Below are 198,877 nucleotides of genomic sequence, written 5' to 3'. Positions count from 1 at the left end.
TCACTTCATTGGCTGCTTTTTTCGTTCCCATTTCATTCTATATGAGAAGCCATTTCACTATTTTGAGAAAGCATTTCATTTCAAATGAGAAATGACAATAGAGTCCTTTTATCGAGGCGTTGTGATGTTTTATCTGAAAGCCTTAAAAAATTAAGGCTCAGATTTTTACCAGTTTGAAAGGGCGATGATAGAAAACGGCTGATCAGCCGTGTCTTTTTATGCCACCTTCAGTGAATTAGCCGGAAAAATATAATCAGACGTTAATGCGCTATATTTATCGTGTTGTGAAAATGCTTTGATGATTTCTTTAGCGCTTCCCTGTGAGTCAGGGTGTTGGCTACCCTGATGTAATGCCAGTAACGACTCATAGGCTGCTTTTACCGATGCTTCATAAGAATGGTGACCGTTGAGGAAAATGCGGACATTTTTTCCGGCCATTTCTTCTCTGCTGCCTAACTCTACGTGACCATAACTGATCAGCATGATCGGTAGAGGTGTCGCTTCGGCAAGCAGTGCTAGTTTCTCTTTGTCATGCAATTCAAAAATACAGATTCCATCAATTCCGGTAGCGCTATACGCTCTGACGCGGCGTAGCACCTCATCGAAGGATTGACTGTTCAAGGCGTGGGTACGGGCAAAAATTGCAAAATCCGGGTCTTTACGGGCTTTGACTGCCGCCGTGAGTTTAGCGTTAGCTTCGTCTATTGAAATTAAACTCAGCGCGGGTTCGTTGTAGGGACGAGGTAAAATAGTGTCTTCAAACGTAATAGCGGCGGCACCGGCATGTTCCATTTCCTCAACGGCTCGCATTACATTGATCGAATTTCCGTAACCGTTATCACCATCGACAATAATAGGCAGATCCGAAGCGCTACAGACGCGTTTTGCCTGATCAGCTAATTCGCTCAGCGTCAGCAGGCTAATATCAGGAACACCTAGTGTCATCAAGGATGTGACAGAGCCTCCAAGAATACCCACTTTGAATCCGATTTTATCTGCCATGCGTGATGACAATGGATCAAATACAGACGCGCACGTCATGCACTGTTCTGTTTTCAGGAGCTCTCTCATTCGGTTTCTGGCAATATTAAGCATGTTGATGTACCTGTTTTTTCTGCGGATAATGACGTGTGTGAAGAAAGCCCCCTCCAGCAGGAAGGGGTGCTGCTGGTGCTTTAGCCGTAGCAGAGGGGGCTTAGTAATACTGGTTATTGAGTCGCTATTGTCGAGATAGCCCTACCCAATCGTAAATTTATGGGTATTTGGGTTAGAGACTAATTTTACTTGAAAGCTTCCGTTCATCAGCTAGCTGAACTGCTACGGAGGCTACCGCCAGATCCTGAAGGCCTACACCGGTGCCATCAAATAAGGTGATTTCTTCAGCTGAACTACGTCCACAATGGTCGCCATTGATGACATCGCCAAGTGAAGTGATATCGCCTGCTTTCAGGGCTCCTGAAGCGACTGCGTGTTGAGCTTCACCGATAGAAATGGACTGCGCTATTTCATCAGTAAACAGAGTTGCAGCAACGAGCAGAGCCGGATCAACTTCTTGTTTGCCTTTTGTGTCGGTACCCATGCAAGCGATGTGCGTGCCTGGTTTAATCCATTCGTGCCGCAATAGGGGTTCAAAAGCGGAGGTGATGGTAATAATGACATCGGCTTCTGCGCATAGCTGCTCACGTTCAACTGCTTCAAAAGGTAGTCCTAATTCTGCGCAGACGGTCGCTAAGCGCACCAGATTTTTCGGATGTGGGTTCCATGCCAGCACTTTTTCAAAGTCGCGCTGTTCAACGGCGGCGCGAAGCTGGAAGGTTGACTGGTGGCCTGCGCCGATCATCCCTAGTACTTTCGCATCTTTGCGAGCCAAATGAGCAATCGATACAGCAGAAGAGGCGGCTGTTCGCACTGCCGTGAGGTAATTGCCGCCAACAATGGATTTTATTTGACCTGTGTCCGGGTCAAATAAAATAATGGTGGACTGGTGGTTGGTCAGACCTTTAGCTGCATTGCCGGGCCAATAGCCTCCGGACTTTACGCCCAGTGACATGCCGGCGCGATCAAAGCCGGATTTGAAGCCGTATAACGCATCGGCATGGCCGATTGCTTCGCGTACGACCGGGAAATTATAGGCATCGCCACGCGCCATGGCTGCAAAGACATTTTCCACCGCGGTAAAAGCCTCAGGGCGACCCACGGTCTGTTGACAGACATCTTCAGAAACAATTGAGATGCCCTTTTTATTCGTAGGTGGATCAACTGGAGCAAGCATATTTTTCTCCTATTCGAGAAGGCCTGCTGTTTATTACTAACAATAAACAGCAGGTGTATTATTTAGTAAACTTTTTTCAGTAAGCTTTACCGCGTGCACTGACGGGCCACAGCACTTCTACCTTGCCGTTACGTACGCCAACATAGTAGTCGTGAACGTTACAGGTTGGGTCGCAATGTCCGGGTACCAATTTCAGCTTTTCGTTGATTTTCAGCGCCCCGTTCGGGTCGGAGATAACCCCGTGCTCATCAGAGCATTTGATGTATTCAACATCGTCACGACCAAAGATGTACGGTAAGCCGCTGTCGACTGATTGTGCTTTCAGGCCAGCATCGCAGATAGCTTTATCAGCTTTGGTATGGCTCATTACGGATGTGAGGATAAACAGCGCGTTTTCAAATTCAGAGATTTTGTTGCCGTTTTCGTCTTTAATCCGCTGATAATCAGCATCCATAAAGGCGTAAGAGCCGCACTGTAGTTCGTTGAATACGCCTGAAGTACCTTCGAAGTAATAAGAACCTGTACCGCCACCACCCACGATGTCGCATTCCAGGTTTTTGTCTTTTAGCATTGCGATAGAGCGTGCAACTATCGCTACAGCAATCTCTATTTTTGCTTTACGGTCTTCGAAGCCTTCCATGTGCTGCATCGCACCCTGATAAGCCTGAATGCCGGCAAATTTTAAGTTAGGTGCCGCATTGATAGCCACTGCAATGTCGACGACTGGCTGGCCTGCTTCAACACCACAACGGCCTGCGCCACAGTCTATCTCAACCAGACACTCAATCTGTGTGCCGTGTTTTTGAGCAGCAGCAGAGAGTTCTGCTACGTTGTCGATATCATCAACACAGCACAGAGTGCGTGCGCCTAGTTTAGGCAAACGTGCTAAGCGATCAATTTTTGCTGGATCACGTACTTGGTTAGACACCAGTACATCCTTGATGCCGCCGCGTGCAAAAACTTCAGCTTCTGATACTTTCTGACAACAAACGCCACAGCTATTACCGAGTTTTTCTTGCAGCAATGCAATATCAACCGATTTATGCATTTTGCCGTGTACACGGTGACGCACGCCCATCTCTTTAGCATATTGACCCATAGTGCAGATGTTCTTTTCAAGTGCATCCAGATCGATTACCAGGCAAGGCGTTTGAATATCCGCTTCATCCATACCGACAACGGCGGGTACATCGTAACCAACTTCTAAGCTTTCATGTAAGCTTTCACATAAGTTTTCAGGGCTATTGTGTATCGTCATGTTCATTTGCTCCGGTTGGAATGAGTATTAGTTTTTAAGCCATGGAAGGGTATCAAGGTCGACATTGCCACCCGTGATGATCACGCCCACACGCTTGCCTTTGAAAATTTCAGGATTTTTCAAAATAACCGCCAGAGGAACCGCGCTGCTAGGCTCCATGACGATTTTCATGCGTTTCCAGATCAGCTTCATCGCGTCGATAATTTCATCTTCAGTGGCGGTGAAAATATCGGTCACGTGATTCCTGACAAAATGCCAGGTCAGGTCTTTTAAGGGGACTTTCAGGCCATCGGCAACGGTCTCAGGTGCGTCATCTGCAATAATGTAGCCGGCTTTAAACGAGCGCGCCGCATCATCGGCGTTGAGCGGTTCAGCGGCATAAATTTTCACGTCGGGCGCAATGCTAGAAACCGTCAGGCAGGTGCCTGAAATCATTCCGCCACCCCCGATAGGGGCGATAATCGCATCCAGATTTTCAACCTGGCTCACTAGCTCTTTCGCGCAAGTAGCCTGCCCCGCAATAACACGAGGGTCATTGTAGGGGTGTACAAAATCAGCGCCCGATTCGCCGACTACTTTTGCAAAGGTTTCTTCGCGTGACGTCGTTGACGGTTCGCATTCGACGATCGTGCCGCCGTAACCGATAACGGCATCTTTTTTCGCTTGAGGTGCGGTACGTGGCATAACCACCGTGACCGGGATGCCACGCTGACCGGCAGCATAAGACAAAGAGAGTGCATGGTTACCCGATGAGTGAGTGGCTACACCTCGTGCCGCTTGCGCTTCGCTAAGGCCAAAGACAGCATTAGAAGCGCCGCGTACTTTAAAGGCCCCGGCTTTTTGTAAGTTTTCACATTTGAAAAACAATTCCGCTCCCGTCAGTTCATTAAGAAAGCGTGACGTTAGAACAGGTGTTTCATGGATGTAAGGCTTGATTCGCTCATGCGCTTCAAGAACATCCTCATAGGTTGGAATGGTTAAACCGTTGTTATCAGTAATCATGGCTTACCTCACACATTTGATTAGCAAAGAGCAGTTCATTACCCGATGTTTGCTGCGGCAGTTTTACGGAAATATTCCTGCGCTGCAGCGACACCTGAACCCAGAGTGATGGGGTAATCAAGATCCGCCATCGCCATCTCGATGGCGGCCAGTCCAGACAACACCATAACTTCTGTCAGAGAGCCCAAATGGCCAATACGGAAAGCCTTGCCATTCATTTCACCCAGACCAATACCGAAAGACACGCCATACGCGTTAAAGGCATGATCAGTCAGCTTGTTACTATCAAAACCTTCGGGTACATAAATAGCGCTTACGCTGTGTGAATACAGTTCAGGCGCGTTGGCACACAGTTTGAAACCCCATGCAGCAACTGCTTGCCTTACGCCTTCAGCAAGACGAAAGTGGCGAGCATAGACATTGTCCAGACCTTCATCGAACAGCATAGTTAAGCTTTCTTTTAATCCATAAATTAGCTGCAATGGAGGCGTATACGGGAAACCACCGTTTTTGTTAGCGGCCATCATGTCGCGGAAATCAAAGTAGGTACGTGGCAGTTGTGCTGTTTCGATTGCCGCCAAGGCTTTCGGGCTGGCCGCCAGAATAGCCATACCGGTTGTCAGCATGAAGCCTTTCTGAGAACCCGCAATGGCGATATCAACACCCCATGCATCCATTTTAAAAGGCATAGAACCCAGTGAACTTACGCAATCGACGAACAGCATAGCGGGGTGGCTGGTTGTGTTCATTGCTTTACGTACCGCGCCAATATCACTAAGCACACCGGTAGCGGTTTCGTTATGCGTTACCAGAACGGCTTTGATTTTGTGAGCGCTGTCTTTGTTCAGGCGTTCCCGGAACAAATCTGCTGGAGCACCGCTACCCCATGGGCATTCGATCACTTCAACATGCAGATCGTGACGTTGACACATGTCGATCCAACGATGAGAAAACATACCGTAACGTGCGATCAGAACAGTATCGCCAGCAGACAGGGTGTTACAAATAGCGGCTTCCCATCCGCCCGTACCGGTAGAAGGGAAGGTGATAACCTGCCCTGCTTCAGTGCCGAAAACGCGTTTGCAATCCTCTAAAACCGGTGCGAAAGTTTTCACAAAATCCGGCGAGCGGTGATCGCGTGTTTGCACGTTCATCGCATGGCGTACTCGGTCAGGGATATTCGTTGGGCCTGGTATAAAAACCGGATTTTGATCGGACATTATTTCTACTCCGTAAGGTAGTTAAATAGGGTTCGCTGAACCAGAACACTGTATTCATAACGATCAGTATTGTATTTATATCGATCTATAATTGTATTCATTAAATTAATCAGAATGCATACAATAAATAAATAATTTGTATGCTTTATAGACTATGGTTTTTTTGTTAGTCTCGCAATACGAATCAGTTTCACAATATGAAATGAAGTATTTTTATAAGTTGTTGATAATAATGTATTATTTTTATTTTAATTTTTAATATTATGATAAATCCAATGAAAATTTTGATTGTGTTGCATTGATTGTATTTTTAAATTTGTTATTTTGTATTCTTTGGAGGGCTTAATATGAGCAGCTTAAAACCGGATTCTCGAATTCAGGTAATCGATCGGGCAGCCTTATTACTTGATGCAATTTCTCGTTACACGAACCCCGTAAAGCTAAAAATATTGAGTGCTGATACCGGTTTACATCCATCGACAACACATAGAATTCTTCACTCGCTGATCGATAATAGTTTTGTTGCTCAAGATTCCAATGGTCAGTATCGGCCTGGGAAGAGGTTGCTGGGGCTGAGCAGTCATTCGCAGGAAAATAATGATGTGCGGGCAGTCGCTCTCCCTTACATGGAGAGATTAAGGGATAGATTTAGTGAAACAATTAACCTTACTATTCGTGAAGGTGATGTGGTTATTTACTTCGAAAAAGCAAATCCAAAACGTATGATGCATGTACAGCAAATTGTCGGTAGTAGAGCTCCATTGCATGTGGCTGCTGTCGGTAAGCTGATTCTGGGCAGTGGTGGTAAAGCCGCAATTGAAAGCTATGCACAACGTACTAATCTCCCGGCTTATACCCGAAACACCTTTTCTTCCTTGCCTGAATTAACTCAAGAGTGTTTGACGAGTGTTCAACAGGGCTTTGCCTTGGATAATGAAGAAGCGGAGATCGGTGTCGGTTGTATCGGCGTTCTCTTGTATGACAGATCTGGTGGTGTGGCGGCAGGGCTTTCTCTTTCAGCGCCTATTGAGCGAAGGAGAAACGAATGGATAGAGGATGTCGTTAAGGCGGGTAAAGAAATATCTGCAAAACTTGGCTATTCTGCATAATGACCGAGGGACTATTCATAGCGATGTAACACTAAAATTAACAAGCCTGATGCGCACAAGGGATTAAACGGTTGCTCGTTATATGCATGTTTGAAAGATAGAAATAATCTGTTATTTATCAATGTGTCCTATTTTAAATAAAATTGTATACATAATTTGTATGTTATTGTATAAATTAATGTATGGCTGCGTAGTGTTGAAAAGTAGTGGGCAGGATGCGAGCCTTATCTATTGCCTGTTTATATTCCTGTTACGAGTGGCCGAAATAATTCTAATATTTGAAATTAATGGGAGTCTCATACATGAGTGAATTAGATTTGGGCAGAGCAATGACGATTACACAAGAAGCTTTTAATAAGAGCTTGGAACTTCAGGCTTCGCCGCTTTCAGTAGCGGTGTTAGATGTTGGAGGGAAAGTTATTTCATTACAGCGTCAGGATGGCTCAAGCATGCTGCGGCCAGACATTGCCTTTGCTAAGGCATGGGGCGCTGTAGCAATGGGAAAGTCCTCTCGTGCTATCGGAATAGATGCCCAGGAGCGCCCTGCATTTGTTTCTGCTTTGAATACGCTGGCTCAGGGAAACGTAATTCCCGTCGCTGGTGGTGTGTTAATTCGTAATGATGAGAATGTCGTTGTCGGGGCTGTGGGTATTAGTGGTGATACTTCGGATATTGATGAACTGTGTGCCATCACTGGCGTGCTGGCAGCGGGTTTTTTTGTTGAAACCGCTAGTTGAAATTTTAGATTCCAGAATTAATTAATAGTAACGCATCTTATTAAGAGAACGGATAAGTAAAACCCCCGAACATCAAGCGCACCTAAATTACCTAAGCCTGGAATTGCGCTGCCGTTGCTGGTCATGCGACAAGATGGCCTTTGGCGGTATATCGGTATGCATCTTCAGGGTTTTTGCGGTAGCTTTTACAGGTTCCGCTACTCAAGGACTATGCAATGCAAAGTGTTTTTAGAAGGAGGGTGTTCAATTTTTGATATTAGAATGTAAGAGAGTCAGGTCCCTTACATTCTGGGTATTGACTAAATTAAGATTTATCGGTGAGGTGATCTCCACTGATAGCTTCTGCATTGACGTGGTCAAGTTCGTCCAGCAGTTTTTGTTCAGCGTCTTCTTCCGGCAGAAGAAAGTTAAGGAAAATTGCCGACATAGCACCGATAGTAATCGGTGATCCAATGATGTTTTTTAGTGTTTTCGGCAACTCTGATAGCACTTCAGGCACGGCTGAGACTCCTAGACCTAAACCCAGAGAAACAGCGACGATAAGCATGTTCCGTCGCGAAAACCCTGATTCGGCAAGAATCTTAATACCGGCAACGGCAACGGTAGAAAACATAATGATGGTTGCCCCACCGAGAACCGGTTTAGGCATCAGTTGTAGCACGCCACCGATAACGGGGAACAGGCCAAGTATCACAAGAAAGCCTGCTATATAGAGTGCTACGTGTCGGCTGGCAACGCCGGTGAGCTGTATCACGCCATTGTTTTGGCTGAACGTAGTCATTGGGAGGCTGTTTAGGGATGCTGCCATAGCTGAGTTGAATCCATCAGCTAACACTCCGCCTTTTATCCTCTTTATGTAAAGAGGCCCTTTTACAGGTTGGCGAGAAACCATGCTGTTTGCCGTTAAATCACCGGTGGTTTCAAGAGCTGTCACAATGAATATAATCGCGATAGGAAAGAATGCCGCGAAGTTGAAATCAAAACCATATTTAAAGGGGATTGGTACAGTGATTGTTGCCAGACTATTTAGACCGGAAAAATCAACTTTACCCATCAGAAACGCTACAAAGTAACCCACACTTAACCCAATGATTACTGCGCTTAAACGTAGGGATTGGATTTGGAAACGATTCAGATAAATGATGATAAATATCACCGTTCCTCCTAGCGTTAAGTTCTCTAGTGAGCCTAAATCCGGTGCGCCGAAGCCTCCCGCAAGATCGGTCATACCTACTTTGATGAGTGACAGCCCTATCAGCGTGATAATGGTGCCAGTGACTACGGGTGTAATTATCTTCTTTAGTTTATGGATAAAGCGACTCAGAAAAATTTCCACGAATGCTGCAATGAAACAAACACCGAAAATGGTAGCCAGGATTTCTTCTGGTCCTCCACCTTCTCCTTTTACAATGAACCCTGCCGCTAGGATGGAGCTTAAAAATGCAAAGCTTGTTCCTTGCACACAAAGTAATCCGGATCCAAGAGGGCCAAATGTTCTTGCCTGAATAAACGTTCCTATACCTGAAACGATTAAAGCCATACTTACCAGGTAAGGCACTTCTTCGCCCAGACCGAGCACGCCACCGATGATAAGCGTGGGAGTGATGATTCCGATAAAGCTTGCTAGCACGTGTTGTATTGCTGCAAATATGGATGGAGCAACAGCAGGATTATCTTCCAGTCCGTAAATCAGGTCATTATTGCCCGAACTGTTTGGGGCTGTGTTTTTCATAGTTGCATTACCTATTTATTTTTATTGGGTTCAAGCGAACCAACGTTGTCGTGCAACGTAATTTGGTTCGATGATTTTCTGAACGTTTTCTCCTTAACTCACTTGTAATAACTATAAGTCCGATAAGAGTGTCTGTCTACATTATCGATAAAAATTGTATACTATGAATTTCACAAAGTGAAAAATAAAGGTTAACGTTCACTTTTGTATATGTGATGTGTCGACTTGTAGTGGAGTATTGAAAAAATGCGATTTTGGCTGTTTTAGTTTGTTGTTAAAATTAGATTTTTAAGTTCAGATGAGTGTAAAAAAAGTACTATAAAAAGGTTTAAAATAAATATATTTCAACCGCTTAAGTAAATACTTTTTATAGTGGAGGGTGCCATCATAAATTTATCGTATTGATTCTATTTATACGAAAATTAGTGATTCTCTTCACCAATAGCGGGTGGGCTGTTCGCAAGAAATAAAATAACTGGCCAGTATTCTGTGTGCTTTATTTATATATTTTGAATACAATTGTAAGCTTATTAGTATTATATAGATTATTAAATCTATTCTCTAAGCCTAAAGTGACAGCCGTTTTCAGTTGTGGTGCAAAGAAAATTTTTGGATGTAAATATGATGAACGAGCCCTGAGAGAGGGAGTGGTCGGTGTGTTGGTAACTCACTGCCTTTGAATAAAATACAATCCCAATAATAATAGCAGGACTCCGATTACCCGGGATGGTGTTACTGCGATAACCAGAGAACCAAAAAAGCCGAAGTGATCTAAAATAAGTGACATGACTAGCTGCCCAACGATTGCCGCTGCCAGCATATTTGCAATACCTACCTTAGGCATTAGGTACAGCATACCACTCACAAATATCACCCCTAAGAACCCGCCACAGTATAGATACCAGTCAGTATCCGTTATGCGCTTCCAGTCTGGCAGGCTTGCTTGCACAAACAGTAAAGCTGCGATACAGGCGATTGTGCCGCCGATATACGATACCAGCGTGGCCTGCATTGGATGGATCATGGCTAAGCCTAGTTTAGCGTTAAGCGCTCCCTGTATCGGAATTACAGCGCCAACAGCGATGGCTGTTATGAGTAATGTTACATTCATATAATCCCTTATTTTGCAGAATAAATAACAACTGACACCAGGCATAAAATTTAGTCTGGTGTCAGCGGGTTGTGTTGCCAGGCTCACCTCAATTACTTAATAGAAGCGCCTTTTTGTATCCATAATGCGATCAGGTCTCGTTCCTGTTGGGTCATCTGGGTGATATTACCCAGAGGCATAGCCTGAGTTGAAATAGACTGGACCATTATCCGTGGTACCAGTGCTTTTATCTGTTCAGGCGTTTCCATTATTACGCCTAGCGGAGCGGTAGTAAAACCGGCATAAGTTGGATTTTCTGCATGGCAGACGGTGCAGCGTTCGTTGATGACTTGCTTTACTTGCTGAAAGCTTACCTGACTTTCCAGGTTGCCTTGTACCACTTGTTGAGGCGCAGTAACAAAGGCCAGTGCTAGCATACCCAGCGCCGCGGCCGGTAATGTCCATAGATATTTCTGGGATTTATGTCGCGTGTTGAAGTAGTGACGTACCCCTACGCTTAACACGGCTAACGCTGCCAAAATCAACCAGTTATACTCACTGCCAAACGTGCTTGGGAAATGGTTGCTGATCATGATGAACAGTACTGGCAGAGTAAAGTAGTTGTTGTGACGTGAACGCAACAGGCCTTTTGCAGGCAGTGATGGATCGGGTTCTCGTCCTGATTCTATTGCACCGACAAGTGCGCGTTGGGCCGGCATGATCACGCGGAATACGTTGCCCACCATGATAGTACCGATAATCGCACCCACATGTATAAAGGCGCCACGTCCGCTAAATATCTGAGAGAATCCCCAGGCTGCAGCCACCAGCAGAATGAATAGTATCGCTGCCAGTAACGTCGGTTTTTCACCTAATACAGAATCGCACAGAGTAGTGTAAATAAACCAGCCCGCCACCAGGCTGGCAACACTGATAGTAATTGCAGCAGCGGAACTAATACCTGAGCCCGGTGCAACCAGATAAAGTTGCGCATTCAGATAGTAAACTACGACTAGCAGGAAGAACCCTGACAGGAAGGTGGCGTAAGCTTCCCACTTAAACCAGTGCAGTGTTTCTGGCATTTTTGGTGGTGCCAGTTTGTATTTTTCCAGATGATAAATACCGCCCCCATGGATCGCCCATAAATCGCCGGACAGGCCATCACGGGGTTTACTTCTATCCAGATGGTTTTCCAGCCAGTTAAAATAGAAGGACGCGCCGATCCAGGCGACACCGGCGATCATATGCCCCCAGCGAACCAGCAGGTTGAGCCATTCTGTAATATGCGGATCCATTGTTTACTCCTCATATAGCTTTGACCCTGCAGATATTTTAAAGGCCAAAAATATTATTGTTGTCGGTTTTATTACTTACCAGTAGTTATTTAGCCGTGAGTTATTTGCCGGGATCTAGCAGGATCTCTGCCCCCTCAGCAAAAAAGAACTCATCACAGTTGTTTCCTTCTCCCTGGCGATCTACGACCAGAAAATCATCTTCATCTACGCAGCACAGGATCGGGTGATGCCATACGCCACGGTGATAATTAACACCCTGGCTACCATCGGTAATAAATGCTTTTATTGCTGATGGTTGCGGGTTTTCGCCGGGCTCTGCGACTAATAGCAAAAACGGTTTCTGTTTTAACGGTATGAAAGCCTGGCTGCCGAGAGGGTGGCGTTCCAGCATTTTGATAGCTAACGGCATTTTCAGGGCCTGAGCCCTGAAGATGCTGATAATTCCTTGATCACCAGGTGCGCCGAGTTGTACGTTGGCCAGTCGGTGAAAACGTTGTGTTGAACCGTTGTTGATCATGAAAAAATCACGATCAGCGGTTTCGATTACATCGCCGTAAGGGGCGAAAGCTTCAGCCGTCAGTGGTTGTGGGTAAAGAGTCAGCATGCTTACCTCCTCAGACAGCTTTTTTGTCAGATAATTGGCCGAAGAGTCTTAATCGGCTTACGCCGCCATCAGGGAAGATGTTCAGACGAATATGTGTTATCGGGCCGGTAGCGCAGATCTGCTCAGAAAATTCGTGCTCCTGATGCATCTCCAGTTTCTGTGACGGCAGCAGCTCTTTCCAGAACAAACTCTGGGTTTCGATCTGTTCATCGGTGCCGCCTTTAACGTAAGACGCCTGAATTGAACAGCTATCAGGATAGTTACCTTTAAAGTGCAGCGTATCGACTACGATACGGCTGATCTCACCAGGATGTCCCAGAGCAATAATTACCCAGTCATTTCCAGGGGTACGACGACGCGCGGTTTCCCAGCCATCACCCATGTTGATGCCACGGTCCGGATTGAGGATGTTACTCATAGTGCCGAAGTGTTCATCACTGCAGGCGAGGGCGCGACCGCCATTGAGTGATGATGCCAGATCAATCTCCTGATTGGCGTCGATGTTGGACCAGTCAAGATACGGGGTGCCGTAGACTTTAAGGCGGGCTACCCCGCCGTCCGGGAAAATATTAAAACGGATATGGGTCCAGGGGCGGTCATCATTAACCGCATGCAGGTGCTGGCTGTTGCCGTTCAGGCTAACGGCACTCAGCACTTCAGTCCATTGTGCGTCGTCAGCCGGGTCGCCTTCAGTACAGAAACAAGCTTCAAGTGATGCGGAGGGTGGGAAGTTACCGGTGAAGAACGACGTATCAATATCAACACCTTTGATTGCGCCAGGCACACCGAGGCGAATAATGGTGAAGTCGTAACCTTCGAAGCGTTTGCGACGTGACTCCCATCCATCCATCCATTTACCGTTGTCATCAAATACACCTTCCTTCCAGACAGGTGGGGTAGGTTGAAGCATTCGGTCCACGGCGGCAAACCAGTCATCGGTTACATAAATAGCTTTACTACCGAGTCGCGCATCGGCCAGGTTAATGTTTTTCTGAAATTTTGCTGGGTTCATAATATTACTCGCTGTGCCTTTTATATTTATTACAGGATTGCCAGCCTGAACTGGGATATTTTGTTGATTTCTTGTAGCGCTCTGACAAATTCCTGCTCTGGTGCGTGGTGAATGCGCTCCTCAAATGACGCCAGAATCAGGTGACGATTACTGCCTTTGACTGCCATGATAAAAGGGAAGCCGAACTTGGTTTTAAATGCATCGTTCAACTCAGTAAACCGGGCAAACTCTATAGCGGTACAATCGCTGATGCCGGCCCCGGCCTGCTCTGATGTTGACGCTTCAGTGAGTTCACCTGAAACTGCCGCTTTACCCGCCAAATCCGGGTGGGCGTTAATGAGATCAAGCTGTGCCTGTTTGTCAGCATTGAGCAGTATGCTTGCCATCTTTTTCTGGAGTACTGCAATCTCATTATGGCTGCTGTCTATGCCCTGATCGTAAGCCTGCTCGGCGATCCAGGGTGAGTGTTCATAGATATCACCAAAGGTGCTCACAAACGTGTCGCGATCCATCTCGCTGGGGGTGCAGTGTTGAAAACAGACTTTACTCATCGTGCGTTCTCCGGGTTGTATGGGTGCTTCTCATACCAATGTTTGGCAATATCAACGCGGCGGGTGAACCAGACCTGTTCGTGGCTTTTTGCGTAAGCAATAAAACGTTCTAAGGCCGCGATTCGGGCCGGTCGTCCGATCAGTCGGCAATGTAAGCCGATAGAGAGCATCTTCGGTGCATCGGCACCTTCTGCATATAATGTATCGAAGCTGTCTTTCAGGTACTGATAAAACTGTTCGCCGCTATTGAAGCCCTGCGGTGTGGCGAAGCGCATGTCATTGGTATCCAGTGTGTAAGGGATGACCAGATGTCCTTTGCCGTTATTGTCGACCCAGTAAGGCAGATCGTCATCGTAGGCGTCAGAGTCGTACAGAAAAGAACCTTCTTCCATCACTATATTGCGTGTATTTGGACCGTTGCGTCCTGTGTACCAGCCTTGTGGCCGTTTCCCGGTAACGCGTGTAATGATCTCGATAGCGCGCTCAAGATGATCGCGTTCTTCAGATTCGTTCATGTACTGATAATCAATCCAGCGGTAACCATGACTGCATATCTCATGGCCCGCTTCAACCATGGCTTGCGCAACGGCTGGATTGCGTTCCACTGCCATGGCTACAGCAAATATTGTTAAAGGGATGTCATGCTTATTGAATAGTTTTATAAGACGCCATACACCTGCGCGGCTGCCGTATTCATAGCAAGACTCCATGCTCATATTACGTACGCCGGTTAAAGGCTGGGCGCCAGGCATTTCTGACAGAAAAGCTTCTGATTCACTGTCGCCATGAAGAATGCAGCGTTCTCCGCCTTCTTCGTAATTAAGTACGAATGAAATAGCAATACGTGCCTGGTCTGGCCAGTGAGGGTGAGGCGGGTTGCTGCCGTATCCGATTAGGTCGCGTGGATATTCGTTGCTCACGAGTCGATTCCTTTTGATACAGTTTAAGACCGGTATTAGTTAGATTAAGATAAACATTAATTTACTTAATTGTATACAATAACGCAGAGTGATTGCAAAAATAAACGACCGCTATAGGCCGAAAAGACTGTTTTTTTATAATTAATCACATTTTTTAATGGATGTACTTGCTTTAACTGTGTTTGTTAGTTGTTTTACACTGGCTGATTTATATGTATACAATAAGTAAATTTATTGTTGCGATTATGTTGTTTCCTGTTCTATAGTCGACTCGTCTGATTATTAATAGTTGGCTTATCTGATTACGAAAAAGTACCCGTGAATAAGACGTGTGCTTACCAATTGAAGGAGGGTGCTTTACGCACTGTAAGAAATATATGGGATATTTAACGACGCATGTACTGGACACCGCTCATGGCTGTCCTGGGAATGATATTAGCGTTTCTCTGTACCGTATTGGTCAAGAACGCGAGCTGATTACACAGGTAAAGACAAACGCTGATGGGCGTTGTGATAAGCCAGTGCTGGAAGGGGATAACTTCCGCAAAGGTGTTTATGAATTGGTATTCAACGTGGCTGCCTATTATCAAAAGCGTGGAGTTCAGATGCCAGAGCCTGCGTTTTTGGGTGAAGTTGTACTGAGATTTGGCATTGCTGATGAGGGCGAGCACTATCATGTCCCCTTGCTAATCTCACCTTATAGCTATTCGACTTACCGGGGTAGTTGATCTGTCCTGCTGAAAACACATTAGCTGCAAACCTTTATTACTTTCACTTTGGCCGTGTTTTATAAATTTAACGTTATCTATAAAGAGGTAATGTTTTTATATCTTAATTGTATACAAGCTGTTTGAGCAGTGATCAGATGTATTGTGCTAAGTATGATAGTGTTATTTTTTTTGGAAATCAGAGTGCGCGGGCCTGTTCTGGGTCACTGTTTTCTGTGTACAAATTTCAAACGTTTATGTACTATTTAACGCATATTATGTATGGATTTTTAAATCTCCATTGATAAGTATTATTAAACATGATGCTTATATTTGATTATTATTTCAAACAGATGAGTTTATGAACGAAATGCTTGAAAAAATTGCAGTGAGCAAAGGGCAGAAGGGTAAGAGTACACAGGACGATATTGTTTATGCTCATATCTTTGATGCCATTCTTGAGCAGCGTATAGCACCTGGAACTAAGCTCAATGAAGAATCTCTGGGCGAAATTTTTGGCGTAAGCCGTACTATTATTCGACGCGCTTTGTCTCGGCTCGGTTATGAACAGGTAGTGGTTTTGCGTCCTAACCGCGGGGCCGTGGTTGCTAGTCCTAGTATTGAAGAAGCCCGCCAGATTGTATTTAGCCGTCGGATCATTGAGAAAGCAGTGACCGAGCTTGTGATTGAAAATGCAGAAGACGCTCAGATCGATAAACTAAAAAAATTGGTTCTGGATGAGCAGAACTGCTTCGACCGTGGCGACCGCGGTGCCGGTATTCGCTTATCGGGAGAATTTCATTTACGTATGGCAGAGCTGGCTAATAACGCACCCTTGTTGAGTTTTCAGCGTAGTTTAGTCTCTCAGTGTTCTCTGATTATAGCGCAGTATGAGAGTGGCGCTAAGTCGCATTGCTCGTATGATGAGCATTTTGAATTGATTGATGCTATTCGACAAAGAGATAAAGCCAAGGCGGTAAGTCTGATGATGCATCATTTGGATCATATCGAGAAAAAGCTCAATTTTGATGAAGATACATCGAGTAATGATCTTAAATCAGTATTCTCAAATATCTTCGCTAAAAAGTAATGTTTAATACAGAGTATCAATCCTCTTTGCTCTGAGCTCTTTTCTTTCGATAACAGTGCCTCGCCGAGGCATTGGAGTCTAAGTAGGGTTGAATATAGGGTGAATAGAAAATCCGATGTCATCACTGGCATCGGATTTTTTTATGCCTCATCCGCAGTCTTTGCTCTGGATGGTGCTTTTTAAAACCGGCTTAAAGAGACGCTTTAATCTCACAACCCTTGATAACTAACCGCTCAATTAGCTCAGCAGCGATTTCATAGTCAGCATCGTTTAACTTTGATTTGCCTGTCACGGTAGCGATTTGCCAGTCGAAATCGGCGTAGGTCTGAGTCGCAGCCCAAATAGTGAACAGCAGGTGGTGTGGATCGACTGGAGCCATTAACTCCTGATCAATCCATGATTGGATTTGTGCGGTGCTGCGTTGTGCCTGTTCCAGTAACTGCGCTTTGATGTCTTCGGGCAGGCGTGGCGCGCCGTGCATGATCTCACTGGCGAATACCTTAGAGGCGTAAGGATGTTCTTTGGATATACGAATTTTAGCGCGTATATAATCTTTCATGGCGACAGTGGGGTCGCTGTTTTCGTGCAGTGGTTCTGAGGATTGTAGTAGTGGCTCGACGATACTTTCCAGAACGCTGCGGTAGAGGTTTTCCTTATTCTTGAAGTAGTAGTAAACGTTAGGTTTGGGAACCCCTGCCAGCTGAGCAATATCGATCGTCTTGGTCGCAGCAAAGCCGCGATTGGCGAAAAGCTGGCTAGCGGCCTTGATGATTAATTCCTTGTTACGTTCGCGAATTGTAGCCATCGAAAACTGGCGTCCTAGTGTTGATGATGGCGGCCATTGTAGCACCCGTGTTTGATGCAGACCAATAGTCACGGGTCTTAGGTTTATTTTAAGAGCACCGCCGTTCCGGCACTGACAAAGATCCCTGCACTGACTCTGTTAAAGGTACGTAAATTACGCGTTTTAGAAAGTGCAGGCGCCAGCAGTTTTGCGCTGCAGCCGTAAAATAGCTTGCAGGCAAGGTCTAATAGGCACCAGCTAACGATCATGACTAAGAGTTGCGAGGGCAGCGACGTCTCCAGGCTTATAAACTGCGGCAGGAAAGCGACGAAGAACAGAATGTCCTTGGGGTTGCTGATGCCTAGCGTGAAGGCACGCCAAAACATCGAGCTGACATTAGGGCCGGGTGCTGACGTGTCCTTTTCGCTGGCTTCAACCTGGCGAGAGTCTTGCCAGGCACGGTAGCCGAGATAGAGCATGTAGGCAGCGCCGGCATAACGAATCAGATTAAACAGGCTTTCAGAGGCCAGTAATAAGGCACCGAGGCCGGTAGCGGAGGCTGTCAGCAGGATCAGTGAGGCACTAACGCCGCCGATAAACGCGGGTGTACTACGTAGCAAGCCGTGGTTGATACTGTTGCTGATCATTAGCAGAGACAGCGGGCCTGGAATTAATATCACCAGTACTGAGGCAGAGCAGAAAAGTAGCCAGGTTTCCAGGGTCATGCGGGTGTCCTCTTAAACCAAAAAAGGCCCTCGTAGGGAGGGCCGCGAGTGTTGTGTTTGGATCAGTTACAAGAAAATAAACTTACCGATAAATATGGCAGTAAGGGCATAGATGCTCAATGAAATTTCACTGCTCTTGCCTGAGCAGAGTTTCAGTACAGTAAAGGTGACAAAGCCCATCGCTACACCATTGGCGATCGAGAAGGTCAGCGGCATCATAATGACCATGATGATAGCAGGGATGGTGTTGGTGATGTCATCCCAATCGATATGTTTCAGACCTGTCATCATTAGCATCGCTACGTAGATCAATGCGCCAGCAGTAGCGTAGGCCGGAATCATTCCAGCCAGAGGGGCGAGGAACATTGCCGCAACAAATAGCAAGCCAATGGTGACTGCCGTCAGTCCTGTACGACCACCGGCAGCAACACCGGCGGCACTTTCGATATAGCTGGTCACGGGCGGGCAACCAAACAGGGCACCAAAAACACTAGAGGTACTGTCTGCTTTCAGCGCTTTGCTCATATTTTCGATGTAGCCATCTTTGCGGACCAGGTTAGCGCTAGTGGCAACACCCATCAGAGTGCCGGCGGTATCGAACATGTTCACGAACAGGAACGCCAGGATTACGCTGATCATGCCGACTTCCATCGCGCCGCTGATGTCGAGTGCCAACAAGGTGGGAGCAATGCTCGGCGGCATCGACATAATGCCGTGGTATTCGACTAAGCCCATGCCCCATCCCGCAAAAGTTACGGCCAGAATGCTGACAAATACCGCGCCAAAGACTTTGTGGTAGGACAGTGACGCGATCATCAGGAAGCAGACGGCGGCGAGCAGGGTGCGAGGCTCCGTGAAGGAACCCATCGACAGTAGGGTGGCTGAGTTATCGACCACGATACCGGCTGTTTTCAGGCCGATAAGGCCGAGGAACAGACCGACTCCAGCGGTCATGGCGAAACGCATACTCATCGGAATACTATTGAGCAGCCACTCGCGCACCTTCCAGATACTGAGGATGGCAAAGATAACACCCGAGATAAAGACCGCCCCCAGAGCGACTTCCCACTTGTAACCCATTTCCCCGACGACTGTGTAGGTAAAGAAGGCGTTGAGGCCCATGCCAGGTGCCAGGCCGACCGGCCAGTTGGCGTATAAACCCATCAGGAAACAGCCGAGCGCGGCACCGAGACAAGTGGCGACAAAAGCAGCACCGTGATCCATGCCGGCATCGGCCATGATATTAGGGTTTACGAAAATGATGTAACCCATGGTAATGAAAGTGGTGAGTCCAGCGACTAACTCGGTTTTAATGTTGGTTTTGTGTTCGCTGAGTTTGAAAAAACGGTCGAGTAATCCGCGCTGGGATTGGGGTTGAGATTGGCTCTGGTTGTATGAAGCGTTTTGTTTTTGTTGAGTGCTATCCACAACGTTTACTCCTCAGTTGAATTTATGAGAGCCGTTATTTTTATGATGGCTCTTCATTACAGGGTGTTTCAATTTATGGAAGCGAGATACGGTCCTCAGATCGGCTGTCTTAATCACGCTAATGCAGTCGGGCTAGTTAGCGTCACGCTGATGAACCGAGCGTCCCATGGCGAAGGTTTCTTTGATTGCACGGTCATCGCCTAGTGTCATCATGACAAACAGGCGCTCCTCAATATTTTTAGCGTGCTCCAGGCGGTAGCTCATCAGTGGCGTCGCGTTGTAATCCAGCACTACGAAATCAGCTTCTTTACCGGCTTCGAAATTGCCGATTTTAGTCTCCAGTTTGAGTGCCCGTGCACCGCCCAGCGTAGCCAGATAGAGTGATTTAAACGGGTTGAGTTTGTGCTGCTGCAGCTGCATCACTTTGTAAGCTTCGTTGAGGGTCTGCAGGATTGAAAAGCTGGTGCCGGCGCCGACATCGGTGCCCAGGCCGACCTTGATCTTGTACGACTCCATCTTGGGCAGATTGAACAGACCGCTGCCAAGAAACAGGTTCGAGGTAGGGCAAAAAGCGATGGCCGAATCGGTGTCCGCGAGTCGTTGGCACTCCGTATCGCAGAGGTGTACGCCGTGAGCGAAGATGGAACGCTCACCCAGTAGTTTGTAGTGGTCGTAGACATCCAGATAACTGCTACGCTCCGGAAATAGCGCTTTTACCCACTCGATTTCGTCTTTGTTTTCAGACAGGTGGGTATGCATATACAGCCCGGGATACTCGCTCAGCAGTTGGCCTGCCAGCGCGAGTTGTTCGGGGCTGCTGGTCGGTGCAAAACGTGGGGTGACGGCGTAGTGAAGTCGTCTCTTACCATGCCAGCGTTCGATCAGGACCTTACTGTCGTGGTAGCTGGATTGCGGAGTATCGGTGAGATAGTCAGGTGCGTTGCGATCCATCATCACCTTGCCGGCGATCATGCGCAGGTCGCGTTGTTCGGCGGCTTCGAAGAAAGCATCGACCGATTCAGGGTGAACCGTGCCGAATACCAGCGCGGTGGTGGTGCCGTTGCGTAGCAGTTCGTTCAGAAAGACCTCTGCAACGCTGGCTGCATGCTCTTTGTCTTTGAAGTGTTGCTCCGTGGGAAAGGTGTAATTTTCCAGCCAGTCGAGCAACTGCTCTCCGTAAGAGGCGATCATTCCCGTCTGAGGGTAGTGAATATGGGTATCGATAAAGCCAGGGCAGAGCAGGCTGTTGCTGTGCTCGGTCACGCTGGCGTCTGCAGGCAACGACGAGAGTAAGGTTTGTGCGTCACCGACAGCGACGATACGACCCTCTTCGATTATTAGCAGTCCGTCTTCAAAATACTCAAAAGACTTTTCTATGCCGGTTTCGGTCGGGTCGCCCAGGCTATGAATCAGGGCAGAGCGATGAGCGTGAATAGTAGGGGTCATGTTCAGATGTCTCTCTGTCTTAGCGAGTGCTTGTTTTTGTAAGTAGCAGGCTTAATGCACGCTTAAATCGCTAGTCGTTCAATAACGGCTGTTTCTAAGGGTGTGCGCTCTTTCTGACGCCCAAAAGCAGCGTTGTACGTGGCGATGACCTCAGCTGCGACAGAGATCGCGATCTCAGCCGGTAACTTACCTTTGACGGCGGCAACCCCCATCGGGCAGGTCATGCGTTCGAGTTGCTCATCGCTAAAGCCTTTGGCTTTGAGGCGGTGTTCGAACTTTTTACGTTTGGTGTGTGAACCGATCAGACCGTAGTAGCCGAAGTCGCCTCGTTTCAGGATGGCCTCGGTCAGCTCCTGATCGAGCTGGTGGTTATGAGTCATAACGATAAAGTAGCTATTAGCGGGCATGTCTGCGATCTCATCGACCGGGAATTCGCTGACTATCTTGTCGACTCCTTCGGGGATAGTGCCGGGAAACTCGTCATCGCGTGAATCGATCCAACGTACGCGGCAGGGCAGGGTAGCCAAAATTGGGGCTAAGGCGCGCCCCACATGACCGGCTCCGAAGAGCGCGACCTGAACGATATTAGTCCCCAGAGGTTCGAATAATAGAGTGGTGGCACCCCCACAACACTGACCTAAACTAGCACCGAGCGAGAAACGCTCCAGGCGTGGCTGGGTTCGTCCTTCTTCGAGTAGCTGGCGGCAGATCTTAATTGCCTTGTGCTCCAGGTGACCACCGCCGATGGTATCGAATTGCGCCTGTGCGCTGACGACCATCTTGGCACCCGCGTTACGCGGGGTAGAACCTTTCTCCTCGACCACGGTGATCATCACCGCCGGGGTGCCGTCCTGCTCGAGCTGGGCTAATGCGCTGATCCAGTTGCTGCTCATAAGATGGCTCCCGTTTTGGTATCGCTTTTCGTCTTCAGTGCTTCGACCGCCCACAATACTCGCTCGGGTGTCGCTGGAGCGTCCAGCTGGGGGCTGATCTGGTAACCTGCCAGGCTGGCGATGGCATCTTTGATGGCGCAGAATACCGAGATTCCGAGCATAAACGGCGGCTCACCGACGGCCTTGGAATGAAACACAGTATCCTCTGTGTTCTTGCGGTTCTCGACCAGTTTGACCCGGAAGTCGACCGGCATATCGGCGATGGCGGGAATCTTGTAACTGGCCGGTCCGGATGTCATCAAGCGGCCCTTGTCGTTCCATACCAATTCCTCAGATGTTAGCCAGCCCACACCTTGCGCAAAGGCGCCTTCGACCTGGCCTATATCGATAGCCGGGTTGAGCGAGGCACCGACATCGTGGAGTATGTCGGCGCGTAGAATCTTGTATTCACCGGTCAGGGTATCGATCACCACTTCTGAGCAAGACACTCCATAGGCGAAGTAGTAGAAGGGCCGGCCACGCGCGTTATCGCGGTCGTAATAGATCTTAGGCGTGCGGTAGAAACCGGTGCTCGATAGCGAAATCTGGTTGAAATAGGCCAACTGGATAAAGTCAGCAAAGGCCATGATCTGATCACGAATCAGCACGTAGTTGTTGGCAAAGCTGACATCCTCCGGGCTCACATTGAAGTGGCGTACCGCAAAGTCGACTAAACGCTGCTTGATAATTATTGCCGCATTTTGGGCGGCTTTACCGTTCAGATCGGTACCTGATGAGGCGGCGGTGGGTGAGGTATTCGGCACTTTGTCGGTATCGGTTGCGCTGATCTGTATATTGTCGATATCGACCTGAAACTCTTCGGCGACTATTTGCGCCACCTTAGTATTGAGACCCTGGCCCATCTCAGTGCCACCGTGGTTAAGGTGGATGCTGCCATCGGTGTAGATGTGGATCAAGGCACCGGCCTGGTTGAGGAAGGTGGCGGTGAACGAGATGCCGAATTTGACCGGCGTCAGCGACAGGCCTTTCTTCAGGATAGGACTGCTGGAGTTGTAGGCGCGGATCTCTGCACGGCGCTTGTGATAGTCGCTGCTGGCTTCCAGCTCGGCTATCATCTCCGGCAGCAGGTTGTCTTCCACTGGTTGGTAATAATGGGTGGTATCGCGGCCAGCGTCTTCGGGCGTGAGTGGCTGACCAAAGCCGTTAATGCCGTGCATGCCGTTGTAGAGGTTGTGCTTACGCACTTCTAACGGATCTTTGCCGAGGTGGCGCGCTATCTCATCCATGATGATTTCGGGCATGATCATCCCTTGCGGGCCGCCGAAGCCACGGTAAGCGGTGTTGGATGCGGTGTTAGTTTTACAGCGATAACCCGTGATGCTGGCATCACCCAGATAATAGCCGTTATCGGCGTGGAACATCGCGCGATCGATGATCGAATTCGACAGGTCGGGCGAGTAGCCGCAGTTGCCGGCCAGTTTCATCTCACAGCCGGTGATACGACCATTATCATCGAAACCCACCTGATACTGATTGAAGAAAGGATGACGCTTACCGGTCATCAGCATGTCTTCCATGCGCGGCAGGCGCATCTTGGTCGGGCGGCCCGTCAGCCTGGCCACCACGGCGGCCATGCAGGCCGGGCCGGCTGCTTGCGTTTCCTTACCGCCAAAGCCACCTCCCATGCGGCGCATGTCGATCTGGATTTTGTTGAAGGCAACACCGAGTACTTCGGCGACCAGCTTCTGCACTTCGGTAGGGTTTTGGGTCGAGGTGTAGACGATCATACCGCCGTCTTCGGTCGGGATTACCGACGAGACCTGGGTTTCGAGATAGAAGTGTTCCTGGCCACCGATATGTACGCTGCCGCTTATCGTGTGGCGGGCGTTGGCCAGTGCTGTCTGCGAATCACCGCGCTGGTGGCTGTGTGGTTCGCTGACATACAGTTCTTGCTTGAGCGCCTCTTCGACTGACAGTACGGCGTCGAGTGCTTCATACTCGATAATCGCTGCCATAGCGGCTTTGCGTGCGGTTTCATGATCGCTGGCGGCAACCGCGAGTATCGGTTGGCCATAAAACTCGACCTTGCCGTCGGCCAGTAGCGGGTCGCCAGGCAGAACGGCACCGATATCGAGCTGGCCGGGCACATCCGCAGCGGTGATCGCGATAGCGACGCCGGGGAAATCGTAGCAGGGGCCGACATCAATTTTGGTGATGCGCGCATGGGCACAGTCAGATAGGCGGGCATAGACGTGCAGCTGATTCGGAAACTCCAGTCGATCGTCGACATAGATAGCTTCGCCACTGACCTGCTTAGCGGCACTTTCGTGTTTAACGCTGCGCCCGACGCCGGTTTTTAGATCCTGTTTAGCCAGTACCAGCATCTCTTCCTGAGTCAGTGCTTTTAAGTGAGGTGAAGAGCCGTGATTATCAGACATGCGTGCTGCCTCCCGTTGAGTCTTGTGCTGGGGTGTAATGTCCGACCACGGATCTGTCTGTCTCGGTAATGTCCATAACACGGCTATCCGCATCAGGGTTTTCGATCTCGATAAAGTAACGGATCAGCATATTGCTGGCGGTCAGCATCCGGTATTCCTTAGAGGCGCGAAAATCTGAGATTGGGCTGAAATCTTGTGCCAGTGCCTCGCGTGCCTGGGTGATGGTGTCCATATTCCAGGGTGCGCCAGTTAGCACCGCTTCACAGTGGCTGGCACGTTTGGGAATGGCAGCCATGCCGCCGAAGGCGATACGCGCCTCCTCAATAACGCCGTCTTTCAGCGTCAGGTTAAAGCAGCCCAGCACCGCCGAGATGTCATCGTCGATGCGCTTGGATATCTTGTAGCTGCGAAAGCTGTGATTGCCGTTAGCACGCGGCACAATAACCTTCTCGATAAACTCGGCCGGTTGTTGTGCGGTCTTCTTATAATCGATGAAGTAGTCTTCCAGCTGGATAGTCCGGCTGTGGCTCCCTTGACGCAGTACCACCTGTGCATTGAGTGCTATCAGTGCCGGTGGCGAATCGCCAATGGGTGAGGCGTTAGCTATGTTGCCGCCCAGCGTGCCCTGGTTACGAATCTGTAGTGACGCAAAGCGGTGTAGTAGTGCACCGAAATCGGGGTAGTCGTCAGTCAGCGCCTGGTAACAAGAGGTTAAAGATGCGGCGGCACCTAGTTCGATGCGATCGTAAAATACCTCAACCTGTTTCAGCGCGGCGATATCGCCGACGTAGATAAGTGTGTTGAGTTCGCGATGAAACTGGGTGACTTCTAAGGCCAGATCGGTACCGCCAGCCACTAAACGAGCAGTAGGGTTGGCGCTCAGTAATTCCGCCAGCTCGTCTGTGCTGCGTGGATTGAATACCTGCTTATTGCCGTTGCTGAGCTGAGGCATATCATCTATCTGCAACTGACGCAGACGCTCAATGGTTTGCTGTTGTTGGCGGTCGAATTGATCCTGTTCTTTAACGTCGTACATCTGTTTAGCTGCATCAACGATAGGGCGATAACCGGTGCAACGGCACAGGTTGCCTGAAAGCGCTTCCTCGATCTGTTGTTTATTCGGGCTAGCAATGTTTTTACCTAAAGCGAACATCGACATGACAAAACCGGGCGTACAGAAACCGCACTGTGAGCCATGGCAGTCAACCATCGCCTGTTGTGTCGGATGGAGTTGATTACCTTGTTTAAGGTCTTCGACGCTGATCAGTTGCTTGCCATGCAGGGCGGAGATAAAGGTCAGGCAGGAGTTAATGCTTATATAGCTAATCTGGTCGCCATGTTCGTCCGTTATGAGCTCGCCGACAACAACAGTGCAGGCGCCACAGTCACCCGAGGCGCAGCCCTCTTTAGTGCCTGTCTTTGCTGCATGCGTGCGTAAGTAGTTCAGCACAGTCATGTTCGGGTCTATAGACGCTTCTACCTGCAGTTGCTGATTGAGCAAGAACTTAATCAAGGCAGACCTCCTGTTTTGTATTTATTTTGGCTAAATTTGGTATACAATCATTAAAATAAAACCTGACCCGTAAGTCAAGTTAAATATTATCAGGTGTCAGAATTTACCGAATTACCCGAAGGTCGTTGTGATGGCGGCGATATTGGACGGTAATTCAGAGCCGTTATATTCGGGCTGGTATTTTAATCTTTGCGTCCTGGAAAAGCTTCTATTGCCGCCTGGAAGGTAAAAAAGAGTTTCGTCTTATTGTTAGAGAAGTTTGTGTCTACTTTCGTTTTTTTTTGTATACATACATTATTTTACTTGTTTCTTTATTCTCGTCTGTGATTTCTAAAACTGAGTTAACTAAAGCTGCTTTTTTGAATTAAAATTGAGAAGTATTGGGTGTGGTTTCAACTAATAGCCATCATACGGAGCTGTTTAAATTCGTATTTTATGAATCATTTATATTTAGTGTGAACTTTAATTTCACAATATGGATACAATAAATAACGCATAATGTAGACAGTATGTTGGTATTCATTTATCTTTTAATTAATCAAATTTCCTGGGGAACAGACGTTGAATAGCGCACGAATCTGGATTAAAACGCCATTAGCAACATTGGATAGCAGCTACGCCGGTGGCGTCGTTATTGAAGGCCAGCGTATTGTTGAAGTGTTAGCGGTTGGGGAGCAACCCGAACATCCTGTGGACCAGATATTTGATGCCCGTGAGCATGTTATGTTGCCCGGCCTTATTAATAGTCATCATCACTTCTATCAAACGCTGACCCGGGCATACCCTCAGGCACTAAATAAGGCGCTGTTTCCCTGGTTAAAGAGTCTTTACCCTGTGTGGGCTCGCTTAGGGGAGGAGATGATAGAGGTGTCGACTCAGGTTGCGCTGTCAGAATTATTACTTTCGGGTTGTACAACGGCCAGTGATCATCATTATTTGTTTCCTGAAGGGCTGGAGAACGCCATCGACATTCAGATGGAGCAAGCCCGGAAATTGGGCATGCGGGTGCATCTTACTCGTGGGTCAATGAGTCTGGGAGAGGATGATGGCGGGCTTCCCCCGCAAACAACGGTACAGGACGAGGATACTATTCTTGCTGATAGTGAGCGTTTGATTCAGCGTTATCATCAGGCAGAAGAGGGTGCTATGACTCAGGTGGCACTTGCACCGTGCTCACCTTTTTCAGTGAGCGAAGCATTAATGCGTGCAAGTGCGGACTTGGCTAAAAAGCATGGCGTTAGACTGCACACCCATCTGGCTGAAACGCATGATGAAACTGATTTTTGTATCAAGATGTTTGGTCTTCGACCGCTGGATTATCTGGAAAAGGTCGGTTGGTTGAGTGATAAAGTCTGGCTGGCCCATGGCATTCATTTTAATCAAGATGAAATTCGTCGTCTGGGTGAAGCCGGGACTGGGATCTGTCATTGCCCATCGTCAAATATGCTGCTTGCATCAGGGTTATGCCCAACGCTTGATTTGGAAAAGGCGGGAAGCCCTGTAGGGCTGGGTGTCGACGGATCAGCATCGAATGATGGCTCGAATATGATTCAAGAAGTTCGCCAGGCCTTTCTCTTACAGCGCTTACGTTATAGCGCAAATGATATTACTCATCAGAAGGTATTATCCTGGGCCACTGCGGGCTCGGCTCGATGTCTTGGGCGTGAGGATATCGGTTCTATTGCCGTCGATAAACAAGCGGATTTTGCATTGTTCAAACTGGATGAGCTGCGTTTTGCCGGTGCTGGCGATCCTCTTGCCGCGCTGGTTCTTTGTGGGGCAAATCAGGCGGACCGGGTTATGGTTGCGGGACAATGGAGAGTTGTGGATGGTGAAATTCTGAATTTTGATATCAACGCTTTAATAGAGCGTCAGAAAAAACTGGCACGTAAGTTAGCAAACTCAATATGACTGAGTGCTGTGCCTTTTATTGCAAAAACCAGTATTGAAAACCAGTTGAATGGACGTCTGAAATATCAGCCTGAATAGGTTGATAAGGTTTTGTGCCGATTAAAAAAATAAAAATATAATAAACGAAGGTAAACACCCATGAAGTTAAAAACAACAGTTGCATTGGCTCTTACAGGCATATTGATCTCGGGCGGTGCTTCAGCAAATCAGCTTTGGAGTAATTTCAGCGTTAGTTACCTCAAAGGTAGCGACTACGAAGTCGGTGATAATAAACGTCAGGTTGTGACCTTTGAGCACGCCAGCGGCCATAGCTGGGGAGATACTTTTTTATTCATCGATCGTTCTGTATCCGATGACTCAACCCGTGAAACTTATTTTGAGTTTGGACCACGTGTGAGTCTTAATTACTTAACGGGATTAGATCTTTCCGTTGGGCCGGTTAAAGACGTGCTTCTTGCGGGTCAATGGGAAGGTAAAAGTGACAAGTTCGGTGGCTTTGATAACTTTCTGTTCGGTGTGGGTATGAAGTTAGATGTCCCTGGCTTTAGCTATGTTAATGCTAATGTTTACCACGTAAATAATGGTAATAAAGATAGCGATGAACAATTGTCGGTGTCCTTTGCTGCACCGTTCTCTGTTGGCAGTGCTGAATTCCTCTACGATGGTTTCATTGATTGGAGTACTTCCGCCTCTGATCATGCCAGTGAAATGAACTTTACCTCACAGTTGAAATGGAATGCCGGCAAGCTTCTCGGCTCCAAAGCGCCGGTGTATGTCGGTGTGGAGTATGCATACTGGAACAATAAATTCGGTATCAATGGAGTGGATGAACGTAATCCATCTCTACTGCTTAAATGGCATTTTTGATCAGATAAACAGGTCATTAAACACATAGACCTGCTCAATTTTTCCAAGCGATAACGGTCATTCCTATCGGTGCCTGTCGCTTCTGTTTTTTAACTGCTTTTCCACCCCTGTTGGCTTGCTTTAAGACATCCAGACGCATTTGTCCTTCGCTCTTGGCATCTGATCGACGCGCACAATGCTCGATGATGGCCACTAAACGCTGCCAGGGAATCAGTTTCTCTATATGACCAGGAAAAAGGTGAGTTGGTGGTCCATCGACTTATCCCTGAAGAGCTATGAAGTGTATTAGCTCGCAGTGCCGGACTTAATCGCACGTTCCCTTGTCAGTGCCCTCAAGTAGGGAGTACATTTATTTAAAGTCCTTCCAGAAAAGGTCATGACTATGAATAGCTGGCGTCAACGTTGGATCAGTGCACCACTCTTACGGCGGCTCAGGAAAATACTGCCGCCGATATCAGATACCGAGCGCGAGGCGCTGGAGGCGGGTGATGTTTGGTGGGATGCTGAAATTCTGTCCGGCAAGCCTGACTGGTCATCGTTTCTGGCGTTAGACGCGCCGGTCTTTTCTGCCGAAGAACAGGCCTTTTTGGAGGGTCCCGTAGCAGAGCTATGCAGCATGATCGACGATTGGGCCATCACGGCCGAACAGCGCTGTATTCCCGAAGCTATCTGGCAATTCTTAAAAGAGAAGCGCTTTTTTGGGATGATTATTCCCAAACAATACGGTGGTCTGGAGTTCTCTGCTTACGCACATTCCGAAGTCGTTATGCGGATTTCCACTCGCAGTATTGCCGTAGCGGTTACCGTGATGGTCCCCAATTCTCTGGGTCCCGGCGAGCTGTTAATGGAGTTTGGTACCCCCGCGCAAAAAGATCACTATTTACCCCGCCTGGCCGATGGTCGTGAAATTCCCTGTTTTGGGCTGACCAGTCCCGAAGCTGGCTCCGATGCTGCGGCAATGATTGATCGCGGTGACGTGTGCTATCAAGAGCACAACGGTGAGCGTGTATTGGGCATCAAACTAAACTGGCACAAACGCTACATTACACTCGGGCCCGTGGCGACTTTGTTGGGCCTGGCGTTTAAACTCTACGATCCAGATCACCTGATAAGTGACCGGGAAGAGTGGGGCATTACCGCCGCGTTAGTGCCTACTGATCTTGAGGGCATTAATATCGGCAGGCGCCACTATCCTGCTATGCAGGCTTTTCAGAATGGACCTAATTGGGGTAAAGACGTCTTCATTTCCATGGATCAGGTGATTGGTGGCCAGGATGGCATCGGGCAGGGCTGGAAAATGCTGATGACCGCATTGGCGGCAGGACGCAGTATTTCACTACCGTCACTCAGCGTGGGTGGCGCGATATTGGCGGCAAGAACCACCGGTGCCTACGCTCGGATTCGTGAACAGTTTGGTATTCCAGTGGGTAAGTTCGAAGGGGTGCAGCAGTGTCTCGCACAGATTGCAGCGACGGCATATGTGCTGGATGCTGCACGGAAAACCACGATGGGCGTGCTGCAAACAGGTAAGGTGCCGGTGGTTATTTCGGCCATATTGAAATCTCAGGCCACCTATCGACTGCGTAACACTATTAATGACGCGATGGATGTACACGGAGGTAAAACAGTATGCGATGGACCCGCTAATTATTTGGCAAATATGTACCGTTCGATTCCCGTCGCGATTACGGTGGAGGGGGCCAATATTTTAACGCGTAACCTGATTATTTTCGGTCAGGGAGCTATTCGCTGCCACCCGTTTTTGTTACAGGAAATGCAAGTCGCTGAACAAGCCGATGAAGCGGAGGCCGTGAAGCAGTTTGATGAACTGTTGTTTAAACATCTTCGTTTTCAGTGTGCGACCTTAGGTAGGGCGGTGCTGCATACCTGGACATTGGGCCGGTTCGCCAGTGCGCCGCCCAATGCGGGAAGCCTTGCTTGCCATTATCGAACCTTGAGTCGCTATTCGGCAGTGTTGACTCTGGTGACAGAAATCGCATTGGTTTCACTGGGTGGCGCATTAAAACGCAAAGAGCTGATTTCGGCGCGCCTGGGTGATGTATTGGGTGAGTTGTATTTGCTCAGCTGTGCATTAAAGCGTTTCAACGATGAAGACTGTCCTGAAGAGAGCCGCCCTCTATTAGACTGGTGCATGCATACCGGTATCAATACCATAAGACAACGTCTGGCTGAAGTTATGGCTAACTTTCCGATTCGGCCGTTGGGCTGGTTGATGCGTTTGCTAGTGCTGCCTTTTGGTGCGGGTCATACGCCACCTTCAGATAGACTGACTCGTCAATGCGCGGAGTTGTTACTGTCGGATTCGCTAACCCGCCGCCGATTGACCGATGCGGTGTTTACCGGTAACCCCGGGGATGGAATTGATCGTATCGAGCAGGCATTCATAGCGGTTATTAATACTGAAACTCTGCGCAAAAAGTTGAGTGACAAGCAAACCGTAGAGGAGGCGCTGTCAGCACAGGTGATCACCCCTGCCGAGGCGCAGCTCCTGAATAAGGCCAAGAAAGCTGTGGCCCAGGCTGTCGCAGTGGATGATTTTGATGCGGACCTGAAGTCATTAAAATAGCAGCATGACAATCGTACTGAACTTACCAGTGTCCTGATTTTGCTTGTTTCTCTGATACGGTACGCTACGTTATACTAAGGGCTAGTATGCAAGATCGGCGTTGGGCCACTCATTGCGCTAACGTGTTTGCGTTCAATTCAATCAATCCCAATTGAAATCAGTATTAAGAATGTCGTCAGGTCCTCTATTGTTACGTGGTCGTCTTCATTATTAGTATTTCAGTAGAATTTAAGGTGAAATTTATGTCTAGCGAAGAAACCCGGGGTCGTTTAACGACGCGCACCATCGCAATGCCTGCGGATACCAACCCTTCAGGTGATATCTTTGGTGGTTGGGTGTTGTCACAGATGGATATGGCAGCGGGTATCTGTGCCGGACAACGGGCGCAGAGTCGTGTGGTTACAGTGGCGTTGGATAGTATGAGCTTTATTCGTCCTGTTAAAGTGGGTGATATTTTAGGTGTTTACACTGATATTACTTCGGTGGGGCGTACGTCCATGAATGTACACGTTGAAGCATGGGCCAGACGGGGACGAATTGGTACGCGCGAAAAGGTAACAGAAGCGACATTTAAGTTTGTTGCTATTGATGATAATGGCAATCCGATTGCCGTGCCTGATAAAGAAGATCTACCCGCCTATGCGTTGGAAGGTTACTCTATCTGAGCGGATAATTAAATTCAGGAGTAAGAAAGCACACTTTCATGAGTGTGCCCCATAAGGAACGTACTTAATCTCACCCTAAATGATGAAATAGTGGTGATTTTTCCAGCGAATGGTATTTGGAGCTTTAGTCGTTCACTTACAGTCTTGAGGTAGCTTGAATGAGCCAGAAAAAACCTGAAAAAATAACGGTTGAATTAACTCCGTTAGAAAAAATAGAATCGCTTTATGCTGAAATAGTAAACTGGTATGGCGAAGCAGATAAAAAAGAACAACGTGCTGCCGCTAAATTACTCATGGTTAGTCTGGATAAATTTGCGATGTACGAGGGCAATAATTGGCATCAATTAGTCATGGAATATGTCGATATTATAAAAAATGATCCTGAACGCTTTCAAAAAATATTGCTAGCTAACCGTGGTGAATTAAAAACTAAAAAAGCGTCAGATAGGCTCCACTAAGCTACTTATTTAACAAGAATTTTTTCGTGTCTTCACTTTTGAGCAGTTTGGCGAACTTGCGTGTTTCTTTCGGTAAATGAATAAACTCATCTATGAGTGTTTTTTTATGACGTTTTTTGGTTAACTCTGCAGGTTCAAAAAAATGTCTGGCATTTTCATACGAAAGGACAAAGGGGGAGAGGCCCTCTTTCATAAGTAAATAACTCATGATTAATGATCCTGTTCTGTGGTTACCTTCTAAAAACAGTTGTGGCTGACTTAATATATGGGTGAATATGCCGGCTGTTTTTTTCCAAATGTTAGTGTTTTTATTAAACGCTAACCATTCCATTAATTGGCCAATTCCAGCATTCTTGGTGTCGTAAAAATGTTTTTTTGTTGCCTTGAATTGTGATTTATCTTCTTCAACTGAAATATCTGAATGATAATATAACACGATATGGTTAAGTTCTAAGATGAGTTCAGAGTTACCCATTTTAAATAGATCCGTACCATTGAGCAGATGTTCATTTATTTTGGAATAACCTGCGATCAGATTATTAATGACCTCATCGGATGGCGGTTTCCGCTGGACGCTTAATGTTGCATTAATTTTGCTGAAGTTTTTCTGTGTATCGACAAGGCATGATCTGATTTCATCAATATTTAGTTGTAATATTTTAGCCATCAAATCATGCCGTGTGTTACAGGTTTATAAATTTTAGCGTTAGTAAAAGCTAATCTATTGAAATTATAGAAATTAACTAAACTCACCTCTAATATATTGCTGTGTCAATTTTTGCTGTGGATCTTCAAAAATCTTATGAGTATCGTCCATTTCAACGAGATAACCGGTACGGCCACCCTTAGAAATATCCACACCTAAGAAAGCGGTAACATCGGCAACACGTGTAGCCTGTTGCATATTGTGTGTTACTAAGGCCACACTATAGTGCTCTTTCAATTCAACCATTAGTTCTTCAACCTGGCGTGTAGCGATGGGATCAAGCGCTGAACAGGGCTCATCCATTAATAACACATCAGGTTCAGTTGCAATTGCTCTGGCAATACAAAGGCGTTGTTGTTGGCCACCCGATAAAGATAGACCGCTGTTTTTAAGTTTATCTTTTACGTCATCCCAAATAGCGGCTCTTTTAAGTGCTTTCACCACCATTTCTTCTTCATCACCTTTATAGCCATTGAGTCTCAGGCCAAAAGCCACATTATCGTAAATGCTCATGGAGAAGGGGTTAGGTAATTGGAACACCATACCAATGTATCTTCTGACAACCACCGGATCGATCTTTTTTCCGTAAATATCATTACTGTGATATTGAATGCTGCCGTCAAAACGGAATGAATCAATTAAGTCATTCATACGGTTCATACTTCTTAATACCGTACTTTTTCCACAGCCAGATGGGCCAATAAATCCCGTTACTTTATTCTTTTCAATGGGAATATGAGAGTCCCTGACCGCTCTGAAATCACCGTAGTAAATATTATTTACCTGGCAGTCTAAAACGACGGGGCCTTTCGGCTCATATTTTTTAGCAATAAACTCACCCGTATCGGATAGCGAAGTCATAATGTATTACCTCAATTATTCTTTAAATTTTGAACGGCCGACAAGGCGTGCAAGTATGTTGAAGAGCAGGACTAGTACAACCAGTACTAATGATGCAGACCAGGCGAGTTCAATCTGATTATCAAATGGCATTCCTGAGAAGTTGTAAATCAGGATCGAGAGTGACGCAGTTGGCTCAGCTAACTCAGCCATATAGTAGTTACTAAACAAGGCGGTAAACAGCAATGGAGCAGACTCTCCGGCAGCACCGGCAACGGCCAGAATAACACCGGTTAAAATGCCGGGTAAACCGGTGGGTAAGACCACCTTCATAATGACTTGCGTGCGCGTGCAACCCATGCCAAAAGCAGCATCTTTCATACGTTGAGGCACTTGTTTCATGGCTTCTTCGGCGGCTAATGTCACGGTTGGCAACATTAAGACGGCTAATGCGACACCACCGGCCCATGCTGAGTAGGTTCCTGTGGTAATAACGATGACACCGTAAACAAAGATACCGGCTAAAATAGAAGGAAAACCAGTCAGCACCTTAGCTAAAAATCGAGAAACAGTAGCCACCTTACTATTAGGATCGAGGATAGCTAAATGTAGCGCGGCCATAATGCCAAAAGGAATGCTGATGAGTGAGGCAATGCCCACCATCACTAATGTTCCGATAATCGCATTACCAAAACCACCGCCCATTTCAAAGCCAGCGGGGGGGATTTCGGTTAATGCTGCAAAATCTATACGTGCACCGCCTTCAATAATCAGCATAGAAATAACTGAGAATAGGGGGATACTCGCCATAATAGCGATTCCCCATACCATAATGGTTAGGAATATATTCTTGAATTCTCGAATATCAAGCGAATTTTTCTCTAGTGAAGGGTACTGAATCACTGGGGCTGATGATTGGATTATTTCGCTCATTTTTTACCCTCGAATTTACGCATCGTGTATTGCTGAATGGCTAAACCGGCGACGTTAACAATAAAGGTGATGACAAGTAGTACCAATGCCGCATACATCAAGGCTTGTACTTCTATGTCGCCTGCTTCAGGGAAGGTTGATGCCAGCAGAGAGGCTAAGGTATTAGCGGGTGAAAATAGCGAGAAGCTGATGTTGTTAACATTACCAATCAACATGGCAAGCGCCATTGTTTCACCTAACGCGCGGCCAAAACCCAGTACTAAACCTGCCAGAATACCGGACGAGGCGGTGGGTAGCATCACTTTAAGAATGACTTCCCATTTAGTGGCGCCCATACCGTACGCGGCTTCTTTAACCCTGTATGGGATACGTTTAAAGGCATCGACTGAAATAGCAGCGACCGTTGGTAAAATCATAATAGCGAGTACCAGTGCGGCAGGGGCTAAACCCGGACCACTTAACTCGGTACTAAATAATGGAACCCAGTCGAAAGTTTCATGCAACCATAATGCACCGGGTCTTAGTAATGGGATAAGTACATAAATACCCCATAGGCCATAGACCACAGAAGGAATAGCGGCTAATAATTCAATGGTGGTTCTGAATACAAGTTCTAATTTCGCATGGACAAAGCTTTGCGTTAAGAAGATAGCAATCCCAACACCGAAAACCCCACCAATAACCAGTGCGATTAATGCACTATAGAGTGTTCCCCAAATTTCAGGAAGCACACCAAACTCGCCTTTGTTCGCATCCCATGTTGTGCCCGTTATAAAGCCCAAACCATGAGTCTTGATTGCTGGCAGCGCTTCAGAGCCGATTTCAAAAACAATATAGACCACTAAAAGAATAATTGCTGAGGCACAAAAATAGGCAAAAGCCCTAAATACAATATCCTTCATATAATCATTAGCAGAAGGAGGCGCAGATAGTGTTCTCGCGCTACTGGCTTGCTTAAAAGGATCGTGAACCATTCGTAAACCTATTAATTGTACATCTAAATGTAAACATCAAAATGCCGTAGGTGCCCTGGAGCACTTACAGCATCAATTAATTTATTTTGAGAATAATTACTTAATCAGTTTTGAAGCGTTACGTACTTTCTCAACTACGTTTGCAGGTAATGGGATGTAACCCATTGCTTCAGCAGATTCTTGTCCTGTAGTAATCATGTACTCAATCAGGTTCTGCATTGCTTTCGCTTTTTCATCATCCTGGTCCTTGTATACAAGTAACCAGGTAAATGAAGCGATTGGGTAAGCGTCATCGCCTGCAGGGTCTGTTGCCCATGCACGTAAATCAGGAACATCACTACCCGGTAGGTTCGTCTCCGGGAATGTGGTTGTCGCTAATGCTGCTGCACCGGTTTCACTACCTGCGGCTACAAATTTACCTTTTTGGTTTTGCAGCATGGCGGTTGGCATTTTAGTCAGTTTTGCGAAACCATACTCGATGTAACCAATTGAACCTGGTGTTTGTTTGATAGTCGCGGTTACACCGTCATTTTTAGGTGCTTTAACGAGGGTACCAGTGGTCGGCCAGTTAGGAGACTTAGCTGCGCCAACGGCTTCTTTAAATTCTGGGCTAATGGCAGATAAGTGATTTGTATAGACATAACTCGTACCACTGGAATCTGAACGAACAACGACGGTGATTTTTGAATCAGGTAAGTCAACACCCGGGTTAGCAGCAGCAATTTTCGGGTCATTCCACTCAGTGATTTTCCCCATGAAAATTGCAGGGTATACATCACGTGGAAGCTTAAGCTCTTGAACACCTTCAAGGTTGTAAGAAAGAACAACTTCACCGGCAGTGACGGGTAAAAGGATTGCACCTTTTTTAACGAGAGCAATTTCTTTATCTTTCATAGCCGCATCACTTGCAGCAAAATCTACTGTTTCATTAATAAAATCGCGAATACCCGCACCACTACCCTTAGATTGGTAGTCAACACGAACACCGTCAGTCATTTTGCTAAAGTCTTTGAACCATTTACCGTAAATAGGCGCAGGGAAGCTAGCTCCGGAACCATTTAATTTCAGGTCCGCATGAGCGGTAGACGCAGACATCGCACCTATGAGCGTTAGCGCGCTAATTAGAACAACTGATTTTGTGCTTTTTGCCAATAATTTCATAAATATACCTGATCGCAACAAAGTTAATGCAAAGCATGCTAGCGGATCTATATTGGTTTTTGATGACACTAATGTGTCTCTTTTATGACAAAGGTATAGCGGCTTAAATAAAGCGGTAAGATTGATGGTTAACAGCATTGCCTGTGGCCGGTCGTTGATCAGGAGAAGGATGTGATTGCTAATACCTTTATACACATGCTTTCTGCCGAACTGCCTTAAACCTTGCTGTTTCAGATGATGATAATTTCAGTCCATAGGACTTTTGAATACGTAAAAATCTCACTACGTATTGGCATTGATTCGTTGGTGGCAGCCACTGATCCAAAGCCTTTGCTCCTTTTTGTCGATTCAGGCTTGCTTCAACACTAATAAGATTCACTCCGTCGTTAGCAAATTTTTCTCGTTGTGGCTGTGGCCAACTATTTGCACCATGATCCCACGCCCATTTAAGCGGGACTACATGATCAATGTCTATTTTTCCAGGGTCGTGGATCACCAGGCTGGTGAAGGGTGATATCCATCGGCCTGCCATAACCCTGCACCCGCGCCCCGTCTTGAATCGTAGCTGCCCCGTCGATTGCGCTATCAAAGCTTCCTGCCTTGAGTCCTGACAGTCTCTGTCATTATCAGCCCAACCATGACCAAACTGATCACGACTGTAGGAGCGTGTGTTGCCTGTGTGTTGTTTAGGTGTAGTGGTCTCTGCCTTCTTCGATAATCGGCCACCTGAATGTAAACACGCTTCTAGTGTGCTGAATGGTTTGTAGCTTTTGGTGCGTTCGTAATAAGGACTTTCAGGGGAATGGCAGATGCCTGATGACGATTGTTTAACGGTTGCGTATAGGGGGGAAGCGATGATCATGGCCAGCAAAGCAGTCAATGCTCTTTTCACAATAAGATACCCTTTATTAAATTTAAGCGGTGCAGGGTACCAGAAGCCGTAAAGATTGCGCGCACTCGTTATGGATGCGTTACAACTATCGGTATTTAAAGGAAAATGAGTCTAAATAGTGGAGTGCTGTTCGCACTTCAGGCTTTTCGTATGACTCTGGTTTGGGCGATGAAATTAACGTATCAGTACCATCCGGATAGCAGTACTTAAATCAGTGGACGAAACACCATGCGTTGTGAGGCTATTGCATACAAAAATCACACTGGCTGATATTGCTTATGACGCAGGTTTTTGCTGACCAGACACATCGTTATTAGCATGAACAGGCTTGTTGGCGGGATAAGTCCTAACCGCACCGCACCATAGTCTACGAGTATCAATAAAGAAATCGGTGAGGTGATTCAAATAATTGAGGTCATGCTATTGAGGTCATGGTTAAGAATAGAGACTGCAATTCCATTGCCGTTGAGAAGTATGCCGCCCTAAGGGATGTAATCCTGTGAGGCGGCGATGTTGGCTTTTAGTTATTTTCCAATAACATGGTGCCTGCACCGGTGTTCGAAATAGGTATATGGTAGTTTCTGTGAAGCTCGGTTACCTTGCCGCTCAAAACACCGCGCATGCCCATCCACATATTCAGTTCAGGGCCTTGTGCTCCGGCTTGTTCAACCAGATCGCGAACGCTGTACTGGAACAGTTCTTCTGGCTGGTTAACGATCTTATCCATACACATCAGGTCGAAAGGCTTGTTAATAAAACCAGCACGTTGGCCGTCCAGCTGGTGGGATAATCCACCCGTACCAAAGACTACAACATTCAGATCTTTATCGAAGGATTCGATTGCTTTGGCAATAGAACGGCCCAGATTAAAGCAGCGTTTCAATGAAGGCATCGGATGCTGTTCACAGTTTATACAAACGGGAATCACTTTGATGTGACCGTATGTATTGCCAGGCCACATCAGCTGCAAAGGCACAGTCAGGCCGTGATCGACCTTCATTTCCTGGCAAATAGTGATATCAAACTCATCTTCTACCAACGTGTTACAGATATGCCATGATAGCTCTGTTTCACCCGTTACTGGCGGTATTGTCGCGATTCCCCAACCTTCGTCAGCACTAATATACTGTGGTGCAACACCGATACTGAAGGTCGGCTTTTTATTTAGAAAAAACTCAAGGCCATGATCGTTATAAAACAACACGACAACATCGGGTTTTTTCTCGCCTAACCATTTACGAATCGGAGGATAGCCATCAAAGAAAGGTTTCCAGTAAGGCGTTTCCTCAATGTTCAGAGAAATAGCTCTACCAATAGCAGGAATGTGGGATGTGGTGATACCGCCTATAATCTTTGCCATTTTTATTCTCCTGCCTTAACCAGCATTGCTTTAAAATCTTCGACACTCATGCCAGTTTGAATGGCGCCGACATCTTGCATGTTTAAACCTAAGATGCCGGTAAATTTAGCTAAAAAGTAGATGTTGCCACCTGCTTCCAGTAAGCCAATTACATCACGGTTTTTGATGGCTTGTTTTTGCACATCGGACAGTCCGAATTTATCGCAATACGCCATTTCGTCTTTCAGAAATTCTTCACGTGCTTGCTTATCGTTGAAGGTGTAGCACATCTTATTCAGGTTATACCCCTTAGACGCCATTTTCCCATCGAAAAAATAGGTGCCAGGAATTGGGGTTGGATTATCCAGATAGGACATTGTAACTCTCCTTACGACCAGTACAGTCTCGTTGGATTGTCGACCAGCAGCGCTTGTTGCAGTTCAGCTGTTGGGGCGATTTCAGGGATAACATCAACCAATTGTCCATCGTCAGGTACATGGGATGTCATGTTCGGGTGTGGCCAGTCTGTTCCCCAAAGAACGCGGTCCGGGAATTTCTCAACCAACATACGCATGTAAGGAACAACATCACTGTAATCCGGTGCTTGCTGTGTCAGACGCTCCGGGCAACTTACTTTTGTCCAGATGTTTGTGTTTTCAGCGAGCAGATTAACAAAGCGCTGGAAATCTTCATGCTCAACGCCTTTGGTTACATCAGGGCGTCCCATGTGATCGACAACAATGACGGTATCCAGTTGTTTCAGGAACGGGATCAGATCGGCCAGATCGGGTGCTTCGAAATAGACAACAATGTGCCATCCCAGTTTTTTGATTCTGGCGGCAATGTTCAGAAATACTTCCCTTGGTGTTGAATCGACCAGACGTTTCACAAAGTTAAAGCGCACACCGCGTACACCGGCTTCGTGCATCCGGGCTAATTCTTCATCGGTGATATAAGGATCAACCACCGCAACACCGCGCGCCAGGTCACCGGCAGTGCGCAGGGCATCAAGCAGTGCTGCGTTATCGGTACCGTGACAAGACGCCTGAACGATAACGTTACGAGAAAAGCCTAAATGGTCACGCAAGGCAAAAAGTTGTTCTTTAGAGGCATCACAAGGTGTGTATTTACGCTTTGGATGGTACGGAAATTTATCCGCAGGACCAAATACGTGACAATGTGCATCCACAGCGCCAGCGGGTGCTTTGAAGGCTGGCTTGCTTGGGTTCGGGTGGAAAGGTAGGTAATCTGCGTCCATTTTTATTCCTCAAATTCTTATTATGCGAAGACTGCTTAGGCAAAGACTGCTTAGGCAAAGACTTCGCCATCAAACAGCTTGCGCGCCGTTCTTAAAATAGCGGCGTTGTCGGCATTGCCTTCGCTGTTTATATCTAAAATAACCGTCATTTCACCGATAGGGTGTTCAACCGCTAATACCTTGCGCGAACCTTCTGGAATGTTAGCCAGGGTGTATGCCGGTGAACCGGGCAAGATGCAGGCCGTGGCAACACTGACCGCGCCCAATACGCCAATAGAGGCATGGCAACGATGCGGTATAAAGGTACGTGTCGAGATGCAACCACCGTGGGTGGGTGCACTCACCATGGTCATCTTGGGGACCGATTTGTTAGTCACATCACCCAGGTTCATCATGGGGCCTGCTTGTAATCGAATCGATTCGAGTTTGGCTTTTAATAGCTCATTCTGTTCCAGCATCTCACGACTTTCTGTACCGGTAATACCCATGTCTGCTGCATTGATGACGATGACAGGCATGCCGTTGTCGATACAGGTCACTGCAATGCCATCAATAATATCGAACTGGTTGCCTGTCGGCAGTAACGCGCCACAACTGGAACCCGCTGTATCTGAAAAAGTCACAGGAATAGCGCTGGCCGTGCCTGCAACGCCATCAATCCGGGCGTCGCCTTCGTACGTCACTTTACGGCCAGGCGTCGGCACCTGTTCAATGGCAATTTGCGCCGTATTTTCCATAAAGATGATAACCGTTGTTTCACCTTCTGCGGCGGTAACCAGCCCGCGTTCTATCGCGAATGGGCCTACACCGGCTAAAATATTACCGCAGTTTTGCGCATCAGTAACAATCGCCTGATCGACAAATACCTGTAAAAAAAGGTAATCGACATCAACGCCTTCCCGATCAGATTTGCGCACCACGGCCACCTTCGATGTCAGTGGGTCTGCGCCACCAATACCGTCTATCTGGCGGGGATCCGGAGATCCCATGATGCGCAATAAAAATGCATCTCGTTCTGTCGTGTCAGTGGGTAGGTCGTCTGCCAGAAAGTAAGCACCTTTCGATGTGCCGGCTCGCATCCACATACAACGCGCCGACTTAGACATATTTGAGGCCTTTCTCTTCAAGACGAGCACGCATGTTGTAGATATCCAACCCCAACTCGCCATTGGCCATACGAACCCGTTTGTCTTCTTCACGCGCTTCGCGGGCCTGCGCTTCTGCGAGAACTTCTTCAGCTTCTTTGCGGCGCACGACAACCACACCATCATCATCTGCGATGATGATATCACCCGGATTAATGATCGCATTCGCGCAAGCCATAGGAATGTTGACTGAGCCGAGGGTTTCTTTAATAGTTCCCTGAGAGAAAATATGCTTAGCCCAAACAGGAAAATTCATTTGACGCAGGTCGCGGGTGTCACGAACGCCGGCATCAATGATGAGACCGACAACGCCGCGAGACTGAGCAGACGTCGCGAGAAGGTCACCAAAGAAACCAAAATTTGAAGGAGACGTGGGTGCAAACACCATGATGTCGCCTTCTTTACATTGCTCGATAGCAACGTGCATCATCCAGTTGTCCCCGGCCGCACCAGAGATAGTGATGGCAGAGCCTGCGATAGTGACATCCTGTTGAATAGGGTGTAAGTGGTCTGCCAGCAAACCGCGACGACCTTGTGCCTCATGAATTGTGGCAACACCACATTTACCTAAGGCCGCAATAACGTCAGGATCGGCCCGCTCGATATTTTGCACTACAACATTTTTCTGCATCGGGAATCTCCTTTTTATTATTCTACGATCTTCAAACGGCTAAATACCCGGCGGGCATTGCCTTCAAAAATCATCTTTTTTTGTTCTGCATTTAAAAGCGTGTTGTTATCGATATAACGCTTAGTGTCATCAAAGTAGTGGCCGGTTTCCGGGTCGATACCCCTGACGGCACCGATCATCTCAGATGCAAACAGAATATTTTCGGTAGGGACGATATCCAGCAGCAGATCAATGCCTTTCTGGTGATAAACACAGGTATCAAAATAGATGTTTTTGAGTGCAGAGACTTCCAGTGGCTCATAGCCCTGATCCTGCATCAAACCGCGGAAGCGTCCCCAATGGTAAGGCACAGCGCCGCCACCGTGAGGAATGATTATTTTCAATTCAGGAAAGTCTTTGAAAACATCGGACATGATCAGTTGCTGAAAACCGGTGGTGTCGGCGCCCAGATAGTGGGATCCGGTCGTATGGAAGCAATCATTACATGACGCGCTCACATGGATCATGGCCGGAACATCCAGTTCACACATTTTTTCATACAGCGGGTAGAAAGATTTATCGCCCAGAGGCGCATCCTGCCAATGCCCGCCGGAGGGGTCAGGGTTAAGGTTACAACCTATAAAGCCCATCTCTTCGACGGTACGTACGAGTTCTGCAACGGACTTTGCCGGATCAACACCGGGAGACTGTGGTAGCTGAGCGACCGGTGCAAAGTTTTTAGGGAAAAGATCGCAGACCCTTTTAATCAGGTCATTCTGATGTTCGGTCCAATACTGGCTGGTGTATTGATTGCCAATATGGTGTCCCATCCAGCTCGCGCGGGGTGAGAAGATAGTCAGGTCGGTGCCGCGTTCCTGTTGCAAACGCAACTGGTTCGTCACAATACTTTCAATGATCTCATCGTCGCTGACAATAACTTTACCTTTTTCGCCTTTATAAGAGGGATCTTTAGCGATGTCGGCTTTTTGCTGATCCCGGTATGTACCCACGCCTGGTGGAGTGGTGGTGTAGTGTCCATGGCAATCGATAATCATTTTCAGTCCTCTATATAGTCTTTCTTGTCCATACAGCCCCGGTGACGGTGCTACCGGATAATTATCTACAGTATTGAGTTATTTTGGGGGAGATGGCTATTCAGTTTTTAAAGTATTGGTATTAGTTTTTGAGATAGGATATGTTTTTCCGAGGTCTCAGGAGAGTAGTCGAATGGCGTTTGAAGTCCCGAATATTAGGCATCTTAGAGTTTTTCTCGAGGTTGTTCAGTGTAAGAGTATTAGTAAGGCCTCAGCGAAGGTGTTTCTTTCGCAACCCGCGATCACTCAGGCGATAGTGAAACTGGAAACCGCTTTGGGTACGGTTTTATTTCAGCGGCGCAGTGATGGCATGTTTGTCAGTGAGTCAGGAGAACTGTTTGCTTCCAGGGTGCAGCGGGCACTCGATATGGTTCTGGACGGCTTGCAGGGAGCAGTGCGGTTGGGTAACAGTAAAGGGCAACCCGGTCATCTGTTACAGCAACTAACCACCACTCAGTTACGCGCCCTGATCGCGGTGACTGAAGCACAGAATTTCAGTATAGCGGGGCGAAATTTAGGGATTTCTCAGTCATCTATACATCGTGCAGCCAGAGAATTGGAAGGGCTATTGGATGTAGTTCTGTTCGAAAAGACCAGTATCGGTATCAGCTCAACTAAAGCCGCCCGGGCGCTGGCGAAGGCTTGCAAGCTGGCGTTCTCTGAAATTAATCAGGGCCGGGATGAAGTGGATGCATGGCATAACCGTGAGGTGGGGCAGTTGGTGATCGGCAGTATGCCATTGGCACGAACCTCCTTGTTGCCTAAAGCGATCATTGGATTTTCAGAACAGTTTCCCGATTTTCGTCTCAAAATTAATGATGGTCCCTACGATGATCTTCTTTATCATCTGCGCCACGGTGATCTTGATATGCTGCTGGGCGCGTTGCGTTTTCCTGCACCTGCTGATGATGTTATGCAGCAGGAGCTGTTCTCTTCTCCGGTTGCGATAGTCGCTCGTCCCGACCATCCGCTGTATCAGATTGAGAATGTTGACCTGGAAACTTTACGAAAATATCCGTGGGTCGTACCCCATAGCGGGACTCCTACGCGGATGATCTTTGAGTCGCTGTTCTCTGACGCGGGCTTAGAGGCTCCCAAGCGGTTGGTTGAAAGTGGCTCGCAGGTATTGATCCGATCATTGTTGCTGGGCAGTGATCGGCTGACCATTATTTCTGAACATCAGATTCAACATGAACTATCTATGGGGATTTTAAAACCTGTTCCTTATGATCTTGTGCATGCCTGTCGTCCCATTGGAATTACCGTAAGAAAGAGTTGGAAGCCAACAAAGACGCAGCTTTCATTTGTTAATGGGTTGCGTTTGTCGAACCAGGTTACCGATACTGATGATCAATAAAAAATGACCTCTATGCAAAAAATGAATATCCATACCGGTTATTTAATTATCTTCGTCCAGATGCCAGTGATAGTTTCTAAAGAACAGATCGGCCTGTGCTTCAGGTCAGTTGCAAGATAAACGGAGTAAGCAGGATGATAAGAGTATGTATTGCAGGCGCTGCTGGCGCTTTTGGTATGAAGCACCTGGAAGCGATCAATGCGATCGACAATGCTGAAGTTGTATCGATCGTGGGTGGCTCTGATCTGGAAAAAATCAAAGCGTTTGCTGCTGAGCATAATATCCCTCATTACACGACGGATCTGGCTGAGAGCCTGGCGCGTGATGATGTGGATTGCGTTATTCTGGCGACTCCGACACAGGTGCATGCCGCTCAGGTGGTTCAGTGCCTTGAGGCGGGTAAGCATGTACAGACCGAGATCCCGATGGCCGATGATATTGAAGACGCTAAAAAAATTGTAGCGCTTCAGCAAAAGACCGGGCTGGTAGCGATGGCGGGGCATACCCGTCGCTTTAATCCGAGTCATCAGTGGATTCACAATAAGATACAGGCCGGTGAGCTTAACGTGCTGCAGATGGATGTTCAGACCTACTTCTTTCGCCGTACCAATACCAATGCAAAAGGTGAGGCCCGTTCATGGACTGATCACCTGTTGTGGCATCACGCTTGTCACACGGTAGACCTGTTTCAGTACCAGACCGGTGAAACCGCTTCGCAGGTTCAGGCGATGCAGGGCCCGATCCATCCGGACCTGGGTATTGCCCTGGATATGAGCATCGGTTTGAAAGTGCCAAATGGTGCGTTGTGTACTCTCTCTCTTTCTTTTAACAACGAGGGTCCTTTCGGTACTTTCTTTCGTTATATCTGTGATAAGGGTACGTATGTTGCCCGTTATGACGATCTTGAAGATGGTAAAGGTAATCCGATCGACCTGTCTGGCGTGGCGGTCTCTTTCAATGGTATCGAGTTGCAGGATCGCGAGTTTTTTGCGGCGATTAGTGAAGGCCGTGAACCGAATTCCAGCCTGTCCCAATGCTACCCGGCAATGGAAACACTGGATCGTCTGGAACAATGCCTGAACGCTGCTGACTCATAGCGGACTTAGCAGAGGTGACTATGACAACACGTAAATTTGGCTCGCTTGAATGTGCTCCGATCGGTCTGGGATGTATGAATTTGTCCCATGCCTATGGCGCGCCTCCTTCAGAGAAAGAGGCTGAGCAGGTGCTGCTTAAAGCGCTGGATCTTGGCTACAATATGTTCGATACAGCCGCTCTGTATGGCTTCGGTAATAACGAAATTCTGTTGGGCAAAGTGCTGAAGCAGCGTCGCAGCGAATTTGTGCTGGCCAGCAAGTGTGGCATGTTTAAAAACGCTGCCGGCGTACGTGAGATCAACGGTCGTCCTGAGGTAATTAAACAGACCTGTGAAGATAGTTTACGTCGTTTGCAAACTGATGTAATTGACCTCTACTACCTACACCGCTGGGATCGTAATGTCCCGATTGAAGAGAGCGTTGGTGCGCTTTCAGATCTGGTCGCCGAAGGTAAGATTCGTGATATCGGTTTATCAGAAGTTTCTGCAGATACATTACGTAAAGCCCATGCCGTTCATCCAATTGCGGCGGTGCAGACCGAATACTCCCTGTGGACCCGCAATCCTGAAATTGCGGTTCTGGATGCGTGTCGTGAGCTGGAGATAACGTTTGTTGCTTTTAGTCCGTTGGCACGTGGATTTCTGGCCGGTAAATTGCGCGATATTAATGTCCTGACTGAGAAGGATATTCGTCGTAGTATGCCGCGCTTTGACGCTGAAAATTATGCGCAAAATCTGCAGTTATTAGACCAAATTGAAAGGCTTGCACAACAGGAAAATTGTACGTTGGCTCAGTTGGCGCTGGCCTGGACGCTGGGGCAGGGGGAGCATGTTGTTGCGATTCCCGGGACCACGAATTTACGCCATCTTGAAGAGAACTTCAGTGCGGCTGAAATCACGCTGAGCGCTGACGCATACCGCCAGCTGGATCAGATTATAAATCAGAATACTGTCATTGGGTCCCGTTATAACGTGGCGACGCAGGCAGAAGTTGATACAGAAGAATTTGTCTGAGCTTTTTATAAGCACCTTTTATAAGAGTTTTTATAAGAGCCTTTATATAAGCGGATAAAAAAATTAAAATATAATTAAATCAATAGATTATAAAAATAAAATCAGGAGATCTCCTATGAAAAAGCCGATGCTTAAAGCAGCGCTAGCTCTGACTGTTGCAATGATGATTCAGGCTCCGGTTCAGGCAGCAGACTTTACACTGCGCCTGGCTCATTTTTTCCCGCCGGTCGCTGGTCAGCATAAGCATATCGCTCAAGCCTGGGCCGATAAAGTTACAGCCGAGTCCGGAGGCCGTATCGAAGTTGAAGTTTATCCGTCTTCGACTCTGGCGAAGCCGCCAGCCCAGTACGATGCTGTAAAAAATCGTATTGCAGATGTCACAATGACGGTGCAGGGTTATACGGCTAATCGCTTTCCTCTGACGCAGGTTGTAGAGCTGCCGGGTATTGTGAAAAATGCGGCACATGGCTCCTGTGTTATTCAGAGTTTGTATAATGAAGGCTTGATCAGTGATGAGTACAGCGATACTAAACCGCTGTTTCTGTTTACTCACGGACAGGGACATATTCATACCACTGAAAAGCTCATTAAAGAACCTACTGACTTCGAAGGCCTGCGTATTCGTCGTCCGACGGCGGTTGTGGCTAAATTGTTGGAAGGTCTGGGTGCTCAACCTGTCGGTATGCCAGCGCCTCAGGCTTATCAGTCTGTACAGCGGGGTGTCATTGATGGTGTTGCTTTGCCTTGGGAAGGCCAGATGATATTTCGTATCAATGATCTGACACCTAAGCACACTGAGGTGGGGGGGTTATATACGCTGTCATTCCTCGTCACTATGAATAAAGACGTATACAACAGTCTGCCTGAAGATCTGCAAAAGGTGATCGATAACAACTCGGGTTCTGAATGGTCACAGATTGCGGCCGGTGTCTTTGATGCTCAGGATATTCAGGGTCGTGCTCAGGCTGTATCTAAAGGCCATGAGATCTACACGGTAGAAGGTGGTATCAATAATCCAGCATGGAAACCAGTACTGGATAAAGCCTCTGAAGAGTATCTTGCCGAACTGGAAGCTAAAGGTCTGCCTGCACGTAAGGTGTATGCCCGCGCTCAGGAGCTGGCAGCTACCTGTCAGTAAAGTAACTGTTCTGGCCGAAGTCTGAATTGAATCTCAGGCTTGCGGTCTGACCCGGCAGGGTATGGTCTAACACTGAACTTTGTCGGGTGTCTGCTGATACCGGTATAGTCCTGCCTGCAAACTGGAGAGAATTATGAAGGTATTTAGCCGGTTTTTTGACCGCTTGTCCCATGGGATGCATGTGATCAGTGGCATAATCCTCGTTTCAATGATGTTTGTCACCCTTGCTGATGTACTTGCGCGATTGCTATTTGACGTGACCGATGGAGGTATTGATCTGACCTTTATTGGGGGTGTTGAGCTGATTAAATACGGCTTGTTAATGATGGTGCTGTTTGCCTTGCCTTATTCAATAGGCCGCTCCCAGGTAATTGTTGATCTGTTTACTGAAAAATTTTCGGCACGCATGAAAGCGGTCCTGGAAGGTACTTATATGCTGGGTTTTGTCGCGCTGGGTGGAGGCATGAGCTACCGCTTCATTCATGCAGTAGGACAATCGCAGATGACCGGTGAAACGACACAGGATTTGCTAATCCCGCTTTATTATCTCTACGCAGTCAGCGCATTTGCCACGGCTATGCTGTGTATTGCTGCACTGTTGATCTCTCTGCGTTGCTTGTTTTTCTGGAAGGGAGATAATATCTCATGAGTGCTCCTCTGATCGGTTTTATCTGCATACTGGGTATGCTGGGCATGATCGCGTTGCGCATGCCTGTTGCCTTGGCCATGGCGGCTACCGGCTTTATCGGTTTTACTTCCATTGTTGCGTTTCAGCCAGCGGTGGCGATTCTTGATAGTGGTCCTTTTGAAACACTGTCGAACTACAGCTTCAGCCCTATTCCTATGTTTATTCTGATGGGTGTGTTTGCCTCCAAAGCGCGAATGTCTCAGGAGCTGTTTGAAGGTGCCCGTACGTTGTTTGGTAGTTGGCGTGGTGGTATGGCACTGGCGGCAGTAACCTCTTGCGGTATTTTCTCCGCTATCTCTGGTTCGTCAATGGCAACGGCGGCCAGTATGTCCCGGGTGGCCTTGCCTGAGATGGAAAAGAACGGCTACGCTCAATCACTGGCCTCAGGTACGCTGGCTGCCGGTGGTACCCTGGGCATTATGATCCCTCCTTCTATTGCGCTGCTGTTGTATGCACTGATTACGGAGCAGTCCGTCGGTGAGATGTTCATTGCCGGTGTTATTCCGGGCCTTATGGGACTGGTGCTGTATTGCGCCACGATCGCCATCGTCGTTTGGCTGAATCCTGATCTGGCTCAGCCGGGTAAACCTACGTCTCTGACTGAAAAAATTGTCGGTCTGCAAGGGTTGGTACCTTTTACCGGTGTATTTGCTCTGATTATCGGCGGTATTTATACGGGTATCTTTACCCCGACAGAAGCGGCGTCGGTGGGTGCTTCAGGTACTTTCTTTATCGCTTTATTCCGGGGTATGAAGTTCCAGCAGTTTAAAGAGGCGGTAGAGGAAACCCTGTTTATGTCTGCGATGATCTTTTTCATGATTATTGGGGCAGAGATCTTTGGTTATTTTCTGTCGGTTTCCAGAATATCGTTTTCGTTGGTTGAGATTGTTGACAGCATGCAACTGACTCCTTATATGATTCTGTTTTGCGTACTGATGCTGTTCATAGTGCTAGGCTGTGTAATGGATAGTATTGCCATGTTGCTATTAACTGTGCCGGTGGTTTTCCCGTTGGTTCAGGCGGCAGGTTTTGATCCGATATGGTTCGGTATTGTTGCCGTTATTACGGTTGAGCTGGGTTTGATTACGCCACCGGTGGGCATGAACGTGTTTGTTATTAAGTCAGTGGCGCCGCATATTCCGATTAAAGAGATCTTTAAAGGTGTATTCCCGTTTGTATTGTCTGACATTGTACGTCTGGCGTTGATTATTATATTTCCGGCTCTGGCGCTTGGCTTGCTTTAAGGAGAATTAACTATGACAACCGTAAAGTGGACCAGTGATTTGAGCGTCGGTGATACCCGTATCGACGACGATCATAAGGGCCTGTTTCAGCTCGTTGATGACCTTAGTAATGCGAATATCAGCCATGATTATATCAATCTGATCCTTGATCGCCTGAAACGCTATACCATCGAGCATTTTAGTCGTGAAGAGGAGCACATGAGAAAAGTAGGCTTTCCTGGCTTGAAAGCACATCTGAAAGAACATGAAAACTTCAATGAATGGCTCGAAACTATCCGCTCAACCTATGCCCGCTTTCCTCAGAGTCCGTTTATTCTGGGTGATTCTGTGAATGAATATCTGCAGGGCTGGTTGAGACATCATATCCTGACCGAAGATATGAAGTACCGTGATTATATTTTGAGCCAGAAGCAGGATAGTTGAATTCGCGGTTGAGATATCTATTCACTAAAAGGGCCGCTCATGTGGCCCTTTTAGTGAATCGGATAGTCGGATAGAGAGAAAGCTTAACCGATACATCTATACAATCGGGCTCCGGTTATCGCGCGCACTGCGGTTAAATTCGTGTCGTTTGCAGCCTAATTTTGCCCGCCTTAACATGGATAGCATTATGACCGTAGAGTCTCAAGACCAAGAGCCCTTGCCCAGTCATCTAAATCCTTGAAAGTGAACGCTGAGCGAACGGAAGAGTATGGTAGGTATCGACCCCAAGCTGATATTTAGATTATAAATGCCTACAGGATCATTAAACCATTACCCTACAAGGGGATATTAATCCCGAAATTAAATGTATTTGAATGGTAGGAATTTGAGCCGGTTGAAGTAAGATACTCAAGGTTAACAAATACCCCTTGTGATGCCTTATATTTTAAACCTAGTCCAAGAGTTGCCATATCTTGAGGAGAGCTCGCTGATCTCAAATTATAAGTATTACCGGTTGCACTTGGATCGGAATACATCATATTCTGAGAAAAGCTACCTGAGGAATTATGACTATACGAAATTTTGACTGACGGGGTTAATGTCGCGGCTTTCAACTGAATATCATATAAAACATTCAAGCCTGTTGAGAGGGTTTCAGAATTGGTTTTAGATTTATCATAACTAAGCCCATATATGCTGTCTCCTGTATCGGTGTAGCTATCAAGCCTGATTGATGAGACATTTGCACTTAAATAGGGCTGAAATGTTATATCGTTAGCATAAATAAGATAGTTAAGGCCTACACTTGCAAACACAACATTGCCATTACGAGAACCTGATAACATTTGGCTATCGGTATTAGACCAGCGATCATTGTCAAATGACAGATCACCATAACCGATGAGCCCATCAATATACCAATTACTTATTGGTTGATAGCTACTGTAAAGAATGAGAGTCACTTGATGCGACTTTGTTTGACTACCAAAATCATCATTCTTAGTTTTATCAAAACCATATCCAACGGCTCCACCGAGAATAACAGCATTAGTTGCCAAATAATCGAGGCCGATCGTTATACCCTGAGAAGAAAATTTATTTTTTTGATTTTGTCTATCAAAAGAACCATAGTCTAAGCTGCCAGAAAACCACAAATTCATCAGCTTATTACTAAAAATATTGTCTTGAGTGGGAAGATAATTGTTCTCACTATTATCAGCTAGCAATATTGAATTACTTGTGCCGAAATCCGCAGGATAATTGTTGGAGGCATCTTGTTCTACAACGTTATAAAGCAGTGATGACAGGGCATTGAAGATAGGATTGCCGGCATTAAGACCGCTCTGGATATTCTCAACATTAAAACGCTGATGTAATGACAAAAAATGATCGTTAATATTATTTGTTTGCTGACTGGTAAAGCGTTGTGTACTGAACAACTGACCAGAAATTTGCCCGATGATAGTTGAGTTATTTGTCGGGTTGTCAAAAATGGTCGTTTCAGCAGGAACAAGGACTGTAACAAGGTGAAGAGTGGACTCTTTTTGAATATTATAATCTGATAGCGTTCTGCCATCCTCAAGGGTTTTTCCTGCGAAAATAAGTGACTGCTGGTCAGGTGAAATACCTTCCTTGTCTTGGATTTTTTGTTTAACATTTTCAATGCTGTCACTAGGTTCAACATCTAGGGTGATTGTTTTGCCTGTCAACGTTTTAACAAAAACCTGCATCGCATGAACGGATGGAGAAATGATAAATACCGCTAAAAACAACATCAATTTAGCGAGGTGTTTAATAAAAATATTGTGCTCTGACTTTACCGTTGAGACAAAAGTGATAGCCTGAGTTTCTGTTACTACTTTTAATTCAGCTTTTTTGTTATCATTTTTTAGAAAGAACATAAGGCTTACATTTCCAATACATTTGTTATCAGTAAAGCCATATATAACCTATAATTAGGCATTGAATAATGACGATGAAAGATGCTCTCTCCAATGAACTTCTCAGAAATCCTTGAAGAATTTAGAACTCTAGGCGGGACAGCGAATAATATCGAACTTCGCAAGGGCATTTATGGCCATGGAATATACCCTTTAGACGTGAATAAAGCTATAAAAATAGTGACGCCACCCGAGCTCTTGATATCACCAAATCTACTCTATTTAGATCGCAGTAATCAGCTTAAAGTAAAAGCCAAAACCGATCTGAACCCTAAACTGATTGATTTTTTTGAAAAATATCAACGCTTTTTTGGCTGGGGTAATGGTGCTATTACTGAGTTAGATGACTATCATAGAGAATTATGCCGCCTTCCCAAAATAATGCAGCAATATCTGGTGCTTTTTGGTTGGGATTATCCCGATTTTGACAAAAAAAAACCTAAAGATTATTTGAATGAGTATTTTATTAGTCGACAGATCCGCATAGAAAATGAGTCCAAAATCATGCCTATTATAGATCTCATAAATCATTCATCAGCTGGAATCGCCTATACAGCGGACAATGGCGTCAGTGTGGAAGGGATGTTTAAATCTGAAGTATTGACTCGTTATCATGGCAGCTTTGATGCATTTCATTTTTATAAAAACTATCGCATTGCCGTTCCATCCAATATCGTTTTATCTTGTGATGTAAAAATTAATGTACCTAATGTTGGTTCGATTAACATCAATCGATTTGACTCGATAGTCGATAAAGTCAGTGATGTAATTATTCCAAATATATTCAAAAAAGATGGCGAGATACGGATGTCATTTGTTCCGCTCGCTAACAAGAATAAAAATGCCCCGTCTAAGCAAATTTTTGTAGAGCAAATACAAAAATTTAATGTCCCTGAGTCAACTGCATACCAAATATTTGATGGTTTGATTGAACATAACAAACAAGCATTAACTAAGCTCCTCGATGAATGTATGAAGAGCAATAGTAAGATAGCGAGAGAATTACAAGTTATTGCACTAAACCAACTGGCATTGATAAGCGCTTAATATTTATTCCATACCTGAAACACTTACTACCATCACTACCGATACATATCGCTTAGCCAAAAAATTGATGCCCAATCATTCTTGATAGTAAAAAGATATTAGATTCAGTCAAAAGCATAAAGTTGCCGTTAAACGACTGACCGCTTTTGGCACGAACCTGCCAAACACTTGCTCGATTCTGAGCCATTTAGGTTGCTCATTCACTGAACCATAACCCAAAGCAGACGTGCTACCAAACCAACGCTAATATCAAATAAAGCAACATTTCGGTTGCTTTTGTCTTCCTGATTTTTCGGATGTCACTTATGCATACTTAGGGTGTAAATATCACATCGATTTTATTGAATCAGTCTATTTTATTCTGGCTTAATAGTTAGTGGATTTGTGTGCGCTCTATGAATGGATAGGACAGTTAAAAATGGATTTTCAGGACAAAGGATTGTACTTTTATAACACTCGATATCAAAAAATCGCGATGGTGTACTGAAAAGCATGAATAAAAATAACATTCAGCGAAAGGGCGAGGGGCTAATTTCCACCTATGCACTCTACAGTGAAGAGCCTTCTAGGGAAGATCCTGAGTTTATCCATATTGAAGATATCCGTACCCGGGCAGAACTCTTTGATTGGACAATCAATATCCATACTCATCCCAAAATGTTTCAGTTGGTTTATGTGCGCAAAGGTGGCGTCAGAATACATATCGACGGTCTTGAGCAGGAGGAGACGGCGCCTTGCCTGATCACGATTCCCCATGGGGTCGTCCATGGCTTCCAGTTTTATAAGGAAAATACTGAGGGGTCTGTGGTGACGGTGTCACAACTACTGGTTCAGGATGAGCAGTTTCAGCACCGGTTCCCTTTTAAAGATGAGCTATTGAGTAGGGCTCTGATCATACCCTTGTCAGAAAATGACCCGGATCAGCCGTTGATAGATCAGCAGTTTGCCAGCCTGAATCGGGAGTACCGCGATAACCAGATGGGCAAGGTCGTTATGTTTGAATGGTTATTGTACTCACTCTTGATTCGGATCGGTCGTAAGCTCCATTCCGCCTACAGTAGTAGTGAGTCGGGCTCACGCTATGAGCAGCGCTATAAAGAACTGTGTCAGTTAATAGAATTACATTATCGTGACCACTTACCGGCCAGTAATTATGCCGAGAGGCTGAACACTACAACGATGGGGCTTAGCCGTGCCTGTTCCGCTGTCGTCGGAAAAACGGTTGGCGAGTTGCTACAGGATCGATTAATACTGGAGGCACAACGCTTTCTGATCTATACCGCGGCACCTGCTTCACTGATCGCTTATGATCTGGGGTTTAAAGACCCGGCATATTTCTCTCGTTTCTTTAAAAAACGCGTGGGGCTTAGTCCTGGTGCTTTTCGCAGCCAACGGGATACCTGATTACGCGCCTGAAGTCCTTTACAGGATAGGCTGCTTATCTCTCCTTTATCTCCAATACTGTTAGAAAAGTACAATCCATAGTTGGATTAGTCTATTCAATAATTTTCTCGTTTGCCTGAATATTGACATAAATAATTCAGGGCAATACTGCTCTATGTGCTTAAGACGGGAATTGTTATGAACACTATAAAAACTCAGGTTGCCATCATCGGTGCCGGTCCTTCAGGCCTCCTTCTTGGGCAGTTGCTGTCAAAGCAGGGCATTAGCAATATTATTCTGGAGCGGGTTACCGGTGAGTACGTCATTGGCCGTATTCGTGCCGGAATACTAGAACAGGGCTTTGCCGATTTAGTACGTGAGGCGGGTGTCGCTGAACGAATGGATGCGCATGGCGATGTGCATGATGGGTTTGAGATTTGTGCGAACGGTAACCGAGTGCATATTGATCTGAAAGGATTGACCGGTGGTAAAACAGTGGTGTGCTATGGCCAGGTTGAGATTACTCAGGATCTGATGGATGCCCGTGTAGCGGCAGGGCTGACGACCTACTATGAGTCATCAGAAGTACAACCGCACAATGTGAAGTCAGATACCCCGTCAGTTACCTTTAAGCACAACGGCGAACAGTATGAGATGCAGTGCGACTACATTGCGGGTTGTGATGGTTTTCATGGGGTGTCCCGTCAGACAATTCCAGAGGATGTACGAACCGAATTTGAGCGTGTCTATCCGTTTGGCTGGCTTGGCCTGCTAAGTGATACGCCTCCGGCTCACAGTGAGTTGATCTACTGTAAGCATGAGCGAGGCTTTGCACTGGCCAGTATGCGTTCTGAAACGCGTTCTCGCTATTATCTGCAGGTGCCGCTGACTGACAAGGTTGAAGACTGGTCGGACGATGCGTTCTGGGCAGAATTGAAGAAGCGATTGCCTGCTGATGTAGCAGAAAACTTAGTGACCGGCCCAAGCCTGGAAAAGAGCATTGCGCCGTTACGGTCTTTCGTCTGTGAACCTATGCAATATGGGCGTCTGTTTCTGGTCGGTGATGCTGCACACATTGTGCCGCCAACCGGCGCGAAGGGGCTTAATTTAGCGGCTTCTGATGTGGCGACTCTCTATAAGATTATGACTCGGGTATATAAAGAGAACGACCCTGAATGTATTACCCAATATTCCGATATTGCGCTGCGTCGCGTGTGGAATGGCGAGCGATTCTCATGGTGGATGAGTAATATGCTGCATAACTTTGGTCAGATGGAATCCGGGGATATGGATGCCGCCACGTTTAAACGCTTTATGGATTCTGAACTGGATTATTATCTGAGCTCTGAAAACGGACGCCGGGTTATTGCCGAGCAATATGTTGGACTGGCGTACGAAGAGCTTGCGCCATAATGGTAGAGTAAATAGCTAAACTAGTGGTATGGATTAACTAGTAATATGGCTTAACTAATAATAATGCCTCTGGCTCATGAATGAGTCAGGGGCTTTTTTATGTATTAACAGCAGAGTCTATTTTAGACGTTAATCAGAACCTCTTTAAAAAAGCGGGTCAGACCTTCAAAGTCATTTAAAGGCAACACTTCAGCAACATACTGACCCGGGCGGACAATAATAATACACCCCTGTTCGCGATCGATGCCCCGCATATCGAAAAAGTCCTTATTGCCGGCTGTGTCAGCACAGAATACTTTTTATAGTCAACTAAACCATATTTGCCCTATCAGCACCCTGTGGTGTGTGTAGCTTGATGGGTGACATATGATCCGTCTGGAGGAAATTACACAGCGCTTTTACGCGACAGTCGTCAGACATCGGGTGTTCTTTTCCAGCAAAAGCAAAGATGTGCCAGCTGGCGTCTGCTGAATGAAAGCGCATGCCCAGCGTCTGACCGGTAGGAAGATGCTGATGAGTTCCTTCACCCAGCAGTGTAGAGGGGGTGTATTTAATCGCGGTACCTGCGGTATAACGTCCAAATTTTTGAGAGTAGTCCTAGAATACTAAAAGTCAGGGAGCTTGTTAGCGGGTTTGCAGAGACGCTTGATCAAAAAACATCGTTATATGGACTGGATATGTAAATAATTAAACAGTTTATCGAAGCTGTAGTTATAACATCACAGATGCGGACATTCATTCTAGGCCCTTTAAACGCAGGATTATGCAAAACGGGTAATCCTCCCTTTTTTAACAAGACTATTAATTATCGGGGGGATTACCCTGAAGTTTTGACGCTACCAGAAAGCGGAAAAATATTTCGGAGGTTATTCTGTTTAGTTTTACAAAAACTTCAATGGAATAGTTATTTTAAATGTAATAAAAGGGGGCTCAATAACCCCCTTTAGAATTAGGTTATGGATGAAATAGAGGTTTGCTTTTGCGAAGTTGTTCCTGCCATAGAGACTCCAGAGAGCCCGGATGTGTGGCCCCATAGATTGCTTGCTGGTTACCGCTATGCCAAGCCCATAATTGGTTACCAAAATCAAAATGCCACCATTCGCTTGGCAGATTTGTGAACCCTGCATCAATCATTACATTGTAGAGTACCCGGCGATTGTCACGGGCAACTTGTTGCGCTGGGCTTAGTGAGCTAATGCCTTCCAAGCTTGCTGTGTACGACAGAGGGCTTGCTTCATCAAACAGTGTACCCATATTTAATATTCGCCCGTTTTGATCGGCTAGCGTCAGATCGATTGAGCCACCCGTTAAGTGAGGGCTCGGAGCGGAAGTTAAATTGCTAGGTGGCGACACCAGGTTTCTTGCTTCGGATGCTAATTCTTCGGCGCTGACATCAGGATATGTGTGCTCCATTAGATTGATCAACGTATCGTATAAGTGTTGTTGAACAGAAAATGGACGCCAACCATCTAGTATCACTAAGCGGAATTCACTCGGTAATTGAGAAGCGGCATGCACTATTCGATTATAAACACTAAGCCGAAGATGGCATTCAGGTGGTGCGCTTGGTATCCCCATTTTGAAATATGCCGGATAAACGAGCACTGTTCCTTGCAGCAAACTGGCCGGTTGAAGTGCTTCTTTACATTCAGTAATTGGTATCTGTTTAAGTTTCTCCCAATCAGGCTGAGGTATGTTTGGAATAGCAACGTATTGATGTTTTTTCATCTGATTAGCCTACTAAGTTGGGAAGAAGCAACGTAATTTGCGGAAACAGAATTAGCAGTAAAAGAACGCCAATTGCCAACAAAACGAAAGGCCAAATTGATTTGAACATCTCTATGATCTCAAGGTCGCTCACTGCTGCCGCAACAAATACACATGCCCCCATAGGTGGCGTAATCAATGCGATAGTTATATTCAGCGTAATTACGATACCTAGGTGAACCGGATCGATACCTGCCATTGTTGCCACTGGCACAAAAATGGGTGTTAGAAGAATTAGTGCGGAGACTTCTTCCATAAACATACCGGTAATAAAGGTGATTGCGCTCAGTAGTAGCAATACCAACACTGGATTATCCTGAAAAGGTGACAACATACTGGCAAATTGGCTGGGAATTTGTGCGTAAGAAAGCAACCAACTGATGATTGAAGATGCGGCCATGATTATAAATATAGTGCCGGTCAGCATTGCAGTGTCACGCACTGCTTTCCATAAAACGTGTAATTTCAACTCACGATACAGTATGCCGACAACTGCCACGTATATGACAATCAGTGCGCCAGATTCAGTAGGCGTTACGAAGCCGAATACAATTCCTGCAACGATGATAAAAGGAGCGATTAACGCTGGGACGGCACCAAACAAAGCGGCGCTGAACTCTACCATGTTAGGTCTTTTTCCACTGACAGGTAGATTGGCCCGTCGAGCATATACCCAGTTCATGGCCATAAAAGCCGCGCCTAGCAACAACCCAGGAATTACGCCTGCCAGAAATAAATCACCGACAGAAGTGTTGGTCAGCGAGGCATAGAGAATCATGAAGATACTCGGGGGGATAATAGGCCCAATCAACGAACTTCCGGCGGTCAACCCTGCCGCATAAGCAGTTGAATAACCTTCTTTTTTCATCGCTGGAACCAACAGAGAGCCAAGTGCTGAGGTATCAGCTACTGCTGAACCATTCACGCCAGCAAAGAAGACACTGGATATAACATTAACATAGCCGAGGCCGCCACGAAGATGACCCACCAAAACTCGAGCAAGTCGCATTAGTCGCTCCGTCATGCCTGCACCGTTCATAAGATTTCCGGCCAGAATAAATAACGGTATCGCCATTAGAGAAAATGAATCCATGCCACCAAAAAACTGTTGAGGGATCATTCGAGATAATAAAACGGGATCGGTAACTAAAAAGCCGACTACCGCTGTTAACAAAAGACTGAGAAAGAGCGGTATGCCCAGTAATAAGTTTATAAAAAAGGTTGTGAACATTGCCAGCAACATGGTCTACCCCTTTGTGCTATTAGAGCTATAGCGGTTTAATTGAGGGCCTTTGAGAAAAGCAACCAGAGAGAGGCAAGCAAAGCCGACTGGCAATGCCATAAGTGGAACGGTCTTGCTGATATCAAGTCCCATGGTCATGAAACGAGATACAGAAAACGCGTATTGCCAGCTGATCCAGGCTACATAACCACTTAGAAAGGTCATCAGAAGCCATGTATAAACTCTTATCAATATCACTAGTTGATGGGGGAGAAAATTTTCGATGAATTCAACACGCATGTGCTTATTTTGTAGCCAGGCAGGAGCAAGTACGAGTAGTACAGTTCCGATTATGAGATAACGTGACAGCTCATCCATCCAGATTGGAGAGTGACCTATCATGTAGCGGGCCACTACACCATAAAGTAAAACGCAGACATTGATCACAAACAGTGACGATGCAATCAGCAGTAATCCCTGGCATAGCTTATTTATTAGTTTTATACGCATAGAAATACCTTGCGACGGTGGCAGTTAGCCACCGTCTAAGTAGTCTGGGGATAGTTACTGAATACCGGCGTCTTTTATAGCCAGATCAATCCATTTTTGATCGATATTTTGCTCACTAAGCCAGCTTATGAAAGACGGCTGACTAATATTCTGAAATGCTTTTAATTCCTCGGCTGTAGGGCGGTACACTTCCATACCATTGTCGGCTAAGAATTTAATACGGTCCTCTACCTGACTTTCTACCGCCTTACGATTGATGTTGTTTGCCTCGGTGACTGCTTCAGTCAGTGCAATGCGCTGGGAAGTAGTGAGGCTATTCAGCAATTCGTCGTTAGCCACAAGAAACTGGTCAGAGTACTGTATGTTGGCAAGAGTTAGATATTTCTGCACTTCCTGCAAGCTTCCAAGGATAATATACATCGGAGGATTCATTTGTCCGTCAGCAACACCGGTGCGCAGAGCCATGTAAACTTCAGTCCATGGAATCGGAGTGCCCGATGCACCAAATGCCTCATATAGAGCTACCTGGCTTTTATCCATAGCACGGAAGCGTAGACCTTTGAAATCCTCTGGAGAGTGGATCGGGCGCTTGTTATTAGTAAAGGCTAAGAAGCCTCCTTCTTCAACAACGGCTAACAAATGCGTGTTAGTGCGACTGAAGAACTCTTTTTGTGCCGCTTTCCAGTACTCTCCCTCATCAAAGAAATGTCGTGCCTTCTCGAAATCGGAAAACATAAATGGAATTGCACTGACAAAGATTTCGGGAAACTGCGGTGATATACCGGCGAAAGAGGCAATATTCAGGCTTGGCGTATTCATTACCTGCTCCATGCGCTCACCTTCTTCACCGAGCATGCTGTTCGGATACAGCTTTAATGACAGCTCGCCATTAGTTTTTTCTTCAACCAGGCGTTGAAGGTTACTAGCAAAAAGATGCAAGACATTTTTTTCTGCGTCTGGTGTGCCCGTGTAGCTTAAGTTTATGTCTGTTTGAGCATTAACAGAAAGTGATGTTAAGAGTACACCAACCCCCATTGCACACGCTTTGAGCAGACTCTTACGAGCAGTGATAGTAAGTTTGTTTTTCATTTTTTTTCCCGCGTAGATTAGTGTTTTTATGGCGGTCAAAATCCGACCTTATGACAACATATATGATGATGCGTTGACAATTCAAGCAGAGATGTGTTGATTTTAAGTCAACACGAAGTAAAGTTAACGAGTTCACTCAGAACAGAAGGCGATGTGTTATATCGTAACCTCTCACTCAATGCTTAATAAGCTATCGGTTTTTAGAAAAGGGAGTGCTGAGAAGAGGGGCGTCTTCATTAAGAAAGCTCATGCTGCTTTGTAGGTGCTTCATTAAAGCTTCTGCCGGGAGGGTCAATTCGCGCCTATTATGACTGACCACTTTGGCCTTTGCTTCAGATAGCAGCGGATGATTGACTGCTAATGAGCGGATAATTCCTGCCCGGATCTCAGCTTCAACAGTGAGTTGAGGCATAAAGGTTATCCCCAGTCCAGAGGCCACAAAATTTTTCAATACAGAGACCGAGTTGGTGCGTAAGCTCGGGACAAAACGGATGTGCTCAACTTCTTCGGTCAGACGGACCAGGCGACCCATACCGAATTCACTGTCGATCAATGCAAGTGGATATTGACGTATATCCTTGAAATTTACCGGTTGGTTGGTCGCTACTAAGGGATGATCTGGCGGAGCAATCAGATCTAGTGGGTGGCGTCTTTCAACATGACATCGTAAGTCGACTGCTTCTGGGCAGGCATAGACAATACCAAAGTCTACCTGATCGTCCTTGATAAGTTGGATCGCCTCATTCGCTCCCGCCATTTCGACGCTGATTTGAATGCCTGGATAACGGCTTATGAAATCTTGCAAGGGGGCGGAGATAAGGTCCGCGATAAAACCTTCCCCAACAGCGATTTTCACCTTACCCTTACGTAGTCCCCGCAGGTCATAAATACGCGATAACGTGGCAGCTTCGCTTGCCTGAATCTGGCGGTAGTAGTCGAGTAGCTCGTTTCCTACCATGGTTATACGACTACCCTGATTACTCCGTTCCCAAAGTGGTAAGCCGACTTCTTCTTCTAACAGAGCTAAGAGACGACTAATTGCTGAGGGATCTACATTCAGCTTAGCAGCGGCCTTACGCAACGACCCGAAACGGGCTACGGCATTCAGGTATTCAAGAGCACGCGGGCTTAGTTTAGTCATTTAGTAAGATTCATCTCGAATTGCTTAGAAGCTGTAGAAAAATACCAGCGTGAGTAATAATATTGCAAGATTTAAGTTGTTGATTGTATGCAATTATCATTGTTTCTGCGCGCTCTTTTTATAAAGAGTGGTTGCTCATATTGTGCAGTTGGAAATAAAAAAACCGACAACCTCATTTGAAAAAGAGATTATCGGCTTTTAATAAAGCGTCAGAAGTTTTTATTTAGGCGTTCTAAGCACCATGAGTTTTAGCTCTGTTATATCTTCAATGGCAAAACGTACTCCTTCACGGCCTAAGCCGCTGTCTTTCACTCCACCATAGATGCGTGTCGCTTCTTCAGCGGCGACCTGAAAAGTATCGATTAAATGAGTAACTTCACCACGAGAGTATTTAATAGGTTTGCCTGCTTCAACACAAAGGGCATAAGCCAGCTATTCGAAACGTTTTTTAAAGCGAGTAATGCAATGTTGCAGTATAGTCTGACGTTTATAAGCGGGTAGGGCTCGTATGGCGTGTTTTGCATTATCTGCAGCCCCTATCGCTTTATCTATGTCTTGGGTACTGGCGATGGCCACATAGGTCGCTACTTCGTTACTGTATTTATTTAATACAGCCAGCTCTTTATTAGCATGAACCGGCTTATTGGCGAGATAAAAAGGATAGCTAGACAGCATCATAGGATTCGTTCTCTCTTATTTTAATAGACGGAGCCGCCTCCTTGATTCGCATCGCCATCTGAAGTGCCATCAGGCGCGTCATCTAAGGAGGGCATGAACTTTTGTGTTAGGGCTTTGGTGCTATTCATTAATAAGCCGGTATCGCTGCCCACCGCTACAAACAAGGCACCTTGTTCTATGTAGCGTTTCGCTTGTTTTTCATCTGCCATCAAAATGCCCGGGGCTTTGCCCTTAGCGACAATCTTAGCAATGCATGCTTCAATCACGGCGACTACTTCAGGATGGTTCGGTTGTCCGATAAAGCCCATGGACGCGCTTAAATCTGCAGGCCCTATAAAGACACCGTCAACGCCATCTACATCGAGAATATCGTCCAGCGCCGCAACGCCTATAGTGGTTTCGATTTGAATCAGTACACAGATTTGATCGTTCGCTGTGGTCAAATAATCAGGTGTGCGGTTAAACTGCGAAGCCCGTGCCAGAGCGCTGCCGACACCACGAATACCCTGCGGCGGGTAGCGGGTTGCTTTCACTACTTGCTCTGCCTGCTCAGCACTATCGATCATAGGTGCTAAGATGGTCTGAACGCCCAGATCCAATATTTGCTTCAAACTGACATGATCCGCCCACGCCGGGCGCACAATCGGATGGCTGCGGTAAGGCGCAATGGCTTGCAACTGACCTACGATGGTTTGCAGGGTATTGGGCGCGTGTTCCGCATCGATTAATAACCAGTCAAACCCCGCTGAGGCAATCAGCTCAGCGGTGTATGAATTAGCAAGACCGAGCCATAAACCAATCTGATTTTGTTGATTACTCAGGGCTATTTTAAAGGTGTTTTTTGGCGCGCTCATGCCGTTATCCTTTCTTTTTTTATTGTTATTTAAAGTGACAAGATACGGTACCCAGTGGGCCATAATCGACAGTGAAAGTGTCGCCTTTACGGGCTGGCGTTGGGCGAGTGAAAGAGCCACCCAGAATGATTTGGCCTGCTTCCAGCTCTACACCAAACGGATGAAGCTTGTTCGCTAACCAGGAAACGCCATTGGCAGGATGGTTCAATACACCGGCGGCAACCCCTGTTTCTTCGATTACACCGTTACGCTGCATAATGGCCGAGACCCAGCGTAAATCCATTTCATCTATCTTGATAGGACGGCCACCCAGAATAATGGCAGCGTTTGCGGCGTTATCTGAAATGGTGTCGAACACCAAACGAGGGCGCTTGGTTTCCGGGTCGATGGATTGACTGCGGGCGTCGATTAGCTCAAGGGCCGGCACCACATAGCCTGTCGCATCATAAACATCGAACATGGTGCAATTTGGGCCTCTTAACGGTTTTTTCAGGATAAAAGCCAATTCCACTTCGATGCGTGGCACGATGAATTTATCCGTTTCGATTTCGCAACCGTCGTGGTAGAGCATATCGTCTAACAAAGTACCGTAGTCGGGCTCGTCAATTTGCGAGCTTTGCTGCATGGCTCGCGAAGTCAAACCTATCTTGTGGCCGATGATTTTACGACCCTCTGCCAGCTTGATTTTGAGCCATTCGCTTTGAATCGCATAGGCGTCTTCAATGGCGATATTGGGGTAATCCAATGAAATCTGGCGGATCTGTACACGCTCTTTTTCCGCTTGATGGAGACGTTGAGCACACTGTTTAATAATGTCGGGTGATAGCATGATTAGTTCCTTATTTCGTCCCTTAATGTAGAAGATTGCTTAGGACGCTTGTTAAGCAATTAGCCGCCCATTAACCAGCCAGGCTGTTCACGTATTCCGTTTCTGAAATAATGGTGTTTTTAAGCGCACCAACGCCTTCTACTTCGACAATGACTTCATCGCCGGGGTACACATGGGCAAGGCCTTCGGGTGTGCCCGTAAAGATCATGTCACCCGGTGTGAGCGTCATGATGTTACTCAGGTAGGACACGAGATAAGGTACGTTGAAAATCAGATCTTTGGTTGAGCCTTCTTGCTTCAGCTCACCATTAATATAGGTGCGTATCATAAGGTTGTGAGGGTCTGGAACATCGGCTGCGTCAATAATATAAGGGCCAATGGGTGTACAGGTATCACGGCTTTTTACGCGCAGGTTAGGGCGGTAGTAGTTTTCCAGATAATCCCGAATGGCGTAGTCGTTACCCACTGTATAGCCACCCACATAATCCATAGCGTCTTCAAGTGAGACGTTTTTCGCTTCTTTACCGATAACCACGACAAGCTCACATTCATAGTGCATGTAATCGATATTGTCCGGCTGATAGGTCTTTTGATCGTGACCAATCAAGGTATTGCTGGATTTCAAGAACACTAAAGGCTCTTCTGGTGCGTTGAAAGACAGTTCTGCTGCATGATCTGCATAGTTAATGGCTAGTACAAATGCCTTGCCTTCACAGGGAGGCAACCAAGTGAAAGTACCTTCTTCTAATACAGCACCTTGCTCTGTCACAACCTGACCCGCATCGTTTACGGTCACATTAAGGGTTTCTTCATTGAGTAAAATTTTTGCGCGTTTCATGCTTTTGATTCCCTATTCTGCGGCAACTGAGTTAACGAGACGGCCAATCTTTTCGATCTCGACCGCAACTACATCACCCGCCTTAATTTCAAGGCTTTCGGTGCGTAGTGGTGTGCCTGCGATAATCATGTCGCCCACTTCCAGGGTGATAAAACTGCTGATATAAGCGACTATTTTCTCGATGCTATGAACCATTTGATCGGTGTTCGTTTCGTGGCAAAGCTCATCATTGATGTAGGTTGAAATTTTTAAGTCTTGCGCATTGTCGACATCAGATGCATCGATAACCCAAGGCCCGATCGGACAAAAGGTATCGCGGCATTTCGCTTTAACAGCCGGCCGGTAAAAAGAGGTTTCAGCGAGGCTCACTTCATTAACAATGGTGTAACCCTGAATGTAGTCATGAGCATTTTCCTGTGTAACGCGGCAGGCTTTCTTGCCCATCACAATACCAAGGGATGGACCCGCAAAAACTGCGCCCATCGTGGTCGGGATACGAATAGTGTCCCCATACCCAATATGCGTATTATCGGTTTTGATGTGCAACACCGGTGTTTTTGGTGGGCTGACATGAGGCTTCTGGTTGAATTGTTTTTCTAACGAGTTATATAAGGTTTTGTCATTCAGCGCCACGCCAATGACGGCACCATTGACGGCAGGAAGTAGGGCGTTTTCCAGTGGGACTTCACCCGCCGTTTCGACTTGAAGGCTCGCCACTTTGCCGTGTTTTTTTATTCTGTAATGGTACATGGAGTCAGTATCCTGATGTGCTTAACATGTTAACTATATTTGCGTAATAGAGCTCTGCTGTCAACTCAAAAAAGTGACAGCGACTTAAAAAGAGAGGCGATATTTAAAAAGTGATTGAAAGAAATTTTTTTATAGAGGCAGATTTTCTGTGTTCGTGCCTTGACAATTTGAGCTATGAGTAATAATTTACTTAACATGTTAATGAGTTTCACCGCTTTAATTTCTTTCTACATCACTTTTTAAAAGGGATTTGAAAGAGAGCGGGAAGACAATCTGCTTTAAAGAGACGATAAAAATGATAAAAAATTTGATCAACGGAAAATGGGTTGAAAGCAAAGAAACCTTTGAAACGCTTAATCCAGCAACAGGCGAAGTCCTGGCTGAAGTTGCACATGCCTCTGACGCACAAGTGGCTGAAGCGGTGGCGGCGGCCAAAGCAGCCTTTCCCGCCTGGGCGAATATGCCCGTCGCAAAGCGTTCAAAAATTATTACCAATCTGGGTGATCTAATCGCCGCTAATGTTGAAGAATTGGCTCAAATGGAAACGGCCGATACAGGTTTGCCTCTGTACCAGACACAAAATGCACTGATACCCCGGGCCTCTAATAATTTCTATTTCTTTGCTGAAATGGCGAAGCAAATGAGTGGTCATACTTATCCTATGGACGATCAGATGCTGAACTATTCTTTGTATCAGCCAACGGGTGTTTGTGCGCTTATTTCCCCTTGGAACGTGCCCTTTATGACAGGGACCTGGAAATTGGCTCCTTGTTTGGCGCTCGGTAATACCGCAGTGATGAAGCAATCTGAATTGTCTCCTCTGACCACCGATTTTCTCGGTAGACTGGCCCTGGAAGCCGGGGTGCCTGCTGGCGTATTCAATATTGTTCACGGTTTTGGTGCGACCACCGGTAACGCTTTGATCACTAACCCTGATGTTGCGGCTATCTCCTTCACCGGCGGTACATCAACAGGCAAGCACATTATTGCTACGGCAGGCTTGAAGAAGTTCTCGATGGAATTGGGTGGTAAGTCACCGGTAATGATATTCGATGACTGTGATTACGAGCGTGCGCTGGATGCTGCGATATTCGGTATTTTCTCTATCAATGGCGAGCGCTGTACGGCGGGTTCTCGTATCTTCGTGCAGGAAACAATTTACGACAGGTTCTGCAAAGACTTTGCTGAACGCACTAACAAAATTGAAGTCGGTGATCCCACTGATATAAACACCAAAGTAGGTTCATTGATCAGCCAATCACACTGGGAAAAAGTCACAGGTTATATCCAAACGGGTATCGAAGAGGGGGCTACTCTTATTGCTGGTGGCCCTGAAAAACCAACCGCAGAATTGCCTGATCACCTGAAAGGCGGTCATTTTATTCGGCCAACGGCATTCCGTGATGTCACTAACGACATGCGCATTGCACGAGAAGAGATCTTCGGCCCCGTTGCTGTATTGATTCCATTTAAAGACGAAGAAGATGTGATTCGCATGGCGAATGACAATGATTATGGCCTGGCGTCTTATTTATGGACTCAGGACAATGGCAAGGTGCATCGTATTGCTCATCGGATAGAAGCCGGTATGTTGTTCGTAAACAGCCAAAACGTTCGTGATCTTCGTACGCCCTTTGGTGGCATGAAAGCCTCGGGTACCGGGCGTGAAGGCGGTACTTACAGCTATGAAATTTTCTGTGAACCAAAGAACGTTTGCATCAGTATGGGTAGCCATCATATTCCGAAATGGGGTGTGTGATTTTGAGATCAGGAGAGGAATATTCCTCTCTTTTTGGAGGTTTACATGCCACATTTTATTGTTGAATACTCGGCCAATTTAGAAGATCGATTGGATTTTCAGCTGCTGTTTAAAGCATTTCATGAATATGTCGTCTCGACCGGCGCTTTTCCGTTAGGGGGCGTTCGTAGCCGGGCGATTCGTTGTGATGATTATCGTATCGCGGATGGGCGTGAAGACTTTGCTTTGCTTAATCTGACCTTAAAGATTGGCCATGGCCGTAGTATGGAATTACGCCAGGAAGTGGCGGAGAATATTTTTAAAATACTGTGTGATTGGATGCAACCCATCACAGATGTCAGTTACTGCCAAATATCTTTTGAATTAACTGAATTACACCCGGTTCTTAAATTTAATAAGAATAATATCCATGCTTTATTCAAATAGAGCGCGGAATGAATTAAGAGGTCCTGAAAATGGGTAAGTTAGTATTAGCCGCAAAAATCACACATGTACCTTCCATGTACCTTTCAGAATTGGAAGGCCCACAAAAAGGCTTTCGTCAGGCAGCCATCGATGGTCATCATGAAATTGCACGTCGTTGTAAAGAATTGAATGTGGATACCCTCGTGGTGTTTGATACCCATTGGTTGGTGAACGCCAATATTCATATTAACTGTGCACCTCATTTTGAGGGAGTTTTCACCAGTAACGAGTTACCTCATTTTATCAAAAATATGCCTTATGAAGTGGATGGCAACCCTGAACTGGGCAATCTGATAGCCAGAGTAGCTAATGAACAAGGGGTTGAAACGCTTGCTCATGACAATACAACACTCGCGCCTGAATATGGCACCCTGGTGCCTATGCGTTATATGAACGAAGATAAATACTTTAAAGTGGTGTCTGTTTCCGCTTTGTTAACGGTGCATTATCTGAATGATTCTGCTCGCTTTGGTTGGGCGCTGCGTGAAGCCATTGAAAAAGAATACGAGGGTAATGTGGCGATTCTTGCTAGTGGTTCCTTGTCCCATCGATTTGCACAAAATGGCCAGGCGCCAGAGTATTCCAATAAGGTGTGGAGTCCATTTCTTGAGCAATTGGATCATCGTGTGGTCCAAATGTGGGAAAATGCAGAATGGAAAACTTTTTGTGACATGCTGCCCGAGTATGCGGCGAAAGGTCATGGAGAAGGTTTTATGCACGACACCGCCATGCTATTGGGCGCTCTTGGCTGGTCGGATTACGATCAAAAAGTAGAAGTCATCACCCCGTATTTTGGTAGCTCTGGTACCGGCCAAATTAATGCAATCTTTCCGGTTTCGCCTCAAACAGGTGAGGCGGTTCCTGGCCCGCAAGCCTCTGTTGAAAATGGATCCTTTGTCTACGGTAACAGTCGTTTGTAATTTTTTAATACGGCTTTCCCTTGTGTATTAAAACAGCTTTCCTAACTAAGACGTTCTAACGTAAATTGATCCACTATCAAGTAAAATCTCCCCACGGGAGATTTTTTGCTTTTTACATTGTTAGCCTGACTGACGGAGCCAAACAATAAACAAAGAGAGATACATGCCAAGCCTGCCCATTAGCTACCTGATATTTATCGCGATGAGCAGCCCAATCGCCATTAATATACTGCTTCCGGTTCTACCCCATATCGCCAAACAGCTGGATGTTGACATTAGCTTGGTGCAACTTAGCTATTCGCTTTATCTCTGTTCGCTGGCCGTGGGGCAGCTCTTGGTAGGCGGAATAGTGAATCACTTTGGCTATAGAAAAACACTGATTATTGGCTTAGCCAGCCTCACTCTGGGCAGTGCCATTGGCGGTGGATTCGGAAGTATCGAAGGCTTACTTATTGGACGTATCATGCAGGGCTTAGGCGGCGCAATCGCTATATCAATCGCCCGAGCGCTGCTGGTGGATGGCGTAGGAAAAGAAAAAGCTTCACAAAAAATGGGCTACATCATTATGGCTATTGCCTTGTCCCAGACCATTGCCCCATTAATAGGAAGCTTCATTAATAGCCAGCTGGGTTGGCAAAGTATCTTTGTAGTATCACTACTTCAAGGTGGCGTATTATTTGTGTTCACCCTGAAATATATGCCCGATCAAACTCAACAAAACTATCGTCCCTCTTTTAAAGAAAACCTCATCCTCTATAGACAGTTACTCCAAGACCACGATTTTCGCACCTACGCCATGACAAACACGCTGGTCGCTATTTGTTTCTATATCTTCGTTAGTTCGTCGCCCTATATTACCTACAATTTTGAGGGTGGTACCCATGCCTATGGCTATTGGTTTATGTCCATTTCTATCGCCTTTATGGTGGGCGGCTACCTGAGTACCCAGGTCAACACACATCAGCCTCTGGATAACACAATAATGCTCGGCAACGGCATTAGTATTCTAGGGGCTCTACTACTGCTGGTCGGGCAAATACTGGTCGGACAACAGTTATTAGAAAGTAGCTATGCGACTCTTTTCTTACCTATGTGTTTGATTACCTTTGGGCGAGGCATCAGCCAACCCAGTAATCAAACCGCCGCCATCAGTACTATAACGACGCAATCCAGTATGGCTGCGGGTTTGATGGGCTTCTTACAACTTCTTTTAGGTGCCATTTTCTCGCAGTTGATTCCCTTAATAGTGACTAACACACCCATACTGGTATTTATCCTGATTTTGATTTGCATGTGCCTGGCTACCTGGGTACATACCCGGCATTGGGCCGCAATGCGTAAGCAAGTCTGAACAGATCTTTATCTATGCAATATACCAAGCATTTTGATATATTCTATATTTAACATATTAAGGACTTTTGACTGTCCACTTGCTTCCCAACTCCCTTACCTAGTTGCCATTAAACGCATTATGCAAAAATTAGAAGACTCCCTTACGTTACAATTACTGAGATCACGTGAATCGGCCATGATGTTTTTCCGCCCGATTCTTCAAGAGACAGGTTTTACTGAGCAGCAATGGCGGGTTATTCGGGTATTGAATGACAACACTCAATTGGATGCAAAACAACTCGCTGAGCGCTGCTGTATCTTAAGTCCAAGCTTAACCCGAATTATCAGCCGCCTTGAAGCCGATGGTCTGATTATTCGGATTCGCTCCGAGCATGACCAACGCATCACTTTACTTTCACTAAGTGACAAAGCAACCCAGATTTTTAAAGACGTCAGTCCTAAAATAGATAAAGCCTACGCCCGCTTAATAGCAAAACTGGGGGACGAAAAAATGCAGCAACTGAGCAGCTTGCTGACAGAAGTGATTCGTTTATCGCCTTAAATATTTTAACCTAGTCTGCCGTGACTCATAATCTTTTTAATCTTGCCGGAGGTAGGGTTTCAGTCGAGCGCTATCGGAATTTCAGATAATGTGTGTTTAAAAAGTTGAGGCAGAGATAGCGTAAGCGATCCCGCCATGGAAGATCCGCTTAATCAGATCACCGGGCTCATTTATCAATCTAATGTGTCAATTTTATTACATCAATACGACAGGATTTTATGATGAGTTCCCAAAAGGATTTTTGAACACAGTAGAAGTCCTTAATAATGGAAAGCCACGGCAAGGCTTCTCTGATAATTTCAATTCGGTTGTTGGCGTCCGGTATTAGTAGACCACTACAGTCAGACCCTTCGATGACCCGTTTGTCACAAGAGGCTGAAGGGAGGGTGAATCAATCTCTCCTTCTTATTTCTCATTAAGAATACCAGGGTCTATAATTCCTTTTTGAACCAGTTGCTTCAGAATATCCAAACTCTTGTCTCTGAATTTATCTCTCAGTAATCGTATAGCGGGTGTGATTGATTGTCTGCTTGGGCAGACCAGCCACAGTTCAGTTGGCGTCGGTTTGAACTCAGGCATAACGCTGACCACTTTACCTGATAGAAGGTCGGCGGACATATCAAGGCAGGATTTTACCGCCAAACCTTTCCCCCCCACACACCAGCGTCTTACCTGATCTCCATCGTTAGACGCCCGGTTGCTAGCCATCTTTATTTTGTACTCTTTACTTGCGCAGGAAAACGCCCATTCATCGTGAATAACATCATAGAGTTGGTAGAGTAAACCGTTGTGAGATTGCAGATCCCGTGGATGTGTCGGAGTACCGTTGTTGTCAAGGTATTCACTTGTGGCACACAGCAAGCGGGGCACGTTGCAGATCTTAAAGCCATAAAGATTAGCATCATTAAGGGATCCATATCGAAGCGCCAGATCTACAGAGTCACGATAAAAGTCGATGTTGCTATCGCTGATGTGGGATTTCAGGCTGACATCAGGATAACTATCTATAAACTCATCCAGCCATTGTGTAACTACGTTTCTACCCAGGTCGGATGAAACAGCAATGCGCATTTCACCATCTATTATATCAAGATCATCCTTCATGTTTTGCTGCGCCTGATCCAGCATAATCAGTGCTTGCTCGCATTGTGGGATATACCTTTCCCCAGCGCCTGAAAGTCGTAACTGTCTTGTGGTGCGTATGAACAGCTCAACACCTAACGCTTTTTCCACCCGTTTAACGGCGGCACTGGCTGTTGCCATATGCATATCCAGATTGGTTGCGGCAGCGGTAATGCTGCGAAACTCCGCAACTTTAAGGATGACTTGCAGATCTTTTAACAGCATATTCTCTAATATAATTTGATAATGATTCAATTATTATACTGTTTAAAGTGTGGTGATCAAGGCCTATTATGAGCTTACTGACTGAGCGAATTAACCCAAACGGAATCATTATGAAGCATTTTAAAGCGACTTTAGCATTGGCCACTTTGATGGCATGATTATGGGACCTGATGGCAACATCTATGTAGCCGATGTTGAAAATTCGGCTGTCGCTGTTTCTAAATTACTCAGAACCAGTTGCACTTGCATCCTGCCTTGAACGAGGGGGACGCCGGAGGTAGAAAGCAGTATCACATCGTACGTATCCAGTTACCGAAATAACTGATTAATAAGCATAGTAAAGAACATCAACTTAAACAGGAAAAGCGAACATGTCTACACTAACTATTGTTGCAAATATAATCGCAAATCAAGACAAAATTGATCTGGTCAAGGGTGCATTGCTAAAACTGATTGATGTCACTCGTGCTGAACAGGGCTGCATCAATTATGACTTGCATCAGGACAATGAAAATCCTGCGCACTTTATGTTTTATGAAAACTGGGAAACCCGTGATCTGTGGCAAAAGCATATGGGTAACCAGCACCTGCAGGACTACATGGCTGCAACAGAGGGTGCTGTTACCTCCTTTACGCTGAATGAAATGACTAAAATCGCGTGACCCTATCGTTATTTCGGGTGCTTAAGGCACCCGGAATAACGGGCTTCTAAGGCCCTGAGGCTGACAATACGTAAATCATCGAACGGCTTGGTTGGCTCTGCATGGCTGCTGGTCATGGCCTGTATCAATTGAACATTGCAGAGATTGCCGCGATATTACTTATGGGCCTTTTGCGATACGGAGGTAAATATGAATGTTAGTTTTGATCACCTTTCATTGAGCGCGATAAACCCGCAGAGAATGAAAGACTTTCTCTGTGATTTATTAGGCTTCGAGGTGGGTTCCAGACCGGGTCTTCCCTTTGATGGTTACTTTCTATACGCAGGGGATAAGGACGTTGTTCATATTTTTCCACACCGCGCAAGCCATGAGCAGCAGCAGTCGGAAGTGAGTGGTGTAACCGAGCAAAATATTGTGCATCATGTCAGTTTTTATAGTGATGACTTTGATGAAGTTATGGTCAGGATTGCCACTTTAAACCTGAACTACTCTATGAATACAGTGCCGGATTCTAGTGTTAAGCAGATATTTGTGCGTGCGCCGGAAAATCTGATTATTGAAATACAAGGGGTCCCGAAAGGCTTATGAATACAAACACTCACCCGTTTTATATCGCTGGCCGTGAGCCTGGTAGTCGTCGTCAGGACTTACCATTGTGGGGTAGTAGTGAAGAAAATCCTTTGCAGTTGAAAGAGCAGTTGACAGATCAACGGCCAGATGTTATCCGTACAGCGGTTGAGGGTGTGCCAGGGGTGTTTCAGTTATTAAACCTGTTAAGTCCTGATGAATGCCGGGCCTTTATTGACGCGATTGAAACGATGGGTTTTACCGAAGATGCGGCGGTATCTCTGGGACGGAACATTCGCCATAATATGAATCTTAACTGGATTGTGGATAGCGTAACGGAGCGACTTATTTGGTCACGGGCCGCGCCATTGTTTAGTGATGACACCAGCCACTTCATGGCTAAAGAGCCACTAGGGCTGAATCAGCGCTTCCGTTTTTATCGTTATGAAAAAGAGGATTTCTTCAGCACTCATACAGACGGTGCCTGGCCCGGAAGCCGGATCGTTAACGGGCAGATAGTACCTGATGCTTTTGGTGATCGTTATAGCCAGTATACCTTTTTGATTCTGTTAAATGATGATTTTAGCGGGGGTGAAACACAGTTTCTGGTTGATAAAAATGATCCAGCCAGGCCAGCCCGAAACCCTAAGGATGCGAATGTGGTGGGTGTACGCACGCCTGCTGGTGGCGCATTGTGCTTTCCTCATGGCATGCATCCGTTGCAGTATCTGCATAGCTCGCAAACAATAGCTGAAGGTGTGAAGTATATTATCCGCACCGATGTGTTGTTTAGCCTGTAACCCGTACATGAGTAACATCCAGATAGCGGTTACTTAAATCAGTGGGTTGCTGAAACCAGAAGCGATATAGTACATGAAACTTTAGATATAGCCTGTTGGCCTATGAGACTTGTGGAGACTTAGACGTGTTTATAGACAGCTTTGAGCAATTATAGCCATGGCACTGGACTGTCTACCCAAGGTAAAAACCGTGCGCTGGATATTGGGTGATCAACTTAATGCGCGCCATTCATGGTTCCAGGAAAAAAGCGAAGATACGTTATATGTAATCGCCGAATTGCCGCAAGAGGTCAATTACGTTCGGCACCATGTGCAAAAGGTCTGTGCTTTTTTTTTGGCTATGCAAGCATTTGCCCAGGCGCTGCAACAAAGCGGTCATAGGGTTTTACATTTAACGCTCGATGACTCGGCTGAGTTTGAATCGCTTTCGGGGCTTATCCAACACGTTATCACCCAAACAGGATGTGCCAGTTTTGAGTATCAACGGCCTGATGAATACCGCCTGCTTAGTCAGTTAGATGAATTAAACACTAAAGTCAGCGTCACTATTATCAAAGTAGATAGCGAACACTTTTTAGTGCCGTTTGAAGAACTCCAGCAGTATTTTAAACCTAACACTGCCGTACGCATGGAAATGTTTTATCGCAAAATGCGTAAGCGGTTTAATATTTTAATGACAGATGATGGGCCGTTAGGTGAGCGCTGGAATTTTGATGCCGAAAATCGAAAAGCTCTATCAAAAAACGCATTACCCGACATTCCGCAACCGCTAATGTTCAGCAATAATGCCCGAGAGGTATTGGCACGTTTAGCAAGGCATAAGGTTAACACCATTGGAGAGCCAAACGACAGCCTGCTGTGGCCAGTCAATCGAACTCAATCATTAGCGTTGCTCAATTATTTTTGCGAGTTTGGTTTGTCGAATTTTGGTTTGTATCAGGATGCGATGACTGAAAAAAGCGAGTATCAATGGAGTTTGTACCATTCACGGCTGAGCTTTTCACTGAATACAAAAATGCTGCATCCCATGCAGGTGATTCAAACCGCGATTCAATATTTTGAAACATCTGAAGGTGAGATTAACCTCGCGCAGGTTGAAGGTTTTATTCGGCAAATTCTAGGGTGGCGCGAATATGTGCGGGGTATGTATTGGTCGAATATGCCGCAGTACCGAAGGCTGAATGCACTCGATGCGACCACGCCTCTGCCTGGTTGGTATTGGAGTAGCAACACCAAAATGAATTGCATCAAACAAAGCATTCAACAAACCATGACGTACAGTTACGCACACCATATACAGCGGTTGATGGTGACGGGTAATTTTGCGCTGTTGGCTGGCTTAGCGCCGGATGACGTCGACGCGTGGTATTTGGGTGTTTATATCGATGCGGTAGAGTGGGTCGAATTACCCAATACGCGTGGCATGGCTTTGTTTGCCGATGGCGGTTTAATAGCCTCTAAACCTTATGCTGCCAGTGGCAATTATATTAATAAAATGAGCGATTACTGCAAAGGCTGCGCGTATAACGTGAAAGAAAAACTCACTGATGATGCTTGTCCATTTAATGCGCTGTATTGGCACTTTATCAATCGACACGAAGATAGATTTGGACGCAATCCCCGGATGGCATTTCCCTACAATGCCTGGCGTAAGTATTCACCAGAAGAGCAGGCGGACATTGTTGCTAAGGGTGAACGGCTGTTAGCTGATATGGAATCTCTATGAGGCGGCCTCGCCGTATATTTTCTTATTAGCTGACATCTGATTATCGCGAGAGCACGTATAGAGAAGATGTAAAAAGACATACTATATTACGACGATGCCTGCCCGATTTGCAGTGCCGAAATGGCCAAGCTGCCGGGCCATTATGATGATGGTTTAGAATTGTTGCCCATTACATCTTTGCCGATAGGTGATCAGGCGGCGCTGCGTTCTGAGTTGCATTTAAAAACCGAAGATGGCCAGTGGGTGAAAGGTTTAGACGCGAATGTGCGGGCCTGGCAACATACGCGCTATCGTAAAGTGGCGGGCCTGTTGTTGGATCCGGCGTTTCGCTGGTTAGCTGAATTGGGCTGCAGAACCTGGCTTGCTTGGTCTCAATGGGAGCGCAAACGCAGAGACACCGTAAAGGGAAACTGACCAGTTGACCCGGGTTACGGGATGATCAGCGGATGAGCTCATACAGCATGCTGTTTAAGCCTGCCCTTTACATGTCTTTGGGGAGAACAATCTTGTACTGTCTCATGCGACGATAAACCGTTGGGCGGGATACGTTTAACTGTTTTGCCGCCGCTGATATATTCCAGCGGTGATGCCGTAACGTATCAAGTAACGCCTGTTGTTCAGGTGATTGAATATCAGCTTCGAGTGTACTTGCACCTACGTATTCTGGCGCCGTTTGTCTCAGCGTCAACAATGCGGGATTCTCCCTTCGATGAATCATGCATTCTTCCGGTAAGTGATGCACGGTTATCTCATCTGCTTCACAGATAGCTTCTGCAAAAGTGAGTGTGTTGTCGAGTTGCCTAATATTACCCGGCCACTCATAGGCGAGTAGCGCACTCATCGCATCCGCCCGTAACCTGACGGTGGGATTAATCCGCTTAAGTAAAGTTTGGATAAGATAATGCTTATCGGCTCGCGCTTTAAGGGCTGGCAGTGTTAGCGTGGCGCCATTCAGTCGGTAGAAAAGGTCTTCCCGAAAGCGTCCAGCAGCGATCAGTTGCGCAATATTGCAATGGGTCGCCGCCAGCACGCGTATATCCACATCAATGGGCTGCACTGCTCCTAGAGGAAGCACTTGTCCTTCTGCTAAAACACGCAGTAAGCGAGTTTGCAGATGTAGGGGCATATCACCAATTTCGTCCAAAAACAGGGTGCCGCCGTTGGCTTGCTGGATTAGTCCTTTGGCGCCTTTTGCCCGACCACCCGTAAACGTGCCCGGTGCATATCCGAATAGCTCGCTCTCTATGAGCGACTCAGGAATTGCCGCACAATTAACCGCCATAAAAGCGTTGTTGCCACGCTGGCTACTCGCGTGAATCGCTTGCGCTAACACCTCCTTACCTGTGCCTGTCTCTCCGAGTATCAGCAAGCTTACATTCCGGTCACGTAAGCGTTTAGCTAAACAGATGGTTTGGCGCATAGCCGGGTCATCTGCAGCTAAGCAATCGAGTGCGGGTACGGCTTCGTCCTGTGTGGTCAGCGCCTGGGAAGTCGCTGGTTTGCTCATCAGATTCGGGGTCGGCTCAATCAGCATCCCAAATAGGGTTTGTTGTGTGCCGGATACCCGAAATGCCCGCGTGCCGTCTTTACTATCGTAGGTGATCGACAAAATATCGCGCCACTGACATTCTAGTAATGAGGGTAAAGAAACCCTTGGCTGATTATGTAAATTGAGCTGTGAGAGAAGGGCACGCGCTGCTGAATTAGCCGCCAGAATATCGCCTTGCTCATCTAAGGCAAATAACAGTTGCCCGTTCACCTGGACTAACTCACGCGACTTATCACACCTGAAAATCAAACTATGCCGATAACGCCTTAAAAAGTAGGCATCCTCAATCAGCCGTGCATACAGCTGGGTGAGGTGTAGCGCAAAATTCTGGCTATCGGGTGTGCGGGACGAATGTAATGCGGAAATATCTAAAACGGCCAACAACTGACCCGAAGGATCTTTAATAGGCGCAGCCGTACAGGTTAAACCTATATGGGAACTATCAAAATGATCGACACGATGGCAGGTTAATGCTTGTTGCTCTTGAATACAGGTTCCGACAGCCGAGGTTCCCGCATATTGCTCACTCCAGTCCGCTCCTAAGTAGAGCCCCGCCCTATGCAGAAGTTCGTCATCATGTTTATTACCTAAGAACTGAACGGTAATACCGCGATGATCACTCAGTAATAAGACATAACCGAGACTCGACACCTGAGTGTAAAGCTGTTCTACACCCGCACGTGCTACATTCAAAAACTCATCGACCGAGTCTTGATGCTCACGCAGAGTTTGATGGGTCACAATACGTGCCGGCCTTGGTTGGCTTGGATCTAAACCATATTCGGTTAAGCATCGCTGCCACGAACGTCCGATGATGTCGTGGCTGGGCGAATAGCTTTTACTCATCGCCTGGTGACCACCATAGCTGAGTATCGTATTGATATGACGACGCTGTTGGCTTGCGCTATGCATACTGCTCCTTAGCCCGTGGCTGTTATTTTTATGCACGGTTAATCGAGTTTACCCCTCACTCTGCAGGCTTTCTATAGTTCTTTCTACCGTCCTTTCTGTAGCCATTTCTATCGTTCGTGATAGTACGCCGTTACAGGTTTACACCTGTAACGGCGTACTAAACAGCGCGTTACACCTGGTATGCCGTCGCATTACAGGTGTAAACCTAATCAGATTCGGAATCCACTGGCTGGCGACACAAACCATCAAATATCACACGAAAATCTTATAATAATCAATTACCTATTATATAAAACAAAAAAACTTAGCACTCTGGCATGCTTACTGCTTTATCTCCTGCATCAACGTAATACAAGGACGTTCCCAGACTTGATCAAGACGTTGGTGTTAACGCAGTTACAAAAACAATAATCTGCAGTGGAGATACTTATGAGCAATACCGCATTAACAAAACCCGCATTAACCGCGACTCATCAGCCGACCCTTACCGCCGTGGCGTGGGTCGAAAAATTTGCCGCCGCGCTTAGTTCAGATACCCCAACAGATGCCGCTAATTTGTTTGAAGAGAGCGGCTTCTGGCGTGATCTTATCGTTTTCACATGGAATATTAAAACCCTGGAAGGGCGGGCTGCTATTAGTGATATGATCGCTGCAACCATGGATAATACCCGTCCCTGTCACTGGCAAGTCGAAGAAAATGCTACTGAGGCTGACGGCGTTACCGATGCATGGATCAGTTTCGAAACCGGCGTAGCAAGAGGGCGTGCCTATGTACGCTTACGTGATGGATTGGCGTGGACATTTCTGACGACCATGACCGAGCTAAAAGATTACCCGGAAAAACGCAATAAGCTACGCCCTAAAGGCGCGGAACATGGGGCCAATAAAAACCGCCAAACCTGGCTCGAAAAACGCCAGCATGAAGAAGCAACCCTCGGCTATACCGAACAACCCTACTGCCTGATCATTGGTGGTGGACAAGGCGGGATAGGATTAGGGGCACGCCTACGCCAACTTGAAGTGCCAACGATTATTATTGATGCCTTACCTAAACCCGGAGACACCTGGCGTAATCGCTATAAATCACTCTCGCTGCATGATCCTATCTGGTATGACCATATGCCTTATCTGCCTTTTCCTGAGAATTGGCCCGTCTTTACGCCAAAAGATAAGGTAGGTGATTGGCTGGAGATGTACACCAAAGTGATGGAACTGAACTATTGGGGGTCAACACGCTGCACACACGCTCACTATGATGAAGAGAAACAAGAGTGGACGGTAGAGATCGATCGCGATGGTGAGAAACTGACGTTGCACCCTAAACAGCTGATCCTTGCGACAGGTATGTCCGGTATTCCTAATACGCCCGATATACCAGGGATGGATACCTTTGAAGGTGAGCAGCATCACTCCAGTCAACATCCGGGTGGAGAAGCTTTTAAAGATAAGAAATGCATCGTATTAGGCGGCAACAACTCCGCCCATGATATCTGCTGTGCGTTGTGGGAAAACGATGCAGACGTCACCATGATTCAGCGTTCATCCACCCACATTATCAAGTCTGACTCGCTGATGGAGCTGGTCTTAGGTGGTTTATATTCAGAAGAAGCGGTTGAAAGTGGGATGACCACTTATAAGGCCGATTTAACCTTTGCATCCGTGCCTTTTCAGATTATGCCGCAATTTCATATACCCGCGTACCAAGCGGTTGCGGAACGTGATGCTGAGTTTTACCAACGTTTAACGGATGCTGGTTTTCTGCTCGACTTTGGTGAAGATGGATCGGGACTGTTCATGAAATACCTGCGTCGCGGTTCAGGTTACTACATTGATGTCGGTGCATCAGACCTGGTCGCTGACGGAGAAATTAAGCTTAAATCAGGTGTGTCTATTGAGCGGATCAAGCCCAAATCAGTAGTGTTAACGGATGGCACAGAGCTACCCGCCGATTTAATTGTGTATGCCACCGGCTATGGTTCAATGAACGGTTGGGCGGCTAAAATCATCTCTCAGGAAGTTGCCGATAAGGTGGGGAAATGCTGGGGTATGGGGTCTGATACCAGCAAAGATCCGGGGCCATGGGAAGGCGAACTACGCAACATGTGGAAGCCTACGCACCAGGACGCACTCTGGTTTCACGGCGGCAACCTGCACCAATCCCGTCACTACTCTCAATACCTGTCACTGCAAATAAAAGCCCGTATGGAAGGCATAGCAACACCGGTCTACGGAATGGAACCGGTTCACCACTTAAGCTAGAGCCACAGCAGATAAGACCACTTTAGGGTGGTCTTATTACTAATGACAATTGAACCGGGATTACCGGTAATCAGCGGTTGAAACCATCTCAAGCTAAGAACAAGCGCCACCGGCTTCTGTCGTATCATTCAGCAGGCTATTCCGTCGTGCTATCGTTACACCATCATAGCTTCAACCTTGATTATCGATATATTGAAGGTTTATTAGCTGGCTGCGTCACTTTAAAAAAATTCCGGGGCCTTGTGATGGGTTCTAATGTTTTACAAATTTCTTACAAAATCGATAACCTTATCTGACTTTCTTCTGTCTTGTTGAACGTAGAGTAAATACAGCGGTGGATTTGATCCACTATACTCACATCTCAGGAGCTTCATCATGAACACTCAATTAGGCAGGTCTATGCTAAGACGCATGTTAAGACAGATGTTAAGACAGAGAGCAGGGACATGCGGATTTTTAATACTGAGCCTGTTGCCGGTTTTGGCTCAGGCTAATCAGGTAAATCTGAACATTAATCTGGCAACCCCTGTGATGGAAGCAGAGCAAAGTCACAGGGCTTTCATAAAAATTTCTTTGGAAGGTTTTAAACAGCAGGATAAGCAGGCACGCATACCTGCCAATGTAGCCATTGTGTTGGATAAGTCTGGCTCAATGAGTGGCGATAAAATCAAGTATGCTCGTGAAGCCGCTATCATGGCGATTAAGCGCCTTGATGAGCGGGATATTGTTTCAGTGGTCAGCTACGATTCCAGAGTGCAGGTGGTAGTGCCTGCGACTCAGGTACGTAATCATCAGGCCATTTATAACGCGATCCAAAATGTCCATGCGAATGGTAATACCGCGCTGTTTGCCGGCGTCAGTAAAGGGGCTAATGAGCTACGTAAGTTTTTGAGTAAAAATAAAGTCAACCGGGTTATTTTAATGTCCGATGGTTTAGCCAATGTAGGGCCTCAATCTGCTTCTGAATTGGGAGAGCTAGGCGCTTCGCTGGCGAAAGAAGGCATTAGTGTAACCACTATCGGCTTAGGGCTTGGCTATAACGAAGACCTAATGACACGTTTAGCTGGCTTTAGTGATGGTAACCATGCCTTTGTTGAGAATGCTGAAGATCTGGCGTCTGTTTTTCAATATGAGTTCGGTGATGTGCTTTCGGTGGTCGCTCAGGGCGTTACTATAGAAATTCGTTGCCGAAACGGTGTAAAACCTATCCGTTTGTTGGGGCGTAAAAGTGAAATTATTGGTAACCGGGTAACTACCCGATTGAATCAGCTCTATAGCGAGCAGGAGAAATTCGTTATTCTTGAGGTAGAAGTTCCTGAGCAGCAGGCTGAAACAGAGCTTGAGCTGGTGGCGGTTAATGTCAGCTACGATAATTTGTTGACTCAACATCAGGAAAAATTATCCGGCCAGAGTGTTGCCCGCTTTAGTCTTTCCCGGCAGGAAATAAAAGCAGCTCGCAATGATAAGGCACTTGAAGCGGCGGTTGAGCAGGTCGCTAATGAGTTTAGCCGTAGCGCTATTGAAGCCCGTGATAGCGGTGATCTGGAAGGTGCGAAGAAGATCCTTCAGGATAGCGCATCCTATCTGGGTTCTCAGGCCGAGTCGCTGAGCTCTCCGCTTTTACAGAAGCAGAAAGAGGAAGCCTTGGAAGATGCGGATGCGTTGGATTCAGAGCAAGATTGGAATAAGCAACGTAAAGAGTTGAAAGCCCGACAGTATAAACGAGCGACTCAACAAACGTATTAATACACCAGTACCTGTCATCGGAATAAACCTGTGAAAAGACGAACGCCGCTTATCCTCGCTGTCATTATTGCACTGCCACTATTGTTGCTGGCTTGGTTTGGCGTTCGTTTTCAGCTGGACCAACAACAGGTTGCAGCCCATCAATTAAGTAATCTGGTAACAAGTCGATTACAGAGTATTGATCAGCAGTTTCAAGAACATTTTTTCCTGCTGCAACAGCGTTTTATTCTTCGGGCAGACGCATTGCAGCAGGAAACGGAGGGGCGCTATAGCGTTGATAGCGTGCGCCGTTTCATTGGCCAGTCGGCCGCGGTAAAGCAAATTTTTGTATTATCTGAGAGCGGAGACAGACTTTTTCCCCCACAAGATCAGCCGTTAAATCTGCAAGAGCAAGACTTTGTAGCGCTAACCCGTAATCTGTTGAGCGCGCCCGAGCGTTTTACTCTACCTGTTCTGGACCCGACTGCTTCTACTCCTCCTCAGGGCGTTGCTAGTCAGGGTTATTCGGGCACGAGTAATGATGAGATACAGAGTGCCAGGTTGAACAATTCGGTGTCTCAAAAAGCCAGATACAGCGCTGATATTTCAGCTCCTGCGTTATCTGCATCAGCACAAGAGCGCGCCGCAGAAAGGCCGCATGGTTGGATCGCCTGGTATGCTGAAGCGGGTTTGCAACAGATCTTCTGGTTACAGGATAGTGAGGGTAACACTGTCGGCTTTGCCCTGAATTCATCCCGTCTTTTGTCTGATTTGATTAACCTATTGCCGTCCAGCGTTGTTGCGGGTTCGGATGTGAGTACTGAACAGAAAGCTGAACAGAAAGATGAGCAAGAAACTGACAGTGAAATCCGACTGATCAATGATAGGGGAGAGCTTGCCTATAGCTGGGGGAGTGGAGAGGGGGGGCAGGTGGCAGAGGCTGGCAAGAAACCGTTGCAGACATTGCCTTTGAGTCATCCTTTGGCTAGCTGGCATCTTGCTTATTATGCCGCTGACATGCCGGCAGTGATAACGGGCTGGCTGGGGTTGTTCGCATTACTACTATTACTGGCTGTAGGTTTGTCTACTCTGGCTTATCTCTTATACCGTGAACATAATCGGGAGATGAGGGTGGCAGAACAGCGGGTGAATTTTGTCAATCAGGTCACTCATGAACTGAAAACACCACTGACCAATGTACGTTTATATACTGAAATGCTTGAGCAGGAGCTGCCAGAGGATGACGTCGTTGCACAGCGTTATCTTGGCATCATTGGAAGTGAGGCGGGGCGATTGTCGCGTCTGATTGAAAATGTGCTGAGCTTCTCGCGCTTAAAACGTGGGCACGTCAGAATCAGGTATCAGCAAGGTGTCGTTGATACCTGTATAGCTCAAGTTGTAGAGCTCTTTACGCCGGTTTTAAGCACGCGGAAATTACAGATACGTTTTACCGGTAAGGCTAGCCATTTATGCCATTTTGACAGTGAAATAGTGGAACAAATTTTAAATAACCTGCTGAGCAACTGTGAAAAGTACGCAGCGGATGGACAGTTTGTTGATATCAGTAGCTGGCAAGAAGACAGTTCAGGTCGTTTATATAGTTATATTCGGGTTAGCGATTTTGGCCCGGGGGTGTCGGTGGATGAATCTGAAAAGTTGTTCGAACCATTTTATCGTGGCAGTGATAAGCTGACAGAGGGCGTTAGCGGTACAGGTATTGGGCTGGGGCTGGCGCGTGATCTGGCGAGGGCTCATCAGGGTGATTTGATGGTAGAGCAACTCTCCCCGACTGACGTTATATCGGGAGCCAGCTTTTTACTGAGTTTGGCTACGCCCCTTACGGTACCTGCAATGACGGCCGTACCACCAATGAAGGCTGAAAAACCAGATGATTAGACGGAAATCGTTATGAAACTGTTAATTGCTGAAGACGATTTGCATATTCGCCAGGGGCTGGCGACCTTGCTTGAGTCTGAAGGCTATGAGTGTATAGAAGCAGCGGATGGTGATCAGGCCTGGGAATTGTATATGCAACATGAGCCTGATCTGGTGTTGTTGGATATCATGATGCCCAAGCAGGACGGTTATTCGGTGTGTCGTCGCATTCGGCAACATAATGAGCGACTGCCGGTGATCTTTATTACTGCAAAATCAGAAGAGATCGATCAGGTCATTGGGCTTGAGCTGGGGGCCGATGATTATATTAAAAAGCCTTTTGGCAGCCGCGAAATTATCGCCCGGATTCGGGCGGTAGCACGCAGAACTTTGCGTCCGGTTACGGGTACCATTGAAAATGACTGCTTTGTTATGGATGACCTCCAAATCAGGCCATCAGAACTACGTGCGCTGCGGGATAATCAGGTCATTGAGCTAAGTTTAAGGGATTTGAAAATACTGCGATTACTGTTTGAGCAGCGGGGTAAGGTGGTCGATCGCGATGCATTATTCAACCATTGCTGGGGGCGGGACTATTTTGCCAACAGCCGTACCTTGGATCAGCATATATCTAAACTGCGTAAGGCGATTGAACTGAACCCAAAAATGCCCCGAATTATCAGTACAGTACATGGAATAGGCTATCGGTTTGATCACTAGTATTGAGCTGGCATTATTTGACCCGGAACTCTTCCTGAAGGCTTTACCCGTGTTTTCTCAGCTGCTTTTTGAGACTGTCATCCATAGGTAATGCATCTAACGCTGGTGGCCATAATAAACGTGCTTTTCATTTGCGATGAAAGATTACGTCAAAAGTGATGGTTCCGGCTATACTTTCACAACAGTTTCCATAACCTTTAGACTATCCGCATGTTACAAATCAACACACTCAGTAAATCTTATATAGATGCAGATGAAACCCGATTCATTTTATGCGATCTCACGCTTAAAATAGAGCAGGGTGAAAGCTTAAGTATTCAAGGTGCTTCTGGTTCAGGAAAATCCACCTTACTGCATCTGATTGCGGCGCTTGATAAACCTGATGCAGGGCAGTTATTGCTACACAAAACAGACAGTGATTGGTGTGATATTGCTCAGTTTTCTGAGTCAGAAGCCGATTTATACCGGCAGCAACATATTGGTTTAATCTTTCAGAAATTCAACCTGATAGATTGTATTTCAGTGGCCGATAATGTGTATTTGCCCGCTAGAATAAATAAACAAGTAGACGCCCCCTATATTCAACACTTAATGCAAGTGCTTGATATTACGCGTCATCAGCATAAATTTCCGCATCAATTATCAGGCGGAGAGCAGCAACGTGTAGCCATTGCAAGAGCGCTGTCGCATAAACCCAAAATGCTATTAGCCGACGAGCCTACGGGGAATCTGGATAGTAAAAATTCAGACATTGTGAGCCGACTGTTAGTCGAAACGTGTCGAACCCATAATACAAGCTTACTCATGGTGACCCATAGCCACAAGGTAGCGCAGCTCACCCAACGTCAATTTGTATTGGAAGATGGCCAATTAGTAGAAACCCAGAATTCAATAGCGCAATCGAACGGCTCAGGCGGTGTTTTTCAAGATAATACGCATCGCAATGCATAAGTCACATATCCAACGTTTTCCTTTTTTTCGGCAATTTGGATTATTCTCAGGTCTATTGTTACGTAGCTATAAAAACAGTAAATTTGGCTTATTCATGCTGCTGGCTTCTTTAGTGATTGCCGCGAGCGGTTTGTCGTCGGTACTCATCATTAATGATAGTGCTAAACAAAGCTATTCCTCCGACAGCACATTGTTAGTGCCTAATGTAAGTTATCACGTGGTTGCCGCCAACCTCAATAAACCCCTGACTAAACAGGATTATGCTCGGTTACGACAATTAGGGTTGAGCAATCTGATTGCAGTGGCCAGGAAGCGCGAGCATATCTACGCGGTTAATTCGCCACGAGGTAGTACTGAACAGACCTATCTTAAAATATCGAAAAGAGCCGTAGATTTTACGGGTATCGATACCTTTGCGCTCATTGCAAACAGCGGCTTAGAAAATATGCCTCGCCAAGGTTCGACGAGCAGCAAGACTCGCGCCAATTTAACGGGCTTATCATTTTCTCAGCCTGTTGGTCTATTGCATCCACATCTATTAGCGTCGCTTACCAAAGACTTCTCACCATTCCAACTGCGCATCGAAAAACCAACGCTAAATGATAAGTCACCTAAGGAATATATAACGCTACCGACGCTGGCTCCCATTGAAGAAGCGTCGTTAGGGAACGATATTATTATGGATATCGGCCTGTTTATCCGGTTATTTCCTGCCTCCACATTAACGGGCTTACTGTGGATACAAGACCCTGACGATGCGCATTTTGAAAAGTTAAAAGCTGATCTGGAAAGTAAATTGCCTAGCCACTTGAGGTTACAGCAATTATCAAGTGCAAATGAACAAGGTGAACTCACCAAAAGCTTTCATTTGAACTTGCTAGCCATGGCATTATTGATGTTTGTTGTGTGCCTTTTTATTGTATTGAACGCCGTCAATCTACTTATTAATTCACGCATGGGCTGGCTAAAAATTTGTCGTCAGTTGGGCATCCCCCGCAGCACAATATTTTTAGTGCAACTGATTGAGATTACTTTACTAACATTGTTGTCTGTCATACTTGGGATTGTATTAGGTCTCTATTTGTCAAATATTGTGTCACCCAGCGTGCAGGCTACCTTAGAGGGTTTGTATCAGGTGCAGGTTGGCTTTGGACGAATTTCTTTGCTGAGCTTGTTTTTGCAAGTCTTCGGTATTAGCTTAATCGGTAGTATAGGTGCCGTTTTCATCCCATTTAAGCAGGTCGATAAATCACTCGCCAATAATAACAATAACAGCAAAGCAGCAGCTCAACCGATGACAGTTAAGCTCAATATACTGACTCGGTTTTCCCCGTTTTGGTTAGCCGCTTTCATCCTTGCCGCTTGCGCAATATTACTACTTTTATACAGTACACAATTATGGTTATTGTTAATGGCCACAGCCTGCGTCATTTTGTCAGGCTGCGCGGTCTTGTTAGCTAACTATCCTGTCGCTTTGAAAGCCTTGTCTTATGTTATTCCTGACAAGTTTCCTTTACTTCAAGTTAGTACCCAGCAAAGCATTGTATTGTCAGGAAAAACTAAAATTGCCTGTTGTGCTTTTTTTATTGCAGCGACCAGTAATATTGGCATGAACTTAATGGTCGATAGTTTCAGAGGCGCAACGGTTTCATGGTTAGATTCGCGCCTTGCATCAGACTATTATTTATATTACCAAGGTGATAAAGATATATCGCAAGTGGCAGCTGCCGCTGATATTGAAATTTATCAGCGCTTTGAAAACACAGTCAGTTATCAAGGACAAAAAATTCAGCAGTTCAGTTACCCTACAACGGAAAAATTAAAACAGGCCATGGTTTTCTATCAAGTGGGGAACGAAACAAAAGCATGGCAGGCATTTGCTGCAAACAAAGCCATCTTTATTAATCAACAATTGGCGTTTTATTTCGGGCTAGCCTTGGGTGACAAAATACAATTGCCCCATCCCACAACGCAACAGCCAACCGAATATGAAATACTGGGGATTATTTATGATTTCGGTAGTCCTGATAAACAGGCATTACTTCCGATTAGCGCCTTTTCTTCTGCCGTTTCAAAAAGTTCTATGTACGCTATCGAAGCAAACGAAAAACAAATAGAGCGATTTAAAACCGTACTAGAAACCGTTGGTATTAATCACAATGATGTTTTGATTAAAACAGACCAGTTACTTGCCAGGTCGATGCAAGCCTTCGATAATACTTTTTTGATAACCGATGGACTCAATATTGTTACCTTATTGGTAGCGGCGTTATCGCTGGCTTGCGCGATTATTGTATTAATGGACGATGTGCGACCGCAAAATATGTTGATTAGAAGCCTCGGTGTTTCTTCCTTAAAAACACAACTACTCGCTCTGCTTCAGTACCTGCTATTGTGCTTAGTTGCCCTGATTTTTTCCACGCCATTTGGGATCTTGTTAAGTTGGGTGTTGATTTTTGAAATCAATTACCAAGCGTTCCAATGGACTTACCCTCTACAAATAGACCTGCTCAAAATTTTACAAATTTATGGGGTAAGTTTAGTGGTCGTTATTACGGTGATTACCATTCCTCTCTTGCGCGCCAGTAAAAAACCTTTGATTGAGGATATTCGATGGCTAAATTAGGTAAACTTTTCATCTTAGCAAGCGTATTTTCGATGCTTGGATGGTTGTTCTTTAAGCCACCATTTGATCCGGTTATTAACGGCGACAGTCCAGCGACTGGATTATTTGGAAGAGGTTTATATAACGCAGATTCAGCACTAGAGCCTGGTCAAAAAGCAGACCCTGATTACATCATTACACTACCGCTGGATCATGCTGAACATACCCGCTTTGATATTGAGTGGTGGTACTTAACGGCTAATCTACATGACCAGCAAGGCAATAATTACGGCTTGCAATGGACGTTGTTTCGGTTTAGAAGTCCAGCAGCGAAAACGCAAGATGATAAACCCGAATCTAGCTGGCATAATAACCAGGTATATATGGCACATGCTTCTGTGCATTCCATGAAAAACCATTGGTTTGGTGAAAAATTTGCGCGGGGTGGTGTCGGTAATGCCGGTGTAATAGCCTCACCCTTTTCACTTTTTATTGATGGTTGGAAGTGGCAAAACAACCAGGCTGGAAAAAATCTTTTACCTGCTCAGCTTAGCTTCGACGTGCCTATTAATGAACCGATTAACGCATTGCAAATGTCGACTAAAAATGACGAATCGCCTGTTATTTCAGTTAATTTATTACTTAAACAAAGTGGCCCTTATGTGTTTCATGGTGAGAATGGCTACAGCATAAAATCGGGTAATCGCCAACATGCGTCGCATTACTATAGCAATCCATTTATAGAGGTAAGCGGCAAGCTCATCTTTGATGATGACAAAAGTATTTCCGGTAAACGCGACGTTAAGATAACAGGCGAGGCATGGTTCGACCAGGAATGGACATCGCAACTGCTGGATACACAAACTTTGGGATGGGATTGGATGTCTCTACATTTAAATGATGGCAGTAAATTAATGGCATTTAGGATGCGCTTAAAAGGCCAGAACGATTACGTTACCGGTTCCCTGATTAGCCCCAATGGACAATTACGCACATTATCACCCGCAGACATCAGCCTAACGCCGATACAATATAAGACCGTAAATGCAAAAGAGTTGCCATTGGCGTGGCAGGTTCAGATACCTTCTGCCGGTATTTATATTGAAGTAGAAGCTCTCAAAAAGGAGCAATGGAATCCTGCTTTGGTGTCTTATTATGAGGGAATGGTGGGTATTAAGGGGACGCATCAAGGACGGGGTTTTCTTGAGTTAACGGGTTACTAGCCTTTTTAGAGTGGTGATGCTTTGTTAGTCAGGCCGATTGAAGTCTGACAAAAGCGCGGGTGCGAAGCGCACCCGCGCGAATGGTTCACAATTACTTAGTTCTCTGGTACAAACTCTTTTTCCGTCATATCGATTTCAGTAACCGCGCGCGAATCCTGGATTAAGGATTTCAAGACCCCTAAGGTCATGATTATAATCACGATACTGAGTGGTAATGCGGCTGCCATGTTAGCGGTTTGCAATGCACTTAGCCCCCCGGTTATCAATAACGCGGCAGCGACAAAGCCGATCATAACACCCCAGAATACCCGGAACGTTTTCGGTGGTTCTTCATTACCAAACGATAAGATAGTGGTCAAGACTAAGGTGCTTGAGTCCGAAGATGTGACAAACCAGCTCATCAATAGGAAGACCATCAATGCCGACAATATCCAACCTAAAGCTCCCGTGCCTGCAATGCCATCAGCACTGGCAAACAATGCCGCAGGAAGGTTCCACGCCATCACTTCATCGATGATTCCGGCCGTGCCGACACCCCCTGCCGCGTGTAATTCCTGATAAAGCGCGGTACCACCGAAAATGCCTAACCAGATGAAAATAATGATGGTGGGCACTAATAAAACACCGATCACAAATTCGCGTAAGGTGCGTCCACGAGAGATACGGGCAATGAACAGGCCGATAAAGGGAGCCCAGGCTATCCACCAACCCCAATAGAACACCGTCCAGCCGTTCTGCCATTTAGCAGGGCCTTCATCTTCAGGGAACCAAAGTCCCATCTGAACAAAGTTAGCTGCATAGTCAGCCAATGCTTCACCGAATATGCTTAATAACCATGTGGTTGGGCCTGCAAACAGAAAGAAGGCAATAACAGCGAGTGAGATGATAATATTCCATTGAGAAATAATCTTTATGCCGCGATTAACGCCAGATAATGCGGACATGATTGATATAATTGAAATCAATACGATCAGCACTATTTGTGTGGTTATGCCTGAATCAATCCCGACAAGGCGTTCTAGTCCCACGGACATTTGACTAACACCCAGACCGAGCGACGTGGCTACGCCGAAGACACAGCCTAGTACACCCAGGATGTCGACCGTGTGACCAATAGGGCCGTAGATGCGATCACCAATGAAAGGGTATAACGCGGAACGCAGTGCCAGAGGTAATTTTTTACGGTAAGCAAAATAAGCCAGTGACATGCCGACAATCACATAGACTGCCCAGCCATGTAATCCCCAATGGAAAAAAGTCACGCGTAATGCATCGACAGCGCGCTCATGACCCAGCGCTGTTGCACCTGCCATGTCAGCATAAGGGTTATTGGGATACCCAAAGCCACCACTGTTATCTAAATAAAAAATAGGTTCAGCGACACCAAAAAATAAAATGCCAATACCGATCCCTGCTGAAAACAGCATGGAAAACCAGGCAAAGTTACTGAAATCCGGTCGGCTGTCATCATCACCTAAACGTAGGCTGCCATGACGACTGAATACAATATAGACGCATACGGCGATCAGAAAAACGATGGTCACCATGTAATACCAACCGAAGGTGAGTTCGATCCAGCTACGTGTTGCGCCGAAAACAGCGCTTGCCAATTCATTATTAAAACTAGTAAACAACACAAAGGCCATCACCAATACCGCAGAGGTAATGGTCATGCCTTTATGCATATCTTTAAACAGTCCGGTTTTGGCTAGCATTTCTGCTTTGAAAACACTGGTACTGGATTCTTCATCAGGCCGTTGTTGATTTGACGACATGTTCTCGTTCTCCAGGTTATTTTTTTTGATTCGAGATTTGTCAAAATCCCACCCTGTGTATAAAACAGGGCGGGATCGGGTATCAGCGGTTGATCCCTTTTTCTTTACGGTAATCATCCAGAACCTGCATGATCAGGATCAGACAGTCATCGCGTTCCTGAATCAGATCATTAATAGATGCACCGTTAGCCTGAGTCAGGCAGCCTGCTACCATATCATCCTTGAGTTGTTGCGTTAGCTTGGGAGCCTTCAGGCGGGTCCATGGCTCTTCAAGAGAGTCTTCGAAATGATCCAGCAGGTGCGCCATCCCTCCCTGTCCGCCTCCCAGGTGAAAGGTCAGGCAGTGGCCCATAATGGCCCAGCGCAGCCCAGGGCCGTAAGCGATCGCTTTGTCTATATCTTCAACCGAGCACTCATTGTTAGCCACCATATGCAGGGCCTCACGCCACAGCGCTTCCTGGAGGCGATTACCGATAAAGCCAGGTAACTCCTTGTCCATCTTGGCTACTTTTTTCTCGGTTGCTTCGTAAAATGCAGCCGTCCAGTCGACGACGTCCTGGCTGGTGCGATCGCCGCCGCACACCTCGCAGAAAGGCACCAGATAAGGAGGGTTGAAGGGATGACCAACGACGAATCGGTCTGCCTGATGTTCCAGGTTCACGGCCATGTCAGACATGGCAAAGCCAGAGGTGCTGGAAATAATAACGACTTCCGGCGGCGTAATACGGTCCAGTTCAGCAAACAAGGCGCGTTTCGATTCAAGGTTTTCCGGCGTACTTTCCTGGATGACCTCAACGCTGTTGACCATTTCTTCGAGGCTATCTGCAAAGCGCAGGCGTTGCTTGCTGGCGCCTTCCCGCAGGCCCAGTTTTTCAATGGTCGGCCAGATATTGTCAACCATCTCTAAGAGTTTTTCTCTGGCGTTAGGGCCAGGATCATAGGCAACAACATCCATGCCCATGCGGAGAAAATGCAGCGCCCAGGCACCACCGATTACACCGGTACCGAGTACGCCGGCTTTCGTTACTTCATTTGGATTGGGTCGGGTCATGATCTGTCCTCTGTTCTTACTGGGTGCCGCGCAGGCATAGTTTTTCACGGGCTTGCGTTGGGGTCATGATGCGCCCCCCCATGTTTTCAATGATGTTGACGGCTCGCTCGACCAGTTGGCCGTTGGTCGCCATTTGGCCTTTGCCCAGATAGAGATTGTCTTCCAGTCCGACGCGCGCATGGCCACCCAGGAGTGCCGATTGAGCGACCCAAGGCAGCTGATTTCGACCTAATGCAAAGGCAGTCCAGTTAGTATTGTCTGGCAGCATATCGACCATGCCTTTTAACAGGCTGAATTCGGGTGGTGTGCCCCATGGAATACCCTGACAGAGCTGGAACATGGCATTATCATCCAGTAAGCCTTCTTTCATCATCTGCAGGGCAAACCAGAGGTTGCCAGTGTCAAATATTTCTAACTCAACAGTGACGCCCAGTTCCTTGATGCGGGCGGCTCCCTGACGCAGCATTTCCGGGGTGGAGACGTACACCAGATTGCTGTCACCGAAGTTGACTGAACCGCAATCCAGCGTGCAGATCTCCGGTTTAAGTGCTTCGATATGAATCAGGCGTTCCGTAGCGCCGACCAGATCAGTTTCTTTAGCAAAAGCGGTTGGGTTTTCGTCTGGACCGATATACAGATCACCGCCCATGCCGGCAGTCAGGTTGATGATGATGTCGCAATCTGAAGCCCGTAAACGCTCGCACACTTCGGCGTAGAGCTCTACCCGGCGTGAACCTTGTTTTGTATCCGGCTCGCGAACATGAATATGGGCAATAGCGGCACCTGCATTCCAGGCTTCAATCGCCGCGTTCGCGATCTCTTCCGGCGTTACCGGAACATGCGGGCTGCGGTGGGCCGTATCAGCAGCACCGTTAAGGGCGCAGGTGATTATTACATCTTGATTCATAGCGTTTCGGATTCCTGTTGTTTAGCTAAATTACTTGTCGGGATGACAGTTAGGCTGCTCCCTGACGGTTAATTAATAACTAATCTACAGGTATAAAACGGAGTCTTTTTACTATATGCGATGGTTTTTTGATTTTTTACGAATATATTGGTAGAAAAACACTCGTTAGCGTTCCTTGCTTGGCTTTTTGTTAAAGCGTCGTTGATAACAACGTGTAAAGTGGGACAGTGAGGCAAAACCACAGGCTACCGAAATGCTGGTGACACTGTCGGTGGATTGTTGCAGCATCCAGCGCGCCTGATCCAGGCGTATTTTACGATAAAAAGCACTCGGGGTTTTCTGCAGATAGTGCTGAAACAGACGCTCCAGTTCTCGGTCTGAAATCCCCACGTGCTCAGCAAGTTCAGGGATACGAAGCGGCTCCTCTATATTTCGTTCCATCAGGTGAACCGCGTTGACAAGATTTGTATTGCGGCATTCGAGGCGCTGTTGAAGGGATATACGTTGTGGATCAGCATGCTCGCGTTTGTGGGTATAAACTAATTCATCGGCGACTTCGGTGGCAAGACCTCTCCCATGTTGAGTGGTAATTAAGTGAAGCATCATATCCAGGCCGGAAAGCGCACCAGGGCAGGAAAATCGTTTGCGATCTATGACCAACAGTTCCTGTACCAGCTGCACATTTGGATAGGTTTCTGCTGTGCTTTGCAGGTTTTCCCAATGAATTGTTGCACGGTAGCCATCCAATATGCCGGCGGCAGCTGCAATGTAAGTAGCGGTGTCCTGACAGCCAATATCGGTGCCATGGCTTGCCTGTTTGCGAATAAAACTAATGAGCGCCGGGGTGATTTGTTCGTGGGGGCTATAGCCGGCACAGATAATCAAGGTAGCGCATTGATCGACCTCACGCAGGCTGGCATTGCTCATGATTTCGATAGTGTCACTACTGCGAATCAGGCCACCGTATTCGGATATCAGCTCCCATTGGTAAAGTGCTTCGTATTCGCTGGCCAGGTTGGCATGTCGAAGGGGGTCGAGCATTGATGTCAGGCCGAATAATGAGAAACCGGGTACGAGTAAAAAAGAGATTTTCTGGGGATATTTTAGCGGACGATCTCCAAACATTACGCATACCTTTCGTGATTTTAAAACGTATCTTTTGTCGATATTTAACAGTTAATAGGCGACTATTGTCAAATGTTTGGTCCGTTCGCTGATTAGAATTATATAAAGCGGACGCTCAGCCTGTCGGACTTAGCCTACAGGCTGAGCGTGTAAATTTCGTTATGTAATGAGTGAGAGCTAGATAATGACAACAAAAATGCGGGTGTTTACAGGGACGGTCAGTGCCGACTGGATCGATTACAACGGGCATATGAACGATGCCTGCTATGTCGTCGTTTTTAGCAAGGCGATAGATGAATTCATGATGCGCATCGGCCTGGATGAAACATTCCGGACAGAGCAGCAGGTCTCTATCTACACGTTACAGAGTATGGTGCACTACCTTAAGGAAGTCAGTGAGGGAGAGCCACTGCAAATTGACGTCCAGTTGCTGGAAAGTGACAGCAAGAAGCTACGGGTATTCTTCACAATGCGCCAGGGTGATACAGGCGTGGAACTCGCCGCGATGGAATCCCTGTTATTGCATATGGATATGGCATCTCACCGGGCGGCGCCGTTCTTGCCCCGGACTCAGGCTCAGGTAGACGAAATTCAGCAAGCTCATACGAACCTGCCATTCCCCGCACTGGCCGGACGCGGTATTGCGCTGCGCCGTCCCGCCGCCCGGTAGGGTTAAGCGTAGGAAAAGGTGCGAACAAGTGACAGCAGGCCATCTGAAAGCCCCATGATATCTGATTGTCGTTGGTTCGGTAGCAGGTCTGCTGCTGACAGAAGTGAAACAGTTACCTAACATGTATGCCAGAACGGTTGGTCCATCATTTCCTATCGGGATTAATATTAATTCGTCTGATCTGATCGAAATCGGCGTGCCTTTGCCCTAGTGCCAAGGCAATTACCTGTGCTTCTTGTTTCCTTATCACCAGAGCTATTTCTATGAGTACATAAAAACTTAAGCGCTCGCAGATTTTAAGCGTCGCCAAATTCGTCCGTCAATAGCGGACAAACCCAACGCAATTAGCGCCATTCCCACAAAATGGACAATCTCCAGGGACTCATTGAAAAACAGTGCACCGAGCAATATCGCCGAGATAGGCACCAGTAATGTGACCAGTAATAAGTTGGTTACACCTGCCGACGCCAATATTTTGAAATAGAGAACATAGGCGATAGCGGTGGAGAGAATAGCCAGCCCGAAAATGGCTGCCCATGTCCCCACGCTGGGCCCTGCAATATCCAGTGGCCCGTCGACCATTAGGGCGATGGGGGCCAACACGAGAGCCGATGCCGTAACTTGACCCGCCGCTGTGATAATGGGGTTTATCGCCATTGCTTTAAATCGGCGGCCATATACGCCTGCAAATGCATAAGACATAGCCGCTGCAATGATGGCTAGTTGCGCAACTAAACTGCTACCACCACTGCTAGCGGGCAATCCGATCATCATCACGACGCCGATAAAACCAACGGCCACACCCGCCAGTTTTAATGGAGTAGCACGTTCGTCAGGTAGCAGTAATCCCGCAACGACAACGGTGAATATAGGTGTCGCAGCGTTAAGAATCGATGCGAGCCCCGATGCAATTTGTGTTTGCCCCCACACGATAAGAACAAATGGAATGACATTATTTAGCAACCCCATTCCTAAAAAAGCAGTCCAAACGCCCATACTCTTTGGCGGACGCAGTCCAATAACTAAAGCAATACTCCACAACGCGATAGCCGCAATGCCTACTCTAAGAGTAACAATGGTCAATGGCGGCAGATCTGTAACGGCAACACCCACAAAGAAAAATGATCCTCCCCATAGCACGGATAGCGTAATAAGCATTGCCCACACACGAGCGTTCATTGAAGTGTTTATAGATGATGTCATCGTGAGTATTTCTCTCGCGTTACTATAGTGGGAAGCTAGATTAGCAAGATGCGAAACTACAAACCATCCGATTCTTGCGCACTAATTTTTTATCTTAATTTCAATCATATTCAGCAAGAAACGGATGGAAGCGAGAATAGAAATACGCTTAGATAGCTACTATTATCAATGTCTAAGTGTAGGTAATGTTATGTCGATGCCATCTGAACAGGAAATGCGAGAAGCAATAACGGCAAGGGACCTATCCTTTGACGGACATTTTTTTTATGGTGTCATCACGACGGGTATTTTTTGCCAGCCATCTTGTTCTGCTCGACCTGCCAAACCCGAAAATCTGAGGTTTTTTTCAAATATTAAAGCCGCTATGCTGGCGGGCTTCAGACCCTGTAAGCGCTGCCAATCCACTGAATCACGAGTTGAACGTTTGGTCGAGATCGCCCGCTATATTGAAGAGCATGCTGATGAACGAATCACACTTTTAAGCTTGGCAAATAAGATAAAGCTGTCGCCTTCCCGGCTACAAAGAATATTTAAAGAAGCATTTGGCATTTCACCTAAAGCTTATCAAGATGCTGTTCGAATGCGGCACTTCAAGCAATCTTTGAAAGAAGGGGACGGGATAACCGATGCAATTTTTTCATCGGGGTTTGGCTCTATTAGCCGCGTTTACGGTGAGGCATCCCGCAATATAGGCATGACACCTAAAGCATACCGCGCGGGAGGCGCTGGTGAGATTATTACTTACGCTTGCCGTCACACAGCACTGGGTTTCATGACGATGGCCGCTACGGATAAAGGGGTTTGTTTCGTACAGTTTGGGGATGATGAAGCGTCACTGTTCGCTCAGCTAAAAGAGGAATTTCCTAATGCCGGGTTGAGCGTCTCACCTGCGCAGAAAGCGCCTGAACTTGATGCCTGGATGGAAGCACTGGATCAGCATATCAGCAAAGGGGCTCCCCGGCCTGATTTGCCACTGGATATGCGAGGTACGGCTTTTCAGGTAAAAGTCTGGCAATTTTTATTGAGCATCCGGGAAGGTGATGTACTCAGCTATGCAGAGTTGGCCGCACAAATAGACAAACCAAAAGCGGCTCGTGCCGTGGCATCAGCGTGTGCTAGAAATCGTATTGGCGTGCTGATTCCTTGTCATCGTATCTTAAGGGGAGACGGCAGCCTCGGTGGATACCGCTGGGGTTTAGAGCGCAAACGCGCATTACTCGATGCGGAAAGAGCGCGACGGACAATAGCTCGTTCTCACATTGAGTGAAATAGTCGATGTGTTGGGCTCTTCTATTTAAAGCCAAGTGAGAGTCGACACTTTTACTAAGCTAAGCCTTTTCAATCATTTATTCTTTCAAGCAGCAATATCACTAACAGATCGAAGGTCATGACGATCGGGCCTGAGAACAGTTCGCGGTGTTTTTACACGCCTGTTTATCCCATCTTGATATGCAGGCGTTTCTCATACTCAGCGGGGACTTAGCTTGAATGGCTAAGCAGTTTGTTGTTCTATTCTCTCTCTTACTTTTTGTATCACTTGTGTTGGTGGTATAACACCCTGCTTACTGAGTACACAGCCTTTAGAGTATCCCTGCGCCAGCACGCGGTCACCTGATATAAATGTGTGGCTCATATGAAAGGCTTTATCATCCCAGCCTGTAATTTCCATTTTAACCTCATATTTCTGAAACAAATTTAGCGGTCGTTTATAGGTCATCGTATGTTCAGAAATTACGGGCATCCATTTTTCGCTGATCATCGTTTTAGCCAGGCCGGTGCGGATGAACATATCAACCCGGGAAAGGTCGCAGATAGTAAGGTAGCGGCCGTTATTCATATGTCTGTTTATGTCTATATCGTTCGGTAAAACCCTAAGAAATAAGGCGTTTTTGGGTGACTCAATCGGTAGTCTTGATTTGAAAACTGAAGCGATCAGCAGATAAAACATACGTAAATAAAGGTTCATTGAGCTTGTCCTGGGATCATATAATCTCGTAGTTTACGGCGGGTAGCACTCGAAAATCACTGACGTAAGGAGTCATAATGACTCACATCACCGCTCATTATTCGCTGTTATAGCAGGGGAGTGCTGAGACTCGTTGATTATCAATTATTTCTAAAAACTAATTCGTTTTTATAACCGATTATCAAGTAATTACTTGAATGCTAATGTTCACGCTATTCAATTGAGCTATTCAATTAAGCGGTGAGCGGGGTCATGAATGTGTAATCAACCAGATGCTACTGGTTTTCAACCAATTAATAGAGGAGACCGTTCAGTATTTCATTCAGGCCGTCTTAGTCTTGGGGTAGTGGTACCACTGGAAACCTACGATCAGGGGTCGGTTGCAACGATGAAGCACCACCTGGAGCGTATCCAGCGGGTAGCGCTGTCGGATGAATTTTCCACGGCCTCTGGAAAGTATTTTGATAACGACGCCGGTCAGTTTGCTGTACCTCACCCAGATGCATTAGATGAGGCGACTTCAGCAGAAGTGATGGGCGCCATCGAGCAGGTTCGGGTAAGACTGGCTCTGTAGTGAGCGATTTAAATAGCCTGTGCTTTTTGGCAGGCTATTTATAAAAAAGTGTTTTTTAAGGATGGGGCTTATTCCGCCTCTTTGTTATATTCATTCGGCGGGGGCGTCAGGGAGCGTTCACTGCTCTCATCATTATCTGTCCTGTCGCCTGACATGTTATCGGTGATTTTTTGCTGATATTCCATAAACAGCCTTTTATAATCGGTACTATAACGCTCTCCTTTGCTGCCGGAATTCCATTCATCGAACAGGCTGTCAGAAGCCTCCAGCTCTATCTTTTTGAAGGTGTTTTTCTTCTGCTTCACGTCAAAGGGATGAAAGCCCAGATCAACCAGCGCCTGAGAGCCTACCTCAAGCGCTGAGTGGTAGGTTTCCGGCTCAATGTAATCAACGCCTTCGTGTCTGAGTTGGTACAAGTGGCCTCTGTCATAAGCCCTGGCCAGAATTTTTACAGTCGGGTAGGTCTGTTTGATATAACGGGCTAGTTCAACAGTTTCCTCCCTGTTGTCGATTGCAATAATAAACAGGGATGCATTTTCAATACCTGCTGTGCTTAACAGGTCGGGTCGACTAGCATCACCAAAATAGGCTTTAATCCCGATAGAGCGCATGTTCTCTATCTGGGTTGCCTGATGGTCAAGTACGGTGGTTTTAATACCATTAGCAACAAGCAAGCGGTTGATTATCTGACCAAACCTGCCAGCCCCGGCGATGATCACCTGGCCTTGTTCGGTGATGGTATCCGCTTCTCTGTCATTGGAGTCCTTCTCAAATCTGGGCAGTATTACCTTATCGAAAAGAATAAAGAGTACCGGCGTCAGAAACATTGAAAGTGCCACGACCAGTTGAAGTACCCCCGCGATAGCCGGGCTGAGAACGCTTTGCTGGACACTGAAACCCAGCAGTACAAAGCCAAACTCACCTGCCTGTGCCAGGCTTAACGTTACCAGCCAGCGGTTACTACCCTTGAATCTGAAGAGGCTTGCCAGGAGAAAAATGACCAAGGCTTTAGCCAGAATCACACCTAGGGTAACACCGACAATCAGGAGGAACTGATCGGTTAGCACCGCAAAATTGACACCGGCCCCCACCGTAATAAAAAACAGACCGAGCAGTAGTCCTTTAAAGGGCTCGATATTGGACTCTAATTCATGGCGGAACTCGCTGTTAGCCAACACGACCCCCGCCAGAAAGGTACCTAGAGCGGGTGATAATCCGATCAGGCTCATCAAGGCGGCGATACCTATGATGAGCAGCAGAGCGCAAGCAACAAATATCTCCCGCAAGCCGGTGGCCGCGATAAACTTGAAAAGCGGTCGGCTAAGGAAGTGTCCACCGAAGATGATTGCTGAGATGCTGGCGGCAACGACAAGCGTATAGGCCCACCCCGGTAGGTCAGCCACTATATTAAAGGAGCTGTTGTCTTCGCTCGGGGAGCCGGCATTCAGCAGTTCAGGCAGAGCCAGCATAGGGATAAAAGCCAGCATGGGGATAACCGCAATATCCTGAAATAGCAGAATAGAGAAGGCCCCTTTCGCCCCATCCGTTTTAGCCAGCCCTTTCTCATGAAATGTTTGTAGTACGATAGCGGTAGACGACAGGGAGAAGATCAGCCCTATGGCCAGGGATACCGTCCAGGGCAGGCCTAACGCATAGGGCACCGACATGATCAGCAAGGTAGATCCAACGACCTGCAATCCTCCTAGGCCGAGTAGGCGAGTGCGCATCTGCCACAGCGCTTTGGGTTCCAGTTCCAAACCTACCAGAAACAGCATCATCACCACACCGAACTCAGCAAAATGCTGAATAGTGAGCGTTTCATCACCCACTAAGCCGGCAATCGGGCCTATGACTACGCCGGCAATCAGATAGCCGAGGACCGAACCCAAACCATACTTTTTAGCGATAGGCACCGCTATAACAGCAGCTAAGAGGTAGATGACAGCCTGAATAAAGTAGATGGTCATAGGACTTACACCTCGATTTTGGGTGCTGTTAGGATAATAGAGGGAAGGTTATCATTGATTCGGTTCAGAGAGGCAACCATCTTCGTATCTATACGGTTTTTCGTGAGTGTTCAGCAAACGCTCTCAAGATTTTGAGCAATTGAGGAATGTGAGCCGGGTTGTTGTAAGTATCTGGTTTGCATCCGCGTAAATTGCTAAGAGGGGGTTGGCTGCGTTAGCCCACGCCCCGTAGAATGTGTCAGGGTCGGTTTGGTGTCCGTAGCGATCTGGTGAATCATCCTTGTGTTCGCCTGATGGGATTAGAGCACTGGACCTTTGATACCGCCCATGGACAAAAGATAATTAAAGCTACAGGTAGTTTTCGCACCGATAACGGTGAGGCGGTCAGAGATGCCTGCACTGATGGCCTTGGTATTCATTGACTATTATGCTGAGTGTTTCAAAATCCCTGTTTACTGGGGTAGAAAAATTTGAGTATGTCGTATTTTTTTAAGGAAAGGGAATGCACGCTGATTCATTAGTAAAAACCAAGGCTGGCGCGTTAATAGCAGATGATGATGGAGTGTTTACCTTATCTTTTTTGCTCTTGCCTGAATATGCCATGGTGTCCTTGCTCTCTGCTATTGAGCCTTTGCGTATCGCCAACCGTTTAGCGGGCAAGGTACTTTTTCGTTGGCAATGTTTTAGCGAAAATGGAGAGGCTGTACTCGCCAGTAATGGTATGGCGTTACAGCAATCGCTTAATATTACAATGGGTATTAGTCCCCGTAATTTGTTCGTCAATGCTAGTTTTAATCCTGAAAAATATATCAGTGAAACCTGTATTAAGTGGCTGCGCGCCTTACATAAACAAGGATGTATGATTGGTGCTTTAGACACTGGCTGTTATTTATTAGCCAAGGCAAAATTATTGGAAGGTTATGATATGACACTCCATTGGGAGGCGAAACCCGCCTTTCAAGAGCGCTACCCTCACCTCAATGTGAGTAGTGAGTTATTCGAGATTGATAGGAAGCGAATAACCTGCGCGGGTGGCACCGCCGCAACTGATATGGTCTTGTATCTTATAGAAGATTATTATCAAGCTGATTTGGCTATCCTGGTGTGTGAACAACTGATTAAAAGTGGGACAAGGAGTCGCTCAGATAATCAAAGAATGGGTTGGTCAAAACGATTAAATATACATCACCCAAAAATCTTGAGAGCCCTCGAATTAATGGGCGCTAATATTGAAAATCCCCTGACGGCATCTGACTTAGCGAACGCCTTATCTATTTCAATAAGACAATTAGAACGCCTCTTTTTGCAGCACTTGAAATGCTCCCCTTCAGTTTATTATTTACAGATACGTATAGAGCATGCCCGCTACTTGTTGTCGGATTCAGGATTGAGTATTGCTGAAATAGCATTAGCGAGCGGCTTTAGTTCAACTGCGCATTTTAGCCGACGTTATCGGGAGTTTTACGGTACCACAGCAAGCCAATATCGCGCATTGATCCATTAAAGTGGCATCCGGCGATCGGGTAGCCGGATGCTAAATCGCGTGCTCATTTATCAATCTAATGCGTCAATCTTATTGATCAATTATGGTGTTTCTTTCCAGTACGCGGATGCGGGATAGCAGTTCATCCCGGTCGATGTAACAACCTTGTAAATGTCGCATCCCCGTTTTCAGGTCGAAGGCGTTACGTGCATGCAATACACGACGATTATCAAAAACAATCAAATCACCCGCATTGAGTCGATGAAAGAACTGAAATTTTGCTTCGCGCGTGAGTTGAATAAAACATCGATAGGCGGTGTAAAGCGCCATTGTCTGGTGTGAAGGGACATCAATAGGCCCGCGCAGAAAGTTGGCCAGGCGAACTTCTACTACTTCAGCATTACTGTCTGTGACAATGGCGGTGCCTCGGCAGCGATAATCCGAGTTTTTGTCCTTGTTGTAAAAAGACATGGGTATAGTGCTTAAACTATGGAACTCTTGTGGGTGGTTTTCTCGCATATAGTCAGCAATTTTAAAACCATCGACAAGAATAGATTCCCCTCCCGTTGCATCATTCACTAAACAATGCAGAAACTGTAATCCAGGCTGTAATTCACGTGTGGGCAGATCCGTATGTAAGGGTAAACGTAAATCCGTATAAGCAGTACTGTTGGCATCGGCCTTCGCCTCAACATTGAAAATGGTGCCAAAGTTAGTTTCACGAATGAATGAGATGCGGTTGGCAACCTTGATTAGGCTGTTCGGACTAGTGTCAACGTTCGTGACAAGCGCCAGACCATAGTCCCTTAGTTCACGTAACCAGGTGAGAAGCTGTGCGTCATTTTGCATAATTGAATCACAGCAGGTACTCGGTAACTCATCGCTAATACGTGCTTTATCCCAGATTTCAGGCAGCCACTTTTTTTCTTGTAGCGCCACGTCGCTATAACAATGACTGAGTAACCAGCCAGGATGAAATTGGCTGGTATGTTGAGCGTAATCCCATTCAATAATGATTCTATGATCATCAGAAATATAAGCATTAAGTGGTTTGATAGTAAGAGGCACATCACAAATTTCAAACACTTGCTCTCTCGTTAAGCTTGAAACGCATTCAGCGCAGTGACAGTTATCGCGCAACCATAAATAGTGATATTCACTCTGGTGGCCATGGTCCCATACAACCGTCAGCGACTCTTGACCTAATTGGATTCGGACAGGGTGATGGTGAATAGGGTAGGGCGTAAACGAGGCTATTTCAGTATGAGCAGTGAGTGGGTTCATCGGGTGTCCTGGGTAATAATTCAGTGAGTGCCTGTAAAACTTTGAATTATCTTATAATGGGCCAGGGCTTTTTTCGTGGTATCTAATCGACTACTTATTGCATCAATACGACATGTTAAAGGTGGTGTTAGCTGATTAGAACGCGAATTCAGCTTCCAAGAGCAACACGTTTGTTGTTTATTCTAGGCTTTATATGACTTAAAGACTATTATTATGGTCATGAATAAGAAACTTCCTTTTGAAGCTGAATGTGCCCTTACCTCATTAGGTGAGCATCTTGCGACGGCCAGAAAACGCCGGGGTTGGCGGCAATCTGATTTGCGTGAGCGCATCGGTTTATCTCGCACTACGATTCAGAAGATTGAATCTGGTGATTCAGGCGTTTCTATGGGCAACTATATGTTGTTAATCGCTCTCTACGGTGCAGTAGACGGTATTAAAAACACATGCCTTCCTGATGATGATATCCTTGCGTTTGATCATTCGGCCTCCAATATTGTCCGTGTCAGGCTCAAGAAAGAACTGAATAACGATTTTTAATAGGGTTCTCTATGCTAACTCCAGCCATTACTGAAGCTTATTTTTTTGTCGACCTTCCCGGTGAGAGTGAGCCTGTTGTGGCCGGTAGACTTCAGATTGGCGCGGGTAAATGTCGCTTTATTTATGGCCATACCTATCTGAATCGCAAAGATGCTTTCGCCTTAGATCCTATTAATTTCTCGATGCTAAAAATCACATTAACAACGCTCTTATGCTCTTATGCTCTTATGCTCTTATATAGGTACTACAATGGCTGTTATTCTTCATAAATCTAATATCGTCTGTGTTTCTGATGGCGAAAAACATATTAACTGTACGATTCTGCAAATGAGTTACGACTACGCCGTTATCAAATATAAAGGGACTAAATATAAAATCCCTTATCACCTGATCAAGGAAGTCGTGGGTCACGAATTATTGTTGGCCGCAGATTAATCACGGAAGCATAAGACGGCCTTTAGCCGTTACCGGAAAGTTGGCCCGTGTTACCAGGGGATTCTGCTACCGTCGTAATTAAAGTAGCCTCTATCCATATCCGCTTGGCAGGTGGGGTTAAACTGGTCCACTACTTTTCGCATGCCTGTCACGCTGGTTGCTATGTCGATATCTCCTTCCGGGCCCCCCATATCTGTTTTTACATGACCTGGGTGCAGGAGAAGGCAGCTGATTTCCTGAGATTTTTTGTCTTGTGCGAAGCAGCGCACTGCCATATTAAGAGCCGTTTTTGATGAGCGGTAGGCGTAGGCTCCTGCTCCGTTTACGGTGAGTGAGGCCATCTTGCTGGTGGTGAAAGCAATTACTTTTCGCTCCGACATGCGCACGTTTTCCGCTAAGGCTTCTGCAATACGGATAGGAGCGATACAGTTGATTTCGAATGAGCGTAGCCAGTCGCGGTTGTCGAGCTGTTCGAGATTCTGATTTTTATCCAGGTAAACTCCTGCGTTATTCCAGACAATATCGATGGGGATACCGGCCAGTTGTGACTTTAGTGCTTTGATTGATTCCGGGTTGCTTAAGTCCAGAGTCACCTCTTCGGCCTCTTTAACTAAGGACTCACCAGGCTTGCGGCTGGCCGCAAAAACACGCCAGCCATCCTGTAAGTATGATCGCGTCAAGGCAAGGCCAATACCTCGGTTTGCGCCGGTAATTAATATAGTAGGCATTTGATGTGGTTCCTTTCAGCGGATCGTTGGCGGAAGGTTACTAACTGTCTTTTAATAAAGGCTTAGTTGTTTCATGCTCTATAGCTTTGTTTGGATCACAGGTAATTGAATTTCAAAGGTTGCCCCTGAGCCTTCTATGCTCTCTATGATTATTTTTCCCTGATGGTTTGCTATGATTCCATAGGCTATAGCCATACCCATTCCAGTACCTTTATCCATAGGCTTTGTTGTGAAAAAGGGTATAAATATCTGCTTTTTAACTTCATCGGTCATCCCGCAACCGTTATCCTGAATACGAATGAAAATAGTGTCATTTTGGTAGTGACTACTAATCTTAATCGTAGCTTCTTTCGTGTCTTCTGTTGCTTGTTTAGCATTAAGTATTAAATTTAAAAATACTTGATTCAATTCATTTGGATTGCAGAGAGTGTTTGGCAGCGGTAGCAAAGATAGCTGTAGGTCGACGCTGCCTTTCAGCTCGCTGTCGAGTAGTTTCAATGTGCTTTTAAGACCTTTGAGCAAATTTGTTTCGACTTTATCGGTATTTTGAGTGGGTGAAAAACTGCGCAGATTGTTAATAATCTTTCGAACCCTATGTAGCCCATCACTGGTATCTTTAAGTAATTCGTCGACATCTTCATTTATGAAGGCGAGATCTTCTTGTTCTATTAGGTCAGTGAGCAGGCTCTTTTCGGTTTCTTTAATGCCCTCTGTTTGGATCAATTCTTGTGTTAGTAACAATAATTTCTGGAAGGACTTTGTGTAATTATTCAGGCTCTCCATGTTACTCAGCACGAAAGCGAGTGGGTTGTTAATTTCATGGGCAATGCCGGCTGATAGTGTACCAAGCGTCGCAAGCTGTTCATTTTGAAGCATCGCTGATTCTTGCTGACGCAATTTAATGTAACTTTCCTCAAGCTTTATTTTTTGTTGGAACAGCTTACGAGATTTGTCTTCCAGCAACTGCTCAGCTTTTAGTCGAGCTGCTTTCTCGCGAGTATGTGCTTGCTTATAGGGGTTTACGTTGTCGCTCATGGGAGGAACCTTATATGGAGATCACACCAATCAGCACCTCTGTGTATGCAAATAGGGTGGCTGATTTCAACGCTTTGTCCATAATGTGCAGCAGCACCTCTGATTAAGCCTTCTGCCAGTATGCAAAGCTTACGAGGTGATCGATACTGCATAATCAGTAAGTCTGGATCAGGCTCACTGTACTTAAATGAGGGAAGGTTTGGGTTGTCGTAAAGTTTTCTCACTTCAACGTGTATGACGGAATCTATGCTTTTAAGAAAACTTTTTAAGTCTGCCGGGCTTTCCAGAAAAACGGGATGCCGGGCTGCCAGTTGCGTAAAGAGAAATTCGCCAAAGTTGCCAACAACTTTTTCCATCGGTAGCTTAGTGCGTGCACATACTGCGTTGACAAGGTTGAAGAGTTGTTCGTCAGGGTAACTTTCGCCAGCTGTATAGATTCCACCTTCAGGCAGTTCTTGATTTAGTATGTCGTTCCATACCGCCATACCACAATTCTCTTCTACCATTTCTTCAAGAACGTTAAAAATGACCCCTTTCATCTTATTCTCCATGTTGCGAGTATTTAGGAATTCATGATTCTTTAGAGCTGTAATTATAATTATAGCCTCTGAATCAAAAATTTTTGGCGTGGAAGTGAATTTCAGATTTGGAGTAGGTTATAACGTCCTTTTTTGACGGACTAAGCATAATGAGATGAAGCGAGGCTGTATTATAGTATGGGTTTACCAAAAGTGCTCTGTGTGGATAGGGACGCCGGCGTACTCAATACTCTACGGCGCGGAATACGTTCATCGATCTCGTAACTCGCACTTATGGCTTGGCTGGAAAGCCATAAGGTATGCATTGCCAGTCAAATATAAAACCTAACCTTTCGATTGATAGAAATGGAGGGCATGCTCTAAATATTCAGCCAGCAGTTTACGACTAACGACAAAGATATGACCGATGTTCTTTTCGATGGTTCGGTTCAAGCCGTCAGTGGTTTGACTGTTACCACCATGATCGACTCCCCATGTTTCACTAGCAATGCATGAACCGGCAGGAGAGATAGGGTCACGCAGCCCCCGGTAATCCATTATCTGGACGCCCGCGCGGGTTAACGCATGCATGTTGACAGGCTTACCATCCAATGCCGGGATACTTGAAGATAAACAGTACTCGCCTTTCCATATTTGATTATTAGTAAATATGTTTTCGATCCACTCCTGGTGGGCTCTTACCGGAAAGCGAGTACCGTGGCTGAGCCAGTTGAGGAAGGGCGCAGCGTCTTCAATCGCGCCTTCGAAGGAGGCCCGTTCGTAGAAACCACGGCTGATAGTATAGCGGATACCGGGTTGGATCTTGTGCATACCCGCTTCGATAAGCTGCGGTGGGATGTTGACGCCATCAAACATCTGGCTAATCATCTCTGCATCATAGCTGTTGCGGATCAGATCCCGCATAGGGCCATGGCCGCTGTTAGCATCATCAAACAAGACCGGTGTGGCCATCAGTACCAACTTGGTAATGTCCATCGGCAGTCCATGTGCCTGGCGCTCTTCGGCCCGTCGAGCCAGATAGGCCAGAAATAGGGTGCCGCCCATGCAGTAACCCATCGCGTGGATCTGTTGTTTGGGATGAGCTTGCAGTACCAGATCCAGATAGCGATCATGAATTTGTTTTCCAAAAAAATCGAGTCCCTGGCCAGTGTCTTGATCGCCTGCTTGGCTATAATCGACCAGATAAACGTGATATCCGTTGGATAGCAGGCCTTCAATGACTGATTTTCCCGGAGCCAGATCAAAAATCTCAGCACGATTTATTAAAGGGCTACTGAGATAGATAATAGGATTTTTATCAGCGATTTTCTGTTGGCAGGGATAGTAGCGTAGCTGTACTCCCTGCCATGATGAATGTCGGACAACGCTGAAATCACAGCAGCCTAGCGTCGCTGCTGGGGAGTGCTCGCTAAAGTATACGGGATCAAAAGCGTGTAGCTGATTCAGTGTTTCTAGTCGTAGTTGGCATTTAGCCAGATATTCGTTAAAGCTATCGAGAGGTTGGTTGTTGTCGTCATAGTGTCGATAGGGTTGTGGATCGGTAGCCGGAGTGCCGGTAATTAATATAAGCAGACTGGTCAGTAGCTCTTTTTGTGCTGTTAGACGAGTCAGGCCGAGGCTATTGTATTGATATTCCAACGCAGACATTTTGGCCAGACGGAAGTAGAACTGTTGGCTTTGCAGTGGATCAGTGAATATTCTGGCCGCCCGGACAGCGGAGAATTTATTATCCTCAAAGCACTGCTGGCAAAGCTCTCCGGTTAGCTCTGCATACTGAGTTTCTATATCGATATTTCTTTGTTGAAACAGGTCCGGATCGGTGTGCTTTAATACTGCTTGCTGTGCCTTATCTCTAATAGGTTCGAATACGAAGCTTTGCATCCATTGCTGTGTCATCCCGGCACTCAGTGCCACTATCGAGTTTTTGGGTAGTGCCTGGTTTAGCGTATTCAGTCGTCGATACTGCTGCTGCACCCCCCGTAGCCAGTTGCCGCATAAATCACTCTTCCAATCTAAGGAGGTGTCTAGTCCAATGTTGTTATTTGCCCCAGACCACTGGCTCAGCACGAGTAGCTGTTTGGTGGTAGGAGTGAGGGCTGGGAATGCTGATGTCCATTCCATTGCGGATGCCTCTTAACGTTAAGTTCGTTATTAAAAGATACTTAATTAGAATAGCTTTATATTGGCTCAAACAGGGCGCTGAAATCAAGTGTTGAGATCAAGTGCCTGCCTATCACCCAAGCCGCTGGCATTGCCGTTAGTTCAATCTGGAGGTATGTAAGCAACTGAATAAGGGCGAGCTGGTTCAGGTATAAAGATTACCCGCTCGTTTGCGATACAGCGGCCTGGGCCGTTTAATGACTATAATTCTGAGGGTTTAAAAAATTCTGTTTACTGGGATTACGTAATAGGACTAACGCATTTAATGAGTTTCTTTAAAACGTAGTTATTTTACATTATCACTCTCACCAAATACTTCTTCTTTCCAGTCCGGGCCAAGGTTTTGTTCTATGTACTCACGAATAAATTGCCTGACCTTTTGAGAGGGCGTGACATCCTCATGTCCACACAGCTTTTCGAATACTGCCTTCTTTTTGGGATCGATTAATAGGGTTAGTCTGGCTGTCCGGTTTTCCATTATGTGCCTCATATGTTAATTGTATTAACATTGTATTAACTCTTGATGAGAGGATAATACACATTTTATATAATAGTTCAACGCTGGTTGGTAATTATCATGGCACATCGCTCTCATCTTTTTTCATTGAAAATGTTTCATGCTTTGCGAGAAGTATTGAGGGAGTCCCCGTATCGGTTAAATACGCTATCTAAGGATTTGATGGCAGGGATCAGCGTCGGAATTATCGCCATTCCGTTAGCGATGGCCCTGGCGATAGCCAGCGGTGTTGCTCCTCAATACGGCCTATACACGGTTATTATTGCGGGTTTTTTGATCGCATTAACGGGCGGTTCACGCTACAGCGTGTCGGGACCAACGGCTGCTTTTGTTGTCATTCTTTATCCCATTGTTCAGCAATATGGTTTAGCCGGGTTGTTAATGGCCAGTATCTTAGCTGGATTTATGTTGATCGCTATGGCGCTATTACGGCTAGGACGATATATCGAGTACATCCCTGAATCAGTCACGTTAGGCTTTACCGGTGGTATAGCTGTAGTTATTGCTACGTTGCAGTTAAAAGACTTTATGGGCTTAAATATCGTAGATATGCCAGAGCATTTTACGGGCAAGATTATGGCGTTAGCCGCATCAGCCCCGGACTTCTATCTTTGGAGCCTTATTGTAGGGAGCGTTACTTTAGCGGTTATGTTGATATGGCCGCGCTTTAAAACACCTATACCGCCGCATCTGCCTGCGGTCATTATTGGCAGCCTTATTGCGATGTTGGCTAACCAGCAAGGGTTGAATGTCGCTACCATTGGCTCTACTTTCAGTTTTACGCTATCTGATGGTACATCGGGAGTCGGTATTCCTTCAGTGTTGCCTGATTTTCAATGGCCTTGGCTACGAACTCAACCAGGTGAGTCTGCTTTAGTTTTTAGCTGGCCATTAATGCAGGATTTATTAGCGGCGGCTTTTGCTATTGCTATGCTTGGTGCAATCGAGTCACTTTTATGCGCGGTTGTATTGGATGGTATGACGGGTAAAAAGCATAGTGCTAACAGTGAGTTATTGGGTCAGGGCATTGGCAATATAATAGCGCCTTTCTTTGGCGGTATTACGGCGACTGCTGCGATTGCGCGATCGGCGGCTAACCTAAAATCTGGCGCAAAAACACCGATAGCGTCGATGATACATGCAATAGTAGTGCTCGTTGCTTTGATTTCCCTTTCGGGTATTTTGGCTTATCTTCCTATGGCGAGCATGGCGGCTTTATTGATGATGGTTGCCTGGAATATGAGCGAAGCGCCAAAAGCTCTGCATCTGTTAAGAACAGCACCACGCAGTGATATTTGCGTTTTCTTGGTATGTTTTTCTTTAACGGTTCTATTCGACATGGTTATCGCCATTACTGCCGGTATTGTTTTAGCATCTTTGCTGTTTATGAAAGAAATTGCCGAGATGACTATTATCCGTGACATCAGTAAAAATAATAAGCTGGTGGATGTAGATGTCCCTGGTGGCTGGATTGTTTTTAAAATTAATGGTCCGCTTTTTTTTGCAGCAGCCGATCGTATTTTTGGTGAACTGTCATTATTGTGTGGAGCGCAACAAGGTATCGTTCTGTATCTGGATGGCGTATCTGTTCTTGATTCCGGTGGCGTCGCTGCATTAAATAAGTTTGTCGATAAATGTGCATTCACTGATACACAGTTATATTTGGCCGACTTTCAATATCAACCTTTAAAAACGTTAGCCAAAGCAGGGTTTCGCCCCGATAAAAAAGCGTGTGTGGTCTATCCCACATTATCGGAAGCACTAATTGCGCTTTCTATGATTGAAGAACCAAAAATAAAAGTGCCGAATATTGAACTTTCAAAAATATAATGTGACAAAAACAGACTGCGCCAAAAATGATCGGTTAAAAAATTAAGGAATGCTTACTTTGAAAATTCAACGTGCGATTGAATTATTTCAATCAGGTGCGCTTGATCGTGTAGAGATTAGACGTAATCCGAGTGATCGTGAACAATGGTTTGTTATGATCATAGGTGTCGATGCCCGGCCACTAATGATAGCCGATGAAAATGATAAAGCTGTGGTGAGTCAAAATCTGGAAGAAATTTTGACCATATTGAAAACCATTGGCTTTAGTTCTAGCGAAGTGTTTTTTTAAGTTATAGCTTCGCTCGGAGCGAGGCATGACTAAAAGCGAACCATCTCTTAAAATAATTCGTTTCTTAAAACAGCGTCATCTTAAAATATAACGCGGCAAGAATTTTTCTTGATGCATATATGGAATTCCTATGAAGCGTTGCATTAAACTCCAACCCTTGAGCCGGGAGCATCATCAGGCGCTCGTTTTTAGTAAACGTTTAAGAGCACTGGATGATTTGCCTGTGGATAGTCGGCATGAGCATTGGCAAGCGCTGAAGCCTCTTTTAATAGAATCTTTGTATCCCCATTTTGAAGAGGAAGAGCGTTATTTTTTGCAGGATTTAGGCGTGGAGTCTGATAACGATCTTATCCGGCATATGTTAGCGGATCATCAGATGATACGTAATTTTATCGAGTCTGATTCATTGGATCAGTGCGGTATATTCTCTGATTTACTTAAAGCTCATGTGCGGTTTGAGGAAAGAGAATTATTCCCTTGGTTGGAAGTGACCTTTTCGTTGCGCTAGTAGATTCTACTAATGATGATCAATCGAAGACCCGTTCAATAGACCAGTTCAATAGAATAATCTAAAGTATGAAAAACAGATTCTGAGTGGATTGTGATGTCTGAATCATTTAGTTCCGCGTCTAAAAAGGTAGGTTTGCCGCCAGGCTCTCTGGTTCATGTGGGTCGGGTTCTTGAGCCGGTTACCCGTATAACTGTCGTTGATTACAGTAAAGATCACGTTGTGGAGCACCCGGTTCTTTCTATCGACGAAGTTCTACAATACAAAGAGAGCGACAGCGTTACGTGGGTTATTGTTGAAGGGTTGGCAAACGTTGATGTTGTTGACGATGTCGGAAAAATATTTGGCATACATTCTCTGGTTCTGGAAGATATTCTCCATACACATCAGCGGCCTAAATTTGAAGAGTATGATAATCATCTTTATATTGTTTTGAAGTGTGTGATGCCTGAAGGAGAAAACTTCAATGTTAGCTACGAGCAGATTAGCCTTTTGGTGTTTAATAATTTTGTTTTCATGTTCAAAGAAAAAACGGATGAGCTGCTTTATCCGTTATTGAAGCAGATTCGGAGTAGTAAAGGGCGGATTAGAAGTAAAGGGTCTGATTATTTAACGTATGCTATTTTGGATACCATTATAGATCAGGGTTTTTTCCTGATTGATGCTTTAGATGAAGAGGTGACATCATTGGAAGATGATGTTTATGATAATCCCACACAGGATACGTTGCATCGGATTCAGCGTCTAAAAAGACAACTGATCAGCATAAGGCGGAATATGTCACCTGTAAGAGAAATGTTAGGGGGGTTATTACGCAGTGAATCCGAGCTGATCCACGAGCATACCTACCTATATATCAGAGATGTCTCTGATCACTCATTACACTTATTAGAATCGGTTGAATCGTATAGGGACGTATTATCAGGGTTATTAGAGATCTACATATCAAACATTAGTAATAAGATGAATGAAGTAATGAAAGTATTGACGGTCTTCGCGTCTATTTTTATTCCGCTGACGTTTCTGGCGGGTATTTATGGGATGAATTTTGATTACATGCCAGAACTTCATTGGAAATGGGCTTACCCATTATTATGGGTTGTTTTCATTACGATAACGGTTTTATCACTGTTCTATTTTAAAAAGAAAAAGTGGCTGTAGTGATTAAATAATAATTCTGAAGCAGTCGTCGTCTTAAACAACAATATACGCCTCATAAAAAGCCCGGAGAGTTTACACTTTCCGGGCTTTTTGGCAGATATATCAGAAAGAAATATCGAGCGTTTTAGAGGCTTACTGGCTAAAAGATGCCAGTGTAGTGTTCAGCGTCTCACTAGGGCGCATTACACGCTTAACGATTTCACGTTTTGCGTGATAATAACCGCCTAGCTCAGCAGGCGTACCTTGAACAGCACTCAGTTCAGCAATGATTTTAGCTTCGTTTTCAGTGAGTACTTTAGCCAGTGCTGCAAATTTAGTAGCTAGTTCAGTATCTTCAGTTTGGGCTGCAACGGCTTGAGCCCAGTACATACCTAGATAGAAGTGACTGCCACGGTTATCCAGTTCGCCAGTTTTACGGGAAGGTGATTTGTTGTTCTCCAACAACTTACCTGTTGCTTGATCGAGTGTTTTAGACAGGATCTTAGCGCGTGGATTTTGCTGCTTGATACCCATATCTTCAAGTGAAACAGCCAGTGCCATAAACTCACCCAATGAATCCCAGCGCAGGTGATTTTCTTCCTCTACCTGCTGTACGTGTTTAGGTGCACAACCGCCAGCACCTGTTTCGTACATGCCGCCACCTTTCAGCATTGGAACAATAGATAGCATTTTAGCCGACGTACCCAGTTCCATAATTGGGAACAGGTCAGTCAGGTAGTCACGAAGAACGTTACCTGTTACAGAGATAGTGTCTTTACCACGAATCTGACGTTCCATGGAGAGGCGAATGGCTTCATCATAAGACATGACACGAATATCCAAACCACTGGTATCGTGATCCTGCAGATAAGTATCAACTTTTTTAGCCAGCTCCATATCGTGAGCACGCTCAGGATCCAGCCAGAAAAGAGCAGGTGTATCAGATTGACGTGCACGTGTTACCGCTAGTTTTACCCAGTCACGAACAGGTTCATCTTTAGTTTGGCAGGCGCGCCAGATATCACCTTTCTCAACATTATGCTGAGTTAGAATGTTGCCATCAGTATCAGTGATACGCATAACGCCATCAGCCGTTACTTCAAATGTTTTATCGTGAGAACCGTATTCTTCAGCTTTCTTAGCCATCAAACCAACGTTGGGTACTGTGCCCATTGTGGTTGGGTCAAAAGCACCGTTAGTTTTACAGAAATTGATCATTTCCTGGTAGATACGTGAGTAAGTGCTTTCAGGCATTACTGCTTTGGTATCTTTTTGTTTGCCATCAGGTCCCCACATCTTCCCAGAACTACGAATCATTGCTGGCATAGAAGCATCAACGATGACATCGCTGGGTACATGCAGGTTAGAAATACCTTTAACTGAATCTACCATCGCTATTTCAGGACGCGTGGCATAACAAGCCTGGATATCTATTTCAATTTCTTCACGCTTAGAATTTGGCAGGCTTGCAATTTTATCGTAGACACTGCCCAGACCGTTGTTTGGGTTTACTTCCAACTCTTTGAACAAGTCAGCATGTTTTTCAAACAAGTCTTTGTAGAAAACAGTAACGGCATGACCAAACACGATAGGGTGGGACACCTTCATCATGGTTGCTTTTACGTGGAGAGACCACATAACACCCGTTTCTTTCGCGTCATTCAACGTCTCTTCAAAGAATTCACGCAGAGCTTTGCAGCTCATGAACATGCCGTCAATAATCTCGCCTTGCTCAAGTTGCAGTTCTTTCTTAACAGTCACTGTGCCATCTTGTGCTACAAACTCGATGCGTACATCGGTTTCTTTATCGACGGTTACTGATTGTTCACTGCAGAAAAAGTCACCGCCGCGCATGTAGTCAGCGTGCGTGCGAGACGCTTTGCTCCATACACCCATTGAATGTGGAAATTTGCGAACGAATGCTTTAACAGCAGCAGGAGCACGACGATCCGAGTTACCTTCTCGTAAAACCGGGTTTACTGCACTACCCAGGATTTTTCCGTATCGTAGCTGAATTGATTTCTCATTCTCTGTTTGCGCTACTTCAGGGTAAGCAGGGATATTATAACCCTGCGATTGGAGCTCAGCGATGCACTCTTTGAGCTGAGGAATCGAAGCGCTGATGTTTGGTAATTTAATGATGTTGGCATCTGGATCTTGAGTTAGCTCACCAAGAAATGCCAGTCCATCTTCAACTTTCTGATCTTCTGTAAGATTCTCAGCGAAAGAAGAAAGGATACGCCCTGCTAGTGAAACGTCGCTGATTTTAACGTCAATATCTGCTGCTGCTGTAAATGTTCTAACGATTGGTAAAAGAGAGCAGGTTGCCAGTGATGGAGCTTCATCAGTAAGGGTGTAATAAATCGTTTGCTTCGTTGTTGTCATCGTTCATCCCCGAATATTTTAGCTGGATCGCTACAGGCCTGAAGTAAGAGATTTTTTGGTCTCTTATCCCGCTGGTCCAAGCTTTTCTACTGTGTTTTCCGAGATGAATTATACCGGAAGACTAGAGGTCGTCATACGGTTGGACTATGCACTTAAGGATAATAAAACGCTGTTTTTGTAAAAAATTTACAAGAAAATCAGGTATGCCCTACGAGACTGTTGTTATAAATGTAGTTACCGGTGTTGTTATAGATAGCATCACGACAAACGGTGGTTCTGTCACAACAGAAGAGTTGTGTTCATTCTTCATTGTTGATGCGCGCGCAGCAAGTTTTAACTATTAAGGTGAAATTAGGGCCAGTAATGCGTTTTCAATGGGAGCAATCGCCTTTTTAGCGGCGGTTCTTTATGGTGTTTTTTAATATAATTATCAATACAGATAATATGTCACTCAAAAACAAATCAAAAATGTTCTTTGATTTGAGTATGTTTTAAGTTGTTGGTCTGCCTGATCATAGTTTACTTGATGCTATAAAATTGTATTATGTTATTAATATCTCATAAGAATATTAAATTTATTAGTTAAAATAAAAAATTAAATTGTTGATGCTTCTCTGGAAATTAATAAATAAAAATAATATGGAATTTAATAGATTATCATGAAGATTAATATAATTCGTAATTATACGAAACCTACGTTTATTATTAACCGTAAAAGAATTTTCTTTCTATTTGTTTTGTATAGTAGTAATGCTCTTTCAGAAGTTACAATGTCTGAAGACTTAATGCTAAAACAATATCAACAATTATTGAATCAACAGAGTATAGAATTTGAGAAGCAAAGGATGTTGATTTCCGAGCAAGGTAAAGAAATTGAAAAACTCAAATCCAGGCTTGATGGCATATCCAAAAGATCAATAACGCAGAGTTCCGGATCTAATCAAAAATCCGTCACAGCTACACAAAGCCCAAGTTCATCTGGCTTGCCTTCAAAGCCGGTAGGGCAAGAACCACCCAAAGTGGCTAAAAAAACGACACCTCCTGAAATGCCAAGACTAAGCGATACCGTGGGTGGTGTATTAACTAAAAAAGGCAAAGTAATACTAGAGCCATCGATTGAATATTCATATAACGGAAATAATCGAGTTTTTCTTGATGCGTTTACATTCTTGCCTGCATTAGCTGTCGGTCTCATTGATCTTCGGGAAATTAAACGACATAGCACTATAGTAAGTCTGGCGGCTCGCTATGGTGCGACCGAGCGATTGGAACTTGAATTTCGAGTGCCTTATGTGTACAGGTCTGATAGTCAGCGCTCTCGCCCTATTAGTATCGGTGTGGGTGAAGATGAAATATTTAATGCAAGCGGCAGTGATATTGGCGATTTGGAGTTTGCCGCACGATATCAGTTGAATAATGGTAGTGGGGGATGGCCGATTTTTGTAGGGAATATAGTAGCTACTATACCGACGGGTTCAAGTCCTTTTGATGTTGAATATGTTCAATCTACACCTGGCGCAGAGTTTCCGACTGAATTACCTACAGGGGCCGGATATTTCAGTATTCAGCCGAGTATTACTGCGCTTTATCCAACGGATCCTGGTGTTTTCTTTGGTAATATCAGTTACAGCTATAATGCAGAAACTGACGAACGAGTGGGTAAAGTTAACCCAGGTGATACCATTGGTGTCAGCTTTGGGTTGGGCTTTGCGCTGAATGAGCGTTCGTCTTTCAATGTGGGCTATTCGCATAAACATGTTTTTGAATCTAAAATAGAAGACATGAATGTTAATGGAAGTGTTCTTGATATTGGGCAATTGTCGATAGGGTATTCATTTAGACTGTCTGCTAAAACAAATATAAATTTGTCATTGGGTATTGGTACAACGGATGATGCGCAAGATGTGCGGCTTAACTTGAGAGTGCCAATGGCTTTTATGTAACCTGAGTTAATACAAAATACGGGCCTAAACTAAATAATTAGAAAAAAACCTTAAACTTATTTATTCAAGGATCATAAAAAACCGAATATAACGATTCGGTTTTTTTATGAGAATTTTATTCATAGAGCCTATATAAAGTCTATGTTGTAATATTTTTTCATTAGTTGTGGGTTTTTATCTTCGATAGGTGGATTTATGTTTAATTTATATCCAACCCCTTTTATTGTTAATACCCAATGTGGATTGTAAGGATCAATTTCTATTTTTTTACGTAAAAGATGCATGTATTGATACAGGTCAGATTTGTTGGCCCGGTCATTATTTGGCCAAAGGTGTTGGATAATCTCTTGTGCGTTGAAAACGCGTTCTGTATCGGCAGACAGCAAAGAAAATAGTTTAAATTCTTTGCGTGTTAACTCAAGATTTTTATCCTTAAGAGAAACGGATTGATTGCTGATATTTATCGTAAATGGACCTGTTTTATAGTTGTTGACATGGCTTTTCTTAGTGAATCTGTCGTTGAAGTCAACCGGCATTGATGAGTCAGAGTTCGCTAACTGATTAGCGTCTATTAATCTTCTTTCGTCACTTCTTCTGTCTTTATCTCTTCGATCAGGGAATGGATGGAAATTATAACTAAAATGAACGCGTAAGTAGTCATCAAGTTTTTCCATAATAGGGTTTTCAAAGTAAAAATCTATCCATGATTCTCTTTGAATTTCCTGATCATCGGTATCACTTAAAATAGCGCAAATGGGTATGTGAGTATCTTTATTTATTTGACGTAAAGTTTTGAGCTGCTCTCTGGTCGAAGATTGATTTAATTCTCGAATATCAATGATTATTAATTTGTAAAGATTACTAATTTCTTGAGGTACTATTTTGTCAGTAATTGACTGTTCATGCAGTTTTATCTGATTGGCAACACAATACCCTTTCAAAAGACCAAGAATGAAGCTGTTGCTTGATATGAGTAATATAGAGTTATGTGTTTTTTCCATTTTTTTAGTTCCGTAATTAAGAAATTAATACTATGTTCCTATTGTGTATTAACTATATGTAAAAATACTCAACATATTATAAGTCTAATATTAATGGTTTTAAAGTATGTATGTGTGTTTTTTTTGAGGAATTAGTATATAAGTTTAATTTTTTTTGAGACATTTGTGACTATTTGTGACTTTGGACAGAAAGATTTTTTTATAGCGAATTGTTATTAAGTAATAGTTAATTTTTATAATTAGTCATTCTTGCCAATGTTTTAATCATTTAGAATGAGATCAGTTGTTGGTTTCATGTTTTTTTATGAATTATTAATTGGTTTTTAATATAAATCAACATCTTAGTTATTTTTTTATAAATTTATTTTTTGATGTTGTATTTTTCTTTAAGTAGGCTTTGATCTTCATTTTATGGAATTTTAAGTTTCGTTTAGCGATTCTGTTGGTGTTGGAATGACACGGCAGTTACCCAGTTGTGAAACAAGATTAATTAATAGGAGTTTTATTAAATCTATAAATTAACCTGATTCCAACCGTAGATTTGTAATAATAAAATAAATGGAGCATCAAAATGAATACTAAATTGCTAGCAGCCAGTATTGCACTCGTTTTAGGTACCACCACTAATGCGTGGGCTAACCCAACCAATACTGCTACTGACTCCGCGCAGACGCAAAATGCTACCGCGAGTGCGGATACAAGTGGTGATGCATCGGGTACCGCTAATGAAAACTCATCAGCGATAGGCACAGATAACTCCGATAATAGTACAGCCGACAACGACGACAACAGTAATAACTCTGATAATACCAACAACAGTACTCATGATGACAGCGACAATTCAGATGACTCTGATAACAGCGCTGCGACATCAACAGACTCTGCTGCCAATAATGGCAGTACAGCCATGACAGACCGTTCTGACAACAGTGATGCTTCTGATAACAGCGACAATTCAGATGACTCTGATAACAGCGCTGCGACATCAACAGACTCTGCTGCCAATAATGGCAGTACAGCCATGACAGACCGTTCTGACAACAGTGATGCTTCTGATAACAGCGACAATTCAGATGACTCTGATAACAGCGCTGCGACAGCAACAGATTCTGCTGCCAATAATGGCAGTACAGCCATGACAGATCGTTCTGACAACAGCGACAATTCAGATGACTCTGATAACAGTGCCGCGACAGCAACAGATTCTGCTGCAAATAATGGCAGTACAGCCATGACAGATCGTTCTGACAACAGCGACAATTCAGATGACTCTGATAACAGCGCCGCGACAGCAACAGATTCTGCCGCAAATAATGGCAGTACAGCTATGTCGGATCGTTCAGACAACAGCGATAACAGCGCGGCGACAGCAACAGAAGCTGCTGCCAATAATGGCAGTACTGCTATGTCGGATCGTTCTGACAATAGCATGGCGCATGCTAGCGCTATGGGATCTGCCGCAGCAAACGGTGCTAGTACAGCTACCGTGGATAACAGTGATAATAGTGATAACAGTGCAGCAACTGCACAGGCTATGGGATCTGCTGCTGCAAATGGTGCCAGTACAGCTACTGTGGATAACAGCGATAACAGCGATAACAGTTACTCAAATGCAAATGGTACTGGTACATCTGCTGCAAATGGAGGTGGAGACGCAACAACGACTTACACTTACAGTGTAAATAATTCTGATTTGATGGGCACAGTTACTGGTAATACGTATGGCTACCCAATTGAAGGGTCAACACCTGCGGCGTCACTAAGTAACACAATTGCAGATTCATTCAACGGTACTGCCGGGGTGAACCAGAATGTTCAGAATGTAGGGGCTAATGCATTGAGCCAGCAGCAAGTTTCTTTCCAGGGAAACGTCAATGTTAACCAATAACCATAAATAATAAGTCGTAAGTATTCATTAAAGTGTGAATGGTTGCCGGTAGATTTTTTGCCGGCAACCTTAATAAGAATAATAAGGAGAATGTGATGGAATTTTATAAGAGGAGTTTCTGTGCATTTCTTTCCCCGTTACTGGTTACATTTTCTGGTTTTATTGGCGCCGTCGATATAAATAATATTCCAGATAGTAATGAAGCAGTGTTGTTAAGCGATCTTGAGCAAGTGAGAGGGCGTGGTGGTATTATCGACATGACTACTATTGTTAACGCTAATGCAGATGCAACTTTAGAAAATAACACGGCAGTCAATAATATTAATGGATTTAATATTATTGACAAAGGTTCGTTCACGGAAGCGAGTGGTGTTTTTTCAATTATTCAGAATACGGGTAATAATGTTATTATTCAAGATTCTACCATTATTACTGTAACGATAACGCCTTAATTAAAGAGGTGGTTATGAGAATGTTAGCTATATTTCTTTCATTTTTATTGTTGTTTTTTATGCATTTAAAAACACAAGCAATGGAAGTGAGTGGTGTTTCTATTGGTGGAGCTTTTAATGTTCCCGTAGTGAGTTTTACTGAACGTAGATTTTCAACCATATATAAACAAAAATATGATTTTAGCTGTGGCTCAGCAGCGTTAGCAAGTTTGTTGACTTATCATTATGACGACAACATAAATGAGCAAAATGTATTTATAGATATGTTTAAATATGGAGATAAAACCAAGATTCAGCAGCAAGGCTTTTCATTGCTAGATATGAAAAAATTTCTAGAAAGGCGAGGGTATAAATCTAATGGATTTAGAATGAAATTAGATCAGCTTACTGTGCCTGCAATCACAATTATTAATCATGATGGATACATGCATTTTGTGATAATTAAAGGTTTTAATACGCAGGAAGTTCTGATCGGAGACCCCTCTGTTGGCGTTAAGATCATACCGCGAAATGAGTTTGAGGAGATGTGGGGGAATCGTATTTTATTCCTAATAAATGATAACGAAAATATTGCAGCACATCATTTTAAAAATAATGATGAATGGAGTCTTACCGCGAAATCTCCTTTGGAGACTGTCGTAAACCGTTCTAGCTTGGCCATATTTAATTTGCTGCAGCCGGGTAATTTCGATTTTTAGTAAATGGAGTTATCATAATGAAAACTAAAGATTTTTTTGTGAAAATGTCACTTTTTTTTATGATGCTATCTGGCATGTTCTTTTTGTTTTCATCCAATAATATTCAGGCCGATGTTGATTATAAAACAGTTGACGATAAAGCGCTGAATCTTAGTGAAGAGCGTGAGGTTATTTCAGATGCAGAACTGGATTTGTTAAGAGGAGGGTTTGCTTTACCTAATGGCTTAATAGTTGATTTTAGCTTCGATAAAAGAATTTATCAAAATGGTGTTGAGTCTTTTTTCTCTTATTTTGAATTACCAGAAGGTATTCAATTTTCCCGTGATAGTGCTTTGAGTTTTTCATCCGCAATTCCGAGCACATTATTACACTCGGTGACTCAAAATAGTCTCGATAATCAGCTTATAAGAACCATTAATACTATTAATATAGATATCAGTAATTTTAAAAACGCAAAATATAATGCTAACCCTTCCGAGGTGTTCAGGAATTATATTGGGCCAACTTTCAGATGATTTTTTAATGCTAACTTACTCTAAGTAAAGAATGTTCTGAATAACGCTGGTGATAGATCGATACCTTTACCTTTATCAAAAATTCTGAGGTGCGTCACCTGGTTGGTTCGCAAGGACTACGCGGTTATCCTCAAGGAACATGCGTAATGCGGGATGGTCCTCGGTTGTTATATTGAGATAAAAGATATGCGTATTAATACAGGAAAGATCTATATGAAGTTCATCTATTGTGGCTAAACCTTCTTCTCCAACCTCAGCAGATGCCATGGATAGTCGCATGGCTTCTGTGGGCGGGGTAACGTACTATAAATTTATCGATTAAGAGCCATCAATGTTGTGATTTTAATGAGCTCAAAATCATTTGTTCGAAAATGAACTTGTAGCTCACTGCGAGCAGGTAAAGGTGTTAAAAGAGATGTTAACGCACAAATTCTATAAGGGAGCCATTGACCAAAATTTTCTGCATCGATGCTTGCCGTGCCTTCAAGACGTAGATTAGGCAATCCAGAGACTGACAGGTTGAACTGTTGAAGTTCCGGGTTAAAACTCTCCAATTTAAATAGATATCGATTACAGATCGTATTTTCATCGAGTTGATGGAATAACGCGCCTCGATCCCGACGGATCTCCACCAAAAGTTCGGTTTTTCCGCTGAACCCGTAGACCACAGCTGCGCTCGTGGTGATAAATACCAGTAGATAGGCAAATAGCCGTGGGCGCCATAGAGTGCTGCTGCGATTTGCGAGTTGATCTTCCGAGCAGAATCGAATCAGCCCTTTGGGCAGCTGAATTTTTTCCATCACAGCATCACAAGCATCTATACAGGCACCGCAATCTATACAGGCCGCCTGTAGGCCATCTCTGATATCAATACCGGTAGGGCACACTTGCACGCAAAGACCGCAATCAACACAGTCGCCATTATTATCATCAGCCGTTCGTTTGTTACTACGGGGTTCTCCCCGATTCTTGTCGTAACTGACAGTGCGTGTCTGATCGTCAAACATCACGCCTTGAAAGCGGGAGTATGGGCAGGCATGCAGGCAGATCTTTTCTCGTACGAGTCCTGCATTAAGGTAGGTAAGCGCTGCCATACAGGCTAACCAGCCAAGTGTACCCGCTGTCACGTGCCATGTGAGCAGGTCCGACACCAGTTCACGGATAGGAATAAAGTACCCCGTAAAGGTCACCGCAGTAAAAATTGAAAAGCTTATCCATAGCAGGTGCTTGCTGATGCGACGAATTACGAAGGTCCCACGCAAAGGCTGGTTTTCGTGTCGCGCACGGATGTTTGCGCGTCCTTCTGTCCACTGCTCAATACGGATAAACACCCATGTCCAGATGCTTTGCGGGCAGGCAAATCCACACCAGACACGTCCCCAGCCCACGGCCATAAAAAATAATAAGCTGGTGCCTGCAATCATAATTCCCGCCAATAATGGCAGGTCATGCCAGGAAAGAGACGTACCAAAAAGTAAAATGCGGCGCTGGCTGAAATCAAATAGTAGCCAGGGTTGACCATCAACCTGTACCCACACCAAAGCAAAATAGATAAATAGCAGTGGCCAGCTAACTAAACGACGGGCGTGTTGAAACAGTCCTTCGGTCAAGCGGACATGGATTTTGCTATCAACAGCGAACGTGGAAGCATCGACAATCTGTACAGGAATTTTTTGCATCATTGACAACTTAACGAAAGAGAATAAGAAGGCTGAAGCATATAGAAATATAGAAAATAGGTTCAGGCATAAAAAAATAAAACTTTTAGGGTACAGATTGTGTTGGTAATGTTTAATAATGCGATGTAACCCATCAAGGTTTAAATAAAGAATGAGTAAGGCGTATCGATACCAACAGCTTGAGAGCTGGTTACTGGAAGGCATAACCGGGCAGCGCTGGAGGGTGGGCGAGCGTTTGCCTTCAGTGCGTGACATGTGTCGCGAACAACAGGTTTCTAAAGCGACAGTTTTACATGCGTATCAGCGATTAGAAGCCAGAGGGTTGCTTGAGGCTCGCCCTAAATCGGGCTACTTCGTTCTTCCTGATGTGGCGAACCGGGGCGCACCTCATATTGTTTCCCATGCCATAGTCGCGCCTGCACCCGTAACAGTAAGCGACGTTGTTATGGATGTGATGGACAGGGGAGCTGCATTCGATATTTTGCCAGAACTAAGAGGACTAGAGCTACAGGCGGGTCGGGACACCTTGTATAGCCGCTCTGTTGATCAAAATAGAAAAATGACCAGTCCGGCTAATCACGCCGGAATTACCGCGCTTAATCGTAGTATAGGGCGCGCATTGCGCAGCCAGTCGGATAGGGCGCATCAATATTATGATGAGCCCGCTGGCGATGCTGGACTGCGCGAACAACTGGCACAACGTTACCGGCGACATGGTTGTGAGAGTTCGGCCGATGACTTTTGTATCACTGCAGGCTGTCAGCAATCTCTCTTTTTAGCATTGATGGCATGTTGTCAGCGTGGCGATATTGTTGCAGTAGAGTCGCCGGGCTTTTACGGTGTTTTGCAATTGCTCGAACAGCTTGGTTTACAGGTTGTAGAAATTCCGGCATCAGCGGTTACCGGTATGGATACAGAGGCGCTTGAACGTGCATTACAACAATGGAGTATTCGCGCTTGTGTAGTGACTCCCGCCTTTGCCACGCCTACCGGTGCAACCTTGCCCTCTGCTTCTCGTCAAACATTACTCGCGCTGGCGGATCAATATGATCTTGCTTTGATTGAAGATGATATTTATGGAGATTTAGGCTTTTTCGGGCGACCTGATCCACTCAAAGCACAGGATAAATCAGATAGGGTGATTCTCTGCAGTTCATTCTCTAAAAGCTTATCCCGTGATGTAAGAATTGGCTGGATAGAGGCAGGGCGTTGGCATCATCAGGTTAAACGTCTTAAATTGGTCACCTCGCTGGCCAGTAGTCGTTTTGTTCAGCAAGGCCTTGCCAGTTTTATAAAAGATGGCGGTTATGATACTCATCTTCGGCGCCAGCGTGAGCAGTTGAGGCAGCAGCGGAATGAACTAGTCGAATTTTTAGATAAGCACTGGCCCAAAGAAATCTGTTTCAGTGTGCCTGAGGGTGGGCTGGCTTTGTGGTTACAGTTGCCGCAAGGCATCAACACGCTTTCGGCTTATGGCGCAGCACTCAACAAAGGTGTAGTCATAACGCCGGGGGCATTGTTCTCTTCAACTGATCACTATCGAAACTGTCTGCGTTTGAGTTTCTTGCATCCGTTAACAGCTTCCCGACAAGAGGCATTGAAAATATTAATGGGAGTGCTCTCCCATTAATATTGAATTGAGAGGCGATCAATCAGCTAGCCGTGCCAGGTGACCAACTTTAACCAGAATTAAACAACCTTCATCACTAAAAGGCTGGTGTTTACTTTCATGCGGTGAGCGTATCCAGGTGCCTGTTGGGTATTGCCCGAACTCATCTTCAAAGGTGCCCTCAAGGACGAAGATTTCTTCTCCACCCATGTGTCGATGAGGGCTAAAGTGCGTGCCTTTCTGCCAGCGAACCAGAGCGGTGTGCTCCGCGGTCATTGCCGAGGTAGCTTCTGAGGTGAAATTGTGCAACGGCATAACGGTTAAGCCATCGACTAAACCCGGTAGCCAGCTGGCTTCGTGGGTATTGAGTACGACCTTTTCCTGGTCATGCATATCAAACATATTGAGTTTGACCCATAGTTCACAACCAACGCTGCTTCCCGGAGTATGGCTAGAACCGGGAGGATTGCGTAAGTATGTGCCGGCAGGGTAGCTGCCGTTTTCATCTTCAAAAATGCCGCTTAAAACAAATATTTCTTCACCTTGAGTGTGTGTATGAGCAGAAAAGAATGTCCCCGGCTCGTAACGTACGATACTGGTGACTTGCCCATGTTCAGCCGCTTCTCTTTCCAGTGGTTTGCGCCACACGCCTTTGGAGGGCGAGGGGAGCCATTCACACTTAGCTGTTTCAATAACACAGCGCTGTAGACGGTCCATATTGGTGGGGGTGAAATTACTTACTGTTGCCGCTGTCATTGTATGGCTCCCGCTTATACTGCCGCTAACTGTACAATAGAGCAGCGGTGTTGAGTATGTAGGTCTCGAGTTTTTAGGTATTAGGTGTTCAAATATTAAGTGCTCAGCTAGTTAGTTGCGCCCTGCCATTACACCGCCATCTATATTCCATATCGCACCTGTTACCCAGCTCGCTTTATCCGAGAGCAAAAAAGTAATGGCGTTGGCAATGTCATCTACTTTACCAATCCGGCCTATCGGATGAAAAGCATTGAATCCTGCAAGCGCTTGATCTAGCTCCGAAGGATCGATAAAGGAGTTATAAATAGGTGTTTTTACAACGGCTGGTGCTACCGCGTTGACTCGAATGTTTGAGTCGGCCAACTCCATTGCTAAATGCTGAGTAAATGCATGCAAACCGGCTTTAGCCATAGAGTAAGCAGAGGATGGTGTGGCTTTGATGGCTTGGTGTGCCCACATAGAACCAATATTTACAATCTCACCGCCGTGGTGAGCTTTCATATTGTTAACTACCGCCTGCGTAACAAAGAAGATTGAACGGTTCAGTCCCATATATAACTCATAGTCATCAACACTGTGCTCACTAAAAGCTTTGGGATTAAAGTATCCGGCGGCATTAACCAGTTGCTTGATATGCCCATCAAAAGTGTCGATGCGAGCAATCAGGTGGTTGACTGATTCTGTATCATATAAATCTTCCTGCCATGCGTGTACTTGGGAGTTGAATTCGCGGGTCAGCAGTTCAAGCCTCACTTTAGCACTGGCGAGTTTGTCAGCGTCACGTCCGACGATAATGATTGAATGACCTTGCTCTGCAAGTTGTTGAGCGGTCGCCAGTCCCATACCACTGGAACCGCCGATAATTAAGCTATATACATTATTAGATTTTGTCATAATATGGATCTCCTGAATTGTACTTTATAAAATTTTGTATTACAGGCATGCTTAAATCAGGTTCAAGCGTTAGCTGTGAGACAAAGCATAAGAAGAAGCTTACTAGTTGAAAACTAAGTACAAATAAGTGGGGTAGGTGCTTTTTAGTACATCTTTATGAAAACTAATGAGAAAAAGATTTCACGGCGGATAGCGCCAGTGCAGGCAACGCGGATGGTTGAGACTATCTTCGGGTGTAAATGGTCTTTAACGGTATTTACATTATTGACAGGCGGCGTCAATCGACCCGGTGAAATGGTGCGTAGCGTTGATGGTTTAAGCACCAAAGTGCTGAATGAATGCCTACGAAAAAATATGGATTTTGGTATTTTAGCGAAAAACTCTTTTGCGGAAATACCGCCACGAGTTGAATATGAATTCACTCCTTTTGGTCGAAAGTTTTTGAAAGTTGTAGGGGATATAGAGCAGCTTCAACAAGATATTGGAGACGCTGCTAATATGTCTGCTCCTGATGTGGAGGCTTAATGAGAGCTTGGATATGAGCCATGATGAGGTGCCATGTCGTCACAGCAGATGTGAAAAGCTAGCCTGCATAAGTATCAAAAAAGAAATACAGCGTGGTAATAATACTCGCTACAATAACAAAGCGTCTGACATGTTTTTGAGGCAGTTGGCGTGACACACGCGCCGCGACATAGCCGCCCGCTAAGGTGCCGCATAACACAATAGTGCCTTCATACCAGGCAATCACATCATTATAAATAAACAGTGCGATGGCAATCAGTGAAACAGCAGACGAGACTAATAGCTTTAAGCCATTCATGGCATTGATATTGGTATGGCCTGCTAATGCTAAATAGCTGAGCGTAATGATGCCCAGACCCGCGTTGAAGAAGCCTCCATAGATGGACACCCCCAAGAGTATGATTAATAGTAAAACTCCGCCGACGGATGACGCATGTCGGTTGTTGGAGGCCAATTTTTTAAGCCCTGAATTAATCTGACCGCCAAAAATAAACAATACAGTAGCAAATAACAGTAACCAGGGAATGGCTTCACGAAATACTGTTTCAGGTGTTTGCAGTAATAACCAGGCACCGGCAATACCGCCGATCAAACTGATTATGATGATGCGGGGTAGTTCTTCTTTATGACCAGCAATTTCTTTTCGAAAGGCATAAGTGCCGCTCATATAACCGGCGCATGACGCAAAAGTGTTGGTCGCATTGGCCATAATCGGAGGAATGCCGACAAAGATCAGCGCGGGGAATGTAATGAAACTCCCGCCGCCCGCGATTGAGTTAAGAACACCGCCAAAAAAGCCTGCAAGGAACAGAAATACTAGTTCAAATGACATCGTTAACAATAAGCCTGTGAGCACGAAAAGGGGCTAGACGATAGCACATCTGCATTGAGTTCAAGTAGGTACAGATCCCACATTAATTTACCCGTTCAGATATTTCACTTTAAAGATGTTTTTTTTCTGGCAAACTGGGTGATATTGAAAAGTACCCCTGGGGATTGACCAGTTATGACCAATGCTAAATTTGCGAATGATGCCGAAATAATTGAATTTGTACTCTCTAACACAGCGCTTTTTACTGAGACAAAAACATTACGCGTTGAAGAGATTGGCGATGGCAACATCAATTTTGTTTACCGTGTAACCAACGATCAACAGAGTGTGATCGTAAAGCAGGCACTTCCATATATTCGTATTATCGGTGAAGGCTGGCCATTATCATTGGATCGTATTCGTATAGAAGCCCAATGTCTGAAAGAAGAGGGCCTGTGGGCAGCGGATTATGTTCCGGATGTTTACTGTTTTGATCAGGCACGTTCAGCTTTTATTATGGAAGATATTGGCGATCATGAAAACTTACGCCATGCCCTCATCGCACGTCGTGTATTACCCGAACTGGGTCGTCATTTAGGTGAATTCCTGGCGGAGACTCTGTTCCATACCTCTGATTTTTATCTGGATAATGAGCAGAAGAAAGCGGCTGTCGCCGATTATATCAATCCTGACCTGTGTAAAATTACTGAAGAGCTGTTTTTCTGGGATCCGTTCTGTGACCATGAGCGCAACAGTGTTAGTCCACCCTTGAAAGAAGCGGCAGAAACATTGTGGCAGGACGACTCTCTTAAAGTGGAAGCAGCAAAACTCAAGTATCATTTTATGAATGATGCGCAGGCACTGCTGCATGCGGATCTGCACTCGGGTTCTGTCTTTGTTAAAGCCGATGGCACGAAGGTGATTGATCCAGAATTCGCCTTTTATGGGCCGATGAGTTTTGATATAGGCTCTATCATCGGCAATCTGCTTATCAATTTTGCAGGGCAATTAGGGCTCGAGGGTGAGGCCGAAGAGAAACAGGCATATCGTGAATACCTGCTAGCAACGATTGATACCTTATGGGCTACCTTTCATACTCGTTTTAAGGCTCTGGTCAGCGAGCAGTGTAAAGATCCTGTGTTTGCCACGGTTGGCTTTGTTGATGCCTTTATCGCACACACATGGCATGAGAGTATGGGCTATGCCGGCACTGAGTTGATTCGTCGCACGGTAGGTCTAGCACATGTTGCAGATTTGGATTCGATTGAAGATATTCATGTCCGTGCGGTGTCAGAGAAATTTGCATTGGACTTAGGTAGCGCGTTGATAAAACAGCGCCAGGACATTAAATCGCCTCAGATCTTAAGGGCGCTTGTTCAGGCTATATAATAAAATTCAGTGGACTGATCGTACTTATTATGGAAGTAACGGACACAAAGGAAGGACGGCGTGACAGATAACCGCAAGCTTATTTTATCCTGGGCAGAGCAGGGGCTTCTTAAAGGTGACGTGGAAGATGCGTTAGCAGCGACCGATTCACGTCCTGCTAAACAAGAGTGGTTTGATTTTATCAGCCAGTTTTTGCTATGGAGCGGAGCCGTTGCTATTACGGTGGGTATGATCTTCTTTTTTGCCTTTAATTGGGACGCCATGGGGCGCTTTGTTAAATTCGGCTTGCTCGAAACTTTTATGCTGCTGGCCGCACTGATCTACTCACGCCTTGAGTACCAGCGAACATCCTCTACGGTTTCTTTATTGGGGATGACGCTGTTAACCGGCGCATTGTTGGCATTGACAGGCCAGACCTATCAGACCGGAGCGGATCCGTGGGAGTTATTTGCTGTCTGGGCTGCTTTGATGACCCCATGGGCGCTAATAGGCCGATCGAGCACTTTATGGTTACTCTGGATTGGCTTAGTCAATTTAGCATTGTTGCTGTATCTGAATACTTTTCATGGGGTATTTGGCTTACTGTTTCGCGAAGAGGAATGGTTGTGGGCATTTCTGGCTGTGAATACCGGTTTTATCGCTTTCTTCGAAGTGTTGGCATATTTGGGTAGCGGCCATAATAACTCAGGTAAAACCTTTAAAGCTGTAGCTTGGCCTATAGCGTTAGCCAATCGACAAGCGGCTCAGGTGTCGGTGCTGATCGCAGGTTTTAGCGTTACCTGGCTGGCTATTATTACTATTTTTGATAGCAGCTATAGCAACCGAAATAACAGCTCTTATAACTACTCTGAGGTCTTGGGCTTGCCGGTTTATGTTGTTTGGATAGCCGCTGTTTTTTATCTGTATCGCTATCGTATTCTCGATGTAGTGCTGTTATCTGGTGGTGTCTTAAGTGGCATTATAGTGAGTACTTTTCTGTTGGGTCGGATGCTTGAAGATAGCTTGGACGACGGTGCCTTTTTGTTGATCAGTATGGCGATTATTGGTTTATCAGCCGCAGGCGGCATTTGGTTGAAGAAGCTTGCTAAAGAACAAAGAGCTAGTCAACAGACAATTCAGCCACAAGAAGCCCAGACACCAAAAGCCCTTCAGCAAAGTGAGAAGTCTTGATATGAATTCTTCAGCTTCTGAATTGTGGGAAAGTTTGAAAAAACAGCAGTTTGTTTCAGGTGAAATGCCTGCAATGAGTGATCATTCTTCTGCTGACATCTCTGCACACGAAAGCACGCCTTGGTACATTACCTTAATGCAGGGTTTTGCCGGTTGGATAGCCGCATTCTTCATGCTCGGGTTTGTCGGATCTGTGTTTGGCTTTCTGTTCAATTTTGAGAATGAGATAGCACTCATCGCGTCAGGCTTGATCTGTTGTACGGCGGCTTATGTACTGTTTCGCACGCAACCTAACAGCATTTTTGTTAGCCAGTTAGGCTTGGTGTTCAGCTTAACCGGGCAGATGATGGTGGCGTGGGGTTTATTGGACTGGGTCTCCTATCAATCATCAATGGCGTTTTTTCTGTTAGCCGGATTTCAGTTAGTACTAGCAGTGGTCATGCCGCATTTTGTGCATCGCCTTTTAAGCACGTGGTTCGCACTGATTGCGTTCTTTTGGGGGCTGAATCAACTGGGGATTTATGGATTAGGAGCCGCCTGTAGTTGTGTGTTGTTCACCTTAGTGTGGTTAAACGAAAACCACTGGAAACGTTTCCGCTCACTATGGGAGCCGGTTGGCTTCGGCGTGGCATTGGCATTAGTGCAGTTTAATGGGCATATCCTGTTTAATGAGGATTTGATGTCTTTCTATGGTGATGGCAAAGAGTTCTCTGCTGGTTGGTGGTTGATCGCACCATGGATAACGTCTGCCTTAGTGGCTGTTTCATTCGCCTTGGTGATCAGTAAAATATTCAAGCAATATCAGTTGTCATTAGCCTCCGTTACCGGCCGCCTGGTGATAGTGGGCGGTATATTGCTGGTGGCTTCGGGCCTGATTGTTCTGGGTACGAGTAGCGCATTATTAATTTTGCTGGTGGGTTTTGCTTATCAGCGCACCAGCCTTAAAACACTGGGTTTGTTGGCGTTGTTATCATTTGTCTCCTGGTATTATTACAGCCTGAATACGACCTTGCTGGTTAAATCATTTATCTTGATGGGCACTGGTGTTGCGTTACTCCTTGGTCAGCTGATAATGCGTGCGCTTTTGCAGAAAAGTGTAAATAGCAGCACGAATAAACAAGAGAGTCTCTTTTTGCTGTCCCGCTTATTAAATACCTCGGGTATGACGCGCACTAAGTGGATTAGTGTTGCCATGATGTGCGTTGTTGTGGGTGTGGTAAATTTCTCTATTTTCAAGAAAGAACAGGTATTAATATCCGGTACGCTGGTATTACTGCCGCTTGCGCCAGTTGATCCGCGTTCGATAATGCAAGGGGACTATATGCGCTTGCGTTTTGCGCTGGCGACGGAAGCATTTCGCGATAGGCCTTCAGATAACGAGGCAGGCTTTATTGTCGTCAATCTGGATGCGAACAATGTTGGAAAATACGCGGGGCTTTATAAAGGAGAAACCTTGGCTGATCATCAGGTGAAAATGCAATATCGGATGCGTGATGGCCGCGTTAAATTCGCTACCAATGCTTTCTTTTTTCAGGAGGGCACCGCCGATCAATACAGCCAGGCACTTTATGGAGAGTTCAGAGTGGCGAGTAATGGCGAGCTGTTATTGAATAATTTGCGTGATAAAGACTATAAAATTTTAGGCTATAACCAGCCGTAAGTCAGATAAGCTGCTTGAGGATAAGGGATAAATAATGTCAAAGGTAACAGGCTTAGCACGGTTCTATTATGCGACTGGATATTCGATAAAAGGGATAAAAGCTGCCTTTAAACATGAACCGGCTTTCCAGTATGAGGTGTATGGTTTTCTGGTACTGTTTCCCGCCTCGTTTTGGGTTGCGCAAACCGCTACTCAATGGGCGCTATTGGTGAGTAGCTGTTTACTGGTATTAATTCTGGAGCTAATAAACTCAGCTATTGAGGCGGTAGTGGACAGATCAGGGACTGAGTTTAATGAGTTGGCGGGGCGAGCTAAAGATTTAGGATCAGCAGCAGTTATGTTTGGGTTGTTGATTATCGCTGCAGTGTGGGGCGGAATTATCTGGGATAACGGCGGCCTGTTTTAGGCTGCTTTGGCAGGTTCGTGCCAAATATAGATATTGATCCGGTATAAGTATGCCGCTATGGTGCTACGACTATAGCGCCTAACCAGCCTGTACTCGCGAATAGACCAAAGGAATGGGAGTGAGTCATGAGCAGTCATTTTTCAAAAACTGTTTATTTGCACAGTTTTATTTTTCTTAAGAACGCCAATAAAAAATTCGCTTATTCTTTCCCTCTTAATTTTTGGCGGTAGTTCTGTTTATATTAATCTTTATAAATATCAAGTGATTAGAGTTCTTGATAAATTATCCGCGGAATTATAAGGATTCCTGATAATAATAATTATTATGAGGACGCGTTCCTCATAAACATACTGTTAACTTTTTATCTCGGGATTATAGATGGTTGATGTGACTAGATACGAAAAGGATGTTCACTACGAGAAAGCTAAATCCTTACTTGATATTGGTGATTTGCAATCTCTACGGTACGCCTGTTTAGAATTGAGGTACTTCATTGAAGCTCATGTATATCAGCAATTACTTGCTGGTGCTAAAGAAATACCCAAGACAATAATTGAAACTTGGCAGCCCAATAAAGCAATAAAGTTATTATCAACATTCGATGATCTTGCCGATAAAGATTTGCACCTAAGTATATTTAGTGAAGATGGTGAGCTAAAAGACACTATAACTTACAACAACATAGCAATAAAGGATCTGAATAAGCTTTATAACTCACTGGGGAGTTATCTACATCTTCCAATGCCCAAAAAATTAGCTGGCTATTCCATCGATAAAAAGAAGGTTGTCAAAATATTTGATCAGTTAAGTAAGTTGACTACAGGTAACTTGATGGTGGTTAAAGGCAACTACGAATACTTTTCGTGTGAAGCATGTGGTAAAAATATCTTGTATACAGAGCACTATGCGAAATCGAATGAGTCAATTTCATGCCAAGATGACTCCTGTCGAACCGACCATGCAATTAAAATTACTGATAATAGCGTTTCATTCGGTGCAAAATACGTTTTTGAGTGCGGTGTTTGTCATGATGAAACATCTGTTTTCTTCTCGAAAATAGAAGATCGCTACAAATTTAAATGTAATCACTGTACAACAGAATACACGTTCGAGATGGTTTTACGGGGTGTTCCTGTTGAACAGCAAAGTTAACAAGCGCAAGCAGTCGGAAAAATTACTCGCTGCGCTCCCAATTTCCCGCTGTTGCGAGCGTTATGCGACTAGCTGGGCCCACTTTCTAAATTTTAATATAACTAACAAATAAGGATTTTGAATGAGATTAGTAAAAATACTTGCTGTGATGATTTTCACTTCAACGATGTTCGGGTGTTCAACGGTAAACTACAATTATGAAGCGAAGATTAACTATTTTTCTAAGCCTGCACTAGACGAAGTTGTGGAAGTTTATGTTGGTGATTACATGATAGATCAGGGGAAATCTGTAACACTGGACTTTCTAATATTAAATAGAACAATAGATGGAGTGTTATACGATATTCATAAAGGATCTTACTCACGTGTCGGAGAACACAAAGGTTCATCATATTTTTCTCCAACGACAAGTAAAGGGCAACCTATTTCTTATGCTGCTGGATTGGTAGATACGCCAGTAGCTCTTCATATAAACAGTAAAGATGAAGTGTGTGTTACATCAGTTTCTTACCAGGCAGCTGCATGTTATGAGGGAAGTTTTAAAATAAAAGATAAAACGGTTGTCGATAATCAGGCATTTCAGCAAACACTTATATATAACGGTTCTGTAGGTGAAAAAATAAATATATCTTACCGTGAATTCTCTAATGATTCGGCAAGAAACGCTTTCACTAATAATGTTGAATATGATATGAAAAAATCTAATTTCATAAATTATAAAGGTGCTCGTATTGAAGTTATTAGCTATGACAATACTTCAATAAAATTTAGAGTAATAAAGCATTTTCGTGATGATCGATCTATAGAATTATAAATTGAAAAGCCGCATAACAAGTTGCTTAAACAGAAAAATAACAGTTGGCCATCGCTTCGCGATTATATCCAACCGTTCTTTTCCGCTCAGCAAAGCGTTATTGTTCCCTTTGTATATGGACTCCTCCTGTTGAGCAAGAAGTCTGTACCCAGACTAATAGGCGTATGTAGGTTCGGCTTTTTAGTGGAGGGGCTACCTCCTAACCCTACATGAATGCGCACCTTGATCTCTCTTTGGGTCGATGGGTCTCAAAGCAGAACCGAATCTATCATGTTGATAATGCAACCTGATTAGGCGGCATTATCAGTTTCAATTGAAGCAGATTCACAACTGTGATCATTTACCAGCGCCCGTAACTCGGGAATACACGAGCCACAATTGCTGCCACATTTCAGCGTCGCTCCTAATCTTTCAACACTACAGGCGTCGCCATTTTGTAGTGCATTGATAATGGTTTGTTCGCCTACCTGATAACAAGAACAAATGGTTTTTCCTGTTTGCATTGACGGGTCGGCAGGGAACCCCGAGAGTAAGCGTAAACGATCCTGATCCGTCGGGAACACATCACCTATTTGGCCACCTAGCCAGGATTTGTCATATTCAGGTAGTTCAGGTCCACTGAGAAGGACTATGTGCAATTGATTGTCGATAAAGCCGACTACGCATCACTCCAGTGCATGTTAATCCAGCCCCTAATATACTGAGTGGTTTTGAAAAGCTGATATTTCATAGAGAGCAATCCTAAAGTTAGGAGAATATGGACCTTTTGCGTTAGCTCCTTTTCTCTTCAGAAACCATGATACCCCTCTATCATTACCTGATTATATTCTCACACTTTTCTGAAGGATTGTTGTGGCTGACTATCACACTGCAAGCCCCTTTATTACTTAAATCTGCGCTGATGGCCGCTCGATAACAGCCATCTTGACCGCATATATCTACTATTAATTTTTACAATATCGGGCAGGCCCTATCCGTGCTCGGCCGCCCTCTCCCGTGACAGCGATTGTGCTTCTTGGATCTGCGAGGCCGTCATCTTATTGCTCATAATATCTACGTTATGGGCCGCCTGCTGATGCCCATCTGAGGCAGCAAGATTGAACCACATATACGCTTGAACATAATCCGGCGAGACACCGTAGCCATTGGCGTACATCAACCCGAGGTTATATTGAGCACCGGCCTCTCCTTGCTTCGCCGCGTGGGAAAACCAGTTCCGTGCGATGTTATAATCCTGCAAAACACCTTGGCCGTTGCTATACATCACCCCGAGCATAGCTTGAGCATGTACCTCATTTTGCTCGGCGGCGGCTCTATACCATTTCAGCGCGACGTTATAATTTTGCGGAACACCGTAACCCTTGTAGTACATCATCCCAAGATTAGATTGCGCGTCTGCATCTCCCTGCTCGGCGGCGGCTCTATACCATTTCAGCGCAGCATTATAATCCTGCGAAATACCGTCACCGTTGTCATACATCACCCCAAGATTATATTGCGCATTTGCATGCCCTTGCTCGGCGGCGGCTTTATACCATTTCAGAGCAGCATTATAATCCTGAGCGTTGTTATACATCACCCCAATGTTATATTGAGCACTTGCATGCCCTTGCTCGGCGGCGACAGTAAACCATTTCAGTGTGGCGCTATAATCCTTCGGAACACCATAGCCTCTCTGGTACATCGACCCGAGACTATATTGAGAGTTGGCGTGCCCTTGCTCGGCGGCGGCGGTAAACCATTTCAGCGCAGCATTATAATCTTGCGGGACACCTTGCCCCTTACCGTACATCACTCCGAGACTATATTGAGCTTTTGCATGCCCTTGCTCGGCAAGCGGTGTCCATTTTGCCAGAGCTGTAGCAAAGTCACCATGTTGTGCGGCGGTGAGTCCTTTCTGTAAATCCGCTGCGTGAATCAGTGGCGCAGTGGTAATAATCAGCAGAAATGACGCGATGCTAAGTAGGCGAGAGGGGGGCATATTCAATTCCTTTTGTTAAAATTTATACAGCAACTTACAGCAGAGAGGCGTGATGATACGAATAGAGTATACGGTTTCACGAAGGGAGCGATGACGAATTTATTTTAAATAGAAAAGATTATGCAGATGAAGCGGAGAGTCTCCGTCATTGAGCATAATTCCTTTGTCTATTTAATAGGTAGTCAATGATGCTGTTTAATAAATGACAAATGTAAAAATAAACGTATGGGCATAGGGCCTGTACCTAAAGGAACTACGGGTCGCTTTGCGACTAGAAGAGCTTGATCCAGTATAAATATGCCGCTATGGTTTCACGACTATAGCGCCTAACCAGCCTATACTCGCGAATAGACCAAAGGAATGGGGAGTGAGTCATGGGCAGTTATTTGTCAAAAGCTGTTTATTTATACAGCAATATTTTTCTTAAGAAAATCAATCAAAATTTCGCTTATTCTTTCCCTGTTAATTTTTGTCGGTAGTTCTGTTCATTTTATTCTTTATAAATATCAAGTAATTAGAGTTAATTCTAAATAATTCGCGGAATTATCAGGACGCGTTCTTCATAAAAGACTGTTAGGCATTTAGCCAAGGATTGGAGCAAATTTAAAGTATGAATCAAGAACAAGAGTATATTTCAGGTTTAGGAAAAGACTCTGTCGTACCTCCTGAACTAAAGGGATGGAATTGGGGAGCATTTCTGCTTAATTGGATCTGGGGAATAGGCAATAGCACTTATATAGCTTTTTTAATGTTTGTTCCTTTGGTTAATATCGTAATGTTTTTTATGCTTGGTGCCAAAGGCAACGAATGGGCATGGAAAAATAGAACATGGAGAGATATTGAGCATTTTAAACAAACGCAAAGAAAATGGCGTAATGCAGGCTTAATCTTATTATTTGTTGTTTTTCCCTTACTTTTCACACTCCTCGGAAGCATGCTTAAAGGTGAAGTCTTTGATCAATCAATGGTTACGATATCTCAAAATACAGAGGTCATTGAGGTTGTCGGCGAACCAATTGAAGCAGGTTACTTTGTTATGGGGAGTATTCAGACTTCAGGAACTAGAGGAGAGGCATCATTACAATATTCTATTTCGGGGCCTAAAAGAGAAGCAGATGTTTATGTTCAGGCATATAAAGAAATGGAAGCATGGTCATTATATAACGTAATTGTTCATATCCCTGAGACAGATAAAAAAATACAGGTTGTATCTCCGGTAGAATAAATACCTGACATATATGAGCCTTCTCAAGTGAATAGGCCAAAGTAACTCTTATCGGCCGCATCAGCGGCCAATCATAAAACCATCAGCAAGGTCGTTTACTTCATCTGTCTTTGTCGGCTGTTAAGTTCACTTACAGCAAACATACCACGGCACTTCTTCGGGCACATAGAGGCTCTCTTACTGCGGAGTTATCCGCTGCCTGATTACTGTCCTTCAGTCATATCAGGGGCACTACGACGGCAAGGATGCAGGAGATAGAGCGATGCAGGAAGCCAAAGCCGAGACATTTATCGGTTAACCTGTGGCTGTTCTATTCAAAAGACGGGCTGCATGCGCCCGTTAGACTTTTAGCTCACCTCGTTGCGTACGGCCCGTTAAACGTTTCGAGAGCTTTAATCAGTGGCTGTCAGAGAGCTGCTGCGCAGATGATCCGCTATTCTTCGTCATCATTGATAAGCGTACTTCCGTGGCTGTGGGACTGGTCAGCTTTTTACGGTTGGCCATTGGTAAGATGGATCACCGCTGAGAATAATTATCGGGCACGCTCAGTGTATGACAAGCTGGCGACTAAAACGCATTGGCAAACGTATCAATTAGCGATTGATTGAATTCTATTTGAAAAGCTCCTAGCAAATTCTGGGTAGTTGCTCACCGGGTAGCCGTTGCATTAAGCGCTCACTACCCGTGGTCGTTTTGTAGATCACCTGAGATTTATTATCCTCGTCTACTCTGCCTATAATGCAACTGGTTGCGCTTACGCTGTGATCACGTAGTAGTGTTAGTGCAGTTTCTGCTTGAGCGGCGGGTATAAACGCAATAAAACGTCCTTCGTTGGCTACGTAGCAGGGGTCGAGTCCCAGCATTTCACAGGCACCGGTGACTGCCTCACTGACGGGAATAGCCGTTTCTTCTACGATGAAAGTTTTTTCTGCTGTTTCTGCCAGTTCGACCAGTGCTGTTGCTAATCCTCCACGGGTCAGATCACGCAGGCAATGAATGGCAATGCCTTCGTTCAGCAAGGTGTGAATGGGATCAGAGAGGGCGGCGCAGTCGCTGTTTAACGGGTTATCAAATTCGAGCCCTTCACGCATCGCCATAACGGCCATGCCATGTCGGCCGATGTCACCGGAGAGGATAATCACATCACCCTGTTGGATATGTTGTGGAGCGATGTATACATCGTGCGGTACAACGCCGATACCGGCTGTGTTGATATAAACGCCATCTCCTTTGCCTTTTTCAACAACTTTGGTGTCGCCTGTTACCAGTTGTATGCCGGTTTCTTTGGCGGCCTGGCTCATGGATGCCAACACTTTTGAGAGGGTGTTCATGGGGAAGCCTTCTTCAAGAATCAGACTGCAGCTGAGGTACAGAGCCTTTGCACCGCTCATCGCCAGATCATTTACGGTTCCGTATACCGCCAGTTTTCCGATATCGCCGCCGGGGAAAAACAACGGGCTGACGACGAACGAATCGGTTGTGAATGCCAGCCGTTGTTCGCCTATGCTGAGTAAGGCGCTGTCGTGGCCTGTCGCCAGCATAGGATTATCAAAATAGGGATAAATCAGCTCGGTTAGCAGCTGATGGCTGAGTTGGCCGCCGCTGCCATGACCTAGTAAAATGCGTTCATTATCAGAGAAAGGTAGCGGGCATGTCGGATTAATATCAATCTGTTCTTTTGTCATTGATCACGCCTTGTGGTGGTTTTCTCTGAAGTGGTGCTCTTATTAAAAGTGTCGCTCTTATTAAAAGCAGCGTTCTTATTAAAAGTGTCACTCTCATTAAAAGTGGCATAACGATAATAGGCGGCGCAAGCACCTTCTGATGAAACCATGGGAGCGCCGATCGGAGATTCCGGACGGCATTGTTTACCGAAATGAATACAGTCACAGGGCTTTTTTAATCCCTGCATGATGTCGCCGCTGATGCAGCCAGCCGTATCATATTTATTGTTGGCTGATGAGACCTTATCGCGTAAACCAAATTTTTGTTCAGCATCAAAAGGCCTGAATGCTTCACTGAGCTTTAGCCCGCTCTGTTCTATGTGCCCGATACCTCGCCAACTTTGGGACTGACACTCAAATACCTCGTTTATCATCTGTTGCGCTGGCAAGTTTCCCTGTTGTCTGACAACACGGCTGTACTGATTTTCTACTTCTGATCGACCTTGTTCCAGCTGTTGTATACAGAGGAAGATACCTTGCAGAATATCCAACGGTTCGAACCCGGTGACGACGATAGGAACGCCATACTTTTCTGCTAGCTTAGGGTAGCTTTCATATCCCGTGATGGCACAAACATGACCGGCAGCGAGAAACCCCTGGATCCTTGATTGCGGTGACTGGCACATGGCCTCGATGGCAGGCGGCACTAAAAACTGAGAAGTCAGCAGCGAGAAATTATTGATCCCTTTTTTACGTGCCTGATAAGCGGCCATTGCATTGGCGGGTGCTGTCGTTTCAAAGCCGATAGCGAGAAATACGACCTCTTTATCAGGATGGTGTTGGGCGAGTGTCAGAGCATCCATGGGAGAGTAGACAATGCGGATATCGCCACCGAGTGCCTTAACCGACTGTAAATCTTTTTCACTACCCGGAACCCGAAGCATGTCGCCGAATGAGCAAAATATAACGTTGGGACGTGCGGCAATGTCGATAGCTTTGTCGATGATATCTATTGAGGTGACACACACAGGACAGCCGGGGCCGTGAACCAGTTCAATTTGTGCGGGTAAAAATTGCTGCAGGCCGTACTTAACAATGGCATGGGTTTGGCCGCCGCAGACCTCCATGATGGTCCAGTGTTGGCGGGTAACAGCAGCAATTTTGTCAGCGAGTTGCCTAATGGTGACGGCCTGCCGGTATTCGTGCATATATTTCATAAAAACTTATCCTCAACCGAGAGCCTCAGCAGGGCGCATCGGTTTCATCGCAAGCCAATAGGTCGAAGATTCTACGCGCTTCCGTCGCATTGATTTTACTGATGGCGAAGCCTGCATGCACAATGACGTAGTCACCCGGGTCCGCTTCCGGAACAAAAGCCAGATTAATCTCCTTGCGGATGCCGCCAAAACTAACTGTACCGGTTCGTTCCATAGGCAGAGCGTTAAGAATATCTTCTATTTTTCCCGGAATGGCTAAGCACATGATGGGTTCTCCAGGCAACGTGCGTAATAAATCTGACCTAAAGCAAGGCCGCCATCATTGGCGGGTACGGCTTCATGATGATAAACCTGCTGCCCCTGCTGGCGTAACAACAGAGTAACGGTTTCTGTTAAGCGTTTGTTTTGGAATACGCCGCCTGAGAGAAACACCGGGTAGCCGTCAAACGGCTGCGTAATCGTTAAAATTATCTGTGCCAGTGTGTTGTGAAAGGCCGCTGCTATATCTTCGCGGGGCATTTTGGTTTTCTGACAGTCCAGTAATGCTCTGATCATAGGGCCCCAATCGATAATTTGTGTGGGATGCAGGCTATCCTGCTTATTGATGATTTCAAAAGGGAAGTGCCAGCTGGCTTTAGAGTCGTATGCACAGGCTTCCAGTGCCATGGCTGCCTGACCCTCAAAATGGTTATGAGTTGTGATGCCTGATAGTGCGGCAACCGCATCAAACAGCCGGCCAACACTGGAGCAGACAGGCGAGTTCAGTTGTCGTGAAAGCATTCTCTGCAGGTTGTATCGTTCAGAGGTACTGAATTGTTGGCGAAGCACCGGGGACTCAGTGAAAAAATCATCTCCCAGCAGTGCATATAACAATCCGGCCGCCTGGCGACGCGGTTCGCGGATCGCCTGTTCACCTCCCGGTAAAGGAAAGGTGCGTAACGAAGCGACATGTTTGATGTCGGCATGACCGTCCCAGCAGAAAAACTCTCCTCCGCGAAGAATACCATCGTGTGCGAAACCTGAGCCGTCCCAGCTGACGCCTACTGCGCGGCCAAGATGATGGTGCTCAGCCATACAGGAGAAAAAGTGCGCGATATGATGCGGTACCGCAAGGCATTTTTTCCCACTGGATTGCGCCCAGCGCGTGGATACATAGTTGGGGTGCAGGTCGTGAATAATAGTCTGTGGCTTAATCCCGCAGATGTGGCTTAAATCGCTGATGGCGTCCTCAAAAGCTTGTTGCGTGTGGCGGTTGTCCAGATCGCCCAGATGCTGACTGAGGTAAACGTGATTATGATGTGAGATCGCCACGCAACTCTTCATCTGTCCACCCACGGCGAGTAAATCAGGCAAGGGCGATAATGATACTGATTCCAGCGATTCCGGAAGCGACAATGACAAGGGCAGTGGAACATAACCGCGACTACGGCGCAGCATGACAGGCACGCCGTTCATTACCCTGACAACGGAGTCATCCAGTGGGCGGGCAATAGCGCGGTTGTGCATTAAAAACAGATCGGCAACCGTTGCTAGCCTCGCCAATGCTTGTGTATTACTGATGCAGATGGGTTCGCCGACGATATTACCGCTGGTGGCGACAATAGGACGCTGTAAAAGCGCCATCAGTAAGTAGTGCAAAGGCGATGCCGGCAGCATAATGCCAAGATCGTTATTGCCCGGCGCGACAGAGATCGCTATCTCGTTTTGGTTTGCCTCATTTTTAGCCAGCAGCACAATAGGACGCTGTGGAGAAAGCAGTAGCACTTTCTCTATTTCAGAGACGATGCAATGCTGTTGCACGCTTTTTATATCGGCACAGATCAAAGCAAAGGGTTTTTCCGGCCGGTTTTTTCTTTGGCGCAGTCTTTCAACGGCGTGCGGGTTAGTGGCATCGACGAGTAACTGAAAACCACCCACAGCTTTAACCGCGACTATCTGCCCGTTGAGAATAGCGTTAGCCGTTTGTTGCAGAGCATCTGTATTGTTGGCTATCATATCTCCTTTTACATCAGTGAGTTGCAGCTGCGGACCACAGTCCGGGCACGCTGTCGGTTCTGCATGAAAACGCCTGTCGAGAGGGTTTGTATACTCTTGTTGGCAGCTATTGCAGAGCGCAAACGGCTGCATTGTGGTGTTTTTTCTATCGTAAGGCAGGCTTTCAATAATACTGAAACGCGGTCCGCAATTAGTGCAGTTGCTAAAAGGATAGTGATAACGCCGATTCGCAGGATCGAACATCTCATCGATACACACCTGGCAGGGAGCGGTATCTGGCGGAACACTTATCAGGGGCGCACTCGATTCGTCTTTTTCAGGTGATGCCTTTTTTAATGATTTATTGTCAGATGCAGCTTCGCTTTGAATGCTCTCTCGGATAACAAAGCATGAGTCGTCTGATAACGCAGTTGCACGGCTATTGAGTGTGTGAATTTCAGCCCGCTGTGGCTTGTTTGTTCTTAACGCTTGCAGAAAGTCACGGATTAACAAAGCCTCACCCTGAGCTTCAATCGTGACCCCTTGAGGATGATTAGCCACCCAGCCATGCAGTGAATTTTCCTGAGCAAGCCGATAGACAAAAGGGCGAAATCCAACCCCCTGAACGATGCCTTCGATATTGATACAAAAGCGTTCAATCGCCATTGTCTTCAAATTCCAGACTTTGCAGCACAATATCCTGAGCCTGGGGGTGATCAATACCGACCAGTTCTTCAATATTCAGCATGACTCCCTGTAAAGCGGTTCCCGATACTTCGTGCTCAAAATGTTCACGCAGATGGCTGCTGGAAATGTGTGCTAACTCTCCCAGTTGAATGTTGACTGCCATCAGTGGTTTCTTTTCAATACGGCTGAGTTGATGAATTTTACCCAGTAAATCTTTCATCAGGGAGTGTTCGTGCATGCTCTATCTCCTGAGTTGAGTTCGTTACAAATGAGGGCAGCCAATTTTTGCGCAGCGATGACAAGGCGCGGGCTGATAACATCACCTTGCGAAAAATTGTTGCCTGCAATGCTGTAGATAGTCAGTGACTTGGGCAGTTGATGGAGTAATCTGGCGAGTTCAATGGCATTGGCAATACTGATCGCATGGTTGGATGACACTGGATTGTCGGCGGGCAGGTTTTCATTCAGACCATCCAGCCTGAAAATCTGGCCTGTCTGTATTGTAGATAAATCAGCGGCATCAGCTGTACTCGCCGAGCAGCAGGCGTCGATTAAAATCACTTTGTCTCTGTCTTGCCAGATATCAAGTAAGGCGGATGTATCCCCTGTGCTTTCGATAAAATCACTGGATTGAGCAAGGATCGGCTTTAACAGGTCAAACGTATAGGGGCCGACACCATCATCACAGCGGTAGCGGTTTCCTATGCTGATAATCAATGGTTTCATTCGTTTTTTTCCCTATGTATCTTGAGAAAGTGGGTCGCACAGGAGATGCAAGGGTCGTAATTGCGGATGGCCTGCTCACATAGAGCGCGGAGTTTTTCTTCCTCAAGGTGCATATAGTGAGGGACCAGATAACGCAGGTCGTTCTCTATTGTTTTCTGGTTCTGAGAAGTCGGGGCAACGATTTTAGCCTCTGTGATTTTCCCCTGTGCATCGATACTGTAGTGATGATAAAGCAACCCACGAGGTGCTTCGGTAACCGCGTATCCGGTTGCGGCTTTAGCTTGTGTTTTTATATAAGGCGTATGGGGGCGCTGATAACTATCAATAATCCGCAAAGCTTCATCAAAGGCGTAGAGCACTTCAAGGCTACGCACGATAATACTCTGGAAGGGATTATCACAAAATGGCGGGAAGCCAATCTCTTTAGCGATGCTTTTGGTCAGCGGCGAAAGCCGGTCATAGTTAAGGTTATAACGCGCCATCGGGCCTACCAGATAAGCATCCTTACCTTTTTCGCGCCCTTTAATAACACTGTGTAAAGCATTGCTGTGCTTTACATGTTCTTCTGCAAAATACTCTTCATATTGCTGAGCGTTAATATCTAACCCCGTAGAAGAGATGATGCGGCCTTCATTCATCGGGTATTCGTCGGGATGTGACAGGGCAACAAATTCATAAGCGAAAGGTGCATCACGCTTGAATTCGGGAAACGGCAGAGAGGCAACCCAGCGAGCTGATTCGATGGCCATATCCCGGCCTTTGAGTAGTTCCTCACGTAACGGCTGTAACTCAGAGACGGTTGGCATACGGTAAAAACCGCCAACGCGAACGTTGATTGGATGGATTTCCCGGCCTCCGATTAAATTAACAATCGCATTGCCGATTTTCTTAATGTGTAGTCCGCGTTGCACAATCTGCGGGTAATCCTTAGCCATCGCAACGGCACTCTCGTAGCCAAGAAAGTCCGGTGCGTGCAGCATATAGATATGCAGTACATGGCTTTCGATCCATTCTCCGCAATAGAGTAATCTGCGTAGTTCTCGTATTTCATTGGCAGGAGTAATATCCAATGCGTTTTCCATCGCATGTACGGCGCTCATTTGATAGGCGACCGGGCAGATACCACAGATGCGCGCCGTGATATCCGGTGCTTCCAGATAATCGCGCCCTCGTAAAAAGGCTTCGAAAAATCGCGGTGGTTCGAAAATTTTCAGCTGTACGTCATCAACGCCCGCTTCGTCATAACGGATATACAGCGCTCCTTCGCCCTCGACACGGGCCAGATAATCGACCTTGATGACTTTACTTTTCTTCATGGTTTTTCTCGATAAACGTCAGGCTTTGAGTGGCAAAAGCCGGTGCCGCTGCATTCATATTGCGGAAGTTTTCCAGCAGAGTGGCGTTGTCGCTGCCTAGTTCCGTTTGCCACCAGTGGCTTAACGATGCGGTATTGGGGTTTTCTTTCGGGCCATAACAGCCATAGCAACCGCGATTGTAGCTCGGGCAGATGGCACCGCAGCCAGCGTGAGTGACGGGCCCCATACAGGGGGTTCCGTGGGCAACCATGACACAGATGTTTCCTTTGAGCTTACATTCCATACACACCGAATGCGCCGGAATTTGTGGCTTGCGCTGGTTCAGATAAGCGCTGATTACTTCTAACAATTGTGCCTTATTGATCGGACAACCCTGTAATACGAAATCGACACGTATATGGTCGCTGATGGCACTGGAGGTTTTTAATGTGGCAATATATTCGGGATGGGCATAAACCAGCGATGTAAATTCAGTTACGTCAGCAAAGTTACGTAATGCCTGAATACCCCCGGATGAAGCACAGGCACCGATGGTGATTAATGTGTGCGATTGCTGGCGGATCTTCTGAATCCGTTCTGCTTCATCGGCCGTTGTAATAGAGCCTTCGACAATAGAAAGATCATAAGGCCCGTCGACCTGACGGCTCGATGCTTCCATAAAGTAGGCAATGTCGATCTGCCCGGCGAGCAATAACAGCTCATCTTCACAGTCGAGCAAACTTAGCTGGCAACCGTCGCAGGAGGTGAATTTCCATACCGCTAGTTTAGGCATCGTTTTCATTGGTTTGTCATACCTCCTGCCTATGGAACCAGGGATAAATCTCCTGATAACAAAACACCGGACCATCCTTACAGATAAATGCAGGCCCCCATTGGCAGTGGCCACAATGGCCTATGGCGCATTTCATGTTGCGTTCCATGGAGAGGTAAATGGATGCGCGCGGCAGGTTTTTTTTGATCAGTTCCTGAATGGCAAAACGCATCATGATCTCGGGGCCACAGATAAAGGCAATGCTGTTCTCAGGGTCAATCTTTGTAGCGGTTAGCAGGTGGGTTACTGCACCTACATTGCTTTGCCAGCCGGGTGTTGCCATATCAACACTGGTTTGTAGCGTGAGCTGTTGCTCCCAGTGTTTGAGTTCGACGCTATACAGCATTTCAGGCTGGCTTTTGGCGCCGTAAAAAAGACGAACATCCGTTGCCGCGCTATTTTTATCGAGCAAGCTGTAAACCAGTGGACGCAATGGAGCCAGCCCTAAGCCACCGGCTATCAGGAGCACTGTTTTACCTGCGGTTTTCCCGACAGGCCAGCCTTTTCCAAAGGGGCCGCGTACACCGAGTTGATCCCCTTCGCGCAACTGTTCTAATGCTTGTGTTACCTGCCCCAGTGTTCTGATGGTATGTATATAGACAGAGGTGTTGTATACCGATCCACTCATTGAAATAGGGACTTCACCGGCACCAAAGGCATACAGCATATTGAACTGACCCGGCTGAAAAGAGAGGCGCGGGTGAGCCTCCTTTTTTTTGATATGCAGTGTGAACGTACCGGGATATTCCTCAATGCGGCGTTGCACATAAAAAATATCCGGGATCATGGATTCTGATCCTTTTTGTTTTGAGTTTCATGATTTTTTTTATTTTGAGAGTAGCCGTAAACATCCAATAGTTGTAATCGTGTCGCTTGTAAGCGCTCGGTCATAATACGGGCAAAACGCTGCATCAGGTCAAAGCCGAGATTCGTATCATTAGCACACTTTGTGCGCAGGCAACGTCCGTCTAATTTGAGGGTCTGCACTTGTGTTTGCGTCTTTGCATCAAACGTCCAGCGGTGAGGTGGAAACAACCAGGACCAGCCACAGATATCGCCATCCTGTAGTGTTTGCAGGATGACGGCGCCGTAATTAGGCTGGGATATCTCGATTGAAACGCGGCCGTTTCGAATCAGGTAGAAATAATCAGCGGGGTCATTTTCTCTGGCAATGTATTCCTGCGGATTAAAGACATGATTCACAGCACACCCGGCAATTAACCGGATATATTCGTCGTTCATTCCCGCAAAGAAGGGGTGATCGTGTAACAGAGCTTCGATTGTTTTCATGAGGAGTCAGCCTTTTGGAAGCGAATAACCTCTTCGGTAATATCAATACCCACCGGGCACCACGCAACACAGCGACCACACCCTACACAGCCTGAGGTATTGAACTGCTCATGCCAGGTTGCCAGCTTGTGAGTCATCCACTGGCGGTAGCGTGAACGGGTGTCGGGGCGAACTGAGCCACCGTGTATATAACTGAAGTCAGCGGTAAAGCAGGAATCCCACTGCTCCCATCGCTCAGCGTGGTCACCGCTAAGATCCGTGGTGTCTTCAACGGATGAGCAAAAGCATGTGGGGCAAACCAGAGTGCAATTGGCGCAGGACAGGCAGCGCTCTGCAATATCACTCCAAAGAGGGCTTTCATAATTACGGTATAACAGTGCCTGCAGGTCGCTGCTGTCAAACATGCGTGGGCCAGCTGACATCTGCTCTTCTGCCTGGCTTATGGCTGCTTTTTGCTGCTGGTGGTGCTCTGAGGTGGCAGGCGTAACGGGCAACTGCTGCAGGATTAGCTCGCCTTTTTCTGATCCGCACCGTAATAAAAAATAATGCTCGTTATCATTAATGATTTCAGTTATTTCCAAATCGCACGGTAAGGATACGGCTGGCCCGGTATTCATGGATGTGCAAAAACAGGTAGCCGCTGCCTGAGTGCAGTTTACCGCTACCGTGAAAATCGACTGACGGCGCTGTTTGTAATCTTCATTGTGATATTCGCCAGACAGAAAGACGCGATCCTGTATGGCTATTGCATGCAGCTCACAGCTACGTATACCCAGAAAGGCCAGTGGGGTGATGGCGCTATTGACTGGCTCAATATGTATGCCATCGGCTGTTTTTTGCGCGTTCCAGACTTGCCGGCGAGGCAGTTGCAGGTATTTTTTCCATGAATTAGGGCCCACGTTAAAGCCGAAATAAGCAGAATCTTGTCGGCGTTTGAGCCGGTAACGGCCTTTATCCTGCTCGTCTGTCCAGCCTTGAGGGAGATCGTCTGCTGAGTTGATGTGGTCGTAAATGATGGTTTGATCAACAATGACGGGACCAATAACCTGATACCCCGCTTGCTGCAGGCTATGAATCAGGCTATTTAGCTTGTCGGATAACAAAATATACGATGTTGCGTTTTGGACCTTCATTGCTAACGTCCATTTACACACTTATAAATGCGTTTATCTAACGTATGCATACCAACATATGCTTGAAGCCAGTTAAATAAAAACAATGACGAAGTGATGTGATTGCGATTGGAAGATAGCTAATTTAATAACGTTTAAAAATTTTAGTGTCAATAAAATTGGCGGCTTAAATTTTAGATGATTAAAACTTAAGCCGCCGTTGATCCTTTTACCGGAGTCAGCTCACGCCTCCGGTAAAGAGCACAGTAAGCGTTATTTTTTCACACTGCTGACCCGCATAATAATGACCCAGCCAGCGGCTAATACAACACGCCGACAGGTGCGGAAAAGCAGTTAAAAAACAGAAGAAAGAGGCGAAGATATCACTGATAGTTGTCGTTCGGGAAATTTATAGATTTTTGTCAGCTAGTTGTTAACTTAATCGCATGTTCCCCAGGCTAAGACGCGTATGTATATTCGGTTTTTAGTGGAGGGGCTACCTCCTAACCCTACACGAATGCGCACCCTTATCTCTCTTTGGGTCGATGGGTCTCAAAGCAGAACAGAGTCTATCAAGGTAGATAGGTATTAATTGTTGATAATGCCGCCTGATTAGGCGGCATTATCAGTTTCAACTGAAACAGAGTCACAACTGTGATCATTTACCAGCGTGCGTAACTCGGGGATGCAAGAGCCACAATTGCTGCCACATTTCAGCGTCGAGCCTAAGCTTTCAACACTGCAGGCGTCGCCATTTTTTAGTGCATTGATAATGGTTTGTTCGCCTACCTGATAGCAAGAACAAATGGTTTTTCCTGTTTGCATTGACGGGTCGGCAGGGAACCCCGAGAGTAAGCGTAAACGATCCTGGTCTGCAGGGAACCGTTCTCCCACTTGGCTGCCTAGCCAGGATTTGTCATATTCAGGTAGTTCAGGTCCACTGAGAAGGACTATGTGCAGTTGATTGTCGATAAAGCCGGCAGCACTCAGGTAGCGCTGGTTTGAGTCTGTTAGTTGTACCCATTCGCTAACCTTCGGGAATGCCGCAGATAGCCAGTCAGTGTCGGGCGTATTATTCAGATCAATGAGTTCCCACAGCGTGCCATTAGCCAGCGGCGTTTTAAACCATTCCATGGTTTTATCCGGTGTGAAATCAGAAGCTGTCAGTAAAATACCCTGCCAGTGTGGTGATAACGGCGAAATGGTGACCGGGCTATGCTTAAACTCAGGTTGCCCGGAAAGCGCATCCTGAATCGGACGTACCAGGCTGTTAGCGCGTGCGTGGCTGGCAAACGCATCGCTCCAGTGCATCGGCACAAACAGTGAGTCTTTCCGTTGTGTATCGGTGACCTTGGTTCGCGCAATATATTCAATGTTTCGGTCTTTCAGAGAGACCAGTGAATTGTTTTTTATATCGAATTTTTCAGCGGTATGCGGATGTATTTCGACGTAAGGCGTCGCAATATGCTCCAATAATCGGTGGGCTTTACCGGTACGGGTCATGGTATGCCACTGATCTCTGATGCGTCCGGTGTTAAGAATTAACTGGTCGCAGTCTGCCGCATAAGTAGGCAAGCGTGGTGTGATAGAAATCAGGTTCGCTTTGTTCGTGGGTGTATAAAAGTGCCCATCGTCAAAGAAGCGTTTTCTGCCCTGTGGATAGGTTTGATTGACAGGCCACTGAATCGGTTCAAGGGTCTGATATTCAAGATCGGTGAGAGAGGTCAGGCCGGAAATGTCAAAATCACGTTCGCTCTTACCGTTAGCCTCTGGATTTTCGAATCCGGACAAAGCGGCATGTTCGCGGAAAATATCAGCACTGCCGGTGAAATCAAATGCCTCCTCAAAGCCCATACGTTTAGCGACTTCGCAGATGATTTTCCAGTCATTCTGAGCCTCTCCCGGTGGTGCAATGAAGCCACGTTGGCGAGAGATAGTTCTGTCTGAATTGGTGACCGTACCGTCTTTTTCTCCCCAGGTGGTTGCGGGTAAGCACACATCAGCAAACGGCAGGGTATCGGTTGAGTCACTGGAATCGGAGACAATCACTAAGTCGCATTTAGTCAGTGCCTGCTTGATTTTGTCAGCGTCAGGCATGGAAACAACAGGGTTCGTCGCAATAATCCAGATGGCTTTTATTTGCCCGCTGTCGACTGCATTAAACATGTCGACGGCTTTAAGGCCTTCCTTGTGCACCATATTAGGCGCATCCCAGAAGCGGCGTACTTTATCGAGGCTCTCTGGGTTTTTAAGCTCCAGATGTGCGGCAAGCTGATTGGCTAAGCCGCCGACTTCACGCCCACCCATGGCATTGGGTTGGCCTGTAATAGAAAAAGGTGTTGCGCCAGGTTTGCCAATTTTCCCGGTGATCAGGTGGCAATTGATAATCGCGTTGCCTTTATCGACACCGCTGGAGGATTGATTGATCCCTTGTGAGAAAAGGGTGACGCTGTGCTCATATTCGGCAAACCATTGATATAGGGTGTTAAGTGCCGCTTCAGGTACATCACAATCGATCGCTGTTTGTGCCAGCGTCTGTTGTTGCACACTTTCAGATAATGCATCAAATCCCTCACAATGCTGTTCGATGAACTGACGATCAAGCTTTTGATGAGCAATAAGGTAGTGAGCCAGCCCATTAAACAAAAATCCATCGCTACCAGGTTTTAAGGGTAAATGTAGATCAGCAATATCACAGCTGGCGGTTTTACGTGGATCAATGACGACGATCTTCATATCAGGGCGTTCAGCTTTGGCTTTTGCTAAACGCTGATAAACAATCGGGTGCGCCCAGGCCAGATTAGATCCTGTGATAATTACCAGATCAGCTAACTCAAGGTCTTCATAGCAACCCGGTACAGTATCGGAGCCAAATGCGCGTTTATGCGCAGCAACTGCAGAAGACATACATAGTCGTGAGTTGGTATCAATATTAGAGGTGCCAATAAAGCCTTTCATCAATTTATTAGCGACGTAATAATCTTCGGTCAGAATCTGCCCGGATACATACATAGCCACAGCATCGGGGCCATGTTGAGCGATGATATCGGCTAGTTTCTCTGCTATGTGGGAGTAAGCCGTGTTCCAGTCGACCGTTTGGCCGGCAATTGAGGGAGATAACATGCGGCCCTGGTGACTAACTGTTTCATGTAAAGCCGAGCCTTTGACACAGAGTCTACCCTGATTCGCGGGGTGTTCTGTTGAGCCACTGACTGCTATCAGATTACCCTGCTGAATTTTGGCATCGACACCGCAGCCAACGCCACAGTAAGGACAGGTAGTTTTTATTGTCTCTGTTATGTTCATATTTATTCCAAAAAAAAGGCGCTATGCAGGAGAGATCCTGAAATAGCGCCATTGCCAAGTTTCTCAATACCGAGAAAAAAATAAATACGCCGTCTACGTACTTTGTCTAACCAAAAAGATTCAATTTGTTACATGCATATTTGATACCAGTTTTATTTATTAATGTTCTTTTAATGTAAGTCTTTGTTAAAAATGAGTTTTTATTTTATTCTTGTGTTGTTTTTTAATTGATGTAGAAAAAACATGTTACATATCAAGCAGGGTTTTAAAAAACGCACCTTTTTTGTGCTTACTTTCCCGAGCTGACTTTCTTAGGCTGACTTTTTTAGACTTAACAGGTAACGCTTAATTTATTGTGATTAACATGTGATGTTCTGCACGCCTGTTGTAATGCCTTTAGAAATCATGAGAATAAGATACGTCGTAACCATAAATACCCGAGGCTAAATATGGATCGCCTATTAGATAACGCTATTGCTTTAGCACCGATGATAACCATCAGTGTGGTTATTGTTGGCTTGTTGCTGATGATGAACTGGATTTTGCTGGGGCGTCATCCGGAGTTGGGTAATGAGAAGAAACTCCCTCGCCAGCTAACATTATTAGGACTGACGCTTGTTGGTTTTGTGATTATTACCTTTATGCTGCCAGTGAGTGATGCCGCACGAAATCAGGTTATTGGACTGCTCGGTATATTACTCTCCGGTATTCTGGCGTTTTCATCCACAACCTTTGTCGCCAATTTTATGGCGGGGATCATGCTCCGTATTAACCGGCCTTTTAATACCGGTGATTTTATTCGGGTAGAAGAGCATTTTGGACGTGTATCTGAAAGGGGATTGTTTGATACCGAAATTCAAAGTGAGCACCGTGAGTTAATCATGTTGCCAAATTTATACTTAATATCCCGACCAGTGGTTGTGATTAGTAAATCGGGGGCTATTATTTCCAGCACTTTGTCGCTGGGATACGATATTCACTACTCCCGTATAGAAGCGCTGCTAATTGACGCCGCCTTAGCGATCGAACTAAAAGAGCCTTTTGTTCAAGTGATAGAGCTAGGAAACGATGCCGTCACCTACCGTGTGAGCGGGCTGTTAGTCGATGTTAAAAATATGCTATCAACGCGTTCAATGCTCCACAGGGCTATATTGGATGTGCTGCATAATGATGCGGTTGAAATAGTCTCACCTAGATTCGTTAACCAAAGACGTTTAGATGAACATGTGAAAATAATTCCGGAAGTTGTTGCTAAATCGAACATCATTACGACGTCAAAGCCTGAAGATATGCTCTTCGATAAAGCAGAGAAGGCAGAGCAACAGGAAGCCTCAGAGGATAATTTACTAAATGAACTGCACGCACTTAACGAGCAGCTCAGCACGGCAAGCGCTGATGAAAAAACTAAAATAGAAACCCATATACAGCAGAAGCGTCAGCGGCTGGATCATATCAGTGAGCAAAAGGAAAAAGAAAAGCACTGAGCGAGCGTTAAATCAGGAGATATTAGCGAGGTACCGGCGATGTCTCTTCATAACGTAGAGCTTATAAATAATGAACAAAACAACTTTCTGTTAACGCTATTGATTGTGATTATCATTTGCGTTAATATGTTTTGGCTCGTAAGTTAATTCAGATCTCACCTCTGATTAGCTTCATCTTCTTTTGTTGGTGCAGGCCACAAAAGAAACACGGTTCTTGTCATTTACAGGGTAATCTTCGGATTACCCTTTTTTTTGCTTCTTACTCTCCATATATACGCTTGCGCATCACCTGATTTATAGTGAATAAATATCATCGATATTATTCGTTTAGCCTTTAATGCGCCCAGATGAGGATAAAAGTCATTATTTTGGATATTCCAATGAAATTCCTTATCGTTATTGTCGATTAGAAGGAATGCCCGCAGATCCATTGCATACAATTTTTACTATCATGACCTCTCAATAGGAATCACTAATTCCGATAGCAGAGGCTATGGAGCTTCTGGTCTGACATGGACAGAAATTAAAATAATATAAATGGTTATTTGTCTTCAGTAGTTTTGCTAAATCGGGTTATGTCGTTCGTCTGATTGAGTATCTATAAGGCAATTCCTCTATAAATTTAAGGCATTGATGATTATGTTAATACTGAACGGGGCGCTGACTCACTTTGCAAACCCAGCAGCCAATAGTAAAAATCTATACTCAGACTCGCAGCGGGATGTAATCAGCATTGCCAGGGCTGCTGATGCGATTGAAGATATTAAGACCTGGCCTGGGTATGCCGAAACGCCCTTGCACTCCTTAACGGCGATGGCTGAAGATGCGGGTCTGGGTGCCATCTGGTACAAAGACGAGTCGCAACGTTTTGGACTGAAAAGCTTCAAAGCACTGGGGGGCGCGTATGCAGTGGCTTGTCAGTTGCAGAATGTATTGGAAACGCAACTCGGCCACCGTCCAAGCACTGCTGATTTATTAGACGGACAATACAAAGATGCTGTCTCTAAGATGGTGGTCAGTTGCGCAACCGATGGAAACCATGGCCGTTCTGTTGCCTGGGGCGCACAAATGTTCGGCTGTGGCTGTGTTATTTATATTCATCGTGATGTGTCTGAAGGCCGTAAAGAGGCAATGCAAGCCTTTGATGCTGACGTTATTCGTATCACGGGTAATTACGATGAGTCAGTGCGTCAGGCAGATGCGGATGCCAAAGCGAACGGACGCATTATTGTTTCAGACACCAGCTATGAAGGTTATATGGAAGTGCCTAAAGATGTTGCTTTGGGTTACACCGTTATGTTGGCAGAAATAGTCGAGCAATTAGAAGGAGATATTCCCACTCACGTTTTCATACAAGGCGGCGTGGGCGGTCTGGCTTCGGCTGTTGCGGGTTATTTCTGGGATCTATGGGGTGAACGCCGACCACGTTTTGTGGTGGTTGAGCCGGTTGAGGCTAACTGTTTACAGCTAAGCGCCAAAGCGGGTAAGCCCGTTGTCGTTGAGGGAGATTTGAATACCTTGATGGCCGGCCTGGCCTGCGGTGAAGTATCCGCACTGGCGTGGCAGATCTTATCGAATGGCGCTGATGACTTCATGACATTAAGTGAAGAAGCGGTTGCCGAAACGATGCAAATGCTGGCTAAAGGCTATAAAGGTGACCCCGCCATCGAAGCCGGTGAATCTGCTGTGCCGGGTTTGGCTGCTGCTGTTATTGCTGCCCGGCAAGAAGAATTTGCCAGCGCTTTACACTTAAATGCGTGGAGTAAAGTGCTGGTGCTCGGTACTGAAGGTGCGACTGATCCAGAGCTTTATAAGCAGTTAGTTGGTTAATTTATTATTATCAGACTTCGAATAAAGCCTCGTAATTACGGGGCTTTTTTATTTTTATCTGTTTATTTAGAGGTTTATAAATTCAGAGATTCAGAGGTTTGCCAGCCATATATTCGAAGCGATCAGTGCTTAGCTTTCATCCAGTATGACGGGTACTGAAAGCCCCACTTTGACTGCGTCCATAACCACATTAGTTAAGAAGCTACGAATGTTAAGATTATCGAAAAATACCTCGCGAGTAAAAACTTCGTAGTCTTCCATATCGGTTGCAGTGATCACCAAAATAAAATCGGCACTGCCGGTTACGTAATAACACTGTTGAACAGCAGAGATACTCTTCATCTCTTTTTTGAAATTATCGATCAAATCGGCGCGTTCGCGTTCCAGTGTTACTTGTACCAGTAGGGTTACTCCTCTGCCGACTGCTTTAGGGTTCACTACCGCAATATCTGCCTGAATAATTTGCTGTTCCCGCATACGTTTTATCCGACGCTGTACGGCGGCAGGAGAGAGGCCCACTTGCTCTGCAATCTGGTCGGACGTGGTGCGATTTGAATGTTGAATTATCGCCAGAATTTTACGATCAAAGCCGTCAATACTGGCGGGTTGAGTATGACTCATAATGTGTATCTACCTCTTTCCGACAACGTGATCTTTGAGACTATAAGGTTCTATCGTAAAGAATATAAGGTTCTACCGTAAAGAAGAAAGTGTCGATTGAAAATTGTAGTGAATTTATGCAAATTTTTAATTTTTTTGCGGTTAATCATCAAGAATTACGCCTTATTACAAGAATTCCCGCAAACCAACACCGTAGTATTAACCAATAAGTTTTCCCCATCGAACAATAAAAAATAGCTCACAACCCGCGTTTTGAGCAACGAGAGCATGATGATAGAACTGACTACGGTGCAACATAAACAGCCTTTGGAGTACCTTGCTCCTGCGGGTCGCATAGGCATTATATCTTTAGCGACAGATTTTAATATCGAGGCGGATCTAAAGCGCATCTATCCGGACGACGTACAGTTTTTCACCAGCCGGGTAAAAAATATTAACCCTCTGACAATAGAAAATTTGCGCACCATGGCACCCGGTATCAGTGCGACAGTCGATACTATCCTGCCGGGTGTCGAGCTGGATGCGATAATCTATGCCTGCACCTCCGGTACTATCGCTATTGGTGTTGAGCAAGTTGCTGAACTGATTCATAAGGTTCGTCCTGGCGTACCGGTTACCAATCCGGTGACGGCTGCGCTATCCGCTTTTCAGTGCTTTGCTGCAAAGCGGATCTCAATTCTCACGCCATATACCGAGGCGGTTAATCAAGAAATCGCTGAGTTTTTTACTTCACAGGGCTACGACGTTCTTAGTATCGCGGGTTTCGGTTTTGAAGACGACACCGCGATGACCTATATCACACCGCAAGATATTGCTGATGCCGCAGTTGCCTGCTGTGATCCTCAAGCCGAGCTCTTATTTATCTCCTGTACTGCCTTGCGGGCATCGTTTGTGCTGGACGAAATCGAACAGCGTATAGGCATTCCGGTTGTGAGCAGTAATCAGGCGCTGGTATGGCATAGCTTGCGACTGCTTAATTATCCTGCAGCGGTCCTCGGTTTTGGCGCTTTGTTACGCGAGCAGTTGGCGGTTGACGCTGCGCGAACATCTGAGTAGCCGGTTTAATTATTATTCCCTGGAGATTGAGTTATGTCTTTAACCCCACAATTGATTGCCCGGATGACCGAATGGCGTCGCCATATGCATCGCTTCCCTGAATGTGGTTTTAATTTGCCATTAACCGCTGACTTTATCGCCGAAAAGCTGGAAAGTTTTGGTATTGAAGTCACACGTCATATTGGCCAGCAAGGCATTGTTGGTGTTCTCCGCTTTGGCAAGGGTGACGCCAGTATCGGTTTGCGAGCGGATATGGACGCGCTGTTTATTCATGAAGGAAATGAGTTTGAACACCGCTCCCGACATGATGGGCAAATGCATGCCTGTGGCCATGATGGGCATTCCGCCATGTTGCTGGGTGCGGCGAGTTATTTAGCTGAAACAAAAGATTTTAATGGCACCGTTCATTTTATCTTTCAGCCAGATGAAGAGCACGGGCAGGGCGCTCAGGCAATGATAGATGATGGCTTGTTTGAGCGTTTCCGTATTGATGCTATATACGGGCTGCACAATATGCCGGGTCTGCCCGAAGGGCAGTTTATGGTTCGCCCGGGTTCCTTGATGGCCAGTGAAAGTAGCTTTGAAATTGTTATCAAGGGTGTCGGTGGCCACGCTGCCATGCCACATCGGGGTATTGATCCTATTGTTGTCGGCTCTCAAATTATTTTGGGCCTGCAAACTATCGTATCGCGTAATCTCAGTGCGATTGAAGAGACGGCGGTCGTCTCTGCGACTGAGTTTGTAACCAATGGAACCGTTAATGTTATTCCCTCTGAGGTGACCATTAAAGGTGATTGTCGATGCTTCACTGAGGATAGTCTCAAGAGGATCGAAGCGTGCATGGAGCGGATAGTTTCCGGCATTTGTCAGGCAGCTGGCGCGCACTATAGCTTCACGTTTGTGAATACGTTTTACCCTACCGTCAACAGCCCGTTACAGACAGAGCATGCAACCCGTGCGGCTATCGCCGTATTGGGAAGTGATAATGTTGAAGCAAACTGTTTACCTCTCACTATTTCAGAAGATTTTTCCAGCATGTTACGTATCAAACCTGGCTGTTATGCACTGCTGGGTAATGGTGTGGAGTCTGTGGGTGGTTGTGCTTTGCATAACCCTGAATACGACTTCAATGACCATATCCTTAAGCATGGCGCGCAGTACTGGGTGCAGTTGGTACGTGATCAATTGAAATAACGCCTGAATATAAAATTAACCTTAACTCTAAAAATAAAACTTGAGGAATACCCGTGAAAAAACTTTTAACCACATTATTAGCAATTGGCATCAGCTTTGGCGTGAGTGCTGAAACATGGAAGTTTGCTTCTGAAGAAGATAAGCAGGATGTTCAGGATATCTTTGCGCAATCTTTTGCCGATACCATTAAAAAAGAATCAGATGGTGATATTCGCGTTAAGGTTTATTACTACGGACAGCTGGGTACTGAAAACGATATTGTTGAGCTGGCGGCTAAAGGAACCATACAGTTTGTTTCAGTTGGCACCGGACATTTGGGTTCTTATGTGCCTGAAGTTCAGGCACTAAGCCTCCCTTACGTATTAGGCACTGAGACTGATGTCGTACGTAAAGTGCTGACAGGTAGCAAGACTATCTATAACGATCTGGCTGATCGGTTTGAAAGTGTAAACCTTAAGTTGCTCACTATGATTTCTGAGGGTGAAATGGCATGGGGCGCGAACAAAGCAATCCGCACACCTGAAGATTTTGCAGGGCATAAAATTCGAACCTTCACCTCAACTATCCCGGTAGAAACCTACAAAGCTTTTGGTGCAACGCCAACGCCTTTGTCCTGGGGAGAAGTCTACGGCGCGCTACAGCTGAAAACGGTTGATGGTATGGTCAACCCGATCTACTTTGTGTACAACGCTAAATGGCATGAAGTTCAGGATTATCTTATGTTCCCTGGCCAGCAACCGTATGTAGCCACCGTGTCTACTAACAGCAAATGGTTCAATGCGCTGTCGGCTGAGAAGCAAGCGATGGTCAACAAAGCAATCACGGTTGCCGAGCAAGCCGCTCATGAATACCAGTTGAGTATTAACAAAGAAAACATGAATAAAATCATGGCTGAACGTCCGGATATGCAGGTCGTGACGCTGAATGAAGAAGAACGAGCACGCTTTAAAGAAATCAGCCAAACATTACATGAAACCTACTATAACGTAGTCGAAAATGCTTACGATGATGCCGAAAAAGCTAAAGCACGTGCGGGCGCAAAAAAGATTCTTGGCAACTTGATTCAAGAAGTTAAGGACGCCTCTTAATCCTGGATGATTAGCAGGTAGCGTGGTGCTTATCCGATAGATAGGCACCACGCTAATTGATTCATTGATGTTTCAATTAGCCACAAATCATAGTACGGCTTATTAGGTATGTTCTTATGAAAAAGATATTCCACAAGATCAGTAGTGTCACTGAATCGATAGAAAAGTGTGTTGTTTTCTGTTCAATCCTGCTGATGATGGTTAATTCAACCGCCAATGCTATCGGGCGATATGTTTTCGGTAAGAGCCTGTTTTTTTCCGAAGAGCTGAATCAGTTTTTGATCGTGGCAATAACCTTTATTGGTTTTGCCTATGCGGTGCGCAAAGGTAGAAATATTCGCATGACAGCCGTGTATGATTCTTTAGGTTATACCGCCAAGAAAATAGTATCGACCCTGATTGCTATTACCACGGGCGTGTTAATGCTCTACCTCGCCTATAAAGCTATCTTTTACGTGATTGAGTTGAAAGATCTTAACCGTTTAAGTCCTGCATTACAGTTTCCCGTATATATCATTTATTCAATTATTCCCGTGGGATTCGGTATCGCGGGTGTGCAGTATTTGATTACTTTCTTTATGAATATTACTCATAAAGAGATCTATCTATCGTATGAAGTCATTGATGAATAATCGATAAGTAATCAATAGTATTATGGATGAAATATTATGAGTTCGACTTTTGAGTTTTTATCTAACGTCCTGGCGGGTGAGCTTGATACCTACGTTATCACTTTCGCACTCGTTACAACGATGATTGTTTTGTTGTTCCTTAGCTTTCCTATGGTCGTGCCTTTAGCGGCGGGTGCATTGCTAGGGTTAGTGCATTTTTCAGATATAGATACCGGTGTGATTATTCAGCAAATGGTGACGGGTATTTCGCCAAATGCATTGATCGCTGTGCCTATGTTTATTCTGGCCGCTGACATTATGACGCGCGGCCATACGGCGCATAACCTGTTGGGCTTAATTGAGGCGTTTGTTGGACACCTACGAGGCGGCTTGCCCATTACGGCGTGTATCAGCTGTACGTTATTTGGCTCTGTATCAGGTTCCACTCAAGCCACGGTAGTGTCCGTTGGTCAGATAATGCGACCTAAGCTATTGCAGGCAGGTTATAAAGATAGCTTTGTCATGGCGCTCATTATTAATGCCAGTGATATAGCTTTTCTGATCCCACCCAGTATTGGTTTGATTCTCTACGGGACACTGGCAAACACCAGTGTGGGTGAGTTGTTTATCGCGGGTATCGGGCCTGGAATATTATTGGCCATTCTGTTTTCTGTTTATTGCTATGTGTATAGCGTTTATCAGGGAGACAGCATTGCATTGGTCGGGAAAACATCTAATAAAGATAAGCTACTGGCCATTAAAAAAGCACTGCTGCCTTTGGGGTTTCCTGCACTCATCGTAGGTGGAATCTACTCCGGAGCGGTCACGCCTACAGAAGCGGCCTCATTTTCGGTACTGTACGCCATTATTGTTGAGTGCTTTATCTACCGGGAATTAAAATACAAAGATATTGTGGATGCGGCACTCAGTACGGGACTCATTACCGCCGTGGTATTCATTCTTGTAGGCATGGGGCAGGCGTTCTCCTGGTATATCTCATTTGAGCAGATTCCACAGGAGCTATTAGCGCCGTTGAATCTGGAAGGTGCCTCTCAGGAATATATTCTGTTTGTGATTGCCTTGAGCTTTTTTGTGGGCTGTATGTTTGTCGACTCGCTGGTGGTTCTGGTTATCTTAACACCCATATTTGTACCTATTGTCGCTGCTGTTGGGCTTGATCCGGTATTGGTGGGTGTGATGATTACCCTACAGATGGCTATTGGTTCGGCAACACCTCCCTTTGGTTGTGACATATTTACCGCCATTGCCATTTTTAATAAACCTTATCTGGAAGTGATAAGCGGTACCTTACCGTTTATTTTGATCTTGTTTGTGATGTCAGCATTATTGATCTTTTTTCCGGGTATATCTTTGCTCTTACGTGATCTGGCGTTCCCTCAATAAATGAGCCACACCACACCACACGACAGCGCAAAAAAATAAAAAGTTGAGTAATTCTATGACAAATATACTGAGTGCCCCATCGCGAGGCTTTGAGCATAGCGAATTTGAAATACGTACTGACAAGTTGCAGCGCCGTATGGCAGCGGAGCAAATAGACGCGGTGTTTTTTACGACTGAGCCTGAATTTCGGTATTTCAGTGGCTTTAAGTCACAGTTTTGGGAAAGTCCGACGCGACCCTGGTTTCTTGTGGTGCCTGCCAAAGGTAAACCTATTGCCGTCGTACCCGAAATTGGTGTGGCGGGCTTTGAGCAAACCTGGATTGACGATGTATGTAGCTGGCCATCTCCAAGGCCAATGGATGATGGTGTTAGCTTACTGGCTGATACGTTAAAAAGTGTGGCTAACGGATCACGTCGTATAGGCTCCATGCTTGGCCCGGAAACACATTTACGTATGCCCGTCGCAAACTACCAGACGCTGCTAACGTATTTAAGTGCGCATAAGGTTGTCGATGTTAGTGAAATTGTGCGTGATCTGCGTAGCATCAAATCTTCTGCTGAAGTAGAAAAAATACGTTTTGCATGTGACGTAACCGCCGCGGGATTTGATTTTCTGCTAAATAACCTCAAAGCAGGTATGACTGAGCGAGAAGCTTGTAAGGTGATGCATCTGGAGATGCTGCGTTTAGGTGCAGATTCCTGCCCGTATCTGATCTCTGCATCGGGCCAGGGAAGCTACAACAATATCATTATGGGGCCGACAGACAGAAGGCTCAGCCAGGGAGATGTGTTGATTATTGATACCGGCGCCAACTTTGATGGCTATTTCAGTGATTATGACCGCAACTTCGCTTTTGGTGACGTTGACCGGGCAACGCATGATGCCTATGAGGCCGTTTACGCGTCAACTGAGGCCGGCTTAAAAATTGCTGCTCCGGGACAAACCACCGGAGACGTCTGGAAAGCAATGTGGTCGGTGTTGGAAGGTGCCGGCGCGCTAGGTAATGATGTGGGTCGTATGGGACACGGACTCGGTATGCAGCTCACAGAATGGCCATCCAATGTAGAAGGCGGAGACGTTATTTTGCAGGCGGGTATGGTCTTAACGCTTGAACCGGGTATGACGTTTGCTCCGGGTAAGGTGATGGTTCACGAAGAAAACATTCTGATCACCGATAATGGCTGTGAGATGCTGCATAAACGCGCATGGTCAACATTACCGGTCATTACGAACTAACAATATTGCCTAAATCATGCTGGCAATGGCTTTGTATAACAGAGCCATTTTTTGCCATGCTCAAGTGTTGATGTTTTGAATACATCAACCGCTTCTATTTTATTCTGCACAGGTTTTCTATGAGCACTAAACAAGAGGGGGGTTGTACCCGCTCGACCGGCATGTTGTATAGCTCAATCGGGGCGCTCCTGCTGACACCCGATGCTCTGGTTCTGCGTTGGATCAGTATCGATCATGCTGAAGTATTATTGTGGCGCGGTGCGTTTTTAACACTGGGCTTTACAATGATCGTATTAATGCGTCATCGATCAAAGTCATTATCAGCGATTAGACTCGCCGGATGGCCTGGTGTGTTTTGCGGTTTATTTTTTGCGCTTAATACGTATTTTTTTACGCAAGCATTACTGCACACTAGCGCGGCGGCTGCCATGATGATTATCAGTACAGCGCCAATATTTGCGGCCCTGATAGGGTGGTTTTGGTTGCAAGAACGACTCAGTTTTACCGTGGGTTTAACGATTGTTATGACCATGATCGGTATGGCCATTATCGTCAGCGATGGAAGTGGAGAAAACAGCTTATTTGGTAACCTGATGGCCATTGGAAGTGCGGCTTTTATGGCCGTGAATTTTAATTGGGCACGCCGCTATGCGCCCCGGGATATATCGCCAGGGCTTATATTCGGTGGGGTTTTTATTTTTATTTTTGGCTGGTTAGGAACAGAGACCATGCACGTGCGTCCTGAAGAGGTAGGCGCGATGTTTTTGTCATCTGCGATTGCGATGCCAATAGGCTTCGTACTGCTACAAATTGCACCGCGTTATATCAGTGCTACTGAAGTGAGTTTGTTTTTATTATTAGAGTCAATCGTAGCGCCTGTTTGGGTGTGGTTAGTATTAGATGAAGTGCCAAGCATCACCACCTTGACAGGCAGTGCTGTTGTTATTTTTGCGTTGCTGTTCTATAGCAATCAGGTGCGTAAGGAGCCTACACGCGTATTAAGTCTGAGGTGAGCTTATTATTACCGTTTATTATCAATAGACGGTTGAAGCTTTTTATCTCTCTGAGGTATGTATATTATTTTTTAGTAAATATACTATCGAGTTGATTTATTTCACAAATGAGCTTCAAAATGACCCAGAATATACAGTATTACTTCGTTCTAAATTCTCCGTGGAGCTACTTTTCGGGCTCTCGTCTTAAAGACATAGCGAAAGAAAAAAACGCCAATGTAGTGTTAAAGCCAATACTCATGGGTGAGCTTTTTTCCCGTACCGGTGGGCAGCCGTTAAAGCAACGTTCGGAGCAACGTCAAGCCTATCGATTAAAAGAACTACAGCGCTGGAGTACTAAGCTCGGCTTACCTATTCATCTGGAACCGACATTTTTCCCGGCTGATGAAAGTCTGGCCGTGCGCACAGTGCTTGCTGCTATTCAAAAGCATCACGATGCCCTTGAACTTGTTATCGCTCTGGGTGCAGCGCTGTGGAGAGATAATCTGAATTTGGCAGATGAGCAGGTCATAACCGATGTGTTAATTAAGCTGCAATTACCGGTAACGCTTATTCAAATAGCGAAGGATGAACAGGATTACTCTCAGTTATTGATCGACAATACAGAGGACGCTATGTCCCAGGGTGTGTTCGGGGTGCCATCATTCGTCGTTGGATCAGAGCTTTACTGGGGACAGGACCGCTTAGAATTTGTTGAGCAAGCTTTGGCCTGATTTCGGGTATGCCTATGCAGACGGTAAATGGATAGGCAATGAATAGACAATTGATGCACATAGGGTAAAAAATCACGCAATGAGCGTGGAGTTGATCTGCTCAGTATTTCACTACGGCGCGCATAAGCTGTTTGGTTATTAATTTAAAAACAGTGAGTTAATTGCTTTCAATGAAAACTACGCTAAAGTCTAATGACAGTAGCCGGCCAACTGGTCTTACCAACTATCATCACGGCTGCTACATTAAAATAATAAAGTTGAGTATGTCATGCTAAAACTATCTTTCAAGCAAAAACTGATTGCTTTAATTCTTATCACTCTTGCCGGGATTATCTGTATTAGTGCTGTCGCATTTAATACGCTATATGCTTTAAATAGCGCCGCTTCACGTGTGTCACAGTTGACCTCGGTCAGTGATACGTTATCAAGCATGCAGCTTGACATGGTAACAACAGAGAACAATTTGGCTCAACTGAGCGATGCAAATGCTGAAATTTTTACTGCTAGTGTCATAACAATAGTCGATACCTATCAGCCATTACTGACGGAATATGCAGCAGAAACGGATTCTTCGCGATTAAAAGAAGCATTACAAAGAGTCGAGGCTGCGTTTCTTAAATATGAGGAGTCTATTGTTTCTCAAATAGGCTCACTCAAGAGCTTAGGATTTAATAATAATTCAGGTGTGATGCTTTCACTTCAAAAAAATGCCGTGAAGCTTAATGAACAGCTTGCACCATTTAGTGCATTTTCTAAGGATTTCATCATTGCTCGCCAATTAGAAAAAGAGTACCTGATCAGCCCGACGGACTCAGCGGCTGAAAAGCTTATTAAGCAAATGGATGTCGTTGTCAGTAGCATAAAGGAAGCTGAATTTTACGATGCTTTTGGTAAAGATATTGAAGCGTATCAAGCGTCACTTAAAGAAGTTATTGTCGCGGCTTCACTGAAAAGTAAAACGCACCAGCAGATGTTAGAAAACAGGGCGATTTTTAGCGATAATAGTCAGAAAACTCAACAATTTGTAAAGTCTGATTTATTGATTAGTGCAAAATCAAAAGCGGAAAGTACCACCAGTAACGCTAAATGGACATTAGGTTTGGTTAGTATTGGGGTGGGTATTATTGTTACTTTTGTATTGATTATGATTAGTGTTAAAACTACATCAACCTTAAAAATAATTATCCATCATCTTCGTGCTATCGCTCAGGGTGAACTAAACCAAAACATACCGGTTAATGAAACACATCAGGATGAGTTTGATCATGTCTCGTCTGCTGTGAACACCACTGCGAATGATTTAAGAACATTAATTGGTCAGGTCATCGATAGCCAGAAAATGTTGAATCAACAAGCGACGGAATTAAGTAATTCCGTGCAAACTATTGCTGAGAATAATAGTGTCGTTTCTGATCAATCGAATACGTTGGCCAGTGCGACGGAACAGATCAGCGTCACCGCCAATCATGTCGCAGACAGTATCAAAAGCCTTAATAATGAAACAGACAGCGCGCATCAGGCGGCCATTAATGGAGGTAATACCATACAGCTTGCGATGCAAGCGTTGACCCGTACTTCTGATATTGTTGAACAATCGTCTCAGCAATTAGTACAGCTGCAAAAAGACTCTAAGAAAATTGATAGTGTTCTTGAAATCATTAATGGTTTAGCCGACCAGACTAATTTGCTCGCACTCAATGCGGCGATTGAAGCGGCGCGTGCCGGAGATGCGGGTAGAGGCTTTTCTGTGGTGGCTGATGAGGTGCGATCTCTGGCTGAAAGAACGGTTTCAGCGACGGGTGAAATAACGCAAACCGTACGAGCAATACAAAAACAAACGGATGATGTAATAGCCACAATGGAGCAAAGCCAAAGCAGCCTTGAAAATGTTAAAAAGCAAAGTGATGATGCTCAAAGTGCTGTCAGGCAAATAGAGGAACAGACCCGACAAGCATCACTTACCAGTCACGAGATATATGATTCTATTGCAGAAGTCGCCCGAACAACAACAGAAATGGCCACTAGCATGGATAGCATTGCGCATGTTATTGAAGATAATAAAACAGCATCACAGGTCATTGTCGTGTCTAGCGATAGCTTGTTAAGCAGCGCTACAAAAATGGGCCAGATGACCAGCAAGTTCAGATTATAGGTTCTATAAAAGCAGCTCTGTGAAAAACCTGCGGGGCTGCTATTCTTGATGCAAAAAGTACCCGTCATGGCGTGAATCTGTAATAACTGAGAAGTCATCCTATACTACAAAGCCGGTGTTTTTTATGGGTTATTTTGCTTTCATTTCTCAGGGTAATATATGAGTTTATTCAATAATATCAGTCGTTTTTTTGATAATGGTGTAGCCGAAAAAACGAATGTTCATGAAGATCTTTTACGTAGCCTATTGGTTATGGCATGGATGGTTGAAGCCCGGGATCCCTATACCGGAGGTCATCTATGGCGCGTATCACGTTTTTCGCATTTATTAGCCAGTGAGTCAGGATTACCCGATGCGGATGTTGCTCGTATTGCTTTGGGTGGTTTTTTACACGATTTAGGTAAAATTGGCGTACCTGATCATATTTTGAATAAAACAGGCAAGCTAACCGATGAAGAGTATGCGGTTATCAAAACACATCCTGAAGTCGGTTGGCGCACATTGGCCGGGCATCCTCTGGCTGGGTTGGCAGAAGTGGCTATCCGTTCTCATCATGAGACGCCGAATGGGAAAGGTTACCCTAAAGGGCTTTCAGGAAGTGACATACCGGTAGATGCACGTATTGTTGGTATTTGTGATGCGTTTGATGCAATGACAAGTACGCGGCCATATCGCCGTGAAATGCCGATAAAAAAGGCGCTGGCAATTATTGAAGAAAATCTGGGTAGTCAGTTTGACCGCGACTTCGGCGAGCGCTTTTTAGCATTGGGTGCAGCAGATCAACTCGATCATATTGTAGGTCATAGTGATGCAGGTATTCCACTGCATGAATGTGTGATGTGTGGGCCAACACTGGTGTTGCGCAAAGGACAGGTGGCAGGTGAGCATGTGTACTGTAGGAACTGTACCGGTGAATATCTGGTAGAAGATAAAGAGGGCTTATTGGTAACGACACCGACCCAAAGGATGGGCAGTGCTGAGGATCTGGAACCGGAGGTCGATACCGATTTAATCGCGCGTGTCGTGCGAGAGTCCGCGAGAGCGCTGTTATTATAAATACACGCCACCCGACAGTCAGCTAAGTGTCGGGCGGTGTGTTTCTCAACTTAACCTGTGTGAATCATCACCCGATCATTGACGATCTGGGTTTTCCAAACGGGCAGGCTTACCGTCTCATCTTCGAGGCAGCGTCCATCTTCCAACAGGAAGTGCTGTTTATACAGCGGCGATGCGACAAATAGCTGGTCTTCTTTGGATCCAATAATGCCACGAGACATTACATTGGCTTTACCGAATGGGTCATGCTGACCTACGGCGTAAACCTTTTGTTCTGATGGCAGGTAGAAGAGGGCAATTTGCTCTTCTTTAAGCAATGCGCATACACCGCTATTCGCGACCAAATCGTTGATGCTACAAAGGTCAATCCATTCAGGTTGCTTAGTCATTTTATCTCTCCTCACACCAGCATTTTGATCGGTTCAGCGATTGTTTTTTCTTCTTCAGTGGCGGGACGAATTTGGCCACGCTCTTGAATAAAGACAATGTTGTTGTCGGTTTTCTCGCTGTTTACAAAGGTACGGAAGCGTTTCAGTGAATCTTCATCTTCAATTGTGCGTTTCCATTCACATTCGTAAGTTGCAACCACATGTTCCATCTGGCTTTCGAGTGTTTTATTCATACCCAGGTGATCATCGATCACGACTTTTCTCAGGTAATCCAGCCCGCCTTCAAGATTTTCCATCCACACAGACGTACGCTGCAGGCGCTTACCGGTTTTGATATAAAACATCAGGAAACGATCGACATACTTAACCAGAGTGTCTTTATCGAGATCGGTGGCGAACAGGTCTCCATGACGCGGTTTCATACCCCCATTACCGCACAGGTAAAGGTTCCAACCATTCTCTGTCGCGATAATCCCCACATCTTTACTTTGCGCTTCGGCACATTCACGCGTACAACCCGATACACCAAATTTAATTTTATGCGGTGCACGCAGACCTTTGTAACGATTCTCAAGTTCAATCGCGAGTCCGGTACTATCCTCTACACCGTAGCGACACCAGGTGCTACCCACGCAGGATTTGACGGTGCGCAGAGATTTTCCGTAGGCATGACCGGTTTCCATACCTGCATCTATCAGCTCTTTCCAGATATCAGGTAGCTGCTCAAGACGAGCGCCGAATAAGTCGATACGCTGCCCCCCCGTTACTTTCGTATAAAGGTCGTATTTTTTACCGACCTGACCAATAGCGATTAACTGATCGGGTGTGATTTCACCGGCAGGCACACGAGGAACCACCGAGTACGTGCCGTCTTTTTGCATGTTTGCCATGAAGGTATCGTTGGTATCCTGCAAGCCGACGTGTGGTGTATCCAGGATGTATTCATTCCAGCAGGATGACAGCAGCGAGCCGATAAGAGGTTTACAGATTTCGCAGCCATGGCCGTGACCATGTGTGGCCAGTAAACTACTAAACGTCTTAATTTCTTCGATGCGGATGATGTTATAGAGATCTTCACGGGTGTAAGCAAAGTGCTCACATATGTCGTGGCTGACTTCTACACCGCGCAGCTCCAGTTCGTAGTTAACCAAATCGGTTAATAGCTGGGTACAGCCGCCGCAGCCAGTTGCCGCTTTGGTACCAGCTTTAACATCACCGACGGTTTGCGCGCCAGCATCAATTGAGCAGCAGATACCGCCTTTGGTAACATCATGACAAGAACATATCTGTGCTGTTTCCGGCAGTGCGCCCACACCCAAACCTGTTTGTGCATCGTCACCCCCAAAATTAGGAACGATCAGTGTCTCTGGGTTGCTAGGCAGTTGTATGCCATTTAATGCGTATTGCAGTAATGTGCCATAGTCATTGGCTTCTCCTACCAGAATCGCGCCGAGTAATTCGTTACCGGATTCAGAGACAACGATTTTTTTATAAACTTCGTTAACTTCATCGTTATAGGTATAACTTAGTGAGCCTTTTATATGCCCGTGAGCGTCACCGATACTGGCTACATCGATGCCCATCAGTTTCAGTTTGGTGCTCATGTCGGCACCGAGGAACTGTTTATCACCGCCGGTTAATTGTGCAACCACCACTTTTGCCATGGCGTAACCCGGCGCGACCAATCCATAAATACGGCCACTCCATAGCGCGCATTCACCGATAGAGTAAATATGTTCGTCAGATGTCTGGCAATTGTTATCCACCACAATCCCGCCACGCTCACCTACTTCAAGGCCACAGTCACGCGCTAGGTTATCACGCGGGCGTATGCCGGCAGAAAACAGAATAAGATCGGTTTCCAGTACTTCGCCATCGGCAAATTCCATACGATGGAACGCATCGTCACCGTCAACAATCTGCTGAGTATTTTTACCCGTATGAACTCTGACGCCGAGGTTTTCAATTTTCCTGCGCAGTAAATTACCGCCACCTTCATCCAGCTGAACCGCCATCAGACGAGGAGCAAACTCGACCACATGGGTTTCCAGTCCCAGATCTTTAATCGCTTTTGCCGCCTCAAGGCCGAGCAAACCGCCGCCGACGACGACACCGACTTTAGCGCCGTTTGCCGAGGCTTTAATGGCTTCCAGATCTTCAATGGTGCGGTAAACAAGGCAATGCTGGCGGTCATGCCCGGGCACCGGAGGAACAAAGGGGTAGGAGCCTGTGGCTAGTACCAGCTTGTCATAAAAAAGGGTTGTACCTTTATTGGTAAATACATGCTGTGCATCGCGATCAATCGAGGTCACCGCTTCACCGATCAACACGTTTAAGCCCCAGCTCTGGTACACCTCGATATGACCCATTGCCAGATCTTCCGCCGTTGCGCCGCTGAAATAGCTACTCAGATAGACCCGGTCATAGGCTAAGCGAGGCTCTTCACAAAAAACCGTGACGTTAAATTGATTCAATTGGCCGCTATCAGCAAGGCTTTGCAAGAACTGATGTCCTACCATGCCATTACCAACAACAACGAGGTTTTGCTTGTTCATACGGAGGCTCCTGTCAGCGCGGTGTCCGGCTGATGCTCTTTATCTGAAAATAAGTGACGAGTAGAGTCATGTGTGTCTTGCAGGTTTGAGCAATAAGATTGGCCAAACAGCAAGCAGGGCAGCAGGTGCTTTATAGGGGCCTGTTGCTCCAACAGTTCGAAATACCAGTTGCCATCCTGTACGTCGCCGAACAGCACGATGCCAACAATGATGTGGTTTCTGATAATGAGTTTTCGGTAGGCGCGGCGAGCTTTGTCCTGTAGCACGAGAGTGCGATCATCAGCGTTGCCGTCGACTTCTCCCGCTGAGAAGAGATCGATACCGGATATTTTAAGTTTGGTCGGTGTGGCGGTGGTGGCATAGGCAGACTCCACACCGAAGACCAGACGGTCGGCTAAAATACGCGCCTGATCCCATATAGGCGCGACCAGCCCGAATGTTTCGCCGCGATGTTCAATACACTCACCAAGGGCGCTGATATGTACATCTGATGTGACAAGGTTGTCATCCACCACGATGCCACGGTTAACCGCTAACCCCGCCGATTGTGCTAAGCGTGTATTGGGTGTGATGCCGGTAGCGATGATGACCAGTTCGGCATGCAATTTTTCATCAAGAAGAGTGCCGCCTTTTTTTAGCGTCATACTGGTAACAGCGCTGTCGCCGTGGAAGGCAGCTACTTCGGTATTTAATAAGGTATCAATGCCGCGCTCTTTAAGAGACAAGCGAAGCATTTCAGCGGAGGGGGCATCCAGCTGTCTATTTAATAAGTGACCAGAACGATGAATAACTGTAGTTTTCATGCCGTTAACGGCCAGACCATAGGCGGCTTCAAGGCCGAGTAATCCGCCGCCAATCACCACCGCGTGAGTCGCTGATTGGGCGCTATCCAGAATAGCGTCAACATCTTCGAGGGTTCTGAAATCAAAAATATTGCTGAGCTGCTGTCCGCTGGCCTGAATTTTTGCAGGTCTGGATCCTGTAGCAAAAACCAGATGGTCGTAATTTAGTTCTGTGCCGGTATCACTGTGCAGGCATTTCTGTGTGCGGTCGATGTCGATAATACGTTCGCCAGCGAACAGAGTGATGTTGTGCTTCGCGTACCATTCATGTGAATTAAGCACGATGTCATCTTTGCTGACATCACCGGCCAGTAACGGTGACAGCATGATTCGATTGTAATTGGGATGGCGCTCTTCTCCGAAGACAGAGATTTTGAAACGCTCAGGCTGACGGCGGATAATTTCATCAAGAAGCCTGCCTCCCGCCATACCGCTACCGATAATCACCAGATGTGGTTGTGTCATCGTTTATCTCCAGAAATAAAAAAGGCGCTCTCCTCAGACATCAATGTGATGTGCTGAGTAGAACGCCATTGTTCAAACTCAAAAGCTCAAATTGTAAGTACTACTTTTTATAACTATTTGTTTATAATATGCGAACACTATGCCAATTATTAAATAATCAATAAAATCAATGTTCTAATTAGTTTTATGGGTGCTGCTGTGGTGTGTGCAGCGCACCATAATCACGTCATTTCAGAGAATGCGTGCAATCATGGTGCGATATGAGCGTTATCTGAGAGTTGCTATCAGTGCGGTATTGAGTGGGCGTACAAATCTAATGGAATGTCAGTTGGAGTACGTTGAGGACCAGTAGTAATACCGCCAGACCCTGCCAAAAGCGGATAGGGTGCTTTTCGAGTAATGGCTGCTTTAATATAGCGGCTTCCAAATGACGATTAGGAACGCTTAAGTCCTGCATAAATTCCGAGAATGAGCTATAGCGGTGTACTGGGTTGGGTTGCAGTGCTTTTTTCAGGCAGGCTTCTATCCAAACAGGGATGTCTTTGCGAACATGTGTACTGGGGGTGTAATGCAATTCACAGTAGTTTGCCAAACTGGTCTGCTTCACATCGTGTTCTTCATAAGGCAGTTGGCCGGTTAGCATTTCATAAACGATCACGGCTAATGAATACAGGTCTGATTTAAAACTGCCAGGGTCCCCCACCAAGTACTCTGGTGCAATATAGTTGACGCTACCCTGTAGGGCCGATTTATCCAAAGGCGAGTTAATCTCTTCAGAGCCTGCAATCAGCACCGTACCGAAATCCAGAATTTTGATTTGGCCATCGGTGTTGATCATGATGTTTTCGGGTTTCAGGTCCTGATGAATCATGTCCTTGCGCTGAAATGCACGCAGCCCACTGATTATCTGCCGCACCCATTGGCGTACCTGATCAATCGGCGGCGTTGGGTTGTCATGCATCCACTGGCGTAAATGGGTGCCCTCAATATACTCACCCACATAGTACATAAACCGCTTGGGACGAGCAGGCTGGTAGGTTTTCATGACGTGTGGATGATCCAGTGTCATGCCTACCCATTCTTCACGAATAAAGCCATCCAGATAGACCAGATCTTCTGAGAAGTTTTCGGAAGGCGTTTTTAATACGAATTGTTCACCTGAATCGATATCTTTCACCAGATACATATGGCTGCGCGTGCCGCTAAAAATAACCTGCAGTACTTCAAAACCATCTATTGTATTGCCCTGTTTCAGTACCGGTGGGATAGGTAGCTGAGTCAGGCGTTGATGGGTTTCGTCCAGCGTTTCCTGAGGTAGTTGATCGATCTCTACAATGAGGGCTGTCAGATTGTCGTCGCTACCATTTTCGTAAGCTTCGTCTACGATTTGCTGTGCAATCACTTCCAGATTTAAAGAACGATCACTCAGTAATGCTTTGATTCTTGAACGTGATAAATGGCCATGCACGCCATCGGTGGTGAGCAGTAATCTGTCTTTTTGATTTAATGAGCGCTTGAAAAAATCGACTTCTAAGTGCGAATCGGCACCCAGTGCGCGGGATAAGTATTCATTGTTTTTAGTCGTCAGCACATGGTCTGAGGTGAGCTGCTCAAGCTCGCCATCGCACAGATGATAAATGCGGGAGTCGCCGACATGAAAACAAAACAGCGTGGATGATTTAACCACGACGGCTGAAAAAGTCGTCAGCATGCTCTCGCGATTACTCGTCTGATAGCCCGTATGAGAGCCCGTCCTGTTCTGGTTTTCATGGTAAAGCCAGCGATTCAGGCCCGTCAGAACACGAGAAGCTGAGTGGCCGACACTCCAGCTGGGAGGTGTACTCAGGTAATCCTGAATAAAACCGGTGACGGCTGTCTGGCTGGCGATATGCGAATCTTCACAGCTGCTCACGCCATCGGCAATGGCAGCCGCCGCGCCTTTGTATTGGCGTTCAGCCCCTGAGGGATGAGAGGCCGCAAAGGCATCCTGATTCCGCGCTTTCATTCCTTTAATGGAATATCCACCAAAACGAACCTCCAGCTGCTTACTCATCGGTGACTCCCCTCATTTTGCTTGGTAATACTTATATAGTGGGTAATACAGACATAAATCGTACGAATTAAAGGCTCACTAGTGAGCCTTTAATTATCAACGTAGAAACATTCTCTGAAGTAATTTGCCTGGCTTAATTTACCTGAATAAGTGCGACGCTACCGTCTTCGTTAATTTCTGCCATATGGCCTTTAGGCTCTTTGAGGAACAACAGCGTAACAAAGCCCAGCACGGCCGTGGCGGCAATCACCGAGAAGAAAGTAGAGTAATCTACCATCGATAGCACCGTTAGATAGAACACCGCGCCGACGTTACCATAAGCACCGGTCATGCCGGCAATCTGGCCAGTCAGGCGACGTTTGATCAACGGAACAACAGCAAATACCGCGCCTTCGCCAGCCTGCACAAAGAATGAGCATGCCATGGCGGCCATAACGGCCAAAACTAAAGGCCAGGTGCTGTCGATCATAGACATCACCGCATAACCACCCGCCAGACCAGCCGTGAGAATCAACAGAGTTTTCTTACGGCCAAAGCGATCACTGAGCCAGCCACCACCCGGACGGGACATCAGGTTCATAAAGGCGTAAGCAGAGGCCAGCAAACCGGCATAGACCATATCCAGTTCAAACACATCGGAAAAGAACAGTGGCAGCATAGAAACAACTGCAAGCTCAGAACCAAAGGTGGCAAAGTAAAGCACGTTCAATACCGCGACTTGCTTAAAAGCATAGCGCTGCATTTCTGGCACGGGTGTATGGAATATCTCTTTATTGACGCTATACGAGCTGTAGCAATCGTAAATAAAGATGACGCCCAATATCACGTAGATGCTCAACGCGGCGGTATCGGAAAGAATCGACACACCCTTAGGAGATAGCTTCCATGTTAATAACGCCAGCGCAGCATACAGCGGGATTTTCATAAGCAGCAGGAAGAAAAAGTCAGGCTTGCTGGTGACTTCTAAGCCGCCAATACGCTTAGGTTTAAAGTAAGTGGAGCCCTTAGGCGTATCAGTAACATTTTTATACCAGATAAAACTGAACACCAGGCTGAATAAGCCGGATAAGGCAACGGCATATCTCCAGCCGTCATCGCCACCAAACATGATAGCCAGTGTCGGTAGTGTCATTGCTGCAGCAGCGGAACCAAAGTTCCCCCAACCGCCATACACACCTTCTGCGGTACCCAGTTCGTTTGCCGGGAACCACTCGCTGACCATGCGAATACCGATCACGAAACCTGCACCGATAAAGCCGAGCAGAAAACGTGAGACAGCCGCTTGCGCAAAGTCTGTCGATAAGGCAAACGCAAAACATGGGATGCTGGCCAAAAACAGCAAAGCTGCATAGGTAATACGCGGGCCATATTTATCGGTCAGCATACCAATAATAATACGGGCCGGAATGGTGAGCGCGACGTTAAGAATCAATAGAGTTTTGATTTCTGACGATGTCAGCCCAAGTGATTGAGCAATCATGCCCAGCAGTGGAGCGTGGTTAAACCACACGAAAAAAGTGATAAAGAATGCCATCCAGCTAAAATGCAGCATCTTCATCTTTCCGCTAAACGATAGCAGGTTAAAAGATTTTTCCTGATTCATAGTCATTTTCCGCTTGTTGAAATAACAAACGCCCGATAAATCCTGATCTTTTCAGACCGGATTCATCGAGCGCCATTGCTCTATATGAGTGCTTTTTTGGTTTTTAAACAGGATTTTGCACTGTTTATGTGCGAAGGTTTATTAAGATGCTATTGTGAAAAAATTCTTAAAAAACCATCTGTTTAGTATGTTTTTCGGGTCTTTCTGAATCTGATTAGGCGGCTTCCGTTAAGTCTTTCGCCTTATGTTCTACTTTGTTATCAGCGTCTTTATCTTTAGATTCTTTACCTTTAGGTTCTTTATCCTTAGGTTCTTGCAGTAACTGTGCCGACTCTGGCTTTGATTCCGATTTAGCCACTGTGTGTTCTTCTGGCTTACGCTGTTTTTCATACAGGAAGCTCAATACTTCATGGCGGTAGTGGTTGTACTGCGGATCATCTGCCAGCTGAATACGGTTACGTGGACGCGGCAGTTCGATGTCGAGTATATCGCCAACGGTCGCGGCAGGGCCGTTGGTCATCATGACGATACGGTCAGAAAGCAGCACGGCTTCGTCAACATCATGGGTAATCATAATGACGGTATTATTCAGATCACTCTGGATCTCCATCAGGGAGTCCTGCAGATGCGCGCGGGTTAGTGCATCCAATGCACCAAATGGCTCATCCATTAACATCACGGTGGGTTCCATCGCCAGTGCGCGGGCAATGCCGACGCGCTGCTTCATTCCGCCTGATATCTCATCCGGACGCTTGTCCAGTGCATGCGTCATATGAACCAACTCAAGATTGTGTTCGATCCAGGCTTTCATTTCGGCTTTGGTTTTCTTGCCTTTAAACACCTGCTTTACGGCCAGTTCAACATTCTGGTAAACGCTTAACCAGGGAAGCAGTGAGTGGTTCTGGAAAACGACGGCGCGTTCCGGGCCGGGTTCATCGACCTCTTTACCATCAAGTACGACGCCCCCCCGAGTAGCCTGATACAAACCAGCAACAATATTAAGTACGGTCGACTTTCCGCAACCGGAGTGGCCGATCAGTGAAATAAATTCACCCTGTTTAATTTTAAGATTAACGCCATCCAGTGCTTTATAAGGGCCTTTAGACGTTGGGAATTCGATTGAAACATCAGAAATATCTAAATGGACCATGATTCTTCTCCTGATTTGTTCGTGTAATAATTAACGTAACGCTGAGGATTTATCCCAAGACACTTTGCGCTGAATCATCAGCATCAAGCGGTCCAGCAGAAAACCAATCAAACCGATGGCTAATACCGCCACCATGATGCGTCCCAGCGAGTTGGAACTACCGTTTTGGAATTCATCCCAGACAAACTTACCTAACCCCGGGTTTTGTGCCAGCATCTCAGCAGCGATCAATACCATCCAGGCGATGCCCAGGGATAAACGCAGGCCTGTAAACACCGCCGGGATAGACGCAGGAATAACAATCTTTGTTACGTGTGTTAAAAATGACAGCCGCAGCACCTGACTCACATTCTGTAAATCTTTGCTGATACTGGACACGCCTACTGCCGTATTAAGGAGCGTTGGCCATAATGAGCAGAGGGAAACAGTGATCAGCGAAGTAATAAAAGATTTGGCAAATAAAGGGTCGTCACTGGTGTAAACGGCACTCACCACCATGGTGACCAGCGGCAGCCATGCTAACGGAGATACGGGTTTGAAAATCTGAATAAGGGGGTTGATCGCCGAATAGAGTGTGGCGTTCAGGCCAATCATAATGCCAAGTGGAATGGCAATAATAGACGCAAAAGCGAACCCTGCCAGTACAGTGATAAGGCTAGTTACTATCTGATCAAAGAAGGTTGGTTGTCCGGTATAAGAGCGAATTTTTATCTCTGCGTCGGGATTTTTAGCGATTTTTTTTGCATTGCGTACATCTTGTCGTTCGTAAAATGCTACTTCTTTGGCGCGTTCTGCTTTGTGGTCAGCAATCAAATTAATTGATTGTTCATAAACCTGAGCAGGGCCAGGAAAAGTACCCAGCGAGGTGTTGATGTTTTGAGCGCCTATATGCCAAACAAACAGAAAGGTTATCAGGCCTATCATGGGGATACCCATGGTGCGAAGAATCAACATCAGTTGCTCAATCGGTCTGTCACCCTGAGCAATTTTTACAAAAGGCTCCAGCCAGCTTATTTTTAATAACATCGCACTCATTATATTGACTCCTTAACAAGCCCCTCTTTGAGGGGCTGGGTATCGCTTTACCGATTTAGATTTTATCGTCGTTTTTCAGGCCGATTTTGAATTTAGTCAGGTATTCATTGGGTGTATGGCCATCATAGGTAATGCCATCAATGAAATGGGTCTGAGGAGGGCGAAAACCTTCTTCTGTGGCAAAGTCAGGGAATTCCGATGCTTCCATTAATCCGTCTTCGATCAGAGCCTGTGCGGCTTCGGCATAGATGTCTGGACGATATACTTTTTTGGCAATATCCATGTACCAGCTATCCGGCTTCTGATCAGAGATTTGGCCCCAGCGACGCATCTGTGTGAGGTACCAGATGGCATCTGAGTAGTAAGGGTAGGTTGCGTTATGACGGAAGAACACGTTGAAATCCGGTACTTCACGTTTATCGCCTTTCTCGTACTCAAAGGTGCCTGTCATGGAGTTAGCAATAACTTCATAGTCAGCACCGACATAGTTAGACTGAGAGAGTATTTTTACCGCTTCAGGGCGGTTAGCGTTGTCGTTTTCATCCAGCCATTTAGCCGCACGAATCATCGCTTTTACAACACGTTTATGTGTATTCGGGTATTTTTCAGCCCACTCATTAGAGACACCGAATACTTTTTCCGGGTTGTTTTTCCAGATTTCGTAATCAGTCACTACGGGCACACCGATGCCTTTAAATACAGCCTGTTGGTTCCATGGCTCGCCTACGCAATAACCGTAAATCGTACCGGCTTCCATGGTTGCTGGCATTTGTGGGGGAGGTGTTACAGACAGCAATACATCGGCATCCAGCTTACCGGAGGTATCGCCGTTATGGGGCGCGTAATATCCGGGTTTAATGTTGCCCGCTGCTAACCAGTAACGTAGCTCGTAGTTATGTGTCGATACAGGGAACACCATACCCATGTTGAAGGGTTTGCCTTCCGCTTTGTATTTCTCGATTACAGGTTTCAGAGCGTCTGCTTTAATAGGGTGGATCGGTTTACCCGTAGCGTCTTTAGGAACGTTCGGTTTCATTTGCTCCCAGATGTCATTCGAAACAGTAATTGCATTACCGTTTAAGTCCATACTGAATGCAGTAATGATATGAGCCTGAGTACCAAAGCCAATGGTTGCGCCGAGGGGTTGGCCGGCAAGCATATGTGCGCCATCTAACTGCCCATCAATGACACGGTCTAGTAGTACTTTCCAGTTAGCCTGTGCTTCAATCGTGACGTATAGACCTTCATCTTCGAAAAAGCCTTTTTCATAAGCGATCGCTAAAGGAGCCATATCTGTTAGCTTAATAAAACCGAATTTCAGTTCCTCTTTTTCAGGCGCGCCAATACCGGCGTTGGCCACGGATATGGCGAGTAAACTCCCTGTTGCTAGCGCACCAAAAGTCATCATGGTTTTGCGTAGCAGACTACGACGGCCGATCATTTTTTTGAGTACATTCTTGGACATGGATACTCTCCTTAAAAGTAAAAAAGAAAAAGGCGCCATCAGATCAGAACTGTAAAGTTCCGGCTGAAGGCGCCTTTGCCTAAAATAATTTTTAACTATTTCAATAAGTTGTTAATAGGGATAAAGCAGATAACGTGCCAATATAATCAAAGGCCCTGTTTACGGGCCTTACGTTGATATGAAGTGCAAGAGTTAATGCGTTTTTCTAAAACTTATCTGCTTTTTTGGTGCGCTGCACAAAAATAGTGCCAAAGAGGGCGCAAAAAATAACCCGGTTATTTGAACTTCATATCGGGACGCATACTAATGTTGTGCTTTGTTCCCGGCAGTTGCCAATGTTCTGCGTGAGCCCCTTCTTCTTTAGTATTCTTAGTGGGTAGATTGATATTGAGCTGTTCCGCAACGCTGCGATAGGTATCGGTCAGATAGGTAGCCGTTAAAGGCGCTTGATGTAAGGTTGATTGATTTACAGAAGAGTGTTCCTTAGCAGAAGCCTTTTCGTTTAATGCGCTAATGTGGCCGGTAAACCATTGCGCCTGTGACAGCCAGGGGAAGGTTGCTTCAGACACTGTGAAGCAATGCCGGCCAAAGTCCAGATCGATACTGGACAAGTCTGCGTCTATGTAACCGTGCTTATTCAGTAGCCTGAAGCCCGCTATTTTATTCTCATGATTATCCAGCCATAGACAGGCTTTGAGCAACGCGGCTACCAATCGCTGGTGGCTGGCTGGATTGGCTTCATGCCAACGACGTGTAACGCCGAGTACTTTATCCGGCGCGTTTTCCCATATTTGATGCCCGGATAACAGGGTATGTCCAACCTGCTGTGCTTGCGCAAGACTATTCCAGGGTTCACCTGCGCAAAAAATATCAATGGAACCGCGTTGCATCACATTAATCATATGCGGAGGTGGCACCACGTGCTGTTTAATCTTGTTGTCAGGGTCAATGTTGAAATGCGTTAACCATTCGCGTAACAAAAAATGGTGGGTGGAATAGGTGTGCACTGAAGCGATATTAATCGGCCCCTCTACCGTTGTCAGGTAGGCTTTAAGCGCTTCGGCTGCTGATTGGCTGTTAAATTTTTTACCTTCAGGATTTAGCTGTTGCCAGAGTTTTGCTGAGACAGTAATGGCGTTACCGTTCAGGCCTAATCCCATCGCCGTGACCATGGGCTGAGTCGCTCCCAGTTTCATCGCGCTGGCGAGTACAATCCCCGCCGGCATTGGCGCGGCATCGAGCAAGCCAAACTGGACTTTATCGCGAATACTGGCCCAGGATGACTCTCTTGAAAGTGTAACGTCTAAGCCCATCTCTTCAAAAAAACCGAGTTCTTTCGCCACAAAAACAGGAACGCAATCGAGTAACGGGATAAACCCAATGGTTAATGAGCGCTTTTCAGCAGGAGGGAACGAGTCGGGAAGATGCATGTTATGGATGTTAGTGGAGGTGTTCATGGCATCAGCTCCAGTACAGAAATAATACTTTTGGCAATCTCTATGAGTGGTTTTTGCTGATCCATTGCCATCTTACGCATCGCTTTGTGGGCCTTGTCTTCTGTGCAGTGATTATGCTTCATGATCAAGCCTTTTGCTTTTTCAGTGAGGTTGCGATCAGCTAACTCTGCACGTACCTGATTCAGCTCACCATGCATGTGGGTTAGTTCGCTGCGCATTGCCTGGAATTCCCGGAAACGGGCAATGGCAACATCTAAAATCGCTTTGATACGATGCTGTTCAAGACCATCAACCACATAAGCGCTAACACCAGAGCGAACTGCCTTCTCTATCGTTGCCTGGTCGCCTTGTTCAGCAAACATAATGACAGGGCGAGGGCAGTTCTGGTTCATTAGGGCCATGTTTTCCAGAACATCCCTGTTGGGGGAATCCAGATCAATAATAATAATATCCGGCTTTAATGCATCGACTTTATCGGCCATGCGATCGGTAGAGTCCAGCCGGCCGAGGACCTTATATCCCTGATCCCGCAATGCCTGTTCCAGTAAGGCGGCACGTCCCTTGTCTTCATCGACGACAAGCACAGTTAATCTGTTTTTCACGTGGATCACCTGCGTTTTAAAATGGATATATGACTATACCAAGCAATATTTGGGCCATTCGTCGCTTTAAATGCCGGTAACTCTTATCGTCATTCATGGTCACTACATGACACGCGGCGGCAGGCAACTGTATAATGCGGCTTTATTTTTATACTTTTTGGCAACCACGTTAGCTTTGGCAGGAACATAATGACCGTACGTACTCGCGTTGCGCCTTCTCCAACAGGCGATCCGCATGTAGGCACCGCCTATATCGCACTTTTTAATCTGGCGTTTGCCCGTCAATACGGTGGGCAGTTTATATTACGTATAGAAGACACCGACCAGACGCGTAGTACGGCTGAATCAGAGCAGAAGATTCTGGATTCACTACGCTGGTTAGGACTTGAATGGGATGAAGGCCCGGATATTGGTGGCCCATATGGTCCTTACCGTCAGAGTGAACGCAAAGGCATGTACGCGCAGTATGCGCATGACCTGGTCGACAACGGCCATGCGTTTCATTGCTACCGTACCTCTGAAGAGCTGGACGTGCTGCGTGATGCACGTCGGGCGGCGGGTGGACATACGGCACTCAAGCAAAGCGACTTAGCATTACCTGCGGAAGAAGTGGCAAAACGCAAAGCAGCGGGTGCTCCGTTTGTTATCCGCATGGTCGTACCAGAAGGCGAGGGTGTCTGCGTGGTTGATGACCTGCTGCGCGGCCCTATCGAATTGGAATGGGGTATGGTCGATGCGCAGATCCTGCTGAAATCCGATGGCATGCCGACCTATCATTTAGCCAATGTAGTGGATGATCACCTGATGGAGATCACTCACGTTATCCGGGGTGAAGAGTGGATCAACTCGGCGCCTAAGCACAAATTGCTGTATCAGTACTTTGGCTGGGAGATGCCGGTACTGTGCCACATGCCTCTGTTGCGTAACCCGGATAAATCTAAATTATCTAAGCGTAAAAACCCCACCAGTATTCTGTATTACCAGCGTATGGGCTTTATGGCTGAAGCGCTGCTGAACTATCTGGGCCGCATGGGCTGGTCGATGCCGGATGAGCGTGAAAAGTTCAGCCGTGATGAGATGTTTTCAAACTTCGATATTACCCGTGTTTCTTTGGGTGGGCCGGTGTTTGATCAGGAAAAACTCAGCTGGTTGAACGGTGTCTGGCTGCGCGAAAATCTTTCGCACGCCGAGTTTGCCGCTAAGTTTCAGGAATGGGCACTAAACCCGGAATACCTGATGCAGATTATTCCACTGATTCAGCAACGTGTTGAAAAATTCTCAGATGTAGCGCCGCTGGCAGGTTTTTTCCTGTCGGGCATGTTGCCGATAAAAGAATCTGATTTTGAACACAAAAGCGTCTCACTAGACGATGCAAAACGTATTCTGCAATACAGCGTCTGGCTTCTGGATACCGAAGATGACTGGAGTAAAGACCATCTCTTCGCCCAGCTTAAGCAGCTGGCAGAAAAAATGGGCTACAAACTGCGTGACTTCCTGTTCCCGCTGTTTATCGCGATTGCCGGTACTAATCAGACGGTGTCTGTGATGGACTCTATGTCGATTCTTGGGCCGGATATGAGCCGTGCACGTCTGCGCCATGCGGTGACTCTACTCGGTAGCGCGTCTAAGAAAGAAGCAAAACGCTGGGAAAAAGAGTTCCGCGATATTGCTGCCAGTATCGAATAAAGGGTTGAATAAAGCGTTGAGTAAAATGTCCGCTGCATTAACGCTTTAAAATAATGTTAAAAGGCTATCAATCCGTTAAAAAGATTGATGGCCTTTTTTATTGGCTGGGATTTCTGTGGATCATTCAAGCTGTTGATTTACGTTGTGAGTTTAAGAGACGCGCTTTCTGCGCAGAAATGCTTTTTGTATCTCGACTACCACTAACACCAGCATAGAAAATGCAAAGCAGAGCAGCAAATCAACTAACGGCAGTGGTTGGGTGTGGAATACTAAGTTAAACGCCGGAACGTAAATGACTGCCATTTGCGCCAGAATAGTAATGCCTATGGCCAGCAACATCGGCTTATTAGAAAACAGCCCAAGCGACAACAGTGATGTGGTTTCGCTTCTTACCGCAAGCGAGTGAAATAGCTGAGAAAGTGTCAGTACGGTAAACACCATCGTTTGCCAGTATGCCTGCCCCTGTGCAATCGACCAGGCTTGTGCTGCTATCGAGATGCCACCAATTAATAGTCCTATGAATATAATATATTGCCACATGCCGTGTGCAAAAATGTTCTCACCGGGTGGCCGTGGCGGGCGTTGCATCACGCCTTTTTCAGCAGGTTCTGCTGTGTAGGCCAGCCCGGGCAGCCCATCTGTTACCAGATTGATCCACAAAATATGAATAGGCAGCAGTGGAATAGGTAAACCCATTAAAGGTGCCAAAAACAATGTCCAGATTTCGCCTGCATTAGAACTCATGGTGTATTTAATAAACTTGCGAATATTATCAAAAATGCGTCGCCCGGCTTTGATCGCAAGAACGATACTGGCAAAGTTATTATCCAGCAGCACCATATCAGCCGCTTCGCGCGCTACATCGGTTCCTTTACCTCCCATGGCGATACCAATATTGGCGCGCTTTAAGGCGGGTGCATCATTCACACCGTCACCTGTCATCGCCACAAACTGGCCTTTGTGTTGAAGTGCTTCAACAATTCTTAATTTTTGCTGTGGGCTGACTCTGGCATAGACCGTTGTGGTGTCGACCACGCGTAAAAAGTCGTCTTCCGAGAGTGTGTCCAGCGCCTGCCCGGTCATCACAGTGGAGGTCGGGTTAGTAATCCCCAGCCGTGTTGCAATCGCCATGGCCGTACCTGAGTGATCTCCGGTTATCATCACGGGTGTTATGCCTGCGGATTTGCAATCATCAACGGCTGCACGGGCTTCCTCTCGGGGAGGATCAATTAAGGTGACTAGCCCTAAAAAACAGAGCTGTTGCTCGATGTTGTGATCTATCGTGTCGGGTAGCTGATCAAATAGTCGCTGAGCAAACGCGATCACACGGTAGCCTTGACTGGCCAATTCTTCGGCAGTGTCCAGCATTGCTTCTGATGAAAAATCGTCTTGTCGCTCTCCCTGCCCGGATAATGCATGCGTACATTGTTTGAGGACTTGCTCGGGCGCACCTTTTATATAGGCAACAATACCTCTAGCTCCTTCAGAGCTTTTATGTAGAGTCGTCATCTGTTTGCGTTCGCTGTCAAAAGCGAGTTCAGCGACACGATGCATATTTAGTTCAAGCGGTTTCTTATCAAAGCCGAAAGCTAATGCTGCAGTAAACAGCGCCAGTTCAGTCGGTTCGCCCGCGGGTGTGGCGGTATTGGTGATGACATCGTTACTTAAGGCGAGGGCCTGGCCAAGCGCTTGTTGCAAGGCAGACCCAGAGGAGAAGACGGGCGAACGATCTGCCGCGATAAATGATTCTGCCGTCATCTGGTTTTGCGTGAGCGTGCCGGTTTTATCGGTGCAGATAAAGGTGACTGAGCCTAAGGTTTCGACCGCCGGTAAATTACGCACCAGTGTATGGTTTTGAATTAATTTACGGGCACCCAGCGCCAGTGAAATCGTCACTACCGCAGGCAGAGCTTCTGGCATGGCGGCTACCGCCAGGCTGATGGAAGTGAGCAACATAGTAAAGAGGGGTTGCCCCTGTAACAAACCGGCGATAAAAATAACGGCACAAATCGCCAGAATAGCCAGTGCGAGGTGTTTACCGAATAGTTTCAAGCGCTGTTGTAATGGCGTTTGGGTGTTCTTATCGGGATGTAGCAGAGTGGCAATCTGGCCTATCTCGGTGTTGAGCCCCGTCGTCACCACAACGCCATTACCCCGGCCATGTGTGATCACAGTGCTTTTGAATGCAATGTTGTTGCAGTCCCCTAACATGCGATTTTCATCAGTCAGCGCTGATGACTGTTTAGCCGCAGGGATAGACTCACCGGTTAAACTGGACTCATCTATCTGTAACTCTTCAGTTTGCAGTAAGCGCACATCAGCGGGCACAATGTTGCCCGCCTCTAAGATCACGATATCTCCGGGAACCAACTCGGCAGCATCAATCTGCTTGATTAAATTGTCGCGTATAACCTGAGCTTTAGACGCCGACATTTTTTTAAGTGCGGCCGCCGCGCGTTCTGCCCTGAATGTCTGAACGGCACCAATGATGGCGTTAAGACAAACAATCACAAGAATGGCAATGGTATCCTGCAGCTCGCCTATAAAGCCTGAAATAACAGCCGCTGCCAGTAAAATCAGAATCATAAAGTCATTAAATTGTTTAATGATCAGGTTAAATAAAGAACGCCGCCGTGCTTCAGGTAACGTATTTTCACCGTATATTAGTGCCTTCTTCGTTGCTTGTTCACTACTGAATCCCTGTGCCTGTGTTTCAAGTAGTTGGAGTGTTTCAGCGGATGTCTTATGGCAATAATCTAAGGTGCGCACCGCTAGTTACCTGTAAAAAAATAGATAAGAATGGATGTCGTGATGGCGACAAGCAGCGTTTGTAAACCACTGCGCAGCCAGGATACGCCAGAGATTCGACCCAGAAAAACACCCAGTAGGAAAACAATAATCAAGGCTAAAATAACGGCTAGATACAGAGGAGGGATGGGTAATACAATCCCCGCATTGGTTATTAATAGCGGGCTTAGGATGACTAATGAAATCAACAGAGGAGCAGAACCGTTCACTACCGCGATGATTATCGGCACCCAGCGTGCGGCTTGTGAATGTGCGGATGCTTGCAGATCTTTCAACATCGCTTCTTCCAGCTTAAGAAGCTCCCGTCGTCTTTCTGCTAACTCGCTAACATAAGCGCTACTAATTCCGCTTACGCCCAACGCGATAGCGGCACCCAGGCAGGCATTAATAATAATAGGTAACGGTGTAGAAGCGCTGAAGTTAAACCCCAGAATCAACCCCAGCATAGTCAACGCGCCATCAAAACCATTGACGACAAAATAACGACGAGCAATGCCTTGAGAGCGTGTAATTTCTAGCAGGAATTTAGCTTTATTCAACAGCTTCATAAGGGTTAAGCATCGGGCTCATTTCTGACGACAACAGCATCAATACTATGAAGAGCGCCCCCCATTTGATTAATGACCCCCTGAATAAGATCAAAGTCGATTATTTCTGCTTTAACAAAGACTTCTAACGATTCAGTTTTCTCATCCACAGCAATAACGTTGACTTTCACCGTGCTATTTTCAATAGCGGCGCTTAACGCCAGACAGAATTCCAGTGCGTTAGGGTGATGAGGTTTTAGCACATCAAGAACGACTTTTTTAACGGCTATCATATAGGGCCCTTTTCTTGCTGTTGTTTATTCCAGACTGCCAAATGGATCTGTGGGCTTCATTGCGTTACGTCACATATATAACTCATTTAAGACTTAAATCAGAGCAAGTGCACACACTTCTACATCACAAGGGCCTCAATAAACGAGAGTGTATGCATGTTATACGCATAGACTCTGTGCCAATGGTTTGAATTTGTTAGACAAAGCGTAAAAATGTGATTGACATTAATTTGAAATATGGGATGATACGCATCGTTTCAAAGCACACTCCCACAGTGCTAAAATATGGGGCCTTAGCTCAGCTGGTAGAGCGCAACGCTGGCAGCGTTGAGGTCAGGAGTTCGATCCTCCTAGGCTCCACCAATATCAAGTCTCAAGTCATCTGAGATTGTCCCAGAAGCCCGCTTATTGCGGGCTTTTTCGTATGCGCTGTATCCATCGAAGTCCTATCAAGAGCCCTCAGATCCGGGGTGATTAGGGGGGAGGGGATGAGAGATCCGTCAGCGGCGCTTTTCTCTCAGCCACACGATCGACAGCAACGCCGGTGCTAGGGCGTTATGAGGGTTAGGACCCTCGGCTACCCGTATATGAACTCCACCTGTTGATCAATGATAATTAACATAAATAGTAAACTGCTTGCGTATATACGGCTTCTATTTGAGGGAGTTACTCTCTGGGGAACCTACGAAAAAGTACTTATCCCTGCGCTACAGGCAGCATAGTTAGGTTGCTACGAAACTGAATTCTGGACTTGTGCGCATCTTCCCTAGCTCATTGTTGAAAACCGAGTAACCGTAGGGGCGCTTTATCAAGTAGCTAGTCAGGTAGAAAATCTGACCTTGATCACGGGTGCTTCGGTCTCTCAGCTTTCTGAACCAGAGCCTGGCCGCGATAGCGATGGGATTTCTCGTACCCTGACCTGTGCGGATGGTTCTTGTTGGCGCGCGACATTGGTTGTGGCCGCTGATGGTACGATGTCGAAAATCCGTCAGTTGGCGTCAATACCGCTGTGGGAGTGGGATTACGGTCACCATGCCATCGTTACTACCATCCGGACTGAAAAACCACATCAAGACACCGCATGGCAGCGGTTTACCGAAGACGGCCTATTAGCATTTTTACCACTCGACGATCCTTATACCTGTTCGATTGTCTGGTCTACCTCGCCGGATCACGCTGTACGCTTTATGGAGTTGGATGACGTCGCGTTTCGCGCCGCCTTGAGTCGGGAATTTGAATGTCGTTTAGGGGATGTGCAGTGGGCGGATCAGCGTAATGTGTTCCCCTTACGCGTCAGCGTCAAGGCGCTAATTTACAGATGGCGGCGGGTATGGAAGCCTTTAAACAGCTGTTCGGGCACCAGCAGCCATGGTTGAAATTATTACGTAATATGAGGATGAATGCACTGGATAAGCTCTCGCCGGTTAAACAGCATGTGGTTATGCAGGCGATGGGGTTAAGCGGCGACGTGCCTTTGCTGGCAAAAAGGCTTATGGATCAATAGGCCTTTTTGAGAGGGGTTAGTTCGGTGGTTTAAAAATTGTTTTTTAAAAAATTATTTATGTTTCGTCATGTTAATCAAGGACTGGTTCGTTTTACTCATTGACAATCACTAACTGCTTCTCGGCAGGTATGTGAGGCGGTATTTGGGGGCAGGGCGATCTGTCGGTTAGAAAGGTAGCGCTCGAATTTAAGGTGGGAAACCCGCAGATAAATACGCATACCTACCCTTGCTTATGCTTCACTCCTTAGTTGTTCATGTCAGGTTTTTTTACACCTTAACGCTAGTTATAGGCTTCCTGAGACTTATTTGCTTAATCATTGTTAAGCGGAGGCTCTAAGGCGAGTCTGATTGATTAATTTAAACTATTGATTATTTATAAGTTTCTGTAATTTATAAGATATATTTCGTTATCGCAGTTTTTCCATATAAAGATAAAAAGCTGGATAGCGAATGTCCGATACAGGCAGAGATAGGTGGTGCCGAACTGCAAGGCACCCACGACGGTGACGCCAACTTTCAGCTCGGTGCGCACCGCCCGCCAGAGGGTGAACGGCAGAAACACCAGCCCCCCCAGCAGCATCCGGCTCAGCACCGCGAAGTAACTGTCCACCTGACCTGCCAGAAACTCACCAATAAGACTGAATGAAAACGCCCACAACACGTTACAAAAACCAACAGCGTCATTCTTTACTCCCTCACTAATTTGCGGCGGAGTATATGCCATGACGACGCTTAGCCAGCATGACCCATCCAACGGTTTCATCCAACCGTTAGCTCAAAACGCGTAAAAAGAAAGGCCTGACCTGACGCCCTCGAGAGGAACGCGGACGTAACACAGATAAGCGGAGGCTATGGATGTCAGATTATTTTACACATAGGCAATAGGTTAGACTAAAAATATTTTTAACCTATTGTAAAATATTAGAATTTATATATTGGCACAAAATATGCTTTCGATACTTTACTCGAATGAATTCATAAAAAAGGTAGTAATTATGATTATTTTTAACAAAATACGTCGAACGAGCCGCAGATTCAGAAGCGCCATGACAGCAAACGTACTGTTACTGGTAACCGCCGTACTTTTTTCAGCACCGGCGGCTGCGGGCGCCATACTCTCCCCCTCTCTCACCCTATCCGGCACTCAGGTAACCGGTGCCACCAATCTAAGCGTCGACGGGGGCCTGTATGACGTCCTTTTCGTAGAAGGCACCTGCGCAAGCGTCTATGGTACCTGCAGTCAATCAAGCTTCCCCTTCCCCTACACTCACTATACGTGGCCTGCCACGGGCCCCGTGGACACGGCGAAGCTGGCAACCATCGCCTTCGCAAACCTGTTTAACGCAACCCCTGATTTCGACCTCTTGTCCATTTACGGGATCACCAGCACCTCAAACCAACGGATCAGCACACCCATATACCTCCCCGCCGCCGGTTATTGGGTCATGGCAGAGACATGGCGGCTCAACACCACTAACGCGCTTGGAACGGGGGCCATGAGCCAGCGTGCCTTCGCGTACGATTCCACGACCGACGCAGACCGTGTCTTGGCAGTCTGGTCACCCGCTCAATCTGCTGCCGCACCCGGCATACCCGAGCCGGGCACCCTCGCTATTTTCTCGCTAGGTCTTCTGGGTCTCGGATTGAATCGTCGTCAACGTAAAAATCCTTAATTCATCAGCAGCAGGCCGCCCGAAAACAGACTGACCGACTCGGCAACGGCTCCTGTGTTGCTCTAGCGCCTGCAACCATGCAGTCGTACGAAACTCGGCTCCCTTAAGATCAAGGGGGCCTTTTTTTGGTCAAGGTAAAGTGCATCACTGTCTGTTGTGGACTCATTGGTTGCGTTACTGCGTTTTTTGTCCATGAAAATAGGCCTCGGCATTACGCCCATCGCCTGAAGGACGATCATCATCGTTACCATTTGGACGGAAGCACTTATGGGAAGCCCATGCCTGAATCAGCGTGCCATCGACACTGAAATGGTCTGCTGACAGTAACTGTTTCTTTCTGGCAAGGTTGACGACGGCTTCAAATAGATCGGTAATGACATCATGTTCCAGCAGCCGGCCTCTGTTAGCGGTGAATGTCGAATAATCCCAGACAGAATCATCAATGGTTAATCCGACAAACTAGCGATAGAGCAGGTTGTCGTTAATTTGTTCAACGAGTTGTCGCTCACTGCGAATGCTGTAAAATATCTGCAAAAACTGAGCACGGATAAGGCGCTCGGGTGGGATCGACTCTCGGCCTCCTATGGCATAAATACTATCGAACAACCCGCTTAACTGGCCCATGGCTTCATCGAGCAATACACGTATCGAACGTAAAGGATGAGCTGCTCCCCTAAATAAGTTATGGGGTCGCCTACTGTACCCAGCCCAGTATTTTCGGAGAAGAAAATCCACAACCAGCTAGGTATTCTAAAGCTGCCTATTGAGGCGTTATTTTTAGGGACTTTAAGCCCCTAAAATCATATCGAAACCGGCATTAAAGGTCTGCTGATAATGTTATGCAATGTTGAATCGGTATATAAAGCAGTTCGCCTTGATCTGATGTTGCATCGATGAATCCATATTTTTTACAGAAGTCGATCGCTTGATGCTTAGGATCAACAAACAGCCCAGTGACAGCGGCAGGGTTATCAGCATTAGCCGCCATGGCGGTTTTATTAATTACATCTAATAACATTTGTTCCCCGAACTTATTACCACGAGAGTCTACGTGTACAGCCATACGCGTCAACTTGAGTGCAGGCGCGGGGTGAGGATAGTTTTTCAGCGGCGAAAAGCCTTGGGGGGCGTTTACGCTGGCATAAGCATTCGTGCATAGATATATGAGCAATTCACTCCGGCCAGATGATCCTCCCTCTGCTATGAAATACAACAGAGAGAGTCTGTGTCACCGGATGTGTGACGTAGAGTCGGGGGTGAAGCATAGTGTTATTCCACACACCATCGCCAGACAGGTTGCCGCGGGCGTCGGCTACGATGGTCTGTGGTACATACTTATTAGCAGTGTTGTAGGTCGTGGAGGTCAGCACGGAGTTAGTCGCGCTGCGCTTGCTCGCCTGTGATGTTTGCAGATAGAAGTTCGGATAGCCTGCGGCCGTGTAAGCGGTATAGCCGAACGTCGTCACTGGCTTCACGCCCGAGGGATCCGCTGGCGATGTGACCAAAGCAGCGGGGTCATGATTTGTGACTTTTAAAGTCGCCTCTTTATTTAACGTATATCCACCGCTCTCACATGCCTTAATCAGGCAGCGGCAGACGCCATTCGCAATGGCCTAGGCATTGATTATCCCCTTTCTTCCTTGGGTGTCGTATCTGCAAAATTATCAGTTTTTATCAGAGCACGGGATCATAAATCAAAGACTTGACCCCGTAATTTTCCTGCATGTGCTTACATACCCCTTATCTGAGATGCTTCACTCAGGATTACTCATGGCCCTAGTTTGAGGTAATTCGCTAGCTGCTTGCTGAGAATGTATAGCGCTTAATCGCCAAAAACCAATCCAAGAAGGTCTAAAGTCTGCGCGAAAGTAATATGTTTGGTTGGCACTCATATCAATCGTTACGGGCTGATCAATTCCTAGAGTGTTGGTATGCATTTTATGAATGCCGGGCTCCGTTTCGTAAACAATAAACCCACCATTGGCGATAGAGCCTTTGGCTTCTCCATTATCTATTATTTCAGTTATATCTGCAGAGCCTGCAAATTGTTTGTAGCGATACACAACAACCTGGCTAGCACTCTTGTTATTCTGTTTTACATGAAGCTCTTTATTATATTGGGCTCCAGGCGCAGAAGCGCAGCCAGAAAGTAAACCAAAAAAACCAATAAGGGTAGCTAGATACCAAGCTTTCATAACATCTCCTTGTTTTAAATCTTATCCTATTTCCCCGATATCGCCAGAGAACTATGAGAGGAACAATAGGTTAACCTATCGCTGCTTATAGCTTACAAAGATTTTATGCTGCATTGCGCAGCCATATTGTAGATACTTACTCGGTAAGCACTTATCCTCAACTAATCACAGCATACAATCATAGAGCGGTGAGTTCTATTCCTTGCAGTTTTTAGTCACTGGTGATCCATGTTCATTCCTGAAAAATGATGGTTGCTCCATCTGTGAGGCTCGACTTTTTCTGTCGCTCGCATCAAGTGTGCTCGCCTAAGAACTGTAAAAAAGAAACGGAAAATGCTTATACCAGGGGCAGTCGGATGAAACTTATTGTAGATCTTTCCGCATTACTCGTTGCAGCTTCACATATGATCGACATGCTCGTTTGCTTAATCCGTTATCCTTTCTCCATTTGAATAAAAACGAAGAGTAAAAATAAATATGGGGGTATGTATGGGGGTTCTTTTTAAATATAAGTGAGTATGATTTCAATATTATCAGGTAGTTAATTATCTTATTCAATAAACCTAGGCCCACCAATATCAAGTCTCAAGTCATCTGAGATTGTCCCAGAAGCTCGCTTATTGCGGGCTTTTTCGTATGTGCTGTGTCCAACGTAGTCCAATAAGATGCCCCCATGACCGGGCATGTATGCCCCCCAGCAGAATGTAACGGGTTTGCATCTTGAGGTGCATACTAGTGGTTAAACGTGCTATTCAGCGCTACCTATTTCCCTATTTGGGCACTCTGCCGTTTGATGCTCTTACTCCGCCACAATTACTAGCCGTTTTGCGCCGCGTACTTTGCTTGATGAGATATTAGAGGAGCGTGTGGAGTTAATATTAATAGAACATCAGTTAGCCCATGCCGGAAAGACAATTTAGGCAGAGTTTATAATCGAACTTAGTCACTCATGTGTTTTTCTGAGTCGCCGCAGAGGATCACCAGCATCGTTTGAATCCTCTATTATTTGAGCCCTCTATTAATAGGAGCAGAGGGACGAAGTTATTCGAGCTACGGTGCGATGAACAGGCAAAATCAAATAATCAAAAACCAGTTTGATTGGTACATACAAGTAACGCAGTGTAGGCGGCAAGTTTACCAACTCGTAATGTGTCGCTCGCGGCGTACACGTGGTTCGCAGGATGAAGCGCAGCTTATCGCTATAGCGTTCTCGAATTGCCAGAGAGTAGTGATCCACCCGGTAAGGGTTTGCTGGCGGCGGATCGCACTTATTCATGATGTCGATAAGCTTTTCAGATAGAGAGTTGATGACTTTATCCCGAACAATGAGATTCTGACAATCGGGCTCTATATTGACACCCAGTAAGCGGTAACAAAGCTCTACTCCTAACAATAGCATACGTAAACAGCCCGTTTGGCGTGCCATCATAATCAGGCTGTTCCAATCAAGCTGCGCATGTTTATTCAGAAAACCAGCCAGATCAACCACCGGCTTGAGGGAGCGCCAGCATTCTTTGCTTGCATGTATGCACAGCATTAAGACTTCATCTTCGGGCGAAAAGGCCCAAACCGTTCGCTGCAAAAAGGGTTTCCGGACGGCCCTCCTCCACAGCAAAGGATAGTCGAGATCAATTGCCATAGTGCTGGGGGTTAACGCCCAATGTGGCTCCACGCAAACGCCCGTCCCCTGGTGTTGCATATTATATTGCCCACCGTAACGGCGCACAGCCGTTTCCGTCCGCTGATTAAAGTTGCTCGCATGCTGATAACCCAGAGAAATCAGACAGGCAACAGCCGATTCTACATCCGTGTCCCGAACAAGAAGGTCAAGGTCTGCAAACAGGCGAAGATTAGCATCGTTAAATGCGCGCAGGGAAAGTGTCGGTCCTTTAAAGGGGATAGCTTCAACACCCCGATCTTCCAATTGGCCGAGTAAATTCACCAGCGCAGCACTTTGCTCAGTCGCCTGTGCACAATGTCGATCCAGATGAAACTGCATGGCGTCTTTAAGATCAGCCGGAATGAAGTCCTGATAGCCAGAGAGAAGAATGGAACAAAAAAGTGGCGCCAGACTGTGATCATAAGCAGTTTGCACTGCTTTATTCCAATCTAGATCGCCTGTAAAAAAAGCCCGAACTCGACTTTCAGATTCAGCTGTATGAGGGGCAAACAGCGCACAGAGCAATCCGAACTCTGTAGTTACTCTTTTAGAACTCAGGCTTCCTTGTGTCGTCATAACATGTAACACACCCTTTCGTTAACCAAAAGAGGCGTTACATTAGAACAGGCCACTCAGTTATTAAATCCGAGTTGGGGATGGTGCATTTGTTTGGGGTGGTGGGCCGAACCCCGTCCCACTTCCCGATACTACAGCCGCCTTAGCTATTGAGGACTGTGACAGCAGCAGTGCAATAGCTGGGGCAGCAACAGTTACTTTAGCCGATGTAGTCACAAAATTACGACGGCGTTGGCCGTGTTCTTCAAGAATATCTTTATTATCTTTCATAACGATCCCTAGTTAGACAAAGTGTTGCGCAGCAAATAAACAATTATCAAACCAATATATTAATATCCATACAAATTAATACGTTGGGCTATTTCCATATATATGTGGAAATAAGTGTAAACTAAACTGACATAAATGAGTAGAAAATCGCGTTCTTCCTTTACAGGCAACCAGATGACCACAGCAGCCACAATTTTTGTATTGATCGCCAGCTATCGTGATACAGAGTGCCAATGGACTATAAAGGACTTGTTTGAAAAGGCGGCAAATCCAGCGAAGATTCGCGTGGGAGTCTGTTGGCAAGCCGACCTGTTGGAGGATAAAAACTGCTTCCAAATCGAGACGCGCCCAAATCAAGTGAGCGCGGTGTATTTTCGTCCCGAAGAATCCATGGGGGTCTGTTGGGCCAGAGCGCAAGCTCAAGCATTACTTCGAGACGAGGATTACGCGCTGCAAATCGACAGCCATATGCGTTTCGTCGATAACTGGGACGAACACATGGTGAATGCTCTTGCGTTGTGCGACTCAGCCAATCCGATTTTAACTGTTTATCCGCCCGGCTATACCCCGCCGAATCAGCTTGATTCAGAAGCACCGCCGCGCGTTCAACGCATCAGTCATATCAACGCCTCCGGTATTGTATTCTATTCAGCCATACAGCCGCCAGAAGGTGTACAACCCATAGCCCCTATGCCCACGGCAGGCTTGGCTGCTGGCTTTATTTTCGGACCATCACGCTGGCTACGCCGCCTTCGTCATGACCCTCTCATCTATTTTCATGGTGAGGAACATGCCTTGGCTGCGCGACTGTGGACACATGGCTTTGACCTGTTCAGCCCACATCAAACACTGATCTACCACTACTACACGCGCAGCGAATCAGCGAAGCCTTGGTCAGATGACACGAAATGGCATGCCAAACACCAGAAAACATTACTACGTCTGCGTCAATTATTAACCCCGAACACCCTGCCCGAACGCGACCGTACGGATCTGGGGATTTACGGACTCGGAAGCCAGCGCTCCCTGGAAGACTATGAAGCCTATGCGGGCATTAACTTCAGCGCCCGCAGTATAGCCAGCTATGCGCAATGTTTTCCCTATGTGCGAACCGCGGATGTCACTACCATGCTGGGTACCGATCATTACAGCCTTACCGTATCAGACCAGGCACAGCTTTTTATTCTTGGAGACGAAGGGCTATTATTTTCAGCCTCCCGGGGCGAAATTTATCACCTGAATACGGCAGCCACTTATGTCTGGTGCTTACTGGAAGAAAACGCTAACTGGCAGCGCTTAGTGACGGCTTTGTCTACCCGGTGTGACATGACAGCGGCCGATGCTGAAAAAACCCTAACTAATCTACTTATTCATTGGCGAGGTCAGGGTGTGTTGCTTGGCAACGAGACTGCAGATGGTAAGAGTGAACTCGCACCCTTGCGAGACGATGAGCCCAAAGACAGTTCCGAGCTGAACAATTTGTCCCTGCCTGGTCAGATTAATTTCGCCAAGGAACAGCGCTACTGCGTTCTTGAGACCCACTTCAATTTACAGTTCTGTGATGAGGATCACGCCGCCTGGTTAATGCCCGCTCTGAGGCACTTTGAAACCAACGACCAACGGCAACCGAACTTCGTGCTTACCGTCTATCAGTACGACAATTTGCATTACATTTTTCTGGATGGAGAGCTGGCCCACAGCGACAAGAAGCTCTCGCAACTGGGACCCTGTATAAAATATCAACTGGTACGAACGGCGCTGGATTGCTACGACCATATCATGAACCTGCACGCCGGGGTGGTAGCAAAAAATGGTGCGCTTATCGCACTGCCCGCACAAAGCGGCGATGGTAAAAGTACTCTGGTCGCGGGCTTGGTAAAGCATGGTTATCAATACTTTACCGATGAACTGGCGCCACTGGCGCGCGGTAGCTGTAAAGTCATTCCGGTGCCTTTGGGCATATGCGTAAAAACAACAGCCTTCAGTACGCTGGAAACACTTTACCCTGAAATTCCTGAGCACCCTGTTCACGATCGGGACGACGGACGACGCGCTGTTTACTTGCCACCATCCTTAGATTCAATTGCCTCCTTGGACAGCGCACAGCAAATCACACATCTGGTTTTCCCTCGGTATCGTGAAAACGAAACCACTCAAATAATACGGATATCGCAAGTGGAGGCCTTTGCACGCGCGATGGAGCACTGCGTCTCAATACCCAAACCGCTTACCTTGGACGACGCTAGCGCCTTGGTTAATTGGATAGAACAAGTGGAGTGCTACGACCTGGTGTCTGGATCTCTGGAGGAAGCTATTCAACAAATTGACGCATTGATTTCTGCTTAAAACTAAACATTAATTCTGTTTTTTTCAGTGTCGTACAGGACGTTGTAGTGATGGTGAAGGGCTTCATTGTATTGTTCGAAAAGCTCTTTATAGTGCTGCACACCACTCTGGTTGGGTTCTACGCGGCTGCGTGAGTCTATGGCTACAAATTGGTTGCACAGGTTGTTGAGCGAGGTTTCTTTACCTTGCCAATGGGAATGGCACCATGCTGCCTGAATGGCTCCGCCGAGTGCTGCAGCTTCTCCAATGGATGGGCACTCTACCGGCGTATTCATCATGTCTGCTGTGATTTGTCGCCATTGATTACTTTTCGCACCACCGCCAATTAATCGAATTGATGCGCTGTCCAGTCCTGAATCACGCAGTATTTCCAGTCCGTAGCGTAGCCCTAAAGTTGTACCTTCAACCGCCGCTCGGCACAGGTGAGGGGGTGTTAGGTTTTGCATATTGATACCCAGTAACATGCCTTCTGCACTGGGTAGTGATGGTGTGCGCTCGCCATTTAAAAAAGGCATCAGTAGCAGGCCGTCAGAACCGGCCGGAATGGACGCTAGATGTTGATTGAATGTGGGAATGTCGAATTCAAATAATTGTTGCATGGCGCTGGTAATATTAGTCATATTCATGGTGCATATTAGCGGTAACCAGCCGCCCGTGGATGAGCAAAAAGGCGCTAAGCCATTATTGACAGGAGTGATTGGCTTATCGGCTGCCGCGTATAAAGTACCCGAAGTTCCCAGGCTCATGGTAACGAGGCCTGGCGTAATGTTGCCGGTTCCAATCGCGCCCATCATATTGTCGCCACCACCACTCGATACTAATACGTTCGGACTCAGGCCCAGTAAACTGGCAATTTCTTTTCGTACAATGCCTGCGGGTTGATGGGCTTCAATTAAGTTGGGCAGCGCTTTACTTAATTGTTCGTTTGGGTCAATGATATCCAGAATGCCTCGATCCCATTGTCGTGTTATAACGTTGAAATAACCTGTTCCGGATGCGTCGCCATATTCAGTGACGGTGTTACCCGTTAGCCAGAAGTTAAAATAGTCATGCGGAAGTAAGATGTGTGCAATTTTTCGAAAATCATCGGCACAGTTCTGTTTCATCCATAGTAATTTAGAGGCGGTATAACCGGTGGCGATGACGAGTCCGAGGCGTTTTTTGCATAAGTTTTCACCCCCTAATGCCGCTAATAACTGCTGATTCTGAGGTTCTGTTTCCGTATCGCACCAAAGTTTTGCCGGGCGGATAACGTTTCCTTGCTGATCAAGCGCAACCAGTCCGTGTTGTTGGCCTGAAACGCCTATCGCGTGTATAGCTTTGGCGTCGATGCCGGATTGTTCAATGGCTTGATGGTAGGCTGATTTAAACGCCGCAATCCACCAGTCTGGATGCTGTTCTCTGCGTCCCCGGGCGTTACTAATCAGTTGATGTGGTTCATACCCTTCGCCAATAATGCAGCCGAGTTCAGGGTTAAGAATAATGACTTTCGTACCTTGTGTTCCGCAATCGACGCCTAAATACATTATCCGTCTCGCTTATTATTATCTTCGGCTGGATGTATTGAGCCGCTAATTCAACTACATGTGATTATCGGTGGAATTGGCTTCGTTATCACTCATGTGTAGTTGACATGGAAAGGTCATCTATTACATCCAAAAAGTAAATAACATACAACTACTTAACTAGCCTGATATTAATATGCTTTTATTTGACTGGGTGTCATTCTGCGAGTTTATGAGCTGTTAAGAGTATCTTATTTTTAAAAAGTATATATATAACGGCATTAAGTAGGTTTGATTTATAAGAGTAGAAATAGTATTAATTATTTAATAA

The 198,877-nt window shown here is 46.0% G+C and carries 181 protein-coding genes, 1 tRNA gene and 1 pseudogene; 83 read left to right on the top strand and 100 right to left on the bottom strand.

The genetic code is table 11. The features are described from left to right. Window positions 1–216: 216 nt before the first annotated feature. The 5 genes from Nant_RS05750 to bhcA all read right to left on the bottom strand — a co-directional run bounded on the left by Nant_RS05750 (window position 217) and on the right by bhcA (window position 5,752). On the bottom strand, window positions 217–1,095 hold the full coding sequence (locus tag Nant_RS05750) for an isocitrate lyase/PEP mutase family protein (protein ID WP_054340680.1): 879 nt from the start codon (window positions 1,093–1,095) through the stop codon (window positions 217–219). 172 nt (window positions 1,096–1,267) lie between these two features. Continuing rightward, window positions 1,268–2,272 (bottom strand): iminosuccinate reductase BhcD, encoded by a 1,005-nt coding sequence (gene bhcD, locus Nant_RS05745; protein ID WP_054340679.1) that lies wholly within the window; start codon window positions 2,270–2,272, stop codon window positions 1,268–1,270. Window positions 2,273–2,348: 76 nt separating this feature from the next. Then, window positions 2,349–3,530, bottom strand: a complete 1,182-nt coding sequence (bhcC, locus tag Nant_RS05740) for a 3-hydroxy-D-aspartate aldolase BhcC (RefSeq protein ID WP_054340678.1) — start codon at window positions 3,528–3,530, stop codon at window positions 2,349–2,351. Between the two features lie 27 nt (window positions 3,531–3,557). Next, the gene (gene bhcB / locus Nant_RS05735) at window positions 3,558–4,532 is read right to left on the bottom strand and encodes a beta-hydroxyaspartate dehydratase BhcB (RefSeq protein ID WP_054340677.1); all 975 of its coding nucleotides are present in this window, start codon (window positions 4,530–4,532) and stop codon (window positions 3,558–3,560) included. Between the two features lie 38 nt (window positions 4,533–4,570). Further along, window positions 4,571–5,752, bottom strand: a complete 1,182-nt coding sequence (gene bhcA / locus Nant_RS05730) for an L-aspartate--glyoxylate aminotransferase BhcA (protein WP_054340676.1) — start codon at window positions 5,750–5,752, stop codon at window positions 4,571–4,573. A 347-nt stretch (window positions 5,753–6,099) separates the two neighbouring features. Between bhcA and Nant_RS05725 the strand changes: the two genes are divergently transcribed. Both Nant_RS05725 and Nant_RS05720 read left to right on the top strand, forming a co-directional pair. Next, window positions 6,100–6,861, top strand: coding sequence for an IclR family transcriptional regulator (locus tag Nant_RS05725; protein WP_054340675.1), 762 nt, complete (start codon window positions 6,100–6,102; stop codon window positions 6,859–6,861). A 302-nt stretch (window positions 6,862–7,163) separates the two neighbouring features. Further along, the gene (locus Nant_RS05720) at window positions 7,164–7,598 is read left to right on the top strand and encodes a GlcG/HbpS family heme-binding protein (protein ID WP_054340674.1); all 435 of its coding nucleotides are present in this window, start codon (window positions 7,164–7,166) and stop codon (window positions 7,596–7,598) included. Between the two features lie 304 nt (window positions 7,599–7,902). On the opposite strand, the gene Nant_RS05715 is transcribed toward Nant_RS05720, so the two are convergent. The 7 genes from Nant_RS05715 to puuE form a co-directional block, all read right to left on the bottom strand. Beyond that, window positions 7,903–9,330 carry a nucleobase:cation symporter-2 family protein gene (locus tag Nant_RS05715; protein WP_054340673.1) on the bottom strand — a complete coding sequence of 476 codons (1,428 nt, stop codon included), beginning with the start codon at window positions 9,328–9,330 and terminating at the stop codon, window positions 7,903–7,905. Window positions 9,331–9,997: 667 nt separating this feature from the next. Next, a complete protein-coding gene (locus Nant_RS05710; protein WP_054340672.1) occupies window positions 9,998–10,441 on the bottom strand; it encodes a DMT family transporter in 444 nt (147 codons plus the stop codon). 92 nt (window positions 10,442–10,533) lie between these two features. Next, the gene (locus tag Nant_RS05705; protein ID WP_054340671.1) at window positions 10,534–11,715 is read right to left on the bottom strand and encodes a urate hydroxylase PuuD; all 1,182 of its coding nucleotides are present in this window, start codon (window positions 11,713–11,715) and stop codon (window positions 10,534–10,536) included. Window positions 11,716–11,815: 100 nt separating this feature from the next. Further along, complete coding sequence (locus tag Nant_RS05700; protein WP_054340670.1) at window positions 11,816–12,319, bottom strand: ureidoglycolate lyase; 504 nt, start codon at window positions 12,317–12,319, stop codon at window positions 11,816–11,818. 10 nt (window positions 12,320–12,329) lie between these two features. Further along, a complete protein-coding gene (alc, locus tag Nant_RS05695) occupies window positions 12,330–13,331 on the bottom strand; it encodes an allantoicase (protein WP_054340669.1) in 1,002 nt (333 codons plus the stop codon). A 29-nt stretch (window positions 13,332–13,360) separates the two neighbouring features. Then, window positions 13,361–13,882 (bottom strand): 2-oxo-4-hydroxy-4-carboxy-5-ureidoimidazoline decarboxylase, encoded by a 522-nt coding sequence (gene uraD / locus Nant_RS05690; protein WP_054340668.1) that lies wholly within the window; start codon window positions 13,880–13,882, stop codon window positions 13,361–13,363. Beyond that, entirely contained in the window at window positions 13,879–14,802 is a 924-nt protein-coding gene (gene puuE / locus Nant_RS05685; protein WP_054340667.1) for an allantoinase PuuE, read from the bottom strand. The genes uraD and puuE overlap by 4 nt, the downstream gene beginning before the upstream one ends. A 377-nt stretch (window positions 14,803–15,179) precedes the next feature. Between puuE and uraH the strand changes: the two genes are divergently transcribed. Beyond that, window positions 15,180–15,530, top strand: coding sequence for a hydroxyisourate hydrolase (uraH, locus tag Nant_RS05680; protein WP_054340666.1), 351 nt, complete (start codon window positions 15,180–15,182; stop codon window positions 15,528–15,530). 340 nt (window positions 15,531–15,870) lie between these two features. Continuing rightward, complete coding sequence (locus tag Nant_RS05675) at window positions 15,871–16,599, top strand: GntR family transcriptional regulator (protein WP_054340665.1); 729 nt, start codon at window positions 15,871–15,873, stop codon at window positions 16,597–16,599. 190 nt (window positions 16,600–16,789) lie between these two features. Here the strand turns inward: Nant_RS05675 and Nant_RS05670 are convergent, their stop codons facing one another. From Nant_RS05670 to xdhA, 7 genes are all read right to left on the bottom strand, one after another. Next, the gene (locus Nant_RS05670; RefSeq protein WP_054340664.1) at window positions 16,790–17,404 is read right to left on the bottom strand and encodes a TetR/AcrR family transcriptional regulator; all 615 of its coding nucleotides are present in this window, start codon (window positions 17,402–17,404) and stop codon (window positions 16,790–16,792) included. Between the two features lie 83 nt (window positions 17,405–17,487). Then, window positions 17,488–18,108, bottom strand: coding sequence for a LysE family translocator (locus Nant_RS05665; protein WP_054340663.1), 621 nt, complete (start codon window positions 18,106–18,108; stop codon window positions 17,488–17,490). A gap of 66 nt (window positions 18,109–18,174) precedes the next feature. Then, window positions 18,175–19,536 carry an NCS2 family permease gene (locus Nant_RS05660; protein ID WP_054340662.1) on the bottom strand — a complete coding sequence of 454 codons (1,362 nt, stop codon included), beginning with the start codon at window positions 19,534–19,536 and terminating at the stop codon, window positions 18,175–18,177. Between the two features lie 132 nt (window positions 19,537–19,668). Then, window positions 19,669–20,982 (bottom strand): guanine deaminase, encoded by a 1,314-nt coding sequence (gene guaD / locus Nant_RS05655; protein ID WP_054340661.1) that lies wholly within the window; start codon window positions 20,980–20,982, stop codon window positions 19,669–19,671. 62 nt (window positions 20,983–21,044) lie between these two features. Further along, on the bottom strand, window positions 21,045–21,875 hold the full coding sequence (gene xdhC / locus Nant_RS05650) for a xanthine dehydrogenase accessory protein XdhC (RefSeq protein WP_054340660.1): 831 nt from the start codon (window positions 21,873–21,875) through the stop codon (window positions 21,045–21,047). Beyond that, window positions 21,872–24,313 carry a xanthine dehydrogenase molybdopterin binding subunit gene (gene xdhB, locus Nant_RS05645; RefSeq protein ID WP_054340659.1) on the bottom strand — a complete coding sequence of 814 codons (2,442 nt, stop codon included), beginning with the start codon at window positions 24,311–24,313 and terminating at the stop codon, window positions 21,872–21,874. Before xdhB ends, xdhC begins: the two co-directional genes overlap by 4 nt. Beyond that, window positions 24,306–25,826, bottom strand: coding sequence for a xanthine dehydrogenase small subunit (xdhA, locus tag Nant_RS05640; protein WP_076495993.1), 1,521 nt, complete (start codon window positions 25,824–25,826; stop codon window positions 24,306–24,308). The genes xdhB and xdhA overlap by 8 nt, the downstream gene beginning before the upstream one ends. 561 nt (window positions 25,827–26,387) lie before the next feature. Here xdhA and Nant_RS05635 point away from each other — a divergent pair. From Nant_RS05635 to Nant_RS05615, 5 genes and pseudogenes are all read left to right on the top strand, one after another. Beyond that, window positions 26,388–27,737 carry an 8-oxoguanine deaminase gene (locus tag Nant_RS05635; RefSeq protein ID WP_054340658.1) on the top strand — a complete coding sequence of 450 codons (1,350 nt, stop codon included), beginning with the start codon at window positions 26,388–26,390 and terminating at the stop codon, window positions 27,735–27,737. A 138-nt stretch (window positions 27,738–27,875) separates the two neighbouring features. Then, window positions 27,876–28,604: an outer membrane protein OmpK gene (locus Nant_RS05630; protein ID WP_054340657.1), complete on the top strand. Its 729-nt coding sequence runs from the start codon at window positions 27,876–27,878 to the stop codon at window positions 28,602–28,604. Window positions 28,605–28,974: 370 nt separating this feature from the next. Next, a pseudogene (locus tag Nant_RS05625) lies at window positions 28,975–31,191 on the top strand (acyl-CoA dehydrogenase); the annotation flags it as partial. A 242-nt stretch (window positions 31,192–31,433) separates the two neighbouring features. Further along, on the top strand, window positions 31,434–31,856 hold the full coding sequence (locus Nant_RS05620; RefSeq protein ID WP_054340655.1) for an acyl-CoA thioesterase: 423 nt from the start codon (window positions 31,434–31,436) through the stop codon (window positions 31,854–31,856). 158 nt (window positions 31,857–32,014) lie between these two features. Continuing rightward, window positions 32,015–32,314, top strand: a complete 300-nt coding sequence (locus tag Nant_RS05615; RefSeq protein WP_054340654.1) for a hypothetical protein — start codon at window positions 32,015–32,017, stop codon at window positions 32,312–32,314. 1 nt (window position 32,315) lies between these two features. Here the strand turns inward: Nant_RS05615 and Nant_RS05610 are convergent, their stop codons facing one another. From Nant_RS05610 to Nant_RS05555, 12 genes are all read right to left on the bottom strand, one after another. Next, complete coding sequence (locus Nant_RS05610; protein ID WP_054340653.1) at window positions 32,316–32,981, bottom strand: hypothetical protein; 666 nt, start codon at window positions 32,979–32,981, stop codon at window positions 32,316–32,318. A 72-nt stretch (window positions 32,982–33,053) separates the two neighbouring features. Then, window positions 33,054–33,881, bottom strand: a complete 828-nt coding sequence (pstB, locus tag Nant_RS05605; protein ID WP_076495991.1) for a phosphate ABC transporter ATP-binding protein PstB — start codon at window positions 33,879–33,881, stop codon at window positions 33,054–33,056. A gap of 15 nt (window positions 33,882–33,896) precedes the next feature. After that, window positions 33,897–34,793: a phosphate ABC transporter permease PstA gene (gene pstA / locus Nant_RS05600; protein WP_054340652.1), complete on the bottom strand. Its 897-nt coding sequence runs from the start codon at window positions 34,791–34,793 to the stop codon at window positions 33,897–33,899. Beyond that, complete coding sequence (gene pstC / locus Nant_RS05595; RefSeq protein ID WP_054340651.1) at window positions 34,790–35,767, bottom strand: phosphate ABC transporter permease subunit PstC; 978 nt, start codon at window positions 35,765–35,767, stop codon at window positions 34,790–34,792. The genes pstA and pstC overlap by 4 nt, the downstream gene beginning before the upstream one ends. 96 nt (window positions 35,768–35,863) lie before the next feature. After that, the gene (gene pstS, locus Nant_RS05590) at window positions 35,864–36,928 is read right to left on the bottom strand and encodes a phosphate ABC transporter substrate-binding protein PstS (protein ID WP_054340692.1); all 1,065 of its coding nucleotides are present in this window, start codon (window positions 36,926–36,928) and stop codon (window positions 35,864–35,866) included. 187 nt (window positions 36,929–37,115) lie between these two features. Next, window positions 37,116–37,820, bottom strand: a complete 705-nt coding sequence (locus Nant_RS05585) for an HNH endonuclease family protein (RefSeq protein WP_202904949.1) — start codon at window positions 37,818–37,820, stop codon at window positions 37,116–37,118. 520 nt (window positions 37,821–38,340) lie between these two features. Then, window positions 38,341–39,180, bottom strand: coding sequence for a class III extradiol dioxygenase family protein (locus Nant_RS05580; RefSeq protein WP_054340650.1), 840 nt, complete (start codon window positions 39,178–39,180; stop codon window positions 38,341–38,343). 2 nt (window positions 39,181–39,182) lie between these two features. Continuing rightward, window positions 39,183–39,536: a protocatechuate 4,5-dioxygenase subunit alpha gene (locus Nant_RS05575; protein WP_054340649.1), complete on the bottom strand. Its 354-nt coding sequence runs from the start codon at window positions 39,534–39,536 to the stop codon at window positions 39,183–39,185. 11 nt (window positions 39,537–39,547) lie between these two features. Further along, complete coding sequence (locus Nant_RS05570; RefSeq protein ID WP_054340648.1) at window positions 39,548–40,417, bottom strand: amidohydrolase family protein; 870 nt, start codon at window positions 40,415–40,417, stop codon at window positions 39,548–39,550. A gap of 50 nt (window positions 40,418–40,467) precedes the next feature. Then, entirely contained in the window at window positions 40,468–41,523 is a 1,056-nt protein-coding gene (locus Nant_RS05565) for a 4-oxalomesaconate tautomerase (protein ID WP_054340647.1), read from the bottom strand. Next, entirely contained in the window at window positions 41,516–42,193 is a 678-nt protein-coding gene (locus Nant_RS05560; RefSeq protein ID WP_054340646.1) for a 4-carboxy-4-hydroxy-2-oxoadipate aldolase/oxaloacetate decarboxylase, read from the bottom strand. The genes Nant_RS05565 and Nant_RS05560 overlap by 8 nt, the downstream gene beginning before the upstream one ends. A gap of 17 nt (window positions 42,194–42,210) precedes the next feature. Further along, the gene (locus tag Nant_RS05555; RefSeq protein WP_054340645.1) at window positions 42,211–43,227 is read right to left on the bottom strand and encodes an amidohydrolase family protein; all 1,017 of its coding nucleotides are present in this window, start codon (window positions 43,225–43,227) and stop codon (window positions 42,211–42,213) included. A gap of 172 nt (window positions 43,228–43,399) precedes the next feature. On the opposite strand from Nant_RS05555, the gene Nant_RS05550 reads away from it, so the two are divergent. The 7 genes from Nant_RS05550 (at window position 43,400) to Nant_RS05520 (ending at window position 50,226) form a co-directional block, all read left to right on the top strand. Continuing rightward, complete coding sequence (locus tag Nant_RS05550; RefSeq protein ID WP_054340644.1) at window positions 43,400–44,623, top strand: LysR family transcriptional regulator; 1,224 nt, start codon at window positions 43,400–43,402, stop codon at window positions 44,621–44,623. 137 nt (window positions 44,624–44,760) lie between these two features. Then, complete coding sequence (locus Nant_RS05545; protein ID WP_054340690.1) at window positions 44,761–45,720, top strand: Gfo/Idh/MocA family oxidoreductase; 960 nt, start codon at window positions 44,761–44,763, stop codon at window positions 45,718–45,720. Window positions 45,721–45,740: 20 nt separating this feature from the next. Next, window positions 45,741–46,733 carry an aldo/keto reductase gene (locus tag Nant_RS05540; protein WP_054340643.1) on the top strand — a complete coding sequence of 331 codons (993 nt, stop codon included), beginning with the start codon at window positions 45,741–45,743 and terminating at the stop codon, window positions 46,731–46,733. Between the two features lie 115 nt (window positions 46,734–46,848). Continuing rightward, on the top strand, window positions 46,849–47,871 hold the full coding sequence (locus Nant_RS05535; RefSeq protein WP_054340642.1) for a TRAP transporter substrate-binding protein: 1,023 nt from the start codon (window positions 46,849–46,851) through the stop codon (window positions 47,869–47,871). A 133-nt stretch (window positions 47,872–48,004) separates the two neighbouring features. Then, on the top strand, window positions 48,005–48,520 hold the full coding sequence (locus Nant_RS05530) for a TRAP transporter small permease subunit (RefSeq protein ID WP_054340641.1): 516 nt from the start codon (window positions 48,005–48,007) through the stop codon (window positions 48,518–48,520). After that, window positions 48,517–49,803: a TRAP transporter large permease gene (locus Nant_RS05525; RefSeq protein ID WP_054340640.1), complete on the top strand. Its 1,287-nt coding sequence runs from the start codon at window positions 48,517–48,519 to the stop codon at window positions 49,801–49,803. The genes Nant_RS05530 and Nant_RS05525 overlap by 4 nt, the downstream gene beginning before the upstream one ends. A gap of 12 nt (window positions 49,804–49,815) precedes the next feature. Beyond that, window positions 49,816–50,226 carry a bacteriohemerythrin gene (locus tag Nant_RS05520; RefSeq protein ID WP_054340639.1) on the top strand — a complete coding sequence of 137 codons (411 nt, stop codon included), beginning with the start codon at window positions 49,816–49,818 and terminating at the stop codon, window positions 50,224–50,226. 335 nt (window positions 50,227–50,561) lie between these two features. Here the strand turns inward: Nant_RS05520 and Nant_RS05515 are convergent, their stop codons facing one another. After that, complete coding sequence (locus Nant_RS05515; protein WP_054340638.1) at window positions 50,562–52,127, bottom strand: autotransporter domain-containing protein; 1,566 nt, start codon at window positions 52,125–52,127, stop codon at window positions 50,562–50,564. Window positions 52,128–52,220: 93 nt separating this feature from the next. Here Nant_RS05515 and Nant_RS05510 point away from each other — a divergent pair, with 93 nt between their 5' ends. From Nant_RS05510 to pobA, 3 genes are all read left to right on the top strand, one after another. Then, entirely contained in the window at window positions 52,221–53,213 is a 993-nt protein-coding gene (locus tag Nant_RS05510) for a hypothetical protein (protein WP_054340637.1), read from the top strand. A gap of 492 nt (window positions 53,214–53,705) precedes the next feature. Beyond that, window positions 53,706–54,617, top strand: a complete 912-nt coding sequence (locus Nant_RS05505; protein WP_054340636.1) for a helix-turn-helix domain-containing protein — start codon at window positions 53,706–53,708, stop codon at window positions 54,615–54,617. A gap of 186 nt (window positions 54,618–54,803) precedes the next feature. Then, on the top strand, window positions 54,804–56,009 hold the full coding sequence (gene pobA / locus Nant_RS05500) for a 4-hydroxybenzoate 3-monooxygenase (RefSeq protein WP_202904953.1): 1,206 nt from the start codon (window positions 54,804–54,806) through the stop codon (window positions 56,007–56,009). A 122-nt stretch (window positions 56,010–56,131) separates the two neighbouring features. On the opposite strand, the gene Nant_RS21800 is transcribed toward pobA, so the two are convergent. The 11 genes from Nant_RS21800 to Nant_RS05450 form a co-directional block, all read right to left on the bottom strand. Then, complete coding sequence (locus Nant_RS21800) at window positions 56,132–56,263, bottom strand: hypothetical protein (protein WP_274378320.1); 132 nt, start codon at window positions 56,261–56,263, stop codon at window positions 56,132–56,134. A 700-nt stretch (window positions 56,264–56,963) separates the two neighbouring features. After that, window positions 56,964–57,737 carry a M15 family metallopeptidase gene (locus Nant_RS05495; RefSeq protein ID WP_054340634.1) on the bottom strand — a complete coding sequence of 258 codons (774 nt, stop codon included), beginning with the start codon at window positions 57,735–57,737 and terminating at the stop codon, window positions 56,964–56,966. 4 nt (window positions 57,738–57,741) lie between these two features. After that, window positions 57,742–59,019, bottom strand: a complete 1,278-nt coding sequence (locus Nant_RS05490) for a TRAP transporter large permease (RefSeq protein WP_054340633.1) — start codon at window positions 59,017–59,019, stop codon at window positions 57,742–57,744. A 3-nt stretch (window positions 59,020–59,022) separates the two neighbouring features. After that, window positions 59,023–59,508, bottom strand: a complete 486-nt coding sequence (locus Nant_RS05485; RefSeq protein WP_054340632.1) for a TRAP transporter small permease — start codon at window positions 59,506–59,508, stop codon at window positions 59,023–59,025. A 54-nt stretch (window positions 59,509–59,562) separates the two neighbouring features. Then, window positions 59,563–60,597, bottom strand: a complete 1,035-nt coding sequence (locus tag Nant_RS05480; protein WP_054340631.1) for a TRAP transporter substrate-binding protein — start codon at window positions 60,595–60,597, stop codon at window positions 59,563–59,565. Window positions 60,598–60,787: 190 nt separating this feature from the next. Further along, window positions 60,788–61,738, bottom strand: a complete 951-nt coding sequence (locus tag Nant_RS05475) for a LysR family transcriptional regulator (RefSeq protein ID WP_054340630.1) — start codon at window positions 61,736–61,738, stop codon at window positions 60,788–60,790. Between the two features lie 432 nt (window positions 61,739–62,170). Next, window positions 62,171–62,416 carry an aldehyde dehydrogenase family protein gene (locus Nant_RS21685; protein ID WP_054340629.1) on the bottom strand — a complete coding sequence of 82 codons (246 nt, stop codon included), beginning with the start codon at window positions 62,414–62,416 and terminating at the stop codon, window positions 62,171–62,173. Window positions 62,417–62,436: 20 nt separating this feature from the next. Next, complete coding sequence (gene hpaI, locus Nant_RS05465; protein ID WP_054340628.1) at window positions 62,437–63,270, bottom strand: 4-hydroxy-2-oxoheptanedioate aldolase; 834 nt, start codon at window positions 63,268–63,270, stop codon at window positions 62,437–62,439. Between the two features lie 25 nt (window positions 63,271–63,295). Then, complete coding sequence (gene hpaH / locus Nant_RS05460) at window positions 63,296–64,099, bottom strand: 2-oxo-hept-4-ene-1,7-dioate hydratase (RefSeq protein WP_054340627.1); 804 nt, start codon at window positions 64,097–64,099, stop codon at window positions 63,296–63,298. A gap of 70 nt (window positions 64,100–64,169) precedes the next feature. Further along, window positions 64,170–64,937, bottom strand: coding sequence for a fumarylacetoacetate hydrolase family protein (locus tag Nant_RS05455; protein ID WP_054340626.1), 768 nt, complete (start codon window positions 64,935–64,937; stop codon window positions 64,170–64,172). Window positions 64,938–64,949: 12 nt separating this feature from the next. After that, window positions 64,950–65,687 carry a fumarylacetoacetate hydrolase family protein gene (locus Nant_RS05450; protein ID WP_054340625.1) on the bottom strand — a complete coding sequence of 246 codons (738 nt, stop codon included), beginning with the start codon at window positions 65,685–65,687 and terminating at the stop codon, window positions 64,950–64,952. A 295-nt stretch (window positions 65,688–65,982) separates the two neighbouring features. Between Nant_RS05450 and hpaE the strand changes: the two genes are divergently transcribed. From hpaE to hpaR, 5 genes are all read left to right on the top strand, one after another. Then, window positions 65,983–67,446, top strand: coding sequence for a 5-carboxymethyl-2-hydroxymuconate semialdehyde dehydrogenase (gene hpaE / locus Nant_RS05445; protein WP_143773519.1), 1,464 nt, complete (start codon window positions 65,983–65,985; stop codon window positions 67,444–67,446). 45 nt (window positions 67,447–67,491) lie between these two features. Next, window positions 67,492–67,872: a 5-carboxymethyl-2-hydroxymuconate Delta-isomerase gene (locus tag Nant_RS05440; protein ID WP_054340624.1), complete on the top strand. Its 381-nt coding sequence runs from the start codon at window positions 67,492–67,494 to the stop codon at window positions 67,870–67,872. 29 nt (window positions 67,873–67,901) lie between these two features. Beyond that, entirely contained in the window at window positions 67,902–68,831 is a 930-nt protein-coding gene (gene hpaD, locus Nant_RS05435) for a 3,4-dihydroxyphenylacetate 2,3-dioxygenase (protein WP_054340623.1), read from the top strand. Between the two features lie 163 nt (window positions 68,832–68,994). Beyond that, the gene (locus tag Nant_RS05430) at window positions 68,995–70,182 is read left to right on the top strand and encodes an MFS transporter (RefSeq protein ID WP_054340622.1); all 1,188 of its coding nucleotides are present in this window, start codon (window positions 68,995–68,997) and stop codon (window positions 70,180–70,182) included. Between the two features lie 120 nt (window positions 70,183–70,302). Further along, window positions 70,303–70,725: a homoprotocatechuate degradation operon regulator HpaR gene (gene hpaR, locus Nant_RS05425; protein ID WP_054340621.1), complete on the top strand. Its 423-nt coding sequence runs from the start codon at window positions 70,303–70,305 to the stop codon at window positions 70,723–70,725. Window positions 70,726–71,130: 405 nt separating this feature from the next. On the opposite strand, the gene Nant_RS05420 is transcribed toward hpaR, so the two are convergent. Beyond that, window positions 71,131–72,072 (bottom strand): LysR family transcriptional regulator, encoded by a 942-nt coding sequence (locus Nant_RS05420; protein WP_054340620.1) that lies wholly within the window; start codon window positions 72,070–72,072, stop codon window positions 71,131–71,133. A 154-nt stretch (window positions 72,073–72,226) separates the two neighbouring features. Here Nant_RS05420 and Nant_RS21875 point away from each other — a divergent pair, with 154 nt between their 5' ends. The 6 genes from Nant_RS21875 (at window position 72,227) to Nant_RS05395 (ending at window position 76,241) form a co-directional block, all read left to right on the top strand. Continuing rightward, the gene (locus tag Nant_RS21875) at window positions 72,227–72,331 is read left to right on the top strand and encodes a hypothetical protein (RefSeq protein WP_420798924.1); all 105 of its coding nucleotides are present in this window, start codon (window positions 72,227–72,229) and stop codon (window positions 72,329–72,331) included. Between the two features lie 112 nt (window positions 72,332–72,443). Further along, window positions 72,444–72,734 carry a putative quinol monooxygenase gene (locus Nant_RS05415; protein ID WP_054340619.1) on the top strand — a complete coding sequence of 97 codons (291 nt, stop codon included), beginning with the start codon at window positions 72,444–72,446 and terminating at the stop codon, window positions 72,732–72,734. Window positions 72,735–72,923: 189 nt separating this feature from the next. Beyond that, on the top strand, window positions 72,924–73,322 hold the full coding sequence (locus tag Nant_RS05410; RefSeq protein WP_054340618.1) for a VOC family protein: 399 nt from the start codon (window positions 72,924–72,926) through the stop codon (window positions 73,320–73,322). Further along, window positions 73,319–74,101, top strand: coding sequence for a 2OG-Fe(II) oxygenase family protein (locus Nant_RS05405; RefSeq protein ID WP_054340617.1), 783 nt, complete (start codon window positions 73,319–73,321; stop codon window positions 74,099–74,101). The genes Nant_RS05410 and Nant_RS05405 overlap by 4 nt, the downstream gene beginning before the upstream one ends. A 157-nt stretch (window positions 74,102–74,258) precedes the next feature. Further along, window positions 74,259–75,827, top strand: coding sequence for a cryptochrome/photolyase family protein (locus Nant_RS05400; RefSeq protein WP_054340616.1), 1,569 nt, complete (start codon window positions 74,259–74,261; stop codon window positions 75,825–75,827). Window positions 75,828–75,905: 78 nt separating this feature from the next. Continuing rightward, window positions 75,906–76,241, top strand: coding sequence for a DCC1-like thiol-disulfide oxidoreductase family protein (locus Nant_RS05395; RefSeq protein WP_274378322.1), 336 nt, complete (start codon window positions 75,906–75,908; stop codon window positions 76,239–76,241). 67 nt (window positions 76,242–76,308) lie between these two features. Here the strand turns inward: Nant_RS05395 and Nant_RS05390 are convergent, their stop codons facing one another. Beyond that, window positions 76,309–78,288, bottom strand: coding sequence for a sigma-54-dependent Fis family transcriptional regulator (locus tag Nant_RS05390; RefSeq protein WP_054340614.1), 1,980 nt, complete (start codon window positions 78,286–78,288; stop codon window positions 76,309–76,311). A gap of 429 nt (window positions 78,289–78,717) precedes the next feature. Here Nant_RS05390 and Nant_RS05385 point away from each other — a divergent pair, with 429 nt between their 5' ends. From Nant_RS05385 to Nant_RS05355, 7 genes are all read left to right on the top strand, one after another. Next, window positions 78,718–80,547, top strand: coding sequence for an NAD(P)/FAD-dependent oxidoreductase (locus Nant_RS05385; RefSeq protein WP_054340613.1), 1,830 nt, complete (start codon window positions 78,718–78,720; stop codon window positions 80,545–80,547). A gap of 375 nt (window positions 80,548–80,922) precedes the next feature. Beyond that, window positions 80,923–82,293 (top strand): vWA domain-containing protein, encoded by a 1,371-nt coding sequence (locus Nant_RS05380; protein ID WP_082400098.1) that lies wholly within the window; start codon window positions 80,923–80,925, stop codon window positions 82,291–82,293. A gap of 30 nt (window positions 82,294–82,323) precedes the next feature. After that, window positions 82,324–84,168 (top strand): sensor histidine kinase, encoded by a 1,845-nt coding sequence (locus Nant_RS05375; protein ID WP_054340612.1) that lies wholly within the window; start codon window positions 82,324–82,326, stop codon window positions 84,166–84,168. Between the two features lie 12 nt (window positions 84,169–84,180). Next, window positions 84,181–84,867, top strand: coding sequence for a response regulator transcription factor (locus tag Nant_RS05370; RefSeq protein ID WP_054340611.1), 687 nt, complete (start codon window positions 84,181–84,183; stop codon window positions 84,865–84,867). A 210-nt stretch (window positions 84,868–85,077) separates the two neighbouring features. Further along, window positions 85,078–85,818, top strand: a complete 741-nt coding sequence (locus tag Nant_RS05365) for an ABC transporter ATP-binding protein (protein WP_076495990.1) — start codon at window positions 85,078–85,080, stop codon at window positions 85,816–85,818. Beyond that, window positions 85,811–88,444 carry an ABC transporter permease gene (locus Nant_RS05360; protein ID WP_238377072.1) on the top strand — a complete coding sequence of 878 codons (2,634 nt, stop codon included), beginning with the start codon at window positions 85,811–85,813 and terminating at the stop codon, window positions 88,442–88,444. Before Nant_RS05365 ends, Nant_RS05360 begins: the two co-directional genes overlap by 8 nt. Next, a complete protein-coding gene (locus Nant_RS05355; RefSeq protein WP_054340610.1) occupies window positions 88,432–89,646 on the top strand; it encodes a lipocalin-like domain-containing protein in 1,215 nt (404 codons plus the stop codon). Before Nant_RS05360 ends, Nant_RS05355 begins: the two co-directional genes overlap by 13 nt. A 95-nt stretch (window positions 89,647–89,741) precedes the next feature. On the opposite strand, the gene Nant_RS05350 is transcribed toward Nant_RS05355, so the two are convergent. From Nant_RS05350 to Nant_RS05335, 4 genes are all read right to left on the bottom strand, one after another. After that, entirely contained in the window at window positions 89,742–91,421 is a 1,680-nt protein-coding gene (locus tag Nant_RS05350; protein WP_054340609.1) for a BCCT family transporter, read from the bottom strand. A gap of 82 nt (window positions 91,422–91,503) precedes the next feature. Next, window positions 91,504–92,472, bottom strand: a complete 969-nt coding sequence (locus Nant_RS05345) for a 3-hydroxyacyl-CoA dehydrogenase NAD-binding domain-containing protein (RefSeq protein ID WP_054340608.1) — start codon at window positions 92,470–92,472, stop codon at window positions 91,504–91,506. Between the two features lie 16 nt (window positions 92,473–92,488). Continuing rightward, window positions 92,489–93,379 carry a beta-keto acid cleavage family enzyme gene (locus tag Nant_RS05340; protein WP_054340607.1) on the bottom strand — a complete coding sequence of 297 codons (891 nt, stop codon included), beginning with the start codon at window positions 93,377–93,379 and terminating at the stop codon, window positions 92,489–92,491. Window positions 93,380–93,544: 165 nt separating this feature from the next. Next, window positions 93,545–94,504: a GlxA family transcriptional regulator gene (locus Nant_RS05335; protein ID WP_054340606.1), complete on the bottom strand. Its 960-nt coding sequence runs from the start codon at window positions 94,502–94,504 to the stop codon at window positions 93,545–93,547. A gap of 184 nt (window positions 94,505–94,688) precedes the next feature. On the opposite strand from Nant_RS05335, the gene Nant_RS05330 reads away from it, so the two are divergent. Next, a complete protein-coding gene (locus tag Nant_RS05330; RefSeq protein ID WP_054340605.1) occupies window positions 94,689–95,174 on the top strand; it encodes a thioesterase family protein in 486 nt (161 codons plus the stop codon). A 279-nt stretch (window positions 95,175–95,453) separates the two neighbouring features. Here Nant_RS05330 and Nant_RS05325 read toward each other — a convergent pair whose 3' ends face one another. Then, on the bottom strand, window positions 95,454–96,377 hold the full coding sequence (locus Nant_RS05325) for a DMT family transporter (protein ID WP_054340604.1): 924 nt from the start codon (window positions 96,375–96,377) through the stop codon (window positions 95,454–95,456). A gap of 190 nt (window positions 96,378–96,567) precedes the next feature. Here Nant_RS05325 and ada point away from each other — a divergent pair, with 190 nt between their 5' ends. Further along, window positions 96,568–97,644: a bifunctional DNA-binding transcriptional regulator/O6-methylguanine-DNA methyltransferase Ada gene (gene ada, locus Nant_RS05320; RefSeq protein ID WP_054340603.1), complete on the top strand. Its 1,077-nt coding sequence runs from the start codon at window positions 96,568–96,570 to the stop codon at window positions 97,642–97,644. Window positions 97,645–97,869: 225 nt separating this feature from the next. On the opposite strand, the gene Nant_RS05315 is transcribed toward ada, so the two are convergent. After that, entirely contained in the window at window positions 97,870–98,343 is a 474-nt protein-coding gene (locus Nant_RS05315; protein ID WP_054340602.1) for a thioesterase family protein, read from the bottom strand. A gap of 256 nt (window positions 98,344–98,599) precedes the next feature. On the opposite strand from Nant_RS05315, the gene Nant_RS21515 reads away from it, so the two are divergent. Beyond that, window positions 98,600–98,917, top strand: a complete 318-nt coding sequence (locus tag Nant_RS21515; protein WP_054340601.1) for a hypothetical protein — start codon at window positions 98,600–98,602, stop codon at window positions 98,915–98,917. A gap of 68 nt (window positions 98,918–98,985) precedes the next feature. Here Nant_RS21515 and Nant_RS05305 read toward each other — a convergent pair whose 3' ends face one another. Next, window positions 98,986–100,884, bottom strand: coding sequence for a monovalent cation:proton antiporter-2 (CPA2) family protein (locus tag Nant_RS05305; RefSeq protein ID WP_054340600.1), 1,899 nt, complete (start codon window positions 100,882–100,884; stop codon window positions 98,986–98,988). Between the two features lie 269 nt (window positions 100,885–101,153). Between Nant_RS05305 and Nant_RS05300 the strand changes: the two genes are divergently transcribed. Together Nant_RS05300 and Nant_RS05295 are read left to right on the top strand one after the other, a co-directional pair. Next, the gene (locus Nant_RS05300; RefSeq protein ID WP_179078925.1) at window positions 101,154–101,306 is read left to right on the top strand and encodes a type 2 periplasmic-binding domain-containing protein; all 153 of its coding nucleotides are present in this window, start codon (window positions 101,154–101,156) and stop codon (window positions 101,304–101,306) included. Between the two features lie 80 nt (window positions 101,307–101,386). Then, window positions 101,387–102,388, top strand: a complete 1,002-nt coding sequence (locus Nant_RS05295; protein ID WP_054340598.1) for a GlxA family transcriptional regulator — start codon at window positions 101,387–101,389, stop codon at window positions 102,386–102,388. Window positions 102,389–102,457: 69 nt separating this feature from the next. Here the strand turns inward: Nant_RS05295 and Nant_RS05290 are convergent, their stop codons facing one another. After that, entirely contained in the window at window positions 102,458–103,651 is a 1,194-nt protein-coding gene (locus tag Nant_RS05290) for a TauD/TfdA family dioxygenase (protein ID WP_054340597.1), read from the bottom strand. 213 nt (window positions 103,652–103,864) lie between these two features. Between Nant_RS05290 and Nant_RS05285 the strand changes: the two genes are divergently transcribed. Both Nant_RS05285 and Nant_RS05275 read left to right on the top strand, forming a co-directional pair. Then, complete coding sequence (locus tag Nant_RS05285) at window positions 103,865–104,191, top strand: helix-turn-helix domain-containing protein (protein WP_054340596.1); 327 nt, start codon at window positions 103,865–103,867, stop codon at window positions 104,189–104,191. A 249-nt stretch (window positions 104,192–104,440) separates the two neighbouring features. After that, entirely contained in the window at window positions 104,441–104,626 is a 186-nt protein-coding gene (locus Nant_RS05275; protein ID WP_054340594.1) for a hypothetical protein, read from the top strand. A 50-nt stretch (window positions 104,627–104,676) separates the two neighbouring features. Here the strand turns inward: Nant_RS05275 and Nant_RS05270 are convergent, their stop codons facing one another. The 5 genes from Nant_RS05270 to Nant_RS05250 form a co-directional block, all read right to left on the bottom strand. Then, window positions 104,677–105,354: an SDR family oxidoreductase gene (locus Nant_RS05270; RefSeq protein ID WP_054340593.1), complete on the bottom strand. Its 678-nt coding sequence runs from the start codon at window positions 105,352–105,354 to the stop codon at window positions 104,677–104,679. Window positions 105,355–105,432: 78 nt separating this feature from the next. Further along, window positions 105,433–106,389: a sensor histidine kinase gene (locus Nant_RS05265; protein ID WP_054340592.1), complete on the bottom strand. Its 957-nt coding sequence runs from the start codon at window positions 106,387–106,389 to the stop codon at window positions 105,433–105,435. Further along, complete coding sequence (locus Nant_RS05260) at window positions 106,386–106,928, bottom strand: heme NO-binding domain-containing protein (protein WP_054340591.1); 543 nt, start codon at window positions 106,926–106,928, stop codon at window positions 106,386–106,388. The genes Nant_RS05265 and Nant_RS05260 overlap by 4 nt, the downstream gene beginning before the upstream one ends. A gap of 324 nt (window positions 106,929–107,252) precedes the next feature. Continuing rightward, entirely contained in the window at window positions 107,253–109,049 is a 1,797-nt protein-coding gene (locus Nant_RS05255) for an alpha/beta fold hydrolase (protein ID WP_054340590.1), read from the bottom strand. Between the two features lie 325 nt (window positions 109,050–109,374). Continuing rightward, window positions 109,375–109,566 carry a hypothetical protein gene (locus Nant_RS05250; RefSeq protein WP_054340589.1) on the bottom strand — a complete coding sequence of 64 codons (192 nt, stop codon included), beginning with the start codon at window positions 109,564–109,566 and terminating at the stop codon, window positions 109,375–109,377. Between the two features lie 99 nt (window positions 109,567–109,665). On the opposite strand from Nant_RS05250, the gene dauA reads away from it, so the two are divergent. The 4 genes from dauA (at window position 109,666) to corA (ending at window position 113,393) form a co-directional block, all read left to right on the top strand. Further along, window positions 109,666–111,435: a C4-dicarboxylic acid transporter DauA gene (gene dauA, locus Nant_RS05245; protein ID WP_054340588.1), complete on the top strand. Its 1,770-nt coding sequence runs from the start codon at window positions 109,666–109,668 to the stop codon at window positions 111,433–111,435. A gap of 58 nt (window positions 111,436–111,493) precedes the next feature. Next, entirely contained in the window at window positions 111,494–111,724 is a 231-nt protein-coding gene (locus Nant_RS05240) for a hypothetical protein (protein ID WP_054340587.1), read from the top strand. Window positions 111,725–111,854: 130 nt separating this feature from the next. Then, on the top strand, window positions 111,855–112,232 hold the full coding sequence (locus Nant_RS05235; protein WP_054340586.1) for a hemerythrin domain-containing protein: 378 nt from the start codon (window positions 111,855–111,857) through the stop codon (window positions 112,230–112,232). A 96-nt stretch (window positions 112,233–112,328) separates the two neighbouring features. After that, on the top strand, window positions 112,329–113,393 hold the full coding sequence (corA, locus tag Nant_RS05230; RefSeq protein ID WP_054340585.1) for a magnesium/cobalt transporter CorA: 1,065 nt from the start codon (window positions 112,329–112,331) through the stop codon (window positions 113,391–113,393). A 132-nt stretch (window positions 113,394–113,525) separates the two neighbouring features. On the opposite strand, the gene Nant_RS05225 is transcribed toward corA, so the two are convergent. Beyond that, window positions 113,526–115,757 (bottom strand): NADP-dependent isocitrate dehydrogenase, encoded by a 2,232-nt coding sequence (locus Nant_RS05225; RefSeq protein WP_054340584.1) that lies wholly within the window; start codon window positions 115,755–115,757, stop codon window positions 113,526–113,528. 203 nt (window positions 115,758–115,960) lie between these two features. Between Nant_RS05225 and Nant_RS21240 the strand changes: the two genes are divergently transcribed. Together Nant_RS21240 and Nant_RS05220 are read left to right on the top strand one after the other, a co-directional pair. Further along, the gene (locus Nant_RS21240; RefSeq protein WP_156298819.1) at window positions 115,961–116,101 is read left to right on the top strand and encodes a hypothetical protein; all 141 of its coding nucleotides are present in this window, start codon (window positions 115,961–115,963) and stop codon (window positions 116,099–116,101) included. Window positions 116,102–116,416: 315 nt separating this feature from the next. Continuing rightward, window positions 116,417–117,700, top strand: a complete 1,284-nt coding sequence (locus Nant_RS05220; protein WP_054340583.1) for a transporter — start codon at window positions 116,417–116,419, stop codon at window positions 117,698–117,700. A gap of 128 nt (window positions 117,701–117,828) precedes the next feature. Here the strand turns inward: Nant_RS05220 and Nant_RS05215 are convergent, their stop codons facing one another. After that, complete coding sequence (locus Nant_RS05215) at window positions 117,829–118,701, bottom strand: winged helix-turn-helix domain-containing protein (RefSeq protein WP_054340582.1); 873 nt, start codon at window positions 118,699–118,701, stop codon at window positions 117,829–117,831. Between the two features lie 571 nt (window positions 118,702–119,272). On the opposite strand from Nant_RS05215, the gene Nant_RS05210 reads away from it, so the two are divergent. From Nant_RS05210 to Nant_RS05195, 4 genes are all read left to right on the top strand, one after another. Next, complete coding sequence (locus tag Nant_RS05210) at window positions 119,273–120,589, top strand: autotransporter outer membrane beta-barrel domain-containing protein (RefSeq protein WP_202904948.1); 1,317 nt, start codon at window positions 119,273–119,275, stop codon at window positions 120,587–120,589. A 95-nt stretch (window positions 120,590–120,684) separates the two neighbouring features. Further along, complete coding sequence (locus tag Nant_RS05205; RefSeq protein ID WP_054340580.1) at window positions 120,685–121,041, top strand: hypothetical protein; 357 nt, start codon at window positions 120,685–120,687, stop codon at window positions 121,039–121,041. A 14-nt stretch (window positions 121,042–121,055) separates the two neighbouring features. Continuing rightward, window positions 121,056–121,739, top strand: coding sequence for a C39 family peptidase (locus Nant_RS05200; RefSeq protein WP_238377071.1), 684 nt, complete (start codon window positions 121,056–121,058; stop codon window positions 121,737–121,739). A 17-nt stretch (window positions 121,740–121,756) separates the two neighbouring features. Continuing rightward, window positions 121,757–122,254, top strand: coding sequence for a hypothetical protein (locus Nant_RS05195; protein ID WP_054340579.1), 498 nt, complete (start codon window positions 121,757–121,759; stop codon window positions 122,252–122,254). Window positions 122,255–122,329: 75 nt separating this feature from the next. Here the strand turns inward: Nant_RS05195 and Nant_RS05190 are convergent, their stop codons facing one another. Together Nant_RS05190 and ccoG are read right to left on the bottom strand one after the other, a co-directional pair. Next, window positions 122,330–122,521 (bottom strand): hypothetical protein, encoded by a 192-nt coding sequence (locus Nant_RS05190; protein WP_054340578.1) that lies wholly within the window; start codon window positions 122,519–122,521, stop codon window positions 122,330–122,332. Between the two features lie 44 nt (window positions 122,522–122,565). Continuing rightward, window positions 122,566–123,933 (bottom strand): cytochrome c oxidase accessory protein CcoG, encoded by a 1,368-nt coding sequence (gene ccoG, locus Nant_RS05185; protein WP_054340577.1) that lies wholly within the window; start codon window positions 123,931–123,933, stop codon window positions 122,566–122,568. A gap of 151 nt (window positions 123,934–124,084) precedes the next feature. On the opposite strand from ccoG, the gene Nant_RS05180 reads away from it, so the two are divergent. After that, entirely contained in the window at window positions 124,085–125,563 is a 1,479-nt protein-coding gene (locus tag Nant_RS05180) for an aminotransferase-like domain-containing protein (protein WP_054340576.1), read from the top strand. Window positions 125,564–125,581: 18 nt separating this feature from the next. Here Nant_RS05180 and Nant_RS05175 read toward each other — a convergent pair whose 3' ends face one another. Together Nant_RS05175 and Nant_RS05170 are read right to left on the bottom strand one after the other, a co-directional pair. Next, complete coding sequence (locus Nant_RS05175; RefSeq protein WP_054340575.1) at window positions 125,582–126,298, bottom strand: cupin domain-containing protein; 717 nt, start codon at window positions 126,296–126,298, stop codon at window positions 125,582–125,584. A 111-nt stretch (window positions 126,299–126,409) separates the two neighbouring features. After that, window positions 126,410–127,192: an SDR family NAD(P)-dependent oxidoreductase gene (locus tag Nant_RS05170; RefSeq protein WP_054340574.1), complete on the bottom strand. Its 783-nt coding sequence runs from the start codon at window positions 127,190–127,192 to the stop codon at window positions 126,410–126,412. 156 nt (window positions 127,193–127,348) lie between these two features. On the opposite strand from Nant_RS05170, the gene Nant_RS05165 reads away from it, so the two are divergent. Further along, entirely contained in the window at window positions 127,349–127,717 is a 369-nt protein-coding gene (locus Nant_RS05165) for a winged helix-turn-helix transcriptional regulator (protein ID WP_054340573.1), read from the top strand. Window positions 127,718–127,775: 58 nt separating this feature from the next. Here the strand turns inward: Nant_RS05165 and Nant_RS05160 are convergent, their stop codons facing one another. Next, complete coding sequence (locus tag Nant_RS05160) at window positions 127,776–128,549, bottom strand: sulfite exporter TauE/SafE family protein (protein ID WP_054340572.1); 774 nt, start codon at window positions 128,547–128,549, stop codon at window positions 127,776–127,778. Between the two features lie 174 nt (window positions 128,550–128,723). Here Nant_RS05160 and mtnK point away from each other — a divergent pair, with 174 nt between their 5' ends. From mtnK to Nant_RS05130, 6 genes are all read left to right on the top strand, one after another. Then, a complete protein-coding gene (gene mtnK, locus Nant_RS05155) occupies window positions 128,724–129,917 on the top strand; it encodes an S-methyl-5-thioribose kinase (RefSeq protein ID WP_054340571.1) in 1,194 nt (397 codons plus the stop codon). Window positions 129,918–129,977: 60 nt separating this feature from the next. After that, entirely contained in the window at window positions 129,978–131,087 is a 1,110-nt protein-coding gene (locus tag Nant_RS05150) for a DUF2157 domain-containing protein (protein ID WP_054340570.1), read from the top strand. 1 nt (window position 131,088) lies between these two features. Next, entirely contained in the window at window positions 131,089–132,747 is a 1,659-nt protein-coding gene (locus Nant_RS20985; RefSeq protein WP_076495988.1) for a GDYXXLXY domain-containing protein, read from the top strand. 34 nt (window positions 132,748–132,781) lie between these two features. After that, window positions 132,782–133,153, top strand: coding sequence for a diacylglycerol kinase (locus tag Nant_RS05140; protein ID WP_054340569.1), 372 nt, complete (start codon window positions 132,782–132,784; stop codon window positions 133,151–133,153). A 378-nt stretch (window positions 133,154–133,531) separates the two neighbouring features. Next, window positions 133,532–134,305 (top strand): hypothetical protein, encoded by a 774-nt coding sequence (locus Nant_RS05135; RefSeq protein ID WP_054340568.1) that lies wholly within the window; start codon window positions 133,532–133,534, stop codon window positions 134,303–134,305. Window positions 134,306–134,426: 121 nt separating this feature from the next. Then, on the top strand, window positions 134,427–135,119 hold the full coding sequence (locus Nant_RS05130) for a hypothetical protein (RefSeq protein WP_054340567.1): 693 nt from the start codon (window positions 134,427–134,429) through the stop codon (window positions 135,117–135,119). A 290-nt stretch (window positions 135,120–135,409) separates the two neighbouring features. Here Nant_RS05130 and Nant_RS21680 read toward each other — a convergent pair whose 3' ends face one another. Both Nant_RS21680 and Nant_RS05120 read right to left on the bottom strand, forming a co-directional pair. After that, window positions 135,410–135,757 carry a (2Fe-2S)-binding protein gene (locus Nant_RS21680; RefSeq protein WP_054340566.1) on the bottom strand — a complete coding sequence of 116 codons (348 nt, stop codon included), beginning with the start codon at window positions 135,755–135,757 and terminating at the stop codon, window positions 135,410–135,412. A 332-nt stretch (window positions 135,758–136,089) separates the two neighbouring features. Beyond that, window positions 136,090–137,100 (bottom strand): tetratricopeptide repeat protein, encoded by a 1,011-nt coding sequence (locus Nant_RS05120; RefSeq protein ID WP_054340565.1) that lies wholly within the window; start codon window positions 137,098–137,100, stop codon window positions 136,090–136,092. A 610-nt stretch (window positions 137,101–137,710) separates the two neighbouring features. Between Nant_RS05120 and Nant_RS05115 the strand changes: the two genes are divergently transcribed. Then, window positions 137,711–138,325: a cytochrome c oxidase assembly factor Coa1 family protein gene (locus Nant_RS05115; RefSeq protein WP_054340564.1), complete on the top strand. Its 615-nt coding sequence runs from the start codon at window positions 137,711–137,713 to the stop codon at window positions 138,323–138,325. 425 nt (window positions 138,326–138,750) lie between these two features. Beyond that, on the top strand, window positions 138,751–138,933 hold the full coding sequence (locus tag Nant_RS21675) for a hypothetical protein (RefSeq protein ID WP_238377070.1): 183 nt from the start codon (window positions 138,751–138,753) through the stop codon (window positions 138,931–138,933). Between the two features lie 18 nt (window positions 138,934–138,951). Here Nant_RS21675 and hypE read toward each other — a convergent pair whose 3' ends face one another. The 12 genes from hypE to Nant_RS05055 form a co-directional block, all read right to left on the bottom strand. Next, window positions 138,952–140,010 carry a hydrogenase expression/formation protein HypE gene (hypE, locus tag Nant_RS05110; protein ID WP_054340563.1) on the bottom strand — a complete coding sequence of 353 codons (1,059 nt, stop codon included), beginning with the start codon at window positions 140,008–140,010 and terminating at the stop codon, window positions 138,952–138,954. Beyond that, a complete protein-coding gene (gene hypD, locus Nant_RS05105; RefSeq protein ID WP_076495987.1) occupies window positions 140,007–141,206 on the bottom strand; it encodes a hydrogenase formation protein HypD in 1,200 nt (399 codons plus the stop codon). The genes hypE and hypD overlap by 4 nt, the downstream gene beginning before the upstream one ends. A 25-nt stretch (window positions 141,207–141,231) precedes the next feature. Continuing rightward, entirely contained in the window at window positions 141,232–141,471 is a 240-nt protein-coding gene (locus tag Nant_RS05100; protein WP_054340562.1) for a HypC/HybG/HupF family hydrogenase formation chaperone, read from the bottom strand. Next, window positions 141,462–143,846 (bottom strand): carbamoyltransferase HypF, encoded by a 2,385-nt coding sequence (hypF, locus tag Nant_RS05095; RefSeq protein WP_054340561.1) that lies wholly within the window; start codon window positions 143,844–143,846, stop codon window positions 141,462–141,464. The genes Nant_RS05100 and hypF overlap by 10 nt, the downstream gene beginning before the upstream one ends. After that, window positions 143,836–144,105 (bottom strand): hydrogenase/urease maturation nickel metallochaperone HypA, encoded by a 270-nt coding sequence (locus Nant_RS05090; protein WP_054340560.1) that lies wholly within the window; start codon window positions 144,103–144,105, stop codon window positions 143,836–143,838. Before Nant_RS05090 ends, hypF begins: the two co-directional genes overlap by 11 nt. Then, the gene (locus Nant_RS05085; protein ID WP_054340559.1) at window positions 144,087–144,593 is read right to left on the bottom strand and encodes a hydrogenase maturation protease; all 507 of its coding nucleotides are present in this window, start codon (window positions 144,591–144,593) and stop codon (window positions 144,087–144,089) included. Before Nant_RS05085 ends, Nant_RS05090 begins: the two co-directional genes overlap by 19 nt. After that, the gene (locus Nant_RS05080) at window positions 144,590–145,909 is read right to left on the bottom strand and encodes a Ni/Fe hydrogenase subunit alpha (RefSeq protein ID WP_054340558.1); all 1,320 of its coding nucleotides are present in this window, start codon (window positions 145,907–145,909) and stop codon (window positions 144,590–144,592) included. The genes Nant_RS05085 and Nant_RS05080 overlap by 4 nt, the downstream gene beginning before the upstream one ends. Then, window positions 145,896–146,690 carry an NADH-quinone oxidoreductase subunit B family protein gene (locus Nant_RS05075; RefSeq protein ID WP_054340557.1) on the bottom strand — a complete coding sequence of 265 codons (795 nt, stop codon included), beginning with the start codon at window positions 146,688–146,690 and terminating at the stop codon, window positions 145,896–145,898. The genes Nant_RS05080 and Nant_RS05075 overlap by 14 nt, the downstream gene beginning before the upstream one ends. A gap of 7 nt (window positions 146,691–146,697) precedes the next feature. Next, a complete protein-coding gene (locus Nant_RS05070) occupies window positions 146,698–147,507 on the bottom strand; it encodes an FAD/NAD(P)-binding protein (protein WP_076495986.1) in 810 nt (269 codons plus the stop codon). Then, complete coding sequence (locus Nant_RS05065) at window positions 147,504–148,010, bottom strand: cyclic nucleotide-binding domain-containing protein (RefSeq protein ID WP_054340556.1); 507 nt, start codon at window positions 148,008–148,010, stop codon at window positions 147,504–147,506. Before Nant_RS05065 ends, Nant_RS05070 begins: the two co-directional genes overlap by 4 nt. After that, the gene (locus Nant_RS05060) at window positions 148,007–149,143 is read right to left on the bottom strand and encodes a 4Fe-4S dicluster domain-containing protein (protein WP_054340555.1); all 1,137 of its coding nucleotides are present in this window, start codon (window positions 149,141–149,143) and stop codon (window positions 148,007–148,009) included. The genes Nant_RS05065 and Nant_RS05060 overlap by 4 nt, the downstream gene beginning before the upstream one ends. 591 nt (window positions 149,144–149,734) lie before the next feature. Beyond that, window positions 149,735–152,428 carry a nitrate reductase gene (locus Nant_RS05055; RefSeq protein ID WP_054340554.1) on the bottom strand — a complete coding sequence of 898 codons (2,694 nt, stop codon included), beginning with the start codon at window positions 152,426–152,428 and terminating at the stop codon, window positions 149,735–149,737. A gap of 449 nt (window positions 152,429–152,877) precedes the next feature. Between Nant_RS05055 and Nant_RS05050 the strand changes: the two genes are divergently transcribed. Beyond that, a complete protein-coding gene (locus Nant_RS05050; protein ID WP_076495985.1) occupies window positions 152,878–153,912 on the top strand; it encodes a mechanosensitive ion channel family protein in 1,035 nt (344 codons plus the stop codon). Window positions 153,913–154,551: 639 nt separating this feature from the next. Further along, window positions 154,552–155,742 (top strand): diaminopropionate ammonia-lyase, encoded by a 1,191-nt coding sequence (locus tag Nant_RS05040; RefSeq protein ID WP_054340683.1) that lies wholly within the window; start codon window positions 154,552–154,554, stop codon window positions 155,740–155,742. A 129-nt stretch (window positions 155,743–155,871) separates the two neighbouring features. On the opposite strand, the gene Nant_RS05035 is transcribed toward Nant_RS05040, so the two are convergent. Continuing rightward, the gene (locus Nant_RS05035) at window positions 155,872–156,363 is read right to left on the bottom strand and encodes an Lrp/AsnC family transcriptional regulator (protein WP_054340552.1); all 492 of its coding nucleotides are present in this window, start codon (window positions 156,361–156,363) and stop codon (window positions 155,872–155,874) included. Window positions 156,364–156,630: 267 nt separating this feature from the next. On the opposite strand from Nant_RS05035, the gene Nant_RS05030 reads away from it, so the two are divergent. The 10 genes from Nant_RS05030 (at window position 156,631) to Nant_RS04985 (ending at window position 167,887) form a co-directional block, all read left to right on the top strand. After that, window positions 156,631–157,419, top strand: coding sequence for a maleate cis-trans isomerase family protein (locus tag Nant_RS05030; RefSeq protein ID WP_054340551.1), 789 nt, complete (start codon window positions 156,631–156,633; stop codon window positions 157,417–157,419). A 33-nt stretch (window positions 157,420–157,452) separates the two neighbouring features. Further along, window positions 157,453–158,613 carry a M20 aminoacylase family protein gene (locus tag Nant_RS05025; protein WP_054340550.1) on the top strand — a complete coding sequence of 387 codons (1,161 nt, stop codon included), beginning with the start codon at window positions 157,453–157,455 and terminating at the stop codon, window positions 158,611–158,613. 53 nt (window positions 158,614–158,666) lie between these two features. Then, window positions 158,667–159,701 (top strand): TRAP transporter substrate-binding protein DctP, encoded by a 1,035-nt coding sequence (dctP, locus tag Nant_RS05020; RefSeq protein WP_054340549.1) that lies wholly within the window; start codon window positions 158,667–158,669, stop codon window positions 159,699–159,701. A 116-nt stretch (window positions 159,702–159,817) separates the two neighbouring features. Beyond that, window positions 159,818–160,333 carry a TRAP transporter small permease gene (locus Nant_RS05015; protein ID WP_054340548.1) on the top strand — a complete coding sequence of 172 codons (516 nt, stop codon included), beginning with the start codon at window positions 159,818–159,820 and terminating at the stop codon, window positions 160,331–160,333. Between the two features lie 36 nt (window positions 160,334–160,369). Beyond that, complete coding sequence (locus Nant_RS05010; RefSeq protein WP_054340547.1) at window positions 160,370–161,716, top strand: TRAP transporter large permease; 1,347 nt, start codon at window positions 160,370–160,372, stop codon at window positions 161,714–161,716. 55 nt (window positions 161,717–161,771) lie between these two features. Next, window positions 161,772–162,953, top strand: a complete 1,182-nt coding sequence (locus Nant_RS05005) for a M24 family metallopeptidase (protein ID WP_054340546.1) — start codon at window positions 161,772–161,774, stop codon at window positions 162,951–162,953. A gap of 119 nt (window positions 162,954–163,072) precedes the next feature. Continuing rightward, window positions 163,073–163,966: a DMT family transporter gene (locus Nant_RS05000; protein ID WP_054340545.1), complete on the top strand. Its 894-nt coding sequence runs from the start codon at window positions 163,073–163,075 to the stop codon at window positions 163,964–163,966. Window positions 163,967–164,085: 119 nt separating this feature from the next. Then, on the top strand, window positions 164,086–164,679 hold the full coding sequence (locus Nant_RS04995) for a 2-hydroxychromene-2-carboxylate isomerase (RefSeq protein WP_054340544.1): 594 nt from the start codon (window positions 164,086–164,088) through the stop codon (window positions 164,677–164,679). 268 nt (window positions 164,680–164,947) lie between these two features. Then, window positions 164,948–166,831: a methyl-accepting chemotaxis protein gene (locus Nant_RS04990; protein WP_054340543.1), complete on the top strand. Its 1,884-nt coding sequence runs from the start codon at window positions 164,948–164,950 to the stop codon at window positions 166,829–166,831. A gap of 159 nt (window positions 166,832–166,990) precedes the next feature. Further along, complete coding sequence (locus Nant_RS04985) at window positions 166,991–167,887, top strand: HD-GYP domain-containing protein (protein ID WP_054340542.1); 897 nt, start codon at window positions 166,991–166,993, stop codon at window positions 167,885–167,887. A 50-nt stretch (window positions 167,888–167,937) separates the two neighbouring features. Here the strand turns inward: Nant_RS04985 and nirD are convergent, their stop codons facing one another. The 10 genes from nirD to Nant_RS04935 form a co-directional block, all read right to left on the bottom strand. Beyond that, the gene (gene nirD / locus Nant_RS04980) at window positions 167,938–168,276 is read right to left on the bottom strand and encodes a nitrite reductase small subunit NirD (protein WP_054340541.1); all 339 of its coding nucleotides are present in this window, start codon (window positions 168,274–168,276) and stop codon (window positions 167,938–167,940) included. A gap of 11 nt (window positions 168,277–168,287) precedes the next feature. After that, window positions 168,288–170,831, bottom strand: coding sequence for a nitrite reductase large subunit NirB (gene nirB / locus Nant_RS04975; protein ID WP_054340540.1), 2,544 nt, complete (start codon window positions 170,829–170,831; stop codon window positions 168,288–168,290). Beyond that, on the bottom strand, window positions 170,828–172,138 hold the full coding sequence (locus Nant_RS04970) for an NAD(P)/FAD-dependent oxidoreductase (protein WP_076495984.1): 1,311 nt from the start codon (window positions 172,136–172,138) through the stop codon (window positions 170,828–170,830). Before Nant_RS04970 ends, nirB begins: the two co-directional genes overlap by 4 nt. 313 nt (window positions 172,139–172,451) lie before the next feature. Further along, window positions 172,452–174,191, bottom strand: coding sequence for a bifunctional protein-serine/threonine kinase/phosphatase (locus Nant_RS04965; RefSeq protein ID WP_054340539.1), 1,740 nt, complete (start codon window positions 174,189–174,191; stop codon window positions 172,452–172,454). A 133-nt stretch (window positions 174,192–174,324) separates the two neighbouring features. Continuing rightward, entirely contained in the window at window positions 174,325–175,794 is a 1,470-nt protein-coding gene (locus tag Nant_RS04960) for a NarK family nitrate/nitrite MFS transporter (RefSeq protein ID WP_054340538.1), read from the bottom strand. Between the two features lie 214 nt (window positions 175,795–176,008). Next, window positions 176,009–176,944, bottom strand: coding sequence for an ABC transporter ATP-binding protein (locus tag Nant_RS04955; protein ID WP_082400092.1), 936 nt, complete (start codon window positions 176,942–176,944; stop codon window positions 176,009–176,011). 30 nt (window positions 176,945–176,974) lie between these two features. Beyond that, entirely contained in the window at window positions 176,975–177,979 is a 1,005-nt protein-coding gene (locus tag Nant_RS04950) for an ABC transporter permease (protein WP_054340537.1), read from the bottom strand. A 55-nt stretch (window positions 177,980–178,034) separates the two neighbouring features. Then, on the bottom strand, window positions 178,035–179,384 hold the full coding sequence (locus Nant_RS04945; protein ID WP_238377073.1) for a CmpA/NrtA family ABC transporter substrate-binding protein: 1,350 nt from the start codon (window positions 179,382–179,384) through the stop codon (window positions 178,035–178,037). Between the two features lie 335 nt (window positions 179,385–179,719). Then, window positions 179,720–180,901 (bottom strand): CmpA/NrtA family ABC transporter substrate-binding protein, encoded by a 1,182-nt coding sequence (locus Nant_RS04940; protein ID WP_054340536.1) that lies wholly within the window; start codon window positions 180,899–180,901, stop codon window positions 179,720–179,722. Continuing rightward, complete coding sequence (locus tag Nant_RS04935) at window positions 180,898–181,503, bottom strand: ANTAR domain-containing response regulator (protein WP_238377069.1); 606 nt, start codon at window positions 181,501–181,503, stop codon at window positions 180,898–180,900. Before Nant_RS04935 ends, Nant_RS04940 begins: the two co-directional genes overlap by 4 nt. 189 nt (window positions 181,504–181,692) lie before the next feature. On the opposite strand from Nant_RS04935, the gene gltX reads away from it, so the two are divergent. Beyond that, entirely contained in the window at window positions 181,693–183,189 is a 1,497-nt protein-coding gene (gene gltX / locus Nant_RS04930; RefSeq protein WP_054340535.1) for a glutamate--tRNA ligase, read from the top strand. 150 nt (window positions 183,190–183,339) lie between these two features. Here gltX and Nant_RS04925 read toward each other — a convergent pair whose 3' ends face one another. From Nant_RS04925 to Nant_RS04915, 3 genes are read right to left on the bottom strand one after another with little or no spacing between them, the layout of a single operon-like run. Next, window positions 183,340–185,958: a cation-translocating P-type ATPase gene (locus tag Nant_RS04925; RefSeq protein WP_054340534.1), complete on the bottom strand. Its 2,619-nt coding sequence runs from the start codon at window positions 185,956–185,958 to the stop codon at window positions 183,340–183,342. A 2-nt stretch (window positions 185,959–185,960) separates the two neighbouring features. Further along, on the bottom strand, window positions 185,961–186,545 hold the full coding sequence (locus tag Nant_RS04920) for a VIT1/CCC1 transporter family protein (protein ID WP_054340533.1): 585 nt from the start codon (window positions 186,543–186,545) through the stop codon (window positions 185,961–185,963). 5 nt (window positions 186,546–186,550) lie between these two features. Beyond that, window positions 186,551–186,817 carry a DUF211 domain-containing protein gene (locus tag Nant_RS04915; RefSeq protein ID WP_054340532.1) on the bottom strand — a complete coding sequence of 89 codons (267 nt, stop codon included), beginning with the start codon at window positions 186,815–186,817 and terminating at the stop codon, window positions 186,551–186,553. A gap of 287 nt (window positions 186,818–187,104) precedes the next feature. Between Nant_RS04915 and Nant_RS04910 the strand changes: the two genes are divergently transcribed. The 3 genes from Nant_RS04910 (at window position 187,105) to Nant_RS21795 (ending at window position 188,321) form a co-directional block, all read left to right on the top strand. Further along, window positions 187,105–187,180: transfer RNA gene (locus Nant_RS04910), tRNA-Ala, on the top strand. Window positions 187,181–187,656: 476 nt separating this feature from the next. After that, window positions 187,657–188,193, top strand: a complete 537-nt coding sequence (locus Nant_RS04905; protein ID WP_054340531.1) for a Rossmann-fold NAD(P)-binding domain-containing protein — start codon at window positions 187,657–187,659, stop codon at window positions 188,191–188,193. Continuing rightward, a complete protein-coding gene (locus Nant_RS21795; RefSeq protein ID WP_274378318.1) occupies window positions 188,190–188,321 on the top strand; it encodes a hypothetical protein in 132 nt (43 codons plus the stop codon). Before Nant_RS04905 ends, Nant_RS21795 begins: the two co-directional genes overlap by 4 nt. A 373-nt stretch (window positions 188,322–188,694) precedes the next feature. Here the strand turns inward: Nant_RS21795 and Nant_RS21505 are convergent, their stop codons facing one another. Continuing rightward, window positions 188,695–189,045 carry an EamA/DMT transporter family protein gene (locus tag Nant_RS21505; RefSeq protein ID WP_054340530.1) on the bottom strand — a complete coding sequence of 117 codons (351 nt, stop codon included), beginning with the start codon at window positions 189,043–189,045 and terminating at the stop codon, window positions 188,695–188,697. 271 nt (window positions 189,046–189,316) lie between these two features. On the opposite strand from Nant_RS21505, the gene Nant_RS04895 reads away from it, so the two are divergent. Then, window positions 189,317–189,994 (top strand): PEP-CTERM sorting domain-containing protein, encoded by a 678-nt coding sequence (locus Nant_RS04895; protein ID WP_054340529.1) that lies wholly within the window; start codon window positions 189,317–189,319, stop codon window positions 189,992–189,994. A gap of 459 nt (window positions 189,995–190,453) precedes the next feature. On the opposite strand, the gene Nant_RS21965 is transcribed toward Nant_RS04895, so the two are convergent. Both Nant_RS21965 and Nant_RS04890 read right to left on the bottom strand, forming a co-directional pair. Beyond that, window positions 190,454–190,729: a transposase gene (locus Nant_RS21965; RefSeq protein WP_476638855.1), complete on the bottom strand. Its 276-nt coding sequence runs from the start codon at window positions 190,727–190,729 to the stop codon at window positions 190,454–190,456. Between the two features lie 82 nt (window positions 190,730–190,811). Beyond that, a complete protein-coding gene (locus Nant_RS04890; RefSeq protein WP_143773518.1) occupies window positions 190,812–191,057 on the bottom strand; it encodes a GNAT family N-acetyltransferase in 246 nt (81 codons plus the stop codon). A gap of 100 nt (window positions 191,058–191,157) precedes the next feature. On the opposite strand from Nant_RS04890, the gene Nant_RS21230 reads away from it, so the two are divergent. Continuing rightward, window positions 191,158–191,397: a hypothetical protein gene (locus Nant_RS21230; protein ID WP_143773517.1), complete on the top strand. Its 240-nt coding sequence runs from the start codon at window positions 191,158–191,160 to the stop codon at window positions 191,395–191,397. Window positions 191,398–191,748: 351 nt separating this feature from the next. Here Nant_RS21230 and Nant_RS04885 read toward each other — a convergent pair whose 3' ends face one another. The 3 genes from Nant_RS04885 to Nant_RS04875 form a co-directional block, all read right to left on the bottom strand. Continuing rightward, window positions 191,749–192,189, bottom strand: a complete 441-nt coding sequence (locus tag Nant_RS04885) for a DUF2846 domain-containing protein (RefSeq protein ID WP_054340527.1) — start codon at window positions 192,187–192,189, stop codon at window positions 191,749–191,751. Between the two features lie 1,018 nt (window positions 192,190–193,207). After that, complete coding sequence (locus tag Nant_RS04880) at window positions 193,208–194,425, bottom strand: nucleotidyltransferase domain-containing protein (protein ID WP_054340526.1); 1,218 nt, start codon at window positions 194,423–194,425, stop codon at window positions 193,208–193,210. Between the two features lie 63 nt (window positions 194,426–194,488). Continuing rightward, window positions 194,489–194,695: a hypothetical protein gene (locus Nant_RS04875; RefSeq protein ID WP_054340525.1), complete on the bottom strand. Its 207-nt coding sequence runs from the start codon at window positions 194,693–194,695 to the stop codon at window positions 194,489–194,491. A 135-nt stretch (window positions 194,696–194,830) separates the two neighbouring features. On the opposite strand from Nant_RS04875, the gene Nant_RS04870 reads away from it, so the two are divergent. After that, on the top strand, window positions 194,831–197,041 hold the full coding sequence (locus tag Nant_RS04870) for a PqqD family peptide modification chaperone (RefSeq protein WP_082400087.1): 2,211 nt from the start codon (window positions 194,831–194,833) through the stop codon (window positions 197,039–197,041). A gap of 2 nt (window positions 197,042–197,043) precedes the next feature. Here Nant_RS04870 and xylB read toward each other — a convergent pair whose 3' ends face one another. Beyond that, window positions 197,044–198,567 (bottom strand): xylulokinase, encoded by a 1,524-nt coding sequence (gene xylB, locus Nant_RS04865; RefSeq protein ID WP_054340523.1) that lies wholly within the window; start codon window positions 198,565–198,567, stop codon window positions 197,044–197,046. Between the last annotated feature and the right edge of the window lie 310 nt (window positions 198,568–198,877).

This window comes from Neptunomonas antarctica, assembly GCF_001305295.1.
GTDB classification, from domain to species: Bacteria; Pseudomonadota; Gammaproteobacteria; order Pseudomonadales; family Balneatricaceae; genus Neptunomonas; species Neptunomonas antarctica.
The sequence above is the reverse complement of the archived record's forward strand: the minus strand, read 5'-3'. Positions and strand labels throughout refer to the sequence as shown.

Excerpts from the sequence above, each read along its gene's own strand:
- Nant_RS05750 (WP_054340680.1), bottom strand. The coding sequence starts at position 1,095 with ATGCTTAATATTGCCAGAAACCGAATGAGAGAGCTCCTGAAAACAGAA.
- bhcD (WP_054340679.1), bottom strand. The coding sequence starts at position 2,272 with ATGCTTGCTCCAGTTGATCCACCTACGAATAAAAAGGGCATCTCAATT.
- bhcC (WP_054340678.1), bottom strand. The coding sequence starts at position 3,530 with ATGACGATACACAATAGCCCTGAAAACTTATGTGAAAGCTTACATGAA.
- bhcB (WP_054340677.1), bottom strand. The coding sequence starts at position 4,532 with ATGATTACTGATAACAACGGTTTAACCATTCCAACCTATGAGGATGTT.
- bhcA (WP_054340676.1), bottom strand. The coding sequence starts at position 5,752 with ATGTCCGATCAAAATCCGGTTTTTATACCAGGCCCAACGAATATCCCT.
- Nant_RS05725 (WP_054340675.1), top strand. The coding sequence starts at position 6,100 with ATGAGCAGCTTAAAACCGGATTCTCGAATTCAGGTAATCGATCGGGCA.
- Nant_RS05720 (WP_054340674.1), top strand. The coding sequence starts at position 7,164 with ATGAGTGAATTAGATTTGGGCAGAGCAATGACGATTACACAAGAAGCT.
- Nant_RS05715 (WP_054340673.1), bottom strand. The coding sequence starts at position 9,330 with ATGAAAAACACAGCCCCAAACAGTTCGGGCAATAATGACCTGATTTAC.
- Nant_RS05710 (WP_054340672.1), bottom strand. The coding sequence starts at position 10,441 with ATGAATGTAACATTACTCATAACAGCCATCGCTGTTGGCGCTGTAATT.
- Nant_RS05705 (WP_054340671.1), bottom strand. The coding sequence starts at position 11,715 with ATGGATCCGCATATTACAGAATGGCTCAACCTGCTGGTTCGCTGGGGG.
- Nant_RS05700 (WP_054340670.1), bottom strand. The coding sequence starts at position 12,319 with ATGCTGACTCTTTACCCACAACCACTGACGGCTGAAGCTTTCGCCCCT.
- alc (WP_054340669.1), bottom strand. The coding sequence starts at position 13,331 with ATGAACCCAGCAAAATTTCAGAAAAACATTAACCTGGCCGATGCGCGA.
- uraD (WP_054340668.1), bottom strand. The coding sequence starts at position 13,882 with ATGAGTAAAGTCTGTTTTCAACACTGCACCCCCAGCGAGATGGATCGC.
- uraH (WP_054340666.1), top strand. The coding sequence starts at position 15,180 with ATGGGATATTTAACGACGCATGTACTGGACACCGCTCATGGCTGTCCT.
- Nant_RS05675 (WP_054340665.1), top strand. The coding sequence starts at position 15,871 with ATGAACGAAATGCTTGAAAAAATTGCAGTGAGCAAAGGGCAGAAGGGT.
- Nant_RS05670 (WP_054340664.1), bottom strand. The coding sequence starts at position 17,404 with ATGGCTACAATTCGCGAACGTAACAAGGAATTAATCATCAAGGCCGCT.
- Nant_RS05665 (WP_054340663.1), bottom strand. The coding sequence starts at position 18,108 with ATGACCCTGGAAACCTGGCTACTTTTCTGCTCTGCCTCAGTACTGGTG.
- guaD (WP_054340661.1), bottom strand. The coding sequence starts at position 20,982 with ATGACCCCTACTATTCACGCTCATCGCTCTGCCCTGATTCATAGCCTG.
- xdhC (WP_054340660.1), bottom strand. The coding sequence starts at position 21,875 with ATGAGCAGCAACTGGATCAGCGCATTAGCCCAGCTCGAGCAGGACGGC.
- xdhB (WP_054340659.1), bottom strand. The coding sequence starts at position 24,313 with ATGTCTGATAATCACGGCTCTTCACCTCACTTAAAAGCACTGACTCAG.
- Nant_RS05630 (WP_054340657.1), top strand. The coding sequence starts at position 27,876 with ATGAAGTTAAAAACAACAGTTGCATTGGCTCTTACAGGCATATTGATC.
- Nant_RS05620 (WP_054340655.1), top strand. The coding sequence starts at position 31,434 with ATGTCTAGCGAAGAAACCCGGGGTCGTTTAACGACGCGCACCATCGCA.
- Nant_RS05615 (WP_054340654.1), top strand. The coding sequence starts at position 32,015 with ATGAGCCAGAAAAAACCTGAAAAAATAACGGTTGAATTAACTCCGTTA.
- Nant_RS05610 (WP_054340653.1), bottom strand. The coding sequence starts at position 32,981 with ATGGCTAAAATATTACAACTAAATATTGATGAAATCAGATCATGCCTT.
- pstB (WP_076495991.1), bottom strand. The coding sequence starts at position 33,881 with ATGACTTCGCTATCCGATACGGGTGAGTTTATTGCTAAAAAATATGAG.
- pstA (WP_054340652.1), bottom strand. The coding sequence starts at position 34,793 with ATGAGCGAAATAATCCAATCATCAGCCCCAGTGATTCAGTACCCTTCA.
- pstC (WP_054340651.1), bottom strand. The coding sequence starts at position 35,767 with ATGGTTCACGATCCTTTTAAGCAAGCCAGTAGCGCGAGAACACTATCT.
- pstS (WP_054340692.1), bottom strand. The coding sequence starts at position 36,928 with ATGAAATTATTGGCAAAAAGCACAAAATCAGTTGTTCTAATTAGCGCG.
- Nant_RS05580 (WP_054340650.1), bottom strand. The coding sequence starts at position 39,180 with ATGGCAAAGATTATAGGCGGTATCACCACATCCCACATTCCTGCTATT.
- Nant_RS05575 (WP_054340649.1), bottom strand. The coding sequence starts at position 39,536 with ATGTCCTATCTGGATAATCCAACCCCAATTCCTGGCACCTATTTTTTC.
- Nant_RS05570 (WP_054340648.1), bottom strand. The coding sequence starts at position 40,417 with ATGGACGCAGATTACCTACCTTTCCACCCGAACCCAAGCAAGCCAGCC.
- Nant_RS05565 (WP_054340647.1), bottom strand. The coding sequence starts at position 41,523 with ATGTCTAAGTCGGCGCGTTGTATGTGGATGCGAGCCGGCACATCGAAA.
- Nant_RS05560 (WP_054340646.1), bottom strand. The coding sequence starts at position 42,193 with ATGCAGAAAAATGTTGTAGTGCAAAATATCGAGCGGGCCGATCCTGAC.
- Nant_RS05555 (WP_054340645.1), bottom strand. The coding sequence starts at position 43,227 with ATGATTATCGATTGCCATGGACACTACACCACCACTCCACCAGGCGTG.
- Nant_RS05550 (WP_054340644.1), top strand. The coding sequence starts at position 43,400 with ATGGCGTTTGAAGTCCCGAATATTAGGCATCTTAGAGTTTTTCTCGAG.
- Nant_RS05540 (WP_054340643.1), top strand. The coding sequence starts at position 45,741 with ATGACAACACGTAAATTTGGCTCGCTTGAATGTGCTCCGATCGGTCTG.
- Nant_RS05535 (WP_054340642.1), top strand. The coding sequence starts at position 46,849 with ATGAAAAAGCCGATGCTTAAAGCAGCGCTAGCTCTGACTGTTGCAATG.
- Nant_RS05530 (WP_054340641.1), top strand. The coding sequence starts at position 48,005 with ATGAAGGTATTTAGCCGGTTTTTTGACCGCTTGTCCCATGGGATGCAT.
- Nant_RS05525 (WP_054340640.1), top strand. The coding sequence starts at position 48,517 with ATGAGTGCTCCTCTGATCGGTTTTATCTGCATACTGGGTATGCTGGGC.
- Nant_RS05520 (WP_054340639.1), top strand. The coding sequence starts at position 49,816 with ATGACAACCGTAAAGTGGACCAGTGATTTGAGCGTCGGTGATACCCGT.
- Nant_RS05515 (WP_054340638.1), bottom strand. The coding sequence starts at position 52,127 with ATGTTCTTTCTAAAAAATGATAACAAAAAAGCTGAATTAAAAGTAGTA.
- Nant_RS05510 (WP_054340637.1), top strand. The coding sequence starts at position 52,221 with ATGAACTTCTCAGAAATCCTTGAAGAATTTAGAACTCTAGGCGGGACA.
- Nant_RS05505 (WP_054340636.1), top strand. The coding sequence starts at position 53,706 with ATGAATAAAAATAACATTCAGCGAAAGGGCGAGGGGCTAATTTCCACC.
- Nant_RS21800 (WP_274378320.1), bottom strand. The coding sequence starts at position 56,263 with ATGCGGGGCATCGATCGCGAACAGGGGTGTATTATTATTGTCCGCCCG.
- Nant_RS05495 (WP_054340634.1), bottom strand. The coding sequence starts at position 57,737 with ATGAAAAAACATCAATACGTTGCTATTCCAAACATACCTCAGCCTGAT.
- Nant_RS05490 (WP_054340633.1), bottom strand. The coding sequence starts at position 59,019 with ATGTTGCTGGCAATGTTCACAACCTTTTTTATAAACTTATTACTGGGC.
- Nant_RS05485 (WP_054340632.1), bottom strand. The coding sequence starts at position 59,508 with ATGCGTATAAAACTAATAAATAAGCTATGCCAGGGATTACTGCTGATT.
- Nant_RS05480 (WP_054340631.1), bottom strand. The coding sequence starts at position 60,597 with ATGAAAAACAAACTTACTATCACTGCTCGTAAGAGTCTGCTCAAAGCG.
- Nant_RS05475 (WP_054340630.1), bottom strand. The coding sequence starts at position 61,738 with ATGACTAAACTAAGCCCGCGTGCTCTTGAATACCTGAATGCCGTAGCC.
- Nant_RS21685 (WP_054340629.1), bottom strand. The coding sequence starts at position 62,416 with ATGATGCTGTCTAGCTATCCTTTTTATCTCGCCAATAAGCCGGTTCAT.
- hpaI (WP_054340628.1), bottom strand. The coding sequence starts at position 63,270 with ATGAGCGCGCCAAAAAACACCTTTAAAATAGCCCTGAGTAATCAACAA.
- hpaH (WP_054340627.1), bottom strand. The coding sequence starts at position 64,099 with ATGCTATCACCCGACATTATTAAACAGTGTGCTCAACGTCTCCATCAA.
- Nant_RS05455 (WP_054340626.1), bottom strand. The coding sequence starts at position 64,937 with ATGAAACGCGCAAAAATTTTACTCAATGAAGAAACCCTTAATGTGACC.
- Nant_RS05450 (WP_054340625.1), bottom strand. The coding sequence starts at position 65,687 with ATGTACCATTACAGAATAAAAAAACACGGCAAAGTGGCGAGCCTTCAA.
- hpaE (WP_143773519.1), top strand. The coding sequence starts at position 65,983 with ATGATAAAAAATTTGATCAACGGAAAATGGGTTGAAAGCAAAGAAACC.
- Nant_RS05440 (WP_054340624.1), top strand. The coding sequence starts at position 67,492 with ATGCCACATTTTATTGTTGAATACTCGGCCAATTTAGAAGATCGATTG.
- hpaD (WP_054340623.1), top strand. The coding sequence starts at position 67,902 with ATGGGTAAGTTAGTATTAGCCGCAAAAATCACACATGTACCTTCCATG.
- Nant_RS05430 (WP_054340622.1), top strand. The coding sequence starts at position 68,995 with ATGCCAAGCCTGCCCATTAGCTACCTGATATTTATCGCGATGAGCAGC.
- hpaR (WP_054340621.1), top strand. The coding sequence starts at position 70,303 with ATGCAAAAATTAGAAGACTCCCTTACGTTACAATTACTGAGATCACGT.
- Nant_RS05420 (WP_054340620.1), bottom strand. The coding sequence starts at position 72,072 with ATGCTGTTAAAAGATCTGCAAGTCATCCTTAAAGTTGCGGAGTTTCGC.
- Nant_RS21875 (WP_420798924.1), top strand. The coding sequence starts at position 72,227 with ATGATTATGGGACCTGATGGCAACATCTATGTAGCCGATGTTGAAAAT.
- Nant_RS05415 (WP_054340619.1), top strand. The coding sequence starts at position 72,444 with ATGTCTACACTAACTATTGTTGCAAATATAATCGCAAATCAAGACAAA.
- Nant_RS05410 (WP_054340618.1), top strand. The coding sequence starts at position 72,924 with ATGAATGTTAGTTTTGATCACCTTTCATTGAGCGCGATAAACCCGCAG.
- Nant_RS05405 (WP_054340617.1), top strand. The coding sequence starts at position 73,319 with ATGAATACAAACACTCACCCGTTTTATATCGCTGGCCGTGAGCCTGGT.
- Nant_RS05400 (WP_054340616.1), top strand. The coding sequence starts at position 74,259 with ATGGCACTGGACTGTCTACCCAAGGTAAAAACCGTGCGCTGGATATTG.
- Nant_RS05390 (WP_054340614.1), bottom strand. The coding sequence starts at position 78,288 with ATGCATAGCGCAAGCCAACAGCGTCGTCATATCAATACGATACTCAGC.
- Nant_RS05385 (WP_054340613.1), top strand. The coding sequence starts at position 78,718 with ATGAGCAATACCGCATTAACAAAACCCGCATTAACCGCGACTCATCAG.
- Nant_RS05380 (WP_082400098.1), top strand. The coding sequence starts at position 80,923 with ATGAACACTCAATTAGGCAGGTCTATGCTAAGACGCATGTTAAGACAG.
- Nant_RS05370 (WP_054340611.1), top strand. The coding sequence starts at position 84,181 with ATGAAACTGTTAATTGCTGAAGACGATTTGCATATTCGCCAGGGGCTG.
- Nant_RS05365 (WP_076495990.1), top strand. The coding sequence starts at position 85,078 with ATGTTACAAATCAACACACTCAGTAAATCTTATATAGATGCAGATGAA.
- Nant_RS05360 (WP_238377072.1), top strand. The coding sequence starts at position 85,811 with ATGCATAAGTCACATATCCAACGTTTTCCTTTTTTTCGGCAATTTGGA.
- Nant_RS05355 (WP_054340610.1), top strand. The coding sequence starts at position 88,432 with ATGGCTAAATTAGGTAAACTTTTCATCTTAGCAAGCGTATTTTCGATG.
- Nant_RS05350 (WP_054340609.1), bottom strand. The coding sequence starts at position 91,421 with ATGTCGTCAAATCAACAACGGCCTGATGAAGAATCCAGTACCAGTGTT.
- Nant_RS05345 (WP_054340608.1), bottom strand. The coding sequence starts at position 92,472 with ATGACCCGACCCAATCCAAATGAAGTAACGAAAGCCGGCGTACTCGGT.
- Nant_RS05340 (WP_054340607.1), bottom strand. The coding sequence starts at position 93,379 with ATGAATCAAGATGTAATAATCACCTGCGCCCTTAACGGTGCTGCTGAT.
- Nant_RS05335 (WP_054340606.1), bottom strand. The coding sequence starts at position 94,504 with ATGTTTGGAGATCGTCCGCTAAAATATCCCCAGAAAATCTCTTTTTTA.
- Nant_RS05330 (WP_054340605.1), top strand. The coding sequence starts at position 94,689 with ATGACAACAAAAATGCGGGTGTTTACAGGGACGGTCAGTGCCGACTGG.
- Nant_RS05325 (WP_054340604.1), bottom strand. The coding sequence starts at position 96,377 with ATGACATCATCTATAAACACTTCAATGAACGCTCGTGTGTGGGCAATG.
- ada (WP_054340603.1), top strand. The coding sequence starts at position 96,568 with ATGTCGATGCCATCTGAACAGGAAATGCGAGAAGCAATAACGGCAAGG.
- Nant_RS05315 (WP_054340602.1), bottom strand. The coding sequence starts at position 98,343 with ATGAACCTTTATTTACGTATGTTTTATCTGCTGATCGCTTCAGTTTTC.
- Nant_RS21515 (WP_054340601.1), top strand. The coding sequence starts at position 98,600 with ATGTGTAATCAACCAGATGCTACTGGTTTTCAACCAATTAATAGAGGA.
- Nant_RS05305 (WP_054340600.1), bottom strand. The coding sequence starts at position 100,884 with ATGACCATCTACTTTATTCAGGCTGTCATCTACCTCTTAGCTGCTGTT.
- Nant_RS05295 (WP_054340598.1), top strand. The coding sequence starts at position 101,387 with ATGCACGCTGATTCATTAGTAAAAACCAAGGCTGGCGCGTTAATAGCA.
- Nant_RS05290 (WP_054340597.1), bottom strand. The coding sequence starts at position 103,651 with ATGAACCCACTCACTGCTCATACTGAAATAGCCTCGTTTACGCCCTAC.
- Nant_RS05285 (WP_054340596.1), top strand. The coding sequence starts at position 103,865 with ATGGTCATGAATAAGAAACTTCCTTTTGAAGCTGAATGTGCCCTTACC.
- Nant_RS05275 (WP_054340594.1), top strand. The coding sequence starts at position 104,441 with ATGGCTGTTATTCTTCATAAATCTAATATCGTCTGTGTTTCTGATGGC.
- Nant_RS05270 (WP_054340593.1), bottom strand. The coding sequence starts at position 105,354 with ATGCCTACTATATTAATTACCGGCGCAAACCGAGGTATTGGCCTTGCC.
- Nant_RS05265 (WP_054340592.1), bottom strand. The coding sequence starts at position 106,389 with ATGAGCGACAACGTAAACCCCTATAAGCAAGCACATACTCGCGAGAAA.
- Nant_RS05260 (WP_054340591.1), bottom strand. The coding sequence starts at position 106,928 with ATGAAAGGGGTCATTTTTAACGTTCTTGAAGAAATGGTAGAAGAGAAT.
- Nant_RS05255 (WP_054340590.1), bottom strand. The coding sequence starts at position 109,049 with ATGGAATGGACATCAGCATTCCCAGCCCTCACTCCTACCACCAAACAG.
- Nant_RS05250 (WP_054340589.1), bottom strand. The coding sequence starts at position 109,566 with ATGGAAAACCGGACAGCCAGACTAACCCTATTAATCGATCCCAAAAAG.
- dauA (WP_054340588.1), top strand. The coding sequence starts at position 109,666 with ATGGCACATCGCTCTCATCTTTTTTCATTGAAAATGTTTCATGCTTTG.
- Nant_RS05235 (WP_054340586.1), top strand. The coding sequence starts at position 111,855 with ATGAAGCGTTGCATTAAACTCCAACCCTTGAGCCGGGAGCATCATCAG.
- corA (WP_054340585.1), top strand. The coding sequence starts at position 112,329 with ATGTCTGAATCATTTAGTTCCGCGTCTAAAAAGGTAGGTTTGCCGCCA.
- Nant_RS05225 (WP_054340584.1), bottom strand. The coding sequence starts at position 115,757 with ATGACAACAACGAAGCAAACGATTTATTACACCCTTACTGATGAAGCT.
- Nant_RS21240 (WP_156298819.1), top strand. The coding sequence starts at position 115,961 with ATGCCCTACGAGACTGTTGTTATAAATGTAGTTACCGGTGTTGTTATA.
- Nant_RS05220 (WP_054340583.1), top strand. The coding sequence starts at position 116,417 with ATGAAGATTAATATAATTCGTAATTATACGAAACCTACGTTTATTATT.
- Nant_RS05215 (WP_054340582.1), bottom strand. The coding sequence starts at position 118,701 with ATGGAAAAAACACATAACTCTATATTACTCATATCAAGCAACAGCTTC.
- Nant_RS05210 (WP_202904948.1), top strand. The coding sequence starts at position 119,273 with ATGAATACTAAATTGCTAGCAGCCAGTATTGCACTCGTTTTAGGTACC.
- Nant_RS05205 (WP_054340580.1), top strand. The coding sequence starts at position 120,685 with ATGGAATTTTATAAGAGGAGTTTCTGTGCATTTCTTTCCCCGTTACTG.
- Nant_RS05200 (WP_238377071.1), top strand. The coding sequence starts at position 121,056 with ATGAGAATGTTAGCTATATTTCTTTCATTTTTATTGTTGTTTTTTATG.
- Nant_RS05195 (WP_054340579.1), top strand. The coding sequence starts at position 121,757 with ATGAAAACTAAAGATTTTTTTGTGAAAATGTCACTTTTTTTTATGATG.
- Nant_RS05190 (WP_054340578.1), bottom strand. The coding sequence starts at position 122,521 with ATGGCATCTGCTGAGGTTGGAGAAGAAGGTTTAGCCACAATAGATGAA.
- ccoG (WP_054340577.1), bottom strand. The coding sequence starts at position 123,933 with ATGCAAAAAATTCCTGTACAGATTGTCGATGCTTCCACGTTCGCTGTT.
- Nant_RS05180 (WP_054340576.1), top strand. The coding sequence starts at position 124,085 with ATGAGTAAGGCGTATCGATACCAACAGCTTGAGAGCTGGTTACTGGAA.
- Nant_RS05175 (WP_054340575.1), bottom strand. The coding sequence starts at position 126,298 with ATGACAGCGGCAACAGTAAGTAATTTCACCCCCACCAATATGGACCGT.
- Nant_RS05170 (WP_054340574.1), bottom strand. The coding sequence starts at position 127,192 with ATGACAAAATCTAATAATGTATATAGCTTAATTATCGGCGGTTCCAGT.
- Nant_RS05165 (WP_054340573.1), top strand. The coding sequence starts at position 127,349 with ATGAAAACTAATGAGAAAAAGATTTCACGGCGGATAGCGCCAGTGCAG.
- Nant_RS05160 (WP_054340572.1), bottom strand. The coding sequence starts at position 128,549 with ATGTCATTTGAACTAGTATTTCTGTTCCTTGCAGGCTTTTTTGGCGGT.
- mtnK (WP_054340571.1), top strand. The coding sequence starts at position 128,724 with ATGACCAATGCTAAATTTGCGAATGATGCCGAAATAATTGAATTTGTA.
- Nant_RS20985 (WP_076495988.1), top strand. The coding sequence starts at position 131,089 with ATGAATTCTTCAGCTTCTGAATTGTGGGAAAGTTTGAAAAAACAGCAG.
- Nant_RS05140 (WP_054340569.1), top strand. The coding sequence starts at position 132,782 with ATGTCAAAGGTAACAGGCTTAGCACGGTTCTATTATGCGACTGGATAT.
- Nant_RS05135 (WP_054340568.1), top strand. The coding sequence starts at position 133,532 with ATGGTTGATGTGACTAGATACGAAAAGGATGTTCACTACGAGAAAGCT.
- Nant_RS05130 (WP_054340567.1), top strand. The coding sequence starts at position 134,427 with ATGAGATTAGTAAAAATACTTGCTGTGATGATTTTCACTTCAACGATG.
- Nant_RS05120 (WP_054340565.1), bottom strand. The coding sequence starts at position 137,100 with ATGCCCCCCTCTCGCCTACTTAGCATCGCGTCATTTCTGCTGATTATT.
- Nant_RS05115 (WP_054340564.1), top strand. The coding sequence starts at position 137,711 with ATGAATCAAGAACAAGAGTATATTTCAGGTTTAGGAAAAGACTCTGTC.
- Nant_RS21675 (WP_238377070.1), top strand. The coding sequence starts at position 138,751 with ATGATCCGCTATTCTTCGTCATCATTGATAAGCGTACTTCCGTGGCTG.
- hypE (WP_054340563.1), bottom strand. The coding sequence starts at position 140,010 with ATGACAAAAGAACAGATTGATATTAATCCGACATGCCCGCTACCTTTC.
- hypD (WP_076495987.1), bottom strand. The coding sequence starts at position 141,206 with ATGAAATATATGCACGAATACCGGCAGGCCGTCACCATTAGGCAACTC.
- Nant_RS05100 (WP_054340562.1), bottom strand. The coding sequence starts at position 141,471 with ATGTGCTTAGCCATTCCGGGAAAAATAGAAGATATTCTTAACGCTCTG.
- hypF (WP_054340561.1), bottom strand. The coding sequence starts at position 143,846 with ATGGCGATTGAACGCTTTTGTATCAATATCGAAGGCATCGTTCAGGGG.
- Nant_RS05090 (WP_054340560.1), bottom strand. The coding sequence starts at position 144,105 with ATGCACGAACACTCCCTGATGAAAGATTTACTGGGTAAAATTCATCAA.
- Nant_RS05085 (WP_054340559.1), bottom strand. The coding sequence starts at position 144,593 with ATGAAACCATTGATTATCAGCATAGGAAACCGCTACCGCTGTGATGAT.
- Nant_RS05080 (WP_054340558.1), bottom strand. The coding sequence starts at position 145,909 with ATGAAGAAAAGTAAAGTCATCAAGGTCGATTATCTGGCCCGTGTCGAG.
- Nant_RS05075 (WP_054340557.1), bottom strand. The coding sequence starts at position 146,690 with ATGAAAACGATGCCTAAACTAGCGGTATGGAAATTCACCTCCTGCGAC.
- Nant_RS05070 (WP_076495986.1), bottom strand. The coding sequence starts at position 147,507 with ATGATCCCGGATATTTTTTATGTGCAACGCCGCATTGAGGAATATCCC.
- Nant_RS05065 (WP_054340556.1), bottom strand. The coding sequence starts at position 148,010 with ATGAAAACAATCGAAGCTCTGTTACACGATCACCCCTTCTTTGCGGGA.
- Nant_RS05060 (WP_054340555.1), bottom strand. The coding sequence starts at position 149,143 with ATGAAGGTCCAAAACGCAACATCGTATATTTTGTTATCCGACAAGCTA.
- Nant_RS05055 (WP_054340554.1), bottom strand. The coding sequence starts at position 152,428 with ATGAACATAACAGAGACAATAAAAACTACCTGTCCTTACTGTGGCGTT.
- Nant_RS05050 (WP_076495985.1), top strand. The coding sequence starts at position 152,878 with ATGGATCGCCTATTAGATAACGCTATTGCTTTAGCACCGATGATAACC.
- Nant_RS05040 (WP_054340683.1), top strand. The coding sequence starts at position 154,552 with ATGTTAATACTGAACGGGGCGCTGACTCACTTTGCAAACCCAGCAGCC.
- Nant_RS05035 (WP_054340552.1), bottom strand. The coding sequence starts at position 156,363 with ATGAGTCATACTCAACCCGCCAGTATTGACGGCTTTGATCGTAAAATT.
- Nant_RS05030 (WP_054340551.1), top strand. The coding sequence starts at position 156,631 with ATGATGATAGAACTGACTACGGTGCAACATAAACAGCCTTTGGAGTAC.
- Nant_RS05025 (WP_054340550.1), top strand. The coding sequence starts at position 157,453 with ATGTCTTTAACCCCACAATTGATTGCCCGGATGACCGAATGGCGTCGC.
- Nant_RS05015 (WP_054340548.1), top strand. The coding sequence starts at position 159,818 with ATGAAAAAGATATTCCACAAGATCAGTAGTGTCACTGAATCGATAGAA.
- Nant_RS05010 (WP_054340547.1), top strand. The coding sequence starts at position 160,370 with ATGAGTTCGACTTTTGAGTTTTTATCTAACGTCCTGGCGGGTGAGCTT.
- Nant_RS05005 (WP_054340546.1), top strand. The coding sequence starts at position 161,772 with ATGACAAATATACTGAGTGCCCCATCGCGAGGCTTTGAGCATAGCGAA.
- Nant_RS05000 (WP_054340545.1), top strand. The coding sequence starts at position 163,073 with ATGAGCACTAAACAAGAGGGGGGTTGTACCCGCTCGACCGGCATGTTG.
- Nant_RS04995 (WP_054340544.1), top strand. The coding sequence starts at position 164,086 with ATGACCCAGAATATACAGTATTACTTCGTTCTAAATTCTCCGTGGAGC.
- Nant_RS04990 (WP_054340543.1), top strand. The coding sequence starts at position 164,948 with ATGCTAAAACTATCTTTCAAGCAAAAACTGATTGCTTTAATTCTTATC.
- Nant_RS04985 (WP_054340542.1), top strand. The coding sequence starts at position 166,991 with ATGAGTTTATTCAATAATATCAGTCGTTTTTTTGATAATGGTGTAGCC.
- nirD (WP_054340541.1), bottom strand. The coding sequence starts at position 168,276 with ATGACTAAGCAACCTGAATGGATTGACCTTTGTAGCATCAACGATTTG.
- nirB (WP_054340540.1), bottom strand. The coding sequence starts at position 170,831 with ATGAACAAGCAAAACCTCGTTGTTGTTGGTAATGGCATGGTAGGACAT.
- Nant_RS04970 (WP_076495984.1), bottom strand. The coding sequence starts at position 172,138 with ATGACACAACCACATCTGGTGATTATCGGTAGCGGTATGGCGGGAGGC.
- Nant_RS04965 (WP_054340539.1), bottom strand. The coding sequence starts at position 174,191 with ATGAGTAAGCAGCTGGAGGTTCGTTTTGGTGGATATTCCATTAAAGGA.
- Nant_RS04960 (WP_054340538.1), bottom strand. The coding sequence starts at position 175,794 with ATGAATCAGGAAAAATCTTTTAACCTGCTATCGTTTAGCGGAAAGATG.
- Nant_RS04955 (WP_082400092.1), bottom strand. The coding sequence starts at position 176,944 with ATGGTCCATTTAGATATTTCTGATGTTTCAATCGAATTCCCAACGTCT.
- Nant_RS04950 (WP_054340537.1), bottom strand. The coding sequence starts at position 177,979 with ATGAGTGCGATGTTATTAAAAATAAGCTGGCTGGAGCCTTTTGTAAAA.
- Nant_RS04945 (WP_238377073.1), bottom strand. The coding sequence starts at position 179,384 with ATGACTTTTGGTGCGCTAGCAACAGGGAGTTTACTCGCCATATCCGTG.
- Nant_RS04940 (WP_054340536.1), bottom strand. The coding sequence starts at position 180,901 with ATGAACACCTCCACTAACATCCATAACATGCATCTTCCCGACTCGTTC.
- gltX (WP_054340535.1), top strand. The coding sequence starts at position 181,693 with ATGACCGTACGTACTCGCGTTGCGCCTTCTCCAACAGGCGATCCGCAT.
- Nant_RS04920 (WP_054340533.1), bottom strand. The coding sequence starts at position 186,545 with ATGAAGCTGTTGAATAAAGCTAAATTCCTGCTAGAAATTACACGCTCT.
- Nant_RS04915 (WP_054340532.1), bottom strand. The coding sequence starts at position 186,817 with ATGATAGCCGTTAAAAAAGTCGTTCTTGATGTGCTAAAACCTCATCAC.
- Nant_RS21505 (WP_054340530.1), bottom strand. The coding sequence starts at position 189,045 with ATGGCATATACTCCGCCGCAAATTAGTGAGGGAGTAAAGAATGACGCT.
- Nant_RS04895 (WP_054340529.1), top strand. The coding sequence starts at position 189,317 with ATGATTATTTTTAACAAAATACGTCGAACGAGCCGCAGATTCAGAAGC.
- Nant_RS04890 (WP_143773518.1), bottom strand. The coding sequence starts at position 191,057 with ATGGCTGTACACGTAGACTCTCGTGGTAATAAGTTCGGGGAACAAATG.
- Nant_RS21230 (WP_143773517.1), top strand. The coding sequence starts at position 191,158 with ATGAGCAATTCACTCCGGCCAGATGATCCTCCCTCTGCTATGAAATAC.
- Nant_RS04885 (WP_054340527.1), bottom strand. The coding sequence starts at position 192,189 with ATGAAAGCTTGGTATCTAGCTACCCTTATTGGTTTTTTTGGTTTACTT.
- Nant_RS04880 (WP_054340526.1), bottom strand. The coding sequence starts at position 194,425 with ATGACGACACAAGGAAGCCTGAGTTCTAAAAGAGTAACTACAGAGTTC.
- Nant_RS04875 (WP_054340525.1), bottom strand. The coding sequence starts at position 194,695 with ATGAAAGATAATAAAGATATTCTTGAAGAACACGGCCAACGCCGTCGT.
- Nant_RS04870 (WP_082400087.1), top strand. The coding sequence starts at position 194,831 with ATGAGTAGAAAATCGCGTTCTTCCTTTACAGGCAACCAGATGACCACA.
- xylB (WP_054340523.1), bottom strand. The coding sequence starts at position 198,567 with ATGTATTTAGGCGTCGATTGCGGAACACAAGGTACGAAAGTCATTATT.